We start from the raw sequence: 222,735 nt of genomic DNA on the forward strand, positions 1-222,735 counted from the left end.
TTCACCACGACTTCGGCGCCTTCGGCAGCGAGCCGGCGGGCGATGGCATAGCCGATGCCTGCCGTCGAGCCGGTCACCAGCGCACGCTTGCCGGATAGTTCGAGATCCATCGGATGTTCTCCAGGAGACGGGGAAAAGAGGCGCGGCGGACGAAGAGGGAGACAGGTTGGAAGTTATCCGCCGCGCGCAATCGATCAGACGAAACGCACCGAGCAGCCGCCGATGCCGCCGATGGTGACGCGAAGGTTGTCGCCAGCCACCACCGGCACCATGATCGCCAGCGAACCCGACAGCACGACTTCACCCGCCTTCAGGCTGATGTCGAGCGCACCGAGCGTGTTCGCCAGCCAGGCCACCGCGTTCGCAGGCGCGCCGAGTGCCGCGGCGCCCGAGCCGGTGGCGACGATCTCGCCGTTCTTCTCCAGCACCATGCCGCAGGTGTTCAGATCGACCCGCCGGGGATCGACCAGGCTGTCGCCGAGCACGAACACGCCGCAGGAGGCGTTGTCCGCCACGGTGTCCTGGATGCGGATCTTCCAGTCGCGGATGCGCGAATCGACGATCTCGAAGCAGGTCATCACGCCTTCGGTCGCGGCCAGCACCTCGGCGGCAGTGACGCCCGGACCTTTCAGATCCCTCTTCAGCACGAAGGCGATCTCGCCTTCGGCCTTGGGCTGGATCAGGCTGTCGGCCGGAATCGCCTCGCCTTCGTTGTAGAGCATGCGGTCGGTCAGCATGCCGAAGTCGGGCTGGAACACGCCGAGCATGTTCATCACCGCCTTGCTGGTGACGCCGATCTTCTTGCCGACGATGCGTTCGCCGGCTTCCAGCCGGCGCGCGATCATGCGCTGTTGCACGCGGTAAGCGTCGGCGATGGTGATCTCCGGGTGGCGCTCGGTGAGCGGCGCCAGCACTTCGCGCTTCACCAGCGCCAGGTAAAGCTCGTCGCCGAGCTGTTCGATGAGATTGCGGTCCATGTCGATTGGCCTCAGTTCAGGGGTTTCGGTTCGTCGTCGCCGGCTTCGGCGAGGAAATCGCCCACCAGGCGGGCAAAACGCCCGGCATGTTCGATCTGCGTCCAGTGGCCGCAGCGGCCGAAGACGTGGAGCTGCGCGCGGGAAATCCAGTCGGCCAGGGTCAGCGAAGTGGCCAGCGGGATGACCCGATCGTCGCGGCCGTGGATCACCAGGGTTTCGTGCGGCAGCGCACGGATGTCGGCCTCGCGGCTGGCCATCGCATCCACCCAGCGCTGGCGCGGCGCGGGGAACATCGCCGCGAAGGACTCCTGGAAGCCGGGGCGGATGCTGGCCTGGTAGCGCAGTTGCGCCAATTCGTCGTTCACCAGCGAACGGTCCCAGGCGAAGTAGTCCATGATCGCGCGCATGTTCTCGAACGACGGCGTATAGCCCCACACCGCGTCCAGCCCCGGGGTGATCTCGAACGGCACGCCGACGCTGCCCATCAGCACCAGCCGGCGCACCCGCTGCGGATGGCGGATGGCGATGGCCAGCGCCAGCGCGCCGCCGAAGGAGTTGCCGACGAGGTCGGTCCGTTCGATGCCCAGCGCGTCGAGCAGGCCGACCGCCTGCGCGACCCAGTCATCCATGTCGTAGCGCTGGCCTGCCGGCCGCTCGGTGAAACCGAAGCCGACCATGTCGGGCGCGATCACCCTCGCCTGCCTGGCCAGTTCGGGCATCACCAGACGCCAGTTGGCCCAGGCCGATACGCCCGGCCCGGAGCCGTGGATCATCAGCAACGGGTGGCCGCTGCCGAGGTCGTGGTAGTTGGTACGGATGCCGGCAGCGACGATGCTGTCGGCGATCTCGGGGCTGGTGGCGCTCATCGCGGCCGGCCTCACAGCTTGATGCAGATGTTCTTCAGCTCGGTATAGAACTCGAGCGAATGCACGCCGCCTTCGCGGCCGATGCCGGACTGCTTCGAGCCGCCGAAAGGCGTGCGCAGGTCGCGCAGGAACCAGGAATTCACCCACACCAGGCCGGCCTCGATGCGGCCCGCGACGCGGTGGGCGCGTACCAGATCGCGGGTCCACACCGAGCAGGCCAGGCCGTAGTCGGTATCGTTGGCACGGCGGACCACTTCGTCCTCGTCGTCGAACGGCTGGATCAGCGTGCAGGGACCGAAGATTTCCTCGCGCGCGATCGGCGAGCTGTCGTCCAGCCCGGTCCAGATCGTCGGCTGCACCCAGGCGCCGTTCGCCAGTTCCCCCGGCATCACGGGCACGCCGCCGCCGGTGACGACGGTGGCGCCCAGCGCCCTGGCCTTCTCGTAGTAGGACAGCACCTTCTGCTTGTGCTCCTGCGAGATCAGCGGGCCGAGGCCGGTGGCGGCATCTTCGGGGCGGCCGAGCCTGAGCCCTTCCGCGCCCTTCTTCAGCGCCTCGACGAAACGCTCGAAGATCGGCCGTTCGACATAGACACGCTCGGTGCCCAGGCAGACCTGGCCGCAGTTGGCGAAGACCGAGCGCATCGTGCCTTCGATGGCGGCGTCGAAATCGCAATCGGCGAACACGATCGCCGGATTCTTGCCGCCCATCTCGAGCGACACCGGGCGCGCACCTTCCGCTGCCGCCTTCATGATCGCCGCGCCGGTGCGGGTCTCGCCGGTGAAGGTGATGGCATCGACGTTCGGATGCGCGGTGACGAATTCGCCCGCCGAGCCCGGGCCAAAGCCGTGCACGACGTTGTAGACGCCCTTCGGCATGCCGACCTCGTTCATCACCTCGCCGAGCAGGGCCGCCGTCTGCGGGGTTTCCTCCGAAGGCTTCACCACCACGGTGTTGCCGCAGGCCAGCGCAGGCCCGACCTTCCAGGTCATCAACAGCAGGGGCAGGTTCCACGGACAGATGACACCGACCACGCCCACCGGGCGGCGCACGGCATAGTTCAGCGCACCGCGGCCGTCCGGCGTCGCCATCTCGAAGAACTCGGTCGGCACGCTCTTGATGACGTCCGCGAACACCTTGAAGTTGGCCGCGCCGCGCGGAATGTCGATATGACTGGCGAGGCTGCGCGGCTTGCCGGTATCGGCGCATTCGGCGGCGAGGAAATCATCGAAACGCTTGTTGATGCCGTCGGCCACCGCGTTGAGCAGATCGACGCGGTCGGCCACGGTCATGCGGCCCCACGGCCCCGACAAGGCGGCACGCGCGGCGGCGACGGCGGCATCGACTTCGGCCTTGCCCGCCTCATGCACCTTGGCGATCAGGGCGTTGTCCAGCGGCGAGAACTTGTCGAAGGACTTGGCGGTGGCGACGAATTCGCCATTGATGAAATTGTGGATCTGTTTCATGGATTGCGTTCCTCACGCTTCGATGTCGTCGGCACCGATCGCGCGCAGACCGGCGCGCGCGCAGATGCCGTCCTGTTCTTCCGTGGCACCGGAGACGCCGATGCCGCCAAGCAATACCCCTCCGCTGCGGATCGGCAGCCCGCCGCCGAACACGATCAGCCGGGGACGGGCGGTGAAGCCGAGCTTCATGCCCTCGTTGTCGCCGACCGCCTTCATCCAGTCACCGGTCGGAAAGCCGAAGCCGCCGGCGGTGTAGGCCTTGTCGATGGCAATCGCGATCGACTGCGGAAAAGCCCCCGGCATGCGCAGGAAGGCGACCAGGTTGCCCGCGGCATCGGCCACGCCGACGCTGATGCGCAGGCCGAGCTTCTCCGCCTCCTGCACCACGGCCTCCACTGCCGCATGGGCAGCTTCCCAACTGATTGCACTCTGCGTGACGGCCAACTTCATCGTTCCGACTCCACTTGCGCCCCACGGGGCTGGTTGTGCGAGAAATTAGATCATCATTTTCTCGATGTCAATATATTTTCTCGAGATTTTAACGATCTACCGCAATGCCTGCCGTCAGCTAGAATGCGAAAGAGCTATCCCTTCGGATCCCGCGCCACCATGAGCGAAACCGTCCTGTCCCAAGCAGCCCTGAACCAAGCCACGGATTCCCACGAAGAACCCAAGACCCTGGTCGAAGGTGCCTACCAGCGCCTGCGCCGCGACATCATCGAGGGCGTCCACGCACCGGGCGAAAAGCTGCGCGTCGAGCACCTCAAGGAGCACTACGACGTCGGCGCCGGCACGCTGCGAGAAGCGCTGCTGCTGCTGGTGACCGACGCCCTCGTCGTTGCCCAGGGACAGCGTGGCTTCCGTGTCGCGCCGATCTCCATCGCCGATTTCGAGGACATCACCCGCACCCGCGTGCTGCTGGAAACCGAGGCCCTGCGGCAATCGATCGCCTCCGGCGGCGAGGACTGGGAGGCCGCCGTCGTCGCCGCCTTCCACCGCCTCTCGCGCGCCGAACAGCGCCTCGCCGACCACGACGTCGGTACCACGGAGGAATGGGAGAGCCGCAACCGTGCCTTCCATGAAGCCCTCATCTCGGCATCCAGCTCGCGCTGGATTCGCCATTTCCAGCACATCCTCTACCAGCAGTCCGAGCGCTACCGCCGCATCAGCCTGTTCCGCCAGCCGATCGCCCGCGACATCCACGCCGAGCACCAGGCCTTGTTCGAGGCGACGATGGCACGCGATGCGACCCGCGCCACCTCGATCCTGACCGAGCACATCCTGCGCACGCTGGATGCCGTCAAGCGCATGCCGGCGGACTTCTTCACCTCCAAGAGCAAGCGCTGACTCTCCAAACCTGCGGCAGCCATGGCTGCCGCAGGCTCTTCCGTTCAGGACACGACGGTCAGGAAACGCTCGTTGAGCTTGCGGTCGTGGTAGAAGATGCCGGTGCCCACCTCGTCCCAGGTCCATTTCACCGCCTGGTAGTCGGGATAGGTGTCGTAGCCGCCGCAGAAGGTCTCGAAGCGGTTGCCCGACGGATCGAAGGCGTAGATCGTCGTACCGCGGGTGACGCCGTGGCGGGTGGGGCCGATGTCGATCGATACCTTGTTCATCGACATGATGTCGGCGGCACGCAGCACCCTCTCCCAACTGTCGAGCTTGAACGAGACGTGGTGCAGCCTGCCCGGCTCGGGGTGGCGGACGAAAGCGATGTCGTGCGCCTTCGTCGAGCATGACAGCCAGATGCCGAGATCGGTCTCGCCATCCTCCATCACCACGTGCTCGACGAGGTAGAAACCGAGCACCTTCTCGAAGATCTCCTGCACTTTCTCGATATCCGGGCCGTATAGCAGGCAGTGGTCCAGGCGCGTGGGTGCGATGCCGCGCTCGGCGTCCGGCACCCAGGGATCCGGATTGACGTAGGACTGGCCATTGCCGACGTCGCTCTTCTCGGCATACAGCTCGATCAGATGGCCGGAGGGGACTTCGAAGCGGACGCGTTCACCGGTCGCCAGCATCTCGCCGGCCGGAATGCGCTCGGTGCGGACGCCGAATGCCTTCAGGTCGCCATCGAGCTTGTCGAGCGTGGCCTTGTCCGCCACCTTGAAAGCGAAGAAATCGATGCCCGCGGAATCGGCCTCGCGGATCAGCACGCTGTTGTGTTCGCGCTCGTCCCAGGCCTTGAAATAGACCCGCCCCTGCTCGTCCCGGCCGGTTTCGACCAGGCCCAGAACGTCGCGGTAGAAATGGATGCCTTCCTCGAGATCGAGTACGCGAAGCGAGATGTGTCCCGGCCTCAATACACCTGTCATAGCCATTTGTTCAACTCCTCTTGAATGTGCATGTCTGCCCGGCCGGGGAAACGAACCGCCGGGCCTGCCCTGCGAATCCGGATGCTCAGTCGCCGCCGCGCATGTACTGCGCCTGGAACATCCTGGGCGGGTTCTGCTTCGGATCGACCTGGCCCTTGAAGTGGCCGGTGGTGCAGTGCCTGGCCTGCACGTCGATCATCGAGAAGGCGTCGTCGATGCCGATGCCCGAGCCCTTGTTGATCGGCAGGTGGTGGTCGGCGTGCGACTTGCCGACCATGAACACCTTCCACAGGTCGCCCTTGCGGTCGTAGATCTCGTTGGCGCCGTTCAGGTTGCCGAGCTGCGCGTCCATGTAGAACACGCGCTTGCTGACCGGATGGGCGCTGTTGACCGGCGCGGCTTCGAGCACGTAGACCTTGCGCAACTGCCAGGTGCCCTGGTGGAAGCATTCGCCCTGGCCGCCGAAGCCGACGTACTTGAAGCCGTCCGGATCCTTGAACTCGTCGCTGAGCGCGAGCTCGTTGTGGTTCCACATCGGCAGGATCACGTTCTTCGTGCCCTTGTAGGTCCACTTCATGTCGGAGATGCGGCCGTTGTAGCCCTCAAAGTCCTCGATCATCAGGTCCGAGCCGAGGAAGGCGTCGGTGGTCTGCCCGGTCGCCAGGCGGCGCACGCGGCGCTGGAAGCCCAGGTACAGGTAGGCGTCGTCGAGCTTCTGGTCGTCGTCGTAGCGCTGGATCAGCAGCTGGGTGTTCTTCAGGTCCTGCGGCGCGTCGACCTTGACGTAGATGCCCCTGAACAGGTTCGAGGGGTTGGGCGTGACCTCGGGCACAGGGTCGTCCTTGACGCGGTGTTTGAGGTTGAGGAAGTGGAAGCTGAACTGGATCGTGCGCTCGAGCTGCCCGGTCGCCATGTTGCGGTACTTCCAGTAGAAGGGCGTGATGTTGGCGCCATCGCCCCAGTTGACGCCGTACTTGTAGTTCCACGCCAGCTTCTCGCCGGCGCGCGGGTCCTCGATGTCCGGCTCCTCGACGAAGGGACGGCCACCTTCGAAGCCCTCCAGGTCGCCGCTGTTGGGGCCGAGCCGGGCCTTGCCCAGATTGCGCCGGGTGGCCTCGACGTAGGCGCTGGAAAGTTCGAACTGGGTGGTCGGGCCGACTTTTATTTCGAACAGGCCATCCTTGAGCAGCTTGTAGACGCCGTCCGGCACGACGTCCTTGAACTGGTCGACGTTGCCCTGGTTGATCACGGTGCCCACGCTCAGCCCGGGATGGCTCGGGAAACCGTTCTGGTAGGGATTGAAGCTGGCCTGAAGCTCGGCTTCCGTCGCCGCCTGGGCGGCCAGGCTCAGGCCGAGCAGTGCCGCGGCGATGATGGTTTTGTTCATGGGGAATGTCTCCTCGGGTCAGAACTGATAGCGCAGCTTGAAATACACTTCGTCTTCGTACATCGCCGAACCGATCGGCCCGGCGCGGAAGCGGCCGAGCGGCTCGAAGCCGGCGAGGCCGCGTGAATACGGCGTCATTGGATCGGGATCGCCATCCGGCGCGGTGAAGGGCATCCAAGGGTTGCAGGCGCGGCAGTCGTCGAAGCGGCGCGCGCCGGTGCCGACCTTGAAGTTGCCGCCGAAGCTGAGCTTCAGGTTGTCGGTGAGGCTCCATTCCACCGCCGGCGCGATGGCGGTCGCCCTGGCCTTGAAGTCGCGCGCGATGATCAGCTCGGGGCTGAGGCGGTCGTTCATCATGAAGGACTTGATCAGCAGCGTGCCGATGTAGCTGTCCTTCCAGTCCGGCATCCCCACCGCGCCGAGGTAGTTCTGGCCGTTCTTCGTGCCGGTCGAGTAGTACTCGTGGTCGAAGATGTGCTGCCAGAACAGCTGCGCCGAGATCAGCGTCGTGCGGTGCGGATTCAGGAAGGGAATGAAGGTCGGCCGGTCGATGCCGATCACGCTGCGCCACACGCGGTTCTTCGAGTACAGCCCGGGCCGGGCGGTGTTCGAGAACTCCTCGCCCCAGCTCATCGCGCCTTCGAAGCGGAAGGCCGCGCCCAGCGTCTCGGACTGGAAGTCGAGCGAGCCGCCCAGCAGCTTGACGCGCGGGAAGTGCATGTCGAAGGAGATCAGGTAGGGATTGTGCTCGCTGTATTCGCCGGTGAAGCCGTTGGTGGTGCGCTTGCCGCCGCGCAGCGAAGGCAGTTGCGAGCGGTAGTACAGCGCGTTCAGCGAAAACGCCAGGCCGCTCTGGGTGATGCCCTCGAACTTGGCACCGATCTGCGTGTTGGCCAGACTCCAGGATGGCAGGTCGACGTCCCGCAGGCCGATCTGGCCGGGTCCGAAGTTGGTTGCAAGCAGCGTGCCCGGCGCGACGTTGGCGAAGTTGGCGACCGTGCCGCCGTTGTCCCACAGGTTCGCCATGCCACGGAAGAAGCAGCCCGCATCCAGGATCGCGTTGGGCGAGCCGCACTGGCCGAGGTTGTTGGGGCGGAACTTGTCGAAGTTCCACACGATCTGGAAGTTGCGGTCCTGCATCGACTCCGACGGCCCCATGCGCCATTCGGCCTGCACCATCCACATCGGGATGCGGATGTCCTGGAGTTCGTCGTAGATGTTGTTGCGCGAGTAATCGACCGGGTTGATGACGTCGAGCACGCGGAACAGGTCGGTACGGCCCCACACGACCTGCTGCTTGCCGATCTTGAGGAACAGGTCGGTGCCATCGTCCAGGGCGAAGTTCTTGCGCACGTAGGCTTCGCGGATGAAGTCCAGGCGGTCGTTGAACTCCGGCGCCTCGAGTTCGGACAGTGTCCGGTCGCCGTAGCCGCCGAAGTCGCGGCAGCCGCGCTTGTCCTTGTCGCAGGGCCGCACCGGCACGCCGAAGGCGACGCCGCCGTCGGTGTCGTGGAGACGGTCGCCGAGCACCCTCAGGCCTTCGTTCGGGCTGTTGCGGTAGCCTGCGCCCGAGACGAAGGCGTTGTTGGTCAGGCCGAGGCCGTCGACCAGTTCCTTGTTGACCGGGCCGGCACCGTGCGGCGTCTCGATGTAGCCGCCCGGCGTGGTCGATTGCAGCATCACCGCGCCGCCCGCCGAATTGCCGTACTGGCCCTTGTTCATGCGATAGACGCCGTCCCAGGTGCCGCGCAGGATGCCGCGGAAAGCCCAGTCGTCGCCGAGATCCTTGTCCGCTTCGAGCTGCAGCGTGTTGCGGAACTTGGACAGCCCGACCCGCTCGCCGGTGTGGTCCTTGCCGCGGAAGGCCGTGTGGTTGTCGTAATAGACATCCACCTTCCAGGGCGCAGTCGAGCTGCCGAGGTCCGGCAACTGCTGCGCCGCGGCGGCAAAGGCCAGCGCGCAACCCGCCGTACAAGCGGCGAGCCTGAACACCGGCGGCCGCAGGATCCGTTTTTTCCTCATCTCGTGTCTCCTACCTTCTTGTCGTTTTCCGGGCGATCCCCCGGCTCCTTGCCAGACGTGGCCGGTGGGCCAGCCGCGTCCTGAACCCCCTGCGGCCCCTACACCTCGAGTACGCCGTCCTCGTCGTAATGCGCGGCGGTGACGAACTTCGGCTTGAACACCACGCACCAGCTCGGCACGATCAGCACCGCGGCGATGGCATTGACGACGAGCATGTACACCAGCAGCAGCGCCGCATCGGACTGGAACTTCAGGTCGGACATGAAGATCCACAGCACCACCCCGGCGATCAGGGTCGCGGCGGTGAAGGACACGGCCGAGCCGGTGGTGGCGACCGCCTTGATCACCGCCTGCTTCATGTCGCCCAGCTCCGCGTACTCCTCGCGGATGCGGTCCATGAAATACACCGCGTAATCGATGCCGACGCCGACACCGACGGCGATCACCGGCACGGTATTGACGCTGATGCCGATGCCGATCGCGCCCATGTAGGCGTAGGTCATCAGCGTGGCGAACAGCATCGGCAGCACCATCAGCCAGCCGGCATGGAGCGAGCTGTAATAGAGCGACACGATCAGGAAGGCGAAGACCATCACCGCCGGAATGATGATCAGGTGGTCGGTGTGCAGGGCCTGGTTGGCCGCCGCGGTGACGCCGATGATCCCGCCGCCGAGCTCGATGCGCAGCCCGGGCACCTCGGCCTCGATCAGGCGGGCGCCCTCCTCGGCCAGGGCGACGACACGGTCGATGGTGTCGGCCTGGTGGTCCTTGTAGTAGAAGACGATGTTGGCTTCGTCCTCCTGGGCATTGACGAACTCCTTCAGCGCGCCGGGGATCGGACTGGAGGCCATGTAGGCGAACATCAGGCCGCCGACTTCCTCGGCGCTGTCGGGCAGCTGCATCCAGCGCGGGTCGTCGTTGTGGGTCAGCTTGTTGACCACGCGCACGACGCCCGGCAAGGCCTTGGTGCCGCCCAGCGCGGGGTCGGACATCATGTGCGCCTGGAAGCGCTCGATGGCCGCCATGACTTCCGGCCGCTTGATGCCGCCCGGCTCGTCGGTGCGGGCGAGCACGTGCAGTTCTTCCGAACCCGGGAAGCGCTCGTTGATCGCCGTGGTCGACACGTTGTAGTCGTGATGGCGGTGCAGCAGCGGCGAACCCGGCTCGGTGTCGCCCATCTTGACCTGGCCGAGCAGGTACAGCCCGCCGAGCGCACCGATCAGCGTCAACACCAGGATGGAACGTGCGCCACCGTCGGTGCCGCCGGTCTTCGCCATCGCGCCGCCGAGGATCGCGGGCATGAAGTCGTTGCTGTTGTCGGTCTTGCGCGGTGCGGGCAGCACCGACAGCGCCAGCGGCACCATGAAGTGCACGGTGAAGATCACCGAGATGCCCCAGAAACCGGCGGCGATCCCGAGCTTGTGGTTGAACGGCGCGGCGCCGAGCACCAGCACCGCCAGCCCGACCGCGTCGACGATGATCGCCAGCGAACCGGGCCGGAACAGGGCGTCGAGCGCATTGCGCGCCGCCTTCTGCCCGTCCTTCACGATCGCCAGCTCTTCGTAGTAGCGCGCCACCAGTTGCACGCCGTGCGAGGTCGCGCGCGCCGCGATCAGGAAGGGGATCGGCAGGGACAGCGGTTCGAGGTTGATGCCCATCAGCGCCATGAAGCCGAGGCCCCAGATCGTCGATAGCGCAATGCCCAGCATCGGCAGCGCGATGCCGTAGAGCCGGCGGAAATACACGATCAGCAGCAGCGCCAGCAGCATCAGCGTGAACACCATGATCCGGATGATCTGGTCCAGGTAGGTGTACACCCAGCCGGTCAGCACCGGATTGCCGGTGACGTGGATGCTGTGCCCCGGCGTGGCGAGCTCTTCACGCACTTTCTGCAGCGCCGCGAAGGTCGCCGGATAGTCGATGTCGCCTTCGTTGAGCTGGGCCTTGATCAGCGCGGCCTTCAGGTCGGGCGACACGAGCAGGCCGTACATCGTCGGGTTGGCGATGACGTCCTTCTTCAGTTGCTCGAGTTCGGCCACGCTGCGGCTCGACTTCTGCGGGTCGTAGTAGGACTCGGAGGCGAAGCCGCCCTGCTCGTCGAGGAAGATCTTGCGTGCAGTCCGGTGCGTCAGGCTCGACACCAGGTTGTGGTTGACGCCCGGCAGGCTGTCGACGCCCTGGGTCGCCGCGTGGATCAGGCGCAGGGTGCGATCGTTGAAGATCGTGCCCTGCTCCACTTCCACCGCCATCACCACCATGTTGGCACCGCCGAAGTTCTCCTTCAGGCGGTTGTAGGTCTGGATGTAGGAATGGTTCTGCGGCAGCAGATCGGAAAAATCGGTGAACACCCGCAGCCGGGGCAATGCCAGGCTGAACAGGACGGTACCCAACAGGATCAGCGCAAGGACGATCTTCGGATTGGCGAAGATCCACGCCTCGGCGAGGTGCAGCCTGTGGGTGACGGAGTGACGCAGCTTACTGACCAAGTTCCTGCCCTCCTCAGTTGGCCCGGATGCCGATCACGCGCACCAGCCCGCCGGGACTGCCGGCGACGAGCGCCGACTGCCCGGGCAGCGAAGCGCCGGCACCGAAGAAAACGGGCAAGGGATCGGGGTAAGGCACGGCTTGCCAGACACCTTGTTCCAGCCGCGCCACCGTGCCGCCTGCACCGATGCCGTGCGGTACGCCTTCGTGCATGAACAGGCGATAGAGCGGCGCATGGGTGTTGTTGGCCTGCCGCTCCCAGTTCCGTCCGCCATCTGCGGTATGCAGGATCTGGCCGGCGATGCCGCTCACCCAGCCTTCGTCGCGTGAGGCGAACAGCGCGGCATACGGGTAGAACTCGTTCGGAATCGGCTCGAGGCGATCCCAGCGCTTGCCGCCGTCGGCGCTGACGGCAATCAGGCCGAACTCGCCGACCGCAATTGCATGGTCCTCATCGACGAACTGCAAGGCAGTGATCTGCGCGTCCTCGTCGAGATCGAGGTGAGACCAGGAACGGCCCTGATCAGGCGAGTGCGCAATACCGGCATGTGTGCCGGCCACCCACCAGCCGCCCCGAGGATCGCAGGCGATCGCCAGCGGCACGCTCGGCTCTTCGAACGCCGAGGACGCGGCTACGGCGCCATCCGCAGCGATCGACACGACGCGGCGGTAGAAGTCCAGCGCGATGAAGCTTCCGTCCGGACATTGCGTCGAGTCGATCAGCGATGCGCCATCGACGGCCGTGCGCTGCCAGCTATGGCCGGCATCGGTGGACACCAGCATCGCCCCTGCCTGCGTGCCGGCAATGACGACCTGCTGGTTGGCATTCAGGGTCTGGATGACGTGGTAGCGCTGCAGCGGGCGTTCCGCCTGGGCGCGGACCGCCGACAAATCCGGCTGGGCCTGGCAGGCCGCCAGCGACAACGCGCAGGCAGCCGCCAGCAGCCCCGGGCGCAAAAGCCCGTCGGCAAGGTGATTCATTGTCTCCTCCTCTCCGGAGCCTCGTTGCGGCCCCGGCGCCGGCAATCGGCGCCGGCTGGTCTTGTTCTTTCGGTGAAGCGGGAAAGCACAGCTCAGATCAGCCTGCTTATTCCCATGATTTCACATAATTCTCGATATTTCACTAAAATTTATTTTATAAAACCCGGTCAGATCTTCTTGAACAGCGGGCTGCGGACCTGCTGGACGTCCGCCGCGGAGAAGAACTTCTCCATGTAGATGTCGCGCTCGAACAGACGGCCCTGCATCAGCGCCGTGATGCAGGCGTCGATCATCAGCGGCGGGCCGCACAGGTAGGCCTTGTGGCCGCGGAAATCGCCGTTGAAATGGGCAGTGGCCGCTTCATGGACGAAGCCGCGAAAACCCGTCCAGCCGGAATCGGCCGGCTCGTCCGACAGCGCCGGCACGTAGCTGAAGCTGGGATGGCGCTCGGCTAGCGCGAGGAATTCGTCGTGGTAATAGAGTTCGCCGCGATGGCGCTGGCCATACACCAGCGTCATCGGCCGCGTGTCGCCGGCATCGAGCAGGTCGAGGATCATCGAGCGCGGGCTCGACAAGCCCGAACCGCCGGCCATGAACAGCAGCGCCTCAGGCGCCGACCTGCGCACGAAGAAACGGCCATAGGGGCCGGACAGGCGTACGCGCTCGCCGGCTTCGAGCCGCTCGTGAACCCAGGTCGTGCCGCGGCCGCCCGGCACGATGCGGATGTTCAGTTCGACTTCGCGCCCGCTCGAAGGCGGGTTCGCCAGCGAGAAGGCCCGGCTGTATTCGCCGCCTTCGAGGAAGAAATTGACGTACTGCCCGGCCTGGAAGTGCATCGGCTCGTCGGTCTCGATGAAGACCGCCTTGATCGTCGGCGTCAGTGGCTCGATCCGCGTCACGGTGCCGGGAAAATCCCGCACCGGAATGGATTCAGCATCCGCTTCCTCCTCGATCTCGGCCTCGATCGTCACGTCCGACTCCAGCCGCGCACAGCAGGCCAGCGTCTTGCCTTCGTCGCGTTCGAAGTCCATCAACGCGAAGCTCGAGGCCTCGCCATGGTCGATTTCGCCGTCGATCACCTGCACCTTGCAGGTTGCGCACAGGCCATGGCAGCAGGCGTGGGGCAGCCAGATCCCGGCCCGCAGGGCGGCGTCGAGAATGGTCTGGCCTTCTTCGACCTCGATCGTCTGGCCGATCGGTTCGATCGTCAGTTCATGACTCATGATTCGTTTCCGTCGTATCCGTTCTTCGGCGGGCGGAGACGGCGGGTAGCGCCGCCCCGCGCCTTGCGTTCAACTGCAGGACCCCTCGATGCCGGTGAGGCCCGGCGTGCGGAAGCGGATCACGTCCTTGTGTCCGAGTCCGTTGTCCGCCAGCGACTTGTCGAAGTCGGGGGCGAAGGGCTTGCCGGACTTGAACCACTCGGCCTTCGTCCAGTCGATGCGGGCGAAGTCGGGGTGGTAGCCGAACGAACCCGGCAGCACGCCGTCGACGACGTCGCCGAAACGCATCGTCGGCGGAAAGGCAAAGGCGAAAGGCGCGCAGAACATCAGGTGATCCTCCCAGCCGATGTAGAGCAGCTGGGCGCCGTGGAACTTGTCCATCGAGTCGGCAGGCGGGAAGTCGTAGGCTTTGATGGCAGCAACAGCCATGTCGTGTCTCCTGGGTGTTTTTGTCGGCCGCAGGTGGGAAACCGCCCGCGGCATCGAGATGCTCAGATGTTCCTGGTCGCCTGGCCGCGCCATTCGGCGAAGTTCTTCCTGTCTTCCGAGATCTCGAAATCCAGGTTGTCGCGGCCGTGCTCCAGGTTGTAGAACTTCAGCACCTCGGCCAGCGGATCGAAGCCTTCCACCGTCGGATCGGTGCCTTCGGGGAAGCAGTTGCCCTGGTAGATCTGGTGCACCGGCAACCAGGCCTGGGTGTACTTCTCTGGTTCGTCCTCGAAGATCTTTTTGCAGTGATCCGAGCAGAAGTGATACTTGTCGTCCCTGTAGTCGACCTCGCGGTAGCAGGTCTTGGTGGGCTCGCCCGGTTCGGTGAAGACCATCGGGATCTGGCAGACCTGACACAGCATCGGCAGCGTCTTGCTGTAGAAGCGATTGCCCTTGGCCGCCTGCTCGCGCCAGAACCGGTAGCGCGGGCGGTAAAGCTTGTCGAAGCTGTCGGGATACTTGCTCGCCAGCCACTTCATCTCGTCGTCGTCCGGCATCCAGGTGTGGAAGTTGGCGGCAGCGGCGTAGTTGTAGAAAGTGCTCCAGGCCTGGTGCGACAGATGGTCCTTTTCGAGGGCGATCTGCCCGGCGCACTTGGGCATCGTGATGCCGTAGCGGGCGAGGTCCTTGAACAGCGCGCCGCCGTTCTCCTCGAAATAGATTTCCCACGCCTCCTTCCAGCTCATCGTGCGCTTGGGCAGCATGTAGTCCATCATCATCGCCACCAGCGTCAGCACGCGGTAGCCGCGCCAGGTCCACTTGTCGATCCAGCGCTGCACGATGGGCACGTTGGCGGGGTCCTGCTCGAGGATGAACTTGATCACCTCCAGGCCCAGCGTCATGTGGCGCGCCTCGTCGGACTGCGCCGAGAAGCCGAAGGTCATCGTGCCCATGTCGCCGTTGTAGGCCGCGCCCGAGACGAAGGGGACGAACAGCAGGTTGGTCAGCACGTACTCGAACGAGAAGCCGATCGCCACCATGAACTCGAACGGGCCCGCGGTCAGCGCATCGTCGAAGAAGCTCTTGGGCACCGACAGGAACCACACGCGGTCATGGGCATGATGGAAATCGTGCATGCCGTTGTAGTACTTGTTGTAGTTCGAGATCGAATGCACCTGGGTCTGGGCATGGCGGATCTCGTCGATCGACTGCATCAGGCAGGCGACGCGCGGCCCCGGCCCGGGGAAGGCGCGGCCGGCATGGGCGAAGCCGCGATGGGCGACGTATTCGAGCGGGCTGATGCCGCTGATGAACAGCTTGACGGCGTTGATGTAGCGCGCGTCGGTGACGTTGAGGTGGCCGTTGTTCTGGTTGAAGGCGTCGATGATCGCGTAGAGCTTGCGCTCCTTCTCGGCCTGGTACTTCCAGTAGGCGTCCATCGTCAGGCGGAACGGATCCTCCCATTTGTCCCAGTCGTGGATCTTGATCCCCTCGTAGGCGACGTAGGGGTAGATGTCCTCCATCTTCTGGTAGGAGGGCGTCCAGTCGAGGCCGCGGGTCATCACCGCGTAGCGCTCCTTGAGGCCGAGTTTCTTCTTGGCGACTTGCATATCCATGGTTCGTGTCTCCTTGGCGTGCCGGTTCAGGCGTTCCAGTAAAGGACCATCTCGTCGTCGGTCTGGTCGAGGTTGCCGGTCATGGTGATCAGATTGACCTGCAGCTCCTGCAGGTCGAACGGGCGGCCGATCAGCTCCTCGATCGTCTCGCGGCGGATGACCAGCCTGTCCTGGGCATCGATCTTCACCATCGCGGGCTGCTCATTGACGACGGCATCGGGATTGTCCTGCACGATGGCCTCGATGACCTGGCGGGTCTCTTCGTTGGTCTGCAGCGCGATGAATACGGTGGACATCGGGAAATTCCTCAGAGGGGCACGCCGGCCTTGGCCATGCGTGCGTTGAATTGCTGGACGATTTCGGTGGTCAGTTCGTCGGCACGCTCGCCGAGGGCGATGCGCAACACGGGCAGCAGCGCCGCCGCCGCACGGTCGCGCCACTGCACGATCCAGTCGGCGAGGACGGTCTTGTTCCCGGCCGATTCGGCGGCGGCGGTCTTGACCGTGGCGTCGATCCATTTGCGGGTCTCGGCATGCCAGTCGGTCATGAACTGGGTCAGCATCGCCACCGGCGTGCCGCCCTTGGCCGAGAGCACGTCGTCGATGATCGTTTCGTACACCAGCGGATACAGCAGGCCGTCGAGCGCCACGTTCTGCGCCACGAACAGCTCGAACGGGTCGCGCAGCACCAGGGTGTCCTCGACGTAGCGGCGCAGCCCTTGCCAGGTGTCGTCCTCCATCCACGCCTGCTTGGCGGCATCGAGCGAATCCACGTCGCCCAGCAGCAGGCCGACGCGGGTCAGGTACTGGGCGATGCCGAGCTGGTCCATCGCGTGGTAGATGCAGGGCTGGGTGAAAGCCGTGCCGTAGCCATAGGCACAGACGGCGGCATTGTTCATGTTGGCGCCCCAGGCCACATGCCGCAGCGGAATCAGCAGCGCCAGCACGGTGTCGCGGATTTCGTCCGGCAGCGTCGCGGCCAGGCCCCGGTTCTCGACGAAATCGAAATTGGCCTCGGCGGTGTCCTGCTGCTTGGCCCGGGCAATGGTGTAGGCACCGTAGTAGAACTGGCGCGGGTCCTTGAAGCTGTACCAGTCGGCCATCCTGATCGCGCTCCGGTCACGGTCGTAGATCAGGTGATCGGGATCCCAGGTCGGGCGATAGTGGTAGTTCGCCTCCTGCTGCATGTCCAGCGTGCCTTCCTGGTAGCGGGATGCCGGCTTGTCCGCACCGATGCGCCGGGCGATGTTGTCGAACGTGTGCCGCAAGGGCTTGATGGTCACGGTGCGCAGATCGATCTGCATGGACGCTCCTCCTTTTGCTTGTATGGCCGCAGTCAGCGAAAGCGCTGATGCGTGGCTTGGTGCAGGTTCCAGTTCCAGTCTTCGGCCTCTTCCGCGCATTCCCCTTCCCGGGGCGCCAGAAAAGCGACGTCGTTGGCCCGGCAAAACGATTCGTAGGCTTCAGCCGGAAGCAGCAGCTCGGCGTAGAGCCCGGGATCGCCGACGGCGAACTCGAACTCGACGAATCCATCCGGCCTGCGCTCGATGAGGCGCACGAACTTCCGGCCGATGTCGATCGCAGGCTCGGCATCCTTCATATCCTTCCCCTCCTCCGGTTTGATCAATGCGGGATCGCGACAGAGCCATCATTAACAACTTCCGTGCCAATCTCGCAAAATCGTGAGATTTCATGTTGATTACTGTTTATCTCGATATTTCTTCGTGCTTCGCCCATTGCCTGGCGCTTCACCAAATGATCAATTCATTGATTTGATAGATCATTTGATTCATTCGATTTATTGCCATGCAGCATCCCGGCCGGAAAGCAAGACGGGCCGGAGACATCCGTCTTCCGGCCCGCCGCACCGCCTGCCCGCTCAGGCACTCATCCAGTCATTTCGCCACCCCGGCGCACACTGCCCTGGCCATCTTGCCGACCACCTCGATCCTCAGGTCGCTGTCGGGAAAAAGCTTGCAGGCCAGTACCACACCCGCGGCCTCTTCCGCTTCGGATACGCAGCTACGGCTCATGCGGCGCGTGTGGTAGCGCCCCTGCATCACCCTGACCTTGCACACGCCGCAGCCGCCGCCCCGGCAGCCCACCGGGATGCCCTTGCGGCCAAGGGCTTCCATGGCACACAACACGTTGTCGCTGTCCGCGCAGCTGAGTCTTTCGCCGCAACCTTCGATCGCCACCACAAATCTCTGTCTCATCCGGGCTGTCTCCTCTTTCGATGTGCTTGCCGTCGATCGGCAATTCGTCCGCACGACCGGCGGCTCATGGCGGCAGATACAAGAATCATGCCATCCATTTATTTTTCTCGAGATTCTATCTATGATCGTGTTTTCCCTGCCCCCCGGCACAAGCACTCGTTTAAGCTTCGTCCGGTGTCCGGACGGTACCGAGGGTCCGGGAGAGCCAGCCGCCGGCAGAGCGGAGGTGACGCCAATCTGGAGGAGATCCGTGACCACCATCCAATACCCGGAGAGCGCAGACCTGCGCAGCCTGCTCCGGTTCGCGCCCGAAGACGGGCATATCTGGCTGAGCGAGCACCGCATGCTGCTGCTGCATGTGGGCGCGATGTCCGAACTGCGCAAGGAACTGATCGGCTCCGTCGGCCAGCAGCAGGCACGCCGCATCCTTACACGGATGGGTTTCGCCTCCGGCATGCGCGACGCGGAGCTTGCGCGCAAGACGCGCCAGGCACGCGATCCCGCCGATGCATTCGTCGTCAGGCCGCAACTGCACATGCTCGAAGGATGTGCGCGCGTCGAACCGGTGCGCCTGGAATTCGACATGCAGGGCAACACTTTCTACGCTGAATTTCTGTGGCACGATGCCTGGGAAGCCGAGGCCCACGCCCAGGCCTTCGGGGAAGTGGATCAACCCGTGTGCTGGATGATGATCGGCTACGCCTCGGGCTATACCAGCGCCTTCATGGGGCGCTTCATCCTGTTCAAGGAAACCCAATGTGCAGCGACGGGCTGCGAAAACTGCAGGATCGTCGGCAAACCCGCCGAGGAATGGCCCGATGCCGACGAGCTCAGGCCTTATTTCGAAGCCGATTCGATCGTCGGACGCCTGCTCGAACTGCGCGAGGAAATCGAGGCGATGCGCCACACGATCGCCTGCCCGCGCAAGACACCCGATCTCATCGGCAGCAGTTCATCCTTTCTCCATGCCTACGACCTGATCAGCCGCGCTGCCTCGACCAGCGTCTCGGTCCTGCTGCTCGGTGAAACCGGCGTCGGCAAGGAACGCTTCGCGAGAACGCTGCACGAGATGAGCGCACGCAAGGATGCCCCCTTCGTCGCGGTCAATTGCGCAGCCCTGCCCGACGAACTGATCGAATCGGAGCTGTTCGGCGTGGAGCGCGGCGCCTTCACGGGCGCTCACGCCTCGCGCGCGGGCAAGTTCGAACGGGCTCATGGCGGCACGCTCTTTCTCGACGAAGTGGGTGAATTGCCCCTCCCCGCGCAGGCAAAGCTGCTGCGCGTGCTTCAGGAAGGCGAAATCGAGCGGCTCGGCGACGAGCGCACGCGCAAGATCAACGTCCGGCTGGTCGCCGCCACCAATGTCGATCTGCAGAAGGCCGTCAGTGCCGGCACGTTCCGGCGCGACCTGTACTATCGCCTCAACGTCTATCCGGTGACGATTCCGCCGCTGCGCGAGCGCCCCGGCGACATTCCGGCCCTCGTCGATGCCCTGGTCCGCCGCTTCGAGACGCTGCACGGCAAGCGCATCGCCGGGATCAGCGACAAGGCCATGCACGCGCTGAAGCTGCACTCCTGGCCCGGCAACGTCCGCGAACTGGAGAATGTCCTCGAACGCGGAGCCATTCTGGCCCCGCAGAATGGCCTGATCGAAATCGAACACCTGTTCATCGGCGCCCTGCCCGATGACAGCCAGGAGCATGCACTCAGCGCCCGGGGCGAACTCGAGGCGGCGCACCGGCCGCCCCAGGATCTGGTCGCAGCCGTACTGGCATCCGGCGTTTCGCTGGAAGCATTCGAGCAAAACCTGCTGAATCGCGCAGTGGACCAGGCCAATGGCAATCTGGCCGCCGCCGCCCGTCTGCTTGGCATGACGCGGCCACAGCTCAACTATCGGATCAAGAAGCAGGCCGGCTAAGGCACGGCGCTGGAATCCCGGGCCCTTGCCCGGCAGGCCGGACATCGATCACGGGTCGGCCGGCTGCTCGCGTGCCATGCCACCGAGCCGGCCTGAACGGAAAAACGCCCCTGCGCTTGCTGCCATGCAATGGCGAGCGCAGGGGCGTTTCCGGTATTCCGGAAACTACAGGGCGGCTTACTTCTTGGCGGCAGCCAGGCCGTCGACGATTTCCTTCTTCGCCTCTTCGACGGAACCCCAGCCCACGACCTTGACCCACTTGCCGGGTTCCAGATCCTTGTAGTGCTCGAAGAAATGCACGGTCTGCTTCATCAGCAGCTCGGGCAGGTCGTCGGTGGTCTGGACCTTGTCGTACAGCGGGGTCAGCTTGGACACCGGCACGGCCACGACCTTGGCATCGACGCCGCTTTCGTCTTCCATCTTCAGCACGCCGACCGGACGGCAGCGGATGACGACACCGGGAGCCAGCGGGAAGGGGGTCACGACCAGCACGTCCACCGGATCGCCGTCGCCGGCAATGGTGTGCGGCACGTAGCCGTAGTTCAGCGGATAACGCATCGACGTGCCCATGAAGCGGTCGACGAAGACGGCGCCGCTGTCCTTGTCTACTTCGAACTTGATCGGATCGCCCTGCGCGGAGATCTCGATGATGACGTTGATGTCGTTCGGCACGTCCTTGCCGGCGCTGACCAGATCGAAACCCATGATTCCCTCCCGTGGAAAATTGTGCGCGGATTATAGGGGGAAATCCGCTTGTCTTGCACTGCATCATCGCCTTCGAAGCCGCTCCGGCAACACGAAAGCCGGGGCATCAGGTCAGGCAGACCACGCCCTCCCACAGCGCGCCGCCCAGCGTGGGCGCGTGGATCAGGCCGAACACGCCGAAGCCCAGCACCAGTAGGCCGGAGGCGAAACGCACCTTGGAATTGCGGGTGAAATCACGGAAACGCTTGAACAGCATGCCGGCCAGCAGCAGGTTGGGCAGCGTTCCGAGGCCGAAGGCGAGCATCAGCCCCGCACCGCGCACGCCGGAGCCGGTGACGAGCGCAGTCGCCAGGATGGAATAGGTCAGGCCACAGGGGATGAAACCCCACAGCAGGCCCAGCGGCAGCGCCTGCTTGACCGAGCGCGCCGGCAGGAAATGCCGTGTCGCGGGCTGGATGCGGCGCCACAGCACGTGGCCGGCACGCTCGACCGGCACCAGCAGGCGGGTGAAGCCGGTGAGATAGAGGCCGAGCGCGATCAGCATCAGGTTGGCGAGCACGTACAGGCCCATCTGCACCGGCAGCATGCCGTCGTACAGCATGCCGACCGAACCCAGCGCGCCCACCACGCCGCCCAGCGCGGTGTAGGTGGTGATGCGGCCTACGCTGTAGGCCAGGTGCAGCGGCCATTGCGGCCTGCGGCCGGGCAGCTGCACCTGGGCGGTGAGCGCGCCGACGATGCCGCCGCACATCGACACGCAGTGCGTGCCGCCGAGCAGGCCGATCAGGAAGACGGCGAAGTAGCCGGTTTCGGGCATGGTCGAAACAGGACCGGTAAGAGGGCCAGGGAGAAAAGCTGCCTATTCTACGCCCCCGGCACGCACGCTGCTGCGGCGCGGTGCCGCAGGCGGGCTCGCCCGTCAGGCAGAGCCCCCCCTGCCCGTCGCTCAGATCACGCGCGAGTAGCGCGCGCGTTCGCGGTCTGCACGCAGGTAGCGGTCGAACACCATGGCGATGCCGCGCACCAGCAGGCGGCCGGCTGGCTCGACGCTGATCCAGTCGCCGTCGATCCTGACCAGGCCGGCCTTCTGCATCTCCTGCAGATCGGCGAGCTCGCTGGCGAAATACTCGCGGAAATCGATCAGGTGGGCGATCTCGATCGACTGCATCGACAGCTCGAAGTGGCACATCAGCGCCTGGATGATCGAGCGCCGCAGCAGGTCGTCCGCGTTCAGCTCGATGCCGCGCAGCACCGGCAGTTCGTCGCGGTCGAGGGCATCGTAGTAGTCGTCGAGCGTCTTGACGTTCTGCGCATACACCGGGCCGATCTTGCCGATCGCCGACACGCCGAAGGCCAGCAGGTCGCATTCGGCCTGGGTCGAGTAGCCCTGGAAGTTGCGGTGCAGCCGGCCCTGGCGCTGGGCGACGGTCAGTTCGTCGTCGGGCTTGGCGAAGTGGTCCATGCCGATATAGACGTAGCCCGCTTCGGTCAGGCGGCGGATGCCGAGCTGCAGCAACTGCAGCTTGGTGTCGGCGGTGGGCATGTCGTCCTGCGAGATGCGGCGCTGCGGCTTGAACAGGCCCGGCAGGTGCGCATAGCTGTAGAGCGAGACGCGGTCGGGCGAGATCTCCAGCACCTGTTCGAGCGTGCGGTTGAAGCTGATGACGTTCTGCCTGGGCAGGCCGTAGATCAGGTCCATGCTCACCGACTTGAAGCCGTTGGCGCGCGCGGCATCGATGACGAGCTTGGTTTCCTCGAAGCTCTGGATGCGGTTGACTGCCCGCTGGACGTCTTCGGCGAAGTCCTGCACGCCGACGCTCATGCGGTTGAAGCCGAGTTCGGCCAGCAGCGCGACGGTGTCGAAATCCACCTTGCGCGGGTCGACCTCGATGGAATATTCGCCATTCGGCACCAGCGTGAAATGCTCGCGCACCGAAGCCATCAGCTGCCGCATTTCGTCGTGCGACAGGAAGGTGGGCGTGCCGCCGCCCAGGTGCAGTTGCGTCACCTGGTGGCCGCCCTCCAGACAGGCGGCCTGCATCTCGATCTCCTTGGCCAGGTATTTCAGGTACTTGGCCGAGCGCCCGTGATCCTTGGTGATGATCTTGTTGCAGGCGCAGTAGTAGCAGATCGTGTTACAGAACGGGATGTGGAAGTATAATGAGAGAGGTTTGCTGACGCCGCCGATGGCTCGCTTGGCAAGCCAATCCTTGAGGGCATCAGCGTTGAATGCCTCGACGAAGCGATCCGCAGTGGGATAGGACGTGTACCGCGGACCGTTGATGTCGAATCGGCGGATGAGCTGCGGATCGAAGATGAGTTCGTTCTGGTCGGTCATGATCTGAAGCTTGAGTGTGTGCCGAACAATGGCAGAACACCACAATATTTTGGTTGACGTGGATCAACGGGCAGGAACAGCCCGGGGTCGATGGACTGGTGAGGGCGCCCGGGACAGTGTCTGAAGGGAACGGAATTATCGTGCAGATGAGGGCAAGCGTGCCAGTGACCATGAACGGGTTGAAGACCGCCTGTTCGCAATGCAATCTCGTGGAGCTGTGTCTGCCCTTCGGCATGTCCGACAGCGAATTGCACCAGCTCGACGAACTGGTCGGCGGGCGCCGCAAGGTCAAGCGCCAGCAGAGCCTGTACCGTGCGGGCGATCCTTTCGAGGCAATCTACGCCATTCGCGCCGGCTCGTTCAAGACCGACGTGCTGCTCGAGGACGGCCGCGACCAGGTGACCGGCTTCCAGATGACGGGCGAAATCCTCGGCCTGGACGGCATCAGCACCGAAAGCCACAGCTGCAACGCGGTGGCGCTGGAAGACAGCGAAGTGTGCGTGATCCCCTACGCCAAGCTCGAGCAGCTGTCGCACGAGGTCGAAGGCCTGCAGCATCAGTTCCACAAGGTCATGAGCCGCGAGATCGTGCGCGACCACGGCGTGATGATGCTGCTCGGCTCGATGCGCGCCGAGGAGCGGCTGGCGGCCTTCCTGCTCAACATGTCGCAGCGCTTCACCGCACGCGGTTTCTCGGCGGCCGAATTCCACCTGCGCATGACGCGCGAGGAAATCGGCTCCTATCTCGGCCTCAAGCTCGAGACCGTGTCGCGCGCCTTTTCCCGCTTCCAGGAAGAAGGCCTGATCGCCGTGCAGCAGAAGCACATCCGCCTGCTCGACACGACCAGGCTGCGCAAGCTGGTCCAGCATCAGACGGCCGGCTGCGGGCGCTGAGAGCGCCTGCTTCCGGCCTGCCTTTGCCCCCTTCCCGTCTCGCTGCCTCGACCGTCCCGTCAGACGACGGCAGCCAGATAGCCCGCAGCGTTCTTGCTCAGCGCCACCGACACGATCCACGCATACACCGCGAGCGCGGCGGCAAACGCGAACAGCCGCTGCGAGCGCGTCTTGCCGCGCTTGAGGGCGACGGTGCCGAGCGCGACGTAGGCGACCAGCCCGATGACCTTGGCCGTCACCCAATCAGCCTGGAACGGATACTGCTGGATCATCACCGCCAGCACGATCGCCGTGATCAGCAGGACGCTATCGACGACGTGGGGCAGCACCCGCGCCGGCAGGCTCTTCAGCAAGGGGCTACCGCTGATCATCCAGTAGCCTCGCAGCAGGAAGCCCAGGATGCTGAGCGCCACGCAGGTGACGTGAAGATGCTTGATGGCGAAATACATGTTCTTCCTTTTTTCCAGGGGCAGCACGGCCGCCGCAGCCCCTGCCCTCAATTAGAATGGAGGCCGACAAACGAGACGGCTTCCCATCAGGAGCGCCCGCACATGGCCAGCACCCCACCAATAGACATCCCCGCGCTGCTCAAGCGCATTCCGCTTTTCAGCGAACTGTCCGCAGCCGACATCGAGCGCATCGCCCGCTACACCCGCGACCGCCACATCGCCCGCGGCGAAGTCCTGTTCCAGCGCGGCGACCAGCCGCATGGCTTTTACTTCGTCGTCTCGGGCCAGGTCAAGCTCGCCTTCTCCTCGCCGCAGGGCACGGAAAAGGTCGTCGAGATCATCGGCCCGATGCAGAGTTTCGGCGAAGCGGTGATGTTCATGAACAAGCCCTACCCGGTGTTCGCCGAGGCGCTGACGGAAACGGCGCTGATCCACGTCGGCCAGGCCGTGGTCAGCGAACTGATCGACCAGGACCCCTCCTTCGCCCACAAGCTGCTCGCCGGCATGTCGATCCGCCTGCACGGCCTGATCCAGGACGTCGAGACCTACTCGCTGCGCTCGAGCATCCAGCGCGTGATCGGCTATCTGCTGCAGGTCGCCGACAGCGACTCGCCCTGCGAGATCGACCTGCCCACCAGCAAGCAGGTGATCGCCTCGCGCCTGAACCTGACGCCCGAAACCCTGTCGCGAATCTTCCACGATCTCAGCGAGTCCGGCCTGATCAGCGTGCACGGCAAGCACATCACGCTGCACGATCCTGCCCGCCTGGCACGCCACCAGGTCTGAGCACGCGGCTCAGGACTCCAGCACGTAGCTTCCCGGTGCCGGGCACAACGCCGGGAAGCTGTCGTTCGCGACCGGCCGCGCCTCGACCTCCGGGCCGACGCGCGGCTTGAGCCAGCGCATCCAGTCCTCCCACCAGCTGCCCTGGTGCTGCTCGGCACGTTGGTGCCAGCTATCGGCGGTATCGGAACGGCGTGCATCCGCGACCCAATAGCGCCGCTTCGGCGGATGAACGATCGGATTCAGGATGCCGAGGATGTGCCCCGAGCTCGACAGCACGTAGCGCCGGCTGCCGACCACGTGGTTGTTGATGGCGAAGGTCTGGCGCCAGGGCGCGATGTGGTCATCCTCGGCCGCGACTGCGTACATGGGCTGGCGGATCAGCGACAGGTCGAGCTTTTCGCCGGCGACTTCGAGGGCGTTGGGCTGGATCAGCCGGTTGTGCAGGTAGAGCTCGCGCAGATACCAGGCATGCATCGCATACGGCATGCGCGTGGAATCCATGTTCCAGTACAGCACGTCGAAAGGCGGTGGCGTCTCGCCATACAGCCAGCCATTGACCACGTACTGCCAGATCAGGCTGTTCGAGCGCAGCAGGCGGAAGGAAGCCGCCATCTCGGCCCCATCCAGATAGCCCTTCTGCGCCATCTTGTTGTCCAGGTAGTCGATGCTGCTCTTGTCGATGAAGACTTCGATGTCGCCCGGCTTGTGGAAGTCCACCAGGGTGGTGAACAGCGTCCAGTCGGCGACCGGCACCGCATCCTCGCCATGGCGGCGGTTGGCCCAGGCCATGTACATCGCCAGCGCCGTGCCGCCGATGCAGTAGCCCACCGCGTGGACCTGCCGGGCAGCGGTGAACTCGCGTGCGACACGCACGATGGTATCGACACCTTCGAGCAGGTAGTCGTCGAACGTGAGCTCGTGCATCGAAGCGTCCGGGTTCTTCCAGCTCGTGATGAAGACGTCCAGCCCCTGGTCGAGCAGGAAGCGGATCATGCTCCGCTTCGGCGTCAGGTCGAGCACGTAGAACTTGTTGATCCAGGGCGTGACGATGACCACCGGCTCGGCATGGATACGCGGCTGGCTGGGGGCGTAGTGGATGATTTCGAGCAGGCGGTTGCGAAAGATCACCGCACCCGGCGTGACGGCGAGGTTCTCACCGACCTTGAAATCATCGGGATCGGTCATCCTGATGTCGCCCGCCTTCAGGTCGGCGAAGAAATTCTCGAAGCCGCGCATGAGGCTGGCGCCGCCGCTTTCCACCGCCTTGCGCAAAGCCACCGGATTGGTCAGCAGGAAGTTCGTCGGCGCCACGGCATTGAGCCAGTTGCGCCACCAGAACGCCGCCCGCCGCCGCTCCTTGCTCGACAGGGCCGGCGTCTCGTAGAGCATGTCCTGGGTGTGATGGGTGAAGGCGAGATACCACTCCTTGATCAGATCCCAGGTCGGGGACTCAGTCCACACCGGATCGGCAAACCGCGTGTCGCCCTGATGCGGTTCGATCGGATCGGTACTGGGCAAGCCGGCTGCGCGATTCCAGGTATGCCACTGCAGGCGCCACAGGTCGGACGACAGCCGCATGGCACGCTCGGCAAGCTCCTGGGGGTGGGCCAGCCAGGCGAGCTGTGCATGGACGATGGGCGCCGCCAGGCCCAGCGGATCGGCCGCCTCGGCGAGGCCTTCGTTCATGCGGTGCAGGGTCTTGTAGAACTCCGGCGGCCGGGGCGCGGCAGAGCGGGCCCGACCCGCTCCGTTTCCTCCCCGCGCCTGCCTCTTCGCCGCCCCCCCGATCTTCTGGTTCATGTTCGATCTCCCATTCTGTTCACTGGATGAAGTAAGGCCGCCCGGGTTCGGGCATCAGCACATGCCGCCATCCCAGCCGGTCGCGGATGGCATCGGCCAGCGCCAGCGCGCCGAGCGGCTCCCCATGCACGACGAAGGTATGCTGCGGCGCCTGCCTGAAGCGCCCCAGCCAATCGAGCAGTGCCGGCTGATCGGCATGCGCCGACAAACCGCCAATGGTGTGGATGCGTGCGCGCACCGGAACCCGCTCACCGAACAGCGTGACCTGCTGCGCCCCATCCACCAGCCGGCGGCCCAGCGTGCCCGCGGCCTGGAAGCCGGCGATGACGACCGCACATTCGCTGCGGCCGAGGTTGTGGCGCAGATGATGCCGGATCCGCCCCGCGTCACACATGCCGCTGGCGGAGATGATCACCAGGCCACCGCGGACTTCGTTCAGCGCCATCGACTCTTCGACGTCCTGCACGAAACGGACGTCGAAACGTCCCTGGCTGGACTGCCACCAGGCATAGAGCGCCTGCGTCTCCTCGTCCCAGAGTTCGTGGTGGTCCAGGGTCAGCGCCGTGACCGCCGAGGCCATCGGCGAGTCGACGACGACCTTCAGCGGCCCGAGGCGGCCTGCGCGCACCAGATCGGCCAGCACGAACAAGATCTCCTGCGTCCGTCCGACGGCGAATGCCGGAATGACGACATTGCCGCCACGCCCGTGTACCGTCTGCTGTATCGCATCGACCAGTTCGTCGCAAGTGGCCGCGAGCGGCCGGTGGGCGCGGTTGCCGTAGGTCGATTCCACGCACAGCACATCCGCACGCTCGACAGGCACCGGATCGCGCACCACCGGGCGCATCGGCTGGCCGAGATCGCCCGACGCCACCAGGCGCTTCACTGCCGTGCCTTCACCGACATCGATCTCGATGATCGCCGAACCCAGGATGTGCCCCGCCTCGCGAAAGCGGCAACGCACTCCCGGCCCCGGACGGAAATCCGTCTCGTAGGCGACGGGCCGCAAGCGGGCGAGGCTGCTGCGGGCCTGCTCGACGGTGTAGAGCGGCGTCATCTCCGCACGGCGGCGGGCACGGCGATTGTGCGCATTGCGCAGGGCCCACTCGGCTTCCTTTTCCTGGATGTGCGCGGAATCCATCAGCATGATGCCGAGCAGGTCCACCGTCGCGGGCGTGGCCAGAACCGGCCCCTTGTAGCCGAGTGCGACGAGGCGTGGTACGAGGCCGCTGTGATCGAGATGGGCATGCGTCAACAGCACGAAGTCGATCTGCCGGAGGTCGAAATCGAGCGCACGGCGATTTCGCCCCTCCGCCGTCCGTCCCCCCTGGAACAGGCCGCAGTCCACGAGAAAGCTCCCGCGCTCGTGGTCAACCCGCAGACACGATCCCGTCACCTCGCCGGCTGCACCCATGAAGCTCAGTTTCATCGTCTATCCCCTTGCCATGCACGATGCACCCCTCGAACGGCAGACCGTTTGACGCTCGTCAAACCCGATGCCGCGGCACAGCCAGCTATAATCGAATTGCACCCAACCGACAGGAGAGATACGCCATGTTCAAGCACATCCTCGTTCCCACCGATGGTTCCGCACTGTCGGAAAGCACGGTTTCCCGTGCAGTGACCTTCGCCAGTGAAGCCGGGGCGCGCGTCACATTCTTCTACGCCCAGCCCGATTTTCCGATGCCGATCTACGGCGAAGGCGCCTTGATCGACCCCACCACGCCGGAACAGTTCGCAAAATCCGCGGCAGCGGAAGCACAATCCATCCTCGACAAGGCAAAAGCCGTTGCCGACAGCGCAGGCGTCGTGGCGGCGACCGATACGGTCGTCAACGAAATACCTTACGAGGCAGTGATCGATGCCGCCGACCGCCATGGCTGCGATCTCATCTTCATGGCTTCGCACGGCCGCCGCGGCATCGCCGGCCTGCTGCTCGGTAGCGAAACCCAGAAAGTGCTGACGCACAGCAAGATCCCGGTCCTCGTCTATCGCTGAACGGCGAGCTTCGACAACTCCCCCGGAAATGCAGAACGGCCCGTGAGGGCCGTTCTGCATTTCCGGGCCTGGCAGCGGGACGTCAATTCCGCCGATTCAGCTCACTGGCACTGCGTTGCAAAAAGATCGTGCACAGGCTGGAGGCCGCGCATACCAGCCAGAAGCCGAGAAAGCCGATCGAATAGGTCGCCAGTTCGCCATAGTCGACCGGCTGCCCGAACAGGTAGAGCTGTTGCGGATCGATCACGGTAAAGAAGACCGCCTCTGCCATCGCCGCCACCAGGAATGACGGCCACAGCACCTGTATCCATTTCAGCATCGCATCTCTCCTTCGCACGGGAGAATCATGACATTGCTCTCAGCAGTCCGTTCCGGCCATTCGGCTTCCGCGCCGGAAGCAGACCGTTCGCCCTGCCGATGGGGAAGGCGAGCATGGACAGGCTGGGCAGGCCGGCACACTGCCAGGCCGCAGTCGGGGTGTCCTTTCAATATAGCCGGTAAACGGCTCAAGCAGCTGCTGGATCGATCCAGATTTCCGTCTCCGTCGGAATGTAAGTATCCCCGCTCATACGCCAGCTGCGAGCCTCGTCCTCCAGCAGGAACAGCCAGCGCCCGGTGCTCAGGGGCGCCAGTGCAGCCTGGTAAACGCCGCCGGCACCTTCGAGCAGAATTTCCTGGTCCATGCCGCCACGCGTGGGATGCGAAACGGTGAGGAGAAGGCGCTCGGGCAAGTTCGACGTATCGAGCGCATCGAGTTCGATCCGGATCGAGTCGCTGCGCACGACGAGGTGCGCCCTCAGGCCGAGCTCCTTCGCATGCTCGGCACGCTCCATCGTTTGCACGATGGCACGCCCTTCCTTGTAGTAATCATCGACCACCATGCCATCGAAGGTATTGATGGCGATCACCAGGGTCGCGATCCCGGCGACGACTGCAATCGCCGGGAAGCTGATCAGGAACCAGGGCCAACCCTGCTTGTACCACGGCGGCGGCGTCTTCTCTGTCAAGGTCGTATTCATCTTGGAATGAGGAAAGTCGTTTCTTCTGTGATGCTCAGGCCGGAATCATCTTCCGCGGTGATCTGGAAGGCAATCGTGTTCGCTCCGGGCTGGCCCTGATCGTAAGGCACGAGGACCTGGGTCGTCAGCGAATGCGTTGCTGCCGGGCCGACCTCGACGCTTTGCGCGCTGCCGATCCTGGCCCCGGGAATGCCCACGACATCGATGCGGAAGCTGCGCGACGCTTCGGACATGTTGATCACATGCAGGTTATACACGTTTTCGATCATGCCGCCTTCGATCTCGCGCCCGAGCGAGGAGCGGTCGCGAATCACGTCGACCCGCAGCGGCTCGCGGTTCGCGAGCAGCAGCACGAATCCGACGCACATTACCGCAAGCACGAAGCCATAGATCAATGTACGGGGACGGAGGACGTGCCCGAGTATCTCCTTGCGCCCCCAGCCTTTCTTCACCGCGTTATCGGTCGAATAGCGGATGAGGCCGCGCGGGTACTGCATCTTGTCCATCACCTGGTCACAGGCGTCGATACAGGCCCCACAGCCGATGCACTCGTACTGCAGGCCCTGCCGGATGTCGATTCCGGTCGGACAGACCTGGACGCAGATGCTGCAATCGATACAGTCTCCCCTGCCCACCGTCTTGGGATCGACCCCCTTCCGGCGCGAGCCGCGCGGTTCGCCACGCCCTTCGTCATAGGTGACGACCAGGGTGTCGGGGTCGAACATCACCGCCTGGAAGCGGGCGTAGGGGCACATGTACTTGCACACCTGCTCGCGCATCACACCTGCGAACAGATAGGTGAAGCCCGCATAGAACAGGATCCAGAATGCTTCCCATGGCCCGAAGGTGAAGCCCGGCACGGCGGCCAGCAATTCCTTCAGCGGCGAGAAATAGGCCACGAAAGTGAACCCGGTCCATAGCGAGAACAGCCCCCAGACGAAATACTTGGCCGTCCGCTTGAGCGCCTTCTCGCCGTTCATCGGCATCTTGTCGAGCTTCTGCTGCTTGCTGTGGTCGCCTTCGATCTTCTGCTCGAACCACATGAAGATCTCGGTATACACCGTCTGCGGACAAGCGTAGCCGCACCACAGGCGGCCAGCGATTGCAGTGAAGAAGAACAGCGCGTAGGCGGAGATGATCAGCAGCAGGGCGAGGAAGAGCACGTCCTGCGGCCAGAACACCCAGTTGAAGATGTAGAACTTGCGCTCGGTGAGATGGAACAGGACTGCCTGACGATCGTTCCAGGTCAGCCACGGCAATCCGTAGAAAACGATCTGCGTGATCCACACCAAGGCCCAGCGCCAGTTGGCGAACAGGCCGGTGACGGCGCGCACGTAAAGCTTGCGGCGTGATTCGTAGAGCGAGTCGCTCGATTGGGAAGAATTCTGCTTGGCCGATTTGTTCGGCTGTGGGGATGGGCTGCTCATGGTGCCTCTGACCGATGAATTCTTGTTCTTGTTTTATGGGTAACCCCGGGAGGACCCCCTCCTCCCGGGGATGGAACTGCTTTTACCGTACCGACTGTTACTGCTTGCTCAGGCTCAGCACGTAGGCCGTCAGCAGGTGGACCTTGTCCTCGCCGAGGAACTCGCCGAAGGCCGGCATCTGGTTGGTGCGGCCATGGGTGATGGTCTCGACGATGGTCGCTTCGGACGAACCGTACAGCCAGGCCTTGTTGGCCAGGTTGGGCGCGCCGAGCATCGGGTTGCCGGTGCCATCGGCGCCGTGGCAGGCCACGCAATTGGTGTCGAAGGCCTCCTTGCCGCGCTGGGCGCGCAGCGAGTCGTGCGCCAGGCCCGACAGCGAACGGACGTAGTTGGCAACGTCCTTGACACCTTCCCCGCCCAGGATCGGGCCGAAGGGCGTCATGATCCCCATGCGCCCACCGGTGATGGTGGCCTTGATCGCCTCGGGATCACCGCCCCACTGCCATTCGTCGTCGGTCAGGTTGGGGAAGCCCTTGTTGCCCTGTGCAGCTGAACCATGGCACTGCGCACAGTAAGTCAGGAACAGGCGCTTGCCCATCGCGTTCGCTTCCGGATCGGCAGCCACGGCCATCACGTCCATCTCGCGGTACTTGGCGAAGATCGGGCCGTAGCGCTCCTCGGCCTTGGCCATTTCGGCGTCGTACTGCGCCCACTGGCCGCGGTGCTGGTTCACGTCGCCGAAGCCCGGATAGATCGCCAGATACGTGACGGCAAAGATGATCGTGAGCCAGAACAGATACATCCACCAGCGCGGCAGCGGATTGTTGTATTCGGCGATCGTCTCGTCCCACACGTGGCCGTGCAGTTCGACCGGCCCCTTTTCGCGCTTGGTCATGTTCGACGCCAGCACGAACACGCAGAACAGGATGGAGAGGGCCACCAGGACCATCACATACATGTTCCAGAAACCGCTGATAAAGTCAGCCATTTGCTTTTCCCTCTTGGTCTTGCCGGCGATCGGAGGCCGGCAGGTCATCATCGCTCAGGGGCAGGCGCGCCGCCTCGTCGAATCCCTTCTTGGCGTGCTTGCTGTATGCCCAGACGACGATGCCCAGGAAGCATAGCAAGCCCAGAACAGTGAACAGGCTTCTGAGGTCATTGATATCCACGGCGCGCCTCGACCCTTACTTAAAGTCCGAAATCGCAGTGCCCAGACCCTGCAGGTACGCAATGATGGCGTCCAGTTCGGTCTTGCCCTCGAGGGCGGCGGGCGCGGCGGCGATCTCTTCCTCGCTGTACTTGTGCAGGCCCACCTTGTTGAGCGCACGCATCTTCAGCTGGATGTCGTCGGCCTTGACCGGACGATCGAGCCAGGGGAACGCAGGCATGTTCGATTCGGGCACCACGTCGCGCGGGTTGAGCAGGTGCGCCCGCTGCCATTCGTCGGAATAGCGGCCGCCGACACGCGCCAGATCGGGACCGGTACGCTTGGAGCCCCACTGGAACGGATGGTCGTAGATGAACTCGCCCGCCACCGAATAATGGCCATAGCGCTCGGTTTCGGCGCGGAACGGACGAATCATCTGCGAGTGGCAGTTGTAGCAGCCTTCGCGGATGTAGATGTCGCGGCCGACCAGGCGCACCGGGTCGTAGGGCTTGACGTCGAGCGCATTGCCCTTCTGGTCGATTGCCGTCGTCGTCGAGTGCTGGAAGAACAGCGGCACGATTTCCACCAGACCGCCCACGCTGACGGTCATCAGCGACAGGACGATCATCAGGAATACGTTGCGCTCGATTTTTTCGTGTTTCGATTGAGCCATGTTTGTCGTTCTCCGATCAGGCGTGAGCAGCCGCGGGTGCGAGCACCGGCGCTTCATAGGCCTTCTGGCCGGCGATGGTCTTCACCATGTTGTAGAACATGATCAGCATACCGGCGAGGAACAGCACACCGCCGATGAAGCGGATGGTCCAGAACGGATAGCTGGCCTTGACGCTCTCGACGAAGGAATAAGTCAGCGTGCCGTCGGCGTTGGTGGCACGCCACATCAGCCCCTGCATCACGCCCGAGATCCACATCGAAGCGATGTAGAGCACGATGCCGATGGTGGCGATCCAGAAGTGCGCGTTGATCAGCTTGACGCTGTACATCTCGGTCTTGCCGTACATGCGCGGCAGCAGGAAGTAGATCGAGCCGATCGAGATCATCGCCACCCAGCCCAGCGCGCCCGAGTGCACGTGGCCGACGGTCCAGTCGGTGTAGTGCGACAGCGCATTCACGGTCTTGATCGACATCATCGGGCCTTCGAAGGTCGACATGCCGTAGAACGACAGCGCGGTGATCAGGAACTTCAGGATCGGATCGGTACGCAGCTTGTGCCAGGCGCCCGACAGAGTCATGACGCCGTTGATCATGCCGCCCCAGGACGGTGCCAGCAGGATCAGCGAGAACACCATGCCGACGGACTGGGTCCAGTCGGGCAGCGCGGTGTAGTGCAGATGGTGCGGGCCGGCCCACATGTAGGTGAAGATCAGCGCCCAGAAGTGCACCACGGACAGGCGGTAGGAATACACCGGACGGTCGGCCTGCTTCGGCACGAAGTAGTACATCATGCCCAGGAAGCCCGCGGTCAGGAAGAAGCCCACCGCATTGTGGCCGTACCACCACTGGACCATCGCGTCCTGCACGCCGGCATAGGCGGAGTAGGACTTCATGCTGGTCATCGAGATGGGAATCGCGGCGCTATTGACGATGTGCAACAGCGCGACGGTGAGGATGAAGCCGCCGAAGAACCAGTTCGCGACGTAGATGTGCGAGACCTTGCGCTTGGCGATGGTGCCGAAGAACACGATTGCGTAGGACACCCAGACGATCGCGATCAGGATGTCGATCGGCCACTCGAGTTCGGCATATTCCTTCGAGCTGGTGTAGCCGAGCGGCAGGGTGATCACGGCCAGCAGGATGACCAGTTGCCAGCCCCAGAAGGTGAAGGCGGCCAGGCCCGGCGCGAACAGCCGGGTATGACAGGTTCGCTGCACCACGTAATAGGACGTGGCGAACAGCGCGCAACCGCCGAATGCGAAGATCACGCCATTGGTATGAAGCGGACGGAGCCTGCCGAAATGCAGGAATTCGTGAACGTTCAGTTCAGGCCACACGAGCTGTGCCGCGGCGATGACGCCGACCAGCATGCCCACGATGCCCCACACCACCGTCATGATGGCGAACTGACGCACGACTTTATAGTTATAAGTCGCTTGCGATTGCATGTGAGTCACCTCTTAGTTGAAAACCCTTTCTTGAGCCACGCCACCCGACCGGATGCGCACGCCCCAAATGCCGGGACGAAGGATACGCAGGGATCGAGACCTCAATTTGATACAGATCAACATTGTATTGCAGTGTGTCAGCAGGAGGAAGCCGAGCGGCGTATTCACGCTGGCTGCAGACACCGTTCTGCAGGTGGAGGCAAGATTCGCAGGCGAAAAAAAAGGGTGCGAATCAACGCACCCCCAACCCCAACAGAGAGACAAAAAATCCTGTTTCGGACCGCTGCCGCGCAGTCGCTTGAAACCCTTGAGACGAAGTGTGCCGCAACGGGCAAAAGCCAAGTTGACATAGGTCAACCCGCAGGCATTTCCTTCAGGGCTCCCGCTCCTTCGCCGCTTCCCCATCCTTGCGCTCCGGAGCCTCGTCGCCCTGGGGAAGTTCATCGCGATCGTCGAGCAGCAGGCGATAGGCCGGGCCCTCCAGGTCATCGTACTGGCCGTTGCGCAGGGACCACCAGAACAATCCTCCGATGACGAACACCAGCACCACGGAGAGCGGGATGAGGAGATACAGGCTTGCTTCCATGTCGGGGTTCGTCCATTCCCTTATTTGCCGGTGCGCGGCACGCGCTGCAGGCGCATCGCGTTCAACACCACCAGCAGCGAGCTGCCGGCCATGCCGACACCGGCCATCCAGGGCGTGACCAGGCCCAGCATCGCCAGCGGCACCGAAGTGAAGTTGTAGGCGAAGGACCACCACAGATTCTGGCGGATGATCCGCAGCGTCTTGCGCGCAAGCAGCACCGCCTGCCCGAGGCTGCCGAGGTTTTCGTTGAGCAGCACGATGTCGGCCTGGTTGCGGGCCAGTTCCGTGCCGCCGCCCATCGCCACCGAGACGTGGGCCTGGGCCAGCACCGGCGCATCGTTGACGCCGTCGCCGACCATCGCCACCACCGCCGTCGGCGTCTTCTGCAGGCCGGCGATCCAGGCCTGCTTGCCTTGCGGACTCATGCCGCCATGCGCTTCGGCAATGCCCAGTTCATCCGCGACCGCGGCAACCGCACGCGGTGCGTCGCCGGACAGCACGCCGAGCTCGATGTCGTCCTCGGCAAGCTGCCGCACCAGGGGGCCGGCCCCGGCACGCAGCGTATCGGCCAGCCTGAACAATCCCTGCCAGCCCGCGGCGGAAGCCAGCGCCACCACCGTTCCGCCGCGCTCGGCGAAGGTTTCGAGCACGGTGGGCGGCGTCAGCCCGGCAGCCTCGGCGACGTACTGGGGGCGGCCGATCCAGAATGCCTCGCCATTCATGACCCCCTGCATGCCCTGCCCCGTCTCGGCACGCAGCGCGTGCACCGCCGGCAGCGCCATGTCCTGCGCCGCCTCGCGCAGGCCGGCGGCCACCGGATGTTCGGAGCCCTGTTCGATCGCCGCGGCCAGCGCGGTCAGTTCGGCTGCATTCCGCCCGCCGAGCGGCAGGACCTCGTCCAGCCGCATACGCCCGTGGGTCAGCGTGCCGGTCTTGTCGAACACGAAGTGCGTGGCATTGGCCAGCGTTTCGATGGCATGGCCGCGCGTGACCAGCACGCCCATGCGCGCCATGGCGTCGGTGCCCACGGTGAGCGCGGTCGGCGTGGCCAGCGACAGGGCGCACGGGCAGGCAACCACCAGCACCGACACGAACACCCACAAGGCCCGTTCGCTGTCGATGAAATACCACGCGATCCCGGTCAGGCTGGCCAGCGCCAGCAGCGTCACGATGAACCACTCCGCCACCTTGTCGGACTGCGTCGCGACGCGCGGCTTCTCCGTCGCCGCACGCTCCATCAGCCGGCGGATGGCCGCCAGCCGCGTCTCGTCGCCGACATGCTCGACGCGGAACAGCAGCGGCGACGACACGTTGATGCTGCCGCCGGTCAGCAGATCGCCGGCCCGCTTGGCGACGGGCAGGCTCTCTCCGGTCAGCAAGGCCTCGTTGACGTCGCCCACGCCCTCGACGACGACGCCATCGGCCGGGATCACTTCACCCGGGCGGACCCGCAGCACGTCGCCCGCCGCCAGTTGCGACGCCGGCACGCGCTCGGCGACGAGCTGTTCGGGCCAGCCCGCCAGCCGCTCGGCGAAGGACGGCAGCACCTTGCCCAGTTCCTCGACGCCGCGCACCGCCTTCTGGCGCGCCACCATCTCCAGGTAGCGCCCGCCCAGCAGGAAGAACACGAACATCGTCACCGAGTCGAAATACACTTCCGGCCCATCGGTCAGTGTCGCCCACAGGCTGGCAAGGAAGGCGCTGCCCACGCCCACCGCGACCGGCACGTCCATGCCCAGCCGGCGCAGGCGGATGTCGCGCACCGCACGCTGGAAGAAGGGCGCCGCCGAATACAGCACCACCGGCAGGGTCAGCAGCAGGCTGGCCCAGCGCATCAGCAGCTCCATGTTCCAGCTCATGTCGCCCTCGCCCGCCACATAGACGGGGAAGGCGTACATCATGACCTGCATCATGCCGAAACCGGCGACGAACACCCGCCACAGCATCGAGCGGCGCTCGCGGTCGGCGATCTGCTCGGAACGCTCGGCATCATAGGGATAGGCGCGGTAGCCGATCGCCTGGATGGCGCCGAGAATGTCGGAAAGCTTGATCCTGCGCTCGTCCCAGCGCACCCGCACACGCCGCGTCGCATAGTTGATCTCGACCGCGGACACGCCTTCCTGGCGGGCGACGTGCTTCTCGTTCAGCCACACGCAGGCGGCACAGGTGATGCCTTCCAGGATCAGCGACGCTTCGCGCTCGTGCTCGCCCACCGGGCGGACGAAACTCTTCTGGAAATCCGGATGGTCGAACAGCCCGAGTTCCTGCAACTCGACCGGCATCGCCTCGCGCCGCGTCTCGGGCATTGCATCGCGGTGGCGATAGTAGTCCACCAGGCCATTGTCGACGATGGAGCGGGCAACGGCCTCGCAGCCGACACAGCACATCCGCCTGTCGCGGCCATCGATGCGAACATAGTGCTGCGTTTCGGGCGGGATGGGCAGGCCGCAGTGATAGCAGTCGGCCTCCTGGGCCTGGGCTGCGGCGACGGACGACGAGTCGACAGGGGGAGAAACGGCAGAAGGGTCGGCAGCGGTCATCGGCAACAGCAATGTGAAGCCGCCTCTGAAGGACACATCCTTCAGAGGCGGTCGAAACGGGGCGGCCCGTCGGGATGACCCGTTTTTAGCACATTTCCCCCTGCCCGGCCATTGCACGGCCGCGCGCTGCGGCGGTGCGCCGCAGCGCAGGCGGGGGAGCTCACCCGATGCTCACTTTGCCGCCATGCGAATGGCACCGTCGAGGCGGATCACCTCGCCGTTCAGGTAGGCGTTCTCGATGATGTGGCGCACCAGCCCGGCGAACTCGGCCGGCTTGCCGAGACGCGACGGGAAAGGAACCATCTTGCCCAGCGAATCCTGCACTTCCTGGGGCATCCCCATCAGCATCGGCGTTTCCATGATGCCCGGCGCGATCGCCATGACCCGGATACCGAAGCGCGACAGCTCGCGCGCCACCGGCAGCGTCAACCCGACCACGCCGGCCTTGGACGAGGCATAGCCTGCCTGCCCGATCTGCCCGTCGAACGCGGCAACCGACGCCGTGTTGACGATCACGCCCCGCTCGCCACCGGCGTCCGCCTCGGCCTTGCTCATGACGTCGGCCGCCAGCCGGATCATGTTGAAGGTGCCGATCAGGTTGATCGACACGGTACGGGCGAACGAATCCAGCCGATGCGGCGCCTCGCGGCCGACGACTTTTTCGGCCGGCGCCACGCCGGCGCAGTTGATGAGGCCGTTCAGGCCGCCGAAGCCCGACACCGCACGATCGATCGCCGCCTTGCCGCTCGCCTCGTCGGTGACGTCGGTGGCGACGAAGGCCGCGGCAGCACCCAGTTCGGTGGCCAGCGCCTCTCCCGCCTCGCGATTGACATCGGCCAGCACGACCCTGCCCCCCGCACCCACCAGCATGCGCGCCGTCGCGGCACCCAGGCCCGAGCCGCCGCCGGTCACAACGAATACACCGTTTTCGATCTGCATCGCCAACCTCCCCGTCTGTAGACTGATATATCTGAACCTCAGCCTGCAAACATAGTTCACGTTGACGTTAACGTCAATAACAACCGACCCTCCGCCCTGGCCCGCCCCTCCCCGCCGGACGGCCCCAAGGCGCCATCTGCGCTCAGACCCGGCTCACGACCTCATCGCGCAGGCGGCTTCGGCTGCCGAGCACCCAGACGACGAACATCGCCAGTACCAACCCCTCGATCAGCATCGCCCGCTGTGCGCCGACCTGTGCCGCCAGCAAGCCGGCAAGCAGACCGCCGATGGCGTCGAAACCGAAGCGCGTCGAACTGAAGAAGGACACGACCCGCCCCCGCAGATGGTCGGGCGCCAGGGTCTGCAACAGCATGTTGGTGGCGACGTTGCCGATCGAGATGCCCAGGCCCAGCATGCCCATGGCCAGCAGCGAGACGGGCAGGAAACGGTTGTACGAGAACACCAGCAGGCCCAGCGCACCGATCGCCGCGCCGCTGAGGATCACCTCCACCAGGCCGGGCAGGTGCTTGCGCGTGGCAAGGAACACCGTGCCGAGGAAGGCGCCCGCGCCGGCCGCCCCCCACAGCATGCCGAGCATGCGCGCATCGCCAGCGAAGACATCCTTCGCGAACACCGGCAACAATACCGCATAGCTCGATGCCGTCAGGTTCGTCATCGCCAGCGTGAGGATCAGCGTCCGGATCGCATACGTACTCCAAACATATGCCAGGCCTTCGCGGAACACCGAGGCCGTGCTGCCGCTCGCGCGCGGCGATGGCGCCACGCGAATCCGCCACACGCCGAAGGCCAGCGCGGCAAACGACAGGGCATTGAGCGCAAAGCAGAATGCCTCCGAAGTCAGCCCGAGCAGCAGTCCGGCCAGCGGCGGCCCGAGAAAACGCCCCGAATTGAAGGCCATCGCATTCAGCGCCAGGGCATTCGGCAGATCGGCCCGGTTGCCGACGAAGCTGTTGATCTGCGACTGCCGCAGCGGCGTATCGAAGGCATTCAACCCCCCCAGCAGCACCGACATCGCGACCAGCAGGTCCGGTCCGACCAGTTCGAACCGGGTCAGCACTGCCAGCGACAGGGCCTGCAGCGCCAGCAAGCCCTGCACCAGGATCAGCAGCCGGCGCTTGTCGTGGCGGTCGATCCAGGCCCCCGCCAGGGGGGCCACCACCAGCATCGGCACCAGCGCGGCAAACGTGGTGATGCCGAGCAGCGCCACCGACCCGGTCAGCCGATAGACCAGCCACGACATCGCCACCTGCTGTATCCAGGTGCCGAGGATCGATACCACCTGCCCCAGGAAGTAATAGCGGAAGTTGCGGTGCCCCAGCGCGCGGATCGGGCCGGGCAAGGCGCTGCGTACCCCAGAGGAATCAGCCTGCATGCCCGGCTCCACCCATGTGAGCCCCGACGACGACCATCACCATGCCCTTCCTTTTCTGCACGCAGGCCGCGCGCCGCAGCGACAGGCCCCCGCGGCCGGAACCGGAAAAGCAAAAAGGCCAGCCCCGAAGGAATGGCCTTTTTGCTTGATTCTGGTGCCGGCAAGAGGAGTCGAACCCCCGACCTTCGCATTACGAATGCGCTGCTCTACCAACTGAGCTATGCCGGCTGAGGGCGCGGACTATAGCCCATTGCCACGGCAGTTTCAAGCAAAGCCCGATTTTTGATTCCGAGTTCGCAAAATCGATGAAAAAAACTTTTTCGCCCATGTTCATTTTTTTGGTCGCCTGCACTACACTTCGCCCCCATTCGGGGCAGGAGGAGACACGCTCCAATCAGAACGCGACGCCGGGGGCATGCCCCCGGCAGCCGCGCCAACGCTGCCGCATGCCGGCGCCCGCACCTGAACCTCCCGTCTTTCCGCTCATCCCGCCATGGCCGGCCTCGACCTCTTCGAAATCGCCCTCATCGGCATTGCCGCATTTGCTGCCGGTGCGGTGAACTCGGTCGCCGGCGGCGGCACCTTCTTCTCGTTCCCGGCGCTGCTCGCGGTCGGCGTACCGCCGGTCATCGCCAATGCCAGCAACGCGGTCGCGCTGTGGCCAGGCAGCCTTGCCGGCGCCTGGGCCTTCCGCCGCGAACTCAAGCGCTTCTCGAAGAGCCTGCCGATGCTGTCGGTCGTCGCCTTCATCGGCGGCATCGCCGGCGGCCTGCTGCTGCTGGCGACGTCTAACGAATCCTTCTCCCGGCTGATTCCGTGGCTGCTTCTGGCCGCCACGGTGCTGTTCGCCTTCAGCAACCAGATCTCTGCACTGGTCAAGCGCTGGAAACCCACGCCCGCCGGAACGGATGAACACCACATCGGCCCGGGCGGCTTCGCTTTCCAGCTGGTGGTGTCGATCTACGGCGGCTTCTTCGGCGCCGGCATGGGCATCCTGATGATCGCCGCGCTCGCCATCCAGGGCTTCAAGGACGTGCTCGAGATCAACGCGCTGAAGAACTGGCTGTCGGCCATCATCTACAGCGTGGCGGTGCTCACCTTCGTCATCGCCGGCGCGGTGTCGTGGCCGCACACCATCATCATGATCCTGACCGGCACCGTCGGCGGCTACTGGGGCGCGGCCGTTGCCCGCAAGGTCCCGGCGATCTGGCTGCGGCGCTTCATCATCGGCGTCGGCAGCGTACTGACGGTCTATTACTTCGGCAAGGCGCTCTGAAAGCATGCTTGCCGGCCTGCTCGCCGCGCTCGGCGCCGGCCTGCTATGGGGGCTGGTGTTCCTCGCCCCGCTGGTGCTGGGCGAATACCCGGGTTTCATGCTCGCCGTGGGCCGCTACCTCGCCTTCGGCGTCCTCGCGCTCGGCCTGGCCTGGTTCGACCGCCACGCCCTCGGCCGCCTGAGCCGCGCCGACTGGATCGAGGCCGCCAGACTGGCACTGGTCGGCAACCTGCTCTACTACGCCACCCTGGCCACCGCCATCCAGCTTGCCGGCGCGCCGCTGCCCACGCTGATCATCGGCACGCTGCCGGTGGTGATCGCCGTGTGCGCCAACCTCGCCGACCGCGGCGGCGGGGACGCCGTACGCTGGTCGCGGCTGCTGCTGCCGCTGGTACTGATCCTGGCCGGGCTGCTGGTCGTGCATGGCGACAGCGGTGGCGGAGCCGACGCCAGCCTGCACACGGATACCCTGCCGGGACTCGCCTTTGCCGTCCTGGCCCTTGCCTGCTGGACCTGGTATCCGATCCGCAACAGTCGCTGGCTGCGCGCACGCGGTCCGGGCCTGTCGCGCCCCTGGGCCACCGCCCAGGGGCTCGCGACCTTGCCGATCGCGCTGCTGGCCGGCATCGGCTACGCGGCATGGAACGAGCTGGTGCCCGGCAGCAGCTTCGACTGGCCGCTGGGCCCGCGGCCGGCACTCTTCGCCGGCATGTGCCTGCTGCTCGGTCTCGCCGCCTCCTGGCTCGGCACCTTGCTGTGGAACAAGGCCAGCCACCTGCTGCCCGCCGCCCTGGTGGGCCAGATGATCGTGTTCGAAACGCTCGCAGCCCTGCTCTATGCCTTCATCTGGTACCAGCGCTGGCCCACGCTGGCGGAGGCAGCCGGCATCGCGCTGCTGGTGGCGGGCGTCAGTTTTGGCGTGCGGGTGTTCCGCCGTGGCCAGGACGGGCGGGCTGAAGGCTGAGTGCGCGGCCCTCGCCGCTTGCCAGCATTCGACCGCCGCCCTGCCAGCCTTTATCATCGACCCCCGCGCCGCCACGCATCCCTTCAGCTCGAGGCTCTTCGCCAGCCCGCCACCCCAAGACCATGGACCTCCTCACCCAGATCATCCTCGAGGCTGGCCGCTCCGCGGTGGAGCTGGCGCTGTTCGTGCTGCTGCCCATCATGGTCGTGATGCTGTCGCTGATGCGCCTGCTCGAAGCACGCGGCATGCTCGACTGGCTCGTCGCCCGGCTCGCCCCGCTGCTGCGGCCGGCCGGCCTGACCGGGCTGGGGGTGTTCGCCGCCGTGCAGATCAACTTCGTCAGCTTCGCCGCGCCGATCGCGACGCTGACGATGATGGAAAGTCGCGGCGCCTCGGACCGCCACCTCGCTGCCACGCTGGCGCTGGTGATGGCGATGGCGCAGGCCAACGTCACCTTCCCGATGGCCGCGATGGGCCTGTCCTTCGGGCCGGCGCTGCTGCTATCGCTGGCGGGCGGCATCGTCGCCGCGGCAGTGACCTACCATGGCTTCGGCCGCCGCCTGTCGGCAAGCGAAGCGAAGCTCGACGAAACCCTGCACCACCGCGTCGCCGACGATGCCAAGGGCGTGCTCGACGTCATCAACCGTGCCGGCGCCGAAGCCTTCAAGATTTCCGTCGGCTCGATCCCGATGCTGGTGCTGGCACTGGTGGCCGTGATGGCGCTGCGCGCCAGCGGCACGATCGACGCGCTGACCGGCGCGCTGACGCCAGTGCTGAATTTCCTCGGCATCGATCCCGCGCTGATCCTGCTGACCCTGACCAAGTGCATCGCCGGCGGCACGGCGATGATGGGCGTGATGGACGAGATGCTGAAATCCGGCGCGGCCAGCGTGGCCACCCTCAATGCCAGTGCCGGCTTCCTGATCCACCCGCTGGACGTGGCCGGCGTCGCCGTCCTGATCTCGGCCGGGCCACGCGTGGCCCGGGTATGGAAACCCGCCGCGCTGGGCGCTGTCTGCGGCATCGCGCTGCGCACTGCGGGCCATGCGCTGCTGCCGGCATAGGCCCCCCCTTTTCCACCCCCACCCTCCGCCACATTCACGAATCCCATGATCGCAGCCCTTACCCTGCTACTCGTGTTCCAGCTCGCCGGCGAAGTCATCGCACGCGGGCTCGGCCTGCCGGTGCCCGGCCCGGTGATCGGCATGGCACTGCTCTTCCTCGCCCTGCTGCTGCGCGGCGGGCCGGGCGAAAACCTGCGCCAGTCCGCCGGCAAGCTGTTGCAGCACCTGTCCTTGCTGTTCATCCCCGGCGGCACCGGCATCGTGCTCTATGGCGACCTGATCGCGGCCGAATGGCTGCCGCTGGCCGCCGCGCTGGTCGGCAGCACCTTCCTTGCCATCGTCGTCACCGCGCTGGTGCTCGACGCGCTGATCAAGCGGCGCAAGGCCGGCGGGAGCGCACAACCATGACCCCCCGCCTGACCGAACTCTGGGTCTACCTGTCGGCCTCGCCGCTGCTGGGCCTGACGCTGACGCTGGTCGCCTACCAGGCCGCCTTCTGGCTGTACAAGCGTGCCGGCTACCACCCCCTCGCCAACCCGGTGATGCTCGCGATCATGATGGTGGCCACGGTGCTGGCCCTGAGCGGCATGGACTATGGCGCCTATTTCGACGGTGCCCAGTTCGTGCATTTCCTGCTCGGCCCGGCAACGGTGGCGCTCGCCATCCCGCTCTACGCCCAGTGGCCGCGCCTGAAGGCGATGGCCGGGCCGCTGATGATCGCGCTGGCGGTCGGTTCGCTGACGGCCGCACTGTCGGCCTATGGCATCGGCGCCCTGCTCGGTGCCAGCCAGCCTTCGCTGATGTCGCTCGCGCCCAAGAGCGTGACCATGCCGATCGCGATGGCGGTGGCGGAGCCGCTCGGCGGCCTGCCGGCGCTGGCCGCGGCGCTGGTGATGCTGACCGGCGTGCTCGGTGCCGTCTGCGCCCCCTATCTCTACCGCTGGCTGCGCATCGACGACTACGCCGTCCGCGGCTTTGCCATCGGCCTGGCATCGCACGGCATCGGCACTGCACGGGCCTTCCAGGTCAGCGAGCAGGCGGGCGCCTTCGCCGCGCTGGCGATGGGACTGAACGGTCTCCTCACCGCGCTGTCCCTGCCCTGGATCATGCCCTGGCTGGAGCGGTTGCTCGGTCGCTGAGCTTCCCCTCCACGCCTGGCGCCGTAACGAATCGATGCCGAGGACGCACGCTTGCTGACCGCCTTCCAGCGCTGGATAGACCGCAACATTCTCGAACTCGGCCGTGAAATGCGGCTCTCCTACCTGCCGCCGCTGATGGTGTATTGCGCGGCAGGCGTATCGACCTTGACCGCCATCGTCGGCACCTTCTTCGTCAAGGACCATCTCGGCCTGTCGGCGGCCTTCCTCGCCGCGCTTGCCTTCTGGGCCTACATTCCGTGGTCGCTGAAAATGCCGATCGGCCACCTGGTCGACCTGCTGTGGCGCTACAAGGCCGGGCTGGTCTATCTGGGCGCCGCGCTGATCGCCGTCAGCCTGCTGATCATGATCGGCCTCGTCGGCAAGCCGGACGCGATGCGCGCGGTGATGCCTGCCGAAGCCTGGTTCGTGCTGTCCACGCTGCTGTCGCCGGTCGGCTACGTGCTGCAGGATGCGGTCGCCGACGCGATGACGGTCGAAGCCGTGCCGCGCGTCGATGAGCACGGCCGGCCGATCGATGCCGGCACCGTGCGCCTGATGCACACCACCATGCAGATGCTGGGCCGCGTCGCCATCATCGGTGGCTCGGTGCTGGTGTCGCTGGTCAATGTGGCGATGTTCCAGGGTTCGGAGAATCTGTCCGAAACCGACAAGGCCGCCATCTACCTGCGCATCTACGAACTGGCGCTCGTCATCCCGCTGCTGTCGGTCAGCGGCGTGGTGCTGGCGGGCGTTCTCAAGCGCCGCGAAGCACGCCGGCTGGCCGCACGCGGGCACAGCTCCGCCGACATCGAGCGCATGCTTCATGCGCCGGAAGAAAAAACCCAGGCCAACTGGTGGATCCTGGGCAGCAGCGCGGCCTTCGTCGCCCTGAGCATCGGCGTCGGCCTGTCCGGCTTCGCCTATGCGCAGGAAATCATCTTCGCCACCTCCTTCGCCATCATCGGTTTCATGATCCACCGGCTGCTGCGCGAACTCTCGCCCGAGGCCGCGCGCACGCTGCTCGGCACCATCATCGTCATCTTCGCCTTCCGCGCGCTGCCGCTGCCCGGTGCCGGCATGACCTGGTGGATGATCGACGAACTCGGTTTCGACCAGAGCTTCCTGTCCCGCCTCGACCTGCTCGTCAGCACCCTGACGCTGGCCGGCCTGTTCCTGTTCCGCCGCTTCATGGCGGAAAAGACCATCGTCGACATCGTCATCTTCCTGACGCTCGCCTCGACCCTGCTGTCGCTGCCCGCCATCGGCATGTTCCACGGCCTGCACGAATGGACTGCCGCCCATACCGGCGGCGTGGTGGACGCGCGCTTCATCGCGCTCGCCAACACCGCGCTCGAATCGCCGCTCGGCCAAGTCTCGATGGTGCCGATGCTGGCGTGGATCGCCAATTCCGCGCCGTCCCACCTGAAGGCGACCTTCTTCGCCGTGATGGCTTCCTTCACCAACCTGGCGCTGTCGGCCTCGCAACTCGGCACCAAGTACCTGAACCAGATCTTCACCATCACCCGCGAGGTGAAGGACGCCGCCACCGGTATCGTCGCCACGCCCGCCGACTACGGCCACCTGGGCGCCCTGCTCGTCACCGTGACCCTGGTCGGCCTGCTGCTGCCACTCGGCGCCATCCTGCTGACGCGGCTGCTGGGGCTGCGCAGCGCCTGAGCCGGCAGCAAGCCTGCTACGGCCGCCGGCGCGCCGACAAGGCGCAGAAGCGCCTCAAGGTATCGAGGGCGAATTCGCGCTCGTCCTCGTCGAGCGCGCACAACTGCATGGCAAGCCGGGGCACGTCGCCAGACAGGCCCGGCGGGCGCCCCGTTCCGCCCGCCGGCTGCCAGGTCACGCGTTGACCTTTCGCATTGTCTTCCGCGCCGGGCTGGCGGACACTTGAGGCCATTCCACAACCCTGGAGGCCCACGATGACACCCAGCTCGGTACACGACATCCGCAACCTCGCCCTGTTCGGCCATGCCGGCTGCGGCAAGACCACGCTGATCGAGACCCTCCTCGCCGCCGCGGGCGAGATCGGTACGGCCGGCAGCGTCGAGCGCGGCGACACCGTGTCGGACTTCGACCCGCAGGAAAAGGCCATGGGCCACTCGCTGCATGCGGCGCTGGTGCATCTGGAATGGGCCGGACACTGGATCAACCTGCTCGACACCCCGGGCCTGCCCGATCTCGCCGGCCGCGCGCTGGTCGCGCTGCCGGCGGTCGACACCGCCGCGGTGGTCATCGATGCCGCCGCCGGCGTGGAAAGCGTCGCCCGTCGCATGATGGCAGCGGCGCAGGGCAAATGCCGCATGATCGTGGTGAACAAGATCGACGCCGGCGGCGTCGACTTCGGCGCGCTGATGGAAGCGATCGTCGCCGAATTCGGCCGCGAATGCCTGCCGATCAACCTGCCATCGAGCGACGGCGGCCGCGTCATCGACTGCTTCTTCGCCCCGCAGAACGACGCCGCCACCGCCTTCTCCAGCGTCGGCGCGGCCCATGACGCGATCGTCGACCAGATCGTCGAGCTCGACGAAGAGCTGATGGCGAAGTACCTGGAACAGGGCGAATCGCTCGACCCCGAACAGTTGCACGCGCCTTTCGAACAGGCCTTGCGCGAAGGCCATCTGGTGCCGGTGTGCTTCGTCTCCGCCCGCAGCCGCGCCGGCGTGCGCGAATTGCTCGACATCCTCGGCAAGCTCGCGCCCGATCCCACCGAGGGCAATCCGCCGGCCTTCCTGAAAGGCGAAGGCGCCAATGCCGAGCCGGTCGCGGTGCTGCCCGAGGCCGACCGCCATGTGGTCGCGCACGTGTTCCAGATCGCCAACGACCCCTATCGCGGCAAGCTGGGGTTGTTCCGCGTCCATCAGGGCAGGGTCACGCCCAGTTCGCAGCTTTTCGTCGGCGACGGCCGCAAGCCCTTCAAGGTCGCCCACCTGCTGCGCATGCAGGGCAGGACCGCGGTGGAGACCGCACTCGCGGTGCCCGGCGACCTGTGCGCAGTGGCGCGCGTCGACGAGTTGGCGCGCGACGCGGTGCTGCACGACTCGCACGACGAGGACTTCTTCCATCTCGCCCCCACCGCCTATCCGCAGCCGGTGTTCGGCCTCGCGCTGATGACGCGCAAGCCGGCCGACGAGCAGAAGCTGTCCGAGGCGCTGGCCCGGCTCACCGAGGAAGACCCCTGCCTCGAGGTGAGCTTCGACCACCGCAACCGCCGCACCGTGGTGCGCGGCCTGGGCGAGCAGCACCTGAAGATCGTGCTCGACGAGTTGGCGGCGCGCTGGAACCTGCAGCTCGATACCGCGCCGCCCAGCATTCCCTACCGCGAGACCATCAGCGTGGCCGCCGAGGCGCGCTACCGCCACAAGAAGCAGAGCGGCGGCGCCGGCCAGTTCGGCGAAGTCGCGCTGCGCGTCGAGCCGCTGGAGCGCGGCGCCGGCATCGAACTGGCGGACGAGGTCAAGGGCGGCGCGATTCCGACCCACTTCATGCCGGCGGTGGAGAAAGGCGTGCGCCAGGCGCTGGCCGAAGGCGCTTATGCCGGCTTCCCGCTCCAGGATCTGCGCGTGGTGGTCACCGACGGCAAGCATCACGCGGTGGACTCGAACGAAATCTCCTTCGTCACCGCGGCCCGCCATGCGCTGATCGAAGCGGTGCTGGCGGCCAGGCCGCAAGTGCTGGAGCCGCTGCTCGACGTGCAGGTGAAGGTGGCCGATGCCCGCTTCGGCGACGTCAGCGCCGAGCTGGCCGGGCGCCGCGGCCGCCTGACCAGCACCGACAGCCCGACGGCGGGCTGGACGCTGATCTCGGCCCGCGTGCCGATGGCCAGCCTGGACGGCTTCGAAAGCCGGCTGAAATCCATCTGCGCCGGCGAAAGCGAGTTCATGCTCAGCGCCGGCGGCTACGAGGCGGCGCCGGTCGAGATCCAGAGCCAGTTGGCGCAGGCCCACGCCGGCAACGGGAACGGCAATGGCGGCAACGGCGCACACTGACACGGGACGAAGCGCGACCCCTCGCCGCCGGCCGGGCCGGCGGCGAGGCCGTGACCGGATATGAGGACGGAACTGAGCACGGCGCAACGCGCCTACTGGCGCCGCAACCTGCTGCTGACCTGCGGGCTGCTGGCGGTGTGGTTCGGCGTGACCTTCGTCGCCGGCTATTTCGCCGACGAGCTCAACGCCATCCACTTCCTCGGCTTTCCGCTGGGCTTCTACATCCTCGCCCAGGGATCGCTGGTGGTCTATCTGCTGATCATCATGGTGTATGTGATCGTGATGGGCCGCCTCGACCGGCGCTACGGCGTCGGCGAACGCCCGTAGCGCCGGCCGGGCTCAGAGCACCAGGCCCGGATTGCCGCCAACGCCTTTTAGCTCCGGCAGGTTCAGCGCCTGCTGGGTAACCACCTTCTGCGCACGCAGATGGCTGGCCACCACGTCCCACACGGCGGGGCCCGAATCCCTCGCCTCTTCCGCCACCGGCGCCCAGCCGGCGACCTTGTAGGTCTTGCCCGGCTCGATGCGCTTGCCCTTCAGCATCATGTCGTCGATGCGCCGCCCCATCGGCGCAGCGGGATCGCAGGTATATTGCAGGCCGCCCACCCGCACCATGTCGCCGCCCTGCTGGTAGTAGGGGTCGGGGTTGAACAGGTTGTCGGCGACGTCTTCCAGGATGGTCTTGATCATCTCGCCGCTCATCTCGGTGAGCGTGGTCCACGGATAGGTGATCGCGGTCTGGTCGAGCAGGTGCTCCATCGTGATGGTGTCGCCCGGCAGCAGCGAAGTGCCCCAGCGGAAGCCGGGCGAGAACGCCAGTTCGGCATCCTTTTCGGCGATCAGCGCATCGACGATGAGCTGGTCCCACGAGCCGTTGAAGTTGCCGCGGCGGTACAACAGGCCTTCGGTGACGGCGAGCGGCTCGCCGAGTTTTTCGAGGAAGGGCGCGCGGACCTTGTCGATGAAGGCGGCCATGTCCGGGTCGGCCGGCAGCAGGTTGGCGAATACCGGCAGCAGCCGGTAGCGGAAATCCGCCACCTTGCCGTCCCTGACGTCGAAATCCATCACGCCGAGGAACTTGCCGCTGGAGCCCGCATTGGTGACCAGGGTCTTGCCGCCCGCGTTGTCCACCACGGTCGGCGCCGGCATGCCGTCGTGGGTGTGGCCGCCGAAGATGGCGTCGATGCCGGTGACGCGGCTGGCCAGCTTGAGGTCGACGTCCATGCCGTTGTGCGACAGCACGACGACCACCTGGGCGCCTTCCGCCCGTGCGGCATCGACCGCCTCCTGCATGCCCTGCTCCTGGATGCCGAAGCTCCAGTCCGGCGTCATCCAGCGCGGATTGGCGATCGGCGTGTAGGGGAAGGCCTGGCCGACGATCGCCACCGGTACGCCGTTGATGTTGCGGATGACGTAGGGTTTGAAGACCGGATCCTCGAAATCGGTGGTCTTCACGTTCTGGGCGACGATGTCGATGCGGCCGGCGAAATCCTTCTCCTCGATTTCCTTGACGCGCTCGGCGCCGTAGGTCGATTCCCAGTGCAGCGTCATCACATCCACGCCGAGCAGCTTGCAGGCGTCGACCATGTCCTGCGCCTTCGTCCACAGCGCGGTGGCCGAGCCCTGCCAGGTGTCGCCGCCGTCGAGCAGCAGCGCGCCGGGGCGGCTGGCCTTCAACTGCTTGACCAGCGTCGCCAGGTGGGCGAAGCCGCCGACCTTGCCGTAGGTCTTCGCCGCCTCGACGAAATCCAGGTAGGTGAAGGCATGCGCCTCGATGCTGCCGGGCCGGATGCCGAAGTGCTTCAGCAGGTGCTCGCCGACGAGGTGCGGCACCTTGCCCGACATGTTGCCGATGCCGAGGTTGACGCTGGGCTCGCGGAAATGGATCGGCAGCAGTTGCGCGTGGCAGTCGGTCATGTGCAGCAGGCTGACATTGCCGAACGCAGGCATGTCGTACAGGGCGGCGGCCGCTTGCTGCGCGCGCGCGAAACCCGAATGCAGGCTCATGCCACCAGCCGCTGCCACCGCCAGCATCTGCATGAATTCACGACGATTCATCGACATGGATCATTCCTTTGACGAAAAGATGCCCCCACGCTCCGCCGCTGCGCGGGTCGCAAGAGGGCCAGCCTTGCACAGCCGGCCCGTTCCGCAGGCACGGAGCAGTGCTCCGCGAAACCCCTGCTCCCCCCCGAGGGGGCTGTTTTGCCCTGGGGCGGTCCGGCGGCAAAAAAACGGCCCGGGGCCGGAGCCTCGGGCCCTGCGCGATGGCATCAGCGGACGGGGCTTACTGGTTGACCGGCGAAGCGGGGTCGAACAGGAAGGCCATCACGTGGCGGATCTGGGCTTCGGTGAGGATGCCGCCGTAGCCATTGCGCGGCATGTCGCTGCAGGCGTGGTAGGCCTTGGCGTTCCACAGCTTGCCCCAGGTGTATTTGACGATCTCCTCGCCGTTGCCGCGAAGCTTGGCATAGCCTTCGAGGCTGGGGCCGATGGTGCCTTCGGACACTTCGTTCGGATCCATCGCGTGGCAGTTGTAGCAGCCGCCGCCGTTGTTGTTCGGCGTCTTGTCGGTCCAGGTCAGGCCGCGGCCGCTGGCGGCGATCTTCTGCCCTTCCTTCCAGTCGCCGCCGGTGTAGTTGCCGTCGGCCGGCCACCGGATCTTGGCCATCTCTGCGGCCTGCAGCCGCTGCATGGTTTCCGCGCCCGGAGGCGTCGGGCTGGAGCACGCTTGCTGGATCTCGTCCTGCTTCTGGCGGTCGAGGCTGGCGATGCCGTTCGCCTTGAAGGAGGTCAGCATCATCTCCTCGACCTTGGTCTGCAGTTCGTCGGCCACGGCGACGGAAGTGCACAGCGCCAGCGGCACGGCAATGAACAGTTTTTTCATGTCGTTCGCTCCCTCAGCGCTTGACGCCGGGCCACTTGGCCTCGATGCCGTTGCCCTTGCCCGCCATGAAGGTTGACAGCGCGATGATCACGTCCGAACCGAAGATCGGCTCGGCCGCACGCTGCTGGCGGAAGCAGTCCCACAGGCGGTGCTGCATGGTCCAGAACTGCGAGCTGGACACCCGGTAGGCCGGCCACGAACCCCAGCCTTCGGCCGCGCCTTCACGGGTGGTGATGTTGGGCAATTGGGTGGCGCGGATGCGCTTGCCGTCCTGGCTGTGGCAGGACGCACAGGAGAAGTCCATGACCCCGAGCCGGTAGTAGAAAGTCCGCTCGCCGAGCTCGTACATCTCCTTCACTTTCGGGTGCGACAGATCAACGGCAATCTTCTCGCCCTTGGAGTGGGTGACGACATAGGCCACCAGCGCCGCCAGCCTTGCGCGCTCGCCCTGCAGGAACTTTCCGTCGATGATCTCCTTGGACGGAATGCCCTGCAGCGTATCCATGCAGTACATCAGGCGCGTTTCGAGATCCTGCACCCTGCCCGCGTCCTCGAAGTAGCGCGGCAACTGCGCTGCGGCACCCGCGACCACGCCCGCTCCAAGGCCCAGGTCGCACTGTTCGAGCGTGGCGTTCTTCGGTCCGCGCGCGGTGCGCCACAGTTCCTCGCCTTCCATTTCGTAGAGTTCGGCCGGATTTCCATCCGCCAGCATCTCGCGATAAGCGTCGAAATTGAGTTCTTCCTGCGCCGACGCGGGCGCCGTCAGGGCAATGCCGACGCACACGGCGACGGCCTTGATTCGTTTTCTCATTTTTTCTCCTCCATGGCTTCCATGCCGCCATGCTCTCCGTTACTCGCCTGGGCTCGTCCTTGCCGCCCCCGCCTGGCTGCGGACACGACGGGCATCAGGCAATCTGGGCTTCGTCGGTGCGGGAGTCGCCCTTGTTGTCCACCCAGCTGACGGTGACCTTGTCGCCTTTCTCGCCCCCCTTGAACTTGAAGGCGAGATAGGGATTGGTGGAAACGGACGGGCCGAATTCGGCGCTCAGCACGAGCTTGTCGTTGTGCCTGGCGGTCAGTTCGGTGATGAAGTGGGCCGGAATCACTTCGCCGGACGAATCCTTGCGCTGGCCGGTTTCCATGACGTGCGACATCAGCACACGGACTTCGGTGACGCCATCCTTGGCGGCGGCGCGAATACGCATCGGGCTTGCCATTTCGATATTTCTCCTGAATCTCTTCGTCGATCAGCCGCCGCAGCCGCCGAGCGTGACCTTGACTTCTTTCTTGGCCATGTAGAACTTGCCGTCGGCCTTGACCAGGGCATAGACGTCCGAGGTCTGCCCCATCTTGACGCGCGTCTGCACCTCGGCCTGGGTACCTTCGGGAATCGTGAAGCTGGCGGCGAGCATGTACGGATTCTTCTCGATCATGATCGCGACGTATTCGGTTCCCGGAAGCTTGCTGACCACGCCGACCGGTACCACGGCACCGTTCTCGGCGATGTCCGGCGTGTTGAGGACCACGTCGTCGCTCACGGCCGGCTTGCCGGCACCGAGCACTTCGAACGCCGCATCCAGGCTCTTGGCGCCGAAGGCCTGCTCGTTCCAGGCCGCGTGAGCCGTTTCCGGCCTGATCAGGCCCACCGTGGCCAGCAGCCCGAGCACCCCCAGGCCACCACCTGCCTTCAGGGCATCCCTGCGTTGATGATTCATCCCGTCTCTCCTTATAGAGCTGTTACTGCGCTTTCGCGCCCTGCAAAATCCATTCGACCAGCCGTTCGATGTCGCCGTCGGCGACATGCCCCTGGGGCGGCATCGGCACCGCCCCCCAGACGCCCTGGCCGCCGGCCTTCACCTTGGCGGCCAGCTTCGCCGCGGCATCGGCCTGCCCCCGGTATTTTTGGGCAATTTCATTGTAACCGGGACCGACGATCCCTTTCTCGACGCCATGGCAGGCCATGCAACCCTTTTCGTTGGCAAGCGCCAGCACGGCGGAGGCTGCGGCGACGGCATCGCTGCCTTCCGCAGGCTCCGGCGCGCCGGTGGGTTTGCCGCGCGTCTGGCCCACCGGGCGGTTCTGCTCCGCCAGGTTGCCGTGGGCATCCTGCGCATAGTCGGGCAGCGCCGAGGCGATCTCCACCTTCTCCTTGCAGTCCTTCATGCAGACCACATTGACGACGTCGGGCTTGCCACCGTTGCCGAGGCCGCCACCGGACGAGGGCGCGCCCGGCCACATGCCGTGCTCGGTCGTCATGCCGTTGCGGTTGGGCATGCGCGCCTGCACTTCGTGGATGTTCTCGTCGCTCAGCACGTAGTCGACCGGCACGATTTCGCCCAGGTTCAGCAGGTAGGCAAGAACCGCATAGACGTCGTCGGGCGCGAGCGACTTCGGCGCAGTCCAGGGCATCGCGCGCTGGATGTAGTCGAACAGCGTCGACACCGTCGGTACCTTCATCAAGGTTGTGCGCTGCGGGAAGGAGCCATCGATCAGCGCCGCGACGCGGCCGGTCTCGATGTCCTGCAGCGTGGTGCCGCCGGCGATAGGTGTGAACACCTCGTTGGACTCGCCGAAGATGCCGTGGCAGCTCGCGCAATGAGCTTCCCACAATTCCATGCCGCGATCGACGTCGCCGGAACCTTTCGGCAGGCCGGTGAAATCCGGCCGCACGTCGATGTCCCAGGCGCGCACTTCGGCCTCGGTCGCCGCGCGGCCGATGCCCGGATAGCGATCGAAAGCTGCCGCCGAAGCCGCGGCGGCAAGGATCCCGAGAGCGATCAGCGTCTTACAGAACCTGGACATTGCTGACCTCCCCGGACTCGACCACCTTCCAGGACTGGATGGCATTGTTGTGGTAGATGGACCGGGTGCCGCGCACCTTGCGCAACTGGCCGTAGCTCGGCTGGACATGGCCGGTTTCATCCACCGCGCGCGACTGCAGGATGGCGGGCTTGCCGTCCCACACCCAGCCGATGTTGAAGCGCGTGACCGCCTTCGACAGCACCGGCGTCTCCAGCCGCGCCTCGCGCCAGTTGATGCCGCCATCGGTGGAGACATCGACGCGGGTGATCCTGCCGCGCCCCGACCAGGCCATGCCGGAGATGTTGTAGAAGCCCTTGTCGAGCAGCAGTTGGCCGCCCGACGGCGTGGTGATGACCGACTTGCATTCCTGCACCGAGGTGTACTGGCGGTGCAGGCCATCCGGCATCAGGTCGATGTAATGCACCGCCTCGTCCTTGGTCGCCCAGGGCTTGTCGCCGACCTCGATGCGGCGCAGCCACTTCACCCAGCTCACGCCCTGCACGCCCGGCACCACGAGGCGCAGCGGATAGCCGTTCTCGGGACGCAGCATCTCGCCGTTCATGCCATAGGCGACGAAGACTTCGCCGGACTCGATCAGTTCCATCGGGATGGTACGGGTCATCGACGAGCCATCGGCGCCTTCGGCCAGCACGTAGCGGCCTTGCTTGTAGTCGGCACCGCACATGTCGAGGATTTCCTTCAGCGGCACGCCGGTGAACTCCGAACAGGAAATCATGCCGTGCGAGTACTGGACGGTGGGCACCGCGACGTTGCCCCACTCCATGCCGGTATTGGCGCCGCACTCGATGAAGTGGATGCGCGACACCGACGGCAGGCGCATCAGATCGTCCATCGTGAACACCGCATTGGTCCTGACCAGGCCGTTGATCATCAGGCGGTGCTTCGACGGATCGACGTCGTGCCAACCCTGGTGATGACGCTCGAAATGCAGGCCGGAAGGCGTGATGATGCCGAACAGCCCCTGCAAGGGCGTGAACGCCACCGACGAGCCGCCGACCCGTGTCAGGCCCGGGCTCTCGCGCCGCCGCAGGCCGCGCTCGTACCTCGACGGCATGCCGTAGGGGTTCGCCGCCACCGGCAGGCCGAGCGAAGTGCTCCACGGCGGCAGGTTCAGGATCGCAGGATCACCCTCGCCCGCAGCGCGCACCGCTGCGGGTACCGCCATCGCCGCCGAAGCGGCCAGAAAGGCCTTGCGCAGGAAATCCCGCCGCCCGTCCTTCACCGCCACGATCTGCTCGGCGGTGAGGAAATTCTCCGGTGCCGGCCTCACCCGGCCAAACCGGGCATCGATGTCTGCCATGCGTGCAATCCCCCCTCCGGATACGCTATCAGTAATGCTTATGAATGCATTTGCCTATTTAGACTCAATCTAAAAGCGCATCAAAATATAGTCAAGAACTAATATTTATGCAGCGCAGCATTGGCCGCGATTCCTGCAAAGCAATGCGGAAAGCTTGCGCATGCCGCAGCATCGATGTGGCTATACTCTGCGTCGCCGGCCCTCGCCTGCACACAGAATGCGCGCCGGGCGGCCCTTTCGGGGCCTGGCGCACTCCATATCGGTACAAGAATCGGAGGGACATCCTTGTGAATCTCAAGCACGCCCTGGCCATGCTCGGCCTCGTCGGGCTCAGCGCTGCGGCGCAGGCCCAGGACCCCAATCTGGCCCGCAACCTCGCCGCCACCTGCGCGAACTGTCACGGCACCAACGGACACAGCGTCGGCGGCATGGACTCTCTCGCCGGTGAAGCCCAGGACAAGCTGATGCAGAAGCTGATGGACTTCAAGTCGGGCGACAAGCCGGCGACGATCATGCACCAGATCGTCAAGGGCTACACCGATGAACAGCTCACGCTCATCACCGCCTGGTTCGCGGCGCAGAAATAAGGGAGAGACAGGACGATGTTCACCAGACGCGATTTTCTCAAGACCGCCGGCATCGCCGCAGCAGGCAGCACCACGCTCGCCGGACTGTCCGCCTGTGCCACGGCGGGCGGCAAGAGCCGGGGCCACGTCGTCATCGTCGGCGGCGGCTACGGCGGCGCGACCGCGGCCAAGTACCTGCGCATGTGGAGCAATGGCACGGTCGACGTGACGCTGATCGAGCGCAACCCCGTTTTCATCTCGTGCCCGATCTCGAACCTCGTGATCGGCGGCATCAAGCAGATGGAAGACATCACGGTCGGCTACGACAACCTGAAGTCGAAATGGGGCGTTCGTATCGTCACCGACGAAGTCACCGCCATCGACACCGACAAGCGCACGGTCGCCACGGCGCGGAACGGTTCGCTGGGCTACGACCGCCTGGTGCTGTCGCCCGGCATCGATTTCATCCCCGGTGCAGTCGGCGGACTGGACGGCAATCAAGAGCGCATCCCGCACGCTTGGAAGGCCGGCCCCCAGACCGTGCTGCTGCGCAAGCAGTTGCAGGACATGGCCGATGGCGGCGTGTTCGCGCTGCACATTCCCAAGGTGCCCTACCGCTGCCCGCCCGGCCCCTACGAGCGCGCCTGCGTCGTCGCCAATTACCTGCGCGCCGCCAAGCCGAAATCCAAAGTGCTGGTGCTCGATTCCAACGAAGAAATCCAGTCGAAGAAGGGGCTGTTCACCAAGGCTTTCGAAAGCTACAAGGGCCTGATCGAGTACGTGCCCAACAGCTCGCTGCAGAGCGTCGATGCGGCCAGCCTCACCGCCGAACTCGAATTCGACAGCGTCAAGGCCGATGTGCTGAACGTGATCCCGCCGATGCGGGCCGGCGACATCGCGCTGAAGGCCGGCCTGCCGCTGATCAACGAGCGCTGGGTCGACATCGACTGGCTGACGATGGAAGCCAAGGGCGTGCCGGGCGTGCATGTGCTGGGCGACGCGCTGTTCCCGGCGCCGACGATGCCGAAGTCCGGCCACATGGCCAACCAGCACGCCAAGGTGGCGGCGGCGGCGATCCTGAACCTGTTCGACGGCATCGCCCCCAACCCGGCGCCGGTGGTGATGAACACCTGCTACAGCTTCGTCGACGACCGCAACGTCATCCACGTCGCCTCGGTGCACCAGTACGACGCCGAGAAGAAGCAGCCGATGCCGGTACAGGGCGCAGGCGGCGTATCGGCAGCCGCCAACGAGATCGAAGGCAAGGCGGCACTGGCCTGGGCGAGGAACATCTGGGCCGACATGCTGGCCTGAGACATCATCTCCGCTTCGAGAACGGGAGCGCGGCCATCGGCCCGCTCCCGTTTTTTCATCCCTGCCCGCTCATGCCGGCCTGCATTCGAAGCGAGAACAAGGCCGGAGCACGACACCGAGGCCGCAGCCCGTGCTGTGGCACGGCAAGGCCGAGCAACCCGGGGATCAGTCCAGCGTGCTGACGTAGAGCGATACGGCCTTGATCTCCAGTTCGGTCAGCTTCGACGCGATCGAATGCATGACTGCGTTGTCGTTGGTACGCTCGCGCTGGCCGAAGGATTTCAACTGGCTCTCGATGTACTTGGGCACCTGTCCGGCGAGCCTGGGCAACTGGTCGGTGCCGAGCCCCCGCTCGCCATGACAGGAAGCGCAGGCGGGCACGCCCGATTCCTCGTTGCCCCGATGAAACACGAAGCGCCCCACGCCGGCGAGTTCGGCATCGCGTGCCTGGCGTGGCTTGGTCGGCTTGCTTTCGAAGAACACGCCCAGCGCCAGCATTTCCTCGGGCGTCAGGCCCTCCGCCATGCTGGCCATGGTGTCGCTCTTGCGCCGGCCGGACTGGAAGTCCGCCAGTTGCCTGGCGATGTACTGGTGATGCTGGCCCGCCAGCCGCGGATACAGGGCCGATGCACTCTCCCCGTCCGCCCCATGGCACAGCGAACAGCGTCCGGCGCTGATCTGCGCAGCCCGCTCCAGATCGACTTCGGGCAAATCCGCGGCAGTTGCAGCAAAAGATAGACAGCAGGCAAAGCCTGCCGTCGACACGGTCTTCTTCCACATTTTCATCATTCCCCCATGGCGCTCCGCGGCAAGAGAATCAAACCCGGCACGAGGGAAAATATCAGAATCCACCGCAGCGCTGAATGCGGCCTGTCGTGCAGGACCAGCCGAGTTCCAGCATCCACGGCGTCTGTGTCTGCCGCAGCGCGGCCTCGACGTAGGCAACCATCGGCTGGGGCAACTGCTTGCGTGCGCACCACACCATGTCGTCGCATTTGCCGGGCTCGAGGTTCTCCGGCTCGCCGCTCCAGCGGGCCGCACGCACGAAGAAGTCGATGCGATTGGTGTCCGACAGGCGATGCACCACCCCCAGCCATTCGAGATCGCGCTCGAGCACCGACAGGCCGGTTTCCTCGCGCAGTTCGCGCACTGCAGCGGCAAGGACCGATTCGCCCGGCTCGACGTGCCCGCCGGGCAGGCTGTAGCGCCCGTCGAAGAAGCCCGTGCCGGCACGGCGCATCAGCAGCACCCGGCCTTCGCGCTCGCAGACGACGTGCACGCCGGTCGGAATGCCCGGATGCTGCATCAGTGCTTGCCGGTGCTGCCGAAACCGCCGGCGCCGCGCTCGCTGGCATCGAAATCGTCGACGACGTTGAAGCCGACCTGCAGTACCGGCACCACCACCAGCTGTGCGATCCGCTCCATCGGCTGGATGGTGAAACTGGCGCGCCCGCGGTTCCACACCGAAACGAAGATCTGCCCCTGGTAATCCGAATCGATCAGGCCGACCAGGTTGCCCAGCACGATGCCGTGCTTGTGGCCCAGCCCGGAACGCGGCAGCACCATCGCCGCCAGGCCCGGATCGGCCAGATGGATCGCCAGCCCGCTGGGCACCAGCGTGGTTTCCCCCGGATGCAGGGTGATCGGCGCCGGCAGGCAGGCCCGCAGGTCGAGGCCGGCGGCCCCGCTGGTGGCATAGGCCGGCGGATGCGCCTTGAGCCGTTCGTCGAGCAGTTTCACGTCGATGCGATGCATTTTCATCTCCTTGGCCGGCGCCGCAGCGCACGTCCGGTGTTCGGGGCAGGCCTCAGCGCCCCGCCGCTTCCAGCAGGCCGGCCAGGTGCTCGACGATGCCGCGGGCGAGCTCGGTTTTCGGCGCCCGCGGCAGCGGATGGCGGCCCGCATCGTCGTACAGCACGACCACGTTGTCGTCCGAACCCATGCCGTCCTGCACCAGGTTGCCCACCAGCATCGGCAGGCGCTTCTTCTGCCGCTTGCCTTCGGCGTAGGCGTCGAGATCCCGGCTCTCGGCAGCGAAACCGACGCAGAAAGGCGCATCCGGCAAGGCCGCGACTTCGGCCAGGATGTCCGGATTCTGGGTCAGTTCCAGCGTCAGGATGCCATCCTTTTTTTTCATCTTGTGCTCGGCGACTTCCAGCGGCCGGTAGTCGGCCACCGCGGCGACGCCGATGAACACGTCCGCCCCCGGCAGCGCCGCATGCACCGCGTCGCGCATGTCGCGCGCGCCCGCCACGCCGATCCGCCGGACGCCGGCCGGCACCGGCAGCGCGACCGGCCCGCTCACCAGCACGACCTCGGCGCCCGCCTGGGCGCAGGCGCGCGCCAGCGCATAGCCCATCTTGCCCGAACTGATGTTGGTGATGCCGCGCACCGGATCGATCGCCTCGAAAGTCGGGCCGGCGGTCAGCACGACCTTGCGGCCGGCCAGGCGCTTGGCGACGAAATACGCTTCCAGGTGTTCGAGCAGTTCCTCGGCTTCGAGCATCCGCCCCATGCCGACCTCGCCGCAGGCCTGCTCGCCTGCCGCCGGGCCGAACAGCGTGACGCCATCGCCGCGCACCAATGCCACGTTGCGCTGGGTGGCCGGCGCCTCCCACATCTGCCGGTTCATCGCCGGGGCGACGATCAGCGGCACGTCCCGGGCCAGGCACAGCGTGGTCAGCAGATCGTCCGCCCGCCCCTGGGCGAGCCGGGCGATGAAGTCGGCCGTGGCCGGCGCCACCAGGATGGCATCCACGTCGCGGCCGAGATCGATGTGCGCCATGTTGTTCGGCATGCGCGCATCCCACAGGTCGCTCCAGACCGGGTTGCCCGACAGCGCCTGGAACGTGACCGCGGTCACGAAGCGCGCGCCCGCCTCGGTCAGCACGACGTGTACGTCCGCTCCCGCCTTGCCCAGCAGCCGCACCAGCTCCGCCGCCTTGTAGGCCGCCACGCCGCCCGTCACACCGACGACGATCTTCCTGCCCTGTAGTGTATTCATGACATCAGCTTATAATCCCGCAGCACCGCGCTGCATTCGACGACAATCCCGGGCGGAAGCAGCCTGCCGGAGAGCCTGCATCTTCGGCAATCAGCCTTCCCCGCCAGCCTGAAGGAACCCGCGCCCATGGCAATCACCGACTGGCCCGCAGACGAACGCCCCCGCGAAAAACTCCTCGCCCGCGGTGCGGGCGCCCTGTCCGACGCCGAGCTCCTCGCCCTGTTCCTGCGCGTCGGCATCCGGGGCCATACCGCCGTCGATCTCGCACGGCAGTTGATCAGCCATTTCGGCTCCCTGACCCGGCTGTGCTCGGCCAGCGCGAGCGACTTCGCCGCCCTGCCCGGCATGGGGCTGGCGAAGTATGCCCAACTGCAGGCCGTCATGGAACTGGCGCGGCGCGCGCTGGGCGAAACGCTGTCCGAGCGTGCGCTGTTCGATTCGCCCCAGGCCGTGCGCGACTGGCTGGGCCTGCGGCTCGGCCATCTGCCGCACGAAACCTTCTGCATCATGCTGCTCGACGCCCGCCATCGCCTGATCGAGGCGGTGGACCTGTTCCGCGGCACCTTGACGCAGACCAGCGTCTACCCGCGCGAAGTCGTCAAGCTCGTGCTGTCGCGCAACGCCGCTTCGGTGATCCTCGCCCACAACCATCCGTCCGGCGCCGCCGAACCGAGCACGGCCGACGAAGTGCTGACCCGCACGCTCAAGGATGCGCTTGCCCTCATCGACGTCCGCGTTCTCGACCACTTCGTCGTCCCCGCGCACGGCAAGCCGGTCTCGTTTGCCGAACGCGGCTTGCTTTGAGGCGGGAAATCGGTTCCAATGCCGGCCCCACGAGCAATTTCCCGCACCCGGCACTTGCCTTCCTGACCCAGGATGCAGTATCCTCGTGCGTTTTCCGCAATCAGAATCCCCTGGAGCATCGTATGGCTCGCGTCTGCCAAGTGACCGGTAAAGCACCGATGGTGGGAAATAACGTTTCCCACGCCAACAACAAAACCAAGCGCCGCTTCCTGCCCAACCTGCAAAACCGCCGGTTCTGGAGCGAGGGCGAAAACCGCTGGATCCGCCTGCGCGTTTCCAATGCCGGCCTGCGCACCATCGACAAGAAGGGCATCGACGTCGTCGTTGCCGAGCTTCGCGCCCGCGGCGAGAAGCTGTAAGCAACAACACTAAACGGAGAACGCCATGGCCAAGGGCATCCGCGAAAAGATCAAGCTCGAATCCACCGCCGGTACGGGGCACTTCTACACCACGTCGAAGAACAAGCGCACCACCCCGGAAAAGCTCGAATTCAACAAGTACGATCCCGTTGCTCGCAAGCACGTGCCGTACAAGGAAATCAAGCTGAAGTAAGCTCGCCGAAGCCGGCACGGCAGGCGCCCCGGAAGCACCAAGGGCACAGGCTAGCAGAGCAAGCGAACCAAGGCAGAAGGGCCATCGAGTGATCGATGGCCCTTCTGCCTTTTGCATCCGGCGCTGCTTCAAATCGAACGTACGATGAAGCAGACATGATGTCCGCCGGATACGGCTCCGGTGTCTCCGGCTTCAGGTACGCTGGACTCAGGCGCGCTGGATGTTGGATGCCTGCTTGCCCTTGGGTCCCTGCGTAACCTCGAAGGAAACCTTCTCGCCTTCCTTCAGACTCTTGAAACCGCTCATGTTGATGGCGGAGAAGTGCGCGAACAGATCCTCGCTGCCATCATCGGGCGTGATGAAACCGAAACCCTTGGAATCGTTGAACCACTTCACGGTACCAGTTGCCATATTGCTTCGTTCCTTCAAGGTTGCTTGATGCGGCCATCTCCGGCCGGTATATCGGCGCCGCCAGCAACTTGAAGAAGCATCGACGGAAAGCACCCCGAAACCGGATTCCGGGAACGCTCCGGGAAAGCGTCGTATCAAGCCAAGACTGCGCACGGCCTCGTTTTTACGCAGTTGCCCGAAGAGCGTCAACGGTCTGACCACGGCATTTTTTTGCGGCGGCGCAACAGCCGAACCCCTTGAAATTCGCGGAAAACAACCCAGTTGTCTTGAGCGGCAAGGGCTCCAGGTTTTTTCGCAGCGCACGATCGGCACTCCATCCCTGCGCGACGGCACCGGCAAGGGCACGGCCGGATTCGCACCAGCCACGAAAGGCGTCAGAAAGTTCGCTCATCGTGTTTCTCCTGTGTTGCACTCCGCAATGACTTCATTAGAATGGTTTTCATGGGTACCCGGAAACAAGATGAATTCGTCCTCGAGGCGAAGCGGACGCGCACCCGTCCACCACCGATGTACAAGGTGCTTCTGCTCAACGACGACTACACGCCGATGGATTTCGTCATCGTCGTTCTGCAGAAATATTTCGGCATGGATCGCGAACGTGCCACGCGAGTCATGCTCCAAGTTCACAGAGAGGGCATGGGGGTGTGCGGCGTCTTTCCCCGGGACATCGCATCGACCAAGGTCGAGCAGGTCGCCTCGTTTGCTCGTCAGCATCAACATCCGCTGGCATGCGTGATGGAGGAAAATTGAATGATCGCGCAAGAGCTTGAAGTGAGCCTGCACATGGCCTTCGTGGAGGCACGTCAGAAGCGTCACGAATTCATCACCGTCGAGCACCTGCTGCTCGCCCTGCTGGACAACCCGTCGGCGGCCGAAGTGCTGCGCGCGTGTTCGGCCAACATCGACGAGCTGCGCCAGGAACTGGGCAATTTCGTCAATGAGCACACGCCGCGCATCGAAGGCAGCGACGAGATCGACACCCAGCCGACACTCGGCTTCCAGCGTGTCATCCAGCGCGCCATCCTGCACGTGCAGTCGTCGGGCAAGAAGGAAGTCACCGGCGCGAACGTGCTGGTGGCGATCTTCGGCGAGAAGGACTCGCACGCCGTCTATTACCTGCAGCGCCAGAACATCTCGCGCCTGGACGTCGTCAACTTCATCTCGCACGGCATCGCCAAGAGCCCGCCGCAGGGCAGCGGCGCGCAGAACCGCAGCGAATCGGATCAGAATGCCGACCAGGAACAGGACGAGAAGTCGGCCGGCGGCGCGCTCGAAAGCTACACCCAGAACCTGAACCAGCAGGCACTGGTGGGCAAGATCGACCCGCTGATCGGACGCGAGAAGGAAGTCGAGCGCGTCATCCAGACCCTGTGCCGGCGGCGCAAGAACAACCCGCTGCTGGTCGGCGAGGCCGGCGTCGGCAAGACGGCGATCGCCGAAGGCCTGGCACGCCGAATCATCGAAGGCCGCGTGCCGGAAATCCTCGAGAATGCCCAGGTGTTCGCCCTCGACATGGGTGCCCTGCTCGCCGGCACCAAGTACCGCGGCGATTTCGAGCAGCGCCTGAAGGCCGTGCTGAAGCAGCTCACCGAGAATCCGAACGCCATCCTGTTCATCGACGAGATCCATACCCTGATCGGTGCGGGCGCGGCATCGGGCGGCACGCTGGATGCTTCCAACCTGCTGAAGCCGGCGCTGTCCTCGGGCCAGCTGAAGTGTATCGGCGCGACCACCTACAACGAATTCCGCCAGATCTTCGAGAAGGATCACGCCCTGTCGCGGCGCTTCCAGAAGATCGACGTCGTCGAGCCCTCGGTGGCCGAAACGGTCGAGATCCTGAAGGGGCTCAAGAGCCGCTTCGAGGAGCATCACGGCATCAAGTACAGCAATTCGGCGCTGTCGAGCGCCGCCGAACTGTCGGCCAAGTACATCAATGACCGCCATCTGCCGGACAAGGCGATCGACGTCATCGACGAGGCCGGCGCCGCGCAGCGCATCCTGCCCAAGTCGAGGCAGAAGAAGACCATCGGCAAGAACGAGATCGAGGAGATCGTCGCCAAGATCGCCCGCATCCCGCCGCGCACGGTGTCCAACGACGACAAGGCTGCACTGAAGACGCTCGATCGCGACCTGAAGAACGTGGTGTTCGGCCAGAACGCCGCGATCGAAGCACTGGCGAAGGCGATCAAGATGTCGCGCTCGGGCCTCGGCAACCCGCAGAAGCCGATCGGCTCCTTCCTGTTCTCCGGTCCCACCGGCGTCGGCAAGACCGAAGTCGCACGCCAGCTCGCCTACACGCTGGGCATCGAACTGGTGCGCTTCGACATGTCCGAATACATGGAGCGCCATGCGGTCAGTCGCCTGATCGGCGCGCCGCCAGGCTACGTCGGCTTCGACCAGGGCGGCCTGCTGACCGAGCAGATCACCAAGAAGCCGCATTGCGTGCTGCTGCTCGACGAGATCGAGAAAGCCCATCCGGACATCTACAACATCCTGCTGCAGGTCATGGACCACGGCACGCTGACCGACAACAACGGCCGGCAGGCGGATTTCCGCAACGTCATCATCATCATGACGACCAATGCGGGCGCCGAATCGATGCAGAAGGCGGTGATCGGCTTCTCGGCCAAGCGCGAGGCCGGTGACGAGATGGCCGACATCAAGCGCCTGTTCACGCCCGAGTTCCGCAACCGGCTGGATGCGATGATCTCGTTCAAGGCGCTCGACAACGAAGTCATCCTGCGCGTGGTCGACAAGTTCCTGATGCAGCTCGAAGCCCAGTTGCACGAGAAGAAGGTCGAGGCGCACTTCAGCGACGAACTGAAGGCCTGGCTGGCCGAAAAGGGTTTCGATCCGTTGATGGGCGCCCGTCCGATGGCACGCCTGATCCAGGACACGATCCGCTCCGCGCTGGCCGACGAACTGCTGTTCGGCCGCCTGGCCAATGGCGGCAAGGTCAGCATCGAGCTCGACGAGGACGAGAAGGTCACGCTGGTCTTCGAGGAAGCGGAAACCGCCGCGACCGCCTGACATCCTCTCACCGCCGGACGGCGCCTCCCCTTTGCGGGAGGCGCCGTTTTCTTGCGCTGTCCGTATCTCAGCATCGGCGCGACCTGGGCACATATCCCCCGCCTCCTGCATGCCACGGCACAGGACGCTGGACTATCATGCGCGCTGCCGGCGACAAGCCACCCCATCGACAAGGAGCAGACATGAACATCCAGACAGCCGATCTGTGCGACGCCCACGACGACAAGCTCGCCGTCGTCAGCCCCATGTTCCGCAGCTACGGCGGACGCAGCGCCTTCGGCGGCCCGATCAGCACGCTGAAGCTCTTCGAAGACAACTCCTTCGTGCGCAAGGCGGTCGAATCCGCCGGCAACGGCCGGGTACTGGTCATCGACGGCGGCGCCTCGATGCGCTGCGCGCTGGTGGGCGACCAGCTCGCCGAACTGGCCGTCAGGAACGGCTGGGCCGGAATCATCGTCTACGGCTGCATCCGCGACTCGAAGGCCATCGGCGGCATGGACCTCGGCGTCTTCGCCCTCGGCACCCATCCGCGCAAGACGGTCAAGCGCAATGTCGGTGAAGTCGATGTGCCCGTGAGCTTCGGCGGCGTGAGCTTCGTGCCGGGCCACCACGTCTATGCCGACGAGGACGGCGTCGTCGTGTCGGAAACCGCCCTGCTCTGACGCATCGCGTGCACGGAACCGCTGCGGGACGCGGGCTCCGCACGAGCACGGACACCGCAGTGCAGCACCGAAGTGTGGAAATCCATTTCACAAGGCTCACTTTCGTTTCACCTTCCGAAATCAGAAAAACAAATCAATGTTTTCATTGATAAAAATTCTTTCTTATGTCTTATATAAGACATATTGCTGCTAAGCGGAAACCCTCCTATACTTCTTTCCCATCGACAAGGCGTTTTTCCCTCGAATGCCCTTGCGACGGATACACCGCGACCGACGCCCGAACCGGCCGCGATGGTTGACACCCTTCTGCACTGAAAAGGAAGCATCATGACGCTGACCCGCGAACAGCAAATCGCCGCTCTGGAAAAGGACTGGGCCGAGAACCCCCGTTGGAAAGGCATCAAGCGCGGCTACTCCGCCGCCGACGTCGTCCGCCTGCGCGGCAGCCTGCAGCCCGAATACACGCTGGCCCAGCGCGGCGCCAAGCTGCTGTGGGAGCGTGTCAATGGCGGCGCCAAGAAAGGCTACGTGAATGCCTTCGGCGCCATCACCGCGGGCCAGGCCATGCAGCAGGCCAAGGCCGGCCTCGAGGCCGTGTATCTGTCCGGCTGGCAGGTCGCCGCCGACGGCAATACCTCCGAGACCATGTACCCGGACCAGTCGCTGTACGCCTACGACTCGGTGCCGACCATGGTTCGCCGCATCAACAACACCTTCAAGCGCGCCGACGAAATCCAGTGGTCGCGCGGCATCAACCCCGGCGACAAGGAGTTCATCGACTACTTCCTGCCGATCGTGGCTGACGCCGAAGCCGGCTTCGGCGGCGTGCTGAACGCCTTCGAACTGATGAAGAACATGATTGCCGCCGGTGCCGCCGGCGTGCACTTCGAAGACCAGCTGGCAGCGGTGAAGAAGTGCGGCCACATGGGCGGCAAGGTGCTGGTGCCGACCCAGGAAGCGGTCGAGAAGCTGATCTCCGCCCGCTTCGCCGCCGACGTCATGGGCGTGCCGACCATCATCCTGGCCCGTACCGACGCCGAAGCAGCCAACCTGATCACCTCGGACCACGACGCCAACGACAAGCCCTTCCTCACCGGCGAACGCACCCAGGAAGGCTTCTACCGCGTCAAGAACGGCCTGGAGCAGGCCATCAGCCGCGGCATCGCCTACGCGCCGTATGCCGACCTGGTCTGGTGCGAAACCGGCACCCCTGATCTGGGCTTTGCCCGCGAGTTCGCGCAGGCCGTGCATGCCGCCTGCCCGGGCAAGCTGCTGTCCTACAACTGCTCGCCGTCCTTCAACTGGAAGAAGAACCTCGACGACGCCACCATCGCCAAGTTCCAGGACGAACTGTCGGCGCTGGGCTACAAGTACCAGTTCATCACCCTGGCCGGCATCCACGTCAACTGGTTCAACACCTTCAAGTTCGCCCACGCCTACGCCCGCGGCCAAGGCATGAAGCACTACGTCGAAATGGTGCAGGAACCCGAGTTCGCCGCCCGCGAACAAGGCTACACTTTCGTGTCGCACCAGCAGGAAGTCGGTGCCGGCTACTTCGACGACGTGACCACCGTGATCCAGGGCGGTTCGTCCAGCGTCAAGGCGCTGACCGGCTCGACCGAGGAAGAGCAGTTCCACTAAGCCGGACTGCTCTCCCATCGAGACGAAAGGCCATCCCGCGGGATGGCCTTTTTCCATTCGGGCAGCGCGCCGATCAGCCGCGCGGCTCACGCATGCCGCGTTCGCCCTTGCCGGGGCCCCTGTCACCCTTCTTGCCGAAATCATGGCGCCCCGCCTTCTGGAACTCGGCGTCGAACACCGTCTTCTGCGCGCTGCCGAGCGTGGCATAGAAGGTTTCGACCGCCTTGCGGGTTTCCGCCATCTCGGCCAGGCGCAGCTTGCCGGCTTCCTCCATGCGCTGCATGCGCTCGATCGCGGTCGCCGGCCTGGCTCCCGCGCGACCTGCGGCCATGGTCTCCGCCATGCGCTCGGCGCGTGCCTTCATCGTATTCTTGAAGGTCTCGAAAGCCGGTTTCTGCTCCGCACTCAAGGCAAGCGCCAGCTCCAGCCGGGCCATCTGCAGTTCGACGCGCTGGGCCATGCGCTGCTTCACCTGTGCCGGCTCCATCTGTGCGCAGCTGGCCTTGCCGCCATGCGGGCCGTAGCCATGTCCGCCCCAGGCAAGCGCGGCCGTGGTGCCGAGACCGGCGGTGGCGATGACGGCGGCGGCGATCGAGGTCTTCATCCAGGTCTTCATGGTGCTTCTCCTTTCGGTTTGGTTCGTCGTGCCCGTCCGTTCGGGCGACGGAGTCATTTCAACACCTTGATGTAAGCCGCGTTTGTCCGTATCCCCCCGGTTTGCAGCCTCGTGTCTCCCACCCCCGGATTGATACGCTGGGATACAAAAGCAGGTGGGCGGAGGCTTAAGATTCGCCCCATCGAAAACACCGGCACCGATGCGATGAGCCAGCAAGACCACATCCTGATCGTCGATGACGACCGCGACATCCGCAACCTGCTCGCCGACTACCTCGAAAAGCAGGGCCTGCGCTGCACCACCGCAGCCGACGGGCGCGAGATGAAAGCCGCACTGGAGCAGCACCGCATCGACCTGATCGTGCTCGACGTGATGATGCCGGGCGAGGACGGCCTGACCCTGTGCCGCAACCTGCGCGCGGCCGGCGGCCCGCCGTCGAACATCCCGATCCTGATGCTCACCGCCCGCGGCGACGACATGGACCGCATCCTCGGCTTGGAAATGGGTGCGGACGACTATCTGACCAAGCCCTTCGTGCCGCGCGAACTGTACGCGCGCATCCGCGCCGTGCTGCGCCGCACGCGCGCGCTGCCGCCCAACCTCGACGCCGCGCCGCCGGCCAATGCGCGCGAGCTGCGCTTCGCCCAATGGCGGCTGGACACCGTCAACCGCCACCTGATCGACACGGCCGGCACCGTCGTCGCCCTGTCGGGCGCGGAATACCGCATGCTGTCGATCTTCCTGTCGCACCCGCAGAAAGTCCTGTCGCGCGACCAGTTGATGGAACTGACCCAGGGGCGCGAAGCGGACGTCTTCGACCGCTCGATCGACCTGCAGGTCAGCCGCCTGCGCCAGCGCCTCGGCGACAACGCGCGCGAACCGGCGATCATCAAGACGGTGCGCAACGAAGGCTACGTGCTGGCCACCGAGGTCAGCGTCGTCGCTCCGGACGCCTCATGAAACTGCCCTGGCCCCGCAGCCTGTTCGCCCGCCTGATGCTGATCCTGCTGGTCGGCGTCCTGGTCGTCATCGCGGTCAGCGTCGCGCTCTTCGTCAGCGAACGCGAGCGCATCGGGCGCAGCGCGCTGTTCGAGAGCGTGGCCCAGGAGATCGCCGCCGCCGCGGACGTGCTCGATCGCCTCGGCCCCGCCGAGCGCGCGCGCTGGATCGACGAACTCGGCCGCCGCCGGCTGCGGCTGGCACTGCGCCAGCCGTCCGAACGCCTGCAGCCGCTGCCCGCCGGCCACCCACTGCCCACGGCGCTGCGTGCCGCGATGCCGGAGCGGACCACCGCGGCCTATGCCCAGAACCGTCCCGGCATGCCGCATGCCGTGGTGGTCGCCGTGGTCGAGCTCGCCGACGGCATCCCGCTGCAGGTCCGCCTGCCCGGCATCCCGCCTTCACCCCCGATCCGTCCACCCGAGCCGGATCAGTTGATCGCCGCGCTGGCCGCGCTGGTCGGCGGCGTCGGCCTGCTGACCTGGTTCGCGGTCCGGCTGGCGACCCGCCCGCTGTCGCGCATGACCGAAGCCGCCCGTGCGCTCGGCGAGGATCCGGAGCGCGCGCCGCTCGACACCCAGGGTCCGACCGAAGTCAGCCAGGCCGCTCAAGCCTTCAACCAGATGCAGCAGCGCATCCGCGACTATGTCAGCGAGCGCACCCGCATCCTGGCCGCCATCTCGCACGATCTGCAGACGCCGATCACGCGGCTGCGGCTGCGCGCGGAGCTGGTCGACGACGATGAGCTTCGCAGCCGCATCCAGGCCGATCTCGACAGCATGCAGGCACTGGTCAAGGAAGGGCTCGCCTATGCCCGCAGCCTGGACGACGCCACGCCTGCGCAGCCGATCGACCTCGACCGGCTGCTCGAAGCCCTGCGCGACGACGCCACCGACATGGGCTGGAAAGTCCGGCTCGACGGCCGTGCCGATGCACCGCTGGTCGCCCAGCCGACGGCCTTGCGGCGCGCGCTGTGGAACCTGATCGAGAACGGCGTCAAGTTCGGCGGCGAAGTCGACATCGCCGTCGCCGCCAGGCCGGGCGCCTTCGAGATCCGCATCCGCGACCGTGGCCCCGGCCTGCCGGAAGATCAGCTGGAAAAAGTCTTCGAGCCCTTCTACCGGCTCGAAACCTCGCGCAACCGGGAAACCGGCGGCACCGGCCTGGGCCTTGCCATCACCCGCAACCTGCTGCGCCGTCAGCGTGGCGAAGTACAGCTGCGCAATGCCGCCGCAGGCGGACTGGAAGCCACGGTCCTGCTGCCGCGCTCAGGCGAAGCTGCAGCGCAGCAGTGATTTCCGCACAGGCCTGATCCGGATTCCGCGCACGCGGCGTGCCGATGTGGTTCAATGCCGGGCTCTGTCGCTGCACCGCAACATTTCATGCCTGCTTTCTGGATGCTCGTTTCCTGCCTGCTGTTCGCCTGCATGGGCGTCTGCGTCAAGCTCGGCTCGAGCACGTTCTCGACCGGCGAAGTCGTGTTCTACCGCGGCATCGTCAGCGTTGCGATGATGGTCGTGATCGCCAGGCTCAAGGGCATCCGGCTGCGCACCCCCCACTGGCGCATGCACGTGTCGCGCAGCGTGTCCGGGTCGACTGCGCTGAGCTGCTACTTCTTCGCCATCGGCAGCCTCCCGCTCGCGACTGCGGTGACGCTCAACTACACCTCGCCGATCTTCGTCGCCCTGCTGCTGGCGCTGGTCTTCCGCGAGAAGCTGCGCTGGACCGGCATGCTTTCGCTGGCGATCGGCTTTGCCGGCGTCGTGCTGCTGCTGCGCCCGACGCTGGCCGCCGAGCAGTGGCTGGGGGCGGCCGTCGGCCTCGGTTCCGGCGCGATCGCCAGCATCGCCTACATCAGCGTGCGCGAACTGGGGAAGGCCGGCGAGCCGGAAGTGCGCACGGTGTTCTGGTTCTCGCTGGTCACGATGCTGTTCGGTCTTGCCGGCGCACTGTATGCCGGCCCGCACCTGCCCGATCTGCAGGAGCTCGTCATCCTGCTCGGCATCGGCGTCTTCGGCGGCCTTGCCCAGCTCGCCATGACCCGTTCCTACAGCTACGGCCACACCATGCTGTCGGCCAACCTCAGCTACGCCACCGTCGTCTTCGCCAGCCTGTTCGGCGCCCTGTTGTGGGACGAGATCATGCCTTGGATGAGCTGGATCGGCATCGCCTGCATCGTCGCCAGCGCGATCATGATCTCGCTGCGCCCGCGCCGCAGCAGCTGAAACGGCGGCTGAGGCGCCCCCCCACTGATTGAGCCGGATCGATGCGAAGGCTATAGTAGTAGGCAACCAGTCCAAGACGACGGAGGCCGCAATGATCAGCATCGAGCACCGCGACAACTTGGTCGCTATCACCGTTTTCGGTGAATTCGCGCTGGCCGACTACAAGGAGTTCGAGGAACTGGTCAATTACAAGATCCAGTTCGCCGGATCGATCGACCTGTTTTTCGACCTGCGCGAAATGGTGGGCTTCACGCTCGACGTGGCGTGGGAGGAAATCAAGTTCTCGCGCCAGCATGCCCATGATTTCCGCCGTATCGCCGTGCTGACCGACGACCAGTGGCTGACCTGGAGCGCCTGGGTGTCACAGCTGTTCGTCGATGCCGAAGTCCAGGTATTCGACGACGAAACCGAAGCCCGCAGCTGGCTGGACATGACGGCCGAGGCTGCCGAGTGAACGCTTCCTACGCGACGCTGATCGGCCCGGTAGAGCTCGCACAACGGCTCCATTCGCCCGACTGGGTCGTGTTCGACTGCCGCTTCGATCTGTGCAATACGGATTTCGGCCTGCACGCCTATCTGGGGCAGCACATTCCGGGCGCCTTCTTCCTGGATCTGGAAACCGACCTCTCGGCGCCCCGGACGGGCGTCAACGGCCGCCACCCCCTGCCCGACCCTGCGAAGCTCGCCGCCCGCCTGGAAGCATGCGGCGTCAGCCATCATACCCAGGTGGTCGCCTACGACGACGCCTGCGGCATGTTCGCCGCACGGCTATGGTGGCTGCTGCGCTGGCTCGGGCATAACCGCGTCGCCGTGCTGGACGGTGGCCTGCAAGCCTGGTCCAGCGCCGGCCTGCCGCTCGACTCGGCCCAGCCCGAAGCGCAGCCCGCCACCTATGCCCTGGCCCCGCGGGCGAATCGGGTCGATGCGGATTTCGTCCTCGGTCATCTGGGCCAGCCGCAGATACTGCTGATCGACGCCCGCAGCCCGGACCGCTTCCGTGGCGAGAACGAAATGCTTGACCCGGTGGGCGGCCACATCCCCGGCGCCATCAACCGCTTCTTCCGCGACAACCTGCAGCCCGACGGCCGCTTCAAGCAGGCATCCGTGCTGCGCGAGGAGTTCGGCGCGCTGCTGGGGAATCATCCTCCGCAACAAGTCGTACACCACTGCGGCTCCGGCGTGACAGCCTGCGTCAACGTGCTGGCGATGGAGTCGGCCGGCCTGTCCGGCTCGCTGCTCTACGCCGGCTCGTGGAGCGAATGGTGTGCCGACCCCCGGCGGCCGGTTGCGACCGGCCCCGCCTGAGGCTCAACCCAGCCTGAACGGGGCCCGGCCTGAACGCTCCCGCGCTGCAGACCGCGCGTCAGGCGCTCACCAATCGATTTTTTCCACCTGCCCCAGCGAACGGCCGAGGAAACGCTCGCCGATCGTCTGGAAGCGCAGCGGCACGTCGCTGACGACGAAGCGGTAGCGCGCCGCAGCGCCGGCGCCGCGCGCCAGCCCCGCCTGCTGCAGGCGCCGTGCGGCGAATTCCGCCGTCGTCACCGCCGAATCGATCAGCCTCACGTCCGGCCCCGCAACGTCGCGCAGCAAGGGCTTGAGCAGCGGATAGTGGGTGCAGCCCAGCACCAGGCTGTCGACTTCCTCGGCCAGCACCGGGCGCAGGTACTCCTGCGCCGTCAGGCGCGTCACCGGGTGATCGAGCCAGCCTTCCTCGACCAGTGGCACGAACAGGGGGCAGGCCTGGGAATACACCCGCACCGACGGATCGAGCTCGTGCATGCGCCGGGCATAGGCATTGCTGTTGATCGTGGTCGGCGTGCCGATCACGCCGATGCGCCGCCCGCCTGCGGGCGACACCGCGGCGCGCGCGCCCGCCTCGATCACGTCGAGCACCGGAACGCCGCGCGCCAGGCGGTGGACGAGGTCGGCAGCGACGGCCGCCATCGTGTTGCAGGCGATGATCAGCATCTTCACGTCGCAGCGCAGCAGGTAATCGGTGATCTGCGCGGTGAACTGCTCGATCGTCGCCACCGACTTGACGCCGTAGGGCACGCGCGCGGTATCGCCGAAATAGACGATGTTCTCCAGCGGCAAGCGCTCCATCAGCGCCCGCACGACGGTGAGGCCGCCGACGCCGGAATCGAACACGCCGATCGGGCGTGCAGCATCGGCAGCTTTCATGCCTCGCCGCCCTTCATGCGCAGGGCGCGGTTCAAGCCAGCACCACCGAAGCGAACTTGCGCTTGCCGACCTGCAGCACCACCTTCTCGCCTGCCTGCAGCAGCAGGCCCTTGTCTTCGGCGCGCTCGCCGTTGATGCGGACCGCCCCCTGATCGATCATGCGCATCGCCTCTGACGTGCTTCCGGTCAGCCCGGCCTGCTTCAGCACCTGGAACAGCACGATGCCTTCGGCGCCGGCGGGCACCGTCACCTCCGGGATGTCGTCCGGGATAGCGTTGCGCTGGAAACGCGCCTCGAAGTCGGCCTGCGCTTCCTCGGCGGCCTGCGCGCCATGGAAGCGCGCCACCAGTTCCTGCGCCAGCATCACCTTGACGTCACGCGGGTTGCGGCCGCCCTCGACTTCGCGCTTCAGGCCCTCGATCTCGGCCGTGGAGCGGAAGGACAGCAGATCGTAGTAGCGCCACATCAGGGTATCGGACACCGACATCGTCTTGCCGAAGATCTCCTTCGGCGCCTCCGAAATGCCGATGTAGTTGCCGAGCGACTTCGACATCTTGTTGACGCCGTCCAGGCCTTCGAGCAGCGGCATCATCAGCACGCACTGCGGTTGCTGGCCGTAGTGCTTCTGCAGTTCGCGCCCCATCAGCAGATTGAAGCGCTGATCGGTGCCACCCAGTTCGATGTCCACCTTCATCGCCACCGAATCGTAACCCTGGCACAGCGGGTAGAGGAACTCGTGGATCGCGATCGGCTGGTTGCTGCCGTAGCGCTTGGCGAAATCGTCGCGCTCGAGCATGCGGGCAACGGTCTGCTGCGCCGCCAGGCGGATCATGCCGGCGCTGCCCAGCCCTTCCATCCAGGTGGAATTGAAGCAGATCTCGGTCTTCTCGGGGTCGAGAATCTTGAACACCTGATCCTGGTAGGTTCTCGCGTTCTCCATGATCTGTTCGCGCGACAAGGGTGGCCGGGTGGTGTTCTTGCCGCTCGGATCGCCGATCATGCCGGTGAAATCGCCGATCAGGAACATGATGTGATGCCCCAGTTCCTGGAAATGGCGCATCTTGTTGATCACTACCGTGTGGCCCAGATGCAGGTCGGGCGCCGTCGGGTCAAAGCCCACCTTCACGCGCAGAGGCCGGCCGGTCTTCAGTCGCTCGGCCAGTTCGGCCTCGATCAGCAATGTGTCGCAGCCGCGCTTGATCAGCTCCATGGCGGCCTGAACATCAGTCATTCTCATTTCTCCAAAAATACATTCCCGAATGCAAGGGCAGATTTGCTAGAATTCCAGAAATTTTTTGCCCATCCCGGCCCAGGTAAGCTCATGCAGGCGAGAAAGACCAGAATTCTAGCCGAATTGCCGGCACAACTCCTCACCCGTCCCCGCCCCTGGCTGCTTGCAGGCATCGTCGGCGTCTCCATGATGGGCGTCGTGGCAGCGACTGCGGTCGCACCCGGCAACGACGACGCCGGCATCGTCGTGCGCCCGGTGATCGAGACCCTGCCCACCCCCCGCGTGGCGATCGACACCGAAACCGACCTGCCTTTCGTGCACAGCGAGCGCATCCAGCCCGGTGATTCCTTGCCGTCGCTGTTCCGCCGCCTGAACATCGAGGACAGCGAAGCACTGTCCTTCCTGAGCACCTCTGACGAAGGCAAGCAGGCCGTCCGGCAGTTGCGTGCCGGCCGGTCGGTCATGGCGATGGTGCATGCCGATGGCCGTCTGGCTTCGTTCAGCCTGCCGGTCGGCAATGGCGAACAGCGCCTGGTGGTCGAGCGCAAGGACGATGGCACGCTCCAGCTGCGCGCGGCCGAAGCCGCCGCACAGAGCACGCTCGTCGAGATGCGCTCGGGCACGATCCGCAGCTCCCTGTACGGCGCAACCGATGCCGCAGGCGTACCCGACAGCGTCGCGACCCAGCTCGCCGATATCTTCGGCACCGAGATCGACTTTCATACCGACCTGCGCAAGGACGACCGCTTCAGCGTCGTCTACGAAATGGTCTACCAGGACGGCAACGCCGTCCGTGCCGGCCGCATCCTGGCCGCCGAGTTCATCAACCAGGGCAAGCGTCACGCCGTGGTGATGTACCGCGGCCCGAGCGGCAAGGAACAGTACTACACCGACGACGGCCGCAGCCTGCGGCAAGGCTTCCTGCGTTCGCCGCTGGAGTTCTCGCGCATCAGCTCGGGCTTCGGCCGCCGCCTGCACCCGATCAACCGCAACTGGCGCGAGCACAAGGGCACCGACTTCGCCGCCCCGACCGGCACGCCGATCAAGGCCACCTCCGATGGCGTCGTCGAGCTTGCCGCCTCCCAGCGCGGTTACGGCAACATCGTCATCCTGAAGCACCGCGGCAACATCTCGACCGCCTACGCCCACCTCAGCCGCTTCGCCACCGGCATGCGCAAGGGCAAGGAAGTCAGCCAGGGCGACATCATCGGCTACGTCGGCTCGACCGGCTGGGCGACCGGCCCCCACCTGCACTACGAAGTCCGCATCAACAACGTCGCCCAGAACCCGATGACGGTCGCACTGCCGATGGCGGACTCGCTGAGCCCCAGGGAGCTGGCTGCGTTCAAACGCGACACGGCCGACCTCCGCAACCGCTTTGCGCTGCTCAACTACGAACTGGCCAGAGCAGACTGAAGCACGGTGGGCAGCTGCCCACCGTTCGAGTCGGCTACAAGCCGCCAGCCATCTGTTCTGACACCGATCTCAGCAAAGCAAGACGGGGGCGCCAAGGCGCCCCCGTTCTTTTCCTGCGACCGGAGAATGCTCAGGCCGAGAACGACGAACCGCAGCCACACGTGCTGCTGGCATTCGGGTTGCGGATCACGAACTGCGAACCCTCGAGACCTTCGGTGTAATCGATCTCGGCGCCGACCAGGTACTGGTAGCTCATCGAGTCGATCAGCAGCATCACGCCATTCTTCTCGTAGGTCGTATCGTCCTCATTCACCTCCTCGTCGAAGGTGAAGCCGTACTGGAAGCCCGAGCAGCCGCCGCCGCTGACGAACACGCGCAGCTTCAGTTCGGGATTGCCCTCTTCCTCGATCAGTTCGCGCACCTTGTTGGCCGCGCTGTCGGTGAAGACCAGGATGTCGGGGGTTGCGACTTCTGCGCTCATGATTTCTCCTCTGTAGGGGGATGCGGCGAATGATGGGCCCATCCGCTCTGCACTTGAAAGGTTCGGATCGTGCTCCGTGCCCGAGGTTCCCGTCAAGGACTGACCGGGACGATGTCCAGCCCGGTCTCTTCATCGAAACCGAACATGATGTTGAGGTTCTGCACCGCCTGCCCGGCAGCCCCCTTGACGAGGTTGTCGATGACCGACAGCACGACGATGGTGTCTCCGCCCTGCGGACGATGGACGGCGATGCGGCACAGATTCGACGCGCGCACGGAGCGCGTCTCGGGGTGGCTGCCGGCAGGCATCACGTCGACGAAAGCCTCGCCCGCATAGCGTTTCTCGAACAAGGCCTGCAAGTCGGGCAGTTCGACGCCCTGCTTGATCCGGCCATACAGGGTGGCATGGATGCCGCGGATCATCGGCGTCAGGTGAGGCACGAAAGTCAGGCCCACCGCCCGCCCCGCCGCAAGCGACAGACCCTGGCGGATTTCCGGCAGGTGGCGGTGCCCCGGCACGCCGTAGGCCTTGAAGCTGTCGGCTGCCTCGGGCAACAGCGTATGGACTTCCGCCTTGCGCCCCGCACCGGACACCCCGGACTTGGCATCCGCGATCAGATGGTCGGTGTCGACCAGACCGGCTTCGACCAGGGGCAGGAAGCCGAGCTGGACGGCGGTCGGGTAGCAGCCCGGGTTTGCCAGCACGCGCGCCTTGCGGATCTGCTCCCGGTTCACTTCGGGCAGGCCATACACTGCCTCGGCGACCAGTTCGGGCGCGGCATGCTCCATGCCGTACCACTTCTGCCACTCGGCCACGTCACGAATGCGGAAATCGGCGGCCAGGTCGATCACGCGGACACCGGCGGCGACGAGTTCCGCCGCCTGCTTCATCGCAATGCCGTTGGGCGTGGCGAAGAACACCGCGTCGCACTTCTCGAGCGCGGCATCCTGCGGCGCGACGAACTTCAGATCGACGCGGCGGCGCAGGCTCGGAAACATCTCGGCGACCGGCATGCCGGCTTCGCCGCGCGACGTGATCGCAGTCAATTCCACCTGCGGATGACGCGAAAGCAGGCGCAGCAACTCCACGCCCGTGTAACCGGTACCGCCGACAACACCTACCTTGATCATCTCGATTCCTTTTTGCGAGTCAGGACGTGGCATCGATTATCTCACCCCGGCGGCCAAGGACAATGAAGAAGCGATGAAGCCGAAGCTCCGTATCCGGCACACGAACACCCTGGATATCCTCGACTGCGGCAGGGGAATGCAAAAAGCAAAAAGCCGCCCCTCGGGACGGCTTTCCGCATGCAGCCAGAAGCGATCAGCGCTTCGAGAACTGCTTGGCACGGCGCGCCTTGCGCAGACCGACCTTCTTGCGCTCGACTTCACGGGCATCGCGGGTCACGAAGCCGGCGGCACGCAGTTCGCCCTTCAGCTCGGCGTTGTAGTCGACCAGCGCACGGGTGATGCCGTGACGCACGGCACCCGCCTGGCCGGACTCGCCACCACCGGTGACATTCACCATGATGTCGAACTTGCCTTCGTTGCCGGTCAGCACCAGCGGCTGGCGCACGATCATGCGGCCGGTTTCACGCGAGAAGAACTCGTCGACCGGCTTGCCGTTGACGACGATGCTGCCGGTGCCCGGCTTGATGAACACACGGGCAACCGCGGTCTTGCGGCGGCCGGTTCCGTAGTTGTAAGTCACAGCCATTTATCGGCTCCTGTCAGATCTCGAGAATTTGCGGCTGCTGAGCGGTATGCGGATGCGACGGACCCGCGTAGCACTTCAGCTTCTTCAGCATGGCGTAGCCCAGCGGGCCCTTCGGCAGCATGCCCTTCACCGCCTTCTCGAGCACGCGCTCGGGGAAGCGCTGCTGGAGCTTGGTGAAGTTGGTTTCGTAGATACCGCCCGGGTAGCCCGAGTGACGGTAGTACTTCTTGTCCTGCGCCTTGTTGCCGGTCACGCGCAGCTTTTCGACGTTGACGACGACGATGAAGTCGCCCGTATCAACGTGCGGGGTGTAAATGGCCTTGTGCTTGCCACGCAGACGGCGGGCGACTTCGGCGGCAAGACGGCCAAGCACCTTGTCCGTGCCGTCGACAACGAACCAGTCGCGCTTGACCTCGTGCGGCTTGGCAGAAAACGTCTTCATGTAAAACCTCGATTTTTGTCAGGCCGGACACATTCAGGCCGTCAAACGGAAAGCTCGCAAGCTTAATGGGAGCACTACTCCCGTGTCAATCACTAAACGAAGCACCGATGGCATTCGAGCAGTGCAGGCGAAAAAAAAACGCAGTCCGCGAGGACTGCGTTAAATCCACACCAAAGGAGGAGGGTGGAGGAGACACCATTTGGATCGGCGCGTCGTTGTTGCCGCGTCAGCGATCCGACTGAGGTGCATTATCCAGACTCCACCCTGCTCCCGCAAGCAGAATTTTGTGCATTGCACTATAAATGTTTTGATTTTTTGATAAGACGGGTTTATCAAACATCACTCCATTGATTTTAATCAATTTTTCAAAATTCGAAGACGGCAAATGCTCTCGATGACGACGTACTCGCCCCATCTTCCGAAGCATGATTTGTGCACCGCAAGAATACGGCTCCGTATTGTTCCGCACGACGGCCGCGCTGACGGGCTCGCACGCCCTGAAAGCCCTCACCCGGTTGCTCTCCGGTAGAATCCGCGCCAGCAGCGCCCGGCCCTCCCCGGCGGCTCACCGCTCTCGAACAGGAAAGAAACACATGGAATGCACGATCAGATGGTCCGACGGCATGAGCTTCATCGCCGAAACCGGCTCCGGCCACCTCGTCACGATGGACGGCGCACCGGAGGCAGGCGGCCGCAATCTGGCACCGCGGCCGATGGAACTGATGCTGGCCGGCGCGGGAGGCTGCACGGCCTTCGACGTGGTACTGATCCTCAAGCGCGGCCGCCACGACATACGCGGCTGCAGCGTCCGCCTGGAAGCCGAGCGGGCAGACGCCGACCCCAAGGTGTTCACCCGCATCCGCTTCATCTACACCATCACCGGACGCCAGTTGAAGCGCGAGGCGGTCGAACGCGCCATCCACCTGTCCGCGGAAAAATACTGCTCGGCCTCGATCATGCTCGGCAAGACCGCCGAGATCACACACGAGTGCGAGATCGTCGAAGTCGACTGAGCGTATCAATCAAGCATTCTTTGGATTTGGATAGTCCTGCCGACAGCCCGGCTTTTCCGTAGGAGCGGCTTCAACCGCGCATGCAGCCTTGCAGCCCTGATCGCGGCAGAAGCCGCTCCTACAGGTACGGTGTTTTCTTCAGATGCGGTAGGTCAGCGTCGTCATCACCTTGGAGGCGAGCTTCATCGCCCCCTTCACCGGCGCGGGCAGTTCATGCCCACCCAGCCGGATCGCCATTTCGGCATGCTCGGCCTCATCGATCTTCATCTGCTCGACGACCGCGCGCGATTTCTTGTCGTTTGCCGGCAAGGTATCGAGATGCCCCTTCAGATGATTCTCGACCTGGCGTTCGGTTTCGGCCAGGAAGCCCAGATTCCATCGGTCACCGAAACGGCCCGCCAGCAGGCCGAGGCCCAGCGCCCCGCCGTACCACAGCGGATTGAGCAGGCTCTTGCGGCCGCCGAGCTCGGCAATGCGGCGCTCGGTCCACGCGAGATGCTCGGTTTCCTCCTGGGACGCCTGCCTCAGCGCATCGCGCAGCGACGGATCCCTCGACATCAGCGCCTGCCCCTGGTACAGCGCCTGGGCGCAGATCTCGCCCACATGGTTGATCCGCATCAGCGCCGCGGCATGGCGGCGCTCCGCCTCGCCCAGCTCCGCCTCGGGCAGGCCTTCGCCCGGGACTGCGCGAATGCTGCGCGCCGGCGCGAAGACCGTGCGCAAAGCCTTGTCGAATTCGATGATGGCGGTGTCGATCATTATCGGACTCCGTAGGTTCTGGACGGGTCGAGCGGATTGCGCAACAGGCGCAGCGCATGTTCGAGATCGCGCGGCGCAGCCGGTCCGTCGCAGAAATGCTCGTATGCCAGCGCCGCCCGCGGGCGGTTGTAGGCATTGTCGCTGATCGGCTGCCAGTCGCTCTTCTTCATCGGCGTCCATTCGCCACTCCGGCGCCCGCTGGCGTAGATCCTGCGTTCGCCGGTCGCGCAGCGCAACCCTTCATATGTGATGTTCTCCGCACCGCCGGGCGTGCGCACCACCAGGGTGTAGCGGACCACGCGGTCTTCACCGACGCTGACGCTGCCTTCATCGACGAAAAAGCTGTTCGGCGACGCACTGCTGACGAAGAAGGCCCGCAGGCGGGAATCGTCCACCGGCGGCGGCATCGTCACCTCGGCCTCCTGCCAGTCGGGATCCTCGTCGAACAGCAAACCGCCCAGGGCGCTGCCGGAAACCAGGGTCAGCGCGGCAAGCCCTGCGCCGACGGCACTACGTACACGTGAATTCAATCCCAGCAGCCTCCAGGGAGATGACAAGGCGCCGCCCGCCGATCAGCGCTGCGACGCACCGAGAACCACCGGTACCGGCTGCTCGGGTTCGGGCAGGCGGTAGCTTTCCGGCAGATCGAAGTTGCGCGACCGGAACAGCACGCGCGCCAGTTCGACGAGCGCCATCTGATACACCTGCCGCTTGAACTCGATCACCGCATCCAGCGGCACCCAGTAGTTGCTCCATCGCCAGGCATCGAATTCCGGGTGCGAGCTCGCACGCAGGCAGACGTCGGTATCGCGCCCCACCAAGCGCAACAGAAACCAGATCTGCTTCTGTCCACGATAGGTGTTGCGCCATTCGCGCCGTATCCAGTGCCGCGGCACTTCGTAGCGCAGCCAGCCCCGCGTGCGGCCGAGGATCTTGACGTGCTCCGGACGCAATCCGACTTCCTCGAACAGTTCCCGGTACATCGCCTGCTCCGGCGATTCGCCGTGCTTGATGCCACCTTGCGGAAACTGCCAGGAATGTTCGCGGATGCGCTTGCCCCAGAAAACCTCGTTGCGCGCATTTACCAGAATGATGCCGACGTTCGGGCGAAAGCCTTCACGATCAAGCATGACTAACCTTCAAATTCGGTTGATTGACATCGATTTTTTCACACTTGGGTGCGCTTTGAAAGCGCACCATCGGCGTGCATCGACCCGCCACACCCGATACAAGCCTTTGCAGGCGGCGCCTTGCGCTAGAATCGCGCGTTCGACAACGCCTTTCCAGACAGAAGACTCTCATGCGCGCCAGCCAGTTCCATCTGTTCACCCTCAAGGAAGCTCCCTCCGACGCCGAAGTCGTCAGCCAGAAGCTGATGCTGCGCGCCGGCATGATCCGCAAGGCCGCAGCCGGCATCTACAGCTACATGCCGATGGCGCTGCGCTCGATCCGCAAGGTCGAGGCGATCATCCGCGAGGAAATGAACCGCGCCGGCGCGATGGAGCTGACCATGCCGCTGGTGCAGCCCGCCGAGCTGTGGCAGGAAACCGGCCGCTGGGACAAGATGGGCCCCGAGCTGCTGCGCCTGAAGGACCGCCACGAGCGCGACTTCGCCATGCAGCCGACGTCCGAGGAAGTCGTCACCGACATCGCCCGCCAGGAACTGAAGAGCTACCGTCAGTTGCCGCGCAACTTCTACCAGATCCAGACCAAGTTCCGCGACGAGCGCCGGCCGCGCTTCGGCATCATGCGCGGACGTGAATTCACGATGAAGGACGCCTACTCCTTCGACCGCAGCGAGGAAGCCGCCGGCCGCAGCTACGACGCCATGTTCGCCGCCTACACGCGCATCTTCGACCGCCTCGGCCTCCAGTACCGCGCCGTCGCCGCCGACACCGGCGCCATCGGCGGCGACCGCTCGCACGAATTCCAGGTCATCGCCGACACCGGCGAGGACGCCATCGTCTACTGCCCGGACTCCAGCTACGCCGCCAACATCGAGCTGGCCGAAGCCGTGTCGCTGCTGCCGGGCCGCGCCGAAGCAAAGCAAGCCCTGGAGAAAACTCCGACCCCCGGCAAGGCCACCTGCGAGGACGTCGCCGAGCTACTCGGCGTGCCGCTCGCCACCACGGTCAAGTCGCTGGTGCTGGCCACCGACGACGTCGATGACAAGGGCGCGCCGGCCGGCGTCACCGTCTGGCTGCTGCTGGTGCGCGGCGACCATGCCCTGAACGAGGTCAAGGCCGGCAAGCTGGAAGGCCTGAAGGCCGGCTTCCGCTTCGCCACCGAGGTGGAAATCCTCGAGCACTTCGGCTGCAAGCCGGGCTACCTCGGCCCGATCGGGCAGAAGAAGCCGGTCAGGATCGTCGCCGACCGCACGGTCGCCGACATGGCCGACTTCATCTGCGGCGCCAACGAAGCCGACTATCACTTCACCGGTGTCAACTGGGGTCGCGACCTGCCCGAGCCGGACCTCGTCGCCGACATCCGCGACGTCGTCGAAGGCGACCCCTCGCCCGACGGCAAGGGCGTGCTGGCCATCCAGCGCGGCATCGAGGTCGGCCACGTCTTCTACCTCGGCACCAAGTATTCCAAGGCGATGAACGCCACCTTCCTCGACGAGGACGGCAAGCCCAAGCATTTCGAGATGGGCTGCTACGGCATCGGCGTGACCCGCATCCTGGGTGCTGCGATCGAGCAGAACCACGACGCCCGCGGCATCGTCTGGCCGGTGGCGATCGCACCTTTCGAAGTCGTGATCTGCCCGGTCGGCTGGGGCAAGTCGGAAGCCGTGCGCGACGAAGCGCAGAAGCTCTACGACACCCTGCTGGCGCAGGGCGTGGACGTCATTCTCGACGACCGCGACGAACGCCCCGGCGTGATGTTCGCCGACTGGGAACTGATCGGCGTGCCGCACCGCGTCACCATCGGCGACCGCGGGCTGAAGGAGGGTCTAGTGGAATACCAGGGGCGCCGCGACGCCGAAGCCGGCAAGCTCGCTGCCGGCGACATCGCAGCCCACATCCTGGGCCTGCTCGGCAAGGCCTGAGCCGTGCGCCCCCCGCCAGCCCTGCTCCATGCTGCTGCCGCGCTGCTGTTCGCGCTGGCCGGCAATGCCGCGCAGGCCGGCGCGCAACAGTACGAACCGCTGGCTGCCAGCGTGCGCGCGGCACTGCACGAAGCGGTCAGCGACGCAGTGGCGCCGATGTTGCCGATTCCCGACGCCGGCGAGCGCGCGCAGTGGCTGGCCGAAATGTCGCGCCGGCTGCAGAAGCGGATTCCGGACGCCGCCTACCGCAACGAACTGCTGACCAGCATCCACTACGAAGCCACCCGTGCCGGCCTGGACCCGCAACTGGTGCTCGCCCTGATCCAGGTCGAAAGCAACTTCCGCAAATACGCGATCTCGTCGGCCGGCGCGCGCGGCTACATGCAGGTGATGCCGTTCTGGCTCAAGGTCATGGAGCGCCCGGACGACAACCTGTTCCACCTTCGCACCAACCTGCGCTACGGCTGCACGATCCTGCGCCACTATCTCGACATCGAGAAAGGCGATCTCTTTCGCGCACTCGGCCGCTACAACGGCAGCCTGGGCAAGCCGGGCTACCCGAACCTGGTGCGCACGGCGTGGGAAAAGCAATGGAGCTGGCAGGCCCAACGGCTCGCAGCCAACTCCACCACGCTCACTCCCACGGAGTGAATCGAATCCGCGGGGGGCGGCACGCCCCCCGCTGCGACATCAACCGGCCACTGCCGCAATCGGCTTGCTGTCGTTGCCGCGGCTCTCGACCGCGCGCAACCCTTCCTTGGCTCCCGCCCTGGTGAGCGACTGCACATCACCGGACACTTCGCCGCCTTCCTCGATCAGGATCTTGCCGTAGCGAATCTTGCCGCTGACCCGGCCGGTGGCGTGGATGATCAACTGCTGGCGGGCCGTCAGCTCGCCTTCGAAACGGCCGTGGATCTCGGCGACATCGATGCCGACCGTGCCTTCGTAGGAACCATTCTCGGCAATCCGGATGACGCGGCTGTCCATCGTCGCCTCGACCCGGCCTTCGACGACCAGGGTATCGCAGTCAAGGATCTCGGCGCCCTTCAGTTTGACGTCGGGCCCGACGATCAGGCGGCTGCCGCCCGTCGCAGTCTCCACGGGCGCAGCGGACTCGGACTTCGCCGAATCCGCCTTGGTCACCTCCTGCACCGGGTCGGAGGACGCCGCCGCGCTGGACGGGGAAACGCTGCTTCCCATCGTTGCGGGTCGCGTCGGCGCGGAGCGCTGGCCAACGGATTCGGTCTGCTTCGGAAAAAGATTCGGCTTGTTGAACATGACATCTCCTTGAACTGGCTTCAACCGTCCGACACGGTTGCTGAACCTCCAGCGCATTCGCAAGCCTCATGCCACCCATTTCTTTCCCGAGTGATTTCAAATGCTTGAAAGCCAAGTCACGGCGACATGCCGCGGTCGTACCGTCATGGTGGCGCCGATTTTGTCGCCTCATCCCGACAGCGATTCGGACATATCATTGCAACTCGCTGTTATTCAAAAATTTTTTAGTGTCACATCGGAGCGACAAGCACCGGAAATTACCCGAACCGAGCCGATTTGCCCGCACCAGCGACCTCGTGGCTCGTTAGAATCATGAAGTCCGCACTTTTCCGCAGAGCGCCCTAAAAATGTTGCGTCCGTCATTCAGTTCGACTCTGCTCGCGAGCTTCCTGTCGATCGTCGCCATCCTCGGCGCCGCAGCCGTCAGCGGCTGGCTCGACCTCGAAAGCTTCGCCCGCGACAGCCGCCGCAGCGCAGCCGCCTTGCTCGAGCTCAACAGCGACATGCAGCAACTCGCCGAACGTACCGTCGATTTCGAACGCGGCGCCCGCCAGTATCTGGTGCATGAGGAGATCTCCTTCCTCGAACGCTCCAATGGCGCCCGGGCCGAGGCCCTCGCCGCCCTGGCCCGTATCGAGACCCAACTGGCCGATGCCGCCCCACTCGCCTCCCGATGGCGCGAACAGGCCGCAGCAGCCGACGCCGCAGTGGCGGGCGATACCACCGCCATCCCCCTCGAACTGCGCAGCCGGACTGCGGCCACCGCCCTCGCGGAGCTGGCTCGGCTCAACGATGGCCTGGCCCAGACCGTTCGCACGCACATCATTGACAGCAACGGCAAGTCGCTCGACACCCTCGACCAGCGCCGCGAACAGCTGACCTGGCAGATTCTCGGCGCGCTGGCACTGTCCGTCGTCCTTGCCGCACTGACCGGCTGGTGGCTGCTTCGCCCGCTGCGCCACATCGAGCGGAGCATCTCGGACCTCGGCGAGAATCGCCTCAACCAGGCCATCCGCATCGGCGGCCCGGCCGATCTGCGCCGGGTCGGCAAGCAGCTCGATTGGCTGCGCGTGCGCCTGAGCGAACTGGAAGCAAACCGGAACCGCGTGCTGCGCCACGTCTCCCATGAACTCAAGACACCGCTCGCCTCGCTGCGCGAGGGCGTCTCGCTGCTCGCGGACGGCGTACTCGGCCGGCTCACGCCCGAGCAGCAGGAAGTCACGGCCATCCTCGAGCACAATACGCGCGCCCTGCAGGAACGCATCGAACAGCTGCTGCACTACAACGCCATCCAGTTCGACTCCCGTCGCCTCGACCTGCAGCCGAGCGCCTTGCTGCCGATGGTGCGCGAAGTCGCCAGCGAGCTGCAGTTGCAGGCGCAGGCACGCGGCGTGGCGATCGACATCGTCGGCGATGCCCCGCTCGTGCGCGCCGATCCCGGCAAGCTGCGCATCGCCTTGTCGAACCTGATCGCCAACGCCGTCGGTTTCAGCCCGACCGGCAGCAAGGTGCGGGTCGAGCTATCCGCGCAGGACGAAAAAGTGCTCATCGACTGTATCGACGACGGCCCCGGCATTCGGCCGGAAGAATCCGAACGCATCTTCGAACCCTTCTTCCAGGGCAGCCATCCCGATGAGCGCACCTCCAAAGGCACCGGCATCGGCCTGGCGATCGTGCGGGAATTCATTGCCGCGCATCACGGCAAGGTTTCCGCGCTTCCAGTCGAACGCGGCGCCCATTTCCGAGTCGAACTCCCCCATGCGACCTGAACTCCGTCCGAGCCCGATGCCGCGAGCCACCGCAGCTGCCGCTCCGTCCGGCGCCCCGTCTGCCGCCCTGCTCCTGCTGCTGGGCGCCTTGCTGCTGTCGAGCTGCGCCGCGCTGCCCCGTCTCGACGGCGCCGAAGGCGGAGCTGCACACCATGGCGAAACGCAGGCCAGCACCGCCGAGCAGACCATGCAGGCGGCAATCCGCGCCGCCAGGCCGCGCCAGTCCAACCTGCCGCGCGCCCGAAGCCTGCTGCAGGGGCTGCTGGCCGCCGAAGACGCCGAATCGCGTGCGCTCCATCCATACGCGCGCGCGCTGCTCGAGCAAATCCAGGAGCGCCAGCGCCTCGCCGGGCTCAACGAACGCCTCGGCCAGCAGCTCGAACAAAGCGCCGGAGCGCTCAAGGACAGCGAACAGCGCAACGAAGCGCTGCAGCGCAAGCTCGATGCACTGGCCGAAATCGAGCGCAGCCTTGCGCCGCCCGTGCCGGCCGCGCCGCGCACGCGTTCGCAGTGAGCCGGCGCCCCCCGCCCGTCGAGGCGTCATGCGCACAGCATGTGTTGCTGATCGACGACGACGCCGACCTGCTGCGGCTGCTGTCGATGCGCCTGAAGGCCAGCGGCTATCGTGTCGCCACGGCCGCATCCGCCGTCGAAGCGCGCAGCCGGCTCGGCGCCGAGCGCTTCGACCTGGTGCTCAGCGACGTGCGCCTGCCCGACGGCGACGGCCTCGCCCTGTTCGATGAAATCCGCCAGCAGCACCCGGCCCTGCCCGTCATCCTGATCACCGCCCACGGCACGATTCCGGATGCGGTCGAAGCCACCTCACGCGGCGTCGCCGGCTACCTGACCAAGCCTTTCGACAGCCAGGCGCTGCTGGCACGCATCGCCCAGACCCTGCAGCTCGGCGCTCCCGCCCCTGCCGCCGGCCAGGCCGCGGACGACGGCTGGCGGGCCGACATCATCAGCCACAGCACACGCATGCACGCGCTGCTGGACGAGGCCAGGCTGGTTGCCGCATCGGACGCCAGCGTGCTGATCCGCGGCGATAGCGGCACCGGCAAGGAACTCCTCGCCCACGCCATCCACCGCGCCAGCCCGCGTGCCGCCGCGCCTTTCGTCGCCATCAACTGCGGCGCGATCCCGGAACCCCTGCTCGAATCCGAACTGTTCGGCCACCTCCGCGGCGCCTTCACCGGTGCCACCAGCCACCGCACCGGCCTGGTGCAGGCTGCACATGGCGGCACGCTGTTCCTCGACGAGATCGGCGACATGCCGCCTTCGCTCCAGGTCAAGCTGCTGCGCGTGCTGCAGGAACGCGCAGTGCGCCCGGTCGGTGCCACCCGCGCCGAGCCGGTCGATCTGCGCATCCTGTCCGCAACCCATCGCGACCTCGATGCCGCGCTGGCCACCGGCCAGTTCCGCGAAGACCTCTACTACCGCATCAACGTCGTCAGCCTGGAACTGCCCACGCTCGGCGAACGCCGCGAGGACATCCCGCTGCTGGCCGAGCATTTCCTGCGCCAGGTGGCACGGAAATACGGCAAGGAACTGAGCGGCTTCGCCCCGGACGCGCTCGAGGCGCTGGCCATCGCCAGATGGCCCGGCAACGTGCGCCAGTTGCAGAACGTCATCGAGCAGGTCTGCGCACTGGCGACGACGCCGCTGATTCCGCGCAGCCTGGTCGAACGCGCGCTGCGCGTGCAGCCGATCGAGGCCCTCGGCTATGCCGAAGCCAAGCGCCGCTTCGAGCGAAACTACCTGATACAGCTCCTGAAACTGACTGCGGGTAACGTTTCGGACGCTGCACGGCTGGCCGAACGCAACCGCACCGAGTTCTACCGCCTGCTGCAGCGCCACGGCCTGACGCCCGACCTGTTCCGCGGCGGCAGTCCGGATGCAGAACGCTGAACAGACCAAAGGAGCATGCCATGATCAAGCGCCAGACCATCGCCACCCTCATCACCACCACCGCGCTGGCCTATGCCATCTGCACGCCGGCCCAGGCCACCAGCCTGCTGCCGACCATGGAGATCGACGTGCCGAGCAACTGCAGCGGCGACAAGCACGACGCCGGCGGCACCAAGGACAAGACCGGCAAGCCGGTCCAGAGCTGAACCCGGCTCATCCGGGGCATGGGGGAGCGGGGACGAGCGCTCCACTCTCCCCGCCCGACGATCGGGATCAGGCCGTGCCGCCCACCGTCAGCCCGTCGATGCGCAGCGTCGGCTGGCCGACGCCCACCGGCACGCTCTGGCCGTCCTTGCCGCAGGTGCCGACGCCGGGGTCGAGCCGCATGTCGTTGCCGATCAGCTTCACCTTGGTCAGCGCATCCGGGCCGTTGCCGATCAGCGTCGCCCCCTTGACCGGGCGAGTCACCTTGCCATCCTCGATCAGATAGGCCTCGGCGGTGGAGAACACGAACTTGCCCGAGGTGATGTCGACCTGGCCGCCGCCGAAGTTCACCGCATACAGGCCCTTCTTCACCGACTTGATGATCTCTTCCGGGTCCTTGTCGCCGTTCAGCATGTAGGTGTTGGTCATGCGCGGCAGCGGCAGATGGGCGAAGGACTCGCGCCGGCCGTTGCCGGTCGGCGCCATGCCCATCAGGCGGGCATTCATCATGTCCTGCATGTAGCCGGTGAGGATGCCGTCCTCGATCAGCACCGTGCGCCGGGTCGGATTGCCTTCGTCGTCGATCGACAGCGAGCCGCGGCGGTCCGGCAGCGTGCCGTCATCGACCACGGTGACGCCCCTGGCCGCGACCTGCTGGCCGATGCGGCCGGAAAAGGCCGAACTGCCCTTGCGATTGAAATCGCCTTCCAGGCCGTGGCCGATCGCTTCGTGCAGCAGGATGCCGGGCCAGCCCGGCCCCAGCACCACCGGCATGCTGCCGGCCGGCGCCGGATCGGCACCGAGGTTGACGCGCGCCTGATGCACTGCGGCGTGCGCATACTCGTGCAGGCGCTCGTCGCTGAACCAGCCGTAGTCGTAGCGCCCGCCGCCGCCACCGCTGCCCTGCTCGCGGCGGCCGTCCTCCTCCATGATCACGGTGATCGACACCCGCACCAGCGGCCGCACGTCGGCCGCCAGGTGGCCGTCGCTGCGCGCCACCATCACCACTTCCCAACTGCCGGCGATGTGCGCCATGACCTGGGTGACGCGCGGGTCCTCGGCGCGGGCGAAGCCCTCGAGGCGCTCCAGCAGCCTGACCTTGGCGGTATCGTCGAGCGAATCGAGCGGATCGTCGGCACGGTACAGCGGCGTCTTGAGCTTGTGCGGCACGATGCCCACGCTGCGGCGCTCGCCGGCGGCGGCGATCGCGCGGGTGGCGGTGGCCGCGTCCAGCAGCGCATCGAGCGAGATGTCGTCCGAATAGGCGAAAGCCGTCTTCTCGCCACTGGTGGCGCGCACGCCCACGCCCTGCTCGATGTCGAAGCTGCCCGACTTGACGATGCCTTCTTCCAGGCTCCAGGCCTCGGAGCGCTGATACTGGAAATACAGGTCGGCGAAGTCGATGTCGTGGCGCATCAGCTTGCGGAAGGTCTTCTCCAACTCCGCCTCGCCCAGGCCATGGGGCGACAACAGGTAGCGGTCGGCGATTTTCAGCGGGTTCTGGCTCTTGCTCATGCTGGGTCCTTGGATGCATTGCCGGGTTGGACCGGCCGGGCGCACAAACGATCGCGCCCGATTCGGGTTCGGAGTGTTCGGCGGGCGTTCAGCCCAGGCAGCGGTGGCGCAGCGCCGGCAGACTTTCGCGCACGCTCGCGATACGCTCGGCATCGACCTCCGCCAGCACCACGCCGGGGCCTTCGCCGCGGCAGGCGAGCACGTCGCCCCAGGGGTCGACGATCATGCTGTGGCCCCAGGTCACGCGCCCGCTCGGATGGCGCCCGCCCTGGGCCGGCGCCATCACGTAGCACTGGTTCTCGATCGCACGGGCACGCAGCAGCACTTCCCAGTGCGCGCGGCCGGTGGTGCAGGTGAAGGCGGCCGGCAGCACGATCAGGTCGGCCTCGCCCATGGCGCGAAAGAGTTCCGGAAAACGCAGGTCGTAGCACACCGACAACCCCACGCGCCCGACGGGAGAATCGAAGCTGCACACGGTGGCACCCGGCTCGATCGTCGCCGCTTCGTCGTAGCGCTCGCCGCCGCGCCGGAAGCCGAACAGGTGGATCTTGTCGTAGCGCGCCACGCGCCGGCCGCTGCCGTCATACACCAGCGTGCTGTTGCGCACCTTGTCGTCGGCCTCGGCCACCAGCGGCACCGTGCCGCCCACCAGCCAGACGCCGTGCCGGCTCGCCAGTCCGGCGAGGAAGTCCTGCAGGGGCCCGCTGCCATCGGCCTCGCGGATGCCGACCTTGGCCTGCTCATCGGCGCTGATCAGCGGGAAATACTCCGGCAGCGCCACCAGGCGTGCGCCGGCGGCGGCAGCCTCGGCCACCAGGCCGGCGGCGGTTTCGAGGTTCGCGGCCACGTCGGGGCCGGACACCATCTGGATGGCAGCGATGCACGTGCCACCGGAAGCGGATACGGGTACGGAAGAAGCAGACGGTTTGTTCATGCAGTGCCTGGCAATCTCGGGTGGGGTCAAGGCTGGAAAGGGCGGCAGATCGCGGACGGGCCGTCCGGCATTTCATTCGGCCGGCGCCGGCTGCGCGGCGCCGAGGCGCCGGACGGCGGGATCGGCCCAGGTGCCGGTGATTTCATATTCATAGGCAAAGAGTCTTTCGATCGGGTCGCTGAGCGCCTTCTGCGCCAGATAGGTCACCACGCCCGCAACCGGGTTCAGCAGACCCGCGGCGGCGCCGATCGCAACCGATTCCGACAGCGTGGGCTGCACCGCCACGCGCAGGTCCTGGGTCTCGGCCTCGACATCGGCCGAACCCCGCATGCGCACGCGTGCCGCCGGTCCGCGAATCTCGAGATCGTCGGTGCGCATCACGCCATCGGCCACGTCGATGCTACCGGAAATGCCATCGAAGGCGAATCCTGCCGAGAACACGTCGCGGAAATCGAGCGTGATCCGGCGCGGCAAGGCCTGCAGGCTGAGAATGCCCAGCAGGCGGCCGACACCGGGTTCGAGCTTGTTGAACTGGCCCGCCTCCGCCGCCAGCTCCATGCGGCCGGCCAGCGTCGGATAGTGGATGCGGGTCGGCGCGCCCTGCCAGCGCAGTTGTCCGCCCAGCGTGGCCTTGCCGCCCCGCACCACGTCGTCGTAGCCGAGCCGCTGCGAGAAGCGGCCGATGTCCTCCACCTGCAGTTCGAAGTCGAGGCGGGTGGACGGCTGGCCCGTGGTACGCCATTCGCCACTGCCGTCCAGTTGCCCGTCCGCATTGCGCAGCCCGAGACGCTCGAGCTGCCATACCCCGGCGCGGTTGCGCGCGGACACTTCGAGCCGGCCGAGATCCCTGCCGCCCAGCATGAACTGCTCGGCGACCACGTCGAGCGCCGGCAGCCGGCGCGGCGGCGTCCCGGTCTCCACATCCGCGGCAGTCGCCTCGCTGGCGCCGCCGTCCTCCGTTTCCCGCGCCTGGCCGATGCTCAGCCGCTCGAAGCGTGCGCGCAGGGCGCCGGGGCCGCTGTCGCGCCAGTCGAACTCGCCCACGGCGCGGTCGCTGTCGATGCGGGCCTTCCAGCCCCCCGCATCGCTGACGCTGTGCAGGGCAAAGCCGCTCAGCGTCTGGCCGAAAATCTGCAGGCGGCCGATCTGCAGCGACAGGTCGGCCAGCGACAGGGGCAGTTCCCCCGTTCCATCGCCGCCGCCGGCTTCGCCATCGAAAACCCTGCGCCAGGCGTCGGCATCGAGCACGTCGAAACGCCCCTCCACCCGCAAGCCACGCTCGGCCAGCCGCGGGACGGCGGTCCGTGCGGCATTCAGCGCCAGGCCACCGCGCATCGGCCCGTCGGCCGGCCAGAGCAGTTCGGCCCGCAGCGGCATGCCGCTTTCTTCCGCCAGTTCCAGCTTCAAGCGCCGGGGCGCGGCTCCGCCCGGCGCATCGAAGCGGACATTCAGGGGCCAGCTTTCGCCCGCGTTCTTGTTCAGGGGCGCAGGCAGGCTCGACGCCAGCCCGGTCAGGTCCGACTCCACGCCCACATGCAGGCCGCCAGTGCCGACACCGACCTGCGCCTTCCATGCCGTGCTGCCCGACAGATGCGCCAGCGGCAGCTTCCCGGCCGCCGCCAGCGCCGCGGCGCTCGCCACGCCGCTGGCATCGAAGCGGACGGTGCCATCGTCCAGCGTGCGCGCCGTGATGCGGGCGGGCGCGCCGAGGAACTGCGCCCGCCCTTCGGGCATCGCCAGGCTGTCCTCGGTGAAGCGCAGCCGGCCCGCCGCGCCTTCGAGCACCGGCAGTCCTTCGACCAGCCACAGCCGGTTGGCGCCGAAGCGGTACTCGCCGGCGACCCTGCTCTCATCGACCTTCTCCAGCGGCATCTCCAGGCGCAGGTCGAGCGTCCCCCTTCCCTCGGCGCGCATGCCGTCGGTGAAGCCGCCGATGCGGGCCGACACCGGGCTCTGCGAGACGAAACGCAGGAACTCGGCAGTCGGTCCGGCGGCCTTGCCGGTGATGGTCATCAGATCGGAGAGCGCCGTGTCCAGCTCGGGCATGTCGACGACGACTTCGCTCAGCGCCACGCCGAAGATGCGGCCACGCGGTGCCTCGATACGCATTCCCGGCCCGATGAAACGCACTTCGCCGAAGATGCCTTCGATCGGCGGCCAGCCATCGGCGTAGTCGAGCACGCCATCGACCACCCGGATCGCAACGCGAAACTCGCCATTGCCGTCGCGGAACGGGAAATCGTCGAGCGCGCCGCGCAGCCGCAAGCTGGCTTCCGGCACGTCGGCGCGGCGGATCGCATCACGCACCCAGTCATGCGTCTCCTTCCCCACCACGCGCGGCAGATAGCGCCACACCGCACGGCCCTCGGCGCGCGTCAGCCGGGCCTGCAGGTCGATCTCCCCCGCGCTGCCGGCCTGCGGCCGGTAGACGCCAGAAGCATTGCCGGCCGCATCCGCGTTGTCGAACTGGGCGCTATCGAGGGTGATCTCGAGCCGCCCGCCACGCCGCTGCCAGCCGCCCTCGGCACGCAGCAGATCGAACCGCAGGCGCCCGGACTCGAACACCTCCGGCAGGTCGAGGTGGGCGTCGCGGCTGTCGAGCCGGTAGCGACCGCCCTGCTCGTCGCCGTCGAACATGCCGCTCAGGCCGCCGAGGCCCGGCATGCCCTCTCCCGCCAGCAGTCCCAGCCCGGCAAAGCGTGCCGCCGCGGCCCAGGCCCGCGGCGCGGCCGGTGCCCCGTCCCAGCGCCAGCTCAAGGCCTCCAGCCGGCCCTGCGGCGCGAACGCGGCGAGCCGGCCCCGCACGGCCTCATCGAGCGGCAGGAACGCGGCCAGGCGGGCCAGGGTATCGAAATCGAGCCGGTTGGCCGCCAGCCGCCCGCCCTGCTCGCCGGACGCCTCGCCCCTGAACTGCAGTTCGAGATCGGTCGGCGGCAGCGCCAGCCCATCGGCGGTACGCAGCGCCAGGCCCTGTGTGCTCAGGCGGTACTCGTCGGCCACGCGCTCGACGCTCAGGCGCCCGTCCAGGCGTTCCAGCAGCAGCTCGGGCAAGCCGCTGCCGAGTTGCGTGCGCACCCCGTCCAGCGCCAGATCCGCCGTCACTGCCCAGCCGCGCCCGGCCGCCTGGCCGAGACCCAGGCCGCTCGGCAATGCGAAGCGCCCCTCCTGCCGCGACTCCAGCCACGCGCGCACGCCGCCGTTGCCCTGCAGCGGCAGCGGATAATCCAGCCACGGCTGCCAGCCCCCCAGGTCGGCGCGGTCGAGCGAAACGTAGAGCCGCCCGGCCGAGGCCAGCGAAAGCGGCGCATCGGCATCGAGGCGCTGCAGTTCGCCGCGCACGTCCAGCGTCGACGCCAGCGCCTGCGGCGGCTGGGCACGCAGCGCGAAACGGCGCTGGCCGAAGCGCTGGTCGAGGCGCAGCTCGACGTTTTCCAGCACCAGTTCCGGCGCCGCCCGCAGGCGATCATCCCAGCGCAGCACGGCATCGTGGATCACGATCTGGCGCTGCGCCAGCAGCCAGTCCAGCCCGCCGCCATCGCCGCCGCCGTCCGCCACCGGCAGGCCGGCGACGAACACCCGCCCATCCGCATCGCGCCGCAGCCTCAGCTCCGGCGCCGTGATCTCCAGCCGGTGGAAATGCGCCTGTCCGCGCAGCAGGGAGGTCCACGCGAGCGTGGCGTCGACCCGGGGCAGATGCAGGGCCGGCCGGCCCTCGGCATCCGACAGGGTGACACGCTGCAGCACCAGGCGCGGACGCCAGCCGGCCCAGTCGCCGTCGATCGCCTCGATCGCCACCGGCAGGCCGAGCGAACGCCCGGCGATGCCGGCGATCTCGCCGTGGAACTCGCCGACCGCGGGCAGCACCACATGCCTCAGCAACAGCATCGCGCTGGCGACGACGATCCAGCCCAATACCAGCACCTTGCCGATCCGGCCCAGCACCGCGCGCGAACGCCGGGCGCGCCGCGCCGCAGGCGACTCCGGCGCGGGCGATTCGGGAAGGGGTTCGGAAAGCGGATTCATGCAGCATCGCAACGGCTTGCCGAGCCGAAATTCGGGAAGAACGGACGGCCGCAGCACGCAGGATCACGCGCAGCCCCGCTCCCGGGCACCCGCCGGCACGCACGGAGACGGCGGCGCCCGGATACACTACGCATGCCCGCGCAGCCGGCGCCCGCCAGCGCCATTCGCCGCGGGGCCGACATTCTATCAACGATCAGACCAAGGCACCGGAACCGCCATGTCCGCCTCCCCCGACGCCCAGCCGGCACTGCCACAGGCGGTGCACGACGCCCGCCGCTTCTCCCGCTACCTGAGCCGCATGCTGGACTGCCAGCCCTGGCTGGGCGAGGCGCTGGCAGCCAGCATCGGCGGCCCGATCGACGCACGCCGCATGGAAGCCTTCATCGCCGCCCGCGAAGCGGGCTTCGGCGATCCGGACAGCGCGCTGCGCCCCGCCCTGCGCCAGCTCCGCAGCTGGGTGCTGTGCCACCTGATCGTGCGCGACCTGTGCTGCGGCGCGCCGCTGGCCGAAGTCACCGAAACCATGACGACGCTGGCCGAAGTCGCCGTGCGCCACGCCCACGACGTGCTGCGCGCCGCGCTGGTCGAACGCTACGGCCGGCCGCTGTCGCCCACCGGCTGGGAGCAGGAACTGCTGGTGATCGGCATGGGCAAGCTCGGCGGCCGCGAACTGAACGTGTCCTCCGACATCGACCTGATCTTCATCTACCCCGAGGACGGCGACACCGGCGGCAACAAGGTAATCAGCAACTACGAGTTCTTCGAGCGCCTGGGCAAGCAGTTGATCAGGGCGCTGGCCGAGATCACCGAACACGGCCAGGTCTTCCGTGTCGACATGCGGCTGCGCCCCAACGGCGACTCGGGCCCGCTGGTGTGCAGCTTCGACATGCTGGAGAACTACTTCGTCACCCAGGGGCGCGAATGGGAGCGCTACGCCTGGATCAAGGCGCGGGTGATGCTGGGCGAGCGCTGGACCGAGCTGGGCGGCATCGCCCGCCCCTTCGTGTTCCGCAAATACCTCGACTTCGGCGCCATCAACGCCATGCGCGAGCTGCACGCGCAGATCCGGCGCGAAGTCGCCCGCCGCGACCGCGCCAACAACGTCAAGCTCGGCCCCGGCGGCATCCGCGAGATCGAGTTCATCGCCCAGGTGTTCCAGCTCATCCGCGGCGGTCGCGACACCGCGCTGCAGATCCGCCCGACGCTGGGCGTGCTCGCGCAACTCGCCGAACGCGGCATCCTGGCGGCCGAAACGGTGGCCGAGCTGACGGCCGCCTACGTCTTCCTGCGCCGGCTGGAGCACCGCCTGCAATACCTCGACGACGCCCAGACCCACGACCTGCCCGCCAGCGAGGACGACCAGGCGCTGATCGCGCAGGCGATGGGCTTCGCCGACCATGGGGCCCTGCTGACGGCGCTCGACGCCCACCGCGCAGCGGTCAGCCGGCATTTCGACAGCGTGTTCGGCGATCCTTCCGACGAGGACCACAGCCTGGACGCCACCTGGGCCGGCGCCGAGGATGTGGACGGCGTCGCCCCGGAACTGGGCGAACTGGGCTATCGCCGGCCGCGCGAAGCCGCCGAACGCCTGGCCTCGATCCACGCCAGCCCGCGCTACCGCCAGTTGCCGAACAACATCAAGAGCCGCTTCGACGCGCTGATCCCGCGCATCCTCGAAGCGGCCGCGGCCACCTCCGGGCCGGACGACACGCTCGCCCGCTGCCTCGACCTGATGGAAGCCATCGGCCGCCGCGGCGCCTACCTCGCACTGCTGCAGCAATACCCGCAGGCGCTGCGCCGCGTCGCCGACCTGATGAGCGCATCGCGCTGGGCCGCGCAGTACCTGACGCGCCACCCCATCCTGCTCGACGAAATGCTCGACACCCACAGCCTGGAAGCGACGCCGGACTGGCAGGCCTTCCGTGCCAGCCTGGATGCCGAACTGGAAGCGCTGGAACCCGACATGGAGCGGCAGATGGACGTGATGCGCGAACAGCACCACGCCCAGGTCTTCCGCCTGCTGACACAGGACATCGCCGGCCTGCTGACGGTGGAAAAGCTCGCCGACCACCTCTCCGAACTGGCCGACATCATGCTCGACCTGACGCTGCCGCGCTGCTGGAGCCGGATCAAGATCCGCCATCGCGAGCAGCCGGCCTTCGCCGTCATCAGCTACGGCAAGCTCGGCGGCAAGGAACTGGGCTACGCCTCCGACCTCGACATCATCTTCCTCTACGACGACGACGCGCCCGAGGCCGCCGAGGTCTACACCCGGCTCGCCCAGCGCACCAACACCTGGCTGTCGAGCCGGACCGCCGCGGGCCTGCTGTTCGAAACCGACCTGCGCCTGCGCCCCAACGGCGAAGCCGGCATGATCGCGGTGTCGCTCGAATCCTTCCGCAAGTACCAGCTCGAATCGGCCTGGGTGTGGGAACACCAGGCGCTGACCCGCGCCCGCTTCTCCGCCGGCGACCGCCGCATCGGCGACGCCTTCGAACGCATCCGCGACGAGGTGCTGCGCCTGCCGCGCGAGCTCGACACGCTGCGCGCCGAAGTGCTGGCGATGCGCCACAAGATGCGCGACGCCCACGCCGGCAAGGACCCCGAACGCTTCGACCTCAAGCACGACCGCGGCGGCCTGATCGACGTCGAGTTCCTGATCCAGTACCTGGTGCTGGGCCATTCCCACGCCCACCCCCGGCTCACCGGCAACCTCGGCAACATCGCGCTGCTGCGCATCGCCGGCGAACTCGGCCTGATCCCGGCCGAACTCGCCGCCGCCTGCGCCGACAGCTATCGCGAACTGCGCCGCCTGCAGCACCGCCAGCGGCTCAACGAACTGCCCTCGCGCGTCCCGCCCGGCGAAGCCGAAGCCGCGCGCGCGCCGGTCGTCGCGCTGTGGCGGCACGTCTTCGGCGAATGACAGGCGACTTGAAACATAAACGTCATCGAAGCATGCATGACGCCCTCCGGGCGGATGACTAGAATCCGGACGTCTGCATCCGAACAAAACACCATGAGCCAGGAAATCGAGCTGAAACTTGCCTTGCCGAAGCGCGCGCTTGCCGCGCTGCGCCGCCATCCGCTGGTCGCCGGCGCGGAGAAGCTCGGCAACACCGTGACCCTGGACAACACCTACTACGACACCCCGCGGCTGCAGCTCAAGGCGCACAAGGTGGCCGTGCGCACCCGCCGCCAGGGCCGCGACTGGCTGCAGACGGTGAAATGCGCCGCGATATCGAGCGGCGGCCTGTCGCAGCGCCCCGAATGGGAGCAGCCCTACTCGGGCAGCTTCGACTTCTCGCAGGTCGATGCTCCGGACGCCGCGAAACTGCTGAACCGCCATGCCGGCGCGCTGGTGCCGGTGTTCACCACCCGCTTCCGCCGCGAGACGCGCCGCCTGAGTCCGCGTGACGATACGAGCATCCTGCTGATGATCGACACCGGCGAAGTCCGGGTGACGACGCCCGAAGGCATCGAACGCCAAGCGCCGATCTGCGAACTGGAGCTGGAACTGGAGCACGGCCAGGCCGAGGATCTGTTCGCGCTGGCCTGCGAACTGGCGCAGGCCCTGCCGCTGATGCCCGCCGACGTTTCCAAGGCCGAGCGCGGCTACCGCCTGTTCCTCGGTACGCCGCCCGGCGCGGCACGGGCCGAGGCTTCCGACCTCCGGCCCGGCGACAACGTGGTCGACGCCTTCCGCCGCCTGGCTTTCGGCTGCGTGCGCCAATGGCAGGCCAATGCCGCGGCCCTGCTGCCGGATGCCGGCGCGGCCGGCGCTGCGGACACCGCCCACGCCGACTTCATCCACCAGCTCCGCGTCGCCCAGCGCCGCTTGCGTGCGCTGCTGAAGCTGTTCGCTCCGGCCCTGCCGGCCGAATTCGCCGGACAGTGGAACGCCCGTCTGCGCGACAATGCCAGGCGCTTCGGCGATGCGCGCGACCTCGACGTCCTCCATGGCGAACTGCTCGCACCGGTCACGCCGGAAGGCCTGGCCGACGAGGTATCGATGGCCAGGCTGATGCAGACCGCCGCGCAGGCCCGCGACACGGCCTACCAGGCGGCGGAACAGGCACTCGACATGGCCACGCAGGGCCGCCTGCTGCTCGAACTCAGCGCCGGACTGCTGCGCCTGCAGGGCAACAACCTGGTCGACGCCGCCGACCTGCGAACCTTCGTCCGCCTGCGCCTGGCGCGCCTGCGCAAGCGGGCACGCCGCCAGTTCGAAGCAGCATCGACGCTCGAACCCACCCAGCTACACATGCTGCGCATCGGCCTCAAGCAACTGCGCTACGGCATCGAGTTCTTCGCCCCCCTGCTCCCCGCCAAGGCCGCCGCACGCTACCGCACGAGCCTGGTCGACGCGCTGGGCATGCTGGGTTTCCTGCAGGACGTCGACATCGCCCGCGCGCGTCTGCTCGGCTGGGCCGCGGCCGACGCCTCGCTGCAGGCCGCCGTCGCCTTCGTGCTGGGCTGGCATGCGCCGCGCTACGCCGGCTTGCGGCACGGCGTGCTGCAGACCGCCGAGCCCGTGCTGTGGGGCAAGACGCCATGGTAGGCGGCGCAGACGGCCTGCCGGACCGCGAAGCCACCGAAACGCTGCGCCGCCAGGCCTCCGTGACACCGGGCCGCGTCATCGGCCTGCAACAGAACGAGGACATCATGCAGGCCCCCGATCCGATGGAGAAGCAAATGGACCTCCTGCTCTGGCGCCACGCCGAAGCGGCCGACGGTACGCCCGACCACACGCGAGAGCTGACCCAGCGCGGCCACAAGCAGGCCCGCCGCATGGCGGCATGGCTGGCGAAGAACCACCCCAAGCGCATGCGCGTGCTGGTGAGCCCGACCGTGCGCACCCGCCAGACCGCCAGCGCCTTTGCCGACGACTTCGAGATCGTCAACGGCCTCGGGCCGGACGGCAACGTCGCCGACATCCTCGCCGCCACCGGCTGGCCGGACTCCAGCGGCGCCGCCCTGGTCGTCGGCCACCAGCCTGCGCTCGGCCGCCTCGCCGCCTTGCTGCTGTCGGGCCAGGAAGCCGACTGGACGATCAAGAAAGGCGCGCTGTGGTGGTTCACCAACCGCGTGCGCGAGAACGAGACCCAGACCGTGCTGCGCGCGGTCATCCCGGCCGACCTCATCTGACACCTGCCCGGGGACCGGCCCCCCCTTGCGAGCACATCGCACGGCGACAAGGCTTGTGCTTTGCAGCACATTGCGCAAGACTGCGCATCCTGCCCGGACGCCCCCGTCCCGGCAGGCCGTGTTTTTTCCATCCGCAAGCCAAAAGGTCGGGCTGGTCATGAACGCTCCCACCGAAAACGGCACCATCGCCATCATCGACGGTGTCCGCCGCATCTTCTGCGACGGCTACTGGATCAAGGTCTATGATCCGCCGGCCAATTCGCTCAAGACCAAGAAGCAGCTCATCCAGGCGCTGACGCGCAGGCTGTTCAACCACGTCGAGCACGGCATCAACATTCCCGGCAAGCGCCTGAACGATGCCCGCAAGGCCTATGAAGCCGAGCAGGACCCGGCGCGCAAGCGGGTCAAGGGCGCGATGCTCGCCGGCGCGCTGTTCAACCGCGCCACCGACATCTTCACCAAGCTGGTCGAGCTGCAGGAACTGGGCATCGAGATCGAGACCGACAACGCGCTGATGCGCGAATGCGGCTTCTGCCTGCAGGAAGCACTGAGCCTCGGCAAGCTGGTGCTGCACCGCAGCGGCGAAGAAGGCATCGACGAACTGTGGGGCGAGCCCTTCCGCGCCTTCTCGATTCCGGTCGAGGCCTTCTACGACAGCCGCGTCATCAAGATCGCGCAGACGCTGCGCGACATCGACCTCCTGGCCAAGACGATGGCGGCCACCCTTTCCGCCACCCCGCTGTACGAAGGCATCCTGCCCGCCATCACCCGCTTCGCCGACGCCGCCAAGATCAAGTGCGAGACGCTTCGTACCGACCCGGACATCTTCGACGTGTGGGCGGACTTCGTCGTCGCCTCCGAGGAACTCACCGCCTTCTCGCCACGGCTGTCGCACGGCATCAGCGCTGCCGAGCGGCAACTGGCCACCGACGGACGCAGCCTGCTGCTGCAGGGCCGCGATCTCGTCACCTACATCACCCGCGCACGCGTGCCGATGCCCAAGAGCACACGCGAGTTCATCGAACGCTGCGAAGCCTTCGCCGCCAGGGCGCACCAGCGGGGCCGGCCGCGGCTGGCCGGGCCGATGTCCTGTTGAACACCGCCGGCGTCAGACGATGATGCCGCCGCCGAGGCAGACCTTGGATTCGTAGACCACCACGCTCTGCCCCGGCGTCAGCGCCCACTGCGGCTGGGCGAAGGCGATCTCGGCGCGGCCGTCGGCGATGCGGTCGATCTCGCACGGCATGTCGGGCGTGCGGTAGCGCGGCTTGGCGGTGTAGACCCAGTTGGTGTGCGGATCGCGGCCGGCGATCCAGTTGAGGTCGGTCGCCACCAGGCGGTCGCGCAGCAGCGCCGGGTGCTCGTGCCCCTGCACCACGTACAGCACGTTGGCCTTCACGTCCTTCTTCGCCACGTACCAGGCCTCGTGCTCGCCGGCCTCGTCCTGGTTGCCCTTGATGCCGCCGATGTGCAGCCCCTTGCGCTGGCCGATGGTGTGGTACATCAGGCCCTGGTGCTCGCCGAGCACGGAATCGTCGTCGAGCGAGCGGATCTCGCCCGGCTGCGCCGGCAGGTAGCGCATCAGGAACTCGCGGAAGGGCCGCTCGCCGATGAAGCAGATGCCGGTCGAGTCCTTCTTGGCGGCGACGTGCAGGCCCGCCTGCTCGGCGATGCGGCGCACTTCGCGCTTGTACAGCGTGCCGAGCGGAAACAGGGTTTTCGCCAGTTGCTGCTGGTTCAGGCGATAGAGGAAATAGCTCTGGTCCTTGGTGCCGTCCTCGGCCTTCAGCAACTGGTATTCCCTGCGGCCGTCGTTGTTCCATTCGCGCACCTGGGCATAGTGGCCGGTGGCGATGCGCTCGGCGCCCAGCTGCATGGCGTGGTCGAGGAAGCAGCGGAACTTGATCTCGGAGTTGCACAGCACGTCCGGATTCGGCGTGCGCCCGGCCTCGTACTCGCGCAGGAAGTCGGCGAACACCCGGTCCTTGTATTCGGCGCTGAAGTTGACGACTTCCAGATCGATGCCGATCACGTCGCAGACCGAAGCCACGTCGACCAGGTCCTGCCGCGTCGAACAGTAGTCGGAATCGTCGTCGTCCTCCCAGTTCTTCATGAACAGGCCGGTCACCGCGTAGCCCTGCTGCTTCAGCAGCAGCGCCGTCACCGACGAATCCACGCCGCCGGACATGCCGACGACCACTTTCATGCCGTTTCCATCCTGCTTACTGGACATTCGGTCCACCTCCATTGAGCCATTCGGCGAGCGGCAGCACCACCGCCGGCTCGCCATTGTCGACGAACCAGCTGTCGACCGCATAACGTTCGCCCGGACTGGGCGGTTCCGCACCATCCGGGCCTTCGACGATCACTCCGTCTTCCGTGCAGTTGCAGCGCGCCAGCGCCGAACCCGGCGGCAGCCGCTCGATGCGCTCGGCCGGCGTCAATTCCTCGATCACCGCGCTGAAATGCTGGAAGATGAAGCGGGTGCGCCGCTCGGGCTCCAGCACCCGGTGAAAGCGCAGCGCACCGCGCGACTCCAGCAGCTTCAGCAAACGGGTGGTCGAGGTCGAATGGTCGATGCAGTCCATGCGGCCTTCGACGCCGCCATCCAGATAATTGCCGCCGCGATCCGCGCCCACCGGCAACTGCCGGCCGGCCAGGCGGTACAAGCGGCCCACCGCCTCGCCGAGCAGGGCGCGCTCCTCAGCCGCGCTCCGCGCCTTGTCCAGCCGTCCGGCCAGATTCGCCAGATCGGCCGCGCCGTAGCGCGCCACGCCCTCGTGCGCGCAGCCGTAGCCGTAGCAGATGCCGACTTCCGCGCCCGCTTCCTGCGCGCCCGTCCCGGCCTGCGCCAGGCCCGCGACAGCCAGCAGGATCGCCAGGCAGATGCCCTGCATGCCGCCGGATCAATAGTGCCGCAGCAAGGACAGCGGGTGGCGCTGCCCCGCCCGCCAGTCCTCGATGCACTGCAGAATCAGCGGGCTGCGATGGCGGCCGGCGGTGGCGCGCACCTCGTCGACCGTCATCCACACCGCGCGCACGATGCCGTCGTCGAGGCTGCGCCCGGCTTCCTCGCCCTCCACCCGTCCGCCGTAGGCGAAGCGCAGATAGGTGATGTCGCCCTGCGGCCGCGTCCATTGATAGATGCCGACCAGGTACTCGGGCACGAAACGGTGCGCGGTCTCTTCCAGCGCCTCGCGCGCCACCGCCTCCAGCAGCGATTCACCGCGCTCCAGATGGCCTGCGGGCTGGTTGAAACGCAGTCCGTCGGGCGTATGTTCCTCGACCAGCAGGAAGCGGCCGTCCCGCTCGATGACGGCGGCGACGGTGACATTGGGTTTCCACTCGCGATCGATCAAGGCCTGCTCCTTCGACGACAGGCCGGCATTCTAGCGCGCGCCGGCGGCTTTCCCCACCGCCGCAAGGCTTTCACCCGCATGAAGTGGCGTTCGCAGACCCTGCCTTTGCGCTAGAATCCACGGGTTCCGCCCGCCGGACGCGGGCTGCCGAATCAACTTTCCTGAGGTGGAGAACCCAATCATGTCCATGGCTGATCGCGACGGTTTCATCTGGCAAGACGGCAAGCTCGTTCCGTGGCGCGAAGCGACCACGCACGTGCTGACCCACTCCCTGCACTACGGTCTGGCCGTCTTCGAAGGTGTCCGCGCATACAACACCGCCAAGGGCACGGCCATCTTCCGCCTCGCCGAGCACACCCAGCGCCTGATCAATTCCGCCAAGATCTACATGATGGACATCCCCTACTCCAAGGATGAACTCATGGAAGCGCAGAAGGAGGTCGTGCGCGCCAACAAGCTCGAATCCTGCTACCTGCGCCCGCTGGCCTTCTACGGCTCGGAAAAGATGGGCATCTCCACCCGCGGCGCCACCGTGCATGTGGCCATCGCCGCCTGGCCGTGGGGCGCCTACCTGGGCGAGGAAGGACTGGAAAAGGGCATCCGCATCAAGACCTCGTCCTACACCCGCCACCACGTCAACTCGACGATGCCGCGCGCCAAGCTCGCCGCGACCTATCCCAACTCCATCCTCGCCAACCTCGAAGTCACCAAGATGGGCTACGACGAGGCGCTGCTGCTCGACAACCAGGGCTTCGTCGCCGAAGGCGCGGGCGAGAACCTGTTCATCGTCAAGGACGGCAAGATCTACGAACCCGAGATCGCCTCGGCGCTGACCGGCATCACCCGCGACTCGATCATCACCGTCGCGCGCGAATTCGGCTACGAATTCAGCTCCAAGCGCCTGACCCGCGACGACGTCTATCTCGCCGACGAAGCCTTCTTCACCGGCACCGCGGCCGAGGTCACGCCGATCCGCGAACTCGACGACCGCATCATCGGCGAAGGCAGGCGCGGCCCGGTCACGACCAGGCTCCAGGCCCGCTTCTTCGACATCGTCAATGGCCGCGCGCCGGAATACGAGCACTGGCTCGCCTACGTCTGACATCCACGCACAAAGGACTTCATCCATGGTCGAGAACACCGACAAGACCCAGGCCGTCGCAGTCACCGCCAAGGACCTGCCGCTGCACTGCCCGCCGCCGGGCGCGCCGCTTTGGGCGCGCCACCCGCGCGTCTTCCTCGACGTGCTGAAGACCGGCGAAGCCGTGTGCCCTTACTGCAGCGCGCACTACATCTTCACCGGCGAACATCCCAAGGGACATCACTGAGCCGCCGGCTCCAGTCACCGATCCCATCCAGCGCGCGGTCCTGTCCGCACAGCCTGGATGACGCGGGGGCCGATACCGGCAGGTATCCGGCCCCCGTTCCTTTGCAGCCCTGCGGCGGCGCAGAAACATCCTGCCGCAATGGCCGCGGCCGCCCGGCAAGCCCATCCGGCATACAATGCCGGCTTTCGTCCAATCCACGCAGCCTCATCCATGACCTCGAATCGCCACGCCCAGCCCGCCCCGGAAATCTTCAAGGCCTACGACATCCGCGGCATCGTCGACACCGTGCTGACGCCGGATGCCGTGCGCGCCATCGGCCACGCGCTCGGCTCCGAAGCCGTCACCCGCGGCCAGCAGGCCATCGCCGTCGGCCGCGACGGCCGCCTGTCCGGCCCGGCGCTGGCCGGCGCGCTGGCCGACGGCATCCGCGCCGCCGGCGTGGACGTCATCGACATCGGCTGCGTGCCCACGCCGCTGACCTACTTCGCCGCCCACCACCTCGGCTGCGGCTCCTGCGTCTCGGTCACCGGCAGCCACAACCCGCCCGACTACAACGGCCTGAAGATGGTGCTCGGCGGCCAGACCCTGTACGGCGACATGATCCAGGCCCTGCGCACCCGCATCGCCGACGACGACCTCATCCGCGCCGCCGCGCCCGGCGCGCTGCGTACCGCGGACGTCGCCGACGCCTACGTCGACCGCATCGTCGGCGACGTGAAGCTGGCGCGGCCGATGAAGATCGTCATCGACTGCGGCAACGGCGTCGCCGGCAACATCGCACCGGCGCTGTTCCGCCGCCTCGGCTGCGAACCGGTCGAACTGTTCTGCGAAGTCGATGGCAGCTTCCCCAACCACCATCCCGACCCGTCCAAGCCCGAGAACCTGCAGGACGTGATCCGCGCGCTGCGCGACACCGACGCCGAACTCGGCTTCGCCTTCGACGGCGACGGCGACCGCCTGGGCGTGGTGACCAAGGACGGCGAGATCATCTACCCCGACCGCCAGCTGATGCTGTTCGCCGAGGACGTGCTGAGCCGGGTGCCTGGCGGCGAGATCATCTTCGACGTCAAATGCACGCGCAGGCTCGCGCCCTGGATCCGCGAGCGCGGCGGCAAGCCGACGATGTGGAACACCGGCCACGCGCTGGTGAAAGCCAAGCTCAAGGAAACCGGCGCACCGCTGGCCGGCGAGATGAGCGGCCACATGTTCTTCAAGGAGCGCTGGTTCGGCTTCGACGACGGCCTCTATTCCGGCGCCCGCCTGCTGGAGATCCTGTCCGCCCGCGCCGACGCCAACGCCGCGCTGAAGGCGCTGCCGGATTCCATCAGCACCCCCGAGCTGAACCTGAAGATGGACGAAGGCGAGCCTTTCGAACTGGTCAAGCGGCTGAAGGAAGCCGCCCGCTTCGACGACGCGCAGGACGTCATCACCCTCGACGGCGTGCGCGTCGAATACGCCGACGGCTTCGGCCTGGCGCGGCCGTCCAACACCACGCCGGTGGTCGTGCTGCGCTTCGAGGCCGACAGCGCCGAAGCGCTCGCGCGCATCCAGGCCGACTTCCGCCGCGCCATCGAAGGCGTGTGGCCGGGAGTGGCACTGCCGTTCTGAGGTCGGTTCAGTACAGCGACGGGCAGAATGGAAAAACGGCCGGAAAGGGCATCCCCCTTTCCGGCCGTTCGTGCATCAGAACACCGGCAAAGCCGGCGCTGCCTCAGAGCTTGCCGCTCACCCACTCCCTGACCCCCGCCAGGGCGGCCTGCAGGTTTTCCGGCTGGGTGCCGCCGGCCTGGGCCATGTCGGGGCGGCCGCCGCCCTTGCCGCCGATCTGCTGGGCGACGAAGTTGACCAGTTCGCCGGCCTTGACCCTGGAAGTGCTGTCGGCGGTGACGCCGGCGATCAGCGAGACCTTGCCGTCGGCCACCGAGGCCAGCACGATGGCGGCGGTCTTGAGCTTGTCCTTGAGCTTGTCCATGGTGTCGCGCAGCGTGGGCACGTCAGCGCCGTCGAGCGTGGCGGCCAGCACCTTGATGCCGCCGACTTCGACCGCCTGGCTCACCAGGTCGTCGCCCTGGCTGGCAGCGAGCTTGCCCTTGAGACGGGCGAGTTCCTTCTCGAGCGCGCGCACGTTGTCGAGGATGCCGGCGACGCGCTCGGCGACCTCGTCGGGCTGCACTTTCAGCAGCGCCGACATGCCCTGCACGCGGCGTTCCTGTTCCTGGGCGTAGTGCAGCGCGTTCTCGCCAGTGATCGCTTCGACGCGGCGGATGCCGGCGGCGACACCGCCTTCGGCGACGATCTTGAACAGGCCGATGTCGCCAGTGCGCGCGACGTGGGTGCCGCCGCACAGTTCCTTGGAACTGCCGATGGTCAGCACGCGCACTTCGTCGGCGTACTTTTCGCCGAACAGCATCATCGCGCCGGACTGCTGCGCGGCTTCCAGCGCCATCACTTCGGCCTGGGTCGCGGTGTTGGCGAGGATTTCGCGGTTGACGATTTCCTCGACCTCGCGGATTTCCTCGGCCGTCATCGGCGCGGTATGGGCGAAGTCGAAGCGGGTCTTGTCCGGATCGACCAGCGAGCCTTTCTGCTGCACGTGGGCGCCGAGCACCTGGCGCAGCGCCTTGTGCATGATGTGGGTGACGGAGTGGTTGCGCGCGGTGGCGGCGCGGGCGGCGCCATCGACGCGCGCGGCGACGCCCTGCCCGACCGACAGCTTGCCGGTGCGCACCACGCCGTGGTGGCCGAACACCGCGGCCTGGATCTTCTGCGTGTCCTCGACGCCGAAGATGCCGCCGGCGGCGCGCAGTTCGCCGCGGTCGCCGGCCTGGCCGCCGGATTCGGCGTAGAAGGGCGTGTGGTCGAGCACGACCACGCCCATGTCGCCTTCGAGCAGTTCATTGACCGCGGCGCCATCCTTGTACAGCGCGAGGATGTTGCCCTTTTCTTCCAGGCGGTCGTAGCCGTGGAAGGCGGTCGCGGGGCCGTCGTAGTCGAGGTTGGCGGCCATCTTGAACTTGCCGGCGGCGCGCGCCTGCTCCTTTTGGCGCGCCATCGCGGCGTCGAAGGCGGCGGCATCCACCGTCACCTCGCGCTCGCGGCAGATGTCGGCAGTGAGGTCGAGCGGGAAGCCGTAGGTGTCGTGCAGCTTGAAGGCGGTGTCGCCGTCGAAGACCTTGTTGCCGGCCTTTTCCATCGCGGCGAGTTCGGCTTCGACGATGGCCATGCCGTTTTCGATGGTGGCGAAGAAGCGTTCCTCTTCCTGGCGCAGCACGTCGGTGATGCGGCGCTCGCCGTCCTTCAGTTCGGGATAGGCGGCGCCCATCTCGGCCACCAGGTCGGGCACCATGCGGTGGAAGAAGGCGGCGCGCGCGCCGAGCTTGTAGCCGTGGCGGATGGCGCGGCGGATGATTCGGCGCAGCACGTAGCCGCGGCCTTCGTTGCCCGGGATGACGCCGTCGGCGATCAGGAAGGCACAGGCACGGATGTGGTCGGCCAGCACTTTCAGCGACGGCGAATCCATGTCGGCGCCGGAGGTCTCGCCCCCCACCTCACGGTAAGCGGCCTTGATCAGCGCCTGGAACAGGTCGATCTCGTAGTTGGCATGCACGCCCTGCAGCACCGCCGAAACACGCTCCAGGCCCATGCCGGTGTCCACCGAGGGCTTGGGCAGCGGATGCATCACGCCCTGCTCGTCGCGGTTGAACTGCATGAACACGTTGTTCCAGATCTCGATGTAGCGGTCGCCGTCCTCTTCGGCCGATCCCGGCGGGCCGCCCCAGATGTCCGGGCCGTGGTCGTAGAAGATCTCGGTGCAAGGGCCGCAGGGGCCGGTGTCGCCCATCATCCAGAAGTTGTCCGAGGCGTAGCGCGCGCCCTTGTTGTCGCCGATGCGGATCACGCGATCAGAAGGTACGCCGACTTCCTTGGTCCAGATGTCGTAGGCTTCGTCGTCCTCGGCATACACCGTGACCCACAGCTTTTCCTGCGGCAGCTTGAAGACTTCGGTCAGCAGTTCCCAGGCGTAAGTAATGGCGTCGCGCTTGAAGTAGTCGCCGAAGCTGAAGTTGCCCAGCATCTCGAAGAAGGTGTGGTGGCGCGCGGTGTAGCCGACGTTTTCCAGGTCGTTGTGCTTGCCGCCGGCGCGCACGCATTTCTGCGAGGTGGTGGCGCGGCTGTAGGGGCGCTTGTCGAAGCCGAGGAAGACGTCCTTGAACTGGTTCATGCCGGCATTGGTGAACAGCAGCGTCGGATCGTCGTGCGGCACCAGCGAAGACGAAGGCACGATCTGGTGGCCTTTCGATTCGAAGAACTTGAGGAATTTTTCGCGGATTTCGGCGGCTTTCATGGAGATTGGCGTGTTTTCTGGACGATAGACCCGTGCTGCGGGCGAATGTGCAAGTTTATCATGAGCTTAAACCGGCCATGAGCCGGCCCGCACGGCCGGGGCCTTCGCCTATAATTGACGCGAACGTCAACCTTAACCACAACCGATAGCGAGGCACGACACGCCATGGGCAACCGCCTTTCCAAGATCTACACCCGCACCGGCGACGCCGGCACCACCGGCCTGGGCGACGGCAGGCGCGTTTCCAAGGACAGCCTGCGCATCCACGCGCTGGGCGAAATCGACGAGACCAACTCGGTCGTCGGCCTGCTGCTGTGCGAGGAACTGCCGGAGGACGTGCGCGCGCTGCTGACCGACGTGCAGCACGACTTGTTCGACCTCGGCGGGGAAGTGTGCATCCCGGGCATGAGCATGATCACCGACAGGCAGGTGACCCATCTCGAAAACGAGCTGGACCGCTTCAACGAGCCGCTCGAAGCGCTGAAGGACTTCATCCTGCCCGGCGGCACCCGCGCGGCTGCACTGGCCCACCACGCCCGTACCGTGTGCCGCCGCGCCGAACGCGCGCTGGTGGCGGTGGCGCTGGAAGAAACGATCAACGACGGCCCGCGCCAGTATCTCAACCGCCTGTCCGACCTGTTGTTCGTGCTCGGCCGCGTGCTGAACCGCGCCGGCGGGCGCGGCGACGTGCTGTGGCAGAAGCGCAAGAACGCCTGAACCAGTACCGGCCGGCCGCATCGAGCCATTCGCCGATGCGCAGGATCGAGCGCTTTCTTGTCGCGAGAGAGCGCTCAATCCGCGAAATCCAGCGAAATCTGCCCGGCCCCGGCCACCGCGCCCTCGTCCTCGGCAAAGCGCACGCCGATGCCCAGCAGCCGCACCGGCCGCGACTTGCGCGCATGGGCCTCGTCGAGCAGCGCCAGCCATACCTGCTCGTCCGGCGCCTCGCAGACGCACTCGGCGGTGGTCCGGGTGAAATCCGAGAACCTGATCTTGACCACCGCCTTATGCACCGGCCGCGTTTCGCGTGCACGGCCGAAGCGCTCGCGGAAAGCCTCGATCAGCACCCGCAGTTCGGCCCGGCAGGCCGCCAGGTCGGGCAGATCGGTGACGTAGGTGGTCTCGATCGACAGCGACTTGCGGATACGGTCGGGGCATACCGGCCGCTCGTCGATGCCGCGGCACAGGCGGTAGAGGCTGGCGCCGAAGCTGCCGAAGGCCTGCGCAAGCTCGGCCAGGCTCCAGGCGCGCAGGTCGCCGCAGGTCTGCACGCCCAGCCGCTGCAGCCGCGCCGCCGTCACCTTGCCGACGCCGAAGATCTTCTTCACCGGCAGCGCGGCGACGAAGGCATCGACCTCATCGGGCCGCACCACGAACTGCCCGTCCGGCTTGTTCCAGTCGCTCGCCACCTTGGCGACGAACTTGCTGGGGGCGATGCCCGCCGACGCGGTGATGCCGACTTCGGCACGGATGCGGGCGCGAATCTCGTCGGCCATCAAGGTCGCCGAGCCCTTGCAGCGGTCGACGCCGCTGACGTCGAGATAGGCCTCGTCCAGCGACAGCGGCTCGACCAGCGCCGTGTAGTCGCGATAGATGGCGAGGATCTGCCGCGACGCCACGCGGTAGCGCTCGAAGTCGGGCGGCAGCAGCAGCAATTGCGGGCACAGTTGCAGCGCCCGCGCGGTGGGCATCGCCGAGCGCACGCCGAAGGCGCGCGCCTCGTAGTTGCAGGTGGCGATCACGCCGCGCGTCTCCGGCCGCCCGCCGACCGCGAGCGGCCGGCCGCGCAGCGACGGGTCGTCGCGCATCTCGACCGAGGCGTAGAAGCAGTCGCAATCGCAGTGGATGATCTTGCGCATCTCGGCCGAAACCCGCAGCTCGGGAAAAATGGAATCTGCCCGCAAGTATACGGGCACTTCCGCCCTCACCCATTCAACGCAATCGGACGGCCCTTCCAGCAGACGGCTTCGCCGGCGGGCAAGATGCGCTGCGATGGCGGGTCGCTGTCCGCCGGACCTGCCCGGTTCTGGCGCCCGGGTGCGCGATGCGAGACAATGACAGGCACGTTCCGGATGCCGCACGGGCAGGACGGCCGCCTGGCCGGGCCGCCCCCGATACATCCGGCATGCCTCGCCCACTCACGTCGGATCCTCGTCCATGCATACGCGCGACACCGCCCTCTCCACCGATCAGAAGGCCCTGCAGCTCAACCTCGACAAGTACAAATACGGCTCCATCGTCGAGATCGGCGCCGGGCAGGAAGTCGCGCGCCGGTTTTTCCAGGTCGGCGCGGCGGCAGGTACCATCGCCAAGACCATGTCGGCCTACGACATGGCGGTGAGCGACGACATCTACGGCCATGTGGACCGCTACGTCAGCCGTGCACGGCTGCTGCAGATGCTGGAAAAGGAGTTCGACCAGGTGGTGGCGCGGCTGGCCCATCTGCGGCCGAAGAACACCACGTTCTTCGCCTATGCCGCCACCGTCACCGCGCGCAGCTTCAAGCAGAAGAACGAATGCCACGGCTGGGTCGGCATCCGCCTGCAACTGCATCCGGGCGCGGCGCCCAGCGACGTGATCCTGCACGTGCGCATGCTCGACAATGACAATGCGCAGCAGGCCGAGGCGCTCGGCATCCTCGGCGTCAACCTGATCCACGGCGCCTTCTTCCATCACCACCATCCCGAATGGGTGGTCGAGGGTCTGGCCGACGCGCTGGGCTCGGAGCGCATCGAGGTCGATCTGATCCATTTCTCCGGCCCCTATTTCGAGGAAGTCGACAACCGGCTGATGAATCTGCACCTGATCCGCAGCTGGCTGACGCGGGCGGTGGTGTTCAACCCGGCGGGCGAGATGGTGGTGCCGGGCGAACTGTTCCATCGCAAGCCGGTGATGGTGATCCGCGGCAGCTTCAAGCCGGTGACCTGCGTCAACGTGGACATGACGACCGCTGGCCTCAAGCAGTTCAGCCAGCTCGCCGCGGTGGACGAGGACGAGATCGTGTCGCTGGCCGAGATCACGATGAATTCGCTGATCAGCGGCGACAGGATCGACGGCACCGACTTCCTCGCCCGCATCGAGCTGCTCGCCTCGCAGGGCTACACGGTCATGATTTCCGACTACGTGCGTTTCTTCCGCCTGCGCGCCTACCTGCGGCGCTACACGCAGAAGCCGATCGGCATCGTGCTGTCGGTGCGCGACTTCGATTCCCTGTTCGACGAAAAATACTACGAAGGCCTCGAGGGCGGCATCCTCGAAGCCTTCGGCAAACTGTTCCCGGACAACACCCACGTCTATGTATATCCCTCGCGCCCCAGGGGCGGCGGCGCGGAACTGGTGACGCTGGACAACGTGCAGGTGCCGGCCAAGCTCCGCCACCTGCTCGCCCACCTGATGGACAACGACAAGCTGCTCGCCGTGCAGCCACTCGACGACAGCCATCTGCACATCGACTCCACCGAAGTGCTGGCGGGCCTGCGCCGCGGCCGCGGCGCCTGGGAGCAGGACGTGCCCGAACCGGTGGCGCAGCGCATCATCGACGGGCGCCTGCTGGGTTACGACACCGCATAGGCCGGACGCCATCGACTAGAGGCACAGACGGCCAGCCGGGGACTGCAATGCTCGAACCGGAAGCGCGCAGCCGGCGATGGGGCTCCGCCGTCACATCCCCTGGTAAATCGGCCCCTCGCCGCCCTGGGGCACGACCCAGTCGATGTTCTGGGTCGGGTCCTTGATGTCGCAGGTCTTGCAGTGCACGCAGTTCTGCGCGTTGATCTGCAGCCGCGGGCCGGCCGCTTCCTGCACGATCTCATACACCCCGGCCGGGCAGTAGCGCTGCTCGGGGGCGTCGTAGCGGGCCAGGTTGATCGCGATCGGCACCGTCGGGTCCTTCAGCCGCAGGTGGCAGGGCTGCTCTTCCTCGTGGTTGGTGTTGGACAGGAACACCGAGGACAGCCGGTCGAAGGTCAGCACGCCGTCCGGCTTCGGGTAGTCGATCTTCGCGCACTCGGCCGCCGGCTTGAGCTTGTCGTGGTCGGCGCTGTTGTGCAGCGTCCACGGCACCTTGCCCTTGAACAGCACCTGGTCGATGCCGAACAGCAGCGAGCCCAGGACCAGGCCCTTCTTCATGTAGGGCTTGAAGTTGCGCGTCTTGTGCAGCTCGGCGTGCAGCCAGGAGTCCTGGAAGGCTGCCGGGTAGGCGGTCAGCGCGTCGCGCTGGCGTTCCTGTGCCAGGGCGTCGAAGGCCGCGTCGGCCGCGAGCATGCCCGACTTGATCGCCGCGTGGCTGCCCTTGATGCGCGCCGCGTTCAGGAAGCCGGCGTCGTCGCCGATCAGCGCGCCGCCCGGGAAGATCAGCCGCGGCAGGCTCTGCAGGCCGCCGGCGGCGATGGCGCGGGCACCGTACTGCAGCCGCTTGCCGCCTTCGAGATATTTGCGGATCTCGGGGTGGGTCTTGTAGCGCTGCATCTCCTCGAACGGCGACAGGTGCGGGTTGCTGTAGTCCAGGCCGACGACGTAGCCGACCGCGACCAGGTTGTCCTCGAGGTGATAGACGAAGCCGCCGCCATAGGTGGCGCTGTCCATCGGCCAGCCGGCGGTGTGCACGACCAGGCCGGGGCGGTGGTGCTCGGGTTTGACTTCCCACAGCTCCTTGATGCCGATGCCGTAGGTCTGCGGGTCGGCGCCGTCGCGCAGCGCGTACTTCGCTTCGAGCTGCTTGCCCAGGTGGCCGCGACAGCCTTCGGCGAACAGGGTGTATCTGGCGTGCAGTTCCATGCCCGGCTGGTGCTGCGGGCCGGGCGTGCCGTCGCGGTTCAGGCCCATGTCGCCGGTGGCCACGCCTTTGACCGCACCGGCCTCGTCGTACAGGATCTCGGCGCCGGCGAAGCCCGGATAGACTTCCACCCCCAGCGCCTCGGCCTGCTCGCCCAGCCACTTGACCACGTTGCCCAGGCGCACGATGTAGTTGCCGTGATTGACGAAACAGTCCGGCAGCAGCCCGTTGGGCGTCTGCCGGGCGCCGGTCTCGGACAGGAACAGCACCTTGTCCTCGGTGACGGCCGTCCTGAGCGGTGCGCCCCGTTCCTTCCAGTCCGGGATCAGTTCGGTGAGCGCGCGCGGGTCCATCACCGCGCCCGACAGGATGTGGGCGCCGAGCTCGGCCGCCTTCTCGATCAGGCACACCGACAGTTCCCGGCCCCGCTCAGCCGCCAGTTGCTTCAGGCGGATCGCCGCCGACAGCCCGGCAGGCCCCCCGCCCACCACCAGCACGTCGAATTCCATCGAGTCGCGTTCGATGCTCATGAAAAGCGATACTCCTCTTTCAAGACGGCGGCCGGCTCAGGCGAGCCCGGCAGCCGGTTCGCGCCAGTCGGGCACGATGCCGTGCTCGAGGGCGAAGGGCTGGGCCTGGATGCTGCGGCGCTGGAAACCGGCCGCCTCCGGCGCGGTGGCCAGCCAGCACAGCACGGCAGCCGGCACCTCCGGCGGCGCCACCCCGTTGCGCAAGGCGACGATGCCCTTGTCGCCGATGGTCGCGTGCAGCGCTTCGGTCGCCACCACGCCCGGATTCACCGTATAGGCGCGGATGCCCTGTTCGCCGAACTCCGCCGCCAGCACCCCGGACAGGCGCGACACCGCCGCCTTGCCGGCGCCGTAGGCATAGCCCCAGCCGCCCTTGCCTGCGGCCACCGGCGGATCGCTCTCGCCGGCCCCGGAAGTGACGTTGATGATCGTGCCGCCCCCCTGGGCCAGCATCGCCGGCAGCAGGCATTGCGTCAGTACCACCGGTGCCACGACGTAACCCTGGAACACGCGCTGCAGACCATCGACGTCCAGCGCCAGGAAGGGCGCATTGAGGTCCGCGCCCTGGTAGATCGCATTATTGACCAGCACGTCGATGCGGCCGAAGCGCTCCAGCACCGCAGCGGCCGCATCGCGCACCGAACGCTCGTCGAGCAGGTCCATGCGCACCGTGCATGCCTCGCCCCCCAGGGCACGCACCGCCTCCGCGGTGGCGGCGAGACTGCCCGCGAGCGGACGGCCATCGGCATGGGTCAGCGCGTGGGCATGCGTCTCGCCTTCCTCCAGCGTCCGCGCGCTGATCGCCACGTCGAAGCCTGCACGGGCGAAAGCCAGCGCCGTCTCGCGGCCGATGCCGCGGCTGGCGCCGGTAATGAAAGCCACTTTGTTCATCGTGCCACTCCAGGACGGTAATCGCGCCAGTCTAGCTGCCGGCCCCGCGCCGTCATCGTCGGTTCGGACCATGCGGCGGCCGCCCGGCGACACGGATCCAGTCAACACAAAGCCGGCCGCGACGGGCCGGTTCGGGTACAGCCAGCGGAAATGCCGGAATGCTCAGAAGCGATCGGCGCGCGTCATCGCGTCCATGCCGCCATCGACGAAGACGACGGTGCCATGCACGAAACTGGCCCGCTCCGACTGCAGAAACTCGACGACGCCGGCGATTTCGTCCGGCCTGCCGGGGCGCCCGAGCGGGGCCACGAACTTGCGCGTCGCCTCGCCATAGCGCGCATCGGCCAGCGAGGCGGCGAACAGCGGCGTCTCGACCGCGCCGGGTGCAAGCACGTTGATGCGGATGCCTTGCGGCCCCAGCTCGACCGCCTTCCTGCGGGCGAATACCGTGACCGCGTACTTGGAACCGGCATAAGCGGCCTGCGGAACGGCCATCCCGTCGGCCTGGGCGATGGCGCCCGCCTCGTCGCCGGCCAGCATGGCCGCCACCATCGGCAGCTTGTCGACGCCATGGACGGACGCCACCGAACCGATCAGCAGGATCGCCGGCTTGCTGCCGCGCGACAGCGCCCCTTCCAGGCCTTCGACCAGTTCGGTCATGCCGAAGTAGTTCACACCCACGATCATGCCGCTGGACGGCGCGGTCGGCCCCAGCCCGGCGCAGCACACCAGGCCGTCGAGCACGCCGCCGCAGGCCGCCAGCGCGGCGTCGACCGCGGCCTTGCGCCCCGCTGCAGTCGACAGGTCGGCGACGATGTCGGCGTTCTGGCGGTCGATGCCGACGACGCGGTGCCCCGCGCGCTCGAGTTGCTTGCTGACGGCTGCGCCAATGCCAGAGGCCGAGCCGGTGACGACGGTAATAGTCACGAATCACTCCCGAAGATGCCCGCGAGGGGTGCAAAAGACGAGGGCAGTATCGGCGCCGCCCTCCCGCGCCGGCATCGTCCAGGCGGACTAAGACCGGGCCGATGCCTTGAACCTACAATCGCAGGACGCCAAGTCCATACCGAGGATTCGTTCCATGACACCGTTCAAGACCCTCGCCGCCGCCGTGAGCCTGGGCTGCGCCCTGCTGGCAGGCCCGCTGCACGCCGCGGACGCCACCGCCCCGGCTACCCAGGCGGCCAGCAGCGATGCGGCCAAGGCGCAGGCACTGCTCGACCAGGCCGAAGCCTATCTGCGCGCGCATGGCGACCAGGCCATGGCCGGCTTCAGCCGCGCGGGCGAATTCGTCGATGGCGAGCTGTACGTGTATGTGCTCGACACCCGGGGCAACTTCCTCGCCAGCGGCGGCAGCTCGACCACGCTGATCGGCCGCAACGTGGCCGGCGTTGCCGACTCGGACGGCCGCCTCTTCTTCCGCGACATGATCGAAAGCGCCAAGGCCCGGCCTGCCGGCCAGATCGAATACCGCTGGAGCAACCCCGTCCGCGGCATCAACGAAACCAAGATCGCCTCCTGGCGCCGGGTCGGCGACCACATCCTGGTGATCGGCTACTACGCGCCGCACCCCAGCTTCGAACTGGCGAAATCGCTTGCCTGGCGCGCGGTGCACACCCTCAAGGTCAGCGGCGAGGACGCCTTCGCCCGCTTCAACAGCCTGAACGGCGGCTTCGTCCAGGACGACCTCTACGTCTTCGTGATCGGCCTCGACGACGGGATCATGCACGCACACGGCGGCCAGCCGCGGCTGATCGGGCGCAAGGCCACCGAACTGGTCGATCCGGTGAGCGGCCGCCGCTTCGTCAAGGACATGATCGACATCGCCCGCGACAAGGGCGAAGGCGAAATCCGCTACACCTTCCGCAACCCGCTGACCCTCAAGAACGAAGGCAAGCGCACTTACGTCGTGCGCGTCGGGCAGTATCTGGTCGGCGTCGGCACCTACGCCGAACCGGCGCCACGGCAGAACGGCGAGTAAGCACCGGCGGGCCGCCGCAAGACGGCTGCCGGCAAGCCGGCGGCTTTTCGTCCCTTTGCGCCTTGCTACTGCTTGTGGCTGAGCGCGGCGACGCTGTTGAGCATGATGCGGACCAGTTCGGTCTGGCGGCGCACGCCGGTCTTGGAGAAGATCGAGCGCAGATGCGCGCGTGCGGTATTGCGCCGGATGTTCAGCTCCTCGGCCGCCTCTTCGAGCGACAGGCCGTTGGCCAGTTCCATCGCCAGCGCGGTTTCGGCCGGCGTCAGGTTGAAGAGCTGCTTCGCCGCCGCCGTGCTCGCCAGCAACTTGCCGGTGGCATCGCGGATATAGACCAGCACCGACGGCTGGCCCTTGCCTTCGGCCCATTCCTGGGACGGCACCGGCTCAACCACCACGCCCAGGCTGACCTGCCCCGACGGCCGCGACACCGACATCGCCGACGCCGCCGCCATCAGCGCATCGCTGCCGCCGGGGCGCTGGCGCACGAAGGCATTGCGGATCAAGGTCTGGAGTTCGCGGTTGTCGCTCGGGTAGGAGGCTTCGAGCTTGCCGCCGACCAGCTTCAGGCCGTCGCTGGCTTCCAGCAGTTCGCGCGCGATCAGGTTCTGCTCCAGTACCCGGCCGCTGTCGTCGAGCACGATGGTGCCCACCGACAGGCGCCCGATGGCCTGCGAATAGAGCGAGCCGAGCGATTCGCTGCGGTCGAGCAGGTTGTGAATGTGCAGCGCCCGCCGCAGGTGCGGCAGCAGCGCCTCGCAGCGCTTGCGGTCAAGATCGCTGAAACGGGGCGCGGACTCCGGGCGCGTGAGGCGGAAGCGCAGCTTGCCCGCGTCCGGCGTCGAGATGTCGACGCCCATGACGTGGAACACATCGACCGGCTCGCACCAGTGCTGGTAGTAGGCCGTCCGCCGCCACTCCGCCTCGGTCATCAGGTCCTGCATCAGGAAGACCTTGTCGGCGGGCTGGTTGGCGAAAGGCGTCATCGAATGGCCATAAGGCAGGTAGGTGACCTTGTCGCCCCCTTCCACGCCCACGGCGATCATCATCCCGAGGTTGCCCTCTTCCGGGCTGCGCAGGATCAGGGTCGCGTAGTTGGCCTGGAACAGCACGCGGAACAGCTCCAGCGCCTCGCCCCAGCGCCGGCTGTCGAGCGACGCATCGTAAAGTGCCGAAACGATCGCATCGTATTCCGGCAGTCCCAGTTCAATGTCGCTCAAAACCCTTCCCCTTCAGTTTCACACCGGCAGCCGGAAGGCCTGCCGCCTCAGGTCGCCGCCACGCTCGACGTCAACGCGGGCACGGCCTCGAACAGGTCGGCAACCAGTCCGTAATCCGCAATCTGGAAGATCGGCGCATCCGGATCCTTGTTGATCGCGACGATCACCTTCGAATCCTTCATGCCGGCCAGGTGTTGGATGGCGCCCGAGATGCCCACGGCGACGTACAGACCGGGGGCGACGATCTTGCCCGTCTGGCCCACCTGGTAGTCGTTGGGCACGAAACCCGCGTCGACCGCCGCCCGCGATGCGCCCAGCGCGGCACCGAGCGTGTCGGCCAGCGGATCGAGGACGCGATGGTAGTTTTCGCCGCTGCCGAGCCCGCGTCCACCCGATACGACGACCGCCGCGGTGCCGAGTTCCGGCCGCTCGGATTTGCTCAGCTCGCGCCCGACGACGCGGGACAGCGCCAGATCGGGGCCAGCGGCGATCTCCTCCACCGCCGCGCTGCCGCCGCTGCCGGCCGCATCGAAGGCGGTGCTGCGTACCGTCAGCACGTCGAGCACCTGGTCCGACTCGACCGTCACCATCACATTGCCGGCGTAGATCGGCCGCTCGTAGCGGCCGGGCGCCGAAATCCCGACCACGTCCGAAACCGCCGCCACATCGAGCAGGGCCGCCGCCCGGGGGGCGAGATTCTTGCCGAAACTGGACGCTCCCGCAAGCACCGCGCGGTAGCCGCCTTCGGTCGCCACGCGCTGCACCAGCACCGCCAGGTTCTCGGCCAGCGGTTCGGCATAGTGCGCCGCATCCACCTTGAGCACCCGCGCCACCCCCGCCACCGCCCGGGCCTGCGCCACGGCCGCATCGCAGGCGTGGCCGGCGACCAGCACGTCGACCGTGCCGCCGAAGCGCACCGCCGCCGTCACCGCATTGAGGCTCGCCGTCGCCAGACGGCCGTTGTCATGTTCCGCAATGACCAGTGTCTTCATCATCCGCCTCAGATCACCTTCGCTTCGTTGCGAAGCTTGTTCACCAGTTCGGCCACGTCGGCCACCTTCACTCCGCCCTTGCGCGCCGCCGGTTCGGCATGGCGCACATGACGCAGGCGTGGCGCGACATCGACCCCGAGCTCGGCCGCCGGCAGCACGTCGAGTGGCTTCTTCTTCGCCTTCATGATGTTGGGCAGCGTGGCGTAGCGCGGCTCGTTCAGGCGCAGGTCGGCGGTAACCAGCGCCGGCAGCTTCAACTCGACGGTTTCCAGGCCACCATCGACCTCGCGCGTGACGCTCGCCGTTCCGGTGCCGATCACCAGCTTCGAGGCGAACGTGGCCTGCGGCCAGCCCATCAGCGCCGCCAGCATCTGGCCGGTCTGGTTGGCATCGTCGTCGATCGCCTGCTTGCCGCAGATCACCAGTTGCGGCTGCTCGCGTCCGGCCACCGCCTGCAGCAGCCTGGCCACCGCCAGCGGCTGCAACTCGACATCGGTCTCGACCAGGATGGCACGATCCGCGCCCATCGCCAGCGCAGCGCGCAGGGTTTCCTGCGACGCCGCCGTACCGCAGCTCACCGCCACCACTTCGGTCGCGGTACCCGCTTCACGCAGGCGCACGGCTTCCTCGACGGCGATCTCGTCGAAGGGGTTGATCGACATCTTCACGCCTGCCAGTTCGACCCCACTGTGGTCGGACTTGACCCGCACCTTCACGTTGTAATCGACGACCCGCTTCACCGGGACAAGAATCTTCAAAGCGTTCTCCTTGCAAACGAATGTTCGGGCAGCGGGCCGTCAGGCGGCCACTGCATCGCGGCGCAGCATCACCACGTTGTTGTCGAAGCTCACGAGCGTCTCTCCCCGCTGGTTGAAAAGCTCGAAGCGGGATACCAGCAAGCCGCGTTCGGGCCGGCTGCCGGGCTGGCGGTCGATATGGGTCACGCGCACCCGCAATTCGTCGCCCGCCACGCCGGGCCGGTGAAAGCGCAGCCGATCCCAGCCGCGTCCGGCGATCGAGGCCGTTTCCTCATGCACGATCGTATGGCTGAGCCGGATCGCGATCGACAGCAGATGCACGCCCGCGGCAAACAGCTGCCCGATCGGGGATTTCGCCGCAGCCGCCTCGTCCACATGAGGCGGAAACGGATCCCACTCGGCAGCAAAGCCCTTGATGTTCTCAGCCGTCAGCAGATAGCTCGCCGTCGACTCGCTCGGCGAGTCCAGGGTCACGTCTTCCCAGTAGATCACGCGCTCACCCCTTCGGCGGCAGGATAGTCGGTATAGCCTTGCGCGCCGGGCGTATACAGCGTCCTGCGGTCGAAGCCGGCCAGCGCCAGGCCGTGTTTCAGGCGGCCGACCAGATCCGGGTTGCCGATGTAATGGCGCGCGAAGGACACTGCCTCGCCCGCGCCGCCGGCGAGCGCCGCTTCGGCGGACGCGCCGTCGAAGCCGTCGTTGAGGATCAGGCCGCGGCCGAAGGCGGCGCGCGCCAGGGCGAAGGCGTCGATCCCCGGCACCGGCGCCCGCATCACATGCGCGTAGGCGAGTCCGAGACAGGCTGCGCGCCGCGCCAGTTCAGCGTGCGTTTCCGCCGGATCGCCGTCGCGGGTGTCGTTGTAGGTGTTGCCCGGATTGAAGCGCAGGCCCACCCGGCCCGCACCGATCGCGTCCGCCATCGCCTGCAGGCATTCCACCGCGAAACGCACCCGGTTGGCGGCACTGCCGCCGTATTCGTCCGTACGCAGATTGGTGCCGCTGCACATGAACTGCATCGGCAGGTAGCCGCTGGTGCAGTGCAGTTCGACGCCGTCGAAGCCGGCCTCGCGGGCATTGATCGCCGCCTGGCGGTGCTCGCCCACCACCGCGCGCACCTCGTCGGTGCCCAGCGCGCGCGGCATGTCGTAGGGCTGCATGCCGGCGCTGTCGGTGAACACCTCGCCCGCGGCGCGGATCGCCGACGGCGCCACGGTATCGACGCCGTCGCCCTTGACGTGGCGGCTGCCGATGCGGCCGGCATGCATGATCTGCAGCACGATGCGGCCGCCGCGCGCATGCACCGCATCGGTGAGCTTGCGCCAGCCGGCGACCTGCGCCGGCGTCGCGATGCCCGGCTGGCGGCAATAGGCCTGGCCGGTGGCGCTGGGCCAGGCGCCCTCGGCCACGATCAGGCCGGCATCGGCGCGCTGGGCATAGTGCGCCACCATCAGTTCGGTCGGCACGCCGGCGGCATCGGCCCGGTTGCGCGTCATCGGCGCCATCACGATGCGATTGGCGAGTTCGAGCTCGCCCAGCCTCAGCGGACTGAACAAATGCGGGAAAGCGGCCATGGCAGCACTCACAGCGCGGTCACCAGCACCGACGAGCGCCCGCCGTCGACCGGCAGGCTGGCGCCGGTGATGTAGGACGCCTCGTCGCTGGCGAGGAACAGGATGGCGTTGGCCAGCTCTTCGGGCTGGCCAACGCGCCCCATCGGGATCAGCTTCTCGGTGTTCCGGCGCGAAGCCTCGTCGGCCAGCATGCCGGCGGTGGCCGGCGTCTCGACGACGGCGGGGATCACCACATTGACGCGGATGCCGTGCGCCGCGCCTTCGGCCGCGGCCGCGCGCGAGAAATTGTCGACCGCCGCCTTGGCCGCGGAATAACCCGCCATCCACGGCGTACCGAGCTGGCCGCAGATCGACGACACGTTGACGATCGCGCCGCCCTTGCCCTTCATCAGCCGCATCGCGGCACGCGTGCCCCAGAAGGTGCCGTCGACCGAGGTGCTGAAATTGGCGTGCCAGTCGGCGGTCGACATCTCCTCGATGCTGCCCCAGGTGTAGGCCATCGCGTTGTTGACCAGAATGTCAAAGCGCCCGTGGCGTGCGGCCACGGCTTCCAGCGCGGCGGTGAAGCCGGTCTCGTCGCTGACGTCGGCCACCACCGCCTCGGCCTCGCCGCCCGCCGCGCCGATGCGCGCGACGACTTCATCCAGCGGCTCGCGGCGCCGGCCGCAAACGACCACCATCGCCCCTTCCTGCGCGAAGCGCTCCGCGGTGGCGGCGCCGATGCCGCTGCCGCCGCCCGTCACGAAAGCCACCTTGCCCTGCAAACGACCGGTCATGAATATCTCCTCTTGCCTGTATCCGGAAAGTCGGACTTGCGCCTTCCGGACAAGGGTAGGAAATCCGCCCCCGGCCGCCATCGTCCGTTGAGACTAAGAAACGGGCGGCGAGCGGACGGCGGCGGCCGTAGACGGAAAAAGCGGCCACGCGGCCGCCTCTTCGCTTCGCCGCACACACCCTCTCAGCCGGGGAAACGCACCCTGACACGCCCGCTGACAGGCAACGCCTGGCAGCACAAGGTCCAGCGCTTGGCCAGGTCCTTGGCATCGAGGACTTCGTTGTGGCGCAGGTGGACTTCGCCTTCGATCACCTGGCACATGCACGATGCGCACATCCCCGCCTGGCACGAATAGGGGGCGGCGACGCCGGCCTTGAGCGCCGCTTCGAGCAGGGTTTCGGTACCGGCGACTTCGAGGACATGCACTTCGCCATCGAGCTCGATCTCCACCGTGGCAGACTCGATCGCCGCCGCCGGCGCAGGCGCCGCGGCCTTGATCGCGGCGACGTCCTCCTCGTCGGGCAGCGATACGAAACGCTCGACATGCACCCGCTCGCCATCCACGCCGGCCAACTCCAGCGCGGAAACCATCGCGTCCATGAAGGCCGCCGGCCCGCAGATGAAGGCCTGCGCCGCAGCAAAAGGTCGCGCAAGCTCGGTCAGTTGCGCGACCGAGGGCACGCCCTGCACCGAATCGAGCCAGTGGATCACCTGCAGGCGGGCAGGATGCTGGGCCGCGAGGGCATTGAGTTCGTCGCGGAAGATCACCGAACGCTCGTCACGGTTGGCGTACAGCAGCCGGATCCGCCCCTGCCCGTGCGCCAGCGCCGAACGCAGGATCGAGAACACCGGCGTGATGCCGCTGCCGCCGGCGCACAGCAGGAAATCTTCCTGCAGCGAAACCGGGGTGAATACTCCGGCCGGGGCCAGCACCTCGAGTACATCGCCGGGACGGATCTTGTCGCACACCCAGTTCGAGCCCCGCCCTCCGCTGACGCGCTTGACCGTCACGCGCAGGCTGGCATCGAGCGTGGGCGCACTCGACATCGAGTAGCAGCGCGGCAGGTGGCGGCCCAGCACCGGAAGCCGCAGGGTCAGGAACTGCCCGGGGCGGTACTTGAAGGCGTCGGCCAGTTCGGCCGGCACCTCGAATACGAGCGACCTGGCGTCGTGCGTTTCGTCGATGACCGCACTGACCTTCAGGCGATGATAGTGCTGGGCTGTCATGTCCTCACCTGCTCCTTTCGCAGCCGGCGCTCAGATGTACGGATCGGCGTTGGGCAGGCCGAGCATCACCGCGCCATGCGCGCGCGCATAGGCATCGCTGTTGTTGGCGATATGGCCGCGCGCCTGGTGGATGTCGCGGAACACACGCTCGATCGGGTTGCCCTTGTACATCCCCGACGCGGCCCCGGCGCGCATCAGCTCGCTGGCCGCCGCGGCGCACAGCTTGGGCACCTGGGAGGCCTGGGCGCGCTGCATCAGGCGCTCCTCGACCGTCATCTGCGCGCCCGTCCTGGCGCACTCGACGATGCGGGCGTAGTTGCGGAACAGCACCAGCTTGAGCTGGTCGGAGGCCATCATCGCCTCGGACACCGCCAGTTGCGCATTGACGTCCTCCGCCGTCTTCGCGCCGTGCTTGCCGACGTGGGCAGCGGCGCGCTCGCGGAAGCTGGCGATCGCGCCGTCGAGGGCGCCGATGCAGGCCGACGACACCGCGCGCTGGAAGACCTGGGTGAAGGGAATCCTGTACACCCAGCCCGGATTCGTCTGGCGGCCGGGGCAGCCGGCATCGCTGTGGTCGTTGGTGTGATGGGTGCGATGCGCCGGGACGAAGGCGCCATCGACCACGATGTCGTGGCTGCCGGTGGCGCGCAGGCCGAGCACGTCCCAGTTGCGCTCGATGCGGAAGTCCGACTTCGGCAGCAGGAAGGTGGCGTGCTCCAGCGCGCCGGAGCCGTCCTTCTTCGGCAGCAGGCCGCCGAGGAAGATCCAGTCGCAATGATCGACACCGCTCGAGAAGCCCCAGCGCCCGGAGAAGCGGTAGCCGCCCTCGACCGGCTCGGCCTTGCCGGTCGGCATGTAGGTCGAGGCGATCAGCACCGAGGTGCCCTCCGCCCACACGTCCTGCTGGGCCTGCTCCGGGAACAGCGGCAGCTGCCAGTTGTGCACGCCGATCACGCCGTAGATCCAGGCGGTGGACATGCAGCCCTCGGCGAGCGTCATCTGGATGCGGTAGAACACGCGCGGATCGAGTTCGTAGCCGCCGAAGCGCCTGGGCTGGAGCACGCGGAACAGGCCCGCCTCGTTCATCTCCCGCACCGTGTCGGCCGGCACCATGCCGGCGCGCTCGGCTTCGAGCGCACGTTCGGCGAGCGTCGGCACCATCGCCCTGGCCCGCGCCAGCAGCTCGACCGCCTCCAGCGTCATGTAGTCCTCGGCCGCATTGCCAAGAACGTGATCTTCTCCAACTACGCCCATTTTCGTGTCCTCCGTGATCGCCGGGAAAGGCATTTTTCCGCTGCATGGTTCTACCGCGACGGAGGCAATTTCCCACACGCCGGAAAGGCGCTCATCGTCTGAACGGACGACCAGGCCAAGCGGCGGGGGACGAAGGGTTCTTTCACGCCGCCGGCAAGCGCTCAGCGCCCGGCCGCCGGCAATATCCTCTCCGCCACCAGTTCGGCGACATCGAACACCTTGCGCTCCGGCCCCTCGCGCGACGCGCTCGAACCGAGCATCAGCAGGCAGAACGAGCACGAGGTGGCGATCTTGCCCGCACCGGTGTCGAGCGCCTCGCGGGTGCGCACGTCGTTGATGCGCGCGCTGCCGCTGTTGCCCGCGCTCCAGTAGTTGCAGCCGCCGGCGCCGCAGCACATGCTGTCCTTCCTGCTGCGCGGCATCTCGATCAGCGTGCCGAGCGCGGACAGGACCTTGCGCGGCTCCTCGACGATGTCGTTGTGGCGCGCGAGGTAGCACGGGTCGTGGAAGGTGATCAGTTCGGCATCGTCACGCGCCACCTGCAGGCGGCCCTGCGCGATCAGTTCCTCGATCAGCACGGAGTGCGGAATCGTCACCCAGTCCGCTCCCAGTTCCGGGTAGTAGCGGTCGAAGCTGTTGAAGCAGTGCGCGCACATCGTGATCACCTTGCGGATGCCGCGCTCGCCGAAGGCTTCGATGTTGTCCTGCGCCATGTCCACGAACTGGATCTCGTTGCCCGCCATCTTCGCCGGATCGCCGGTGCAGCGCGCCTCGCCCAGCACGCCGTAGGACACGCCCGCGGCCTCGAGGATGCGCACCATGGCGCGGGCGACCTCCTGCGCGCGCTCCTCGTAGGTCACCGCGCAGCCCAGCCACAGCAGGTATTCGGTCTTGCCCGCCTCGAACAAGGGGATGTCCAGCCCCTTGCACCAGTCGTCCGGGTTGGCCGAAGTGCCGGCAAAGGGATGGCCGCGCGCCTCCAGGTTGCGGTTCGCCAGCGCCAGCGTGTCCGGCATCTCGGAACGGTCCATCACCAGGTTGCGGCGGAATTCCAGGATGATCTCCGCCGGGCTGTTGCTCACCGGGCATTCCTCCACGCAGGCGGCGCAGGTCGTGCAGTCGAAGATGGCTTCGCTGCCGACCTCGTCGATCAGCTGCGCGTCGTCGGCCCGGCCCTGCTCGAGATACTCGGCACAGGTCAGCATGACTTTCTTGGGCGACAGCGCCTTGCCCGTCTGCGCCGCCGGGCAGACTTCCTGGCAGCGGCCGCAGCCGAGACAGGCCGACAGGTCGAGCAGGCTCTTGCGCGGCAGCTCGCTCAGGCGGGTGGCGCCCAGGCGCAGCGAATCCTCGTCGGCGTCGAAATCGATCGGCGCGAGCTGGATGCCCGGGCGCGGCCGCGCCAGCGCCGAGTTGGCGGGGCCGAGCAGCATGTGCGACAGCGGCGTATAGGCGATCAGCGCGATGAAGCTCACGCCCAGCAGACCATGCCCCCACCACATCAGCGTTTCTCCCCAAGCCAGGCTTGCGGCGTCCAGCCCGGCCAGCCCTGCCGCCAGCGCGCTGCCGACGAACTCTCCGGCCGGCGCCGCCGGCAGCGTCGCCAGCCTGAAGGCCTCGGCGACGAAACCGGCGACGACCGTCAGCAGCAGCAGCACCTCCATGGCGACGAAACCCTTGCGCTCTCCGCCCTCGACCAGGCGCGGCAAGCGGCCGAGGCGGCGCAGGAGGAAGAACGCGGCACCCGACAGCATCGCCAGGCCGGCCAGCTCGCGCGCCCAGCGCATGACCACGGTGCCGAACCAGCCCGCATAGACATCCACGCCGACGAAGCTCAGCGCGAAGCTCGCATGGCCGACGATCGCCACCACCGCCCCGCCCAGCAGCAGCGCATGGGCCAGGCCGGCCACCGGGCGCTTCCACAGGCGCTCGGCCAGCAGCGCGCGCCGCACGAAGCTGTGCGCATTGAACGCCCGCCCGGCAAAGCTCCGCCCCGCAGCGGGAGGCGGCCCGGCGCGGCCCTGCCCGATGCGCCGGCCGTAGCGGCGCAAGCCGAGGACGAGGGCAGCGAGGGCCGCGCTCAGCAGCAGCGCGAGGATGAAATATTCGATCACCGATGGAGAAGACATCTGCGACATCCCTGTTCAGTCTCTGCCCGGCTGCCGGCCTCGCACGGCCGGCTCAGCGCTTGAGAATGGCGGCCGTGGCATTGCCGCCGAGGCCGTTCGTCTGCGCCAGGCCGACGCGCGCATCCGGCACCTGCCGCGCCCCGGCTTCGCCGCGCAGCTGCCAGGTCAGCTCGGCAATCTGGAACACGCCCATTGCCGTCGTGGCCTCGCCGAAGGAGACGAAGCCGCCCGAAGGATTGATCGGCATGCGGCCGCCGGGCGCGGTCTCGCCGGCCTCGACGAGGCGCTCCGCCTCGCCCGCTTCGCACAGCCCCCACTCCTCGGGGAAAGCCAGCTCGTAATAGCAGGTGTTGTCCTGCAGCTCGGTGAAGCCGATCTCGCGCGGACCGATGCCGGCGCGCTCGAAAGCGCGCAGCACCGCCGCCCTGGCCTCGGTATGCAGGCTCGGACCCGCCGGCACCGGCCCCGCCAGGCTGCGCGGCAGCGCGTCGTCGAAGGCGATCGTGGCCACGGTGCTGGTCGCCACCGTGATCGGCCTGCGCGTGAAGCGGCGCGCCATCGCCGCCGAACAGATGACCGCGGCAGCGGCGCCATTGGACACCGGGCAGATCTCGAACAGGCGCAGCGGATCGCTGACGTAGGGCGAGGCCAGCACCTCCTCCACCGTCACCGCCTTGCGGAAGCGCGCGTAGGGATTGCCCACCGCGCACTGGCGGGCCTTGACCGTGACCCTGGCCATCTGTTCTTCGGTGGTGCCATGGTCGTGCATGCGGCGGCGCGCGAGCGTGGCCCAGAACGACGGCCCCGGCATGCCGACGCAGCGCTGGCGCAGGAATTCGGGATCGGCGGCATCCTCGACGCCGGAAGTCTGGATCATGCCCCTGGGCATCACCTCGCCGCCGACCACCAGCATCATGTCGTAGATGCCGCCCGCCACCAGCGAGTAGCCCACGTTGAAGGCGTTGCCGCCCGCCGCGCAGCCGGCCGAAAGGTTGTAGACCGGAACGCCGGTGCCGCCGAGATCCTCGACCACGTCGTTGCCGTTCAGGCCCCAGCCCTTGCCTCCGGAGAAGCGGGAGCTGGCGGCCGACACCGCCTCGATCTGCCGCCACGACACGCCCGCGTCCTTGAGCGCCATGTCCACCGCCGCCCGGCACAGTTCGGTGACCGACTTGTTGCCCACGGCCTCGTCCCCGGTCTTGCCGAAGCGGTGCATGCCCACTCCCAGCACCACGACTTCACGCATGTTCCCTGCTCCCCCGGCTCAGCTCGAATTTCCAGGAAGTGAAAGCCTTCCCGTCCTCGTGATAGATCGGTGCCACCACCAGATCGACGCGGGCGCCGACACGCATGTCGGCCGCCTCGCCCACCATCTGCCCCACCACCCGCAGCCCCTGGTCCAGATCGACCACCCCGATCACATAGGGCCGGAACGGCTCATCGAACCTGTGCGGCGCAGGCGGGGCGAAGTTCGCCACCGAATAGCTCCACAGCGTTCCGCCGCCACCGAAGGCCTGCGGCTCCAGCGCCGATTCCGCGCACGACGGATTGCGGCAATGGGAAGGCGCCGGAAAGTACGGCGTCCCGCAGCTTCGGCAGCGGGCACCCAGCAGGCTTGCCCCCCCTTCCTCGGTGAACAGGCCGGGCACGCAAGGTTCGCGCAATTCGCTCATCGTTCCCTCCTCAGGCCCGGGCCGCGCGGATCAGCTCGGGCAGCAGCTCGACGCAGTCGCCGACCACGCCGTAACGCGCGTAACGGAAGATCGCGGCATCGGGGTCCTTGTTGATGGCGACGATGGTCTTCGCCGCCGAGCACCCCGCCATGTGCTGACTGGCGCCGGAGATGCCGACCGCGATGTAGAGGCCGGGGCGGGTGATCTTGCCGGTCAGGCCGACCTGGTGCGACGAATCGATCCAGCCGTCGTCGACGATCGCGCGCGAGCCGCCCCACATGCCGCCCAGGGCATCGGCCATCTGCTTGACCAGCTCGAAGTTCTCGCGCTTGCCCAGGCCGCGGCCGCCGGAGACGATGATCTCCGCATCCTCCAGCCGCTGTTCCGGCACCTGCGGCGCCGATACGAGCTCGAAGCCGGGCGTGGCGGCGCCGGCATCCACCGCGACGCGGCTGATCTCCACCTCGCAGGCCGTCGCCGCCTTGCGCGCCGCCAGCGCAGTGGTGACCACCGACAGCACGTTGCGCGGCGCCGTCAGCAGGTATTCGGCACGGGTGTCGCCGCCATAGGCGCTGACCTCCGCCTTCAGGCCTCCCTCGGCGCCGGCCAGCGCCACCACGTTGGCCAGCACCGGCAGGCCGAGGCGGCCGGCCACGCGCGCAGCGACGACGCGGCCCTCGACCGTCTGGTTGAACAGCACCAGTTCGGGCATCTGCGCCCGGCAATAGCCGGCAAGGACCGCGACGCGGGCATCCACGCCCTGCGGCGAGACGTCGATCACGTCAACGTGGCGCACGCCATGCAGCGCCGCAAGGGCGGCGGCCTCCCGCTCCAGCTCCGCAGTCACCGCCCAGCGCAGCTCGAGGCCACGCCCAGCAGCCAGGTCGGCAGCCAGGGTCAGGGCCTCCGCAGCCCCTCCCTCGATTTTTTCACCCCAGGAAAACAGCACGACAGCCATGGCATTCGCTCCTTGATTCATGTTGATCCGATTCGGCATCGGCCGCCGGGCCACTGGCGCGATTCCGCACGATCTGCCACGCAGTCTAATCGGGCGCATTCATCCGGGGCGGCGGCCATCGAATCAGTTGGGGCCTTAGCCATTTCATTTCCGGACAGCGTGCCGCCGCGCGAATTTCTGCATCGCCATTGCCGCAATTCGCCTTCATTGCAAAGACTCCATTCCTCCCATCCGGCTGCACACAGGAGATGTCCGCATCTGCCATTACTCCGGCCACTTCCGAAACCCGGCGGCGAAACCGGCTTTTCTTGCGCTGGCTAGAATGGAATCCGGTATCGGGGGCATGCGACGCGATTCATGCGAACCGTTTTTTCAGGAATCATTCAGAGGGCAATCATGGATTTCGAGTTTTCGGAACAGGAATGCGAGTTTCTGCGCGAGGTCGATCGCTTTCTCGCCGAGAATCATGATCCGCAGGTGATGGACGTGACGCGCGAAAACATGGCTCAAGTATGCGACACGCCCGAGCGCCGCGCCTTCATGAAGAAGCTCGCCGCCCGCGGCTGGCTGGGCATCACCTGGCCGAAGAAGTACGGCGGCCAGGACGGCGCGGGATTCTACGAATACCTGCTCAATGAAAAACTGTCCTCCGTCGGCGCACCGCAGATCGGCAAGGGCATCGGCATCATCGGCAAGACGCTGATCAAGGTCGGCTCGGAAAAACTGAAGGCCGAATTCCTGCCGAAGATTCTCGACGCATCGATCGAATTCGCCGTCGGCTATTCCGAACCGAACGCCGGCTCCGATTCGGCCGCGATGCGCCTGAAGGCGGAGCGCCACGGCGAGGGCTGGATGCTCAACGGCCAGAAAGTGTTCACCACTTCCGCGCATTTCGCCGACTGGTACTGGGTCGGCGCGCGCACCGATCCCGACGCGCCCAAGCACCACGGCATTTCGCTGTTCCTGGTGCCGATGAACCACCCCGGGCTCACCCTCCATCCGATGTACACGATGGGCAACGAACGCACCAACGCGGTGTTCTTCGACAACGTCTTCGTCCATGACGACTACCGCGTCGGCGAGCTCAACAAGGGCTTCCAGTACATCGCCGAGGCGCTGGACATCGAGCGCTTCACGATGTTCACGCTGTCGCCGATCCGCGGCCGCATGGAACTGCTGTGCGACCACGTGCGCACGGCGAGCCGCGACGGCAGGCCGCTGCGCGAAGACCCCGTCATCCGCCAGCGCATCGCCCAGCTCGCCACCGAATGCGAAGTGGCGCGCGTGCTCAGCATCAGGTTCGTCGATGCCGCGCTCAACAGCGACAAGACGCCGACCAACGAAGCTTCCCAGTACAAGCTCTATGCCACCGAGCTGTCGCGCCGCATCGCCGACGCCACCATGGACATCGTCGGCCCCGGCGCACAGCTGGCGCTGGGCACCGAGGACGCCCCGCTGCGCGGCCGCGCCGAGAGCTGCTACACCTACACGGTGATCGACACCATCGGCGGCGGCGCCTCGGAAGTGCAGAAGAACATCATCGCCAAGCGCAAGCTCGGCCTGCCGAAGAACTTCTGAGTAAGCGGGACGAAACGCATGACCTCGATGAAGGACCTCATCGTTCTCGATCTCGCCAGCGTCGGCCCCGCCGCGCGCGCGTCGCGCCTGCTGGCCGACTTCGGCATGCAGGTGATCAAGGTCGCCCCGGTGCAGGCCAGGGGCGCCAAGCAGGTCGACCCGGTGTTCCATGCCTACGGCGCGGGGCGCGGCATGCGCCGCATGCGTGTCGACCTGAAGGCGGAAAAGGGCCGCAAGCTGATGCGCCACCTGGCCTCCTGCGCCGACGTCTTCATCGAGAGCTACCGCCCCGGCGTCGCCGCGCGGCTCGGCATCGGCCACGAGGAACTGTGCGCGCTCAACCCGCGCCTGGTGTACTGCTCGACGAGCGGCTACGGGCAGGACGGCCCCTACGCCGGCTGGGTCGGGCACGACATCAACTACCAGGCCGTCAGCGGCTATCTCGCCTGCAGCGCGCGCGATGCCGATGGCGTCCCGGCGCTGCCCGGCGCGACCGTCGCCGATGGCGCCGGCGGCGGCATGCATGCCGCGCTGTCCATCCTCGCCGCGCTGCTCGAGCGCAGCCACAGCGGCCGCGGCAAGTACCTGGACGTGTCGGTCACCGACGGCATGCTCAACCTGATGTCGCTGTACGTGGACCAGTACCTCGCCACCGGCGAGGACACCGGCCCGGGCTCGGGCGTGCTCACCGGCAGGTACGCCTGGTACGGCGTCTATGCCACGCGCGACGGCAGGTTCCTGTCCGTCGGCGCGATCGAGAACCACTTCTTCCGCAAGCTGTGCGCCCTGCTCGAACTCGGGCAGTTCGCCGAGCGCCAGTACGACGCCGCGGCCCAGGCGGACATGCGCAGCGCCTTCCGCGCCCGCTTCCTCAGCCGCGACCGCGACGAATGGGTGGCGCTGCTGGCCGCTGCGGACACCTGCGTCGCACCGGTGCTGTCGGTGCCGGAAGTGTGCGCCGATCCACACTTGCGCGCGCGCGCCAGCTTCACCGCCGCGCTGCATCCGGAACATGGCGAGTTCGAGCAGCTCGCCCCCCTGCTCGCCGGCAGCGAGCGCAATGTCCCGCCGCACGCCGTTGCGCGCCCGGGGCACACCGATACCGACGAAATCCTGCGCGCCGCCGCACTGAGCGCAGCCGAGATCGAAACGCTGCGTGCAGAGGGTTGCGTCGAATGAGCGGCACCGCCCATCCCTCCGCCGCCAAGGACAAGACTTCAAGGAGCGAAGCTTCATGAGTGCAGCAGACGACCTGCCGGACGCCGTGCGCAAGATGATCGGCGTGCCGATGTACGAGGCGCGCAGCGAATTCCCGATCGAGATCGGCTACGTCTACAACACCTGCGCGGCCGTCGGCAACGGCAACCCCCTGTACTGGGACGACGAAACCGCGCAAGCCGTCGCCGGCGGCCGGATCGCGCCGCCGACGATGCTGTCGGTGTGGTTCAGGCCGCACTACTGGGCGCCGGGCGCGAGCGGCGAACGCAAGGCGATGCAGGCGCATTTCGACCTCAAGGCGCTGCTCGCGCTGCCCGAAGCGGTGGTCGCCAGCAACGAGGCCAGCTTCGGCGAACCGGTGCGCATCGGCGACGTGCTCACGACCTGCCAGATCGTGCGCTCGATCGGCCCGCTCAAGCAGACCCGCCTGGGTACCGGCCGCTTCTGGACGGTGGATGTGCGCAGCACCAACCAGCACGGCGACTGGGTCGGCACCGAAAGCTACACCTTCCTCGGCTACCGGAGGCCCGGACAATGAACACGAACAGCACGCCGCGCCTGCTCTTCGGCGACCTCGAGGTGGGCGGCCGCCTGCCCCCGCTCAGCCACCGGGTGACGGCGACCACGGTGGTGCTGGGCGCGCTCGCCAGCCGCGACTGGCGGCCGATGCACCACGACAAGGATTTCGCCATCGAGCGCAACGGCACGCGCGACATCTTCATCAACACGCCCAACAACGCCGCCTGGTTCGAGCGCTACATCACCGACTGGACAGGGCCTTTCGGCCGCCTCGGGCGCCTCTCCTTCCAGATGAAGACGCCGGTGTTCCCCGGCGACGAGATGCGCTTCGACGGCACGATCACCGCACTCGCCACCGACGGCGAAGGCTGCGGCTGGGTCGATCTCGAACTCGACATCAGCGTCGACGGGCAGACCCGCACCGTCGGCACGGCCCGCGTCGCCGTTCCCGCCGATGCCGCCGACAACCCCTGGAAACGCAGGGGCGCCCGCTGGCAACCCTGATCCACTCACACAGCCAGGCCCCGACGGGCCGCTCACGAAACCGATAGAGGCCACACATGGATCTGAAGTTCACCGACGAACAGAACATGCTCCGCGACATGACCCGCGATCTGTGCAGCGATTACAGCGGCATCGACGTGGTGCGCGCAATGGAGAACGACCCGGTCGGCATGCCCGCCGACCTGTGGGCACAGATGCAGCAGACCGGCCTGCTCGGCATGCGCATTCCCGAAGCGCACGGCGGCATGGGCCTGAGCCTGCTCGACTGCGCCGTCATCTACGAACAGCTCGGGCGCTTCCTCGCCCCCGGGCCCTATTTCGACAGCACCCTGATGAGCGCCGGCGCCCTGGTGCACGCCGGCGACGGCGCCTGGCAGGCCGAACTGCTGCCCGCGATCGCCGCCGGCGAGCAGATCGTGGTGCCGGCCTGGCTCGAAGCGGACGGCGGCTTCGGTCCCGCCGGGGTGCAGCTGCGCGCGCAGCCCGACGGCGACCACTACCTGCTCGAAGGGGTGAAGCGGCACGTATTTCATGCCCGCGCCGCGCACCGGCTGCTGGTGCTGGCCCGTACCGGCGAAGGCGCGGAAGCGATCTCGCTGTTCGTCGTCGATGCCGACAGCCCGGGCCTGCACTACGAACAGCAGCGCTCGATGGCTTCGGACACCCAGTACAAGCTGACTTTCGACAAGGTGCGCATCCCCCGCTCGGCCCGCGTCGGCGCCGAGCACGCCGGCTGGGCGGCATGGAACGCCGCCATGCGCGAAGGCATCGTGCTGCTGGCCGCCTGGGCCGCCGGCGGCGCCGAGCGCGCGCTCGAGATCACCGTGCAGTATTCGAAGGACCGCGAACAGTTCGGCAAGCCGATCGGCGCCTTCCAGGCCCTGGCCCATTACATGGCCGACGCCAGCACCGTGGTCGAGGGCGCCAGGACGCTCGTGCTCGAGGCGGCCTGGGCGCACGCGGCGGGCAAACCCATCGACCGCCTCGCGCCGATGGCCAAGCTTTTCGCCGCGAAAGCCTTCCGCGACGTCACCGCGATGGCGCAGCAGGTCCACGGCGGCATCGGCTTCACCCTCGACTACGACATCCAGCTCTACTACCGCCGCGCCAAGCAGCTGCAGATGAACTGGTGGGACTCGCGCCATCTCGAGGACCTGGTCGCCGCAGCGGTGCTCGACGGCAGCGGGCGCAGCATCGACGACCCTTTCACGGTCTAGCCGCCGGGCAGGCGCGGAACGGAGCGGCAAGCACCATGGCCAGACCCAACCCCAGCTACGGCGCCGGCGTGTTCCGCCGGCGCATCCGCCTGCATGCTGCCGCAAATACGGTCAGCGTCGCCCTCGAGGACGGCAACCACGGCTTTCGCATCCAGCTGCGCCACGACGGCGAACGGGTGACGGACATCGGCGTGGATGCCCTGCGCCATCCCTTCGACACCTGCCCCGAGGCGGCCGGCCCGCTGCAGCGCATCGTCGGCCACAGGCTCGACAGTCCCATGCAGGCGCTGCGCGACCGCGTCGTGCCCGGCGAGAACTGCACCCACCTGTTCGACATGGCTGCCCTCGCGGTCAGCCACGCCGGGCACAGCGACGCGGTGCTCGAGTACGACATGGCGGTGGAAGACGACAAGGGGCGGCCGGCACGCGTCGACATCCGCTGCAACGGCCGCCAGGTCCACGCCTGGGAAGTCGAGGCACACCACGTCGTGGCGCCGCCGGCGCTCGCCGGCAAGCCGATGATGCGCGGCTTCCACGCCTGGGCCGCCGCCTGCTTCGACGGACCGGAACTCGAAGCCGCGATCGCCCTGCAGCGCGCCTACTTCGTCGCCCAGAGCCGGCGCTTCAGCTTCGACCCGCCCGAGGCCAACCCCGGCATCGCCGACGGCATGCCGCAGGGCAGTTGCTATTCGTACAACCCCGGCGCGGTGGAACGCGCCCTGCGCAGCGCCGGCACGGTGCGCGACTTCACCCACGCCGCGGACAAACTGCTCCGCTTCGAACCCTGAACGAGGAGCCACAAGATGAGCAGCGGCACGACCACCATCCGCCCCGCAGCCCTGGCCGGCCTGCGCGTGATCGATTTCGGCCAGGGCGTCTCGGCGCCGCACTGCGCCCGCCTGTTCGCCGACTACGGCGCCGACGTGATCAAGGTCGAACCGCCCGCGGGCGATGCCGCGCGCGCCAGCGGCCCCTACCCGGACGACGTCCCCGACCGCGAACGCAGCGGCCTGTTCTTCTTCCACAACACCAACAAGCGCGGCGTCACCTGCAACGTCGAGCATCCCGAAGGCAGGCGCCTGTTCCTCGAACTGATCGGCAAGGTCGACGTGCTGGTCGAGAACAACCTGCCGGCGCGGATGCGGCAGTGGCAGCTCGACTACCCCACGCTTGCCGCGCTCAACCCGCGGCTGGTGATGATCTCGATCACGCCCTTCGGGCAGACCGGCCCCTATAGCGGCTGGAACGGCTGCGACCTCAACGCCTACCACCTGTCGGGGGCGAGCGCGCGCTACTGCGGCCGGCCGCGCGAGATGCCGCTCGAACACGGCACTTTCTCGGCCGACTATTTCGGTTCGGTGACCGCGGCGGCCTGGGGGCTCGCTGCCGTCTTCGGCCGCGACGCCGTTGGCGGCGGCCAGCAGGTCGACGTGTCCTGCGCCGAAGCGATCGCCGCTGCCTTCGTCGGCGGCCAGAACATCGGCGGCCTCGCCCAGGACGGGCGCTCGGACTCGCGCACCGGCGTCGGCATGCCGCTCGGCGCACCCGCCACCATCCTGCCGTGCAAGGACGGCCACGTCTGGATGCTGGCCCTCGAACCCGGCCAGTGGAAAGGCCTGTGCAAGGTGATGGGCGACCCGGAATGGGCCCGGCTCGACATGTTCGACGACATGTACACCCGGGCGCAGAACGCCGATCTCATCTACGAGCTGATGCGCGACTGGCTGATGGCGCACGGCAAGATGGAGATCATGGAGATGTGCCAGGCCGCAGGCTGCCCGGTGACGGCGGTGTTCACCGTCGAGGAGGCCGCACGCCACCCCCACCTGCAGGCACGCGGCCATTTCGTCGACATCGACCATCCCGCGCTCGGCCGCGTGCGCAGCCTGGGCGCCCCCTTCAAGCTGCCCGCCAGCCCGGGCGGGCCGCATTCGCCGGCACCGCTGCTCGGCCAGCACAACCAGGACATCTATGGCGGCCTGCTCGGCCTGCCGGCAGCCGAAATCACGCGCCTGCAGGCGCTCGGCGCCCTCTGACGGACCAACCCGGACCCACGCCATGACGAACACGCTCCCGCTGCAAGGCATCCGCATCATCAACTTCGGCTGGGTGTGGGCCGGGCCGGTGGTCGGCCAGACCCTCGGCTTTCTCGGCGCGGAAGTGCTGAAGATCGAGTCTCGCGCCCGCATCGACATGACGCGCAACCTGCCGCCGTTCGCCGAAGGGGTGCCCGGCCCCGACCGCAGCCTGTCGAACCACGCCTGCTGGGCGGGCAACGGTTCGGTGACGGTCGACCTGAAGCACGCCGAGGGCCGCGAGCTGGTGATGAAGCTGATCGCCGAATCCGACGTCGTCATCGAGAACTTCGGCCCCGGCGTCATGGAGCGCCTCGGCTTCGGCTACGAGGCCCTGCGCGCGGCGAGGCCCGACATCATCCTGTTCTCGATGCCCGCCGCCGGGCTGTACGGGCCGCTGGACCACGTGCGCACCTATGGCCTCAGCCTGACCTCGCTGACCGGCCTGGACAGCCTGGTGGGCTACGAAGGCGGGCCGCCGATCCCGGTCGAGAACGCTTATTCCGACCCCTTCGCCGGCATCTTCGGCGGTTTCGCGATCCTCGCCGCGCTGCACCACCGGCGCAGCAGCGGGCAAGGCCAGCACATCGACTTCTCGCAACAGGAAGCGGTGATGCAGATGGTCGGCCCGGCCTACATGGACTACGCGCTGAACGGGCGCTCCGGCGGCCCCAGGGGCAACCGCCATCCGACCGGCGCGGCCGCGCCGCACGGGGTGTTCCCGTGTGCCGGCGACGACCGCTGGATCGCCATCGCCGTCGGCAGCGACGCCGAGTGGGCCGCGCTGGCCGAGGCGATGGGCTCGCCGGCATGGGCCTGCGAGCCGGCCCTGGCCAGTGTCGCCGGCCGCGTGCAGGCGATCGACCGCATCCATGCCGAAATCGCCGCATGGACGCGCGGCCACGACGACCGCAGCCTCGCCACGCGCCTGCAGGCTGCCGGCGTCGCCGCCACGCCGGTGCTGGCGGTGGCCGACCTGCTCGACGACCCGCACTACCGCGCCCGCGGGACCTTCATCGAGGTGCGGCATCCGCTCGGCTTCGACGAAACGCTGTACGGCGGCTACGTCAAGATGAGCCGCACGCCGGCCGTCGTCAGGCCGGGCCCGGTGATGGGCCAGGACAACGACCGCGCCTTCCTCGACATCCTGAAGCTGCCTGCCGAGGAATATCAACGCCTGAAGGAATCGCAGGTGATCTACTGAGCCTCGCGGCCGGCCGCACGGCCCGGCCCCATCCGCCAGACTGAGCAAACACGGAGACGCACGACATGAAATTCGCCCTGGCAACACCCGCCCTCAACACCTATCCGGCCGCGATGGCCCCCTGGGAGCCGAAAGCCGGCGGCGCCGAAATCCTGCGTTATGCGCGCAAGGCCGACGCCTTGAGCTGGGACTGGCTCACCCTCCCCGAGCATCTGGTGATGCCGGCCGAGATGAAGGAAGTCATGGGTTCGCGCTGGGCCGAGAGCATCACCGCCGCGGCGACGCTGATGGGCGCGACCCAGCGCATCCACATGCTCACCTACATCCTGCCCCTGCCCTACCGCCACCCGCTGCTGCTGGCCAAGCAGATCGCGACGATGGAATTCCTCGCCGGCGGACGCTTCACGCTCGGCACCGCGGTCGGCCACCTGGAGAAGGAGTTCGAGGCGCTCGGCATCCCCTTCCACAAGCGCGGCGCGATGACCGACGAATACCTCGCCGCGATGAAGGAGGCATGGACTTCCGACACCCCCGCGTTCGAGGGCGAATTCGTCCGCTTCAAGGACATCGTGATCGAGCCCAAGCCGGTGCAGAAGCCCCATCCGCCGATCTTCATCGGCGGCAACTCGCAACCCGCCATGCGCCGCGCCGCCGAGCACGGCGACGGCTGGATCCCCTGGCTGGTGACCAGCGAGGACCTGCCCGGCTGCATCGCCTACATGAAGAGCCTGCCCGCCTACGAGGCCAAGGCGGACCGCTTCGAGATCCTCGTCACCACCACCGCCTACAAGGTCGACGACTACTCCCATGCCGAACGCGGCCAGACCCAGATCGCCAGCGACCGCGACGGCGTGCTGCGCGAGATCGAGGCGCTGCAGAAAGCCGGCGCGACTTCGGTGCAGGTGATGCCGCCGCGCCACGACACCCTCGAGCAGACCCTCGAATGGATCGAGTGGTACGACGACGAGATCATCCCCCGCTTCCGCTGACGGGCGCCGCCCCCTTTTTCGAGGATCCACGCATGACCGAAGAACTGCGCCATCTGCAATTCCGCATCGAGGACAATGTCGGCATCATCACGCTGAACCGGCCCGACAAGCTCAACGCGCTGAGCTGGGAGCTGGTCGAGGAACTCGCCGCGCTGCTGCGCCGCCTGCGCTACGTCGACGAGGTGCGCTGCATCCTGCTGCACGGTGCCGGCCGCTCGTTCTGCGCCGGCGGCGACGTGGACTGGATCGCCGGCGACAGCGATCGCCCGATGCCGGGCACCTCCGACCCCTCGCGGCCGATTCCGCGCTCGCAGCGCATGACGCCGGGCGGCCCCTTCATGGACGTCACCCGCCAGATGGTGGCGGTGGACAAGCCGATCGTCGCCGCCCTCCACGGCCACGCGGTCGGCGCCGGCCTGGCCTATGCCATGGTGTGCGACCGCCGCTTCGCCGACGCCACGACCAAGATGTCGGCGATCTTCACCAACGTCGGCGTGGCGCCCGACTGCGGCCTGTCCTGGTTCCTGCCGCGCATCGTCGGCCTGCCCACGGCGCTGATGATGGTCGAGAGCGGCAGGACCTTCGGCGCCGAGGAATGCAAGGCGCTGGGCCTCGTCGACGAGCTGGTGCCGGCGGGCGAGAGCTTCGCGGCGGCCTTCGAGTACGCGCGCACCCTGGCCAGCCGCGCCAGCGTCGCCGTCTGCATGGCACGCCGCATGGTGCTGATGGGGCAGACCGCCACGCTGGAGCAGATCCTCGACTACGAAGGCATCGCCGGCGTCATCGTGGCCTCGACCCTCGACGCGAAGGAAGGCACCCAGTCCTTCCTCGAACGCCGCAAGCCGGCTTACCGCGGCATCTAGACCCACCTGCCGCCGCAACGGCAGCCAACCGGAAAGCTCCTCGATGAAACCGATCTCACTGCGCGCCGCAGCGGCCCTGGCCGGCTGCTGCACCATCCTGCTCACCAGCGTTCCCGCCGCCGGCGGCGGCGGGAACGAAGCCGCCAGCCTCGCCGAGCTGCAGCGGCAGGTCCGCGAACTGCGCGACATCGAAGCGATCAAGCGCGTCAAGCACGCCTATTTCCGCGCCATCGACAGCGCCGATCTGGCGCTGCTGGGCAGCCTGCTCGACCCCGGGGTGGAAGTGCACTTCATCGGCGGCGACTACGAATGGCGCCTGCAGGGGCGCGACGAATATGTCGAGGCCATCGGGCGCAACTTCAATTCCGAGGTGATCGCCCAGCACAACGGCCACCATCCCGAGATCACCGTGCTCAGCGAGACCGAGGCCGAAGGCATCTGGTACCTCCACGACAACTTCTACAACCTGAGCACCAGGCTGTTCACCACCGGCAGCGCCTTCTACCACGACCGCTATCGCAAGGTGGACGGCCAGTGGCGGATCGCCGCGACGCGCTACACCCGCCACTACGAGATCGTCACCCCGCTCGAGGACCTGCCCAAGGTCACCGTGCATTACCTGGGCAAGCATGGCCGGGTGGTCGATCGCCACTGCCACACCGACGCCCTGTGCCGCGACGCCGAATAGCCCCCGGCCGCGCGCCGGCGGTTCACATGTATGGGTGATGCGAGCGCGGCACGCAGCCCGTATCGTCGGCCACATGCATCGAACCGGCCTGCGCCAGAGATGAAACCATGAAACCGGCTCCCTTCGACTACCATGCGCCCGCGACCATCGACGAGGCCGTCGCCCTGCTGGCCCGCCTCGACGGCGAAGGCCGCGACGCCAAGATCCTCGCCGGCGGGCAGAGCCTGATGCCGATGCTCGCGCTGCGCGTCGCACGGCCCGAAATCCTGGTCGACCTGCGCCGCCTGGGCACGCTGGACTACATCCGAGACGAGGCCGGCACCCTGGCCATCGGCGCCATGACGAGCAAACAGGCCGCCGCCGATTCCGCCCTGGTCAGGCGCGCCCAGCCCCTGTTCCAGGCCGCCACCGAACTCGTCGGCCACCGCCAGATCCGCAACCGCGGCAGTGTCGGCGGCTCGTTCGCCCACGCCGACCCGGCCTCCGAGTACCCGGCCGTCGCCCTCGTGCTCGACACCGGGTTCGAAGCAGCCGGGCCGGACGGCAGCCGGACCATTGCCGCGGCCGACTTCTTCATCACCTACATGACCACCGCCCTCGAACCGACCGAGATCCTGACCGCGGTGCGCTTCGCGCCCTTCCCGGCGGGTCGGCGCTGGGCCATCGAGGAATTCGCGCGGCGCAACGGCGACCTCGCGCTGGCAGGCGTCACCGTCACCTTCGACGTCGACGCCGGACTGTGCCGCAACGTGCGCATCGCCGCATTCGGCGTCCAGGCCACCGCGCTGCGCCTCACGGCGGCGGAAGCGCTGCTCGAAGGCCGCCCGGCGCAGGCCGCGCAGTTCGACGCGGCGAGCAAGGAAGCCGCCGCCGCGCTCGACGATCCGATGAGCTGCATCCACGCCTCGTCCGCCTACCGCCGCCACCTGGTCGGCGTGCTCACCGCCCGGGCGCTGGGCCAGGCAGCGGCGCGCCCGCACTGAATCCACGCGAGAGGACAAGCATGCCGAACAAGCAACGCGTCGAAGTCCGGGTGAATGGCACCCGATACGTCCGCGAGGTGGAGCCGCGCCTGACGCTGGCCGACTTCCTGCGCCACGAACTGAACCTGGGCGGAACCCACGTCGGCTGCGAGCACGGCATCTGCGGCGCCTGTACCGTACTGGTCGACGAGCGCAGCGCGCGCGCCTGCCTGACGCTGGCGGTGCAGGCCGACGGCTGTGAGATCACCACCGTCGAAGGCCTGCGCGACCCCTCGAGCGGCGCGCTCCATCCGATCCAGCAGGCCTTCGTGGACGGCCACGGCCTGCAGTGCGGCTTCTGTACCCCGGGATTCATGATGACCACGCTCGAACTGCTGCGCGGCACGCCCGACCCGAGCGAAGAGCAGATCAAGGAAGCCCTCGGCGGCAACCTGTGCCGCTGCACCGGCTACCAGTCGATTCTCGACTCCGTGAAACTGGCCGCGCAGCGGATGAAGCCGTCGACGCCGGCCTGAGCCGGCTCCTTCGTTTCACAGCGCAAACCACCAAGGCGACGACACCATGGCAATCGAGATTCCCACCCTGCCCGAACAGATGCCCAACGATGCATCGCGCTATGTCGGCAAGGCGGTGAACCGTGTCGAAGATCCGGCACTGGTATCGGGCACGGTCGAGTTCATCGACAACTTTTCCCTGCCCGGCATGCTGCACTGCGCCATCCTGCGCAGCCCGCATCCGCACGCCCGCATCCTGTCGGTGAAGGTCGACGCCGCGCTGGCCGCCGAAGGCGTCGTCGCCGTGCTCACCGGCGAAGATGTCGGGCGCTGGTGCAAGCCCTGTTTCACCGCCCCCGAGGGCTGGGGCAGCTACTGCCTGGCGGTCGGCAAGGTACGCTTCGTCGGCGAGCCGGTCGTGGCCGTCGCCGCAAGCAGCCGCTACCTCGCCGAGGATGCCCTCGAACTGGTCGACATCGAGTACGAACTCCTGCCGCCGGTCGCCGACGCCGGGCAGGCGATGGCGAGCGGCGCCCCGCTCGTCTTCGAGGAACGCGGCACCAACGTCATGCTCGACCGCACTTACACCTGGGGCGAGCTCGAGCGCGTCTTCGCCGAGGCCGACCGCGTGGTCAGCCGGCGCTTCCGCTGGAACCGGGTCGGTGCGAACCCCACCGAGACTTTCGGCTGCGTCTGCCGCTGGGACCTCGCCGACAACAGCCTGGTCTGCCACGGTGCCTACCAGACGCCCCGCTTCATGGCCATCGGCCGCGCCGCCTCGCTCAATCTGCCGGTCAACCGCGTGCGCATCGTCACCCATCCGCAGGGCGGCGGCTTCGGCGGCAAGGGCGGCCCGCGCGGCACCGACATCGCCGCGCTGCTGTCGCGCAAGTCGGGCGGGCGGCCGGTGAAGTACATCGAGGACCGCATGGAATACCTGCTCGCCGGCGGCGGGCAGTCCTGGGACCGCCATTACGACGCGGCGCTGGCGGTCAAGGCCGACGGCACCGTCACCGGCTTTCGCGTGCGCCTGGTCGACGACCAGGGCGCGGGCGCCGAAGGCTACGGCACCATCTCCGCCGCCAAGCCGCTGGCCGCATTCACCGGCAACTACCGCATCGAGGCCGCCGGCTACGAGCTGACCCTGGTCGCCACCAACCGCGCGCCGACCTACCCCTACCGCGGCTACGGCCCCCCGCCGCACAACCTGGTCCTCGAATCGCTGATGGACTGCACCGCCCGCGAAATGGGCATCGACCCGGCCGAACTGCGCCGGCGCAACTACATCCGTCCGGAGCAGTTCCCCTACACCGTGCCGAGCGGCAACGAGTACGACAGCGGCGACTACCACGCGGTCCTCGACCGCGTGCTGCAGATGGCCGACTACGACGCCCTGCGTGCCTTCCAGGCCGAAGCGCGCGCCGCAGGCCGCCTGGTGGGGATCGGCGTCGTCAATACGGTGGAACCGGGCGTGTTCGACTGGAACGCCTACGCGACCGTGGGCGTTCCCGGCGTCGGCGTGCCGGAAGGCGTCAAGGTCGCCGTCGACCTGTTCGGCGGCGTGACGGTGGCGGTCGGCTTCAGCCTGCAAGGCCAGGGGCAGTTCACCGTGGCCTCGCAGGTCGCCGCCGACTACTTCGGCATCGACATCGCACAGGTGCGCGTCGCCACCACGCCCTCGGACGTCGCCGTCCCCCACTTCGGGCAGGGCGGCAGCCGCCTCGGCGTCGCCGTCACCGGCGCCATCCTGGGCGCCTGCGAGAAGCTCAGGGCGACCTTCTGCACGGTCGCCGCGCACGTCATGCAGGCGCCCGAAGGCGGCGTCGAACTGCGCAACGGCCGCCTGCGCCGCATCGACGCCCCCGAACACTCGATGTCGCTCGCCGAGATCGCCGGGCTGATGCTGTCGCGCAGCGACCTGCTGCCGCCGGGCGTCGAACCCTGCCCGGAGGCGACCTACGTGTGGACCGCGCCCAACCGCAACGCGCCGGACGACCAGGGCCGCTGCCGCAGCTACCTGACCGCGGCCAACGCCACCCACGTCGCCCTGGTCGAGATCGACCGCGACACCGGCCGCAGCGCCATCCTCGACTACTTCATCGTCGACGACTGCGGCACCCGCCTCAACCCGGCCAACGTGGAAGGCCAGCTGCAGGGCGGCGTCGCCCAGGGCGTGGGCGCGGCGCTGTACGAAGAGTACGTCTACGACGCCCAGTGCCAGCCGCTGGTGAGCACCTTCGTCGATTACCTGATCCCGACCATCCACGAAGTGCCGATGACGAAGAAGGACCACATCGTCACCCCTTCGCCGGTGTCGCCGCTGGGCGCCAAGGGCTGCGGCGAAGGCGCGATCCATACCACGCCGGCCACGATCCTGTGCGCGATCAACGATGCGCTCGCGCCGCTGGGCAAGGAACTGCTCGAGACGCCCGCTTCGCCACAGCGCGTGTGGAAGCTGCTGCACGAGGATGGCGCCGCGGCCTGAGCAAGGCTACCGGACCGGCCAACAGAACGAAAGGAAACACGAAATGAGCCGCACCGACCTGTCTGCCGGGCCCCTCTCCGGCCTGCGCGTACTCGACCTGTCCACCATGCTGGCCGGCCCCTACGGCGCGACGCTGCTGGGCGACCTCGGCGCCGACGTCATCAAGCTGGAGTCGCCCTACGGCGACGAGAGCCGCCACCTCGGCCCCAGGCGCGGCGAGGAACGCGGCCCCTACCTGAGCCTGAACCGCAGCAAGCGCGGCCTCGTGCTCGACCTGCAGCAGGCCGATGCGCAGGCGGTGTTCGCCCGCCTGGCCGCCACCGCCGACATCCTCGTCACCAACATCCGCGAGCCGGCGCTGGGCAGGCTCGGTCTCGCCTACGAGCAGGTCCGCGAGCACAGGCCCGACATCATCTGGATCCGCGTCACCGCCTTCGGCGCCGACGGCCCCTACGCCGGCCGCCCCGGCATCGACTTCCTCGCCCAGGGCTACACCGGCGTGCTGACGCTGAACGGCGAGCCCGACGGCGCCCCGGTGCGCACCGGCTTCCCGGCGGTGGACGTGATGACCTCGCTGCTGGTCAGCAACGCCGCGCTCGCCGCGCTGCGCGCGCGCGCGCTCAGCGGCGAAGGCCAGCGCATCGAGATCTCGCTGCTCGACGCGCTGATGCACGCCCAGGCCAGCTCGATCGGCACCTACCTCGCCACCGGCGACCGCCCCAGGCGCACCGGCAACCGCAGCCTCTACTTCGCCCCCTCGGGCGTGTACCCGACACGCGACGGCAAACACGTGGTCATCACCACGCCGGGCGAGAAGTTCTTCGCCAAGGTCTGCCGCGCGCTGGAAACCGACTGGGACAGCGACCCGCGCTTCCACGACATCCATGCCCGCCTCGCCCACGAGGACGAACTCGACGCCGCCATCGCCGAATGCACCCGCCGCTTCGACCGCGACGACCTGGTCGCGCGCCTGGTCGCCGCCGACGTGCTGACCGCGCCGATCAACGAGGTCGAGGACGTGGTGAAGGACCCGCAGGTCCTGCACAACCGCATGATCGTGCCAGTCGAGCATCCCGAGCTGGGGCGCATCGACGTCACCGGCATCCCGCTGCGCTTCTACGGCACGCCCTGCGAGGTGCGCAAGCACCCGCCGATGCAGGGCGAGCACACGCGCGAACTGCTCGCCGAGCTGGGCTATGCCGGAGACGAGATCGACGCGCTGATCGCGCAGGGGCTCGCCGCCGATACCGCCGAACTGCGGCGCCAGAGGGATGCGCGGCGGGCGGAGAGAGCCACGGCGGCGCAAGCTTGAGGCGGACTGGCGGGCGACCGCGGGAAAAGCCTGGCCCCCGATCGTTCAGCGCATCGTGCCGAAAAACTCGGCGTTGCTCTTGGTGGCCTTCATCCGCGTCAGCAGGAATTCGACCGCTTCGAGGTCGTCCATGCCGTGCAGCAGGCGGCGCAGGATCCACATCTTCTGCAGTTGGTCGGGCGGCACGAGCAGCTCCTCCCGCCGGGTGCCGGAACGATTGACGTTGATCGCCGGATACACCCGCTTTTCCGCCAGGCGGCGGTCGAGGTGGAGCTCCATGTTGCCGGTACCCTTGAATTCCTCATAGACCACGTCGTCCATGCGGCTGCCGGTGTCGACCAGCGCGGTGGCGATGATGGTCAGCGAGCCGCCCTCTTCGATGTTGCGCGCGGCGCCGAAGAAGCGCTTGGGTTTTTGCAGCGCGTTCGAATCCACGCCGCCGGTGAGGATCTTGCCGGATGCGGGCGCAACGGTGTTGTAGGCGCGCGCCAGCCGCGTCAGCGAGTCGAGCAGGATGACGACGTCGCGCTTGTGCTCGGTGAGGCGCTTGGCTTTCTCGATCACCATCTCGGCGACCTGGACGTGGCGGCTGGCGGGTTCGTCGAAAGTGGAGGCGATGACTTCACCCTTGATCGAGCGCTGCATCTCGGTCACTTCCTCGGGGCGCTCGTCGATCAGCAGCACGATCAACACCACGTCCGGCTGGTTGGCCACGATCGAATGGGCGATGTGCTGCAGCATGATCGTCTTGCCGCTCTTGGGCGGAGCGACGAGCAGGCCGCGCTGGCCCTTGCCGATCGGCGCGATGAGATCGATGACCCGGCTGGTGAGGTTCTCCTCGCCGCGGATGTCGCGCTCGAGCCTGAAGCACTCCTGCGGATGCAGCGGCGTCAGGTTCTCGAACAGGATCTTGCCCTTGCACTCGGCCGGCGGGCGGCCGTTGATCGCATCGATGCGCTCGAGGGCGAAGTTGCGCTCTCCGGCCCGGGGGACGCGGATGATCCCTTCGACGGTGTCCCCGGTGCGCAGGTTGAAACGCCGGACCATCGAAGGCGAGATGTAGATGTCGTCCTGGCCGGTCAGGTAGGATGAGTCGGCCAGGCGCAGGAAGCCGAAGCCGTCGGGCATCAGCTCGAGGGTGCCGTCGCCATGGATCGGCCCGCCGCTGCGCGCGTGGAGGCGCAACAGGGCAAACACGAGATCCTGCTTGCGCAGGCGCTGCGCGCCTTCCACACCCTGCACCTGCGCCATCGCCAGCAGTTCGGAGACGTGCAGGGACTTGAGCTCGGACAAATGGAGCGGCGGACCGGTGTTGACGTCCGCCCCTGCGGACGCCTCGGTCTCGATCGGCTCGGGCAGGTCGTATTCGTACCCCTCGCCGGCGGGGCCTCCGGCATCATGCCGGGCAGGGTTGCGGCCGTTCTTCCTGGGGCCGTTGGAGGAGTGGGAGCCGTTGCGGCGCCCACGTGCAGGATTCTTCGAGCGCGGCTTGGCGGCGGGTCTGGGGGTATCGGTCACTCTGAAATACCGTGAAAAGGAATCGAACGGGCGGCTGCGAACTCCGTACAGCGGAGCACCCGCGCGCCGCCTGCAGCCTTTCGGGCCGCGGACTACGCATGGGTCCAGCCAGAGATGTCGCCTGACGAGAAAACCCCGCAGGCCGGAGCAGCACCGTGACCACGATGCCAGGCACCACGCTCATCGGTTCAACGCCGGAGCCCTCTTCCGCATCACTCAGGACACGGCCCGGCGAAAGCATTCCGGACGCACGGCGATGGCCTGGCCCGGTGGCCGGTCTACGGGGCGATTCAATGCGGCATGGCCTGCGCGATTCGGTCTGCGCCAGCCGTGGTTCCGCCGCTCCAACAGTGGAACCCGCATCATACCATCGTCGACGGCGCGGGCCGGGCATGATTCGGCCACGCCCCTCCCCCGATGCTTCCGCCCCCCGCCTGAGCAGGCCTTTTCCCGTTTCATGGTCTATGGTCAGACGAGAAGCCGGCGCAGATGCGGCTCCGGCAGACTTCGCACCGCCGCTGCAGACCGGATGAGGGAGGAAGGCATGGCGAAACCCGGCGACGCCCGCCCCGTGTTCCTGGATCTCTTCCGGATCCGCTTTCCGATCGGTGCGATCGCATCGATCCTCCACCGGGCCTCCGGCGTCCTGCTCTTCCTCGCCCTGCCACCGCTGGCACTCGGACTGGAGATGTCGCTGCGTGGCGAGGCGCAGTTCGAGGCCCTGCGCAGCTTGCTGCCGGCACCGTGGCGGATCGTGATCGGCACGATCCTGGCGTGGGCAGCAACGCACCACCTGCTCGCCGGCATCCGCCACCTGCTGATGGACGTCGGCGTCGGCAGCGCGCTCGGTACGGCACGTGCCAGCGCCCGCGCGGTGCTGGCGATTGCGCTGCTCGCCGCCCTGTTCGCGGCCTGGCGGGGGCTGTCATGAGACTGTTCCGCGGCCAGCGCGCCTGGCTGGTGCAGCGCATCAGCGCGCTGCTGGTGCTGGCCCTGCTCGCGGCGGGCGGCCTGGCGCTGCTGCTCGGCCCGCCGCTCGACCATGCGCGCTGGCACGCGCTCGCCACCGGCGTCCACGGCGGCCCGCTGATCATGCTGCTGTTCGCGGCGCTGTGTGCGCACGCCTGGGTCGGCATGCGCGACATCGTGCTCGACTACGTGCAGCCGCGCGCCCTTCGCCTGTCCGTGCTGACGCTGGTCGCGCTCGTCCTGTTCGCGGTGCTCGTGCGCGTGCTGCTGACGCTCGCCGCCCATTTCGCCCCGCCTGGCTGAGCGCCCGCGCGCAGGAGACGACATGAAGCTCTCGATCTACCGCTTCAACCCCGAAACCGACGACAGGCCGCGCATGCAGGCCTACGAGATCGAGCCCGAGGCTGGCGACAAGAAGCTGCTCGACGTGTTGATGCGCCTGCGCACCGTCGACGACAGCCTGTCCTTCCGCCGCTCCTGCCGCGAGGGCGTGTGCGGCTCCGACGCCATGAACATCAACGGCCGCAACGGCCTCGCCTGCCTGACCGCGCTGGCCGGGCTGAAAGAGCCGGTGGTGCTGCGCCCCCTGCCCGGCTTTCCGGTGATCCGCGACCTGATCGTCGACATGACGCAGTTCTTCGCCCACTACCACGCGATCAAGCCCTACCTTATCAACGACGGCCCACCGCCCGAGCGCGAGCACCTGCAGACGCCCGAGCAGCGCGCCCGCCTCGACGGCCTCTACGAATGCATCCTGTGCGCCTGCTGCAGCGCGTTCTGCCCGTCCTACTGGTGGAATCCCGACAAGTTCATCGGCCCCTCGGGGCTTCTGCAGGCCTACCGCTTCATCGCCGACAGCCGCGACACCGCCACCGCCGAGCGCCTGGACTACCTCGACGACGTCTACCGCCTGTACCGCTGCCGCACGATCATGAACTGCACCGAGGTCTGCCCGAAGGGCCTGAGCCCCTCGCACGCGATCGAGCGCATCCGCCTGGCGCTGCTGCAGCGTTCGTCCTGAGCCGGCCGGCGGGCGTCAGCCCTGCTTCATGGCCTGCACGACGTCGGCCCAGTGGCGGGGATCGGGGCAGCGGTTGTGCGTGATGCTGACGCTGTCGGCGATGCCGTCCAGGCGCGCGCGCAGCTTGCCCGGGATCTCGTGGCGCTCGCCGACGACGGCGATCTCGTCGAGGATCGCGTCGTCGATCACGGCCGTCATGTCGTCCCAGCGCCCCTGCTTGGAGAGCCGGTTGAGTTCGGTATGGACTTCGTTCCAGCCATGGCAGGCCAGCGTGGGGACGTAGGCGGGGGTGGAGCCGTAGAAGGCCAGCTGCTTGCGCGCCGCCAGCCGGGACGCGGCGAAGGCTTCTTCCGTGTCGGCGGTCACCACCAGCGTCGCGCACATCACCTCGATGTCGCGCCGCGTGCGTCCGGACCTGAGCAGGCCGTCCTGCAACGCGGGCAGCGTGTTCTCGAGCAGGGAGCGGCGCGTGTTGAACGGATGGGCGATGAAGCCGTCGGCCGTCTCGCCGGCCACCGCCGTCATCCGGGGGCCGAAGCCGCCGGTGAAGATCGGCGGCGGGCCATACGGGTTGGGGCCGGGGTCGAAGGCCGGAATCATGATCGTGTGGTGGTAGAACCTGCCCTCGAAACGAAGCGGCGCCCTGCCCTCCCAGCAATCCCAGATGGCCTTGATCGCCCGCACGATCTCCGCCATCCGCTCCGCCGGGTGGGACCACACGCTGCTGAAGCGCTTCTCGATGTGGGGCTTGACCTGCGACCCCAGCCCCAGCACGAAGCGGCCACCGCTGATGGACTGCATGTCATGGCCGAGGTTGGCCAGGTTCATCGGATTGCGCGCGAAAGCGACGGCGATGGCCGTGCCCAGGCGCAGCGTACTCGTATGCTCGGCCGCTACCGCCAGCGACAGGAAAGGGTCGTGCTTGGCCTCGAAGGAAAAACCGCCGTCGTAGCCGATGTCCTCCAGTTCCTTGTAGATCGTGCGCGCCCGGCGGGGATCTTCCAGGGGAGCGGTGGTGTAGACCTTCATGTCGCATGCCTCGGGCAGGTGGTGGGGAGCCTAGATGCCGGCGCGGCGAGCGCGCCGGCTGGCATCGGCGCATTTCCACGCCAGCGGGATCGCCAGCAGCGACACCGCCGCCGCCAACTGGCCGACGCTGTCGAAGCCGGCCAGGCGGCCGCCGGCGTCGATGTCGATCATCAGCCCGGCGGCGAGCGCACCCACGCCCATGCTGAGCTGGGTGACGACGCCGTTGATCATCATGAAGCCGCCGCGGTGCTCGGCGCGCGGCAGTTCCGACAGCAGCGCCAGCGCCGGAATCCAGCGCCCATAGACGGTGAGGAAGAAAGCCGCGCCCAGCGCCACCGCGAGCCACGCCGGCAGCAGCGCGGCATGCGTCGTCTGCAGGATCACCACGATCGACAGCAGCGTGGCGGCGACGAAGACTTCGAAGCGGCCGTGGCGGTCGGCGAGACGGCCGACCAGCGGCGAGGTGAACAGGCTGAGCGCGCCGGCGACGAGGTAGACGAGCGGCAACTGCGCATCGCCGATGCCGACGTTGCCGACCCAGAACGGCGCGAAGTAGGCGCCGACCGCGTAGGCCGAGCCACTCACCGTGACTGTCAGCAGCAAGGCGGGCGACAGCGCCAGCAAGGCCTTGCCGCCCGCCCCCGCCGCCGGCGACGCCGGCCGCGCGGGCAGGCGGGGTACGCGGCGCCGGATACCCAGCGCGACCGGCAGCGCCAGCAGCAGCAGCGCGCCGAAGGCCAGCCGCCAGTCCAGCGCCGAGGCGATCGCCAGGCCGAGCGGCACGCCGACGACCGAGGCCAGCGCATGCCCGGTCATCACCGTGCCCAGCGCCGCCGCCCGCCCTTCGAGCGGCACGCAGTCGGCGACCGTGGCCTGGATCAGCGACGACAGCACGCCGCCGCAGGCGCCGGCCAGCACGCGCGCGGCGAGCAACGCCGGCAGCGACGGCGCCAGCGCGGTGAGCAGCAGCGCCAGCGCGAAGCCGCCATAGACGGCGAGCAGCAGCGCGCGGCGCTCGAAGCGGTGGATGACGGCGCCCAGCACCAGGCCGGCGGCGCCGGCGCCCAGCGTATACAGGAAGACGAGCTGGCCGAGGGCGGCCGGCGGCAGGCCCAGCGTGCGCAGCAGCTGCGGCGCCAGCGGCATGACGATCATGAAATCCACCAGATGGGTCATGTGCACCCATCTCAACACATTGGTCAGGCGACGTGCCGCTCCCGCATCGCCCGCCGCTGGCTCAAGTGCCGGCACCGGCCGGCGTCACCGACAGCACGTCGTCCGGCGCCCAGTACGCCCGCATGCTGGTCACTTTCAGCGTCGGGTCGAATTCGAGCACCTCGATCACCGCGATGCACATTTCCCCCTGCGGCGTATCGACGCGAACATTGAATGCCATCGCTGCGGCCAGCCCATGCGAGGCGCGGATCGGCGTCACCAGTTCGATCCGGGCACGCGCGGCAACCGCCCGGTCGTAAAATCCGGCGATTGCCGCGCGTCCGCGCACCGGCTCGCTGCCGACCGGATCTTCCACCGTGGCGTCCTCGGCGTAATGCCTGACGATGCGTTTCACATCTCCCGCATCGAGCCCATCGATGATGTCCTGCACGATTCGTCGCATCTCCTGCGCTGTGTCGATATCCACATCCCTCTCCTGGCTGTGCGTCCGGCGGCGGTTCAGGCCGGAGCCTTGATGATGTACTGGCTGGTCTGCACGACGTCGAGCTTGTCGAAGTCGATGAAGCGCGCGCAGCTCTCGCGCATCGAGGCCTGGTTGCGCTGGTATCTGGCCTCGTCGCCGGCAGCATCGTAGAAGGCCCGGATGTCACCGAAGGCCGCCGGCGGGAAACCTTCCTCGACGATCGCGTCATAGCGCGGAGCATCGAAGCTCAAGGCGCGCCCGACCACGTTCTGCACGTACAGGAAGGTGTCCTGGGTATCGATCGCCACCTGCGTGTGGGATTCGAGCCAGATGTCGAGCCAGGCCTCGCGCGCCACCCGCGGCGGGCGGCGGAACAGTGCGATCTGGATGAAGCCCGGCGTGCGCTCGCCCGGCGCGGCCGGGAAGCGCGTGTTGCGCATGGGCTGGGATTCGCTCACCGCATAGCTTGCCACCCGCCCGCCGAGGCTGCCGACGGCCTCGTCGAAAGGCGCACGCGAGGCGCGGTTGGCCGAATCCACCCACACCGAGATGAAGGCCTCCATCTGCGGCGTGCAAGAGCGGAAAGCCGGCGCGGCGCCCCGCGCCGCCTCGTCGGCGACGTTGACGGCCACGCCGAGCGCACCGCGCTCGACGAGCAGCGGTCCCACTTCCTCCCGCACCCGCCGGCAGAAACCCGCCGGATCCTCGCGCGGATCGCGCCACAGCGCATGGACGATCTTCTCCATCAGTTCGCCTTGGGCACGCGCTTGGTCGGCTCGATCCCGGTCAGGCGCGCGAGGTTGAGGCCGAGGATGTTGGCCTTGTCCTGCTCGGTGAGCTGGGCGTAGCCCCACTTCTGCTGCAGCTCCTCGGGCATGTCGAAATGGCGGATGTAGTCGGTGACGCGCCCCAGGTCGTCGAACGGCAGGTCGAAGCCGAGCACGATCTTCTCCGACGTCATCCACTGCAGCGCGGTGCCGATGGCGTGGTAGCCGCGGTAGGGCGCGCGCTGGTACCAGCCGATGATGCCGGAGATGCTCATGTACAGGTTCTTGTGCTTGCCGCACAGGCCGACCAGCAGCTCGGTGTCGGGCCAGCCGGCGTGGTAGGCGATGATCTTCAGGTCGGGGAAGTCGAGCAGCACCTCGTCGAGCTGGCCGACCGCGCAGTGGTTGTTCGGCTGCGGGCAGACGTAGCTCATGCCGGTGTGGATGGTGAGCGGTACCCCCAGTTCCTGCGCCTTCTCGTAGAACGGCCACAGGCGGCGGTCGTTGAGCGGGCCGTCGTCTTCGGGCGTATACAGCTTGCACAGGCGCGCGCCGCGCTCCTTGGCCAGGTACTCGAGCTCCCAGTTGGCGTGCTTGATGCCGCGCTTGATCACCGGGCCGACGTTGGCCTCGAGGTACATGCGCTCCGGATAGGGCTCGATCTGCTGCAGCATGAAGCCGTTGGTCGACATCGACACCGTGCCGCCGGTGATGTCCATCATCGGCTCGCGCAGGCAGAAGGCCACGTCAACGTTGGCCTGGTCCATGTGCTTGATGAGTTCGCTGGCGATCGGTGCCGGCCACTCGCTGTCGAGGTCGCGTCCCGCCCAGGCGCGCAGCACGCCGTTTACGCTGTCGTGGAAATGCTGCATTCCGGGGTAGTAGCCGATCTCGCTCATGGTCTGCAGGTTCATGAAGTGGAACTCGGTCATCGCGACGAAATAGTCCTTCTCAGCCATGCTCGCTTCTCCTTTGGTGATGGTGTTGCGCCGGTCCGGCTCAGCGTCCGGTGAATTCGGGCTTGCGCTTGGCGGCGAAGGCGCGCGGCCCTTCCTGCGCGTCGTCGGACGCGAACACGCGGGCCGACATCGTCTTCTCGAGCACGAAGGCGGGTTCGTTGTTGAGCGCGCGCACCGCGATCTCCTTCGCCGTGCGCACCGCCAGCGGGCCGTTGTCGCAGATCCGTTGTGCATAGGCGAGCGCCTCGTCCATGAGCTTGTCCGCAGGCACGACCTTGTTGATCAGACCGACCTCGCAGGCGCGCTGGGCGTCGATGGTGTTGCCGGTGAGCAGCAGTTCCATCGCGATCGCCCATGGCACCTGCTGCGGCAGCCGGATGTGCGAGCCGCCCGCCGGCACCACGCCCCAGCGCACTTCCGCAAGGCCGAACTTCACATGCCCGGCGGCGATACGGATGTCGGTGCCGAGCATGAATTCCAGCCCGCCGGCCACGCACATGCCGTTGACCGCGGTGATGATCGGCTTGAAGTTGCGCTGGAAGGGCCGCTTGGCGGGATCCTCGTAGCCGAGCGCGTCGCCTTCGTTGAGCGCCGGCAGGGCGACCTTGAGGTCGAGGCCGGTGCAGAAGGCCCGCTCGCCGGCGCCGGTGAAGATCGCCACCCGCAGCGCGGGATCGGCCTCGAAATCGTCGAAGGCGGCTTCCAGGCCGATGAGCATTTCCTTGGTCAGCGAGTTCATCGCCTCGGGACGGTTCATGGTGATGACCGCGATCGGGCCGCGTTTCTCGTAGATCACGCTTTCGGGCAGCTTCGGTTCCATCCTTCCTCCTGTGTTCGTTCCTTGCCGGCCGCAGGGCTGCGGCCCGTGCTCAAACCTCGCTGCGCCTGAAGCAGGGCAGATACAGCTCGTCGGTGACGCGGCTGAAGGCGACCTCGACCGCCATGCCGATCGACAGTTCGTCCGGCGCGCAGTCGAGTACCCTGCTCAGCATCCTCACGCCCTCGTCGAGTTCGACGATCACCGGCGCGTAGGGCGCATCCCCGGCGAAAGCCGGATGCAGCGGGCGCTCCACCACGGTCCACGAAAACACCTTGCCACGGCCGCTGGAACCTTCCCACACCCATTTGGGTGAACCGCAATGCGCGCACAGCTCGCGCGGCACGTGGCGGTAGCGGCCGCAGCCGCTGCAGCGCTGGAAGCGCAGTTCGCCCTGCGCGCCCCAGCGATAGAATTCACCCGCCAGCCCCTCCAGGGCGGGCAGGGGCTTGCCTCGATCGGCGCTTGCTGCATCCATGTTCATATCGACCTCTCTTGCCCTCAGCGCCGCAGGATGGCGATGCTGCCGTCACCGAAATCCCCCCAGCCGGTGACCACGCCGATCTCCGCGCCGGCCACCTGGCGCGCCTCCGCCTGACCGCGCAGCTGCCGGACCGCCTCGACGACGTGGGCGATGCCGAGCACGTGGGCCTGCGACAGCAGGCCGCCGTGGGTGTTGACGGGCAGCCTCCCGCCGAGCTCGATGCCGCCGTCCTCGACGAAAGCACCGCCCTCGCCGCGGGCGCAGAAACCCGCCTCCTCGAGCTGCTGGATCACCTCGAAGGTGAAGCAGTCGTAGATCTGGGCGAAATCGACGTCCGCCGGCCCCACTCCGGCCATGCGGAAGGCTTCGGGTGCGGCCGTCGTCAGGCCGATGCGGTGGAAGTCGGGGCGGCCGCAGATCTCGTCCGCCGGATAGGGCTGGCTGGCCGCCGCGCCCATGATGAACACCGGGTCCCGGCGCAGGTCGCGCGCCCGCTCCGCGCTGGTGACGACGAAGGCGGCGGCGCCGTCGGTTTCCAGGCTGCAGTCGAACAGCCGGTAGGGCGACGAGATCATCGGCGAGGCGAGATACTGCTCCATCGTCAGCGGCTTGCCATGCATCAGCGCCGCCGGATTGAGCTGGGCGTGGCGGCGCATCGCGATCGCCACCGCGCCGAGCTGCTTCTCGGTGGTGCCGAATTCATGCATGTGGCGGCGCGCCATCAAGGCATACCACTGCGGCGGCGCGGTGAGCCCGAACGGCAGGTAGAAGTCGCGCGCGATGCCGCCGCCCGGGATCGAGTTCACGTCGTTGGCGGCGGTTTCGCGCACGCGCGCGCCGGAGAATCCGTTCCAGCCGCCGGGCACCAGCACGTGGTCGGCGACGCCGGTGGCGACCGCCATCGCCGCCGCGCGCAGCGAGGCGACCGGCGCCGCGCCGCCCATGTGCAGGGTGGCGGCGAAGCGCAGGCTGGTGCAGCCGAGTTCGGCAGCGAAGGCTTCGGCCTTGCCGACGTTGGGAAAGGGCATGATGCCGTCGATGTCGGCCGGCTTCAGACCGGCATCCTCGATCGCGGCCAGCGCCGCCCTGAGCTGGATGCCCATCTCCGACAGCCCGGAACCGGGCTTGCGGCAGAAGGGCGTTTCGCCGACGCCGACGATGCAGGCCTTGTCGCGCAGCATTTCCCGCTGCATGCCCCGCCGCATGTCCTACTCCCCGGCCGCCGGCGCGGCGCCGTCGGCGAGGTAGGCATCGAGCAGCGCCTGCCGCATGCCGGCCTCGCGCTCGCGCAGGCGCCAGAAGTCAGGCCGGCGCTTGGCGAGGAAGGCCGCGCCGCCTTCCTTGCCTTCGGGCATGTCGAACCAGTCGGGGTACATCGCCGCCGAAGTTGCGCAGGACTCGCGGTAGCCCTCCATCTCCTGGTCGAACGCGGCCTTGAGCACTTCCAGGCAGCCCGGGCTCTTCTCCAGCAGTTCGGCGCACCAGCGGTCGACTTCGGCCTCCAGTTCGTCGAGCGCCACCACGGTGTTGACCAGGCCCATCTCCAGCGCCTGCTCCGCCTTGTACTTGCGGCACAGCATCCACATCTCGCGCGCTTTCTTGGCGCCGACCACCTTGGTCAGATAGGGCACGAAGAAGCCATCGGCCGGCGACGAGACGCGCGGCCCGGCCTGACCGAACACCGCGTCGTCGGCGGCGATGGTGAAGTCGCAGCAGTAGGCCATGTGGTTGTGGCCGGCGATGCAGTAGCCCTGCACCTGCGCGATCACCGGCTTGCGCGACAGGCGGATCAGGCGGTTGTGCGGATAGCGGTTGTAGAAGGCCTCGCGCAGGCCCCAGCGCTCCCACTCCACGTCGCCGCCGGCACCGAAGTGCCTGCCCTTGCCGGCGATGACGATGACGCCCGTCATCGGATCGTGGTTGGCGTCGTAGAAGGCGCGGAACATCTCGTCCACCGTCGCCAGCGTCAGCGTGTTCATCCTGTCGGGCTTGTTCAGCGACACGCGGGCGATGCCGCCGCCCGAGGGCAGGTGCTGCTTCTTCTCGTAGATGATCTCGGCGAAGTCGTCGAGACCTTCCCCTTCAACCTGCTTCCAGTCGCTCCATGCGGCCATGCCGCCATCCTCGCGTGTACTCATGACTGTCGTTTCCCTGCTGTTGATCCTGCGCCCTGCCGCCGCATCGGCGGCGCCCGGGAAACACCGGTTCGTCCGCGGCCGCCTGGGCCTTCGGCAAGCCCGGGGCCGGCGGACCGATCCGGCATTCCCCTCAGGGGATCGCACCCCTGGCCTTCATCGCCTCGATCTCGTCCCACTCGTAGCCGAGCAGTTCCATCATCACCAGCTCGGTGTCCTGGCCGAGCTGCGGCCCGAGGCTGCGGATCTCGCCGGGCGTCCTGGACAGGGCGACGGGCAGGCCGCGCACGTCCACTTCGCGCTGCACCTCCTCGCACCAGGTCTTCATGAAATAGCCGTTGCGCCAGGCCTGCTCGTCGCGGATCACGTCGGCGAGGTTGTTGACCGGGCTCGCGGCCAGCCCCTCGCGGCCGAAGGCCGCCATCAGCTCCGCGTGGCCGTGGCCCAGGGTGTGGGCCTCGATCGCTTCGATGAGTGCCTCGTTGTGCCGGCGCCGCCCGGCCGCGTCGGCGAAGCGCGGATCCGCCGCCAGAGGCGCGTCGCCGAGCGCGCGGCACAGCGCCGCCCAGCGCGCGTCCTCGTTGGGCTCGCACAGGAACACCCATTTCCCGGCCGTCGGGTAGAGATTCCACAGCGGGTTGTCGACCTGCTTGCGCGACTGCTGCAGCGAGACCGCCTCGTTGCCCGCCAGATAGGACTGCAGGAAGGGCGCGGCGAGGAAGAGCTGGGCGCCGTAGAGCGAGGCGTCGAGGCACTGGCCGCGGCCGGTGCGCCTGCGCTGGTACAAGGCCAGCACGATGCCCAGCGCCGACATGATGCCGCCGTAGGCATCCCCCGAGCCCATGCCGAGGTAGATCGGCGGCTCGCCGGGCTCGCCCAGCCGCGCCATGATCCCGGTCAGGGCCTGCACCGTCATGTCGAAGGACGGCTTGGAAACGTCGCCCAGGCGGCCGTAGCCGGTGTTGGTGGCGTAGATGATGTCCGGCCTGACCGCCTTGAGCCTGTCGTACGACAGCCCCCAGGCATCGAGCATGGACGGCGCGAGATTGGACAGGAACACATCCGACTCGGCGACCAGGCGGTACATGATCTCGCGCCCGCCCTCGGTCTTGAGGTCGATCGCCACGCTCTTCTTGTTGCGGTTGATGACCAGGAAGTACTGGTTCCAGTCGCCGATCTCCAGCGACTTGATCGAGCGCACCCCGCGCGCCTGGTCGCCGCCCTGGGGCCGTTCGATCTTGATCACCTCGGCGCCGAAGTCGGCCAGGTACTGGGCCGAGACCGGCCCCTGGAACCAGACCGTCAGATCGAGGACGCGGATGCCTTCCAATGCCTGTGCCATGGCACTCTCCTTGTGCTGCCTTCATGCCACCACGCCTGCGCTGCGGCAGGCGTGGATGGCGTCTTCCGAATAGCCGAGCAGGTCGCGCAGGACCTGCGAAGTGTGCTGGCCGATGCAGGGCGCGAGGCGGTCGAGGCGCGCCGTGCCCTCGCTGAGGAAAACCGGGAAGCCCAGGCTCTTCACCGTGCCGAAACTGGGGTGTTCCAGTTCGAGGATGTAGCGGTTGGCGCGGGCCTGCGGATCGGCGGCCGGGTAGTCGAAACGTTCGATGACGTCGGCCGACAGCTGCTTTTCCATGAACACCCGGCGCCAGTCGCCGCCCGGCCGGGTGGCGAAGGCGGCCTCGAGCGCGTGGATGAGTTCGAGCCGATGGGATTCGGTGCGCTTGTCGTGGGTGTCGAAGCGCGCATCGTCGGCGGCGATGCCGACCGCGGCCGAGAACACCGGCCACCAGCGGTCGGTGTCGGGCATGGTCAGCGTGACCCAGCGTCCGTCCGCGCTGCGGTACAGCGCGCCCGACATCGGGTTCGACACGTCCAGCCGCGAGATCGGGTTGAGCAGCCGGTCGCCCTTGCCGATGGCGAGGAAGGCCTGGATGTCGAGCGCGGCGCCGTACATGTTGGCGCCGAACAGCGACACGTCCACCGCCTGCCCCTCGCCCGAAACGGCGCGGTGCAGCAGCGCCGTCACCACCCCGAAGGCCAGCATCGCGGTCGAGTGCATGGCACCGGCGCCGGTATACACCGGCGGCTGCCCGGGCTGCGGCAGGATAGGCATCATGCCGGTGCGGGCGGCGGCCAGTTCGTCGATCGGCGGCAGCCCGCTGTCCGGCCCCTGCGGCCCGAAGCCGGACAGCCGGCCGAACACGATGTCGGCGCGCAGGGCGCTGGCCCCGGCATGGTCGATTCCCAGCGCCGCGAGTTCGGGCGCGCTCCAGTCGGTCAGCAGCACGTCCGCCTTCGCCACCAGTTCGTGGAGCAGCGCCATGCCCTGCCCGCTGCGCACATCGAGGGCGAGGCTTTCCTTGTTGCGGTGGATGAGGTCGGCTTCGTGGTTCCAGCCGGCGGCCGTGCGCGCCGCTTTCTGCGGCAGCGGCTCGAGGCGCACCACGCGCGCGCCGAAGTCGCCCAGGAAGGCAGCCCCCAGGGATGTACAGAACAAGCGTGTCAGGTCGATCACGACCACGTCGTCGAGAGGACGATCCATCTCTGTTTCCTCGTTCGATTCGCCGCATACGCCGCCGTCGGGCGCTGCAGCGCAAGCCTTCAGACGGCTCCGGGCGGCCCGGCCCCTGCTGCACCATCGGCGCGCCGCAACAACAATTGCTGGAAGCGAGTCTAGTACCGGCGTCGTCGCGCAATGACTTCGTGATTGGCTCAAATGCGGCCGTTGGAACATCAAAAACGGCCCTTCGCGGAAGTAATCCGAATGAGTGATGCGCCGGCAGGAAGGGCATGGAAGTCTCCCGTTGCGGCACCTCCATCGGTGCCGAGCCACAGAACCAAAGGGGAATGGGATGCCCATCAGGAAAAAAGAACGGGGGGACAAGGTGCAACCGGCAATCGCCTTTTCACCGCTGGCACTGGCAATCGGTCTGGCCGCTGCGCCCGCAGCCCATGCCGGAGCGACGATCGATCTCGGCGAAGACACCAGCCTGGCTTATTCGGTGACGCTCTCGCACACGATGTCGAGCCGGCTGAAGAAGGCGGCGCGCGAATACCTCGCCGATCCGAACTACGACGACGGCACGCGCAACTTCGACCGCGGCGGCCTCATCACCAATCGCACCAACGTCCTGGGCGAACTGCGCCTGCGCCATGACAATCTCGGCGCGATGCTGCGCGCATCGACCTTCTACGATTCGGCCTACCGCAACGACAACGACAACGACTCGCCGGCCACCGTCAACAAGATCGGCCCCCACGACGAGTTCACCGCCACCACCCGCCGCGACAGCGGCCGCTCTTCGCGCATCCTCGACGCCTACGTCTATGGCAACTGGGCGCTGGGCGAGCAGCAGTACCTGTCGGTGAAGGCCGGGCGCCACGTGCTGGCCTGGGGCGAGAGCATGTTCTGGCCGAACATCAGCCAGGGCCAGGCGCCGGTCGACGCCACCGTCTTCAACGTGCCGGGCACCGAAGCCAAGGAAGGCTATCTGCCGGTCGGCCAGCTGTCGGCGTCATTCACGCTGAACGACCAGTTGACCCTGACCGGCTTCTATCAGTACGAATGGGAGAAGACCCGGCTCAATCCGGTCGGCGACTACTTCGCTTCCGACTTCTTCGGCCCGGGTGCGCAGTTCTACCGGCTCGCCTCCGGGGTGATCACGTCGCTGCCGGACAATACCTACACCGCGGTCAACTTCGCCGGTGAGATCAAGCCGCGCGACTCCGGCCAGTGGGGCCTGGGCGCGCGCTACCAGGTCAGCGACGCCACCGAACTGGGCCTGTACTACTACCGCTACCATGACCGTGTCGGCGCGATGTTCTTCGATTTCAGCGGCGATACGACCTACTCGTCGTTCTCCCGTTTCGGCCGCTGCGCCTCGCCCGGCAGCGCGCCCTCTTACAAGCTCGCCTATTTCGACGACATCGAGCTGACCGGCATCAGCCTCAGCTCCAAGATCGGCGACGCGGTGCAGTTCGCCGGCGAACTGAGCTACCGCGACAACGCCCCGGTCTATGTGATGACCCCGCTCGGCGCCGCACCTGCCCGCGGCAGCTACTTCCAGGGCAACGTGAACGCGGTCTACATGCTCGGACCGTCGAAGCTGGCACACCAGACCACGCTGATGGGCGAGATCGTGCATCAGCGCATCCACAAGGTCGATGATCTTGCGATCACCACGGGCGGCTTCGACATCGGACGCTACGACGACTACACCTACGAGGGCCAGACACGCGGCTCGACGCTGGTCGGCCTGGGCGCGCTCTTCGACTATCCGTCCGTCTTCCCGGGCTGGGACCTGGCCACCAAGGTGATCTGGACCCAGAACGCCGCCGGCAGCGCCTTCAGCGGCATGGGCCGCGACGAGAAGCGGCTGACGCTGGGTGCCGAATTCAAGTACCTGGGCAATTTCAGCATCGGCCTGACCTACGTCGGCTATTTCGGCTCGCCGAGCATCGCCGAGGGCCGCACGATGGCCGACCGCGACTACGTCTCGCTGAGCGCGAAATACACCTTCTGATCCCGATGAAACGGAACAAGGAATCGAACATGAAACCCAAATTCATCGGCCTGGCGGTCGCCACAGCGCTCGCCCTGCCGTTCGCCGCCGGTAGCGCGCATGCGAAAGCCACGGCAGACGAGATCGCCCGCCTCGGCAAGGATCTGAACTGCATCGGCGCCGAGAAGGCCGGCAATGCCGACGGCTCGATCCCCGAATGGAGCGGCAAATGGCTCGGCGTGCCGCCGCACGTGGACTTCAAGGGCACCGGCAGGCATCCGATCGACCCCGCCCGCCCCCCTTGCCGTTCGTCGTCTGAACGGACGATGAGCGGCTTGCGCCGCGGGCGGAATAATCGCCCCATCCCCCACCCCGCTCCGGGCCCGGCGGCCGCAGAGCCGCCGCCGGGAGCCCGCATGGAGTCTTCATGACCGCCGAAGCCACGCCACCGTCGCCCGAGACGGCCACGCCGCTGCTGCTCGAACGCCTGGACGGCGGCGTCGCGCTGCTGCGCCTGAACCGCCCCGAGGCCACCAACGCGCTGTCGCTGGAGCTGCAGGCGCTGCTGTCGCGGCGCTTCACCGAACTGGCGGCGGACGACAGCGTGCGCTGCATCGTGCTGACCGGCGGCGACATCACCAGCATGGCCGGCGCCGGCCCGATCGAGATCACCCGGCGCCATACCGAGCGCGTGTGGGGCCCGATCCAGCACTGCCCCAAGCCGGTGGTCGCCGCGGTGTGCGGCTATGCCTACGGCGGCGGCTGCGAGCTGGCGATGCTGGCCGACATCATCGTCGCCGGCGAGGGCGCGCGCTTCTGCCAGCCCGAGATCCGCATCGGCATCATGCCCGGCATCGGCGGCACCCAGCGCCTGGTGCGCGCGGTGGGCAAGGCCAAGGCGATGCGCATGGCGCTGACCGGCAGGCCGATCAGCGCGCACGAAGCCTGGACCGCCGGCCTGGTCAGCGACCTGGTGCCGGACGCGCAGGTGATTTCGACCGCGATCGAGCTGGCGCGCGGCATCGCCGCGATGCCGCCGCTGGCGGCCGAGCAGATCAAGGAATGCATCCTGCTGGGCATGGACGCGCCGCTCGAAGCCGCGCTGGCGATGGAGCGGCGCGCCAACGCCCTGCTGTTCGCCTCGCACGACCAGAAGGAAGGCATGGCGGCCTTCATCGAGAAGCGGCCGCCGAAGTTCGAGGGACGTTGAGTTTCCCCCGCAGTTTTCCACTCGGTTTCCCTGCCTCCAAGGAAGACGATCCGTCCGCTGATACCGACGCACCTTTTGACAACCGAGCCACTCACCACCAAACTAGTCACATGACTGGTTTGGTTGAGGAGATCGATCATGCATACATGGCCGGTGCAGGATGCGAAAGCGCGATTCAGCGAGTTCCTGGACGCTTGCCTTTCCGAGGGGCCGCAAATGGTGACCAGGCGCGGTACGGAAACCGCCGTACTGGTCCCCGTGCAGGAATGGTTGAGACTGCAGGCCGCTGCGCGCCCGACGCTGAAGCAGTTGCTGCTGTCCGACCAGGCCCGCGCCGAAATGCTTGTCGCGCCTCGCGGACGAGCCAGGCGGCGCCCGGTCGCAGCCCTGCGGTGACGAGCATGTACCTGCTGGACACCAACGTCGTCTCCGAGCTGCGCAAACCCAGGCCCCATGGAGGCGTGGTGTCGTGGCTGCAGTCCGTGGATGATGCGCACCTGTTTCTGTCGGCCGTCACGCTCGGCGAGATTCAGGCAGGCATCGAAATGACACGCGAACAGGATGAAGCCAAGGCCGCCGAAATCGAAGCATGGCTGGGGCTCGTTGCCGAAGCCTACAACGTATTGCCCATGGACGCGGCGGCTTTCCGCGCCTGGGCAAAGCTGATGCACCGCAAGTCCGACACGCTGTATGAGGACGCCATGATTGCCGCAACAGCCAGCGCCAACGGCTTGACCGTAGTGACGCGCAATGTTGCGGACTTCAAGACGCTGGGCGTCGAGGTCTTCGATCCGTTCACGAAGACGGATACTCCCGGTACTTGAAAAGGCTTGACCCGGCCGCTCAGCCCGCCGCCCGCACCCGGTTCAGCGCCGGGTCGTTGGGTGGGTTGAGCACGCACCGCGTGCCGGCCGGGTGGTAGATGTAGGGAATGCAGCGGTTGCAGTTGGTACAGCCCGACGCCGCGGTTTCGCCGCGACGGAACTTGTCGACCAGGCGCGGATCGTGGATCAGCGGCCGCGCCATCACCACCGCGTCGAAACCCTCGCGCATCGCCTGCTCGGCGTTGGCCAGCGAGCGCGCGCCGCCGAGATAACCCAGCGGCACATCCACCGCGGCGCGGATGCGGCGCGAATATTCGAGGAAGTACATCTCGCGGAAGCTGACCCTGGGCGTGCCGAACTGCGCAGCCTTCATCATCAAGCCAGTCAGCCAGTTGCCCTTGAGCACCTTCTTCATCTCGTCCATGTCGAAGTTGCTGCCGAACATGAACCAGCCCGATTCGATGTTGCGCCCGCCGGACAGCACCAGCAGGTCGGCGCCGGCCTGCTGCAGCAGGCGCGCGGTGACGATGGCGTCATCCACCGTGGCGCCGCCGGGCACGCCGTCGGCGACGTTGATCTTGGCCAGCACCGCCATGCGCTGGCCGACCTCCTCCTTGACCCGCCGCAGCACTTCGGCCGGAAAACGCGCGCGGTTCTCCGCGCTGCCGCCGTATTCGTCGCGGCGCTTGTTGGAAAGCGGCGAGATGAACTGGTTGAGCAGGTAGCCGTGGCCCATGTGGATCTCGACCGCGTCGAAACCCGCCTGAGCGCAGAGCTCGGCGGCGTCGACGAACTGGCCGACGACGAGATCCATGTCGGCGCGCGTCATCGCGCGCTGGAAGAAGTTGCCGCGCATGAAGCCGGCCTTGTTGAAGCCGCCCGAGGCGCTCATGGTCGGCCCTTCGACCTTCACCGAGGTGACGAAGGAACCGCCATGGGTGAGCTGGTAGGAAATGGCGCCGCCTTCGGCATGCACGGCGTCGGCCAGCGCCTTCAGGTCGGGCAGGATTTCCGCGCGCATCCACACCTGGTTGGGCAAGGTGCGGCCGACCTTGGCGACCGCGCCGTAGGCCACGGTGGTCAGGCCGACGCCGCCGGCGGCCATGCTGCGGTGGTGCTCGAGCAGCGCCCTGGTCGGCGCACCGTCGAGCACCATGCCCTCGTTGGCGCCGGCGCGGATGAAGCGGTTGCGCAGCGTGAGCGGCCCCAGCCTGAAGGGGCTGAACAGCGTGTCGCGATCCTGGTTCTGGTTCATATGCACCTCGCTGGCGTGGGCGGAACTGGCAGGCGGCGCGGCAGATTCACGCAGGAACACGCAGTTGCGCCCGCAACGCGTTCTTGTCGACCTTGTTCGACGCATTGACCGGCAGCGCGTCGAACAAGCGCACCAGGCGCGGCACCTTGTAGTTGGCCATGCGCTCGCGCGACCAGGCGATCAGGCCGGCTTCGTCCAGCATCTGGCCGGGGCGCGGCACCACGCAGGCGCAGCCGACTTCGCCCATGCGTTCGTCGGGCACGCCGATCACCGCCACCTGGGCGATCGCGGGGTGCTCGGTCAGGGCGGCTTCGATCTCGGCCGGATAGCAGTTGAAGCCGCCGACGATGAACATGTCCTTGAGGCGGTCGGTGATGCGCAGGTAGCCACGCGCATCCAGCGTGCCGACGTCGCCGGTGTGCAGCCAGCCTTCGGTATCGATGGTTTCGGCGGTGGCTTTGCCGTCCTGGAAATAACCCTGCATGACGTGGAAGCCGCGCAGGCAGATTTCTCCCGTCTCGCCGGCGGCCAGCGGCCGGTTGTCGGCATCGACGATGCGCAATTCGGTGCCGGGAATGGCATGGCCGCTGGTCAGGGCGACGGTCTCGGCGTCGTCGTCGGCTTCGCAGCAGCTCGCCAGCCCGCCGCATTCGGTGAGGCCGTAGGCGGTGAGGACGACGTCGAAGCCCAGTTCGCGGCGCATGCGCTCGATCAGCACCGGCGGGATCGTCGAGGCGCCGGTGACGGCCACGCGCAGGCTGGACAGATCGGTCTGCGTCAGCCCGGGATGCGCCAGCATCGACAGGTAGAGCGTCGGCGGCCCGGGCAGCACGCTGATGCGGTCGGCCTCGATGCGGCGGAACACCGCCTCGGCGTCGAACACCGGATGCGGCAGCACGGTGGCACCGGCGATCAGGCAGGTCACCCAGCCGGCCTTGTAGCCGAAGGTGTGGAAGAAGGGATTGACGATCAGGTAGCGGTCGCCGGCGCGGATGCCGGCGATCTGCACGTAGGCGGTGAAGGCCTGGATGACCTGGTAGTGGGCGCTCATCACGCCCTTGGGGCGGCCGGTGGTGCCGGAGGTGAACATCAGGTCCGAGATGTCGCCGGGCTGCACGGCCTCGGCGCGCGCGCGGGCCTGCGCTTCGTCGATGCCTTCGCCGCTGGCCAGGAAAGCGGCCCAATCGGTATCCGCGTGCGGCCCGGCCTCGCCGATGGCGACGACTTTTTCCAGCGTCGGCGGCCGGCAGCCGGCCAGCATCACCGGGTAGTCGGTGTCGAGGAAACGGTCGACGACGAACAGGATGCGGCTGCCGCTGCGGCCGATGATGTCGGCTGCCTCGGCGCCTTTCATGCGGGTGTTGATCGGCACCATCGCCGCGCCGGCGCAGTGGATGCCGAGCGCGGCGATGATCCATTCGGCGCGGTTGGGTGCCCAGATCGCGACCCGGTCGCCGGCGTCGATGCCGTGGGCGATCAAGGCGCGGCTGACGGCGAACACGCGGGCCGGCAGGCCAGCATAGTCGATGCGGGTGTCGCCGTCCTCGATGAAGATGCGTTCGCCGTGGCGGGCCGCGGCTTCGAGGACGAGTGCGGGCAGGCTGCGGGCGAGCAGCGGAACGAAGGCTTCGGTCATGGGACGCTGTGCCTCAGATGCCCATGACGAACTGGCCGCTGTCGACGCGCAGCTCGATGCCATTGACCGCGCGCGAGCCATCCTCGGCGAGGAACAGGATCGCGGCGGCGACGTCGGCCGGCAGGCAGGCGCGGTTCATCGGGTCGGCGTCGATGGTGAAGCGCGCCGGATCCACGCCTTGCGGATAGCTGCCGGCGGTCATCGGCGTCATGATGCCGTCGGGATGGATGGAGTTGCAGCGGATGCGGTACTTGGCCCGGCGGCAGTGCGCGGCGACCGCGCGCGTGAGGCCGGCGATCGCGGCCTTGGAAGCGCCATAGGCGGCGTAGTCGTCCTTGGCGGCGATGCCGGCGATCGAGGACATGTTGATGATCGAGCCGCCGCCCCCGTCCTTCATCATCGCCACGCCGGCCTTGCAGCCGAGGAAGACGCTGTCGGCATTGACCCGCATCAGGCGCTGCCAGTCGTCCAGGGTGGCGTCCTCGATCGAGCCCTTCAGCAGGATGCCGGCGTTGTTGACCAGGATGTCGAGGCGGCCGAAACGCTCGCGCACCGCCGCCATCGCCGCGTCCCAGTCGGCGGCCGAGGCCGCGTCCTGGCGGATGAACAGCGCCCTGCCGCCGAACGCGGACGCGAGCGACTCGCCCCCGGCGACGTCGAGATCGGTGAACACGACCCGCGCGCCCTCCCCGACGAACAGTTCCACCGCGGCACGCCCGACGCCGCTCGCACCGCCGGTGACCAGCGCCACCTTGCCTTCGATCCTTCCTGCCATGTCCTGAATCTCCCGATGTTCCGTCACGCGCTGGCCGCGATGTGATGGGCGGCGATGTAGCCGAAGGTCATCGCCGGCCCGATGGTGGCACCCGCCCCCGGATAGGCCGTGCCCATCACCGAAGCGGAGGTGTTGCCGATGGCGTAGAGCCCCTCGATCGGCGAGCCGTCGGGGCGCACCACGCGGGCATGGGCGTCGGTAAGCAGCCCGCCCTTGGTGCCGATGTCGCCCGCATCCATGCGCATGGCGTAGAACGGCCCCTTGCGGATCGGCGCGAGGCAGGGGTTGGGCTTGACGTTGACGTCGCCGTAGTAGCGGTCGAACACGCTGTCGCCGCGGCCGAAGTCCGCATCCTTGCCCGTGCGGGCGTACTCGTTCGCCTTCGCCACCGTGTCGGCGAGGCCGGCGGGGTCGACGCCGATCTGGCGCGCGAGGCTGTCCAGCGTATCCGCCTTCCAGTACACGCTGCCGAGCCATTCCCTGCGCAGGCGGCCGTCGGGCATGATCTGCGCCGGCATCAGCGGGCCCATCGCGTAGTTGAAGCGGAAGTGGGCGTCGAAGATGCACCACGCCGGCACGTTCCCGCCGCCGGTGGCCGCGCGGTCCTTGTACATCGCGTCGCCGAATTCGAGATAGCCCTGGGCTTCGTTGCAGAAGCGCCTGCCCAGGCTGTTGACCACGATCGCGCCGGGGAAGGCACGCTCGGCGAAGATGCCGCGCGGCTTGTCTTCGCCCACGACCGGAATGGTCGGCGCCCACCAGGCCCAGTCGAGCATGTCGGTCGCCGCACCGGCGGCCAGGCCGGCTTCCAGCGCCGCGCCGGTGTTGTTGCCCGGCGGGGTCGCGCTCCAGGCGGCCTGGGTGGGCTGCGGCAGGTATTTTTCGCGCAGCGCCTGGTTCTGCTCGAAGCCGCCGGCACCGAGAATCACGCCGCGGCGGGCGGTGAGCGTCATCTTGCGCCCCTCGCGCACCACCTCGATGCCGGTGACGCGATCGCCCTCGAGCACCAGTTCGCGGAAATCCGTCTTCAGCCACAACGGCACCTCGCGGTCCATCAGCGAGGCGCGCAGCGCGCACACCAGCGCACTGCCGAGACCCGCGCGGCGGTCGCTTTTCGTTTTCCTGCGCCACTTGAAGTCGAGCTTGTAGCGCAGCATCAGGCCCAGGATCTTGAGGCGCCAGCCGCGTTCTCGCGCCATCGCCACATGCGCGTCGCGCGCGGTCCAGGCGATGCGCCCCATCAGCAGGGTCGAGGGCGAAGGGCGGCGCAGGTTGTCCAGTTCGTCGCCGAGCGTGCTGGTGTCGAACAGCTCGGGGTCGAGCGATCGCCCGCCCGGCAGTGCGCCCGGCAGGTGCTGGTAGTAGTCGGGGTACTTCTCGGCCACGGCATAGCGCACCCGGGACTTGTCCTCCAGGTACCGGATCATCTTCGGCGCATGCTCGAGATAGGCGCGCACCTTGGTTGCATCCGCCTTGCCGCCGCCGGCGGCCAGGATGTACTGCAAGGCCTTGTCGTGGCTGTCCTTGCCGCCCTTGGCGGCGAAATGGTGGTTGCCGGGTATCCAGATGCCGCCACCCGAGATGGCCGAGGTGCCGCCGAACTTGTCGCTCTTCTCGACCACCAGCACCGAAAGCCCCTGGTCGGCAGCGACCACCGCCGAAGTCATGGCGCCAGCGCCGGATCCGACGACGATCACGTCCCAGTCCGTCCGAGACCGTTCCTGCATGCTCACGCTCCACCCCCGATCCTGTTTGAATGTCGGCGATGGTGGCGCCAGCCCGGCCGCCCTTCATCGTCAATGCGGACTAGACGCGGGCGTTCGCCCCCGGAACGGCCCCGGCATCGTTCAATCGGGGGATGCCGCCGCACCCGCCCGTGCCGAAAATCGTGCGCACGGATCCGACTTACGGACACACATGGAGCAAGGCATGACACGAAGCACCCCTCCCATCCACAGCCCCGCCCGCCCCTGCCGGGTCGAGGACGTCCCGCGCTGGGACATCGAGACCGGCGTCGCCGTGATCGGTTTCGGCGCTGCCGGCAGCTGCGCGGCGATCGAGGCACGCGAGGCCGGAGCCGACGTGCATGTGTTCGAAGTGGCAGCGGCCCCCGGCGGCAGCGCCTCGCTGTCCGGCGGCGAGGTCTATGTCGGCGGCAGCGGCGGCACCCGGGTGCAGAAGGCAAATGGTTTCGAGGACAGCACGGAAGACCTCTACACCTACCTGATGATGGCCGGCGGCCCCGGCGCCGATGCGGCGCGTGTGCGCCTCTACGCCGAGAACGCCGTCGCCCACTTCGACTGGCTGGAAGCGCAGGGCGTCCCCTTCAAGGGCACCTACCTGCCCGGCAAGTGGATCGAACCCACCACCGACGACACCCTGGTGTGGTCCGGCAGCGAGGCCGCCTGGCCGTTCAGCGAAAAAGCCAGGCCGGCGCCGCGCGGCCACACCGCCCAGTTCAAGGGCTGGGGGGGCGGCAAGATCCTGATGGAAAGACTGTGCGCGCGCGCGCAGGCGGTGGGCGCCGTCGTCCACTGCAACAGCCGGGCGTTGAGCCTGATCGTCGACGAGGCCCACGGCATCGCCGGCGTGGTGGTGCGCGTCGAGGGCGAGCTGAAATACGTGCGCGCGAGAAAGGGCGTGATCCTGTGCGCCGGCGGCTTCATCGTCAATCGCGCCATGGTCGCGCGTTTCGCGCCCGCCGCGCTGGCCTGCACCGACGTGGTTTCCGGCGGCAACGACGACGGCTCGGGCATCCGCATGGGCATGAGCGTGGGCGGCGCCACCCTGCACATGGACCAGTTCTTCGCCACCATCCCCTTCTTCCCGCCGGCATCGCTGGTCAAGGGCATCTTCGTCAACGCGCGCGGCGAGCGCTTCATCAACGAGGATGCCTACCATGGCCGCGTCGGCCACTACGTGCTGCGCCAGCCCGAGGGCAAGGCCTGGCTGCTGGTGGATGGCGGGATCTTCGGCCGCCCACTGATCCAGCCCGACATCGAGGTCGCGGCCGTGGGCGAGACCTGGGCGGAGGTGGAACAGGAACTCGGCCTGCCCGCCGGCAGCCTGGTGCATACGGTCGCGCAGTTCAACCGCAATGCGGCCGAGGGCCGGGACCCGCTGTTCCACAAGGCCGCGGACTGGCTGCGCCCGCTCGCCGAGCCGCCTTTCGCCGCGCTCAGCTACTGCATCGGCGATCTCAAGGCCCACGCCTTCACCATGGGCGGGCTGCACACCCTGCCCAGCGGCGAAGTGCTCGATGCCGACGGCGAGCCGATCGCGGGCCTCTACGCCGCCGGCCGCAGCGCCTGCGGCCTGCCGCGCTGGGGCGAAGGCTATAGTTCGGGCATGTCGCTGGGCGACTCGACCTTCTTCGGCCGCCAGGCCGGGCTTGCCGCCGCGCGGAACTGAGCGCGCACCCTCGCCGAAGGAACGCCGCGCCGCCCGGACGGGCGGACGCGGCGTTTCCCTGCAGCAGGGGCCGCCGCGAAGACAGCCCCCGGCGCACAGGCCCGGGGCGAAGCTCAGGGCGTGACCTGCGCCTCCATCATCGCCAGGAACTGATCGGAATACGGCGGCAGCAGGCCCCATTCGCGGCGCGGATCGTAGGCCGGCGCCTTGAACACCGTGCGCGTGTGGCTGAATTCGAGGAAACCTTCGCGGCCGTGGTAATGGCCCATGCCGGAATCGCCGATGCCGCCGAAAGGCGCGTCCTCCATCGCCGCATGGAACATCGCTTCGTTGATCGTCACGCCGCCCGACAGCGTGTGCTCCAGCACCTGCTGCTGCTCGGCCTCGTCCTCGCCGAAGTAGTACAAGGCCAGCGGCCGCGGCCGGGCATTGATGTCGGCGATCACGTCGTCGATGGCGTCGTAGGGTTTGACGACGACGGCGGGGCCGAAGATTTCCTCGCGCATGATCGCGCTGTCCGCCGGCGGGTCGATGACGATGCTGAGCGGCCTGCGGCGGTCCGTCGCGTCAGCGGCTGCAGGGACCGGCGCACATTCGACGCGCGCCCCGACGCGGGCGGCGTCGCCGACGCAAGCTTCGACGCGCGCCAGATGGCGGGCATTCACCACCGCCACCATGTCCGCATTGCCCGCCACGCTCGGGAACAGTTCGCCGAAGCTGAGCTTGAGCGCGGCGACGAAGTCCTCGAGCTGCTCGCGGGCGACGTAGACCACGTCCGGATTGACGCAGAGCTGGCCGGCGTTGGCCGCCTTGGCAGCGGCGATGCGGAAGGCCGCGGTGGCGAGGTCGGCGCTGCGGGCGACGATGGTCGGCGACTTGCCGCCGAGTTCCAGCGTCACCGGCACCAGATTCTGCGCGGCGTTGCGCATCACCGCCCTGCCCACCTGGGTGCTGCCGGTGAAGACGATGTGGTCGAAAGGCTGGGACGTGAAGGCTTCGCCCATTTCCGGCCCGCCGGTGACGACGCCGACTTCGAGCGGATCGAACAGATCGGCCACGGCCTCGGCCACTATCTGCGCAGTACGCGGCACGACTTCGGAAGGTTTCAGGATCGCCCGGTTACCGGCGGCCAGCGCGCTCGCCAGGGGGCTGAACAGCGTGAACAGCGGCGCGTTCCAGGTGCCGATGATGCCCACCGTGCCCTTGGGCTGGTACATCACCCAGGCCTGGGCGCCGAACTGGTCGTAGGGCGGAAAGGGCGTGCGCGGCTCGCTCGCCATCCACGGTTCGAAATGATCGCGGGCGTACTTCAGCGAGGTCAGCGAACCGAGCACGTCGTTCATCAGCGAGTAGCCCCTGGGGCGGCCGCCGAAGTCGGCGTCCATTGCTTCGGCCAGGGATTTGTGGTGTTTCACCAGCAGGTCGATCGCGGTCTGGATGCGGCGCCTGCGCTCGGCGGCGCTCACGGCGCCGGCGGCAGCGAAGGCCTTGCGCTGTTGCTGGAGCAGGCCGGCCAGGCCCGCGGCGGTGGTGATGATCTCTTTCGTCACGGCAATCGCTCCGGTTTGAGAGGCGGGAAAGCGTACGCATACGCCAGGCCGCGACCTTAACCCGCAGCCCCGCCGTCCGCGTAGTCCGATCGGACGAGCAGGACCGGGGAACGCCATGCGAAACGGTAGTCCGTTGGGACGATGACCCTGCCCTGGCCGGATTCCATACTCGGCTCCACCTCTCCTTCCGCCCCCTCGAGACACGACATGACGACGCACAAGGGCTTCGACCCCCAGGCATTCCGCGCCGCGCTCGGCACCTTCACCACCGGGGTCACCATCATCACCACCCGGGCCCAGGATGGCGAGCCGGTCGGCATCACCGCCAACAGCTTCAACTCCGTGTCGCTGAACCCGCCGCTGGTGCTTTGGAGCCTGGCGAAGAACGCGCGCAGCCTGCAGACCTTCTCCACTTCCACGCACTGGAACGTGCATGTGCTGGCAGCAGACCAGGAAGCCCTGTCCGGCCGCTTCGCCCGCCAAGGCGAGGACAAGTTCGCCGGGCTCGAACTGGACGAAAGCATCGGCAAGGCGCCGCTGCTGAAGGACTGCACGGCACGTTTCCAGTGCCGCACCGCCTTCAGCTACGACGGCGGCGACCATGTCATCTTCGTCGGCGAAGTGCTGGCCTACGATCACAGCGACCGCCCGCCGCTGGTGTTCCAGAGCGGCCAGTACGCACTGGCCGCCCGCAGGCCGCGCGAGGAAGTGCGCCTGGGCGCCACGCCGCCGCCCGAATGCAGCTATACCGAAGACCTGCTCGGCTACCTGCTGGGCCGCGCGCACTACCAGATGCTGCATGCACTGCGGCAGTTGCTGGACACCCAGGCACTGGACGAGCGCTCCTTCTTCATCCTGTCGGTGCTGTCGATCCGCGACCGCCTGACGCTGGACGAACTGAACGCCTTCATCGCCTATACCGGCATGCTGGCCACCGCCGACTCGATGGCGGCGCTGGAAGCGCAGCACCTGGTCGCACTCGAGGACGACGGAGGCGAGGATCGCTACGTATTGACCGCCGACGGCCGCGAAGCCTCGCTGCGCCAGATCGCGCTGGCAAAGGCGGTCGAGGAAGACATCGCCGCCAGACTCGGCACCGGTGACACGATGGCCCTGAAGCTGCTGCTGAAGCGCCTGATCGCCAACAGCGACCCGGGCATGCCCGATCTCTGGTCGCCACGCTGATTCCCGCCAGCCGGCCGCTTCGCCCGCCCCGGGACAAGCCCTTCAACGGCATCACGACAAAGGAAATTCCCATGCCGCTCATCGAACGTTTCCACCTGGACAATCAGGTCGCCATCGTCACCGGCGGCGGCCGCGGCATCGGCCGCGCCATCGCCCTGGCCTACGCCGAAGCCGGCGCCGACGTGGTCTGCGCCGCGCGCACGCCGGCCGACGTCGAGGCGGTCGCGGAAGAAATCCGCGCCCTCGGCCGGCGGGCGCTGGCGGTGCAGTGCGACGTCACCGATCTGGCGCAACTGGCGAAGCTGGTCGACGCCGCGGTGGCGGCTTTCGGCCGCATCACCCATCTGGTGAACAACGCCGGCGGCTCCGGGCCCAACGACCCGCTGAAGATGTCCGCCGACAAGTTCGAGCACGTGTTCCGCTTCAACGTCACGTCGGCCTACGAACTCACCCGCCTGTGCGTGCCGCACATGCGCGCGGCCGGCGGCGGCAACGTGCTCAACATCACCTCGGGCGCCGCCCGCTATGCCCAGCCGCACTTCAGCGCCTACGGCACCGCCAAGGCCGCACTGAGCCAGCTCACCCGCCTGCTGGCGCAGGACTTCGCCCCCGAGGTGCGCGTCAATGCGATCGCGCCGGGGCCGATCATGACCGCCGCGCTCGATCGCGCGCTGCCGGCCAACATGCGCGAGGGCATGATCCGCAACACGCCGCTGCAGCGCCTCGGCGAAGTCGAGGACATCGCCGCCGCCGCGCTCTATCTCGCCACGCCGGCCTCCGCCTGGGTCACCGGCAAGATCATCGAAGTCGACGGCGGCGCCGAATCCAGCGTATGGCCGGGTTGAAAGAGGCGGACATGGACGGCACCCTGATCCATCGCCTCGGCGACGAACTCTACGATGCGCTGCGCCAGCGCCGCACACTGGTGCCGCTGACCGAGCGCCACCCGGACATCGGCATCGACGACGCCTACCGGATCTCGCTGCACATGCTGGCGCGCCGCGAAGCCGACGGCGAGAAGGTCGTCGGCAAGAAGATCGGCGTCACCAGCAAGCCGGTGCAGGACATGCTGAACGTGCATCAGCCGGACTTCGGCTTCCTGACCGACGCGATGCATCATGCCGACGGCGCGACGATTCCGCTCGCCGCCGCTGGGCTGATCCAGCCGCGCGCCGAAGGCGAGATCGCCTTCATGCTGAAGTCCGACCTGCAGGGCCCCGGCGTGAGCCGCGACGACGTACTGGCCGCCACCGCCTGGGTCGCGCCCTGCTTCGAAATCGTCGATTCGCGCATCCACGACTGGAAGATCCGCATCCAGGACACCGTGGCCGACAACGCCTCCTGCGGCGTGTTCGTGATCGGCGAGCAGCACACCGACCCCGCCGGACTGGACCTGGCGGCGGTGCGCATGCGCATGACGCGCAACGGCGAGCCGGCCGGCGAAGGCCTGGGTTCGGCGGCGCAGGGCCACCCGGCCGAAGCCGTGGCCTGGCTGGCCAACACCCTGGGCCGCTTCGGCATTCCGTTCCGCGCCGGCGAGTTGATCCTGTCCGGCTCGCTGGCGTCGCTGGTGCCCGCGCGGGCGGGCGACCGTTTCGACATGGAGATCGAAGGACTCGGCCGCTGCTCGGTCGCGTTCAGCTGATTTCCTCCGCTTGCAGGCGCGCAGCGGCAGCTTCCCCCTCCCTCTCCCGCCGCTGCGTGTCCTGCAACCCTGTGCTTCCGGAGAACGAATCTCATGAGCAACAAGATCAAATGCGCGCTGATCGGCCCGGGCAACATCGGCACCGACCTGCTGTACAAACTCAAGCGCAGCGCGGTGCTGGAACCGGTGTGGATGGTGGGCATCGACGCCGCCTCCGAAGGCCTGGCGCGCGCGCGCGAACTGGGCTTGAAGACCACGTCGGACGGCGTCGACGGCCTGCTGCCGCATGTACGGGCCGACGGCGTGCAGATCGCCTTCGACGCCACCTCGGCCTACGTCCACGCCGAGAACAGCCGCAAGCTCAATGAGCTGGGCGTGCTGATGATCGACCTCACCCCGGCGGCGATCGGCCCCTTCTGCGTACCGCCGGTCAATCTGGCCGAGCACGTCGGCAAAGGCGAAATGAACGTCAACATGGTCACCTGCGGCGGCCAGGCCACGATCCCGATGGTCGCCGCCGTCTCGCGCGTGCAGCCGGTGGCCTATGGCGAGATCGTCGCCACCGTGTCATCGAAGTCCGCCGGCCCCGGCACGAGGAAGAACATCGACGAATTCACCCGCACCACCGCCGGCGCGGTCGAGAAGGTCGGCGGGGCGAAGCAGGGCAAGGCCATCATCATCCTGAACCCGGCCGAACCGCCGCTGATCATGCGCGACACCGTGCACTGCCTGACCGAGACCGAACCCGACCAGGCCGCGATCACCGCCTCGATCCACGCCATGATCGCCGAAGTGCAGAAATACGTGCCCGGCTACCGCCTGGTCAATGGCCCGGTGTTCGACGGCAAGCGCGTCTCGGTCTTCCTCGAAGTCGAAGGCCTGGGCGACTACCTGCCCCGGTACGCCGGCAACCTCGACATCATGACCGCGGCCGGCGCGCGCACCGCCGAGATGTTCGCCGAGGAAATCCTCGCCGGGCGCCTGACACTCGAACCGAACCGCGCAACGATGGTGGCCTGAACGGCCGCCCGATGAAGGAGATGAACATGGAACTTCGCGGCAAGAAAGTCACCGTGCACGACATGACGCTGCGCGACGGCATGCACCCCAAGCGCCACCTGATGACGCTCGAGCAGATGAAGGCCATCGCCACCGGGCTGGACGACGCGGGCGTGCCGCTGATCGAAGTCACCCACGGCGACGGCCTGGGCGGCAGCTCGGTCAACTACGGCTTCCCCGCCCACAGCGACGAGGACTACCTCGGCGCGGTGATCCCGCTGATGAAGCAGGCCAAGGTCTCGGCGCTGCTGCTGCCGGGCATCGGCACCGTCGATCACCTGAAGATGGCGCACGAGCTCGGCGTTTCCACCATCCGCGTCGCCACCCACTGCACCGAGGCCGACGTCTCCGAGCAGCACATCGGCATGGCCCGCAAGCTCGGCATGGACACCGTCGGCTTCCTGATGATGGCGCACATGAACAGCCCGGAAGGGCTGGTGCAGCAGGCCAAGCTGATGGAGAGCTACGGCGCCAACTGCATCTACGTCACCGACTCGGCCGGGCACCTGCTGCCCGACACGGTGAAGGCGCGCCTGTCCGCGGTCAGGGATGCGCTGAAACCCGAGACCGAACTCGGCTTCCACGGCCACCACAACCTGGCGATGGGCGTGGCCAACAGCCTGGCGGCGCTCGAAGCGGGCGCCACCCGCATCGACGCGGCCGCGGCCGGGCTGGGCGCGGGGGCGGGCAACACGCCGATGGAAGTGTTCGTCGCGGTGTGCGACCTGATGGGGATCGAGACCGGCGTGGATGTGTTCAGAATCCAGGACGTGGCCGAAGACCTGGTGGTGCCGATCATGGACTTCCCGATCCGCATCGACCGCGACGCGCTGACGCTGGGCTACGCCGGCGTCTATGGCTCCTTCCTGCTGTTCGCCAAGCGCGCGGAGAAGAAGTACGGCGTGCCGGCGCGCGAGATCCTGGTCGAGATGGGGCGGCGCGGCATGGTCGGCGGACAGGAGGACATGATCGAGGATACGGCGATGAGCCTGGCGAGGGCACGGCAACTGGCATCGGCCTGAACACCGCTCGAGACGCCATCGCGGCATACCGCCAGCCCACGGTTGGCGGTATGCCGCGTCCGCTCATTCCGCCGCGCCGTCGGCCGCCGGCCGCATAGGCGCATCAGCCCCCTGCCCGGCCTGCTTGCGGCGCGAGAAGCGCGACAGCACCCAGACGAAGAAGATCGGCACCAGGATGACGCCGAGCGAGGTCGCGGTCAGCATGCCGCCGATCACGCCGATGCCGATCGCACGCTGGCTGGCGGCGCCGGCGCCGGTGGCGATGGCCAGCGGCACCACGCCGAGGATGAAGGCCAGCGAGGTCATCACGATCGGGCGGAAGCGCAGCCGCGCCGCCTCGATCGCGGCCTCGACCAGCGAACGCCCCTGCTGGTGCAGGCTTCTGGCGAACTCGACGATCAGGATCGCGTTCTTCGCCGACAGGCCGATGATGGTGATCAGGCCGACCTTGAAATAGACGTCGTTGGGCATGCCCAGCAGGGTCACGGCCAGCACCGCGCCGAGAGCGCCGACCGGCACGATCAGCATCACCGAAGCCGGGATCGACCAGCTTTCGTACAGCGCCACCAGCAGCAGGAACACCACCAGGAAGGACAGCGCGAACAGCATCGGTGCCTGTGCGCCGGCGAACTTCTCCTGGTAAGACAGCCCGGTCCATTCGTAGCCGATGCCTTCGGGCAGTTCGCCGATGATGCGTTCGATCTCGGCCATCGCCTCGCCGGTGCTGTGGCCGGGCGCGGCGTTGCCGCCGATCTTGAACGCCGGATAGCCGTTGTAGCGCGAGATCTGCACCGCGCCGCTTTCCCAGGCCATGGTGGTGAAGGCCGACAGCGGCACCTGCCCACCGCGCGCATTGGGCACGTGCAGCGCCAGGATCTGCTCCGGCGTCATGCGCTCGTCGACGTCGGCCTGCACCACCACCCGCTGCTGCCGGCCGGCGTTGGCGAAGTCGCTGACCAGGGCCGAACCGTAGGCGCTGGCGATGACGGTGTTGATGTCGGCAAAGCCGACACCCAGCGCCTCGGCCTTGGCACGGTCGATGTCCAGCCGAAGCTGGGGGGCATCCTCCAGGCCTTCCATCATCGCGTAGGCGAAGAGCGGCGAGGTGTTGGCCCTGTACAGCAGCTCGTTGCGCGCCGCGATCAGCGCCTCGCGGCCGAGGCCGCCACGGTCCTGCAGGCGCAGGGCGAAGCCGCCGGCATTGCCCAGGCCTTCGATCGGCGGCGGATCGACCGCCATCACCGCGGCATCGCCGAGGCCGGCGAAGCGGGCGTTGAACGCCGCGACCTCGTCCGAAGCCGACTGTCCGCGGCCGCGCTCGGACCAGTCGGTCAGCGTCGGGAAGCCCAGGGCAGCGTTCTGGCCGGTGCCGGAGAAGCTGAAACCGAGCAGCATCGTGGTCGAATCCATGCTGTTGCGGGAATGCAGATACTCTTCCAACTCCTTGACCACCGCTTCGGCGCGCGGATAGGTGGCGCCCGGCGGCAGTTGCACGTCGACGATGAAATAGCCCTGGTCCTCGACCGGCACGAAGGATTCGGGCAGGCGCAGGTAGAAGAAGCCCAGCACCGCGACGATGGCCGCATAGACCAGCATGTAGCGCCCGCTGCGCCGCAGCAGGCGCGCGTTGAGCCATCCGTAGCGCTCGGTCAGCCCGGCGAAACGGCGATTGAACCAGCCGAAGAAACCGGTCTTCTCGTCGTGATGGCCTTGCGGAATCGGCTTCAGCAGCGTCGCGCACAGCGCCGGCGTCAGGCTCAGCGCGAGGAAGCCGGAGAACAGGATGGACACTGCCAGCGACAGCGAGAACTGCTGGTAGATCACGCCGACCGAGCCGCTCATGAAGGCCAGCGGCATGAACACCGCCGCCAGCACCAGGGTGATGCCGACGATGGCGCCGGCGACCTGCTGCATCGCCTTGATCGTCGCCTCGCGCGGCGCCAGCCCCTCCTCGGCCATGATGCGCTCGACGTTCTCGACCACGACGATGGCGTCGTCCACCAGGATGCCGATGGCCAGCACCATGCCGAACATCGTCATCATGTTGACCGAGAAGCCCAGCGCATACATCACCGCCAGCGTGCCGAGCAGGCACACCGGCACCACGATGGTCGGAATCAGCGTGTAGCGGAAGTTCTGCAGGAACAGGAACATCACCAGGAAGACCAGCACCATGGCTTCGGCCAGGGTCTGGATCACCTTGTCGATGGCGACGTCCACGAAGCGCGAGGTGTCGTAGGGCACGGCGTATTCGATGTCGTCCGGGAAGGACACCGACAGTTCCGCCAGCCGCGCCTTGACCGCCGCCGCCGTCTGCACCGCATTGGCGCCCGGCGACAGCTGCACCGCGCCGGCCACCGACAGCTTGCCGTTCATGCGCGAATCGAAGTTGTAGTCCTGGCGGCCCAGTTCCAGCCGGGCAACGTCGGCGAGCGTCACCTTCGAGCCGTCGGGGTTGGCGCGCAGCACGATGCGGCCGAACTCCTCCGGCGTCGCGAGCATGCCCTTGACCACGATCGTGGCGCTCAGCTCCTGCTCGGCGCTGCCGGGACGGCTGCCGAAGCTGCCGGCCGGCACCTGCGCGTTCTGCGCCGCGATCGCGGCATTGACGTCGGCCACCGACAGCCCGTAGCCGACCAGCTTCTGCGGATCGACCCACACCCGCATCGCCGCCTCGGCACCGAAGTACTGCACCTTGCCGACGCCGGACACGCGGCGGATCTCGTTGTTGATGTTGCGCACGGCAAACTCGGACAGGCCAACGACGTCCTTGTCCGCATCGTCGCCCTTGTAGGTGAGCGCATAGATCAGCAGGAAGCCGGCGCTGGCCTGATCCACCTGCAGGCCGAGCTGGGTGACGACGCCGGGCAGGCGTGCCTCGGCCTTCTTCAGGCGGTTCTGCACGTCCACCTGCGCCAGGTCCGGGTCGGTGCCCGGCGCGAAGGTGACGATGATCTCGGCGGTGCCGGCGGAACTGCTGGACGACTCGTAGTACAGCAGCCCCTTGGCGCCGTTGAGCTCTTCCTCGATGACGCTGGTCACCGAATCGACCACGGTGCCGGCCGATGCGCCGGGGTAGGTCGCCCAGATCGAGATCTGCGGCGGCGCCACCACCGGGTACTGGGCGACCGGCAGCGAGGGAATCGCCAGCAGGCCGGCGAGCGAGATGAAGATCGCGACCACCCAGGCGAAGTTGGGGCGGTCGATGAAAAACTTCGGCATGTTCCTGTTCCTGGCGTCTGGTCTCAACCGCCCGCGGCGGCGGGGGCAGCCGCGGCGGGCGACGCCGCTGGCGCGACGGCGACCTTGTCGCCCGCCTTGGCGCGGCCGCCGACGACGACCCGGTCGCCGGCCTGCAGGCCGTCGGTGATGTGCCAGGCAGCGCCGTGCATCGCACCGGTGCGCACCTGCCGTGCCTGCACGGTATCTTGGCCATCGACCACCAGCACCTGCGGGCTGCCGTCGGTGCCGCGCACCACCGCGCGCTGCGGCACCAGCACCGCCTGCGGGTCGACGCCCTGCGGCGCATGCACGCGCACGTACATGCCGGGCAGCAGCAGCCCGTCGGCATTGTCGAAGCGGCCGCGCAGCGATATCTGCCCGGTACCGCGGTCCACGGTGATGTCGGAGAACAGCAGGTGCCCGTCGCGCTGCTCGCCCGTGCCTTCGACGCTGACCGAAATCCGCGCACCCCTGCCTTCGTCCTGCGCCAGCCGCCCTGCGGCCAGTTCGGCGCGCAGGGCCTGCACTTCGGCCACCGGCTGCTTGAAATCGACATAGACCGGATCGATCTGCTGGATCATCGCCAGCGGCGTGGCTTCGCCCTGGCCGACGAGGGCGCCTTCGGTCACCAGCGCGCGGCCGATGCGGCCCGAGATCGGCGCCTTCACCGTCGCATGGCCGAGATCGAGCTTCGCCGTCTCGACCTCGGCCAGCGCCGCCTGGCGCTCGGCCTGCGCGCTCTTGAGCCGCGCCTGGGCCGCATCGTAGTCCTGGCGGCTGACCGCTTCGATCCTGACCAGTTCTTCATGGCGCTTCAGCACGGCCCGGGCATCGAACAGGTTCGCTTCGGCCTTGGCCAGCGCGCCCTGCGCGCGCGACAGCGCCGCCTTGAACGGCGCCGGATCGATCTGGAACAGCACCTGGCCGGCCTCGACGTCGGCGCCTTCGGTGAACTTGCGGCTGAGCACGATGCCGGCGACCCGCGCCCGCACTTCGGCGACGCGGACCGGCTCGACACGCCCCGGCAGTTCGCTCGACAAGGCCAGCGGTCCGCGCTCGACCGTGATCGTCTCGACCGTGGGCAAGGTTTCGGCTTGCGGTCCGGGCGCCCCCCGGCTGCCGTCGCAGCCGGCGATCAGCGCCGCCGCGGCAAGCATGAACAGGGATGGCGGCCGCATTTTCGGGCTCTTCATCATCGGTCTCTCTGCAGGATCGGAATGCACAAGCGCTGCATGATTCCACAAAAAATCCTATGAATCAATTTTGATTCAAAAGATATTTTTATGATCAATTTTACGTTTGAATCCAGCTCATGCGACAATGGGGCCGATGATTGGCGAAGGTGAGTCAGGTGTGATTCACGTTCGCATCCGAACCCCTGACATGGAAGCGTGTGAGCCTGGCATGACAACTCCTGCCGCCGATGCCGAAGACCGGAAACTGCTGGCCGCGCTGGCCCTCGCCCTCGTCGACCAGCCCAGGGCCTCGCTGCAGGAACTCGCCCGCGCCATCGGCATCAGCAAGGCCACGCTGTACCGCTTCTGCCGCACCCGCGAGCAGCTCATCGAGCGCCTGATGCAGCACTGCACCCAGGTCTTCAGCGACGCCATCAGAGACGCCAGCCTGGACACGGCGGCGGTGCCGGACGCCCTCAGGCAACTGACCGCCAGCCACCTGGAGCACCGGGAACTGACCGCCTTCCTGATGTATTACTGGAAGGATGCGCTGAGAGATCCCTGCGTCGAAGAAGGCTGGGATGCCGCGCTGGACGCCTTCTTCCTGCGTGGCCAGCAGGAAGGCGTGTTCCGCATCGACATCCCCGCACCCGCGCTGGCCGAGATCTGGGTGTCGATGGTGATCGGCCTGGTGGACGCGGAGCGCCGCGGCCGCGTCGCCCGCGCGGGCCTGCCCGGCCTGCTCGAACGCGCGTTCCTGCAGGGTACGGCAAGGCAGTGACAAGCTGCCGGGACGGGCGTCGCCATGGGCCTGAAGCCGGCCTTCCCGGCCCCGCCATCGGGAGCTGAACATCCTGGCGGGTGCGATGACCGGACGCTGCCCGGGCCATGCGCCGCCGGATCGGAGACATCTTGTCGATCGTGGGTGGCAATGATGCGGCCGATGCATCTCGCCACGCAGACCGAACGGGGACAGGGCCGCTTTGCCGATCGGGGAGGCCGCTCGCCTGCCACCGGCCGGCAAGGGAACAGCAATACGATCAGCCCTGCACGGCCCTGACGACGTCGATCACGGTGCCGTCCCGATACTCCACGAAGGCGACGACACGCCCACAGGATGGAATTCCGGCCGGCGGCTTCGTCGCCTGCCCGGCGGCGATGTCGCGCAGCGCCTCGACCGGCACCACCGGCAGGCCGGCGGCCTGCAGCCGCTGCGCGAGCTCGGTGCGCCGCGGATTCACCGCGACCCCTGCCTCGGTGACCAGCACGTCGATCGTCTCGCCGGGCGTGGTGACCACGCCGACGCGATCCACCACCTTGGCGAAGCCGCCGGCATTGAGCTTGGTGGTGACGATCGCCAGCTTCGCCCCCGCTGCGGTATCGGCATGGCCGCCCGAGCCGCCGAGGATCACGCCGTTGGTGCCGGTGGTGACATTCACGTTGAAATCCGTGTCGATCTCGGCCGCGCCCAGGATCACCACGTCGAGCTGGTCGACGACCGGGCCGCGGGTCGCCGGATTGGCATACAGCGAGGCCGACATCTCCATGTGGGCGGCGTTGCGGCGGAAGGAATCGACCGCGGCGAGATCGAAGCACTGCACGTCCAGCAGGGTCCGGAACAGGCCTTGTTCGAGCATCTCGACGAGGTAGGAAGTGATGCCGCCGGAGGCGAAGCTGCCGGTGATCCCGCGCGCGACCATCAATTCCCGCAGCGCCGCGGCGACGGCCAGCGAGATGCCGCCGGCGCCGGTCTGGAACGACAGCCCGTCCTTCAGCAGCCCGGAGGCCTCGATCACCTGCGCAGCGGTACGCGCGATCTCCAGCCCGACCGGGTCCGAGGTCGCCCGCGTGGTCCCGGAGACGATGCCGGCGGCGTCGCCGATGGAGTCGACCTCGACCACGTGGTCGACGAAGTCCTGGGTGATCTGGGCCGGGCTGGCGGGGTGGGGCACGAGGTGGTCGGTGACGGCCACCACATGCCGCGCATGCCTGACGTCGACCAGCGCATAACCCAGCGTGCCGCAGGCCGAGCGCCCATCGATGCCGTTGATGTTGCCGCAGCAGTCGGCCGTGGGCGCGGCGACGAAGGCGACGTCGATCGGCAGCTCACCCGCCATGATCGCCCGCGCCCGCCCGCCGTGGGTCAGCATGCGCACCGGCTCGCTCAGTTCGCCGCGCGCGATGGCCTCGCCGACCGCGCCGGAAATGTAGGTCGCGCTGATCCGGCCGACGACGCCGGAACGGATGTGCTCGACCAGCGGCGCATGCACCGGAAACAGGGAACTGGCCGCCACATGGATGCCGCGCAGCCCGCGCCGTGCGATCTCGGCAAGCACGAGGTTCAACAGGTGGTCGCCATTGCGCAGATGGTGGTGGAACGACACCGTGCCACCATCGGCCAGCCCGCAGGCATCCAGCGCGTCGCCGATCGACGCCAGCAGCTTCTGCTGCCCGGACGCGCGGCCAGCCTTCCCGCCCGCGCCGGCGAAGGGCGCGCGGCCGGGCAGTTGCGCGGGAATGTCCCGTCCGACGGCGTTGATCATGTTCGTCTCCTCGTTCATTCGATCGGCCGGCGCATCGAGACGCCGCAAGGGCGCATCGTATCGAAGGCGCCCGGAGAGGAGGTATCGTTGATTCATTAACCCGGTCTTCACGAAATCCGAAGACCGGCCAGGGCCCCTCCCAGCCACAATGGAAAAAGCCTTGGCATGGAAGAAGCCCCGGCAGCGGCGGCGAGGCTCACGCTGCCGCCTTGCGGCGACGGCGTGGGTCCGGCGCTCATTCCGCGAGCTTGCGCATCTCGCAGATCAGGTCCGACTTGCCTTCGAAGCCGATTCCCGGCAACTCCGGCAACGTGACGTAGCCGTTCTCCACTTTTACGCCATCCGGGAATCCGCCGTAGGGCTGGAACAGATCCGGGTAGGACTCGTTGCCGCCCAGGCCGAGGCCAGCCGCGATATTCAGGGACATCTGATGGCCGCCGTGCGGAATGCAGCGGCTGGCAGACCAGCCATGCTGCTTCAGCATGTCCAGTGTGCGCAGATACTCGACCAGCCCGTAGCTCAAGGCGCAGTCGAACTGCAGCCAGTCGCGGTCGGGACGCATGCCGCCATAGCGGATGAGGTTGCGCGCATCCTGCATCGAGAACAGGTCTTCGCCGGTTGCCATCGGCTTGTCGTAGTAGTTCCTCAGCGCTGCCTGCAACTCGAAGTCCAGCGGGTCGCCCGGCTCCTCGTACCAGAACAGGTCATACTGGGACAGCGCCTTGGCGTACTGGATGGCGGTATCCAGATCGAAGCGGCCATTGGCATCGACCGCGAGTTTCTGGCCATCCTGCAGCACGCTCAGAATCGAGTCGATCCGGCGGAGATCCTCATCCAGCGATGCACCGCCGATCTTCTTCTTGACCACGGTGTAGCCACGATCGATGTAGCTGCGCATCTCGTCCTTCAGCTTTCCGTGATCCTGGCCGGGGTAGTAATAGCCGCCGGCCGCATACACGAAAATCTCGCGGTTCACCGTGCCGTCGCCATGGCGGTCGGCCAGCAACTGGAACAGCGGTTTGCCTTCGATCTTGGCCACCGCGTCCCAGACCGCCATGTCGATCGTGCCGATCGCAACCGAGCGCTCGCCGTGGCCGCCCGGCTTTTCGTTGGTGAACATGCAGTTCCAGATCTTGTGCGGGTCCAGGTTGCCGCCGCTGACATCGACCAGGCTTGCCGGATCGGCCTCCAGGATGCGGGGAATGAAGCGCTCGCGCATCAATGTGCCCTGGCCGTAGCGGCCGTTGGAGTTGAAGCCATAACCGATGACCGGCTTGCCATCGCGGATGACGTCGGTGACGACGGCCACGAGGCTGAGCGTCATCTTGCTGAAATCGATATAGGCATTACGGATCGGGGAACTGATCGGTACGGTCTTCTCGCGAATTTCCACTATTCTCATGTGCGTCTCCTTGAAGTCCGGAGGCTGGCGGGTCAGCTTCCGTGGCACTAGAATAGTTTTAAGCTCCTTGATGCTGTTTCAGCCTGATCTGAGATCATTATTAAGTTTTGATTAAAACTGCAAGCTTCTCCGAACTCGAATTCTTCGTGCTCCTGAACAGGCTGGGCAGCCTGTCGGCCGCAGCACGGGCACTCGACATCACACCGCCGGCGGCGACGATGCGCCTGGCAGCGATGGAGAAGCGCATCGGCGCCCGATTGCTGAATCGCAGCACGCGCAGGATCAGCCTGACGCCCGAGGGGGAGGTCTATCTCCAGCATGCGGTCCGCCTGATCGACGAACTGCGGGAACTGGACGAGATCGTCTCCGGAAACGGTGCCGCGCCGCGCGGGCTCCTGCGCGTCAACGCACCGCTGGGCTTCGGCCGCAGCGTCATCGCGCCGCTCGTCTCGACCTTCACGGCCCGCCATCCCGATGTCCAGGTGCAGCTGGAAGTCACCGACCGCCCCGTCGATCTGATCGACAAAGGTTTCGATCTGGCAGTCCGCTTTGGCGAACTGCCGGACAACAGGATCAACGCCCGCCGGATCATGTCGAACCGGCGCTTCGTCTGTGCCTCGCCCGCTTACCTGGAAAAGCATGGCACACCGAAGAAGCTGGAAGACCTGACCAGGCACCGCTGCATCATCCATCGGCAGAACAACGATGCATACGGCGTCTGGCGCTTCCTGGTCGATGGCCGCACGGAAGCCGTCAAGGTCCAGGGAGTCCTGTCCAGCAACGACGGGGACATCGTCCAGGGCTGGGCGCTGGATGGCCGGGGCATCGTCATCCGCTCGGAATGGGACGTGACCAAGTACCTGGAAAGCGGCCGGCTGCGGCGCATTCTCCCCGAGTTCGCGCTGCCGAGTGCGGACCTGTACGCCTATTACCCGAGCAAGAAGAACCTGCCTGCCCGGGTCAGGACGTTCATCAACTTCCTGGTCGAGCAGCTTGCGGGCGAACAGGCCTAGCCGGTTCGGGCCGGCGGCGCCCCGGAATGGAGCGCCGAGCTGCGAAAGCAATGTGATGAGCCGAATCGTTTACTAAGATGCAGGTGAGGCTCCCCGAGACCTCGTCAAGGAGAACGACATGAAAGCCTCCAGAACATCCGCCCGCCTGATTCTTGCCGCCACCTTGCTGGCGGCCGGCCACACCGTCCAGGCCACGGAACCGGCGCAGGTCAGCGACGGCATGCTCACCGGCAGCAACGGCATGACGCTCTACACCTTCGACAGGGACGCCGAAGGCAGCGGCACGAGCGCATGCAATGGCCCCTGCGCCACCAACTGGCCGCCGCTGCTGGTGATGGAGGGCGAAACGGCCGGGGCCGACTACAGCGTCGTGACGCGCGACGACGGCAGGAAGCAATGGGCCTACAAGGGCAAGCCGCTGTATTTCTGGGCCAAGGACCAGAAGCCGGGGGACAGGACGGGAGACGGCTTCAACAACGTCTGGCGCGTCGCGAAACCCTGAAGCCGATGGCGACCCTGGATTGCCGCGGCGTCATAGCCTTCCGATGCGCATGTTGATCGGCCAGACGATGGCGCGGCGGGTGTCGCCGTCGCCCCATGCCGCGGAAATTTCGTCGGCGAAGCCGAGCAGCACGTCTTCGCGCCCCGCTTCCCTGGCATTGCGGACGGCCGACCAGGTCGACAGATAGCCCAGGAACTCGGGCAGGCGCCAGTCGAGCCGGATCTGCAGGGCTGGGGCGCTCAGTTCCTGGAAGGGGAAATCGAGGGTCGCGTAGCCGCTGTCCACCAGCTTGCGCTCGGGCGGCCAGCAGGGGCCGATGCCGTCCCGGTAGAAGGCCTGGAATCGCTCGTCGAGCGCGGGTTCGAGCCTGAGGACGCCATAGCTGACCAGGGCCAGGACGGCTCCCGGCGCGCCGACCCGGCGAACCTCCCGGTAGAAGGCGGGCAGGTCGAACCAGTGCGCGGCCTGGGCCGCGGTGATCAGGCTCGCGCTGCCATCGGCCAGCGGAAGCCGTTCGGCCGGCGCGCACCGATAAGTGATGCGCGCGTTCGGCGCGGCGTGCGCGATCTGGTCGGCGCTGGGGTCCAGGCCGACGACCGTGTCGAAATGCGGCGCAAGCAGTTGGGTCAGTTGCCCGTTGCCGCAGCCGACATCGACCGCAAGCCCGGTGTCCGGCGCCGCCGAGGCGAGGAAGGCGGCAAGCTCGGGCGGGTATTCGGGGCGAAAGCGCGCATAGGCGCTGCCGCCCTGGTCGAACCAGTTGCGTGCCGGGGTGGAATCACTCGACATCGGTGTCGCCTCCTGTGGAAAGTCCTGCCTTGGCGGCCGCGATGCGGGCCGGGAATTCTTCGCGTGCCAGGGCCTGGGCCGCATCCTCCAGCACCTGCTCCAGCCGGTACACACCTGGCGAAGCTGCTTCTGCCGGCACCCTCACGCCCGGGTGAACGCCGCCAGGCATTTCTGCAACTGCGCCTTGGGCACGCGCTGAATCCGCCGCAGCAGTTCGACCGACACCTGCGGCACCCGATGGCGCTGGCGCAGTTCCTCTTCGAGACGCAGCAGCAGGCTTGCCGCCATCTCGGCATCGGCCAGCGCGCGGTGATAGCGGCCGGCGACCGGCAGTTGCGCGTACTCGACCAGCGCACCGAGCTTGTGGCTGGGTGCCAGCGGGAACAGGCGGCGGGACAGCAGCAGCGAACAGACGAACTCCTGCCTGCGCGAGCGCTGGACGCGGGCGAGTTCGGCATCCCAGAACTTGGCGTCGAAGGAAGCGTTGTGGGCGACGATGGGGATGTCGCCGACGAAGTCGGACACTTCCCGCATGACCTCTCCGGCGGGCGGCGCGCTGCGGACCATGGCATTGGAAATCCCGGTCAGCGCTTCGATGAAGGCCGGGATGCGCACACCGGCGTTCATCAGGCTCTGGTATCGATCCACCACCCGGCCGTCTTCCACGATCACCGCCGCGACCTCGGTCGCCCGGTCGCCCTGCGCGGGCGACAGCCCCGTGGTCTCGAAGTCGATCACCGCCACCACTTCCATGCTCGGTACACCTGCTGATTCGTCAGAGTCGGAACTGTAGCCGACATCCGGCGGATTCGGCCATGCCACATGGGGCGTGCCGAAGCGGGCACGAGCCCCGTTTGAAGGGCACTGACACCTGCCTGCCATCCCAGCAGCGGGGCTGTCATTTTCGGCAGCCGAGACAGCGCCACATTCGCCGGACGGTCGCCGAAAAGCCAGGCGCGGCGCCTTTTCCGGCATTGGCACGAACCATGCTCACTCCAGCCCATTCATCAATCCAAAAAATCGGCGGATCCGACTCCATGAATCAATCTCTTCGATTCACCCGTTTCCACGATCCGACGCCCATGGGCCGTGGTTCGACAAATATCGTTTTCCCGATGTCTGGAATGCAGTAACTCATTAGGAGATATCCAAAATGAAAACACTGGCAGTAAAGACCATGGCCCTGCTCATTGCGTCCGGCCTCGGCCTGGGCGCAGGCATGTCCTCCGCGGCCGAATCGCTGCAGGACGTGATGAAGCGCCGCAACCTGACCCAGCAGGATCTGCTCGCGGCGGCCAAGACCTACACGCCGAGCGGCGGCCGCGACGAATTCCTTGCCTTCAGTTCGGGCGGACAATCCGGCCAGGTTCTCGTCTACGGCGTGCCTTCGATGCGCATCCTGAAATACATAGGCGTATTCACGCCTGAGCCCTGGCAAGGCTATGGCTACGACGAGGAATCCAAGGCAGTGCTCGCCCAGGGGCGCATCGACGGCAAGGACATCACCTGGGGCGATACCCATCACCCCGCGATTTCCGAAACCAATGGCGAATACGACGGCCAGTTCCTTTTCATCAACGACAAATCGAACCCGCGTATTGCCGTTCTCGATCTGCGCGACTTCGAAACCAAGCAGATCGTCGTCAATCCGATCATGAAATCGGAGCATGGCGGCGCCTTCGTCACCCCGAATACCGAGTACATCATCGAGGCCTCGCAATACGCCGCGCCGCTCGAGAACCAGAAGTTCTACCCGCTCGAGCAATTCAACGAGAAATACCGCGGCGCCATCACCTATTGGAAGTTCGATCGCGAGCACGGCAAGATCAAGCCCGAAGAATCCTTCTCGCTCGAACTCCCGCCCTATTCTCAAGACCTTTCGGATGCGGGCAAGCTGGTGTCCGACGGCTGGTCCTTCACCAACAGCTTCTGCACGGAACGCTACGTCGGCGGCATCGAGAAGGGCCGCCCGCCGTACGAGGCCGGCTGTTCGGCGAAGGACACCGACTACATGCACGTGATCAACTGGAAGCGTGCGGCCGAGATCGCCAGGGACGACAGCAAGATCCAGGTCATCAACGGCCATCGCGTGATCATGATGGAAACGGCGATCAAGGAAGGCATCCTGTTCCTGATTCCCGAGCCGAAGAGCCCGCACGGCGTCGATGTGACGCCGAACGGCAAGTTCATCGTCGTCTCCGGCAAGCTCGACACCCACGTATCCGTCTATTCCTTCGAGAAGATCATGGATGCGATCAAGAGCGGGCGCTTCGAATCCAAGGATCCGTATGGCATCCCGGTGATCGGCATGAAGGATGCGCTGCACACCCAGGTCCAGCTCGGCCTCGGCCCGCTGCACACCCAGTTCGATGCCAAGGAGTGCGTCGCCTACACCTCGCTGTATGTGGACTCGATGGTGGCGAAGTGGAACTTCTGCGAAGGCAAGCTGCTGGACAAGCTGGCCATCCACTACAACATCGGCCACCTGATGACGATGGAAGGCGACACCACCAAGCCGAAGGGCAAGTACCTGGTGGCGCTCAACAAGCTGTCGATCGACCGTTTCAACCCCGTGGGCCCGCTGCATCCGCAGAACCACCAGCTGATCGACATCAGCAACGACAAGATGCAGCTGCTGTACGACATGCCGCTGCCGCTCGGCGAGCCGCACTACGTCGTCGGCATCGACGCCAAGAAGCTCAAGCCCGCGATCCGCTACAAGGTCGGCACCAATACGCGTACCGACTCCGAGCATGTGGGCAAGGTGCGCGCGGGCGAGGAGAAGATCGTCCGCGAGGGCAACAAGGTCACGGTGTATGGCACGCTGATCCGCTCGCACATCACTCCCGAGACCATCGAGGTCGAAAAGGGTGACGAGGTCACGATCTACCTGACCAACCTCGAGCGCGCCCAGGACGAGACCCACGGCTTCACCGTCTCGACCTACAACGTGCATGCCTCGGTCGAGCCGGGCAAGACCGCCTCGGTCAAGTTCACCGCGGACAAGGAAGGCGTGTATCCGTACTACTGCACCGAGTTCTGCTCGGCGCTGCACCTCGAGATGCAGGGCTACCTGCTGGTCAGCCCGAAGGGCTGGAAGCCCGAGGAAGGCGCCCAGCTCGCCGCCGCCAACTACACCGAAACCGACTACAAGAACACCTTGAAGAAGGTTGTGGACACCCAGGCGGTCATCGACCAGGTCGTCGGCTACATCACCTCGGTGAACTACAAGGCCTATCCGGAAGTCGTCGCGCTGATGGAAGACGCCACCGACCAGCTCGGCAAGACCCAGGAAGCCAAGGCCAAGCACGAGGCCGCCGCCGCCCAGCAGGACTGGGAGCAGGCGAACCTGTGGGCCGAGCAGGTGTGGCAGTACCAGGTCAAGGCTGCCGACATCGGTCTGCGCGCGAAGACCTTCCTCGAGCAGAAGGGCGCCAAGTAGCACACGAATCGGGGAGCGGAGCCAGTGGCCGCCGTTCCCCGACCTTTCTTCTCTCCCAAGGATGACGGATCCATGAAGCTGATCGTTTCTCTGCTGCTGGCGGCCACCGTGTCCGCCCCCGCTTTCGCCGCGCTCGACGGCGCCAGGCTCTACGCCGAAAAGACCTGCAACGCCTGTCACGGCGCAGACGCCAGGAAGCCGCTGCTGCCCACGTACCCCATGCTCGCCGGCCAGAACGCGGCCTATGCCGAGCAGCAGATGAAGGACATCAAGAGCGGCACGCGTGCCAATGGCCAGTCCGCCGCGATGAAGGGCGTGATGCACCTCGTCAATGACGAAGAGATCAAGGCGATCGCCGCCTGGCTCGAAAGCCTGAAATGAGGCAGCCCTTCACCGCCCCCCGTGACCACGCATGCGGAAGCCATGTTCTCTCCAAGCCCTCCGCGCTGCACCGATTGAGGACCCGAATCATGAAGATCACCGTTCTGCTCACCGCCCTGCTCTCCGCCAGCCTCGCGTTCGCCGGCCCCCCTGCACCGAAGGCAACCGGCATCGAGGGCGAAGGTTATGTCTGGAACGCCCAGGAAGGCGAAAAGATCGAGGCGCTCCAGCTCGAGGGAGACGTCACCCGCGGCGAGGAAGCCTATGAAATCTGCGGCGCCTGTCATCTGCCGTCCGGCGCAGGGCGTCCCGACGGCACCTTCCCGCAGCTCGCGGGCCAGCACACCACCGTGTTGATCAAGCAGATGGCCGACATCCGCGCCGGCCTGCGCGACAACCCGACCATGTATCCGTTCGCGGTGACCCTGGTCGACCCGCAGGAACTCGCCGACGTCTCCGCCTATATCGAAAGCCTGTGCATCCCGACCGACCACGGCAAGTACGAGGGCGCCGACGTCTCGATCCAGATCGCCAAGGGCAGGGAGATGTACGAGAAGGACTGCATGGAGTGCCACGGCAAGAACGGGGAGGGCGACAAGGAGAAGTTCTACCCCGTCATCGCCGGCCAGCACTACAAGTACCTGCTGCGCCAGATGACCGAGATCCGTGACGGCCACCGCCGCAACGCCAACCCCGACATGGTCAAGGTCATCAAGCCATACAACGACGACCAGTTGGTGGCGATCTCCGCCTACCAGGCCAGCCTGAAGATGCCCGGCTCGATGTGCAGCGCCAAGAAGTGACCCGCTGACCTGCCCGTCTCGCACCGGGGGGTACGTGCCACGCGCACGCCCCCCGGGACCGCCAACCCATCCTCTCGCGACCGGAGCTCCACATGCCTGCAACCCAAAACAAGAACGGCCTGATCGCCGGCCTCACGCTGGTGGCGCTGGTGGCGATGGTCGCCGCCTACTTCGCCCCCATCTGGTGGGTGTCGCTGACTGCCCCGAACTACCCTGAAGACGCCTTCCCGGACGGCATCCGCATCCACTTCCACTTCGATGGCGTCAAGAACGGCTGCTCCACCCCGCCGAAGACCTCGCGTCTTGCCGAAGAAACGATGGCCGAGGACATGGGCGAGGGCACCGGCCGCTACAACCCGATTCTCGCCGAGCAGACCACGCTGACCGGCAAGGCGACCGCGCTCGACTGCGTTCACGAGATGAACACGATCAACCACTACGTCGGCATGTATCCGATCGCCACCGGCGGCCCGGTCGAAACCAAGCTCTCCAAATTCTTCATCACCTTCTTCGCCGTGATGCTGCTCACCTTCGCCGTGCGCGACCGCAGGCTGCGCCTGGGCATCATGGGGGCCGGTTTCGGCGCACTGGCCGCATGGATGGTCGCCGACCAGTTCGTGATGGGCAGGCTCGCCATCCACGTGCAGCACTACATGGACGAGTCCGCGACCTTCTTCAACGACCCCGAACGCATCGCCGCCTGGGGCAGGAACGTCGAGCTGGTCTCGAAGATCGCGATCTTCGGCCTGATCGCCGCCATGCTCGTGGTGCTCGCCGGCGTGCTCAAGTTCCGCTCCTTCGAACTGCTGCTCGCGCTGATTCCCGGCCTGCTGCCGCTGTTCTACCTGGTCGAGTATTCCGGCTGGCTGTGGTTCTTCGGCCACAACCTGCACCCGTGGGGCGCTTTCACGGTGAAGCCCTTCATGCCCACCGTGTTCGGCGAAGGCAAGGTGGCGCAGTTTTCCACCTTTTCGTACCCGCACTGGGGTTACGGCCTGCTGATGGTGGTGTTCGTCTGCCTGATGCTCGCCCTGCTGCTGCGCCGCAAGCAATTGCGCGAAGAGCAAGCCCTGGCCGGCACCCGGCAAGGATGAACGCCCGTGAGCATTCTTCAGCGGCTGACATTGCTGGCCGCGGCAGCGGCCCTGGCCCTGCCCACGGCCCAGGCGCGGGAGTCCGACGGCGAGGACCGGGTCCGCGGACCCGGCGCCACCGCCGACTTTTCCACCGCGCCGCGGGTCGACGTCCATAAACCGGTCGAACTGATCCCGCTCTACCTGCGCCACAAGCGCATCCACGGGCTGCAGCCCTTCCAGGAACTGGTCGACAAGGCGCCCGAAGGCAGCGTGCTCAAGGTTCCGGCAGGCCATTACTCAGGGCCGGTGCACGTCAGGAAGCGCCTGACGATCGAGGGCGAAGGCGAGGTCGTCATCGACGGCGGCGACAAGGGTACCGTGTTCGTGCTCGAAACCAACGAAGCCACGCTGCGCAATCTCACCATCACCGGCTCGGGCGACTCGCACGACGCCGACGACACCTGCCTGAACATCCGCGGCCACGGCAACCTGGTCGAGAAACTGAACATCGCCGACTGCCTGTTCGGCATCGACCTCAAGCAGGCCGACCACAACATCGTGCGCAACAACAAGGTGCGCTCGAAGGACGCCGAACTCGGCGTGCGCGGCGACGGCATCCGCCTGTGGTACAGCAACGACAACCTGATCGAGAACAACCTCGTCACCGACACGCGCGACATGGTGGCCTGGTACTCGCACCGCAACATCTACCGCGGCAACGAAGGGCGGCGCAGCCGCTACTCGATCCACTTCATGTTCGCCAACCACAACATCGTCGAGAACAACCGCTTCCACGACAATGCCGTGGGCATCTACTTCATGTACATGGAGGGCGGCGTGGCGCGCAACAACGTCATCTCGCACGCCACCGGCGCCACCGGCATGGGGCTGGGCTTCAAGGAGTCCTCGGACATCCTGCTCGAGAACAACGAGATCATCTACTGCGCCGTGGGCGTGGGCTCCGACCTCTCGCCCTTCCAGCCCGACACCGCGATCCGCTTCGTCAATAACCGCTTCGCCTTCAACGGCGTCGCCATCCAGCTCACCAGCGAACTCGGCGGCAACGAGATGCTCGGCAACATCTTCGAGGGCAACCTCACCGACATGTATCAGGCTGGCCGCGGCGAAGGCGTCAAGAACAAATGGAACGGGAACTACTTCGACACCTACCAGGGCTTCGACCGTGACGGGGACGGCCACGGCGACACCCCGCACGAGGAATATGCCTACGCCGACCGGATCTGGATGGAGATCCCCAGCGCGCGCTTCTTCAAGACCTCGCCCGTCCTCGAACTGCTCGACTTCCTCGAGCGCCTCGCGCCGTTCTCGAATCCGGACCTCCAGGCCCGCGACGAAAACCCTCTCTACATCAAGCCCGAACGGCGCACCGAAGGGAATGCATCATGAGCGACAAGGAAAACGCCCCCGCGCCCGCCGCCCCGGCCAAGGGCAAGGCGCCCGTTTCGCGCGAACGCGCGCGCCAGGGCCGGCGCAAGGCCTTGCGCACGATCCTGCTCACCGGCGGCGTGCTCGGCGCCGGCCTGTCCGGCTACCTGCCGCTGGTCTATGCGCGCACCAGCCGCCTGCGGCCGCCCGGCGCACTCGACGAGAAGGAGTTCCTGCAGTCCTGCATCAAGTGCGGGCAATGCGTGCAGGTATGCCCGGTCAATGCGATCAGGCTCGCCGATCTGACCGACGGTTTCGGCGTCGGCACCCCGTACATCGACGCCCGCGAGCAGGCCTGCGATTTCTCCTGTGACGCGGTGCAGTGCATCCTCGCCTGTCCGACCGGTTCGCTGACCTACGACAAGCCCGATTTCCTGCCGGTGCGCGCGGGCGCTGCGCTGCCGCAGAAGCCGACCCTGATCGCCAAGATGAACGACCCCGAGCCCACGCTCAACATGACCGAGCGCATGGGCGTGGCGCGCCTGACCCGCCCGGAATCCTGCCTGGCGATGAAGGGCGAGGGCTTCAAGGGCCAGGCCCGCGGCCCCGGATTCAAGGGCAGGATGCGATACGTCAAGGTCGACCGCTGGAAGCCCATCCAGGTCGCCGACCATCCCTACGACGTCCCGCTGTGCGACCTGTGCATGCGCGAATGCCCGATCGCCGGCGCGATCTCGCTGGAGAAGTTCACCGGCCCCGACGGCAGCACACGCGCGCGCCCGATCGTGCACGAGAACTGCGTCGGCTGCGGCGTGTGCGAGATGATCTGCCCGACCGAACCCGCCTCGATCGCCATCGTCCCCCGTGAGGTGTGGAAATCATGAGCAAGCTGCTGACCCGCCGCTACTTCGACCAGATTAAGGCGATGTTGGGCAAGGAACCCGAGAAGCCCAGGGAAATCTCGCCCGCGGCGCAGAAGATCCACTTCTACAAGAAGAACAACCGCGACGAGATCGCCGAGCTCAAGCACCGGCGCGCGCACGAAAAACCCAGCCACACGTGGCGCAACCGGCGCTGGGCGACGCTGATCTTCGCCAACCTGCTGTTCGTGTTCTCGTACTGGCTCGACATCCAGGTGCTGGAGGGCGCGCTGACCGCGTCCCGCTTCGTCGGCTTCCACATGGCCGACCTCAATTCGGCGCTGCAGGTGATGCTCGCGCACAAGCACATCATCACCAACCTGCTGATCGGCACCGCCACGGTGCTGCTGCTCTGGGCCCTGCTCGGCGGCCGGACCTTCTGCTCCTGGGTCTGTCCCTATCACCTCGTGGCCGAGTGGGCGGAAAAGATCCACCTGTATCTGGCGAAGAAGAAGCTCGTGAGCGACCAGCCGATCGACCGCCGCCTGCGCACGGTGTTCTGGATCGTGTTCGCGGCGCTCGCCGTCGTCACCGGCTACACCGTGTTCGAGGCGATCTCGCCCACCGGCATCCTGTCGCGCGCGCTGATCTACGGCGCCGGGCTGTCGCTGCTGTGGGTGCTGGCCCTGCTCGTGTTCGAGGTCTTCTTCTCGCGCCGCGCCTGGTGCCGCTACGCCTGCCCGATCGGACTCACCTACGGCGTCGTCGGCATCATTTCGCCGGTCCGCATCAAGTACAGGCTCGAGGGCTGCTTCCACGAGGGCGACTGCCGCAAGGTCTGCCTGGTGCCGCACGTGCTCGACACCGTCATCAAGGGCCGCGCGGTCGAGCCGGAAGTGCCACTCGGCCCCGACTGCACCCGCTGCGGCCTGTGCGTGGATGCGTGTCCGACCGGTTCGCTGAGCTTCGACATCAAGGGGCTGTCCAGACTGCTCTGAGACATTCCGGACCGCCACCCCCGGACAATCCGCAACACATGACGAGAGTCGACACATGATCCGACTACAGAACGTCCGCAAGACCTTCCGCAGCGCGCGGGTGCTCGACGGCATTTCGCTCGAGGTCGCCCCCGGCGAGCGCATCGCGCTGATCGGCTCGAACGGCGCCGGCAAGACGACGCTGATCCGCTGCCTGCTGGGCGAGTACGTGCATGACGGCGAAGTCCGCATCGACGGCGTCGACCCGCGCCGCGAACGCGCCACCGTGCTCGCCAACGTCGGCTTCGTGCCGCAGCTGCCGCCGCCGCTGAAGATGCCGGCGGGGCAGCTGATCGACTTCGCCGCCGGGCTGTGCGGCACCGCGCCGGCACGCATCGACGACATCGCGCGCCGGCTCGGGCTCGACATCGATTCGATCCGCGCGCGCCAGTTCGTCCGCCTGTCGGGCGGCATGAAGCAGAAGCTGCTGATCGCGATCGCGCTCGGCCGCGACGCGAAGCTGCTGATCATGGACGAGCCGGCCGCCAACCTCGACCCGGAGGCGCGCAGGATCTTCTTTGACCTGCTTGCCGAGCGGATGCAGGAAGCGACGATGATCATCTCCAGCCACCGCCTCGACGAGGTCTCCGCGCTGGTGAACAGGGTGATCGAGATGGACACCGGACGCATCGTGCTCGACGACAAGGTCGCCGACCCCGGCGCGCTGACCACCCGGCTCGACTGCCGCATCGTGCTCAAGACTCCCGATCCCGCGATCGCCAAGGCCCTGGCGGGCTGGAAGTTCGCCTTCGACGCCGAAGAAACCGCGTGGAGCGGCGAGATCGCCGGCGCCGACCGCCTGCGCTTCCTCGGCGTCGTCTCGCGCTACACCGGGCTGGTCAGCAGCCTGGACATGACCGAAAGGCCCCACTGACCATGTGCAACCAGCATCGACGCCGATTCATCAGCCGTCTCGCCACCGGCGGGCTCCTGCTCTCCCCGCTCGCCGCCGCGCTGTCGGGCTGCACCGACGACAGGTGGCCCGAGGGCATGAAACCCATCATCTGGGACCGCGACACCTGCGTGCGCTGCAACATGGCGATCTCCGACCGCCGCTTCGCCGCGCAGATGCGCGGCGGCCCCAAGGACACCGTGTTCAAGTTCGACGACGTCGGCTGCCTGGTGTTCTGGCTGGAGGAGCAGCGCGACCGCTTCCCGTGGATGACGAACGCATCGTCCCGGATGTGGGTGGCCGACTTCGACAGCAAGAGCCGCGACGAGATGGTCTGGCACGACCCGCGCAAGGTGCGCTACATCACGCGTACCTCGCCGATGGGCTACAACCACGCTGCCGCCGGCGCGGCCGCCGAGGCGGAGAGCGCGAGCTACGAGGACATGCGGCAGCAAACGCTGGCGAGGGGGAAATGAGGCACATGAAACAGTTCTGGCTCACCGCAGGTCTGGACATCGTCGAGTCGCTCCGCGCCCGCTGGTTCCACGTCTACACCCTGGTCTTCGGCGGCATCGTCGCCCTGCTCTTCCTGTTCGGCCTCACCGAGTCGCGCGTGCTCGGCTTCATCGGCCTGTCGCGCCTGCTCGTCACCTACATCCAGCTGACGATGGCGATCCTGCCGATCTTCGTGCTGATCACCACCGTGCGCTCGGTCGCCGGCGACCGCGAGGCGGGCGTGTTCGAGTACCTGCTGTCGCTGCCGGTGTCGCTGTGGGCCTGGTTCTGGGGCAAGTTCGCCGGCCGCTACATCGTGATCTTCATGCCGGTGTTCGCCGCGATGCTGCTCGCGGTGGCCTGGGCGACGGTGCAGGGCATCGAAGTGCCCTGGGGCATGTTCGCCTACTACACCGCGCTGATCGCGGCGATGGCGATGTGCTTCCTCGGCTTCGGCATGCTGATCTCGTCGATCGCGCGCAGCACCGACGTCGCCCAGGGCGCCGCCTTCCTGGCATGGCTGGGCTTCCTGCTCTTCCTCGACCTGATCCTGCTCGGCGTGATGATCCAGGAACGCATCTCGCCCGAACTCGCGGTCACGATCGCGCTCGCCAATCCGCTGCAGGTCTTCCGCACCGCCGCGCTGTCGATGTTCGATCCGCAACTGATCGTGCTCGGCCCCTCGGCCTACGTGATCCTCGACCTGTTCGGCGTGCTCGGCTACAAGGTTTTCGCCGTCGCCTACCCGGCCGCACTCGGCATGGCGAGCGCGGCACTGGGCTTCCTGATCTTCCGTCGCGGCGACCTGCCCTGAGCGAGCGCCCCCCATGAACATCGACAAATCCCTCCGCGAGCCCGTCCGCGATCCATTCCGGAACGCGTTCACGCGCTATTTCGCGGCGACGCGGCCCGCCTTCCTGACGGTGACCTTCGCCGGCTCGCTGATCGGGCTGGGCACGGCGGCGGCCGACGGGCTCGACATCGACCCCGTCAAGGCGCTGGTCACGATCCTGTTCGCCCTTGTCGCCCACGCGGGCGCGAACGTGATCAACGATTACTTCGACGCCCTCAACGGAACCGATACCCTCAACACCGAGCTGCTGCACCCCTACACCGGCGGCAGCCGCTTCATCCAGAACGGCTACCTGAGCCTGGCCGAGATGCGCCGCTTCGGCTACCTGCTGCTGGCGGCGGTGATTCCCGGCGGGCTGTGGCTCACGATCGAATCCGGCCCCGGCCTGCTCACGATCGGCCTGGCCGGGCTGCTCGTGGCCTGGGCCTACTCGGCACCGCCGTTCAAGCTGATGTCGCGCGGCATGGGCGAGTCCGCCATCACCGCGGGCTGGCTGCTGGTGGTGTTCGGCACCGATTACGTGCAGCGCGGCGAGGCGGCGGCGCTGCCGCTGGTGGCCGGCCTGCCCTTCGCCCTGCTGGTGGCGGCGATCCTCTACATCAACCAGTTTCCCGACCGCCGCGCGGACGCGGCGGCCGGCAAGCGCACCGTGGTCGTGCGCCTCGGCCCGCAGGCCGCGAGCCGGGGTTATGCGGCACTGGCCGCCTTCGCCTACCTGTGGCTGGCCGGCGCCCTCGCCGCCGGGCAGATGCCGGCCAGCGCCGCGATCGCGCTGCTGCCGGCGGCGTTCTCGATCCGCGCCGCGCGCAGCCTGATCGCCGACGCCGGACACCCATCCCGTCTGGTGCCGCCGATCCGCGACACGATCGCGGCCGCGAACCTGAGCGGCGTGATGCTGGCCGTCGGCCTGGGCGTGGCAAGGCTGTTCGCATGAGCGCTCCCGCACGGCCGCCCGCAGGCAAGCGCCCGCCTCCCACGGGGAGGATGCCGCGCGGCGGCGGGAGGGCCGCGCCGTGAGCCGGCCGTCCGACCGCGTGCTCGGCTTCACGCTGCTCGCCGCCGCGCTTTTCGCCGCCACCTTCGTGGACGCGGCGCTCCGGCGCGGCACGCACGAAGCGGCGCTGCAGCGCACCGCGCGCCTGGCCGAAGATCTGCGCCTGTCGGACCCCGTGCTGTTCACCGAGGCCCGCTACACCCGCCACCCGACCCAGGCCGACCTGCATTCCGCCTTCCAGGACCACCCGGTGGCGTTCGAGCACTTTCCCTCCGGATCGCTGCTGCCGCCCCCCGCCCTCCTGCTGGACCGCCATGAACCGCTGGATCGAGAAGCAGCGCCATCTGATTGACTTCACCGCCAGCTCGCTGGCGCGGCGCAAGGGCAAGAGCCTCGGCCTGCTCGTCGTCTATACGCTGCTGGTGTTCGTGCTCGCCTCGGTGTCGCTGTACACCCACGCGCTGCGCAACGAGGCCACCCGGGTGCTCGCCGGCACTCCCGAGATCGTGCTGCAGCGCCTGATCGCCGGCCGCCACGACCTCGTCCCGCCCGGCTACGTCGAGAAGATCGGCCGCATGCGCGGCGTGCAGAAGATCGAGGGGCGGCTGTGGGGCTATTACTACGACAGCGTGCTCAAGGCCAACTACACCTTCATGGTGCCCGCCGACCGCAACATCGCCGAGGGCGAGATCACCGTCGGCCCCGCGCTCGAGCGCTCGCGCGGGCTGGCGGCGGGCAACGGCATCTCCTTCCGCGCCTATTCGGGCGAACTCCACACCTTCATCGTCACCGGGGTGCTGGCCCACGAATCGGAACTGGTGAGCGCCGACCTGGTGCTGATGAGCGAGGCCGATTTCCGCCGCTTCTTCGCCTACCCCGAGGGCCACTACACCGACATCGCGCTATGGGTGGCCAACCCGCAGGAAGTGCGCAACGTCGGCCGCAAGCTGATCGACGCCCTGCCCGACTCGCGCCCGATCCTGCGCGAGGAGGTGCTGCGCACCTACGCCTCGGTCTTCGACTGGCGCGAAGGCATGATGCTGGCCTTGCTGTCGGCCGCCATCCTCGCCTTCGGCATCTTCGCCTGGGAGAAAGCCGCCGGCCTGTCGGCCGAGGAAAAGCGCGAGATCGGCATCCTGAAGGCGATCGGCTGGGAGACCGGCGACGTGATCGCGATGAAGTTCTGGGAAGGCTTCCTGGTCTCGCTGCTCGCCTTCCTGCTCGGCTACGTCGCCGCCTACGTGCACGTCTTCCACTTCGAGTTCGCCCTCTTCGCCCCGGTGCTGCAGGGCTGGGCGGTGCTCTACCCGAGCTTCGCGCTCACGCCGCGGATCGACGGCGTGCAGGTGGCGACGCTGTTCGTGTTCACCGTGCTGCCCTATACCGCCGCCACCCTGGTGCCGATCTGGCGCGCCGCCACCACCGACCCCGACACCGTGATGCGGAGCTGACGCGATGCTCGAACTCGCCAACATCCGCAAGGCCTTCAACCAGGGCCGGCACAACGAATACTGGGCGCTCAAGGGCATCGACCTGGCGATCCCGCCGGCACGGGTGAGCGTGCTCAAGGGCCCCTCGGGCTCGGGCAAGACCACCCTGCTCACCATCCTCGGCTGCCTCGCCCGCCCCACCGAAGGCCGCGTGCGGCTCAAGGGCGAGGACATTTCCGGCCTGCCCGAGCGCTTCCTGACCGAGATCCGGCGCCGCAGCTTCGGCTTCATCTTCCAGCAGTTCAACCTGGTGCGCGGCCTGTCGGCGATCGACAACATCATCCTGCCCGGCTACCCAACCGGTACGCCGCGCGCGCGCCTGCTCGCGCGCGCCGGGGCCCTGCTCGCCGACATGCAGCTTGCCCACCGCCGCGACGCGAAGGTGGAATGGCTCTCCGGCGGCGAGCAGCAGCGGGTGGCGATCTGCCGCGCGCTGATCAACGACCCCGAGATCCTCGTCGCCGACGAGCCCACCGCCAACCTCGACAGCAGGCTGTCGGCCGAATTCCTCGCCATCCTGCGCCGCCTGGCCGAGGCCGGGCGCACGGTGATCCTCACCAGCCACGACCCCCTGGTGGTCGAATCGGCGGTGGTCGACCGGGTGTATTCGCTGCGCGACGGCCAGCTCATCGACGTCCGCGACGTGCGCAGGGCGGCGCCATGATCTTCCAGCCCGCCATCATCGCCCTGCTGCTGGCCGCCGGCCTGAGCCTGGCCATGCTGGCGGCGGCCTCGCCGTTCGCGGTGCAACTGATCCGCCACTGGGACATCGGCAGCGGCAGCGAGCGCCAGTTGCGGCTCGAACGCCTGACCTACCTGTTCTCTATGATGGTGGCGCTGGTGTGCGTGCTGCAGATCCTGTCCACGCTGCTGTTCGTGTTCAACGCCGACAGGATGGCGGTGATGTTCGTCGGCGCGATGTGCGCGGTGGGCACGCTCAACGCCAACGCATACGGCTTTCCGGCCCTGTACGCGCAGCTCGCGCTGTTCTTCCTCGCCGCCGTCTGGCTGGCGATCAACCGCCTCGACAACCAGGCGCGCGACTACCCGCTGACCCGGCTCAAGTACGCGCTGCTGCTGGTCTACGCGCCGCTCGCCGCGCTGGTGCTGTACCTGCAGTTCAAGCACTTCATCCACCTGGAAGCCGACGTGATCACCTCGTGCTGCGGCAGCATGTTCTCCGAGGCGGCCGACACGGTGGCGAGCGAACTCGGCACGATGGCGCCGCGCCGGGCAATCGCGCTGTTCTACACCGCCCTCGGCGCGGCGGTGCTGCTCGCGCTGTGGCACTGGCGCGGCGCCGGCCGGCGGGCATGGGGCGGGCTGGCGGTCGGTGCCTCATCCGTGGCCGCCTTCTTCGCCGCGCTGATCGGCATCGTCGCCTTCGTGTCGCTCTACATCTACGAGCATCCCAACCACCACTGCCCGTTCTGCATCCTGAAGCCGGAATACGGCTACCAGGGCTATCTGCTCTACGTCCCGCTGTTTACCGCCGCCGCCGCCGGGCTGGCCGCGGGTGTGCTGACACCGTTCGCGCGCCGCCCCAGCCTCGCCACCCTCGCGCCGCGGGCGAGCGCGCGCCTGGCCGGCATCGCCGCGGCGGGTTTCGCGCTGTTCGCCGCGATCGCCAGCGTCATGGTGCTGCGCTCGAACCTGATCCTGATCGCATGAGGCCGCCACCGATGAGAGCCTTCCCGATCGCCCTCGCCTGCGCCCTGCTCGCCGCCTGCGGCAGCCCGGACACCGGCCCGAGCACCGGCACACCCGCCCCGCGCTTCGAGGCGGTCGGCATCGACGGCAGCGTGCGCCGCTTCCCGGAGGACTTCGCCGGCACCCCGGTGATCCTCGACTTCTGGGCCGACTGGTGCCGCTACTGTGCCGGCGGCATGGCCCGGATCGACGCGGTGCACCGCGAACACGCGGCGCGCGGCCTGGCCGTGGTCGCGGTCAATGTCGGCCAGGACCGCGACACCGCCGCGGCCTTCATCGACAGGCTCGGCGTCGGCTATTCGGCGGTGCTCGACCCGGATTCGAAGATCGCCCGGCGGTACGGCGTGAACGGCCTGCCGATCACCTATTTCATCGACCGTGACGGCATCGTCGGCGGCAAGATCATCGGCGAGGCGGACCGGAAATCGCTGATGTTCCAGTTGAACCGCATCCTGCCGCCCGCGCCCTAGAGACCTTCATCGAACCCCCGACGCGGACCGGCAGGGTCGACGGCAGGCCCGCGTCATCCACCCACCCCATTCACACCAGGAGAAACCATGGATCGCAGGGAAGCCCTCAGGATGTCCGTCCTCGCCAGCATCGGACTGGCGGCCGCCGGCAAGGCCGGTGCCCAGTCGGGCTGCGCCGGCGACGGCACGCCGGCGCAGTTCGTTCCCAAGACCGCGCCCGACCCCCAGCCCCAGATCGATGACATCGCCAAGTACCCCAGATGCCCGTACTGCGGCATGGACCGCAGGCAGTTCCACCATTCGCGCATGGTCGTGCATTACGCGGACGACCTCGCCGACGGCACCTGCTCGCTGCACTGCGCGGCGATCAGCCTGTCGCTGAACATCGATCGCGACCCCAAGGCGATCTGGGTCGGCGACAATGCCGCCGAGGGCGAGCCCAGGCCGCTGGCCGCGGCCGACAAGGCGAGCTTCCTGGTCGGCAGCAAGCTGCCCGGCGTGATGACGGCGCGCAGCAAGATCGCCTACGGCAACGCCGAGGCCGCCAGGGCCGCGCAGGCCGCCAACGGCGGCGAGATCGCCGATTTCGACCAGGCGCTGCTCGCCGCCTACACCGACATGTCGGCCGACGTCGCGCGCATCCGCAAGAACCGCGCCGAACGGCAACGCAGGATGATGGAGCGGCAGGGCCAGTCATGAAGACCCTGCTCGCCCTCGTCTTCGCGGCCTGGACGGGCTTCGCGCTTGCCCAGGCCCCCGCCGCCGGCCTGCCGAAACCGGGGCCGAGGGATCTCTGCCCGGTGTGCGGCATGCTGGTGTCCAGGTATCCGAACTGGGTGGCGACCATCGTCTACGAGGACGGCCACGCCCACTTCTTCGACGGCGCCAAGGACATGTTCAAGTTCTGGCACGATCCGGGCAAGTACGCCGCCGGCCACGACCGCGACCAGATCGCGCACATCCGGGTGACCGAGTACTACGGCCTGCAGGCGATCGATGCGAAAAGTGCGTACTACGTCATCGGCTCGGACGTGCTCGGCCCGATGGGGCACGAATTCGTACCGCTCGCCAGCGCCGAGGACGCGGCCGATTTCCTCAGGGAGCACAAGGGCGTGCGGATCGTGCGCTTCGACGAGGTGCCAGCCGGGTTGCCAGCCATGCTGGACCAAGGGCGCTTCGAGTAGATCGTCCGCCCGAGCGGGGCGCCGGACCGGGGCCGCCCCCCACCAGCCCCCTACTTCAGCAGCGCCTGCGCCGACGCCTCCAGGTCGGCGCGCCGCACGACGCCCATCTTGCTGCCGAGCGGCTCGCCGTCACGGCCGATGTAGACCGTGAATGGCAACCCTGCCTGCGGATTTCCGAGCGCCTTCATCAACGGAATGCCGTCATTGGCGGCGAGGACGACCGGATAGCCCATGTCGTAGGCGCGGGCGAAATCGCGCACGGCCTCGAGCTTGTCGCTTTCCTCGATCGCCACGCCGATGACCTCGATGCCGTCCACGGCCTGTTCCGCGCTCAACTTGACGAGTTCGGGAATCTCCTCGCGGCACGGCCCGCACCAGCGCGCCCAGAAATTGACTACCAGCGGCCGTCCGCGGAACTGCTGCATCGCGATCTTCCGCCCGTCGAGTCCGGTCAGCGTGGAAGAAAAGAAAGCCGCGGTATCGATGCCTTCGCCGGCGCGGGCAGTGCTGGCAGCGACGAAGCCGAGACAGAGGATCAAGGCAAATCTGCGGATCATGAGGCAACCTTTTCTTGGCAAACAGGGACCGGGCGGTTCGGGCGCGGCATGGATTTCGCATATCGGCGAACGGGCGCCCGGGAATGCCGCGGGCTCAGCGCTCCCAGGCACAGCCCTGCAGCGCCTCGCCGTTGGCGAGCAGCAGGGAAGCCCTCCACCCCGCCATCATGCTGCCATCGGCAAGGCGGCATATGCCCGGCGCTACCGTCAGCGTCGTTCCTGCCCCGGCAATCCGGACCGTCTCGCCGTCGCGCTCGATTTCGCCGTCGATCGCATATGCTTCGGCCTCACCGATACGATCGATGCGCAGGGTGCCGCCGCCGGCCATGGCCTCCCAATCGGCCTGCAGACCGACCGCTCGCCACTCCCCGGTATCTTTCGACTCGCGCATGCAGCGCGCAGTGATGTGGACGAAGTTGATGCCCGACACTTCCAGTGAGCCGCCACGCTGCACCGCAAGCAGCTCGGCGTAGAGGTTACGGCCCGGCGCGAGCCCGAAATCCTTCAGCGCACCGAGCACCGCCCGGCCTACCGAGGCATCGTCCACGTTCAAGTAGCTGCGATCCCGGCAGGGCGCCATGAAAACGCGCCCTTCATGGACAAGAAGCAGCCCTTTGGCGATTCCCGGCCCGCCCGGCGTCTGCTGCTCCCCTGGGATGGACACCGGCGCCGTCGCGGCTTGCTGGGCAAGGACGGGCAAGGTAGCGGCCAGAGCGCCCAATCCGAGCACGAGACCGAGGAACCTTTCTGCAATCATCGACGCAAGTCCTCCACGGAACGGACGCTGGAGGCTGCGACCGGCCGAGAAACGGATACGGCCGCCGCCTGGCTTTCGAGCACCAGGCGAAATCCGACGAAATCGAAACGCGCCGTGGGCCTGCAATGCATGTGGCGCTTGCTGCAGCGGGCAAAGGCACCCGGGTGGGACCAGCCGCCGCCGCGCAACAGGCGGGCAGGTCCGGCCGCCCGATAGTGCGGGTTCTCCACGGCATGATGCGCGTAGGCATCGGATGCATAGACATCCGACACCCATTCCCACAGATTCCCGCTCATGTCGTACAGACCGAGCGCATTCGGCGCGAAGGAGCCTACCGCGACGCTGCCCTCACCATGCGCCTCCGCATACTCGGCCGTGTTCGCGCCCGCGGGTGGCGGCTCTCCGCCATGCTTTTCGGCCCTGCCCCCGGCACGGCACGCATATTCCCATTCGGCCTCGGTCGGCAGCCGGAAGATCTTGTCCGGATGGTGCTCGGAGAGCTTGCGCACGAAGGTTTCGATGTCGGCCTGGTTCACGCTGTCGACCGGGTGCCGGGGCGAGGCCGCAAAGACGGACAGGTTGTAATCCATGAGCCGCCCCCACTGCGCCTGGGTGACCTCGTGACGCCCGACCCAGAACGGGCTCATGCACACCTTGTGCACCGGAAGTTCGTTCGTTTCCCCATCGCCGAAGGTGTCGCCCATGTCGAAACACCCCCCAGGCACACGCACGAACTCCATACCGGTGACAGGTTCCCGCCATACGTCCTGCGCCATCGCGGACGCGCTCGCCACGACGGCAAGCAGCGCCGCACCGGCCAGGCAGCGGAGCGGGAACGAATCCGTTTTCATTGCGGGCTTCCTCCTGCTGTGACCCTCCCGGTGCGGCCTGCCGATACGGGCGGCTTGCATGCCTGGTGGACACAGGCGATCCCCAGGCTCAAGTTGCGCCAGTTCACCTCGCTCAGGCCGCCCGCCTCCAGCATCCCGGCGAAACGCCGCTGATCGGGGAAGTTGCGGATCGACTCGACCAAGTATTCGTAAGCCGCGGGATTCTTCGCCACCCAGGAGCCCAGGCGCGGGATGACATGGAAGGAATAGGGGTCGTACAACAACTGGAACCACTTCTGCGGGCGGGAAAACTCGAGGCAGGCGAAGGTGCCACCGGGCCTGAGCACCCTGGCCACCTCGGCGATCGCAGCATCCAGCCGGGTGGTGTTGCGCAAGCCGAACGACACCGTGAGGACATCCACCGAAGCGTCTGCGAAGGGAAGGCGTTCGGCCTCTCCCGCAATCCACTCCACCCCGGCCGCATCGTCCCTGTTCCGCCCCGTACGCATCATCGGGAGGGAGGGGTCGAGCACGACGACGCGCCGGCCGCTCCGCCGTGCGAGGAGCGCAGCCACATCGCCCGTCCCCCCTGCCAGATCGACGAACAATCCGCGCTCGGGCAGGTGCGCGACGAAACTGCGCTTCCACAGCCTGTGGATGCCGAAACTCATCAGGTCGTTCATCAGGTCGTAACGCGTCGCGACGTCGTCGAACATCCGGCGAATCCTTCTCCTGCGCTCGTGCGCCGTCACCGGCTGCCGACCGAAAGTCGAATCCAGTTCCTTGTCGCTGTCGTCGTGGCCGCTCATGAACACATTCGCATCCTCGGTGGTTCCGGCATTTCCGGCTTCCGCGACGACGAGACATCACGGGGCAGCCCACCGGCCAATCAGCAAATGTCGTGCCATTTTCATTCGAATGCCAGGAGGCGGATCTCTTTCAAGCCGTGCAAGCCTTTCAGCCTGTATCGGACGCCCCCGCCACCTTCCGGATTGCTGCCACCGACCGCCATGAATGGCAGTCCATGCGCGAAGGCAAGCCACTGCCCGAATGGAAAAGCGATGGAGCGGCGTCCCGACAACGGCGGCAGGAAACGCCGGATTGCTTTTGTCCCCTATTCACGTGCTGAAAATGCCGAGCACCGGCTCCATGCCGCCGCGGGACCGAAAAGCCTGCAATACGGCGTGAAGCCCGTTCGATGAAACAGACGGACCCTCTGTCCTTATGGCAGAATCGAACTCTCATTTCCGTCCTGGCGGCATCCCAATGAGCCCCGCGTCACGCCCTCTGCCCGAATTGATTTCGTTCATGGAGACATTGCCGGAGCCGCATATCCTGTGCGGCCGGGATTACCGGATCATCGCCGCAAACGCGGCATACCGCCGCTCGTATCCTGACAGGCAGAGCGTGGTCGGACGAACCTGCTACGACGTGTCCCACCATTACAGCGTTCCATGCGACCGCGCGGGAGAGTCCTGCCCGCTGGCAAAGAGCTTGCAGTCGGGGCAGCGCGAAAAGATGCTCCACCTGCACCACACGCCGCGCGGGGAAGAATACGTCACCATCGAACTTTCCCCGATCCGGGATGCGGAGGGCGAGATTGTCTGGTTCATCGAGAGGATGGAGCCGATGCAGGTCGCGCGGGGAGCAGCGGGCCATCAGGCGCTGATCGGACGTGCACCGGCATTCCAGCGCATGCTCGAAATGGTGATGAGAGTGGCTCCCTCGGAGGCCAGCGTGCTGCTGCAGGGCGAATCCGGCACCGGCAAGGAGCTCGTCGCCAGCGCCGTGCATGCGGCCAGCAGCCGGGCAGACGCGCCTTTCGTCGTGGTGGATTGTTCCGGGTTGCCGGAAACCCTGTTCGAGAGCGAAGTCTTCGGTCACGAGCGCGGCGCCTTCACCGGCGCGGTCGCGCGCAAGCAGGGGCTGGTGGAAGCCGCCAGCGGCGGCACGCTGTTCCTCGATGAAATCGGCGACATCCCGCTGAGCATGCAGGTCAAGCTCTTGCGCCTGCTCGAGACCGGCACCTACCGCAGGGTCGGCTCGACGGAACTGCGCCATGCGGACGTGCGGCTCGTATCGGCCACGCACCGTCCGCTGCGGCAGATGATCCGCGACGGCGGCTTCCGCCAGGATCTGTACTTTCGCATCAATGCCTTTCCGATCGTCGTGCCGCCGCTGCGCGAGCGGCGCGAGGATCTGCCGCTGCTGGTGGCCTCGCTGCTCGAGCGGGTGGCGCCGCGCCGCCGGCTGAGCCTGTCGCCGGCAGCCTTGCGGGCCTTGTCCGCCTACTCCTTTCCCGGCAACGTGCGCGAACTGCGCAACGTACTGGAACGTGCCAGCCTGATGTGCGACGGCGAAGTGATCGACCTCGAACATCTGGCGAACGAGATCCGTAACCCGGATGAGCCGGCCCCTGACGCCACGCATGCCCGCAAGGAAAGCGCCGCGGAGATGGCGCCAGGATCCGATCTCGGTGAAATCCAGCGCCAGGCGCTGATCCAGGCGGTACGCAACCATCGCGGCAGCCGTCAGGAACTGGCGCAGAAGCTGGGCTTGAGCGAGCGCACGCTTTATCGCCGGCTGAAAGCACTCGGCCTCGGACAGCGGACAAGCTGAGGCCGGCCCCCTCCTCCGTCTGCGTCGGAAATACCGATGCAGACGGCAGAGCCGGCAGCTTACGGCACGGACTCGCCGCTTGCGGAGTCCATCGTTCTCCGCGATTCCATGTCGGTGATGAAGGCGTCCCTGCCGTGCCGCATCACAGGCGCCAGATGCGCCTTCAGCTCTTCCAGCGTTGCCACGCGGCGTACATCGATCGGATGAGCAGGAAACACCAGGGTCTCTTCCGGCAGCACGAAAACACGCCGGACCAGAGTGTCGAAAAGCCTCCCCGGCTCCGTCTCGCTGCCACTGGGCACGCAGCCATCCAGATCGAACACATCGCCGCAGAAGAGGCGATCCTGCCAGAGGAAGCTCACGCTGCCCGGCGTGTGGCCGGGAGTGCCGATCACGTCGATCGTTTCTGCGCCGAACGACAGCGCCGCACCGTGCCCGACACGGCACATCCGCGCTGCCGGCATACCTGCGATCTCGAACTCATCGCCCGCCAGCAGGCATGCGCAGGTGCGGCTGCACAACTCATCGCAGGCATCGCCATCGACTGCATGGACGTGGGTGCGAAGGACATACTTCAACTCGACACCGCGCTCTTCCGACAGGGCGAGGATCAATTCGGTCTGTCCGCGTGGCGGGTCGATGACCACCGCGGCCTTTGCGGCCAGGTCGGCCAACAGATAGCCGATCAGCCCGGTTTGCACCCCCTCGATCGGCCTGAACTGCAGCGGCATCACTCTGCCAAGCATGGAAGCCGCCTCTCTTTCTATTCGTTCCTGGCCAGCATTTCGTGCAGCGTCGCCACATGCTCCGCTTCCTCGGCAGCGAATTCGGCGGCCATGGCCTTCACCAGCGGGTCGGCCGAAGCGGCCGCGACCGATCGGTAGAAATCCAGGCCACCCTGCTCGCTCTCCAGCGCCAGCTTCAACGCCCCTTCGACGTCCATCAGGCCGTCGACGCCCCACCACGGCGCGGCCTCGGGCGGCTCGCCATGCGGCCATTCATAGCCGTCCCGCGGCAGATCCCGGACATGTCTGAAGCCGGCCCGGGCCATCGCGTCCTCGAGGTGCAGCCTGGAAAAGTCCGCGAACTGCCGGAACACCGCCTCCACTTCCACGTTGCCGTGGGTGGCCATGTGCTCGGCCAGTTCGTCGAAACGCCTGGCCGACTCGGCCTCCAGGCGCACGGCATGGGCCAGGAACTTGCGGATACCGTTCATCGCTTCGATCAACCGAACTTGAAGAGGATGCCGAAACCACCGCGCGGATAGTTCCAATCGACGTTGCCTTCGCCGCACACCAGCCTGCAGGTGCCGCATTCGAGGCAGCCGTCGACGACGAGTTCGATTCCGCCGCCCTCGGCGACGCGCCAGCAGCCCGCGGGACAGCACACGGTACAGGGCTTCGCCTTACACGCCGTGCACACCGCGGCGTCACGGAGCTTGATGTGCGGCCTGCCCACATCGACGCGATAGCGATCCTGGAAGAGCTTTTCTTCCACGTTGACGCTGGGCAGCAGCGCTTCGGCAAGCATGTTCATCGAAAGGCTCTCCAGAACTTGTAGGCATCGCCCAGCAGGCCGAGCAGGGAGCGTCTGCGCGCCAGTTCGCCGAGAATCTTCTTCTGCTTGTCGCGCTTGGGCACGCCATCGACGGTGAGGATTTCCCGCGCGGCATCGCCGACGAAACGCGGATACAGGTCGAGGATGTGCGGGTTCTGGTTGAGCAGTTCGGGCACGCCCTGGTATTTTTTCAGGTCGGCCATCACGAAGCTGTCGTCCAGGCCTTGCTTGTATCCCGCCAGATTGGCGGCAGTGAACGGCTTGCCGGCCTGGCGCAGCGCGATCAGCGTCTCCGCGGCGATGCGCCCCGAGGTCATCGCCAGGTTCGAGCCTTCGCGGTGCACCGCATTGACGAAGCCGGCCGAGTCGCCGACCACCAGCCAGCCTTCGCCATACAGCTGCGGCAATGCGCGGTAGCCGCCTTCGGGAATCAGGTGGGCGGAGTACTCCTTCATCTCGGCGCCATCGATCAGGGGCTGTACGGCGGAATGGCGCTTCAAGCCCTCCAGCAACTGGCAGGGCGTGAGCTGCTGCCGTTTCATGTCGCCCAGCATGCAGCCGATGCCGATCGCGATCGAGTCCTTGTTGGTGTAGAGGAAGCCGGTGCCGACCATGCCATGGGTGACGTTGCCGGCGATCTCGATGACCACGCCCTGGGTGCCGCTGATGTTGAAGCGCGCTTCCAGGGTTTCCTTGGGCAGGAACAGCACCTCCTTCACCACCAGCGCCATGTCCTCGGCCTTGATCGCGGGGCGCAGGCCGGCACGCTCGCCGAGCAGCGCGTTGGCGCCATCGGCCAGGATCACGCAGTCGGCCAGGATGTCGCCCTGGGCGCGCTCGGTGCGCACGCCGATGACCTTGCCGGCGTCGTCCTTCAGCAGGCCGGTCACCGTGGTCTCGCAGATCACCAGCGCACCGGCACTCTTGACCTGCTCGGAGAACCAGCGGTCGAAGCGCGCGCGGATGATGGTGTAGCGGTTGTACGGCTGCTGCGAGAAGCGCGCGTCGCGGTGGCTGACGCCGGTACAGGTCTGGTTCTCGTCGAGCAGCCACATCCGCTGCTCGGCGACGTGCCGTTCCAGCGGCGCCGAGTCGCGAAAGTCGGGGATGATCTTCTCCAGCGCATCGGCGTAGAGAATCGCGCCCTGGACGTTCTTGGTTCCCGGCGACTCGCCGCGTTCGAGCTGGAGCACGGACAGTCCGGCGCGAGCAAGATTGTAGGCCGCAGCATTGCCGGCCGGGCCGGCGCCGACGACGACGACGTCGAATTTCTCCATCACACCGTCTCCTCCGCCGCCTGCGCCCGCCGTGCCCGCGCCTCGGCCAGACGCCGGGCGAAGGCGCGTTCGAGCGCAGGCAGCAATTCGGCGGCGCTGCCGATCAGGGCGTAGTTGGCGAAATCGAAGATCGGCGCCCGCGGATCAAGGTTGATCCCGGCGATGACGTCCGCGCCCTCCATGCCGACCCGGTGCTGCACCGCGCCGGAGATGCCGGCGGCGATGTAGAGCTTGGGCCGTACGGTCTTGCCCGACTGGCCCACCTGGCGTTCGACGTCGGCCCAGCCGGCATGAACCGCCGGGCGGGAAGCGCCCACCTCGGCGCCGATGGTGCTCGCCAGGCGGGTGACGAGGGTGAAGTTTTCCGGCTTGGCCAAACCCCGGCCGCCGGCGACGATGAAATCGGCGAACGGCAGCTGCGGTTTGTCGGCGCGGACATCCGGGACGAAATCGAGCACCTTGGTGACGACCGCGGACTCGTCCAGCTGCAGGCCATGCTCGACGACGCGCAGCGGGCGGTCCGGCCGGCGGGCGGGCATGGTCATGACGCGCGGCCTGACCGTGGCCATCTGCGGCCGCGTCGCCAGATTGACGATGGTGCACATCAGGCTGCCGCCGAAGGTCGGGCGGCTCGACAGCAGCGAACGGTCGCTGGGATCGATGTCCAGCCCGGTGCAGTCCGCGGTCAGCCCGGTCAGCAGCGTGGTCGCGACCGATCCGGCCAGATCGCGCCCCTGCGTGGTGGCGCCGAGCAGCAGGATTTCCGGCTGGTAAGTGTCGACCAGTTCGGTCAGCCCGGTGGTGTAAGGCTGGTTGCGGTAATCCTCGAGCACCGGATGCCGGGCCAGATAGCACAGCTCGGCACCGTAGGCACCGACCTCCGCGGCCAGTTCCCTCACCGCTTCGCCCATGCCACCCAGCAATACGCCGGCCAGCTCCACACCCAGCTTGTCGGCGAGTTCCCGCCCCTTGCCGAGCAGTTCCCAGGACACCGGATGCACATGCCCATGCTCGTGCTCGATGAAGACCCACACGCCCTTGTAGGACTTGAAGCGTTCCGGCAGGACTCGCTTGGGCTTCTTGATCGGCTTGGCGGCAGTGTCGAGTGAGTCGCTCATGGTTTCACTCCCTGCTGGCCGAGCAGTTCCAGATGTTCGAGCATGGCGTCCTCGAGATGCGGGTGATCGGCGAACAGCTTGTCGACAAAGGCTTCGGCGATCGCATCCGGGGTTTCCCCGTCGATGCGCAGCGCCTTGACCGCCTTGGGCCTGGGACCGAAAACCTGGGCGACCACCGTGGGCGAACCCTTCAGTCCGACCTGGGCAAGCTCCACGCCGATGCTGTCGCGGTTCCAGCGTTGCACTTCCTGGCGCGCCGCCCTGAACATGCCGGGCATGTCGGCGAAGCGGAGTTCGTTGCTGCCCTCCAGCATGGTCACCACGGCGGGCAGCGCCGATTTCAACACCTGCACGCCGCCTTCGGCCCTGCGTTCGACGACGATGTGCCGTGCCGTCGGCTCCAACTCGCAGATCTTCGACACGTAGGTCAGCAATTGGCAGCCGAGCCGGATCGCAATGCCGGGACCGACCTGGGCGGTGTCGCCGTCGATGGTCTGCTTGCCGGTGAAAATCAGATCGATCGGCGTCCGCGCATCCAGCGTCTTCAATGCGGCCGCCAGTACATAGGAGGTGGCGAGGGTGTCGGCACCGGAGAACACCTTGTCGGTGATCAGGATGGCCTCATCCGCACCGAGGGAAAGGCATTTCCGCAGCGCCTCCTCGGCCTGGGCCGGCCCCATCGTCAGCACGGTGATCCGGGCACCGGTACGATCCTTGATCCGCAACGCTTCTTCGAGCGCGAACAGGTCGTAGGGATTGACGATGGTCGGCACACCTTGCCGCATGATCGTGTTCGTGACCGGATGCACGCGAATCTGCGCGCTGTCGGGAACCTGTTTTATACAGACGGCGATGTGCATGGCATTCGGTCACGTTTGCAAGGAATCGACGGCAAGCTCATCGGCCCGGTCCTCATCACGCAGAATCACCGCTGCCGTCGTCACCGATCCGGACCACGGCCTCCGACAGCCACTGGTAAGGCGGCACTTCGAGATTGGTCGGCGCCGGTTGGCTGAGGTAGACACGCCCGGCCAGATCGAATATCGAGCCGTGGCAAGGGCACAGAAACCCCCCCGGCCAGTCCTCCCGCATCCCTTGCGCCGCACCCGGTGCGAACTTCTCCGATGGCGAGCAGCCGAGATGCGTGCAGATGCCGATCACGACGAGAAATTCGGGATTGATCGAACGATGACGATTGGCGGCGTACCCGGGCTGCTGTTTTTCCGCCGAGGCCGGGTCGGCGAGGCGCTGTTCATGACCTTCCAGCGCGGCCAGCATTTCCGGCGTGCGGCGCAAAATCCACACCGGCTTGCCCCGCCACTCCACGGTCATCATTTCACCGGCCGCCAGCTTGCTGACGTCGGCCTCGACCGGCGCACCGGCCGCCTGGGCACGGCTCGACGGCGTCAGGCTGGCAACGAAAGGAACCGCCGTCGCAGCCGCCGCAACAGCCCCTGCACCTGCAGTGGCAGCCAGCAGCTTGCGGCGGTCTTCGAGATATTCGGACATCGACTGCTCTCCCGGCAATGGCACGAAAAAGAAACAAGGCCGGGGAACACTCCAATCCGGAAAACTCTACCGGGGGGTTGGGCCGAAGAGGGGACAGCCCAGGCAGGGATTTGGCCGGCGGCCTTGCTTCGATGGCTCTATTGCAATCCGCGTGCCACGAACGGGATGGCGTGGAATGGGCGGAAAACAGGGGATATTGCCGACATGGCTGCATCCGGCGACTGCCATTCACCGCCAATACTGCCACCCGGACGGCAGCGACTGCCATGGACGAACCGGCACAGCAGACGCAGGGCCTGCTTTGATTCGACGTGCATGGAGGCCGCAAAAAAAAACGCCCAAGTGATCGATTCACTTGGGCGTTTCCCGGGAATTTCTGGTCGGGGAAAGAGGATTCGAACCTCCGGCCCCTGCGTCCCGAACGCAGTGCTCTACCAGGCTGAGCTATTCCCCGACACTTGTTTGCTGCCTTGCGAAGCCCACCAATATATCAGTGATTTCGCTCAACTGCAAAGTGGGATAATTGTAGCAGTGCATCCTTGAAAATGGAAGGGGGCAGCACCGAAATCGCGTCGATCGCCAGTCGGGCTTCGGCTTCGGCATGGCGGCGGGTTTCTTCCAGCGCACCGGTGGCCTTGATCGCTGCCAGCACGACGGCGAAATCGTCACGGCCGCCGTTCTCGATGGCGCCGCGCACCAGCGCGGCCTGCTCGGGCGTGCCGTGGCTCATGACATGGATCAGCGGCAGCGTGGGCTTGCCTTCGGCCAGGTCGTCGCCGAGGTGCTTGCCGGTGTCGGCTTCCTCCGCGGAATAGTCGAGCACGTCGTCGATGAGCTGGAAGGCCGTGCCGAGGTGCATGCCGAATGCGGCGAGGCGCTGCTCGGTATCCGCGTCCGCACCGCCGATGATGCCGCCCAGGCGGGAGGCGGCTTCGAACAGCTTGGCCGTCTTGTAGCGAATCACGCGCAGATAATCCTCGATGAGGACATCTGCGTTGTGACAGTTGAGCAACTGGAGGACTTCGCCTTCGGCGATGATGTTGGTGGCGTCGGCCAGCACGCGCATCACGTGCATGTTGTCCACCCCGACCATCATCTGGAAGGCGCGGGTATAGAGGAAATCGCCCACCAGCACCGAAGCCGCGTTGCCGAACATGGCGTTGGCGGTCTTGTTGCCGCGGCGCAGGTCGGATTCGTCGACGACGTCGTCGTGCAGCAGCGTCGCGGTATGGATGAACTCCACGACCGCAGCCAGCTCGTGGTGATGCGTCCCCTTGTAGCCCATCGCCCCGGCGGTGAACAGCACCAGAGCCGGACGCAAGCGCTTGCCACCGCTATGGATGATGTATTCCGCGACCTGGCGGATCAGGACCACGTCTGAATGGAGACGGCTGCGGATGGCCGCATCCACCGCCTGCATGTCGGCGGCGATCGGCGCAAAAAGCTGCTTGACGGACAAGGCGGACACGCTGGCGGAAAAAGTCTGGATGGTAGGCGCCCGCGTCGACTCGCGTCAAGCCGCGCGGGCGACCTGTTCCCGGCACCTTGCTAGTGGCTGGCCAGGGCGCGCGCCACGGCGTTGTCCAGCGCCTCCTTGGCGGCCTTGCTGTCGGCCCACACGCCGGCCAGCTCCTCGTCGAGGATGCGGCGCACGCGCCCGCGCTCGACCACCGGCTGGGCACCGGATTCGGCCGTGGCCGGCTTGTTCGTGAGCTGCCCGACGGCCACGCGCACGTTGTCGAGGTCGTCGCCCAGCAGTTCGCTGGTCGATGCCAGCAGGCCCGCGCGGTTCAGCGGCAGATAGCCGGTCTCGCGCTGCCAGGCGACCTGGTTCTGCGGCTGCAGCCAGAACGCGATGAAACGCGCGACCGCCTTGTATTCGGCCGGCTTCTTGCCCGCAGAGGCCCATAGCGCCGGACCGTCGGCAATGGTGTTCTGGGGTGCGCCGGGGAAATCGTCGTAATACGGCAGGCGCGACACCGCGACATCGACCTTGCCCTGGCGGCGGAAATCGGCCCAGCTCGACGACGGCGCCGCGATCACCGCGCAATCGCCGCTCGCGAAACGCTGCTCGGCTTCGCTGTTCTGCTCGAAGATATGCAGATAGCGCGCCCGCGACCAGCTCGCCATCATCGCCACGTGCTTGACCTGGAACATGCCGTTGAAGGATGGCGCCATCGTCTGCGCCTTGCCCTTGCCCTGGGCCTTGGTGACGGGCTGGTTGTGCCAGGCGCTCAGGTTCTCGACCATCACGCGGCCCGGCTCGGCCACGGTGTAGGGGCAGGCATGGCCGGTATCGGCCAGGCGGCCGAGCGTTTCCTGCAGTTCGAACCAGGTCGCCACCGAAGGCGCGTCCGCGTTCACCCCCGCCTTGCGCAAGGCCTCGCGGTTGAGGAATAGCACCGGGGTCGACAAGCCGACCGGCAGCGCCAGCAACTGGCCCTTGGCGTTGACCGGCGTGCGCGTCATCATCGCGGGCGGGCGCAGCGTCTGCAAGGGCACGCCGGCATCCTTCATCAGCGCGTGCAGCGCCTTGTAGCGAGGCTTGCCGGCAACGAATGCCTCTTCGTCCTCGCCTTCGAGGATCAGCATGTGCGGCGAAGCGCTGCGCCAGTCCTCATCGGACAGCACCACCCTGGCGCTTTTTTCCTGCGCGTTGAAGCGCTCGACCAGTTCCTGCAGCGCCGCCGCCTTGCTTTCGGGCAGCCGGTGGAAGAGCTGGATCTGCAAGCCGGCATCCGCTTGCGCCGCAGGCATGGCAGCACCGGACAGAAGGGCGGCAAAGGCAATGACTGTCGTCTTGAAACGTTTGATATCCATGGACCTGGGGCAAAAGGAAAACGGCGGGAAAGAGGAAGGGCGGCAGAAATCAGTTAACTGAAAGATTATAGAGTGCTCCTGATGTTGCTGACGCAACATCGCACGCCTTCGCGCCAGACCTTCAAGATATGGCGGGCAATGCCGTTAAGCCCTGCCATAGCCCGTGCACATTCCGACCAGCCATGCACAAACACGCCCTGCCCTCCGCACTTGCGAAACGCTCGCTCGCAAGACTCCTGCTCGCCGCCTCGCTGACGATGACCGCCGGCTGCGACGTACTGGGCGAGTTGCTGGAAATTCCCAATCCTGCACGCGAACAGGCGGCGAAGGAAGCCGAGGGGCGTGCGGTCGGCGGCGCCTGCCGCCACGCCGGGCGCTCGCTCGAAGACTGCTACGCACTCAACCCCTCATCCGAGAAGGCAGCGGTGTTCGCCGGCTGGCGGGACATGAACGATTACATGATGGAGCACAAGCTTGACACCGTTCCATCGGTGCTGGTGCCGGAAGCCCGGCAGGCCGCGCCCGGCACGGCCGCCTCCCCGGACGGCGCCACGGCGCCCGCACAGTAGCGGCGCCACTGCCCCTGGCGGGCCGCAGGGCTTATCATCCGCACTTTCCCCGCATTTGCTCCCATTTCGCGATGGGTGCGCGCCCTTCATCTCCCCTGCCTGCCGATGACCCAACACACACCTGCCGCCGGCCTGCCCTGTTCCGGCCTGATCGGCTATTGCCGCGCCGGTTTCGAGAAGGAACTGGCCGGCGAGCTCGACGATCTGGCCGCCGAGGCCGGCCTGATCGGCTTCGTCCGTGCCCAGCCCGACACCGGCTACGTCGTCTTCGAGACCTTCGAGCCCGTTCCGCTCGGCAGCTTCGGCGCCGCCACCGACTGGCGGCGGCCCTGCTTCGCACGCCAGTTGCTGCCGTATTTCGCCCGCGTCGAGGGTCTGCCCGAGCACGACCGCGCCACGCCGATCGTCGACGCGGTCAAGGCCTCCGGCCAGCGCTTCTGCGGCGTGGTGCTGGAAACACCGGACACCGACGAGGCCAAGCAGCGTTCAGGTTTCTGCAAGCGCTTCACCGAGCCCTTGACCAAAGCGCTGGAGAAGGCCGGCTGCCTGCGCAGCAGCCGCACCGGCCTGCCGGTGCTGCACGTGCTGTTCACCGACGCCACCACCGCCTGGCTGGCGGCCGGCCTGGACGGCCAGTGCGCGCCCTGGACCATGGGCATTCCGCGGCTGCGGATGCCCTCCAACGCCCCCAGCCGCTCGACCATGAAACTGGCCGAAGCCTTCATGACGCTGCTGGAAGAAGGCGAGCGCGACAACATCCTGCGCGCCGGGCAGCGCGCGGTCGATCTCGGCGCCGCGCCGGGCGGCTGGACCTGGCAACTCGTCCATCGCGGCCTGCGGGTGACCGCGATCGACAACGGCCCGCTGCGCGACAGCGTGATGGCGACCGAGATGGTCGAGCACCTGAAGGCCGACGGCTTTACCTGGCGGCCGCAGCGGCCGGTCGACTGGATGGTGTGCGACATGGTCGAGCAGCCTTCGCGCATCGCCTCGCTGATGGCCGAATGGATCGCCACCGGCAAGTGCCGCCATACGATCTTCAACCTCAAGCTGCCGATGAAGCGCCGGCTCGAAGCCGTCGAGCAATGCCGCGAGCTGATCCGCAAGCGGCTCAACAGCGTCGGCCCCTTCGACCTGCGCATCAAGCATCTGTACCACGACCGCGAGGAAGTCACCGCCTTCCTCACGCTGAAGCGCTGAAGCCGGCCCCGACCAGGCAAGGTCCGGCCGGGGACGGCCCGGCCCTGCCGCAGGCGAAGCCCCTGTCCCGTAACGATTTTCCGTGCGGTGTATAATCCGGGGTTTCGCAATCAGGCGGTCGGCTGCCGGCCGCATTCAACGCAAAGGCGCCCATGAGTTTCGCCGATCTCGGCCTCATTCCCGAACTGCTCAAAGCCGTCACCGACGCCGGCTATTCCGAACCCACGCCGATCCAGCGCCAGGCCATCCCGACCGTCATCGCCGGCCACGACGTGATGGGCGGCGCCCAGACCGGCACCGGCAAGACGGCCGGCTTCACGCTGCCGCTGCTGCAGCGCATCGCCCGCCACGCCAACACCAGCACCTCGCCCGCCCGTCACCAGACGCGCGCGCTGATCCTGGCGCCGACGCGCGAACTGGCGATGCAGGTGTACGAATCGGTCAAGACCTACAGCAAGCATCTGCCGCTGCGCTCGGTGTGCGTGTACGGCGGCGTGGACATCAAGCCGCAGCAGATGGAACTGCGCCGCGGCATCGAAGTGGTCATCGCCACGCCGGGCCGCCTGCTCGACCACGTCGAGCAGAAATCGATCAACCTGTCCCAGGTCGAAGTGCTGGTGCTGGACGAAGCCGACCGCATGCTGGACATGGGCTTCATCCCCGACATCAAGCGCATCCTCGCGCTGCTGCCGGCCAACCGCCAGAGCCTGCTGTTCTCCGCCACCTTCTCGGACGAGATCAAGAAGCTGGCGGACCAGATGCTGAAGAATCCGCAGCTGATCGAAGTCGCGCGCCGCAACATGGTGTCGGAAACGATCACGCACGTCGTACACCCCGTCTCGTCGGGCATGAAGCGCAATCTGCTCGCCCACCTGCTGCGCCACCAGCCGGACACCCAGGCGCTGGTGTTCGTCGACACCAAGATCGTCTGCGGCAGGCTGGCCCATTTCCTGGAGCGCAGCGGCATCTCGGCCGACGCCATCCACGGCGACAAGAGCCAGCAGCAGCGCACCGAGACGCTGGAAGCGTTCAAGAGCGGCAAGCTGCGCGTGCTCGTCGCCACCGACGTCGCCGCGCGCGGCATCGACATCGACGAACTGCCCTACGTCATCAACTTCGAACTGCCGCACACCGCCGAAGACTACGTGCACCGCATCGGCCGCACCGGCCGTGCCGGCCACAAGGGCAATGCGGTGTCGCTGGTCAGCACCGAAGAGAAGCACTGGCTGGCCGAGATCCAGAAACTGATCAAGCTCGAGATTCCTCAGGAGATCGTGCCCGGCTTCGACCCCGAGCCCGAGTTCTTCGAAGCCGGCAGCCGGTCGCGCGGCCGCCGTGCTGCAGCCGCCGCCGATGGCCAGCGACCGCCGCGCCAGGGCGGGACGCGCCAGCCCGCCGTGCCGGCGGCACGGACCGGCCCCCGCTCGCGTTCGACGGTCGCCGCGGACGGCTTCGATTTCAGCAAGCCTTACCAGCCCGCAGCGTCGTCGTCCGCCTCCGAGCACCCGGCTGCCGATGCCCGCCCCGACCCCCTGCGCCGGCCCCAGCGGCCGATCGCGGTTCTGCTGGGCGGCCTGGGGCGAAAATAGCCGCGACTCCGGCGTCTATTTCCAGATCGGCGATGACGGGGGTTCAAGTATTCTGATGGCGATGCCGTAGATCACCACACCACCACCTCAGACCTTGTTCCCCGTGAATCTTCCCGGACGCCCGTCTTCTTCGCCGCAGCACGAACCTTTCGTTGCCGACCTCTCGGAAGGCGCCGAAACGGGCGTCTACCTGGCCCTGCTCGAGCTGATCGACGAAGGGCTGCTGATCATCGGCGACGAGTTGATCCTCGACGCCAACACGGCGGCCTGCAAGCTGCTGGAGCGTGACTACCGGGAAATCGCCGGCCAGCCGCTTGCCAGCCTGTTCCCCAACGAGGAAGGTTTTCTCGAAGCGCGCGGCCGGCTCCTGATCCAGGGCGAACGGCGCAGCCAGGTCGGCTTCGCCCTGCCGGACGGGCGCACGCGCGAACTCAAGGTGCTCTGCGCACCCCGGCTGCGCCCCGGCGTCCATGCGCTGGTGCTCAGCCCCACCGGCTCGCGCGCGCGCGCATCATCCCGCCCGGCGTCGCGCACCACTGCGCCCCCGACCGTGCATTTCGCCGCCCATCTCGATCCGGAACACCGGCTTCTGAGCCGCCCGGGCAGCCTGTTCGACGCCACCATATGGCCTGACGCCAGTGCCGGCAGCTTCGAACCCAGACTGTGGCAAGCGCTCGACCAGGACGAGTTCACGCTGAATTTCCAGCCGCTGATCGACACCCGAAGCAAACGCCTGTGCGCCGGCGAAGCGCTGCTGCGCTGGCAGCATCCAACCCTCGGCCAGCTGCCGTTCGGACGTTTCAGGAATGCGATCCACGATCCGCAGCTCATCGCCCGACTCGGCGACTGGGCGCTCAATGCGGCCTGCCGCAGCGCCCGGACGTGGCAGAACGGCAAGGGCCGCAAGGCGCGGCTGACCGTCAA

Annotated in this window: 220 protein-coding genes and 2 tRNA genes (2 of these 222 running past the window's edge); 101 read left to right on the top strand and 121 right to left on the bottom strand. The window is 67.0% G+C overall.

Annotated features, from left to right (window positions below; all coding sequences use genetic code 11):
• From ACNQFN_RS16215 to ACNQFN_RS16235, 5 genes are all read right to left on the bottom strand, one after another.
• Positions 1-110 carry the 5' end (the start) of an SDR family NAD(P)-dependent oxidoreductase gene (locus ACNQFN_RS16215; RefSeq protein WP_068636207.1) on the bottom strand. 685 nt of this gene lie to the left of the window's left edge, so only the first 110 of its 795 coding nucleotides appear in the window; it begins with the start codon at positions 108-110; its stop codon lies beyond the left edge, outside the window.
• A gap of 84 nt (positions 111-194) precedes the next feature.
• On the bottom strand, positions 195-977 hold the full coding sequence (dmpE, locus tag ACNQFN_RS16220) for a 2-oxopent-4-enoate hydratase (RefSeq protein WP_418647005.1): 783 nt from the start codon (positions 975-977) through the stop codon (positions 195-197).
• An 11-nt stretch (positions 978-988) separates the two neighbouring features.
• Entirely contained in the window at positions 989-1,843 is an 855-nt protein-coding gene (locus ACNQFN_RS16225) for an alpha/beta fold hydrolase (RefSeq protein WP_418647006.1), read from the bottom strand.
• An 11-nt stretch (positions 1,844-1,854) separates the two neighbouring features.
• Positions 1,855-3,309 carry a 2-hydroxymuconic semialdehyde dehydrogenase gene (locus tag ACNQFN_RS16230; protein ID WP_068636204.1) on the bottom strand — a complete coding sequence of 485 codons (1,455 nt, stop codon included), beginning with the start codon at positions 3,307-3,309 and terminating at the stop codon, positions 1,855-1,857.
• A 12-nt stretch (positions 3,310-3,321) separates the two neighbouring features.
• Positions 3,322-3,759, bottom strand: a complete 438-nt coding sequence (locus ACNQFN_RS16235; RefSeq protein WP_068636203.1) for a GlcG/HbpS family heme-binding protein — start codon at positions 3,757-3,759, stop codon at positions 3,322-3,324.
• A gap of 159 nt (positions 3,760-3,918) precedes the next feature.
• Between ACNQFN_RS16235 and ACNQFN_RS16240 the strand changes: the two genes are divergently transcribed.
• A complete protein-coding gene (locus tag ACNQFN_RS16240) occupies positions 3,919-4,656 on the top strand; it encodes an FCD domain-containing protein (protein ID WP_174524520.1) in 738 nt (245 codons plus the stop codon).
• Between the two features lie 44 nt (positions 4,657-4,700).
• Here the strand turns inward: ACNQFN_RS16240 and ACNQFN_RS16245 are convergent, their stop codons facing one another.
• The 12 genes from ACNQFN_RS16245 to ACNQFN_RS16300 form a co-directional block, all read right to left on the bottom strand.
• Positions 4,701-5,630, bottom strand: coding sequence for a catechol 2,3-dioxygenase (locus ACNQFN_RS16245; RefSeq protein ID WP_068636202.1), 930 nt, complete (start codon positions 5,628-5,630; stop codon positions 4,701-4,703).
• 79 nt (positions 5,631-5,709) lie between these two features.
• On the bottom strand, positions 5,710-7,011 hold the full coding sequence (locus ACNQFN_RS16250; protein WP_068636201.1) for a DUF1329 domain-containing protein: 1,302 nt from the start codon (positions 7,009-7,011) through the stop codon (positions 5,710-5,712).
• Between the two features lie 18 nt (positions 7,012-7,029).
• Entirely contained in the window at positions 7,030-9,033 is a 2,004-nt protein-coding gene (locus ACNQFN_RS16255) for a DUF1302 family protein (protein ID WP_418647007.1), read from the bottom strand.
• 98 nt (positions 9,034-9,131) lie between these two features.
• A complete protein-coding gene (locus tag ACNQFN_RS16260; RefSeq protein ID WP_068636199.1) occupies positions 9,132-11,519 on the bottom strand; it encodes an efflux RND transporter permease subunit in 2,388 nt (795 codons plus the stop codon).
• Between the two features lie 13 nt (positions 11,520-11,532).
• On the bottom strand, positions 11,533-12,498 hold the full coding sequence (locus tag ACNQFN_RS16265) for a YCF48-related protein (RefSeq protein WP_068636198.1): 966 nt from the start codon (positions 12,496-12,498) through the stop codon (positions 11,533-11,535).
• Between the two features lie 167 nt (positions 12,499-12,665).
• Positions 12,666-13,721 carry an NADH:ubiquinone reductase (Na(+)-transporting) subunit F gene (locus ACNQFN_RS16270; protein ID WP_068636197.1) on the bottom strand — a complete coding sequence of 352 codons (1,056 nt, stop codon included), beginning with the start codon at positions 13,719-13,721 and terminating at the stop codon, positions 12,666-12,668.
• A gap of 69 nt (positions 13,722-13,790) precedes the next feature.
• Positions 13,791-14,150, bottom strand: coding sequence for a phenol hydroxylase subunit P4 (locus ACNQFN_RS16275; protein WP_068636196.1), 360 nt, complete (start codon positions 14,148-14,150; stop codon positions 13,791-13,793).
• Positions 14,151-14,212: 62 nt separating this feature from the next.
• Positions 14,213-15,766, bottom strand: a complete 1,554-nt coding sequence (locus ACNQFN_RS16280) for an aromatic/alkene/methane monooxygenase hydroxylase/oxygenase subunit alpha (protein ID WP_068636195.1) — start codon at positions 15,764-15,766, stop codon at positions 14,213-14,215.
• 26 nt (positions 15,767-15,792) lie between these two features.
• Entirely contained in the window at positions 15,793-16,062 is a 270-nt protein-coding gene (locus ACNQFN_RS16285) for an MmoB/DmpM family protein (RefSeq protein WP_068636194.1), read from the bottom strand.
• Between the two features lie 11 nt (positions 16,063-16,073).
• Positions 16,074-17,069, bottom strand: coding sequence for an aromatic/alkene monooxygenase hydroxylase subunit beta (locus tag ACNQFN_RS16290; protein ID WP_418647008.1), 996 nt, complete (start codon positions 17,067-17,069; stop codon positions 16,074-16,076).
• A 32-nt stretch (positions 17,070-17,101) separates the two neighbouring features.
• On the bottom strand, positions 17,102-17,365 hold the full coding sequence (locus ACNQFN_RS16295) for a phenol hydroxylase subunit (RefSeq protein WP_068636192.1): 264 nt from the start codon (positions 17,363-17,365) through the stop codon (positions 17,102-17,104).
• A 295-nt stretch (positions 17,366-17,660) separates the two neighbouring features.
• A complete protein-coding gene (locus tag ACNQFN_RS16300; protein ID WP_068636191.1) occupies positions 17,661-17,981 on the bottom strand; it encodes a 2Fe-2S iron-sulfur cluster-binding protein in 321 nt (106 codons plus the stop codon).
• Positions 17,982-18,231: 250 nt separating this feature from the next.
• On the opposite strand from ACNQFN_RS16300, the gene ACNQFN_RS16305 reads away from it, so the two are divergent.
• On the top strand, positions 18,232-19,899 hold the full coding sequence (locus ACNQFN_RS16305; protein ID WP_418648926.1) for a sigma 54-interacting transcriptional regulator: 1,668 nt from the start codon (positions 18,232-18,234) through the stop codon (positions 19,897-19,899).
• Between the two features lie 177 nt (positions 19,900-20,076).
• Here ACNQFN_RS16305 and ppa read toward each other — a convergent pair whose 3' ends face one another.
• From ppa to hemN, 3 genes are all read right to left on the bottom strand, one after another.
• A complete protein-coding gene (gene ppa, locus ACNQFN_RS16310; protein WP_068636189.1) occupies positions 20,077-20,604 on the bottom strand; it encodes an inorganic diphosphatase in 528 nt (175 codons plus the stop codon).
• Positions 20,605-20,710: 106 nt separating this feature from the next.
• Positions 20,711-21,421 (bottom strand): sulfite exporter TauE/SafE family protein, encoded by a 711-nt coding sequence (locus ACNQFN_RS16315; protein WP_068636188.1) that lies wholly within the window; start codon positions 21,419-21,421, stop codon positions 20,711-20,713.
• Between the two features lie 129 nt (positions 21,422-21,550).
• Positions 21,551-22,942 carry an oxygen-independent coproporphyrinogen III oxidase gene (hemN, locus tag ACNQFN_RS16320; protein WP_068636187.1) on the bottom strand — a complete coding sequence of 464 codons (1,392 nt, stop codon included), beginning with the start codon at positions 22,940-22,942 and terminating at the stop codon, positions 21,551-21,553.
• A 146-nt stretch (positions 22,943-23,088) separates the two neighbouring features.
• Here hemN and fnr point away from each other — a divergent pair, with 146 nt between their 5' ends.
• Positions 23,089-23,835, top strand: a complete 747-nt coding sequence (gene fnr / locus ACNQFN_RS16325; RefSeq protein ID WP_068636186.1) for a fumarate/nitrate reduction transcriptional regulator Fnr — start codon at positions 23,089-23,091, stop codon at positions 23,833-23,835.
• A 59-nt stretch (positions 23,836-23,894) separates the two neighbouring features.
• Here the strand turns inward: fnr and ACNQFN_RS16330 are convergent, their stop codons facing one another.
• The gene (locus tag ACNQFN_RS16330; RefSeq protein WP_068636185.1) at positions 23,895-24,284 is read right to left on the bottom strand and encodes a SirB2 family protein; all 390 of its coding nucleotides are present in this window, start codon (positions 24,282-24,284) and stop codon (positions 23,895-23,897) included.
• A gap of 102 nt (positions 24,285-24,386) precedes the next feature.
• Between ACNQFN_RS16330 and ACNQFN_RS16335 the strand changes: the two genes are divergently transcribed.
• Entirely contained in the window at positions 24,387-25,070 is a 684-nt protein-coding gene (locus ACNQFN_RS16335; RefSeq protein ID WP_068636184.1) for a Crp/Fnr family transcriptional regulator, read from the top strand.
• A gap of 9 nt (positions 25,071-25,079) precedes the next feature.
• Here the strand turns inward: ACNQFN_RS16335 and ACNQFN_RS16340 are convergent, their stop codons facing one another.
• Positions 25,080-26,756 (bottom strand): PHA/PHB synthase family protein, encoded by a 1,677-nt coding sequence (locus tag ACNQFN_RS16340; RefSeq protein ID WP_418648927.1) that lies wholly within the window; start codon positions 26,754-26,756, stop codon positions 25,080-25,082.
• Positions 26,757-26,889: 133 nt separating this feature from the next.
• Positions 26,890-28,299 (bottom strand): MBL fold metallo-hydrolase RNA specificity domain-containing protein, encoded by a 1,410-nt coding sequence (locus ACNQFN_RS16345; protein WP_068636182.1) that lies wholly within the window; start codon positions 28,297-28,299, stop codon positions 26,890-26,892.
• Between the two features lie 125 nt (positions 28,300-28,424).
• Here ACNQFN_RS16345 and ACNQFN_RS16350 point away from each other — a divergent pair, with 125 nt between their 5' ends.
• Entirely contained in the window at positions 28,425-28,868 is a 444-nt protein-coding gene (locus ACNQFN_RS16350; RefSeq protein ID WP_068636181.1) for a universal stress protein, read from the top strand.
• An 82-nt stretch (positions 28,869-28,950) separates the two neighbouring features.
• Here the strand turns inward: ACNQFN_RS16350 and ACNQFN_RS16355 are convergent, their stop codons facing one another.
• From ACNQFN_RS16355 to ACNQFN_RS16410, 12 genes are all read right to left on the bottom strand, one after another.
• Complete coding sequence (locus ACNQFN_RS16355) at positions 28,951-29,187, bottom strand: hypothetical protein (RefSeq protein ID WP_068636180.1); 237 nt, start codon at positions 29,185-29,187, stop codon at positions 28,951-28,953.
• A 187-nt stretch (positions 29,188-29,374) separates the two neighbouring features.
• The gene (locus ACNQFN_RS16360; protein WP_068636179.1) at positions 29,375-29,887 is read right to left on the bottom strand and encodes a FixH family protein; all 513 of its coding nucleotides are present in this window, start codon (positions 29,885-29,887) and stop codon (positions 29,375-29,377) included.
• A complete protein-coding gene (gene ccoG, locus ACNQFN_RS16365; RefSeq protein ID WP_068636178.1) occupies positions 29,884-31,314 on the bottom strand; it encodes a cytochrome c oxidase accessory protein CcoG in 1,431 nt (476 codons plus the stop codon). Before ccoG ends, ACNQFN_RS16360 begins: the two co-directional genes overlap by 4 nt.
• A gap of 97 nt (positions 31,315-31,411) precedes the next feature.
• On the bottom strand, positions 31,412-32,302 hold the full coding sequence (ccoP, locus tag ACNQFN_RS16370) for a cytochrome-c oxidase, cbb3-type subunit III (protein ID WP_068636177.1): 891 nt from the start codon (positions 32,300-32,302) through the stop codon (positions 31,412-31,414).
• Positions 32,295-32,483 carry a CcoQ/FixQ family Cbb3-type cytochrome c oxidase assembly chaperone gene (locus ACNQFN_RS16375; protein ID WP_068636176.1) on the bottom strand — a complete coding sequence of 63 codons (189 nt, stop codon included), beginning with the start codon at positions 32,481-32,483 and terminating at the stop codon, positions 32,295-32,297. Before ACNQFN_RS16375 ends, ccoP begins: the two co-directional genes overlap by 8 nt.
• A gap of 15 nt (positions 32,484-32,498) precedes the next feature.
• On the bottom strand, positions 32,499-33,134 hold the full coding sequence (gene ccoO / locus ACNQFN_RS16380) for a cytochrome-c oxidase, cbb3-type subunit II (RefSeq protein ID WP_068636175.1): 636 nt from the start codon (positions 33,132-33,134) through the stop codon (positions 32,499-32,501).
• 16 nt (positions 33,135-33,150) lie between these two features.
• Positions 33,151-34,581 carry a cytochrome-c oxidase, cbb3-type subunit I gene (gene ccoN / locus ACNQFN_RS16385; RefSeq protein ID WP_068636174.1) on the bottom strand — a complete coding sequence of 477 codons (1,431 nt, stop codon included), beginning with the start codon at positions 34,579-34,581 and terminating at the stop codon, positions 33,151-33,153.
• Positions 34,582-34,954: 373 nt separating this feature from the next.
• Positions 34,955-35,167: a cbb3-type cytochrome oxidase assembly protein CcoS gene (ccoS, locus tag ACNQFN_RS16390; protein WP_418647009.1), complete on the bottom strand. Its 213-nt coding sequence runs from the start codon at positions 35,165-35,167 to the stop codon at positions 34,955-34,957.
• Positions 35,168-35,187: 20 nt separating this feature from the next.
• A complete protein-coding gene (locus ACNQFN_RS16395) occupies positions 35,188-37,707 on the bottom strand; it encodes a heavy metal translocating P-type ATPase (protein WP_068636214.1) in 2,520 nt (839 codons plus the stop codon).
• Positions 37,708-37,878: 171 nt separating this feature from the next.
• Positions 37,879-38,646 carry a 3-hydroxyacyl-CoA dehydrogenase gene (locus tag ACNQFN_RS16400; RefSeq protein ID WP_068636172.1) on the bottom strand — a complete coding sequence of 256 codons (768 nt, stop codon included), beginning with the start codon at positions 38,644-38,646 and terminating at the stop codon, positions 37,879-37,881.
• Between the two features lie 142 nt (positions 38,647-38,788).
• Positions 38,789-40,039 (bottom strand): MFS transporter, encoded by a 1,251-nt coding sequence (locus ACNQFN_RS16405; RefSeq protein WP_068636171.1) that lies wholly within the window; start codon positions 40,037-40,039, stop codon positions 38,789-38,791.
• 152 nt (positions 40,040-40,191) lie between these two features.
• Positions 40,192-40,267, bottom strand: a tRNA-Thr gene (locus ACNQFN_RS16410).
• A gap of 265 nt (positions 40,268-40,532) precedes the next feature.
• On the opposite strand from ACNQFN_RS16410, the gene ACNQFN_RS16415 reads away from it, so the two are divergent.
• The 6 genes from ACNQFN_RS16415 (at position 40,533) to ACNQFN_RS16440 (ending at position 46,159) form a co-directional block, all read left to right on the top strand.
• On the top strand, positions 40,533-41,315 hold the full coding sequence (locus ACNQFN_RS16415) for a sulfite exporter TauE/SafE family protein (protein ID WP_068636170.1): 783 nt from the start codon (positions 40,533-40,535) through the stop codon (positions 41,313-41,315).
• Positions 41,316-41,319: 4 nt separating this feature from the next.
• Positions 41,320-42,279 carry a DMT family transporter gene (locus ACNQFN_RS16420; protein WP_068636169.1) on the top strand — a complete coding sequence of 320 codons (960 nt, stop codon included), beginning with the start codon at positions 41,320-41,322 and terminating at the stop codon, positions 42,277-42,279.
• A gap of 122 nt (positions 42,280-42,401) precedes the next feature.
• A complete protein-coding gene (locus tag ACNQFN_RS16425) occupies positions 42,402-43,343 on the top strand; it encodes a nucleoside recognition family protein (protein ID WP_068636168.1) in 942 nt (313 codons plus the stop codon).
• 45 nt (positions 43,344-43,388) lie between these two features.
• Positions 43,389-43,751: a CidA/LrgA family protein gene (locus ACNQFN_RS16430; RefSeq protein ID WP_068636167.1), complete on the top strand. Its 363-nt coding sequence runs from the start codon at positions 43,389-43,391 to the stop codon at positions 43,749-43,751.
• Positions 43,748-44,482, top strand: coding sequence for an LrgB family protein (locus ACNQFN_RS16435; protein WP_068636166.1), 735 nt, complete (start codon positions 43,748-43,750; stop codon positions 44,480-44,482). The genes ACNQFN_RS16430 and ACNQFN_RS16435 overlap by 4 nt, the downstream gene beginning before the upstream one ends.
• A 51-nt stretch (positions 44,483-44,533) precedes the next feature.
• A complete protein-coding gene (locus ACNQFN_RS16440) occupies positions 44,534-46,159 on the top strand; it encodes a hypothetical protein (protein ID WP_418647010.1) in 1,626 nt (541 codons plus the stop codon).
• A 16-nt stretch (positions 46,160-46,175) separates the two neighbouring features.
• Here ACNQFN_RS16440 and ACNQFN_RS16445 read toward each other — a convergent pair whose 3' ends face one another.
• A complete protein-coding gene (locus ACNQFN_RS16445) occupies positions 46,176-46,391 on the bottom strand; it encodes a hypothetical protein (protein WP_418647011.1) in 216 nt (71 codons plus the stop codon).
• 22 nt (positions 46,392-46,413) lie between these two features.
• On the opposite strand from ACNQFN_RS16445, the gene fusA reads away from it, so the two are divergent.
• Together fusA and ACNQFN_RS16455 are read left to right on the top strand one after the other, a co-directional pair.
• A complete protein-coding gene (gene fusA, locus ACNQFN_RS16450; protein ID WP_418647012.1) occupies positions 46,414-48,480 on the top strand; it encodes an elongation factor G in 2,067 nt (688 codons plus the stop codon).
• Between the two features lie 60 nt (positions 48,481-48,540).
• Positions 48,541-48,807: a DUF4212 domain-containing protein gene (locus ACNQFN_RS16455; protein WP_418647013.1), complete on the top strand. Its 267-nt coding sequence runs from the start codon at positions 48,541-48,543 to the stop codon at positions 48,805-48,807.
• A 12-nt stretch (positions 48,808-48,819) separates the two neighbouring features.
• On the opposite strand, the gene soxB is transcribed toward ACNQFN_RS16455, so the two are convergent.
• The 7 genes from soxB to soxC form a co-directional block, all read right to left on the bottom strand.
• Positions 48,820-50,544 carry a thiosulfohydrolase SoxB gene (soxB, locus tag ACNQFN_RS16460; RefSeq protein ID WP_418647014.1) on the bottom strand — a complete coding sequence of 575 codons (1,725 nt, stop codon included), beginning with the start codon at positions 50,542-50,544 and terminating at the stop codon, positions 48,820-48,822.
• A 223-nt stretch (positions 50,545-50,767) separates the two neighbouring features.
• Entirely contained in the window at positions 50,768-51,367 is a 600-nt protein-coding gene (gene soxX, locus ACNQFN_RS16465; protein ID WP_418647015.1) for a sulfur oxidation c-type cytochrome SoxX, read from the bottom strand.
• Between the two features lie 13 nt (positions 51,368-51,380).
• On the bottom strand, positions 51,381-52,178 hold the full coding sequence (gene soxA / locus ACNQFN_RS16470) for a sulfur oxidation c-type cytochrome SoxA (RefSeq protein WP_418647016.1): 798 nt from the start codon (positions 52,176-52,178) through the stop codon (positions 51,381-51,383).
• A 94-nt stretch (positions 52,179-52,272) separates the two neighbouring features.
• A complete protein-coding gene (gene soxZ / locus ACNQFN_RS16475) occupies positions 52,273-52,584 on the bottom strand; it encodes a thiosulfate oxidation carrier complex protein SoxZ (RefSeq protein WP_068636155.1) in 312 nt (103 codons plus the stop codon).
• 30 nt (positions 52,585-52,614) lie between these two features.
• Positions 52,615-53,082, bottom strand: coding sequence for a thiosulfate oxidation carrier protein SoxY (soxY, locus tag ACNQFN_RS16480; protein ID WP_068636154.1), 468 nt, complete (start codon positions 53,080-53,082; stop codon positions 52,615-52,617).
• A 22-nt stretch (positions 53,083-53,104) separates the two neighbouring features.
• Complete coding sequence (locus tag ACNQFN_RS16485) at positions 53,105-54,169, bottom strand: c-type cytochrome (RefSeq protein ID WP_068636153.1); 1,065 nt, start codon at positions 54,167-54,169, stop codon at positions 53,105-53,107.
• Positions 54,153-55,490, bottom strand: coding sequence for a sulfite dehydrogenase (soxC, locus tag ACNQFN_RS16490; RefSeq protein ID WP_418647017.1), 1,338 nt, complete (start codon positions 55,488-55,490; stop codon positions 54,153-54,155). Before soxC ends, ACNQFN_RS16485 begins: the two co-directional genes overlap by 17 nt.
• A gap of 287 nt (positions 55,491-55,777) precedes the next feature.
• Between soxC and ACNQFN_RS16495 the strand changes: the two genes are divergently transcribed.
• Positions 55,778-56,077 carry a c-type cytochrome gene (locus ACNQFN_RS16495; RefSeq protein WP_068636151.1) on the top strand — a complete coding sequence of 100 codons (300 nt, stop codon included), beginning with the start codon at positions 55,778-55,780 and terminating at the stop codon, positions 56,075-56,077.
• Between the two features lie 15 nt (positions 56,078-56,092).
• Positions 56,093-57,370 carry an FCSD flavin-binding domain-containing protein gene (locus tag ACNQFN_RS16500; RefSeq protein ID WP_418647018.1) on the top strand — a complete coding sequence of 426 codons (1,278 nt, stop codon included), beginning with the start codon at positions 56,093-56,095 and terminating at the stop codon, positions 57,368-57,370.
• Positions 57,371-57,535: 165 nt separating this feature from the next.
• On the opposite strand, the gene ACNQFN_RS16505 is transcribed toward ACNQFN_RS16500, so the two are convergent.
• From ACNQFN_RS16505 to coaBC, 4 genes are all read right to left on the bottom strand, one after another.
• On the bottom strand, positions 57,536-58,150 hold the full coding sequence (locus ACNQFN_RS16505; RefSeq protein WP_341643996.1) for a c-type cytochrome: 615 nt from the start codon (positions 58,148-58,150) through the stop codon (positions 57,536-57,538).
• Between the two features lie 61 nt (positions 58,151-58,211).
• The gene (locus tag ACNQFN_RS16510; RefSeq protein ID WP_418647019.1) at positions 58,212-58,676 is read right to left on the bottom strand and encodes an NUDIX hydrolase; all 465 of its coding nucleotides are present in this window, start codon (positions 58,674-58,676) and stop codon (positions 58,212-58,214) included.
• Entirely contained in the window at positions 58,676-59,125 is a 450-nt protein-coding gene (gene dut, locus ACNQFN_RS16515; protein ID WP_068636148.1) for a dUTP diphosphatase, read from the bottom strand. Before dut ends, ACNQFN_RS16510 begins: the two co-directional genes overlap by 1 nt.
• Before the next feature lie 52 nt (positions 59,126-59,177).
• Complete coding sequence (coaBC, locus tag ACNQFN_RS16520; protein ID WP_068636147.1) at positions 59,178-60,374, bottom strand: bifunctional phosphopantothenoylcysteine decarboxylase/phosphopantothenate--cysteine ligase CoaBC; 1,197 nt, start codon at positions 60,372-60,374, stop codon at positions 59,178-59,180.
• A 126-nt stretch (positions 60,375-60,500) separates the two neighbouring features.
• On the opposite strand from coaBC, the gene radC reads away from it, so the two are divergent.
• The 3 genes from radC (at position 60,501) to rpmG (ending at position 61,730) form a co-directional block, all read left to right on the top strand.
• Positions 60,501-61,178 carry a RadC family protein gene (gene radC / locus ACNQFN_RS16525; RefSeq protein WP_068636146.1) on the top strand — a complete coding sequence of 226 codons (678 nt, stop codon included), beginning with the start codon at positions 60,501-60,503 and terminating at the stop codon, positions 61,176-61,178.
• 122 nt (positions 61,179-61,300) lie between these two features.
• Positions 61,301-61,537, top strand: coding sequence for a 50S ribosomal protein L28 (gene rpmB, locus ACNQFN_RS16530; protein ID WP_068636145.1), 237 nt, complete (start codon positions 61,301-61,303; stop codon positions 61,535-61,537).
• A 25-nt stretch (positions 61,538-61,562) separates the two neighbouring features.
• Positions 61,563-61,730 carry a 50S ribosomal protein L33 gene (rpmG, locus tag ACNQFN_RS16535; protein ID WP_068636144.1) on the top strand — a complete coding sequence of 56 codons (168 nt, stop codon included), beginning with the start codon at positions 61,563-61,565 and terminating at the stop codon, positions 61,728-61,730.
• A gap of 207 nt (positions 61,731-61,937) precedes the next feature.
• Here rpmG and ACNQFN_RS16540 read toward each other — a convergent pair whose 3' ends face one another.
• Both ACNQFN_RS16540 and ACNQFN_RS16545 read right to left on the bottom strand, forming a co-directional pair.
• Complete coding sequence (locus ACNQFN_RS16540) at positions 61,938-62,141, bottom strand: cold-shock protein (RefSeq protein WP_002924494.1); 204 nt, start codon at positions 62,139-62,141, stop codon at positions 61,938-61,940.
• 163 nt (positions 62,142-62,304) lie between these two features.
• A complete protein-coding gene (locus tag ACNQFN_RS16545) occupies positions 62,305-62,532 on the bottom strand; it encodes a hypothetical protein (protein ID WP_157659112.1) in 228 nt (75 codons plus the stop codon).
• 50 nt (positions 62,533-62,582) lie between these two features.
• On the opposite strand from ACNQFN_RS16545, the gene clpS reads away from it, so the two are divergent.
• The 4 genes from clpS (at position 62,583) to aceA (ending at position 67,474) form a co-directional block, all read left to right on the top strand.
• Positions 62,583-62,891 carry an ATP-dependent Clp protease adapter ClpS gene (gene clpS, locus ACNQFN_RS16550; protein WP_068636212.1) on the top strand — a complete coding sequence of 103 codons (309 nt, stop codon included), beginning with the start codon at positions 62,583-62,585 and terminating at the stop codon, positions 62,889-62,891.
• Positions 62,892-65,171, top strand: coding sequence for an ATP-dependent Clp protease ATP-binding subunit ClpA (gene clpA / locus ACNQFN_RS16555; protein WP_418647020.1), 2,280 nt, complete (start codon positions 62,892-62,894; stop codon positions 65,169-65,171).
• Positions 65,172-65,353: 182 nt separating this feature from the next.
• Complete coding sequence (gene rraA, locus ACNQFN_RS16560) at positions 65,354-65,833, top strand: ribonuclease E activity regulator RraA (RefSeq protein WP_068636142.1); 480 nt, start codon at positions 65,354-65,356, stop codon at positions 65,831-65,833.
• A 327-nt stretch (positions 65,834-66,160) separates the two neighbouring features.
• Positions 66,161-67,474 carry an isocitrate lyase gene (gene aceA, locus ACNQFN_RS16565; protein WP_068636141.1) on the top strand — a complete coding sequence of 438 codons (1,314 nt, stop codon included), beginning with the start codon at positions 66,161-66,163 and terminating at the stop codon, positions 67,472-67,474.
• Positions 67,475-67,547: 73 nt separating this feature from the next.
• On the opposite strand, the gene ACNQFN_RS16570 is transcribed toward aceA, so the two are convergent.
• Entirely contained in the window at positions 67,548-68,090 is a 543-nt protein-coding gene (locus ACNQFN_RS16570; protein WP_418647021.1) for a Spy/CpxP family protein refolding chaperone, read from the bottom strand.
• Positions 68,091-68,294: 204 nt separating this feature from the next.
• Here ACNQFN_RS16570 and ACNQFN_RS16575 point away from each other — a divergent pair, with 204 nt between their 5' ends.
• The 5 genes from ACNQFN_RS16575 to ACNQFN_RS16595 all read left to right on the top strand — a co-directional run bounded on the left by ACNQFN_RS16575 (position 68,295) and on the right by ACNQFN_RS16595 (position 72,619).
• Positions 68,295-69,050 carry a response regulator gene (locus ACNQFN_RS16575; protein ID WP_068636139.1) on the top strand — a complete coding sequence of 252 codons (756 nt, stop codon included), beginning with the start codon at positions 68,295-68,297 and terminating at the stop codon, positions 69,048-69,050.
• On the top strand, positions 69,047-70,384 hold the full coding sequence (locus ACNQFN_RS16580; protein WP_068636138.1) for an ATP-binding protein: 1,338 nt from the start codon (positions 69,047-69,049) through the stop codon (positions 70,382-70,384). The genes ACNQFN_RS16575 and ACNQFN_RS16580 overlap by 4 nt, the downstream gene beginning before the upstream one ends.
• A gap of 87 nt (positions 70,385-70,471) precedes the next feature.
• Positions 70,472-71,314, top strand: a complete 843-nt coding sequence (locus tag ACNQFN_RS16585; RefSeq protein ID WP_068636137.1) for a DMT family transporter — start codon at positions 70,472-70,474, stop codon at positions 71,312-71,314.
• Positions 71,315-71,405: 91 nt separating this feature from the next.
• Positions 71,406-71,768 (top strand): STAS/SEC14 domain-containing protein, encoded by a 363-nt coding sequence (locus ACNQFN_RS16590; protein WP_068636136.1) that lies wholly within the window; start codon positions 71,406-71,408, stop codon positions 71,766-71,768.
• Positions 71,765-72,619, top strand: coding sequence for a sulfurtransferase (locus tag ACNQFN_RS16595; RefSeq protein ID WP_068636135.1), 855 nt, complete (start codon positions 71,765-71,767; stop codon positions 72,617-72,619). The genes ACNQFN_RS16590 and ACNQFN_RS16595 overlap by 4 nt, the downstream gene beginning before the upstream one ends.
• Positions 72,620-72,685: 66 nt before the next feature.
• On the opposite strand, the gene murI is transcribed toward ACNQFN_RS16595, so the two are convergent.
• Positions 72,686-73,498, bottom strand: a complete 813-nt coding sequence (murI, locus tag ACNQFN_RS16600; RefSeq protein WP_068636134.1) for a glutamate racemase — start codon at positions 73,496-73,498, stop codon at positions 72,686-72,688.
• A 31-nt stretch (positions 73,499-73,529) separates the two neighbouring features.
• Entirely contained in the window at positions 73,530-74,729 is a 1,200-nt protein-coding gene (gene tyrS, locus ACNQFN_RS16605) for a tyrosine--tRNA ligase (protein ID WP_068636133.1), read from the bottom strand.
• Between the two features lie 123 nt (positions 74,730-74,852).
• On the opposite strand from tyrS, the gene ACNQFN_RS16610 reads away from it, so the two are divergent.
• Positions 74,853-76,145: a M23 family metallopeptidase gene (locus tag ACNQFN_RS16610; protein ID WP_369404199.1), complete on the top strand. Its 1,293-nt coding sequence runs from the start codon at positions 74,853-74,855 to the stop codon at positions 76,143-76,145.
• Between the two features lie 130 nt (positions 76,146-76,275).
• On the opposite strand, the gene erpA is transcribed toward ACNQFN_RS16610, so the two are convergent.
• The 4 genes from erpA to rplM all read right to left on the bottom strand — a co-directional run bounded on the left by erpA (position 76,276) and on the right by rplM (position 78,784).
• Positions 76,276-76,626, bottom strand: coding sequence for an iron-sulfur cluster insertion protein ErpA (erpA, locus tag ACNQFN_RS16615; RefSeq protein WP_068636131.1), 351 nt, complete (start codon positions 76,624-76,626; stop codon positions 76,276-76,278).
• Between the two features lie 92 nt (positions 76,627-76,718).
• Positions 76,719-77,756 carry an N-acetyl-gamma-glutamyl-phosphate reductase gene (gene argC, locus ACNQFN_RS16620; protein WP_068636130.1) on the bottom strand — a complete coding sequence of 346 codons (1,038 nt, stop codon included), beginning with the start codon at positions 77,754-77,756 and terminating at the stop codon, positions 76,719-76,721.
• A 193-nt stretch (positions 77,757-77,949) separates the two neighbouring features.
• Positions 77,950-78,342, bottom strand: a complete 393-nt coding sequence (gene rpsI / locus ACNQFN_RS16625) for a 30S ribosomal protein S9 (RefSeq protein WP_068636129.1) — start codon at positions 78,340-78,342, stop codon at positions 77,950-77,952.
• Positions 78,343-78,355: 13 nt separating this feature from the next.
• Positions 78,356-78,784, bottom strand: a complete 429-nt coding sequence (rplM, locus tag ACNQFN_RS16630) for a 50S ribosomal protein L13 (protein WP_068636128.1) — start codon at positions 78,782-78,784, stop codon at positions 78,356-78,358.
• Positions 78,785-79,377: 593 nt separating this feature from the next.
• Between rplM and ACNQFN_RS16635 the strand changes: the two genes are divergently transcribed.
• Positions 79,378-79,797: an OsmC family protein gene (locus ACNQFN_RS16635; RefSeq protein WP_068636127.1), complete on the top strand. Its 420-nt coding sequence runs from the start codon at positions 79,378-79,380 to the stop codon at positions 79,795-79,797.
• A 138-nt stretch (positions 79,798-79,935) separates the two neighbouring features.
• Here the strand turns inward: ACNQFN_RS16635 and coq7 are convergent, their stop codons facing one another.
• The 3 genes from coq7 to ACNQFN_RS16650 are packed head-to-tail and all read right to left on the bottom strand — an operon-like array spanning position 79,936 to position 81,686.
• The gene (gene coq7, locus ACNQFN_RS16640) at positions 79,936-80,556 is read right to left on the bottom strand and encodes a 2-polyprenyl-3-methyl-6-methoxy-1,4-benzoquinone monooxygenase (RefSeq protein ID WP_068636126.1); all 621 of its coding nucleotides are present in this window, start codon (positions 80,554-80,556) and stop codon (positions 79,936-79,938) included.
• Positions 80,556-81,086: a CNP1-like family protein gene (locus ACNQFN_RS16645; protein ID WP_068636125.1), complete on the bottom strand. Its 531-nt coding sequence runs from the start codon at positions 81,084-81,086 to the stop codon at positions 80,556-80,558. The genes coq7 and ACNQFN_RS16645 overlap by 1 nt, the downstream gene beginning before the upstream one ends.
• 42 nt (positions 81,087-81,128) lie before the next feature.
• Entirely contained in the window at positions 81,129-81,686 is a 558-nt protein-coding gene (locus tag ACNQFN_RS16650) for an RNA pyrophosphohydrolase (RefSeq protein WP_068636124.1), read from the bottom strand.
• A gap of 170 nt (positions 81,687-81,856) precedes the next feature.
• Here ACNQFN_RS16650 and ACNQFN_RS16655 point away from each other — a divergent pair, with 170 nt between their 5' ends.
• Together ACNQFN_RS16655 and ACNQFN_RS16660 are read left to right on the top strand one after the other, a co-directional pair.
• On the top strand, positions 81,857-83,605 hold the full coding sequence (locus tag ACNQFN_RS16655; protein ID WP_068636123.1) for a proline--tRNA ligase: 1,749 nt from the start codon (positions 81,857-81,859) through the stop codon (positions 83,603-83,605).
• Positions 83,606-83,608: 3 nt separating this feature from the next.
• Entirely contained in the window at positions 83,609-84,256 is a 648-nt protein-coding gene (locus ACNQFN_RS16660; protein WP_418647022.1) for a lytic transglycosylase domain-containing protein, read from the top strand.
• A gap of 39 nt (positions 84,257-84,295) precedes the next feature.
• Here the strand turns inward: ACNQFN_RS16660 and ACNQFN_RS16665 are convergent, their stop codons facing one another.
• Complete coding sequence (locus tag ACNQFN_RS16665; protein WP_068636121.1) at positions 84,296-84,883, bottom strand: bactofilin family protein; 588 nt, start codon at positions 84,881-84,883, stop codon at positions 84,296-84,298.
• A gap of 347 nt (positions 84,884-85,230) precedes the next feature.
• On the opposite strand from ACNQFN_RS16665, the gene ACNQFN_RS16670 reads away from it, so the two are divergent.
• From ACNQFN_RS16670 to ACNQFN_RS16685, 4 genes are read left to right on the top strand one after another with little or no spacing between them, the layout of a single operon-like run.
• Positions 85,231-86,652, top strand: a complete 1,422-nt coding sequence (locus ACNQFN_RS16670) for a sensor histidine kinase (RefSeq protein ID WP_068636120.1) — start codon at positions 85,231-85,233, stop codon at positions 86,650-86,652.
• Entirely contained in the window at positions 86,642-87,166 is a 525-nt protein-coding gene (locus tag ACNQFN_RS16675; protein WP_245650874.1) for a hypothetical protein, read from the top strand. Before ACNQFN_RS16670 ends, ACNQFN_RS16675 begins: the two co-directional genes overlap by 11 nt.
• Positions 87,163-88,560 (top strand): sigma 54-interacting transcriptional regulator, encoded by a 1,398-nt coding sequence (locus tag ACNQFN_RS16680; protein ID WP_418647023.1) that lies wholly within the window; start codon positions 87,163-87,165, stop codon positions 88,558-88,560. The genes ACNQFN_RS16675 and ACNQFN_RS16680 overlap by 4 nt, the downstream gene beginning before the upstream one ends.
• 20 nt (positions 88,561-88,580) lie before the next feature.
• Complete coding sequence (locus ACNQFN_RS16685; RefSeq protein WP_083953518.1) at positions 88,581-88,766, top strand: hypothetical protein; 186 nt, start codon at positions 88,581-88,583, stop codon at positions 88,764-88,766.
• Positions 88,767-88,833: 67 nt separating this feature from the next.
• Here ACNQFN_RS16685 and tldD read toward each other — a convergent pair whose 3' ends face one another.
• The 3 genes from tldD to ACNQFN_RS16700 form a co-directional block, all read right to left on the bottom strand.
• Complete coding sequence (gene tldD, locus ACNQFN_RS16690; protein WP_068636117.1) at positions 88,834-90,279, bottom strand: metalloprotease TldD; 1,446 nt, start codon at positions 90,277-90,279, stop codon at positions 88,834-88,836.
• An 88-nt stretch (positions 90,280-90,367) separates the two neighbouring features.
• Complete coding sequence (locus tag ACNQFN_RS16695) at positions 90,368-91,213, bottom strand: carbon-nitrogen hydrolase family protein (RefSeq protein WP_418647024.1); 846 nt, start codon at positions 91,211-91,213, stop codon at positions 90,368-90,370.
• 72 nt (positions 91,214-91,285) lie between these two features.
• A complete protein-coding gene (locus tag ACNQFN_RS16700; protein WP_418647025.1) occupies positions 91,286-95,236 on the bottom strand; it encodes a YhdP family protein in 3,951 nt (1,316 codons plus the stop codon).
• Positions 95,237-95,453: 217 nt separating this feature from the next.
• On the opposite strand from ACNQFN_RS16700, the gene glnE reads away from it, so the two are divergent.
• From glnE to ACNQFN_RS16720, 4 genes are all read left to right on the top strand, one after another.
• On the top strand, positions 95,454-98,159 hold the full coding sequence (gene glnE / locus ACNQFN_RS16705) for a bifunctional [glutamate--ammonia ligase]-adenylyl-L-tyrosine phosphorylase/[glutamate--ammonia-ligase] adenylyltransferase (protein WP_418647026.1): 2,706 nt from the start codon (positions 95,454-95,456) through the stop codon (positions 98,157-98,159).
• 93 nt (positions 98,160-98,252) lie between these two features.
• The gene (locus ACNQFN_RS16710; protein ID WP_418647027.1) at positions 98,253-99,794 is read left to right on the top strand and encodes a CHAD domain-containing protein; all 1,542 of its coding nucleotides are present in this window, start codon (positions 98,253-98,255) and stop codon (positions 99,792-99,794) included.
• Positions 99,795-99,928: 134 nt separating this feature from the next.
• Complete coding sequence (sixA, locus tag ACNQFN_RS16715) at positions 99,929-100,381, top strand: phosphohistidine phosphatase SixA (RefSeq protein WP_068636209.1); 453 nt, start codon at positions 99,929-99,931, stop codon at positions 100,379-100,381.
• A 157-nt stretch (positions 100,382-100,538) separates the two neighbouring features.
• Positions 100,539-101,477: a hypothetical protein gene (locus ACNQFN_RS16720; protein ID WP_068636113.1), complete on the top strand. Its 939-nt coding sequence runs from the start codon at positions 100,539-100,541 to the stop codon at positions 101,475-101,477.
• Positions 101,478-101,489: 12 nt separating this feature from the next.
• On the opposite strand, the gene mnmA is transcribed toward ACNQFN_RS16720, so the two are convergent.
• From mnmA to ACNQFN_RS16735, 3 genes are read right to left on the bottom strand one after another with little or no spacing between them, the layout of a single operon-like run.
• Positions 101,490-102,587: a tRNA 2-thiouridine(34) synthase MnmA gene (gene mnmA / locus ACNQFN_RS16725; protein WP_418648928.1), complete on the bottom strand. Its 1,098-nt coding sequence runs from the start codon at positions 102,585-102,587 to the stop codon at positions 101,490-101,492.
• 16 nt (positions 102,588-102,603) lie between these two features.
• Entirely contained in the window at positions 102,604-103,278 is a 675-nt protein-coding gene (locus tag ACNQFN_RS16730; RefSeq protein WP_418647028.1) for a hypothetical protein, read from the bottom strand.
• 9 nt (positions 103,279-103,287) lie between these two features.
• A complete protein-coding gene (locus ACNQFN_RS16735; protein ID WP_068636111.1) occupies positions 103,288-103,740 on the bottom strand; it encodes an NUDIX hydrolase in 453 nt (150 codons plus the stop codon).
• A gap of 181 nt (positions 103,741-103,921) precedes the next feature.
• Between ACNQFN_RS16735 and ACNQFN_RS16740 the strand changes: the two genes are divergently transcribed.
• The 3 genes from ACNQFN_RS16740 to ACNQFN_RS16750 all read left to right on the top strand — a co-directional run bounded on the left by ACNQFN_RS16740 (position 103,922) and on the right by ACNQFN_RS16750 (position 106,676).
• Positions 103,922-104,842 (top strand): branched-chain amino acid transaminase, encoded by a 921-nt coding sequence (locus ACNQFN_RS16740; protein ID WP_068636110.1) that lies wholly within the window; start codon positions 103,922-103,924, stop codon positions 104,840-104,842.
• Between the two features lie 25 nt (positions 104,843-104,867).
• Positions 104,868-105,068, top strand: a complete 201-nt coding sequence (locus ACNQFN_RS16745) for a zinc-finger domain-containing protein (RefSeq protein ID WP_068636109.1) — start codon at positions 104,868-104,870, stop codon at positions 105,066-105,068.
• Between the two features lie 210 nt (positions 105,069-105,278).
• Positions 105,279-106,676: a phosphomannomutase/phosphoglucomutase gene (locus tag ACNQFN_RS16750; protein WP_418647029.1), complete on the top strand. Its 1,398-nt coding sequence runs from the start codon at positions 105,279-105,281 to the stop codon at positions 106,674-106,676.
• A gap of 103 nt (positions 106,677-106,779) precedes the next feature.
• Here ACNQFN_RS16750 and alaS read toward each other — a convergent pair whose 3' ends face one another.
• Complete coding sequence (alaS, locus tag ACNQFN_RS16755) at positions 106,780-109,413, bottom strand: alanine--tRNA ligase (RefSeq protein WP_418647030.1); 2,634 nt, start codon at positions 109,411-109,413, stop codon at positions 106,780-106,782.
• 165 nt (positions 109,414-109,578) lie between these two features.
• Between alaS and ACNQFN_RS16760 the strand changes: the two genes are divergently transcribed.
• A complete protein-coding gene (locus ACNQFN_RS16760) occupies positions 109,579-110,130 on the top strand; it encodes a cob(I)yrinic acid a,c-diamide adenosyltransferase (protein WP_068636106.1) in 552 nt (183 codons plus the stop codon).
• A gap of 74 nt (positions 110,131-110,204) precedes the next feature.
• Here ACNQFN_RS16760 and dinB read toward each other — a convergent pair whose 3' ends face one another.
• A complete protein-coding gene (gene dinB / locus ACNQFN_RS16765; protein WP_418647031.1) occupies positions 110,205-111,272 on the bottom strand; it encodes a DNA polymerase IV in 1,068 nt (355 codons plus the stop codon).
• Positions 111,273-111,570: 298 nt separating this feature from the next.
• Here dinB and ACNQFN_RS16770 point away from each other — a divergent pair, with 298 nt between their 5' ends.
• The gene (locus ACNQFN_RS16770) at positions 111,571-112,983 is read left to right on the top strand and encodes a nicotinate-nucleotide adenylyltransferase (protein WP_068636104.1); all 1,413 of its coding nucleotides are present in this window, start codon (positions 111,571-111,573) and stop codon (positions 112,981-112,983) included.
• 90 nt (positions 112,984-113,073) lie between these two features.
• Here ACNQFN_RS16770 and ACNQFN_RS16775 read toward each other — a convergent pair whose 3' ends face one another.
• The 3 genes from ACNQFN_RS16775 to ACNQFN_RS16785 all read right to left on the bottom strand — a co-directional run bounded on the left by ACNQFN_RS16775 (position 113,074) and on the right by ACNQFN_RS16785 (position 116,535).
• Positions 113,074-114,711, bottom strand: a complete 1,638-nt coding sequence (locus ACNQFN_RS16775) for an electron transfer flavoprotein-ubiquinone oxidoreductase (protein WP_418646801.1) — start codon at positions 114,709-114,711, stop codon at positions 113,074-113,076.
• A gap of 42 nt (positions 114,712-114,753) precedes the next feature.
• A complete protein-coding gene (locus ACNQFN_RS16780; protein ID WP_068637321.1) occupies positions 114,754-115,608 on the bottom strand; it encodes an SDR family NAD(P)-dependent oxidoreductase in 855 nt (284 codons plus the stop codon).
• 162 nt (positions 115,609-115,770) lie between these two features.
• Positions 115,771-116,535: an SDR family oxidoreductase gene (locus ACNQFN_RS16785; protein WP_068637323.1), complete on the bottom strand. Its 765-nt coding sequence runs from the start codon at positions 116,533-116,535 to the stop codon at positions 115,771-115,773.
• A 154-nt stretch (positions 116,536-116,689) separates the two neighbouring features.
• On the opposite strand from ACNQFN_RS16785, the gene ACNQFN_RS16790 reads away from it, so the two are divergent.
• A complete protein-coding gene (locus tag ACNQFN_RS16790; RefSeq protein WP_068637325.1) occupies positions 116,690-117,589 on the top strand; it encodes a cache domain-containing protein in 900 nt (299 codons plus the stop codon).
• Between the two features lie 65 nt (positions 117,590-117,654).
• Here ACNQFN_RS16790 and ACNQFN_RS16795 read toward each other — a convergent pair whose 3' ends face one another.
• The 12 genes from ACNQFN_RS16795 to ACNQFN_RS16850 all read right to left on the bottom strand — a co-directional run bounded on the left by ACNQFN_RS16795 (position 117,655) and on the right by ACNQFN_RS16850 (position 130,143).
• Positions 117,655-118,806, bottom strand: coding sequence for a helix-turn-helix transcriptional regulator (locus ACNQFN_RS16795; RefSeq protein ID WP_068637327.1), 1,152 nt, complete (start codon positions 118,804-118,806; stop codon positions 117,655-117,657).
• 47 nt (positions 118,807-118,853) lie between these two features.
• Positions 118,854-119,798 (bottom strand): electron transfer flavoprotein subunit alpha/FixB family protein, encoded by a 945-nt coding sequence (locus ACNQFN_RS16800; protein WP_418648929.1) that lies wholly within the window; start codon positions 119,796-119,798, stop codon positions 118,854-118,856.
• Positions 119,799-119,806: 8 nt separating this feature from the next.
• Positions 119,807-120,556 (bottom strand): electron transfer flavoprotein subunit beta/FixA family protein, encoded by a 750-nt coding sequence (locus tag ACNQFN_RS16805; RefSeq protein WP_068637328.1) that lies wholly within the window; start codon positions 120,554-120,556, stop codon positions 119,807-119,809.
• A 39-nt stretch (positions 120,557-120,595) separates the two neighbouring features.
• Positions 120,596-121,048: a MaoC/PaaZ C-terminal domain-containing protein gene (locus ACNQFN_RS16810; RefSeq protein WP_418647032.1), complete on the bottom strand. Its 453-nt coding sequence runs from the start codon at positions 121,046-121,048 to the stop codon at positions 120,596-120,598.
• Complete coding sequence (locus tag ACNQFN_RS16815; protein ID WP_068637332.1) at positions 121,045-122,127, bottom strand: alkene reductase; 1,083 nt, start codon at positions 122,125-122,127, stop codon at positions 121,045-121,047. Before ACNQFN_RS16815 ends, ACNQFN_RS16810 begins: the two co-directional genes overlap by 4 nt.
• Before the next feature lie 8 nt (positions 122,128-122,135).
• Positions 122,136-122,903: an SDR family NAD(P)-dependent oxidoreductase gene (locus ACNQFN_RS16820; RefSeq protein ID WP_068637334.1), complete on the bottom strand. Its 768-nt coding sequence runs from the start codon at positions 122,901-122,903 to the stop codon at positions 122,136-122,138.
• 182 nt (positions 122,904-123,085) lie between these two features.
• Entirely contained in the window at positions 123,086-124,129 is a 1,044-nt protein-coding gene (locus tag ACNQFN_RS16825) for a ferredoxin--NADP reductase (RefSeq protein ID WP_068637336.1), read from the bottom strand.
• A 30-nt stretch (positions 124,130-124,159) separates the two neighbouring features.
• On the bottom strand, positions 124,160-125,383 hold the full coding sequence (locus tag ACNQFN_RS16830; protein WP_068637366.1) for an acyl-CoA dehydrogenase family protein: 1,224 nt from the start codon (positions 125,381-125,383) through the stop codon (positions 124,160-124,162).
• A gap of 161 nt (positions 125,384-125,544) precedes the next feature.
• Positions 125,545-127,512: a (Fe-S)-binding protein gene (locus ACNQFN_RS16835; protein ID WP_157659155.1), complete on the bottom strand. Its 1,968-nt coding sequence runs from the start codon at positions 127,510-127,512 to the stop codon at positions 125,545-125,547.
• Between the two features lie 52 nt (positions 127,513-127,564).
• Positions 127,565-128,758, bottom strand: coding sequence for a thiolase C-terminal domain-containing protein (locus ACNQFN_RS16840; protein ID WP_068637339.1), 1,194 nt, complete (start codon positions 128,756-128,758; stop codon positions 127,565-127,567).
• Entirely contained in the window at positions 128,751-129,185 is a 435-nt protein-coding gene (locus ACNQFN_RS16845) for a Zn-ribbon domain-containing OB-fold protein (protein WP_068637341.1), read from the bottom strand. Before ACNQFN_RS16845 ends, ACNQFN_RS16840 begins: the two co-directional genes overlap by 8 nt.
• A 10-nt stretch (positions 129,186-129,195) precedes the next feature.
• Entirely contained in the window at positions 129,196-130,143 is a 948-nt protein-coding gene (locus tag ACNQFN_RS16850) for an electron transfer flavoprotein subunit alpha/FixB family protein (RefSeq protein ID WP_068637343.1), read from the bottom strand.
• 396 nt (positions 130,144-130,539) lie between these two features.
• Between ACNQFN_RS16850 and ACNQFN_RS16855 the strand changes: the two genes are divergently transcribed.
• The 15 genes from ACNQFN_RS16855 to ACNQFN_RS16925 all read left to right on the top strand — a co-directional run bounded on the left by ACNQFN_RS16855 (position 130,540) and on the right by ACNQFN_RS16925 (position 146,272).
• The gene (locus tag ACNQFN_RS16855) at positions 130,540-131,721 is read left to right on the top strand and encodes an acyl-CoA dehydrogenase family protein (RefSeq protein WP_068637345.1); all 1,182 of its coding nucleotides are present in this window, start codon (positions 130,540-130,542) and stop codon (positions 131,719-131,721) included.
• Between the two features lie 18 nt (positions 131,722-131,739).
• A complete protein-coding gene (locus tag ACNQFN_RS16860; RefSeq protein WP_068637347.1) occupies positions 131,740-132,900 on the top strand; it encodes a CaiB/BaiF CoA transferase family protein in 1,161 nt (386 codons plus the stop codon).
• A 55-nt stretch (positions 132,901-132,955) separates the two neighbouring features.
• Complete coding sequence (locus ACNQFN_RS16865; protein WP_068637349.1) at positions 132,956-133,477, top strand: MaoC family dehydratase; 522 nt, start codon at positions 132,956-132,958, stop codon at positions 133,475-133,477.
• A complete protein-coding gene (locus ACNQFN_RS16870; RefSeq protein WP_068637351.1) occupies positions 133,474-133,962 on the top strand; it encodes a MaoC/PaaZ C-terminal domain-containing protein in 489 nt (162 codons plus the stop codon). The genes ACNQFN_RS16865 and ACNQFN_RS16870 overlap by 4 nt, the downstream gene beginning before the upstream one ends.
• Before the next feature lie 56 nt (positions 133,963-134,018).
• Positions 134,019-135,179: an acyl-CoA dehydrogenase family protein gene (locus tag ACNQFN_RS16875; protein ID WP_068637353.1), complete on the top strand. Its 1,161-nt coding sequence runs from the start codon at positions 134,019-134,021 to the stop codon at positions 135,177-135,179.
• 35 nt (positions 135,180-135,214) lie between these two features.
• Positions 135,215-135,967, top strand: coding sequence for a DUF2889 domain-containing protein (locus ACNQFN_RS16880; RefSeq protein ID WP_068637355.1), 753 nt, complete (start codon positions 135,215-135,217; stop codon positions 135,965-135,967).
• A 15-nt stretch (positions 135,968-135,982) separates the two neighbouring features.
• Positions 135,983-137,215 carry a CaiB/BaiF CoA transferase family protein gene (locus ACNQFN_RS16885; protein ID WP_418647033.1) on the top strand — a complete coding sequence of 411 codons (1,233 nt, stop codon included), beginning with the start codon at positions 135,983-135,985 and terminating at the stop codon, positions 137,213-137,215.
• A 22-nt stretch (positions 137,216-137,237) separates the two neighbouring features.
• Positions 137,238-138,458, top strand: coding sequence for a CaiB/BaiF CoA transferase family protein (locus ACNQFN_RS16890; RefSeq protein ID WP_418647034.1), 1,221 nt, complete (start codon positions 137,238-137,240; stop codon positions 138,456-138,458).
• Between the two features lie 65 nt (positions 138,459-138,523).
• Positions 138,524-139,447: a TIGR03619 family F420-dependent LLM class oxidoreductase gene (locus ACNQFN_RS16895; RefSeq protein WP_418647035.1), complete on the top strand. Its 924-nt coding sequence runs from the start codon at positions 138,524-138,526 to the stop codon at positions 139,445-139,447.
• A gap of 32 nt (positions 139,448-139,479) precedes the next feature.
• Positions 139,480-140,310, top strand: coding sequence for an enoyl-CoA hydratase/isomerase family protein (locus ACNQFN_RS16900; RefSeq protein WP_068637369.1), 831 nt, complete (start codon positions 139,480-139,482; stop codon positions 140,308-140,310).
• Positions 140,311-140,353: 43 nt separating this feature from the next.
• Positions 140,354-140,998 (top strand): nuclear transport factor 2 family protein, encoded by a 645-nt coding sequence (locus ACNQFN_RS16905; protein WP_068637371.1) that lies wholly within the window; start codon positions 140,354-140,356, stop codon positions 140,996-140,998.
• A gap of 107 nt (positions 140,999-141,105) precedes the next feature.
• Positions 141,106-141,981, top strand: coding sequence for an FAD binding domain-containing protein (locus tag ACNQFN_RS16910; RefSeq protein WP_068637373.1), 876 nt, complete (start codon positions 141,106-141,108; stop codon positions 141,979-141,981).
• 20 nt (positions 141,982-142,001) lie between these two features.
• Positions 142,002-142,496 carry a (2Fe-2S)-binding protein gene (locus ACNQFN_RS16915; protein ID WP_418647036.1) on the top strand — a complete coding sequence of 165 codons (495 nt, stop codon included), beginning with the start codon at positions 142,002-142,004 and terminating at the stop codon, positions 142,494-142,496.
• 46 nt (positions 142,497-142,542) lie between these two features.
• Positions 142,543-144,960, top strand: coding sequence for a xanthine dehydrogenase family protein molybdopterin-binding subunit (locus ACNQFN_RS16920; protein ID WP_418647037.1), 2,418 nt, complete (start codon positions 142,543-142,545; stop codon positions 144,958-144,960).
• A 43-nt stretch (positions 144,961-145,003) separates the two neighbouring features.
• The gene (locus ACNQFN_RS16925) at positions 145,004-146,272 is read left to right on the top strand and encodes a CaiB/BaiF CoA transferase family protein (protein ID WP_418647038.1); all 1,269 of its coding nucleotides are present in this window, start codon (positions 145,004-145,006) and stop codon (positions 146,270-146,272) included.
• A gap of 45 nt (positions 146,273-146,317) precedes the next feature.
• Here ACNQFN_RS16925 and rho read toward each other — a convergent pair whose 3' ends face one another.
• Complete coding sequence (gene rho / locus ACNQFN_RS16930; protein WP_369404214.1) at positions 146,318-147,619, bottom strand: transcription termination factor Rho; 1,302 nt, start codon at positions 147,617-147,619, stop codon at positions 146,318-146,320.
• Positions 147,620-148,334: 715 nt separating this feature from the next.
• On the opposite strand from rho, the gene sdhC reads away from it, so the two are divergent.
• From sdhC to ACNQFN_RS16945, 3 genes are read left to right on the top strand one after another with little or no spacing between them, the layout of a single operon-like run.
• Positions 148,335-148,721: a succinate dehydrogenase, cytochrome b556 subunit gene (sdhC, locus tag ACNQFN_RS16935; protein ID WP_068637381.1), complete on the top strand. Its 387-nt coding sequence runs from the start codon at positions 148,335-148,337 to the stop codon at positions 148,719-148,721.
• On the top strand, positions 148,718-149,062 hold the full coding sequence (gene sdhD / locus ACNQFN_RS16940; protein ID WP_068637383.1) for a succinate dehydrogenase, hydrophobic membrane anchor protein: 345 nt from the start codon (positions 148,718-148,720) through the stop codon (positions 149,060-149,062). The genes sdhC and sdhD overlap by 4 nt, the downstream gene beginning before the upstream one ends.
• A gap of 22 nt (positions 149,063-149,084) precedes the next feature.
• Entirely contained in the window at positions 149,085-149,780 is a 696-nt protein-coding gene (locus ACNQFN_RS16945; protein ID WP_068637385.1) for a succinate dehydrogenase iron-sulfur subunit, read from the top strand.
• A 15-nt stretch (positions 149,781-149,795) separates the two neighbouring features.
• Here the strand turns inward: ACNQFN_RS16945 and ACNQFN_RS16950 are convergent, their stop codons facing one another.
• The 11 genes from ACNQFN_RS16950 to ACNQFN_RS17000 form a co-directional block, all read right to left on the bottom strand.
• Positions 149,796-150,809, bottom strand: coding sequence for a TIGR03617 family F420-dependent LLM class oxidoreductase (locus ACNQFN_RS16950; protein WP_068637387.1), 1,014 nt, complete (start codon positions 150,807-150,809; stop codon positions 149,796-149,798).
• Positions 150,810-150,839: 30 nt separating this feature from the next.
• On the bottom strand, positions 150,840-151,985 hold the full coding sequence (locus ACNQFN_RS16955) for an MFS transporter (RefSeq protein WP_068637388.1): 1,146 nt from the start codon (positions 151,983-151,985) through the stop codon (positions 150,840-150,842).
• A 61-nt stretch (positions 151,986-152,046) separates the two neighbouring features.
• Entirely contained in the window at positions 152,047-152,451 is a 405-nt protein-coding gene (locus ACNQFN_RS16960; RefSeq protein WP_068637392.1) for a nuclear transport factor 2 family protein, read from the bottom strand.
• A 32-nt stretch (positions 152,452-152,483) separates the two neighbouring features.
• Positions 152,484-153,194: a hypothetical protein gene (locus ACNQFN_RS16965; protein WP_418647039.1), complete on the bottom strand. Its 711-nt coding sequence runs from the start codon at positions 153,192-153,194 to the stop codon at positions 152,484-152,486.
• Complete coding sequence (locus ACNQFN_RS16970; protein ID WP_418647040.1) at positions 153,194-154,174, bottom strand: amidohydrolase family protein; 981 nt, start codon at positions 154,172-154,174, stop codon at positions 153,194-153,196. Before ACNQFN_RS16970 ends, ACNQFN_RS16965 begins: the two co-directional genes overlap by 1 nt.
• 40 nt (positions 154,175-154,214) lie before the next feature.
• Entirely contained in the window at positions 154,215-154,994 is a 780-nt protein-coding gene (locus ACNQFN_RS16975; RefSeq protein ID WP_068637398.1) for an enoyl-CoA hydratase/isomerase family protein, read from the bottom strand.
• A 49-nt stretch (positions 154,995-155,043) separates the two neighbouring features.
• On the bottom strand, positions 155,044-155,469 hold the full coding sequence (locus ACNQFN_RS16980) for a Zn-ribbon domain-containing OB-fold protein (protein WP_068637445.1): 426 nt from the start codon (positions 155,467-155,469) through the stop codon (positions 155,044-155,046).
• A 23-nt stretch (positions 155,470-155,492) separates the two neighbouring features.
• Positions 155,493-156,680, bottom strand: a complete 1,188-nt coding sequence (locus tag ACNQFN_RS16985; protein ID WP_245650928.1) for a thiolase C-terminal domain-containing protein — start codon at positions 156,678-156,680, stop codon at positions 155,493-155,495.
• 3 nt (positions 156,681-156,683) lie between these two features.
• Positions 156,684-157,613: an enoyl-CoA hydratase-related protein gene (locus ACNQFN_RS16990; protein ID WP_068637399.1), complete on the bottom strand. Its 930-nt coding sequence runs from the start codon at positions 157,611-157,613 to the stop codon at positions 156,684-156,686.
• Between the two features lie 130 nt (positions 157,614-157,743).
• Positions 157,744-158,952, bottom strand: coding sequence for a CaiB/BaiF CoA transferase family protein (locus ACNQFN_RS16995; RefSeq protein WP_418647041.1), 1,209 nt, complete (start codon positions 158,950-158,952; stop codon positions 157,744-157,746).
• Between the two features lie 21 nt (positions 158,953-158,973).
• Complete coding sequence (locus ACNQFN_RS17000) at positions 158,974-160,158, bottom strand: CaiB/BaiF CoA transferase family protein (RefSeq protein ID WP_418647042.1); 1,185 nt, start codon at positions 160,156-160,158, stop codon at positions 158,974-158,976.
• Positions 160,159-160,501: 343 nt separating this feature from the next.
• On the opposite strand from ACNQFN_RS17000, the gene ACNQFN_RS17005 reads away from it, so the two are divergent.
• From ACNQFN_RS17005 to ACNQFN_RS17025, 5 genes are all read left to right on the top strand, one after another.
• Complete coding sequence (locus ACNQFN_RS17005) at positions 160,502-162,139, top strand: DUF1302 domain-containing protein (protein ID WP_418647043.1); 1,638 nt, start codon at positions 160,502-160,504, stop codon at positions 162,137-162,139.
• Between the two features lie 29 nt (positions 162,140-162,168).
• Positions 162,169-162,549, top strand: coding sequence for a hypothetical protein (locus tag ACNQFN_RS17010; RefSeq protein WP_418647044.1), 381 nt, complete (start codon positions 162,169-162,171; stop codon positions 162,547-162,549).
• On the top strand, positions 162,546-163,328 hold the full coding sequence (locus ACNQFN_RS17015) for an enoyl-CoA hydratase-related protein (protein ID WP_418647045.1): 783 nt from the start codon (positions 162,546-162,548) through the stop codon (positions 163,326-163,328). Before ACNQFN_RS17010 ends, ACNQFN_RS17015 begins: the two co-directional genes overlap by 4 nt.
• A gap of 138 nt (positions 163,329-163,466) precedes the next feature.
• On the top strand, positions 163,467-163,724 hold the full coding sequence (locus ACNQFN_RS17020; protein WP_418647046.1) for a type II toxin-antitoxin system Phd/YefM family antitoxin: 258 nt from the start codon (positions 163,467-163,469) through the stop codon (positions 163,722-163,724).
• Between the two features lie 5 nt (positions 163,725-163,729).
• The gene (locus ACNQFN_RS17025; RefSeq protein WP_418647047.1) at positions 163,730-164,152 is read left to right on the top strand and encodes a type II toxin-antitoxin system VapC family toxin; all 423 of its coding nucleotides are present in this window, start codon (positions 163,730-163,732) and stop codon (positions 164,150-164,152) included.
• A 19-nt stretch (positions 164,153-164,171) separates the two neighbouring features.
• Here ACNQFN_RS17025 and ACNQFN_RS17030 read toward each other — a convergent pair whose 3' ends face one another.
• Genes ACNQFN_RS17030 through ACNQFN_RS17045 form a run of 4 tightly spaced genes read right to left on the bottom strand, consistent with a single transcriptional unit; the run spans position 164,172 to position 169,515 of the window.
• Positions 164,172-165,407: an NADH:flavin oxidoreductase gene (locus tag ACNQFN_RS17030; RefSeq protein ID WP_418647048.1), complete on the bottom strand. Its 1,236-nt coding sequence runs from the start codon at positions 165,405-165,407 to the stop codon at positions 164,172-164,174.
• 46 nt (positions 165,408-165,453) lie between these two features.
• A complete protein-coding gene (locus tag ACNQFN_RS17035) occupies positions 165,454-167,043 on the bottom strand; it encodes a FadD3 family acyl-CoA ligase (RefSeq protein WP_418647049.1) in 1,590 nt (529 codons plus the stop codon).
• Positions 167,044-167,056: 13 nt separating this feature from the next.
• Positions 167,057-167,818, bottom strand: a complete 762-nt coding sequence (locus ACNQFN_RS17040; RefSeq protein ID WP_418647050.1) for an SDR family oxidoreductase — start codon at positions 167,816-167,818, stop codon at positions 167,057-167,059.
• 23 nt (positions 167,819-167,841) lie between these two features.
• A complete protein-coding gene (locus ACNQFN_RS17045) occupies positions 167,842-169,515 on the bottom strand; it encodes an FAD-binding protein (protein WP_418647051.1) in 1,674 nt (557 codons plus the stop codon).
• A gap of 232 nt (positions 169,516-169,747) precedes the next feature.
• On the opposite strand from ACNQFN_RS17045, the gene ACNQFN_RS17050 reads away from it, so the two are divergent.
• Positions 169,748-171,229, top strand: a complete 1,482-nt coding sequence (locus ACNQFN_RS17050) for an FAD-dependent oxidoreductase (protein WP_418647052.1) — start codon at positions 169,748-169,750, stop codon at positions 171,227-171,229.
• Between the two features lie 113 nt (positions 171,230-171,342).
• Here ACNQFN_RS17050 and ACNQFN_RS17055 read toward each other — a convergent pair whose 3' ends face one another.
• Entirely contained in the window at positions 171,343-172,779 is a 1,437-nt protein-coding gene (locus tag ACNQFN_RS17055) for an aldehyde dehydrogenase family protein (RefSeq protein WP_418647053.1), read from the bottom strand.
• Between the two features lie 207 nt (positions 172,780-172,986).
• Here ACNQFN_RS17055 and ACNQFN_RS17060 point away from each other — a divergent pair, with 207 nt between their 5' ends.
• From ACNQFN_RS17060 to dmpG, 5 genes are all read left to right on the top strand, one after another.
• The gene (locus ACNQFN_RS17060) at positions 172,987-173,964 is read left to right on the top strand and encodes a flavin reductase (RefSeq protein WP_418647054.1); all 978 of its coding nucleotides are present in this window, start codon (positions 172,987-172,989) and stop codon (positions 173,962-173,964) included.
• Positions 173,965-174,035: 71 nt separating this feature from the next.
• Positions 174,036-174,809 (top strand): glucose 1-dehydrogenase, encoded by a 774-nt coding sequence (locus ACNQFN_RS17065; protein ID WP_418647055.1) that lies wholly within the window; start codon positions 174,036-174,038, stop codon positions 174,807-174,809.
• 11 nt (positions 174,810-174,820) lie between these two features.
• Positions 174,821-175,609, top strand: coding sequence for a fumarylacetoacetate hydrolase family protein (locus ACNQFN_RS17070; protein WP_418648930.1), 789 nt, complete (start codon positions 174,821-174,823; stop codon positions 175,607-175,609).
• A gap of 93 nt (positions 175,610-175,702) precedes the next feature.
• The gene (locus ACNQFN_RS17075) at positions 175,703-176,629 is read left to right on the top strand and encodes an acetaldehyde dehydrogenase (acetylating) (protein WP_418647056.1); all 927 of its coding nucleotides are present in this window, start codon (positions 175,703-175,705) and stop codon (positions 176,627-176,629) included.
• A gap of 26 nt (positions 176,630-176,655) precedes the next feature.
• Complete coding sequence (dmpG, locus tag ACNQFN_RS17080; protein ID WP_418647057.1) at positions 176,656-177,690, top strand: 4-hydroxy-2-oxovalerate aldolase; 1,035 nt, start codon at positions 176,656-176,658, stop codon at positions 177,688-177,690.
• A gap of 63 nt (positions 177,691-177,753) precedes the next feature.
• On the opposite strand, the gene ACNQFN_RS17085 is transcribed toward dmpG, so the two are convergent.
• The gene (locus ACNQFN_RS17085) at positions 177,754-180,912 is read right to left on the bottom strand and encodes a multidrug efflux RND transporter permease subunit (RefSeq protein ID WP_418647058.1); all 3,159 of its coding nucleotides are present in this window, start codon (positions 180,910-180,912) and stop codon (positions 177,754-177,756) included.
• 23 nt (positions 180,913-180,935) lie between these two features.
• Entirely contained in the window at positions 180,936-182,090 is a 1,155-nt protein-coding gene (locus ACNQFN_RS17090; RefSeq protein ID WP_169802974.1) for an efflux RND transporter periplasmic adaptor subunit, read from the bottom strand.
• A gap of 226 nt (positions 182,091-182,316) precedes the next feature.
• Here ACNQFN_RS17090 and ACNQFN_RS17095 point away from each other — a divergent pair, with 226 nt between their 5' ends.
• The gene (locus ACNQFN_RS17095) at positions 182,317-182,868 is read left to right on the top strand and encodes a TetR/AcrR family transcriptional regulator (RefSeq protein WP_068637084.1); all 552 of its coding nucleotides are present in this window, start codon (positions 182,317-182,319) and stop codon (positions 182,866-182,868) included.
• A gap of 259 nt (positions 182,869-183,127) precedes the next feature.
• Here ACNQFN_RS17095 and citF read toward each other — a convergent pair whose 3' ends face one another.
• A complete protein-coding gene (gene citF / locus ACNQFN_RS17100; protein WP_068637144.1) occupies positions 183,128-184,630 on the bottom strand; it encodes a citrate lyase subunit alpha in 1,503 nt (500 codons plus the stop codon).
• A gap of 235 nt (positions 184,631-184,865) precedes the next feature.
• Positions 184,866-186,032 (bottom strand): mandelate racemase/muconate lactonizing enzyme family protein, encoded by a 1,167-nt coding sequence (locus tag ACNQFN_RS17105; protein ID WP_068637085.1) that lies wholly within the window; start codon positions 186,030-186,032, stop codon positions 184,866-184,868.
• A 107-nt stretch (positions 186,033-186,139) separates the two neighbouring features.
• Here ACNQFN_RS17105 and ACNQFN_RS17110 point away from each other — a divergent pair, with 107 nt between their 5' ends.
• Together ACNQFN_RS17110 and ACNQFN_RS17115 are read left to right on the top strand one after the other, a co-directional pair.
• Positions 186,140-187,045: a LysR family transcriptional regulator gene (locus tag ACNQFN_RS17110; RefSeq protein WP_369404210.1), complete on the top strand. Its 906-nt coding sequence runs from the start codon at positions 186,140-186,142 to the stop codon at positions 187,043-187,045.
• 118 nt (positions 187,046-187,163) lie between these two features.
• Positions 187,164-187,547 (top strand): hypothetical protein, encoded by a 384-nt coding sequence (locus ACNQFN_RS17115; protein ID WP_068637086.1) that lies wholly within the window; start codon positions 187,164-187,166, stop codon positions 187,545-187,547.
• Positions 187,548-187,577: 30 nt separating this feature from the next.
• On the opposite strand, the gene ACNQFN_RS17120 is transcribed toward ACNQFN_RS17115, so the two are convergent.
• The 3 genes from ACNQFN_RS17120 to ACNQFN_RS17130 are packed head-to-tail and all read right to left on the bottom strand — an operon-like array spanning position 187,578 to position 189,089.
• Positions 187,578-188,336 carry a class I SAM-dependent methyltransferase gene (locus ACNQFN_RS17120; RefSeq protein WP_068637087.1) on the bottom strand — a complete coding sequence of 253 codons (759 nt, stop codon included), beginning with the start codon at positions 188,334-188,336 and terminating at the stop codon, positions 187,578-187,580.
• Positions 188,326-188,481, bottom strand: coding sequence for a hypothetical protein (locus tag ACNQFN_RS17125; RefSeq protein ID WP_169802973.1), 156 nt, complete (start codon positions 188,479-188,481; stop codon positions 188,326-188,328). Before ACNQFN_RS17125 ends, ACNQFN_RS17120 begins: the two co-directional genes overlap by 11 nt.
• Positions 188,478-189,089, bottom strand: coding sequence for a PolC-type DNA polymerase III (locus ACNQFN_RS17130; protein ID WP_068637088.1), 612 nt, complete (start codon positions 189,087-189,089; stop codon positions 188,478-188,480). The genes ACNQFN_RS17125 and ACNQFN_RS17130 overlap by 4 nt, the downstream gene beginning before the upstream one ends.
• A gap of 400 nt (positions 189,090-189,489) precedes the next feature.
• Between ACNQFN_RS17130 and nosZ the strand changes: the two genes are divergently transcribed.
• The 18 genes from nosZ (at position 189,490) to ACNQFN_RS17220 (ending at position 205,409) form a co-directional block, all read left to right on the top strand.
• Positions 189,490-191,778 (top strand): Sec-dependent nitrous-oxide reductase, encoded by a 2,289-nt coding sequence (gene nosZ / locus ACNQFN_RS17135; protein ID WP_068637089.1) that lies wholly within the window; start codon positions 189,490-189,492, stop codon positions 191,776-191,778.
• Positions 191,779-191,850: 72 nt separating this feature from the next.
• Entirely contained in the window at positions 191,851-192,159 is a 309-nt protein-coding gene (locus tag ACNQFN_RS17140) for a c-type cytochrome (protein ID WP_068637090.1), read from the top strand.
• Between the two features lie 89 nt (positions 192,160-192,248).
• On the top strand, positions 192,249-192,962 hold the full coding sequence (locus ACNQFN_RS17145; protein WP_068637091.1) for a c-type cytochrome: 714 nt from the start codon (positions 192,249-192,251) through the stop codon (positions 192,960-192,962).
• Between the two features lie 92 nt (positions 192,963-193,054).
• On the top strand, positions 193,055-194,056 hold the full coding sequence (locus tag ACNQFN_RS17150; protein WP_068637092.1) for a hypothetical protein: 1,002 nt from the start codon (positions 193,055-193,057) through the stop codon (positions 194,054-194,056).
• A gap of 6 nt (positions 194,057-194,062) precedes the next feature.
• On the top strand, positions 194,063-195,445 hold the full coding sequence (gene nosD, locus ACNQFN_RS17155; RefSeq protein ID WP_068637093.1) for a nitrous oxide reductase family maturation protein NosD: 1,383 nt from the start codon (positions 194,063-194,065) through the stop codon (positions 195,443-195,445).
• Positions 195,442-196,308 (top strand): 4Fe-4S dicluster domain-containing protein, encoded by an 867-nt coding sequence (locus ACNQFN_RS17160; protein WP_068637094.1) that lies wholly within the window; start codon positions 195,442-195,444, stop codon positions 196,306-196,308. Before nosD ends, ACNQFN_RS17160 begins: the two co-directional genes overlap by 4 nt.
• On the top strand, positions 196,305-197,282 hold the full coding sequence (locus tag ACNQFN_RS17165) for a NapH/MauN family ferredoxin-type protein (protein WP_068637095.1): 978 nt from the start codon (positions 196,305-196,307) through the stop codon (positions 197,280-197,282). Before ACNQFN_RS17160 ends, ACNQFN_RS17165 begins: the two co-directional genes overlap by 4 nt.
• 55 nt (positions 197,283-197,337) lie before the next feature.
• Positions 197,338-198,195: an ABC transporter ATP-binding protein gene (locus ACNQFN_RS17170; protein ID WP_068637096.1), complete on the top strand. Its 858-nt coding sequence runs from the start codon at positions 197,338-197,340 to the stop codon at positions 198,193-198,195.
• 116 nt (positions 198,196-198,311) lie between these two features.
• The gene (locus ACNQFN_RS17175) at positions 198,312-198,689 is read left to right on the top strand and encodes a hypothetical protein (RefSeq protein WP_418647059.1); all 378 of its coding nucleotides are present in this window, start codon (positions 198,312-198,314) and stop codon (positions 198,687-198,689) included.
• Positions 198,690-198,694: 5 nt separating this feature from the next.
• Positions 198,695-199,522 carry an ABC transporter permease gene (locus ACNQFN_RS17180; protein WP_068637098.1) on the top strand — a complete coding sequence of 276 codons (828 nt, stop codon included), beginning with the start codon at positions 198,695-198,697 and terminating at the stop codon, positions 199,520-199,522.
• A gap of 13 nt (positions 199,523-199,535) precedes the next feature.
• A complete protein-coding gene (locus tag ACNQFN_RS17185; RefSeq protein WP_068637099.1) occupies positions 199,536-200,495 on the top strand; it encodes a prenyltransferase in 960 nt (319 codons plus the stop codon).
• Positions 200,496-200,574: 79 nt separating this feature from the next.
• The gene (locus ACNQFN_RS17190; RefSeq protein ID WP_068637100.1) at positions 200,575-200,907 is read left to right on the top strand and encodes a hypothetical protein; all 333 of its coding nucleotides are present in this window, start codon (positions 200,575-200,577) and stop codon (positions 200,905-200,907) included.
• On the top strand, positions 200,870-202,006 hold the full coding sequence (locus ACNQFN_RS17195; RefSeq protein WP_068637101.1) for an ABC transporter permease: 1,137 nt from the start codon (positions 200,870-200,872) through the stop codon (positions 202,004-202,006). The genes ACNQFN_RS17190 and ACNQFN_RS17195 overlap by 38 nt, the downstream gene beginning before the upstream one ends.
• 4 nt (positions 202,007-202,010) lie before the next feature.
• The gene (locus tag ACNQFN_RS17200) at positions 202,011-202,709 is read left to right on the top strand and encodes an ABC transporter ATP-binding protein (RefSeq protein WP_418647060.1); all 699 of its coding nucleotides are present in this window, start codon (positions 202,011-202,013) and stop codon (positions 202,707-202,709) included.
• Positions 202,706-203,716 carry a hypothetical protein gene (locus tag ACNQFN_RS17205; RefSeq protein ID WP_418647061.1) on the top strand — a complete coding sequence of 337 codons (1,011 nt, stop codon included), beginning with the start codon at positions 202,706-202,708 and terminating at the stop codon, positions 203,714-203,716. The genes ACNQFN_RS17200 and ACNQFN_RS17205 overlap by 4 nt, the downstream gene beginning before the upstream one ends.
• Positions 203,717-203,727: 11 nt before the next feature.
• On the top strand, positions 203,728-204,225 hold the full coding sequence (locus tag ACNQFN_RS17210; RefSeq protein WP_068637104.1) for a TlpA family protein disulfide reductase: 498 nt from the start codon (positions 203,728-203,730) through the stop codon (positions 204,223-204,225).
• An 87-nt stretch (positions 204,226-204,312) separates the two neighbouring features.
• Positions 204,313-204,924, top strand: coding sequence for a nitrous oxide reductase accessory protein NosL (locus ACNQFN_RS17215; RefSeq protein WP_068637105.1), 612 nt, complete (start codon positions 204,313-204,315; stop codon positions 204,922-204,924).
• Positions 204,921-205,409 (top strand): nitrous oxide reductase accessory protein NosL, encoded by a 489-nt coding sequence (locus ACNQFN_RS17220; protein ID WP_068637106.1) that lies wholly within the window; start codon positions 204,921-204,923, stop codon positions 205,407-205,409. Before ACNQFN_RS17215 ends, ACNQFN_RS17220 begins: the two co-directional genes overlap by 4 nt.
• A gap of 50 nt (positions 205,410-205,459) precedes the next feature.
• On the opposite strand, the gene ACNQFN_RS17225 is transcribed toward ACNQFN_RS17220, so the two are convergent.
• The 4 genes from ACNQFN_RS17225 to ACNQFN_RS17240 form a co-directional block, all read right to left on the bottom strand.
• Positions 205,460-205,966, bottom strand: coding sequence for a TlpA disulfide reductase family protein (locus ACNQFN_RS17225; RefSeq protein ID WP_068637107.1), 507 nt, complete (start codon positions 205,964-205,966; stop codon positions 205,460-205,462).
• A 94-nt stretch (positions 205,967-206,060) separates the two neighbouring features.
• Entirely contained in the window at positions 206,061-206,723 is a 663-nt protein-coding gene (locus tag ACNQFN_RS17230) for a hypothetical protein (protein ID WP_418647062.1), read from the bottom strand.
• The gene (locus ACNQFN_RS17235) at positions 206,720-207,574 is read right to left on the bottom strand and encodes a formylglycine-generating enzyme family protein (RefSeq protein ID WP_068637109.1); all 855 of its coding nucleotides are present in this window, start codon (positions 207,572-207,574) and stop codon (positions 206,720-206,722) included. The genes ACNQFN_RS17230 and ACNQFN_RS17235 overlap by 4 nt, the downstream gene beginning before the upstream one ends.
• Positions 207,571-208,362, bottom strand: coding sequence for a class I SAM-dependent methyltransferase (locus ACNQFN_RS17240; protein WP_418647063.1), 792 nt, complete (start codon positions 208,360-208,362; stop codon positions 207,571-207,573). Before ACNQFN_RS17240 ends, ACNQFN_RS17235 begins: the two co-directional genes overlap by 4 nt.
• Here ACNQFN_RS17240 and ACNQFN_RS17245 point away from each other — a divergent pair.
• On the top strand, positions 208,351-208,755 hold the full coding sequence (locus ACNQFN_RS17245; RefSeq protein ID WP_418647064.1) for a hypothetical protein: 405 nt from the start codon (positions 208,351-208,353) through the stop codon (positions 208,753-208,755). The genes ACNQFN_RS17240 and ACNQFN_RS17245 overlap by 12 nt on opposite strands.
• 64 nt (positions 208,756-208,819) lie before the next feature.
• Positions 208,820-210,172 (top strand): sigma-54 interaction domain-containing protein, encoded by a 1,353-nt coding sequence (locus ACNQFN_RS17250; RefSeq protein WP_418647065.1) that lies wholly within the window; start codon positions 208,820-208,822, stop codon positions 210,170-210,172.
• A gap of 59 nt (positions 210,173-210,231) precedes the next feature.
• Here the strand turns inward: ACNQFN_RS17250 and ACNQFN_RS17255 are convergent, their stop codons facing one another.
• From ACNQFN_RS17255 to ACNQFN_RS17300, 10 genes are all read right to left on the bottom strand, one after another.
• Complete coding sequence (locus tag ACNQFN_RS17255; RefSeq protein ID WP_418647066.1) at positions 210,232-210,903, bottom strand: MBL fold metallo-hydrolase; 672 nt, start codon at positions 210,901-210,903, stop codon at positions 210,232-210,234.
• A gap of 32 nt (positions 210,904-210,935) precedes the next feature.
• Complete coding sequence (locus tag ACNQFN_RS17260; RefSeq protein WP_418647067.1) at positions 210,936-211,388, bottom strand: rubrerythrin; 453 nt, start codon at positions 211,386-211,388, stop codon at positions 210,936-210,938.
• Positions 211,389-211,396: 8 nt separating this feature from the next.
• Complete coding sequence (locus ACNQFN_RS17265) at positions 211,397-211,708, bottom strand: ferredoxin family protein (protein WP_068637112.1); 312 nt, start codon at positions 211,706-211,708, stop codon at positions 211,397-211,399.
• Positions 211,705-213,006, bottom strand: coding sequence for an FAD-dependent oxidoreductase (locus tag ACNQFN_RS17270; protein ID WP_418647068.1), 1,302 nt, complete (start codon positions 213,004-213,006; stop codon positions 211,705-211,707). The genes ACNQFN_RS17265 and ACNQFN_RS17270 overlap by 4 nt, the downstream gene beginning before the upstream one ends.
• Positions 213,006-214,124 (bottom strand): electron transfer flavoprotein subunit alpha/FixB family protein, encoded by a 1,119-nt coding sequence (locus ACNQFN_RS17275; protein ID WP_418647069.1) that lies wholly within the window; start codon positions 214,122-214,124, stop codon positions 213,006-213,008. Before ACNQFN_RS17275 ends, ACNQFN_RS17270 begins: the two co-directional genes overlap by 1 nt.
• Complete coding sequence (locus ACNQFN_RS17280) at positions 214,121-214,984, bottom strand: electron transfer flavoprotein subunit beta/FixA family protein (protein ID WP_068637115.1); 864 nt, start codon at positions 214,982-214,984, stop codon at positions 214,121-214,123. Before ACNQFN_RS17280 ends, ACNQFN_RS17275 begins: the two co-directional genes overlap by 4 nt.
• Before the next feature lie 55 nt (positions 214,985-215,039).
• Positions 215,040-215,633: a ubiquinol-cytochrome c reductase iron-sulfur subunit gene (petA, locus tag ACNQFN_RS17285; protein WP_068637116.1), complete on the bottom strand. Its 594-nt coding sequence runs from the start codon at positions 215,631-215,633 to the stop codon at positions 215,040-215,042.
• A 377-nt stretch (positions 215,634-216,010) separates the two neighbouring features.
• Positions 216,011-216,087 (bottom strand) — tRNA-Pro (locus ACNQFN_RS17290).
• A gap of 36 nt (positions 216,088-216,123) precedes the next feature.
• Positions 216,124-217,092, bottom strand: a complete 969-nt coding sequence (gene ispB / locus ACNQFN_RS17295; protein ID WP_068637148.1) for an octaprenyl diphosphate synthase — start codon at positions 217,090-217,092, stop codon at positions 216,124-216,126.
• A gap of 89 nt (positions 217,093-217,181) precedes the next feature.
• Positions 217,182-218,453, bottom strand: coding sequence for an extracellular solute-binding protein (locus ACNQFN_RS17300; protein ID WP_418647070.1), 1,272 nt, complete (start codon positions 218,451-218,453; stop codon positions 217,182-217,184).
• A gap of 182 nt (positions 218,454-218,635) precedes the next feature.
• Here ACNQFN_RS17300 and ACNQFN_RS17305 point away from each other — a divergent pair, with 182 nt between their 5' ends.
• The 4 genes from ACNQFN_RS17305 to ACNQFN_RS17320 all read left to right on the top strand — a co-directional run.
• The gene (locus tag ACNQFN_RS17305) at positions 218,636-219,022 is read left to right on the top strand and encodes a hypothetical protein (RefSeq protein ID WP_418647071.1); all 387 of its coding nucleotides are present in this window, start codon (positions 218,636-218,638) and stop codon (positions 219,020-219,022) included.
• A 105-nt stretch (positions 219,023-219,127) separates the two neighbouring features.
• Positions 219,128-220,222, top strand: coding sequence for a 23S rRNA (cytidine(2498)-2'-O)-methyltransferase RlmM (gene rlmM / locus ACNQFN_RS17310; RefSeq protein ID WP_418647072.1), 1,095 nt, complete (start codon positions 219,128-219,130; stop codon positions 220,220-220,222).
• Between the two features lie 152 nt (positions 220,223-220,374).
• Positions 220,375-221,811: a DEAD/DEAH box helicase gene (locus tag ACNQFN_RS17315; RefSeq protein WP_068637120.1), complete on the top strand. Its 1,437-nt coding sequence runs from the start codon at positions 220,375-220,377 to the stop codon at positions 221,809-221,811.
• Between the two features lie 103 nt (positions 221,812-221,914).
• Positions 221,915-222,735: the 5' portion of an EAL domain-containing protein gene (locus ACNQFN_RS17320; protein ID WP_418647073.1), read on the top strand. 475 nt of this gene lie beyond the right edge of the window; the window shows 821 of its 1,296 coding nt (coding positions 1-821); its start codon is at positions 221,915-221,917; its stop codon lies beyond the right edge, outside the window.

The organism is Thauera butanivorans (genome assembly GCF_048398245.1).
In the GTDB taxonomy this organism is placed as follows: domain Bacteria; phylum Pseudomonadota; class Gammaproteobacteria; order Burkholderiales; family Rhodocyclaceae; genus Thauera; species Thauera butanivorans.

Excerpts from the sequence above, each read along its gene's own strand:
- ACNQFN_RS17030 (WP_418647048.1), bottom strand. The coding sequence starts at position 165,407 with ATGAACCAGAACCAGGATCGCGACACGCTGTTCAGCCCCTTCAGGCTG.
- ACNQFN_RS16330 (WP_068636185.1), bottom strand. The coding sequence starts at position 24,284 with ATGTATTTCGCCATCAAGCATCTTCACGTCACCTGCGTGGCGCTCAGC.
- ACNQFN_RS16580 (WP_068636138.1), top strand. The coding sequence starts at position 69,047 with ATGAAACTGCCCTGGCCCCGCAGCCTGTTCGCCCGCCTGATGCTGATC.
- ACNQFN_RS16815 (WP_068637332.1), bottom strand. The coding sequence starts at position 122,127 with ATGGCCGCTTTCCCGCATTTGTTCAGTCCGCTGAGGCTGGGCGAGCTC.
- soxY (WP_068636154.1), bottom strand. The coding sequence starts at position 53,082 with ATGAATCATCAACGCAGGGATGCCCTGAAGGCAGGTGGTGGCCTGGGG.
- ACNQFN_RS16395 (WP_068636214.1), bottom strand. The coding sequence starts at position 37,707 with ATGACCGCTGCCGACCCTTCTGCCGTTTCTCCCCCTGTCGACTCGTCG.
- sixA (WP_068636209.1), top strand. The coding sequence starts at position 99,929 with ATGGACCTCCTGCTCTGGCGCCACGCCGAAGCGGCCGACGGTACGCCC.
- ACNQFN_RS16540 (WP_002924494.1), bottom strand. The coding sequence starts at position 62,141 with ATGGCAACTGGTACCGTGAAGTGGTTCAACGATTCCAAGGGTTTCGGT.
- ACNQFN_RS16300 (WP_068636191.1), bottom strand. The coding sequence starts at position 17,981 with ATGAGACAGAGATTTGTGGTGGCGATCGAAGGTTGCGGCGAAAGACTC.
- ACNQFN_RS16860 (WP_068637347.1), top strand. The coding sequence starts at position 131,740 with ATGACCTCGATGAAGGACCTCATCGTTCTCGATCTCGCCAGCGTCGGC.
- ACNQFN_RS16350 (WP_068636181.1), top strand. The coding sequence starts at position 28,425 with ATGTTCAAGCACATCCTCGTTCCCACCGATGGTTCCGCACTGTCGGAA.
- ACNQFN_RS16950 (WP_068637387.1), bottom strand. The coding sequence starts at position 150,809 with ATGAAGGTCTACACCACCGCTCCCCTGGAAGATCCCCGCCGGGCGCGC.
- ACNQFN_RS16885 (WP_418647033.1), top strand. The coding sequence starts at position 135,983 with ATGAGCAGCGGCACGACCACCATCCGCCCCGCAGCCCTGGCCGGCCTG.
- ACNQFN_RS16835 (WP_157659155.1), bottom strand. The coding sequence starts at position 127,512 with ATGTCTTCTCCATCGGTGATCGAATATTTCATCCTCGCGCTGCTGCTG.
- ACNQFN_RS16400 (WP_068636172.1), bottom strand. The coding sequence starts at position 38,646 with ATGCAGATCGAAAACGGTGTATTCGTTGTGACCGGCGGCGGCTCGGGC.
- ACNQFN_RS16920 (WP_418647037.1), top strand. The coding sequence starts at position 142,543 with ATGGCAATCGAGATTCCCACCCTGCCCGAACAGATGCCCAACGATGCA.
- ACNQFN_RS16230 (WP_068636204.1), bottom strand. The coding sequence starts at position 3,309 with ATGAAACAGATCCACAATTTCATCAATGGCGAATTCGTCGCCACCGCC.
- ACNQFN_RS16730 (WP_418647028.1), bottom strand. The coding sequence starts at position 103,278 with ATGCAGGGCATCTGCCTGGCGATCCTGCTGGCTGTCGCGGGCCTGGCG.
- ACNQFN_RS17010 (WP_418647044.1), top strand. The coding sequence starts at position 162,169 with ATGAAACCCAAATTCATCGGCCTGGCGGTCGCCACAGCGCTCGCCCTG.
- ACNQFN_RS16955 (WP_068637388.1), bottom strand. The coding sequence starts at position 151,985 with ATGACCCATCTGGTGGATTTCATGATCGTCATGCCGCTGGCGCCGCAG.
- ACNQFN_RS16445 (WP_418647011.1), bottom strand. The coding sequence starts at position 46,391 with ATGGCCTCAAGTGTCCGCCAGCCCGGCGCGGAAGACAATGCGAAAGGT.
- ACNQFN_RS16890 (WP_418647034.1), top strand. The coding sequence starts at position 137,238 with ATGACGAACACGCTCCCGCTGCAAGGCATCCGCATCATCAACTTCGGC.
- alaS (WP_418647030.1), bottom strand. The coding sequence starts at position 109,413 with ATGAAAGCCGCCGAAATCCGCGAAAAATTCCTCAAGTTCTTCGAATCG.
- dut (WP_068636148.1), bottom strand. The coding sequence starts at position 59,125 with ATGCATCGCATCGACGTGAAACTGCTCGACGAACGGCTCAAGGCGCAT.
- ACNQFN_RS16915 (WP_418647036.1), top strand. The coding sequence starts at position 142,002 with ATGCCGAACAAGCAACGCGTCGAAGTCCGGGTGAATGGCACCCGATAC.
- ACNQFN_RS17305 (WP_418647071.1), top strand. The coding sequence starts at position 218,636 with ATGCACAAACACGCCCTGCCCTCCGCACTTGCGAAACGCTCGCTCGCA.
- glnE (WP_418647026.1), top strand. The coding sequence starts at position 95,454 with ATGTCCGCCTCCCCCGACGCCCAGCCGGCACTGCCACAGGCGGTGCAC.
- ACNQFN_RS16225 (WP_418647006.1), bottom strand. The coding sequence starts at position 1,843 with ATGAGCGCCACCAGCCCCGAGATCGCCGACAGCATCGTCGCTGCCGGC.
- ACNQFN_RS17260 (WP_418647067.1), bottom strand. The coding sequence starts at position 211,388 with ATGAACGGTATCCGCAAGTTCCTGGCCCATGCCGTGCGCCTGGAGGCC.
- ACNQFN_RS16710 (WP_418647027.1), top strand. The coding sequence starts at position 98,253 with ATGAGCCAGGAAATCGAGCTGAAACTTGCCTTGCCGAAGCGCGCGCTT.
- aceA (WP_068636141.1), top strand. The coding sequence starts at position 66,161 with ATGACGCTGACCCGCGAACAGCAAATCGCCGCTCTGGAAAAGGACTGG.
- ACNQFN_RS16675 (WP_245650874.1), top strand. The coding sequence starts at position 86,642 with ATGCGACCTGAACTCCGTCCGAGCCCGATGCCGCGAGCCACCGCAGCT.
- ACNQFN_RS16650 (WP_068636124.1), bottom strand. The coding sequence starts at position 81,686 with ATGCTTGATCGTGAAGGCTTTCGCCCGAACGTCGGCATCATTCTGGTA.
- ACNQFN_RS17020 (WP_418647046.1), top strand. The coding sequence starts at position 163,467 with ATGCATACATGGCCGGTGCAGGATGCGAAAGCGCGATTCAGCGAGTTC.
- ACNQFN_RS17220 (WP_068637106.1), top strand. The coding sequence starts at position 204,921 with ATGAAGACCCTGCTCGCCCTCGTCTTCGCGGCCTGGACGGGCTTCGCG.
- ACNQFN_RS17060 (WP_418647054.1), top strand. The coding sequence starts at position 172,987 with ATGACGACGCACAAGGGCTTCGACCCCCAGGCATTCCGCGCCGCGCTC.
- ACNQFN_RS16840 (WP_068637339.1), bottom strand. The coding sequence starts at position 128,758 with ATGCGTGAAGTCGTGGTGCTGGGAGTGGGCATGCACCGCTTCGGCAAG.
- ACNQFN_RS17250 (WP_418647065.1), top strand. The coding sequence starts at position 208,820 with ATGAGCCCCGCGTCACGCCCTCTGCCCGAATTGATTTCGTTCATGGAG.
- ACNQFN_RS16880 (WP_068637355.1), top strand. The coding sequence starts at position 135,215 with ATGGCCAGACCCAACCCCAGCTACGGCGCCGGCGTGTTCCGCCGGCGC.
- ACNQFN_RS17240 (WP_418647063.1), bottom strand. The coding sequence starts at position 208,362 with ATGAGCGGCCACGACGACAGCGACAAGGAACTGGATTCGACTTTCGGT.
- ACNQFN_RS16590 (WP_068636136.1), top strand. The coding sequence starts at position 71,406 with ATGATCAGCATCGAGCACCGCGACAACTTGGTCGCTATCACCGTTTTC.
- dmpE (WP_418647005.1), bottom strand. The coding sequence starts at position 977 with ATGGACCGCAATCTCATCGAACAGCTCGGCGACGAGCTTTACCTGGCG.
- ACNQFN_RS16695 (WP_418647024.1), bottom strand. The coding sequence starts at position 91,213 with ATGAACAAACCGTCTGCTTCTTCCGTACCCGTATCCGCTTCCGGTGGC.
- tyrS (WP_068636133.1), bottom strand. The coding sequence starts at position 74,729 with ATGACTGATGTTCAGGCCGCCATGGAGCTGATCAAGCGCGGCTGCGAC.
- ACNQFN_RS16255 (WP_418647007.1), bottom strand. The coding sequence starts at position 9,033 with ATGAGGAAAAAACGGATCCTGCGGCCGCCGGTGTTCAGGCTCGCCGCT.
- ACNQFN_RS16635 (WP_068636127.1), top strand. The coding sequence starts at position 79,378 with ATGGAATGCACGATCAGATGGTCCGACGGCATGAGCTTCATCGCCGAA.
- ACNQFN_RS16575 (WP_068636139.1), top strand. The coding sequence starts at position 68,295 with ATGAGCCAGCAAGACCACATCCTGATCGTCGATGACGACCGCGACATC.
- ACNQFN_RS16865 (WP_068637349.1), top strand. The coding sequence starts at position 132,956 with ATGAGTGCAGCAGACGACCTGCCGGACGCCGTGCGCAAGATGATCGGC.
- ACNQFN_RS16875 (WP_068637353.1), top strand. The coding sequence starts at position 134,019 with ATGGATCTGAAGTTCACCGACGAACAGAACATGCTCCGCGACATGACC.
- ACNQFN_RS16825 (WP_068637336.1), bottom strand. The coding sequence starts at position 124,129 with ATGACAGCCCAGCACTATCATCGCCTGAAGGTCAGTGCGGTCATCGAC.
- ACNQFN_RS16245 (WP_068636202.1), bottom strand. The coding sequence starts at position 5,630 with ATGGCTATGACAGGTGTATTGAGGCCGGGACACATCTCGCTTCGCGTA.
- tldD (WP_068636117.1), bottom strand. The coding sequence starts at position 90,279 with ATGAGCAAGAGCCAGAACCCGCTGAAAATCGCCGACCGCTACCTGTTG.
- ACNQFN_RS16900 (WP_068637369.1), top strand. The coding sequence starts at position 139,480 with ATGACCGAAGAACTGCGCCATCTGCAATTCCGCATCGAGGACAATGTC.
- ACNQFN_RS17255 (WP_418647066.1), bottom strand. The coding sequence starts at position 210,903 with ATGCCGCTGCAGTTCAGGCCGATCGAGGGGGTGCAAACCGGGCTGATC.
- ACNQFN_RS16745 (WP_068636109.1), top strand. The coding sequence starts at position 104,868 with ATGGTCGAGAACACCGACAAGACCCAGGCCGTCGCAGTCACCGCCAAG.
- ACNQFN_RS16740 (WP_068636110.1), top strand. The coding sequence starts at position 103,922 with ATGTCCATGGCTGATCGCGACGGTTTCATCTGGCAAGACGGCAAGCTC.
- ACNQFN_RS16995 (WP_418647041.1), bottom strand. The coding sequence starts at position 158,952 with ATGGCACAGGCATTGGAAGGCATCCGCGTCCTCGATCTGACGGTCTGG.
- ACNQFN_RS16295 (WP_068636192.1), bottom strand. The coding sequence starts at position 17,365 with ATGAAGGATGCCGAGCCTGCGATCGACATCGGCCGGAAGTTCGTGCGC.
- ACNQFN_RS16665 (WP_068636121.1), bottom strand. The coding sequence starts at position 84,883 with ATGTTCAACAAGCCGAATCTTTTTCCGAAGCAGACCGAATCCGTTGGC.
- ACNQFN_RS17300 (WP_418647070.1), bottom strand. The coding sequence starts at position 218,453 with ATGGATATCAAACGTTTCAAGACGACAGTCATTGCCTTTGCCGCCCTT.
- ACNQFN_RS16545 (WP_157659112.1), bottom strand. The coding sequence starts at position 62,532 with ATGAGCGAACTTTCTGACGCCTTTCGTGGCTGGTGCGAATCCGGCCGT.
- rplM (WP_068636128.1), bottom strand. The coding sequence starts at position 78,784 with ATGAAGACGTTTTCTGCCAAGCCGCACGAGGTCAAGCGCGACTGGTTC.
- ACNQFN_RS17280 (WP_068637115.1), bottom strand. The coding sequence starts at position 214,984 with ATGCACATCGCCGTCTGTATAAAACAGGTTCCCGACAGCGCGCAGATT.
- ACNQFN_RS16945 (WP_068637385.1), top strand. The coding sequence starts at position 149,085 with ATGAAGCTCTCGATCTACCGCTTCAACCCCGAAACCGACGACAGGCCG.
- ACNQFN_RS16455 (WP_418647013.1), top strand. The coding sequence starts at position 48,541 with ATGAGGACGGAACTGAGCACGGCGCAACGCGCCTACTGGCGCCGCAAC.
- ACNQFN_RS16290 (WP_418647008.1), bottom strand. The coding sequence starts at position 17,069 with ATGCAGATCGATCTGCGCACCGTGACCATCAAGCCCTTGCGGCACACG.
- murI (WP_068636134.1), bottom strand. The coding sequence starts at position 73,498 with ATGAAAGCTGCCGATGCTGCACGCCCGATCGGCGTGTTCGATTCCGGC.
- ACNQFN_RS17090 (WP_169802974.1), bottom strand. The coding sequence starts at position 182,090 with ATGCGGCCGCCATCCCTGTTCATGCTTGCCGCGGCGGCGCTGATCGCC.
- ACNQFN_RS17230 (WP_418647062.1), bottom strand. The coding sequence starts at position 206,723 with ATGATTGCAGAAAGGTTCCTCGGTCTCGTGCTCGGATTGGGCGCTCTG.
- hemN (WP_068636187.1), bottom strand. The coding sequence starts at position 22,942 with ATGACCGACCAGAACGAACTCATCTTCGATCCGCAGCTCATCCGCCGA.
- ACNQFN_RS16235 (WP_068636203.1), bottom strand. The coding sequence starts at position 3,759 with ATGAAGTTGGCCGTCACGCAGAGTGCAATCAGTTGGGAAGCTGCCCAT.
- ACNQFN_RS16800 (WP_418648929.1), bottom strand. The coding sequence starts at position 119,798 with ATGAAGACACTGGTCATTGCGGAACATGACAACGGCCGTCTGGCGACG.
- citF (WP_068637144.1), bottom strand. The coding sequence starts at position 184,630 with ATGATCAACGCCGTCGGACGGGACATTCCCGCGCAACTGCCCGGCCGC.
- ACNQFN_RS17165 (WP_068637095.1), top strand. The coding sequence starts at position 196,305 with ATGAGCAAGCTGCTGACCCGCCGCTACTTCGACCAGATTAAGGCGATG.
- ccoS (WP_418647009.1), bottom strand. The coding sequence starts at position 35,167 with ATGGAAGCAAGCCTGTATCTCCTCATCCCGCTCTCCGTGGTGCTGGTG.
- soxZ (WP_068636155.1), bottom strand. The coding sequence starts at position 52,584 with ATGGCAAGCCCGATGCGTATTCGCGCCGCCGCCAAGGATGGCGTCACC.
- ACNQFN_RS17200 (WP_418647060.1), top strand. The coding sequence starts at position 202,011 with ATGCTCGAACTCGCCAACATCCGCAAGGCCTTCAACCAGGGCCGGCAC.
- ACNQFN_RS17235 (WP_068637109.1), bottom strand. The coding sequence starts at position 207,574 with ATGAAAACGGATTCGTTCCCGCTCCGCTGCCTGGCCGGTGCGGCGCTG.
- ACNQFN_RS16845 (WP_068637341.1), bottom strand. The coding sequence starts at position 129,185 with ATGAGCGAATTGCGCGAACCTTGCGTGCCCGGCCTGTTCACCGAGGAA.
- ACNQFN_RS16420 (WP_068636169.1), top strand. The coding sequence starts at position 41,320 with ATGCTTGCCGGCCTGCTCGCCGCGCTCGGCGCCGGCCTGCTATGGGGG.
- ACNQFN_RS16925 (WP_418647038.1), top strand. The coding sequence starts at position 145,004 with ATGAGCCGCACCGACCTGTCTGCCGGGCCCCTCTCCGGCCTGCGCGTA.
- ccoP (WP_068636177.1), bottom strand. The coding sequence starts at position 32,302 with ATGGCTGACTTTATCAGCGGTTTCTGGAACATGTATGTGATGGTCCTG.
- ACNQFN_RS17175 (WP_418647059.1), top strand. The coding sequence starts at position 198,312 with ATGAAACCCATCATCTGGGACCGCGACACCTGCGTGCGCTGCAACATG.
- ACNQFN_RS16270 (WP_068636197.1), bottom strand. The coding sequence starts at position 13,721 with ATGAGTCATGAACTGACGATCGAACCGATCGGCCAGACGATCGAGGTC.
- ACNQFN_RS16855 (WP_068637345.1), top strand. The coding sequence starts at position 130,540 with ATGGATTTCGAGTTTTCGGAACAGGAATGCGAGTTTCTGCGCGAGGTC.
- ACNQFN_RS17000 (WP_418647042.1), bottom strand. The coding sequence starts at position 160,158 with ATGGATCGTCCTCTCGACGACGTGGTCGTGATCGACCTGACACGCTTG.
- ACNQFN_RS16345 (WP_068636182.1), bottom strand. The coding sequence starts at position 28,299 with ATGAAACTGAGCTTCATGGGTGCAGCCGGCGAGGTGACGGGATCGTGT.
- soxX (WP_418647015.1), bottom strand. The coding sequence starts at position 51,367 with ATGAAAAAACTGTTCATTGCCGTGCCGCTGGCGCTGTGCACTTCCGTC.
- ACNQFN_RS16505 (WP_341643996.1), bottom strand. The coding sequence starts at position 58,150 with ATGTGGAAGAAGACCGTGTCGACGGCAGGCTTTGCCTGCTGTCTATCT.
- ACNQFN_RS16405 (WP_068636171.1), bottom strand. The coding sequence starts at position 40,039 with ATGCAGGCTGATTCCTCTGGGGTACGCAGCGCCTTGCCCGGCCCGATC.
- ACNQFN_RS16670 (WP_068636120.1), top strand. The coding sequence starts at position 85,231 with ATGTTGCGTCCGTCATTCAGTTCGACTCTGCTCGCGAGCTTCCTGTCG.
- ACNQFN_RS17160 (WP_068637094.1), top strand. The coding sequence starts at position 195,442 with ATGAGCGACAAGGAAAACGCCCCCGCGCCCGCCGCCCCGGCCAAGGGC.
- ACNQFN_RS16850 (WP_068637343.1), bottom strand. The coding sequence starts at position 130,143 with ATGGCTGTCGTGCTGTTTTCCTGGGGTGAAAAAATCGAGGGAGGGGCT.
- ACNQFN_RS16570 (WP_418647021.1), bottom strand. The coding sequence starts at position 68,090 with ATGAAGACCTGGATGAAGACCTCGATCGCCGCCGCCGTCATCGCCACC.
- rpsI (WP_068636129.1), bottom strand. The coding sequence starts at position 78,342 with ATGGCTGTGACTTACAACTACGGAACCGGCCGCCGCAAGACCGCGGTT.
- ACNQFN_RS17195 (WP_068637101.1), top strand. The coding sequence starts at position 200,870 with ATGAACCGCTGGATCGAGAAGCAGCGCCATCTGATTGACTTCACCGCC.
- clpA (WP_418647020.1), top strand. The coding sequence starts at position 62,892 with ATGATCGCGCAAGAGCTTGAAGTGAGCCTGCACATGGCCTTCGTGGAG.
- ccoN (WP_068636174.1), bottom strand. The coding sequence starts at position 34,581 with ATGCAATCGCAAGCGACTTATAACTATAAAGTCGTGCGTCAGTTCGCC.
- ACNQFN_RS16655 (WP_068636123.1), top strand. The coding sequence starts at position 81,857 with ATGCGCGCCAGCCAGTTCCATCTGTTCACCCTCAAGGAAGCTCCCTCC.
- ACNQFN_RS17035 (WP_418647049.1), bottom strand. The coding sequence starts at position 167,043 with ATGACCGAAGCCTTCGTTCCGCTGCTCGCCCGCAGCCTGCCCGCACTC.
- clpS (WP_068636212.1), top strand. The coding sequence starts at position 62,583 with ATGGGTACCCGGAAACAAGATGAATTCGTCCTCGAGGCGAAGCGGACG.
- coq7 (WP_068636126.1), bottom strand. The coding sequence starts at position 80,556 with ATGATCGACACCGCCATCATCGAATTCGACAAGGCTTTGCGCACGGTC.
- ACNQFN_RS17150 (WP_068637092.1), top strand. The coding sequence starts at position 193,055 with ATGCCTGCAACCCAAAACAAGAACGGCCTGATCGCCGGCCTCACGCTG.
- dmpG (WP_418647057.1), top strand. The coding sequence starts at position 176,656 with ATGGAACTTCGCGGCAAGAAAGTCACCGTGCACGACATGACGCTGCGC.
- ACNQFN_RS17115 (WP_068637086.1), top strand. The coding sequence starts at position 187,164 with ATGAAAGCCTCCAGAACATCCGCCCGCCTGATTCTTGCCGCCACCTTG.
- argC (WP_068636130.1), bottom strand. The coding sequence starts at position 77,756 with ATGATCAAGGTAGGTGTTGTCGGCGGTACCGGTTACACGGGCGTGGAG.
- ACNQFN_RS16425 (WP_068636168.1), top strand. The coding sequence starts at position 42,402 with ATGGACCTCCTCACCCAGATCATCCTCGAGGCTGGCCGCTCCGCGGTG.
- ACNQFN_RS17050 (WP_418647052.1), top strand. The coding sequence starts at position 169,748 with ATGACACGAAGCACCCCTCCCATCCACAGCCCCGCCCGCCCCTGCCGG.
- ACNQFN_RS16275 (WP_068636196.1), bottom strand. The coding sequence starts at position 14,150 with ATGGCTGTTGCTGCCATCAAAGCCTACGACTTCCCGCCTGCCGACTCG.
- ACNQFN_RS16985 (WP_245650928.1), bottom strand. The coding sequence starts at position 156,680 with ATGCGGCGGGGCATGCAGCGGGAAATGCTGCGCGACAAGGCCTGCATC.
- ACNQFN_RS16830 (WP_068637366.1), bottom strand. The coding sequence starts at position 125,383 with ATGGGCGTAGTTGGAGAAGATCACGTTCTTGGCAATGCGGCCGAGGAC.
- ACNQFN_RS16250 (WP_068636201.1), bottom strand. The coding sequence starts at position 7,011 with ATGAACAAAACCATCATCGCCGCGGCACTGCTCGGCCTGAGCCTGGCC.
- ACNQFN_RS17015 (WP_418647045.1), top strand. The coding sequence starts at position 162,546 with ATGACCGCCGAAGCCACGCCACCGTCGCCCGAGACGGCCACGCCGCTG.
- ACNQFN_RS16360 (WP_068636179.1), bottom strand. The coding sequence starts at position 29,887 with ATGAATACGACCTTGACAGAGAAGACGCCGCCGCCGTGGTACAAGCAG.
- ACNQFN_RS17075 (WP_418647056.1), top strand. The coding sequence starts at position 175,703 with ATGAGCAACAAGATCAAATGCGCGCTGATCGGCCCGGGCAACATCGGC.
- soxA (WP_418647016.1), bottom strand. The coding sequence starts at position 52,178 with ATGAGAAAACGAATCAAGGCCGTCGCCGTGTGCGTCGGCATTGCCCTG.
- ACNQFN_RS16340 (WP_418648927.1), bottom strand. The coding sequence starts at position 26,756 with ATGAACGAAGGCCTCGCCGAGGCGGCCGATCCGCTGGGCCTGGCGGCG.
- ACNQFN_RS16265 (WP_068636198.1), bottom strand. The coding sequence starts at position 12,498 with ATGAATCACCTTGCCGACGGGCTTTTGCGCCCGGGGCTGCTGGCGGCT.
- dinB (WP_418647031.1), bottom strand. The coding sequence starts at position 111,272 with ATGCGCAAGATCATCCACTGCGATTGCGACTGCTTCTACGCCTCGGTC.
- ACNQFN_RS16895 (WP_418647035.1), top strand. The coding sequence starts at position 138,524 with ATGAAATTCGCCCTGGCAACACCCGCCCTCAACACCTATCCGGCCGCG.
- ACNQFN_RS16415 (WP_068636170.1), top strand. The coding sequence starts at position 40,533 with ATGGCCGGCCTCGACCTCTTCGAAATCGCCCTCATCGGCATTGCCGCA.
- ACNQFN_RS17145 (WP_068637091.1), top strand. The coding sequence starts at position 192,249 with ATGAAGATCACCGTTCTGCTCACCGCCCTGCTCTCCGCCAGCCTCGCG.
- ACNQFN_RS17225 (WP_068637107.1), bottom strand. The coding sequence starts at position 205,966 with ATGATCCGCAGATTTGCCTTGATCCTCTGTCTCGGCTTCGTCGCTGCC.
- ACNQFN_RS16280 (WP_068636195.1), bottom strand. The coding sequence starts at position 15,766 with ATGGATATGCAAGTCGCCAAGAAGAAACTCGGCCTCAAGGAGCGCTAC.
- ppa (WP_068636189.1), bottom strand. The coding sequence starts at position 20,604 with ATGGGTTTCGATCTGGTCAGCGCCGGCAAGGACGTGCCGAACGACATC.
- sdhC (WP_068637381.1), top strand. The coding sequence starts at position 148,335 with ATGGCGAAACCCGGCGACGCCCGCCCCGTGTTCCTGGATCTCTTCCGG.
- ACNQFN_RS17170 (WP_068637096.1), top strand. The coding sequence starts at position 197,338 with ATGATCCGACTACAGAACGTCCGCAAGACCTTCCGCAGCGCGCGGGTG.
- ACNQFN_RS16975 (WP_068637398.1), bottom strand. The coding sequence starts at position 154,994 with ATGGAACCGAAGCTGCCCGAAAGCGTGATCTACGAGAAACGCGGCCCG.
- ACNQFN_RS16965 (WP_418647039.1), bottom strand. The coding sequence starts at position 153,194 with ATGGAGAAGATCGTCCATGCGCTGTGGCGCGATCCGCGCGAGGATCCG.
- ACNQFN_RS17265 (WP_068637112.1), bottom strand. The coding sequence starts at position 211,708 with ATGAACATGCTTGCCGAAGCGCTGCTGCCCAGCGTCAACGTGGAAGAA.
- ACNQFN_RS17140 (WP_068637090.1), top strand. The coding sequence starts at position 191,851 with ATGAAGCTGATCGTTTCTCTGCTGCTGGCGGCCACCGTGTCCGCCCCC.
- ACNQFN_RS16585 (WP_068636137.1), top strand. The coding sequence starts at position 70,472 with ATGCCTGCTTTCTGGATGCTCGTTTCCTGCCTGCTGTTCGCCTGCATG.
- rraA (WP_068636142.1), top strand. The coding sequence starts at position 65,354 with ATGAACATCCAGACAGCCGATCTGTGCGACGCCCACGACGACAAGCTC.
- soxC (WP_418647017.1), bottom strand. The coding sequence starts at position 55,490 with ATGGCAGACATCGATGCCCGGTTTGGCCGGGTGAGGCCGGCACCGGAG.
- ACNQFN_RS16685 (WP_083953518.1), top strand. The coding sequence starts at position 88,581 with ATGATCAAGCGCCAGACCATCGCCACCCTCATCACCACCACCGCGCTG.
- ccoG (WP_068636178.1), bottom strand. The coding sequence starts at position 31,314 with ATGAGCAGCCCATCCCCACAGCCGAACAAATCGGCCAAGCAGAATTCT.
- rpmB (WP_068636145.1), top strand. The coding sequence starts at position 61,301 with ATGGCTCGCGTCTGCCAAGTGACCGGTAAAGCACCGATGGTGGGAAAT.
- coaBC (WP_068636147.1), bottom strand. The coding sequence starts at position 60,374 with ATGAATACACTACAGGGCAGGAAGATCGTCGTCGGTGTGACGGGCGGC.
- ACNQFN_RS16510 (WP_418647019.1), bottom strand. The coding sequence starts at position 58,676 with ATGCAGCATCCGGGCATTCCGACCGGCGTGCACGTCGTCTGCGAGCGC.
- ACNQFN_RS17105 (WP_068637085.1), bottom strand. The coding sequence starts at position 186,032 with ATGAGAATAGTGGAAATTCGCGAGAAGACCGTACCGATCAGTTCCCCG.
- petA (WP_068637116.1), bottom strand. The coding sequence starts at position 215,633 with ATGTCCGAATATCTCGAAGACCGCCGCAAGCTGCTGGCTGCCACTGCA.
- fusA (WP_418647012.1), top strand. The coding sequence starts at position 46,414 with ATGACACCCAGCTCGGTACACGACATCCGCAACCTCGCCCTGTTCGGC.
- ACNQFN_RS16720 (WP_068636113.1), top strand. The coding sequence starts at position 100,539 with ATGAACGCTCCCACCGAAAACGGCACCATCGCCATCATCGACGGTGTC.
- ACNQFN_RS17270 (WP_418647068.1), bottom strand. The coding sequence starts at position 213,006 with ATGGAGAAATTCGACGTCGTCGTCGTCGGCGCCGGCCCGGCCGGCAAT.
- ACNQFN_RS16790 (WP_068637325.1), top strand. The coding sequence starts at position 116,690 with ATGACACCGTTCAAGACCCTCGCCGCCGCCGTGAGCCTGGGCTGCGCC.
- ACNQFN_RS16870 (WP_068637351.1), top strand. The coding sequence starts at position 133,474 with ATGAACACGAACAGCACGCCGCGCCTGCTCTTCGGCGACCTCGAGGTG.
- ACNQFN_RS16970 (WP_418647040.1), bottom strand. The coding sequence starts at position 154,174 with ATGGCTGAGAAGGACTATTTCGTCGCGATGACCGAGTTCCACTTCATG.
- ACNQFN_RS16485 (WP_068636153.1), bottom strand. The coding sequence starts at position 54,169 with ATGTCCAGGTTCTGTAAGACGCTGATCGCTCTCGGGATCCTTGCCGCC.
- ACNQFN_RS17085 (WP_418647058.1), bottom strand. The coding sequence starts at position 180,912 with ATGCCGAAGTTTTTCATCGACCGCCCCAACTTCGCCTGGGTGGTCGCG.
- ACNQFN_RS16910 (WP_068637373.1), top strand. The coding sequence starts at position 141,106 with ATGAAACCGGCTCCCTTCGACTACCATGCGCCCGCGACCATCGACGAG.
- ACNQFN_RS16335 (WP_068636184.1), top strand. The coding sequence starts at position 24,387 with ATGGCCAGCACCCCACCAATAGACATCCCCGCGCTGCTCAAGCGCATT.
- ACNQFN_RS17095 (WP_068637084.1), top strand. The coding sequence starts at position 182,317 with ATGACAACTCCTGCCGCCGATGCCGAAGACCGGAAACTGCTGGCCGCG.
- ACNQFN_RS16990 (WP_068637399.1), bottom strand. The coding sequence starts at position 157,613 with ATGAGTACACGCGAGGATGGCGGCATGGCCGCATGGAGCGACTGGAAG.
- sdhD (WP_068637383.1), top strand. The coding sequence starts at position 148,718 with ATGAGACTGTTCCGCGGCCAGCGCGCCTGGCTGGTGCAGCGCATCAGC.
- ACNQFN_RS16315 (WP_068636188.1), bottom strand. The coding sequence starts at position 21,421 with ATGCCCGAAACCGGCTACTTCGCCGTCTTCCTGATCGGCCTGCTCGGC.
- ACNQFN_RS16770 (WP_068636104.1), top strand. The coding sequence starts at position 111,571 with ATGCATACGCGCGACACCGCCCTCTCCACCGATCAGAAGGCCCTGCAG.
- rpmG (WP_068636144.1), top strand. The coding sequence starts at position 61,563 with ATGGCCAAGGGCATCCGCGAAAAGATCAAGCTCGAATCCACCGCCGGT.
- ACNQFN_RS16500 (WP_418647018.1), top strand. The coding sequence starts at position 56,093 with ATGTTCACCAGACGCGATTTTCTCAAGACCGCCGGCATCGCCGCAGCA.
- ACNQFN_RS16980 (WP_068637445.1), bottom strand. The coding sequence starts at position 155,469 with ATGGATGCAGCAAGCGCCGATCGAGGCAAGCCCCTGCCCGCCCTGGAG.
- ACNQFN_RS16760 (WP_068636106.1), top strand. The coding sequence starts at position 109,579 with ATGGGCAACCGCCTTTCCAAGATCTACACCCGCACCGGCGACGCCGGC.
- ACNQFN_RS16700 (WP_418647025.1), bottom strand. The coding sequence starts at position 95,236 with ATGAATCCGCTTTCCGAACCCCTTCCCGAATCGCCCGCGCCGGAGTCG.
- ACNQFN_RS16820 (WP_068637334.1), bottom strand. The coding sequence starts at position 122,903 with ATGACCGGTCGTTTGCAGGGCAAGGTGGCTTTCGTGACGGGCGGCGGC.
- ACNQFN_RS17315 (WP_068637120.1), top strand. The coding sequence starts at position 220,375 with ATGAGTTTCGCCGATCTCGGCCTCATTCCCGAACTGCTCAAAGCCGTC.
- ACNQFN_RS16240 (WP_174524520.1), top strand. The coding sequence starts at position 3,919 with ATGAGCGAAACCGTCCTGTCCCAAGCAGCCCTGAACCAAGCCACGGAT.
- erpA (WP_068636131.1), bottom strand. The coding sequence starts at position 76,626 with ATGAGCGCAGAAGTCGCAACCCCCGACATCCTGGTCTTCACCGACAGC.
- ACNQFN_RS16435 (WP_068636166.1), top strand. The coding sequence starts at position 43,748 with ATGACCCCCCGCCTGACCGAACTCTGGGTCTACCTGTCGGCCTCGCCG.
- ACNQFN_RS17130 (WP_068637088.1), bottom strand. The coding sequence starts at position 189,089 with ATGGAAGTGGTGGCGGTGATCGACTTCGAGACCACGGGGCTGTCGCCC.
- ACNQFN_RS17040 (WP_418647050.1), bottom strand. The coding sequence starts at position 167,818 with ATGGCAGGAAGGATCGAAGGCAAGGTGGCGCTGGTCACCGGCGGTGCG.
- ACNQFN_RS17275 (WP_418647069.1), bottom strand. The coding sequence starts at position 214,124 with ATGAGCGACTCACTCGACACTGCCGCCAAGCCGATCAAGAAGCCCAAG.
- ACNQFN_RS16750 (WP_418647029.1), top strand. The coding sequence starts at position 105,279 with ATGACCTCGAATCGCCACGCCCAGCCCGCCCCGGAAATCTTCAAGGCC.
- nosZ (WP_068637089.1), top strand. The coding sequence starts at position 189,490 with ATGAAAACACTGGCAGTAAAGACCATGGCCCTGCTCATTGCGTCCGGC.
- ACNQFN_RS17120 (WP_068637087.1), bottom strand. The coding sequence starts at position 188,336 with ATGTCGAGTGATTCCACCCCGGCACGCAACTGGTTCGACCAGGGCGGC.
- ACNQFN_RS16355 (WP_068636180.1), bottom strand. The coding sequence starts at position 29,187 with ATGCTGAAATGGATACAGGTGCTGTGGCCGTCATTCCTGGTGGCGGCG.
- ACNQFN_RS17065 (WP_418647055.1), top strand. The coding sequence starts at position 174,036 with ATGCCGCTCATCGAACGTTTCCACCTGGACAATCAGGTCGCCATCGTC.
- rlmM (WP_418647072.1), top strand. The coding sequence starts at position 219,128 with ATGACCCAACACACACCTGCCGCCGGCCTGCCCTGTTCCGGCCTGATC.
- ACNQFN_RS17210 (WP_068637104.1), top strand. The coding sequence starts at position 203,728 with ATGAGAGCCTTCCCGATCGCCCTCGCCTGCGCCCTGCTCGCCGCCTGC.
- ACNQFN_RS17185 (WP_068637099.1), top strand. The coding sequence starts at position 199,536 with ATGAACATCGACAAATCCCTCCGCGAGCCCGTCCGCGATCCATTCCGG.
- ACNQFN_RS17025 (WP_418647047.1), top strand. The coding sequence starts at position 163,730 with ATGTACCTGCTGGACACCAACGTCGTCTCCGAGCTGCGCAAACCCAGG.
- ACNQFN_RS17070 (WP_418648930.1), top strand. The coding sequence starts at position 174,821 with ATGGACGGCACCCTGATCCATCGCCTCGGCGACGAACTCTACGATGCG.
- ACNQFN_RS17215 (WP_068637105.1), top strand. The coding sequence starts at position 204,313 with ATGGATCGCAGGGAAGCCCTCAGGATGTCCGTCCTCGCCAGCATCGGA.
- fnr (WP_068636186.1), top strand. The coding sequence starts at position 23,089 with ATGAGGGCAAGCGTGCCAGTGACCATGAACGGGTTGAAGACCGCCTGT.
- radC (WP_068636146.1), top strand. The coding sequence starts at position 60,501 with ATGGCAATCACCGACTGGCCCGCAGACGAACGCCCCCGCGAAAAACTC.
- ACNQFN_RS17205 (WP_418647061.1), top strand. The coding sequence starts at position 202,706 with ATGATCTTCCAGCCCGCCATCATCGCCCTGCTGCTGGCCGCCGGCCTG.
- ACNQFN_RS16780 (WP_068637321.1), bottom strand. The coding sequence starts at position 115,608 with ATGAACAAAGTGGCTTTCATTACCGGCGCCAGCCGCGGCATCGGCCGC.
- ACNQFN_RS16285 (WP_068636194.1), bottom strand. The coding sequence starts at position 16,062 with ATGTCCACCGTATTCATCGCGCTGCAGACCAACGAAGAGACCCGCCAG.
- ACNQFN_RS16430 (WP_068636167.1), top strand. The coding sequence starts at position 43,389 with ATGATCGCAGCCCTTACCCTGCTACTCGTGTTCCAGCTCGCCGGCGAA.
- soxB (WP_418647014.1), bottom strand. The coding sequence starts at position 50,544 with ATGTCGATGAATCGTCGTGAATTCATGCAGATGCTGGCGGTGGCAGCG.
- mnmA (WP_418648928.1), bottom strand. The coding sequence starts at position 102,587 with ATGAAAGTGGTCGTCGGCATGTCCGGCGGCGTGGATTCGTCGGTGACG.
- ACNQFN_RS16905 (WP_068637371.1), top strand. The coding sequence starts at position 140,354 with ATGAAACCGATCTCACTGCGCGCCGCAGCGGCCCTGGCCGGCTGCTGC.
- ACNQFN_RS17180 (WP_068637098.1), top strand. The coding sequence starts at position 198,695 with ATGAAACAGTTCTGGCTCACCGCAGGTCTGGACATCGTCGAGTCGCTC.
- ccoO (WP_068636175.1), bottom strand. The coding sequence starts at position 33,134 with ATGGCTCAATCGAAACACGAAAAAATCGAGCGCAACGTATTCCTGATG.